Genomic DNA, 189,406 nt, shown 5'->3' on the forward strand with positions numbered 1-189,406 from the left:
ACCACGGTCGCGGTGAGCAGGACACACACCCAGAACGCGGGGTAGAGGCGGGCGATCCGCGACGCGGTGAACTGCCGCGGGGTCCGTCCCCACCCGCTCACGCCGATCACGAAGCCACTGATCAGGAAGAACACCTCGACACCGAGGAAGCCGTAGATCAGGACGTGGCTCCCGGTCGGCAGGTGGTGCTCCGGCGGGTTCAGGCCGTCCAGCCGCCACGAGGCGGAGAAGTGGTAACCGGCCACGGCGAGCGCGCAGGCCAGGCGCAGGCCGTCCAGCGCGTGCAGGCGATTCGTGGTCCTCGTCGTCATGGCGGACAGGTTCGGGGGCACCTGTGCGGAATCGATGAAGACACCGTGCTGAACTGTTCGGGGAATGACTGTTCGGGGCATCGTGACCCTTCGCCGTACCCGATGATCCGCCCCGGTAATCGCGGGGCCGCGAAGAGGCAGCGGTCGATGACAGACTGTTGATCGTGAACTCCACAGTGGCTCTGCGGCTCGACGGCCTGTCCAAGACGTTCGGCGACAAGCGCGCCGTCGACCAGGTCGACCTGGAGGTGCCGGCCGGATCGTTCTTCGGGCTGGTCGGCCCGAACGGTGCGGGCAAGACCACCTCGCTGTCGATGGCGGTCGGGCTGCTGCGGCCGGACTCCGGCAGCGCGGAGATCTTCGGCGTCGACGTCTGGTCCGACCCGGTCCGCGCCAAGGAGCTGATCGGGGTGCTGCCGGACGGCCTCGGCATGCCGGAACGGCTCACCGGCCGCGAAGTGCTCACCTATCTGGGACTACTGCGCGGCATGGAGCCGGAGGCGGTCGCCCGGCGTACGCAAGAACTTCTCGAGGTCCTTGAACTCGACCGTGCCGAGCGCACCCTGGTCCTGGAGTACTCGACCGGCATGCGTAAGAAGATCGGCCTGGCCACCGCACTGCTGCACGCACCCCGGCTGCTCGTGCTCGACGAGCCTCTGGAAGCGGTCGACCCGGTCTCGGCCGCCACCATCAAGGTGATCCTGCGGCGGTTCGTCGCCGGCGGCGGCTCGGTCGTCTTCTCCAGCCACGTCATGCCGGTCGTCGAGCAGCTCTGCGACCACGTCGCGGTCGTCGCCGCCGGCCGGGTGGTGGCGTCCGGCCCGCTCGACGAGGTCCGCGCCGGCGGCACCCTGGAGAACCGGTTCGTGGACCTGGTCGGCGGCCAGCCGGTGAGCGCGGGGGAGCTGTCGTGGTTGGCGTCCTGATCCGGATGAAGCTCGCCGTCCTGCGGCACTCGATGACCGGCCGGCGAGCCGCCGACATGATCGGCGGCGGCGTTCTCGGCCTGGCCCTGGCCGTCGGGACGATCTGGCTGGCGCTGCACGACTGGCCGGTCGCCGGGCTGCCGCTGGACCTGACCGCCGCGGCGTTCGCGCTCTGGACGGTCGGCTGGCTGTTCGGCCCGGTGCTGTTCGGCGGCGGCGACGAGACGCTGCGCCCGGAACACCTGGCACTGCTCCCGATCCGGCCACGGTCGCTCGCCACCGGTCTGCTCGCGACCGCGTTCATCGGCGTCGCTCCGGTGGTCAGCCTCGTCGCCTTCAGCGCGCTGGTGGTGGCCGCCGTGCCGGGAGGTGCGCCCGCGGTCCTCGTCGCGCTTCTCGCCGTACCCTTGCAATTGCTCTTCGTCGTGCTCGCCTCCCGGTTCGTGACCGCCGCGCTGAGCACGCTGATGCGCGCCAAGCTCGGCGCGGTCCTGACCGCGGTGATCAGCGGGAGCATCCTGGCACTGACCCACACCGGCTGGGTCCTCAAACCGACCGTCGAGCAGGCGCTGACCGGCGGTTTCCCGTCGTCGTTCGCCGACTGGACCCGGCGGCTCCCGTCCGGCTGGGGTGTCGTGGCCGCCGAGGCCGCCGCCCGCGGTGACTGGCTGCTCGCCGCCGCGCCGCTGGCCGGCCTGGCCGTCCTCAGCCTGCTCGCCATGCTCGGCTGGTCCGCCCTGCTGGTCCGCCGGATGAGCCTGCGCGCCGCCAGCGGCCACCCGGCCCGGGGCACCGCCGCCGGCACCCGGGTCCGCGCCGGTGCGGTCCGCGCGGTAGCCGGCCGTGACCTGCGCACCGCCTCACGCGACCTGATGCGCTTCCACTACCTGGTCTTCTCGCTCGTCTACGCCCTGGTGTTCTGCCTGCTCCCGCTCCTGGTCCACATCCCGATCTTCGTACCGTTCATCGGCGTCGCCTTCGGGATCTGGGCCGCCGCCGTCTCCGCCAACCTGTACGGCGAGGACGGCACGGTGATCTGGCAGACCGTCCTGACCCCGGGCGCGGCCCGCCGCGACGTCCGGGGCCGCCAACTCGCCTGGCTGCTGCTGGTCGCACCCGTCGTGATCGTGCTCAGCGTCGTACCGGCCCTGCTCAGCGACCAGACGTGGGCCTGGCCGTGGCTGGCCGCACTGGTACCGGCCCTGCTGGGCGGCGGCGCCGGCGTGATCGTGCTGATCTCGGTACTGCGCCCGGTGCCGATGACCGACCCGCACAAGCGCGGCGGCAACCTCCTGGAGAACGGCACCGACTTCACCCAGGTGCTGCTGATGCTGATTCTCGTGGCGGCGACGGCGGCCCCGGCGTACCTCACTGTCCGCTACGGACCGCCCTGGGCGGGCGCGGCGGTGGGCCTCGTCTCCGGGGTGGCGCTGGCGTGGCTGCTCGGCGACATCGCCGCCCGCCGCCTGGAACAGTCCGGCCCGGACCTGCTGGCCGGCATGCGCGCGTCGGCCTCGCGGCCGCAGCAGCAGTTCGGCGGGGACGTGGACTGGGCCGCCCTCGGCGCCGGCCTGGACCTCGGCTCCCGGCGGCGCGCCGTGGCGATCGCGTGCCTCAGCCTCTGCTGGGTGCCGCTGGTGGCGCAGGGCGTGGTGCCGGCGATCCTGCGCTACACCGACCCGGAGCGGCGGTCGTGGTTCCTCGCCCGGCACGTGCCACCGTCGTGGCACTGGCCGGTGGTGGGGGTGATGGTGCTGGCCGGCCTCGGGTTGCTGGCGGCCGGGTGGTGGCAGTGGCGGGCAGCCGCGTCCGATCGCGGCACCGTGCGGCTAGGTTGACCGTATGGAACAGGATCGGTGGGCACGATCGGACTGGTGGGGCGTGGTCCTCGACGCGCCGGATGTCGAGGTGCTGGCGCGGTTCTACTCCTCGCTGCGCGGCTGGCCGATCTGGAAGATGGAGGACGGCCAGGCGACGCTCGACTGCGGTGAGGGTGTCGCCTACCTCGCGATTCAGCACAATGCGGACTATGTGCGGCCGGAGTGGCCGTCTGTGGCCGGGCGACAGCAGATGATGCTTCACCTGGACTTCGAGGTGACGGATCTGGAGGCGGCGGTGGCGCATGCGGTGGGGCTGGGCGCGGAACTGCCGGAGCATCAGCCGCAGGAGAACGTACGGGTGCTGCTGGACCCCGCCGGCCACCCGTTCTGTCTCTACACCTAGCCATTGACTGCTGATTTCCCGGGACGACATTTCGTTTGAAGAATGCAGAAAACAGGTTTGCGTATTACGGTCCGTGACCAGGCCGAGCGCGCATCGCCCACCACGGGATGACCCGTGGAGTTCCCCCGGTCACCGTGCCATCATGTGGGCACCATACGTCCGCTACAAGATCGGTCAACCGTCGCGTGAAGGTTCTCATGAATTGCCTCCGCGTGGGTACGATGCTTTTGCCTACGTCGATGTGTAGCTACGAGGCATCCGCGTGAGCAAGATCCCGGTTCCACCGGGTCGGAAGCGGAAGTCAAGGCGGTACGTCATGTGGCCGAGCGCGGGCGAGGTGCTCTGGCTTCTGCTGAGTGAAGATCCGCATCGGGTCAAGCGAGGATTGCAGTTGATCTGCAATGCCGTGGAGGCGCATTCTTCTCGGCGTCCACGGCTCAGTCCCGCCGTCAGGCTTGCCGCCAACCGGCACAGGTCTCGTCGCGATACTTTGATCCCGGCGGGCCACCTCTCGCGCAGCAGCACATACGGCGCCTCCTGGCGTCCGGCGACACCCTGGATCTGCTCTGGCTCTGCCTGTCCTACGGCAAGAACGCGGATCTCGTGCCGAAGAAGGTGCTGACGGAGCTGAACTCCGCCGACGATCCAGCGGTCGTCGAGTATTCCCTGTGGGCCTTGCACCAGGATCGGGCCGGATCTGTTCGGGACGTTCGCTTCGCGCCCTACAGCGTCGTCACCGCTGAACCGAACGTCCGGCGATGGTATTACCGCCTGTTGACCAAGGATGCGCGCTACAGCGAAACATATGCCGACGTCGTTCAGTGGGCGATGTTCGACGATCCGGTTGGCGTGTCGCGAGAGGGCGTCGCGCTGGGGCTGGCGCACCGGTGGCCGGGCAAGCGGCTCGCGACCTTGGTCGTGCAGCGCTTCTACGAAGAGCCTGATCCCCTGGTCAGGATGGCCATGGTTCGAGGATTCGCCCGTTGGCGGGGCCGGTCGGAGCAGTACCGGCAAGCGCTGGACTGGGCGAAGAACAATGACCCGGCGAGCTGGCCGGATTCGAACGGGAAATCGGATTCCGCAACGCGACGCGGAGGGATGCTGCTCATGCCACCCAAACGCCGAAACCTCCAACACGACGCCATGGCATCGACCGCCATGACGCGGGTTGAATCGAGTGAGGACGTGCATGCCTACATTCTTGCGCTCGATGCAGTCGGCTTCAGCCTGAAGACCGATTCCGAGCAATTCACGATTTTCAACGACCTGCTGGCCCTTCTGAGCCACTCCGAAGCTCTTCGCAGGGTGCCGATCGTGGACGTTCTCTCCCTCCTCAGCGGCGACGGCCTCATCATCGTCGGCAAGGGCGCGGACAATCGGCATCTGCCGCTCCAGCTGGCGCTCGAAATTCTCGACACATTCCATCAGTTGCGGTCATATCAGCTGAGGATCGGGATCAACAGCGGCCCGGTGCGGTGGATCCATCTGGAGGACGGCAGCCGGCAGGTGATCGGGCACAGTATCAACTGGGCGGTGCGGGTCATGGGGATCGCTCAGCCCAATGAGGTTGTCGTCAGTGACAACTATTACGTGGAGAACGTCAGAAGCCAGCTGGATCGCCTCCGAGGTATTGCGTTCTCCGAACGCGACGGCGAGACCAAGCACGGCGAAACCGTCAAGGGCTATTTTGCCGCGGCCACCCGCTGAAGAAAGGAAGCAGCTGCCATGACAGTACCGAAGGATGAGGGCTCGTTCGTCGTGGAGACGTCCGGTCAAATCGCAAGCCAACGAGACGACCATTTCTGTCTGTATCTCTCAGGCAGTGTAAGAAAGGGGGACAACGACAGCAGACCCGCAATTGAATTCTGGTCGCAGGCCGACGAGGACAAGCTGACGAACGGAATCAATGCGCGGGCGGTGCGTACCCTCAATCCGTCGAAGTCCAAGATTCGGCGATCCGACTACTACGCGAATTTCGGATGTGATCTTCATCTGGTCAGCATCAGCAACGTCGTGCTCGTCGACGTCCGCGCCAAACGCGGGATCGGGATCGGGGCGGAGATGATGTTCGCCCAGATGTCCGGTATTCCAGTGGTGTCGATCTGCCCGAGAAATTCCGCTTACCGCCAGGATCTCGTACCCAACGTTTTCGGCGAGGACCTGAAAGACTGGATCCATCCATTTGTATTCGGGTTGTCCGACTACATCGTCGAGGACATCGACGATGCCGTCCAGCTGATCAACAACCTCATCGAGGAGGGACGTCTGAACCGGCGCCCGGCGGAGGCGTCCCGGGTCCCGGAGTCTCTCGAGTACTACTCCCGGGTGCGAGAATTCTTCGAGCGCGACTGACAATGCGGTGCTGGAGCATCATGGATCCGGTGTCTATCTGTGGCGCGCTGATTCGTTCCCGCCATCTGCCCTGGAGCACGATGGTGTGGTGCTCGAGCGCTTCATGGACAGGATCTTCGTGCCGATACCGTTCGACGAACTGACGCCCGTGCAGATAAGCACGATCAACACGATACGCGAGCGGGTTCTTGGTTCGGTGCCGAATCGGACGGTCAATGAACAGGTGAAGCGGGCAGTGGCCGGCTTTCTTGCGCGTACATCCGCGAAATCAGCCCTGGAATGGGGCTGCGGCTATGCGCCGATCGGACAGTACCTGCCGGAGGTCGCAGTCGACTATCTGGACATAGATCCAGCCGTGGTGAGCTTCCACCGGGCGGCGCGCCGGCGCTGCTATTTCGCCGACAACGACAATTCAAGGATCCCCGCGAGTCGCTATGACGCGATCATAAGCGTGTTCGTGTGGCATTTCCACGTGTCCTTCGGGCAGATGCGGTCGATGCTGAGGGGTGCTGCGGCCGAGTGGATTCGTGATAGCCAACGTCTATCGGCGTAGCAGTCGCTCCAAGGCGGGACTGGAGGCGCGAGCCCGGTCCGCGGGTATGGTCGTCAGCCGCTACTCGGATCGCCAACGCCTCTGCCGTAACCAGGAGTATTGGCTGCTGTCCAGGAGTGAGAACGAGCCGAGGCTGCATGCCCTGGCCCGCGAGTTTCTGGGCGACGCGCTACCGCGCCCCGGATGGCCGTCGTGATGTCGAGCCGGCAGCGAAGTGTGGGTGTCGTCGGACGGATTGACGACAGGAAGGATGCCCGGACGACCTCTGTTCGGCAGGGTTAACGACCATGGCTACCGTCGCCGCGTCACGACTTGTCTCCACCGTTCTCGATCCGCAGCAGATCCAGGGCAACATCCTGCGGCCCTTCCGCGGCGGCCATCAGGCCTTCCTGTTCCTGTCCTTCCGCAACGACCGGCCCGGTGCCCGTGCCTGGCTCAGGCAGGCGGCGGACCGGGTTGCCGTGACCGGCGATGTCGCCCGGACCAAGGCCGAGCACCGCGACGGATCGGGCCGGGCGCTGCTCAACGTCGGAATCACCGCCACCGGCCTGGTGCTGCTGCACCCCGAAGTGTCCGGTCACCTGGCCGGGCACACCGCGTTCTGGCACGGCCCGCTGGGCAACCGGCTCGACGACGCCGGCCACCTGACCACGGCGCCGGCCCTCCTCGGCGACGTCGGCGCAGGCGACCCCGAACACTGGGTGGTCGGCGGGCTCGGCGTGCCGGTCGACGCGCTGCTGACCCTGGCCGCCGGCGGCCAGGACGCGCTTCGCGCGGCAGTGGACCGGGAGAAGCGGGCGGCCGAGCAGTCCGGTCTCGCGGTGACGTCGGTTCAGTGGGGCGAGGCGCTGTACGAGGGCAAGCAGCGGATCGAACACTTCGGCTTCGCCGACGGGATCTCGCAGCCGGGCATCCGCGGGTTCGAGGATCAGCCGCGCCCGGGCGCCCCGGTGATCGCGGCCGGCGAATTCGTGCTGGGCCTCGCGGGGGAGCGGCGCCCGCCGACCTGGCAGCCGCGGCCCACCCCGGCGCCGTGGATGCGGAGCGGGTCGTTCCAGGTCTTCCGGCGGCTGCGGCAGGACGTGTCCGGCTGGTGGCGCCAGATGAACACCCTCAGCGAGGGCAGCGGCACCCCGGAGGAGGCGGCGGCCAGGGCACTCGGGCGGCACCTCGACGGCCGGCCGCTGGCCGAACTGGAGAACGAGGACGAGCTCAACGCGTTCACCTTCCGCGACGACGACGCCGGGACGCGGACGCCGAACTTCGCCCACATCCGCAAGGTGAACCCGCGCGAGGACGGTGTCTTCCGCGACCGGAACCACAAGATGCTGCGCCGGGGCATCACGTTCGGGCCGAGGCTGGGGCGCAACGTGCCGGACGACGGGCAGGAACGCGGGATGTTCTTCAACGCGTACATGGCGAGCATCGACGACCAGTTCGAGTTCGTGCAGCGCAAGTGGGCGGGAGATCCGGGCTTCCCGGCGAGCACCCTGGCGAAGTACCGCCGCGGCGCCGAAGGCCGGATCGACGGACTCGACCCGGTGCTCGGCGCGAACGCCGAGACTGCGGGGCAGACGCTGACCCCGCAGGTGCTGCGCGGCATCCCGGCGGCGGCCTTCGGCGGTTTCGTCACGACGACCGGCTCGGTCTACGCCTTCGCACCCTCCCGACGGGCGCTCCGACAGCTGGCCGGCGACGACCTCTTGGACGGCTAGATCTTCTCGAGCAGCTCCTCGAGTCGCGGGACCTCCTCGGCGACGACCCACTCGGGCAGCTCCGGAAGGGGCGGCCCGGGTGGGAGCATCACGCCGGTAAGCCTGCGGTAGGCGCGGCGGTACTCTACGCTGGGCGCGCGCTCGTAGAGCGTGCGGTAGATCGCGGCGGCGGACGTCCGGGCGTCCTCGTCGCGCGGGTCGACCCGGCGGACGGCGTCGAGCAGCGCGGCGACCTCGTGCGGCTTGTCCCACTCGGCGGTCGCCTCGCGGAGCAGCTTGGTCGCGTTGGCCACGTCCATACGGCCGGTTGCCACGGCCAGCCGGATGGACAGCGCGTACGCGCCGACTCGCACGTCTCGCTCGTCGTGTTCCTCGGCGACCCGCAGCGCCTCGGCGTTGAGCCGCTCTGCGGTCTCCAATCGCTCCGCGGACAGGTGCAGCCGGGCCAGCCGGTGCAGCCATTTGCAGAGGAAGTAGGGCGCATTCACCCGGCGGGTCAGCGCGATCGCCCGTTCCAGCAGCCGCTCGGCGTCGCCGGGTCGGCTCTCCGCGGCGGCGATCTCACCGAGCCCGGCGACCTGGTCCGCGACACTCACCCAGTCGCGGAGCTCCACACCCACTCTCAGCGCGTTCATGGCGCAGATCCGCGCCGCCTCGAACTCACCCTGGTCGCGGTAGATCTCGCTCATGTTGCCGACGACGACTGCGGCCGCCTGGCGGGCACCGATGTCCCGCGCCACCTCCAGTGCCTGCCGGTAGGACGCGATGGCCTGCACGTGGTCGGCTTGGCGCAGCGAGGCCAGGCCCAGGTTGCCGGCCGTATTGAGCATGCGCTGCCGGTCGCCGGCGTATTCCGCGGTGGCGAGAGCCTGGCGTAGGTGGTCGAGCGCTGCCTCCAGACGCCCGGTGTTCAGGTACACCAGGCCGGTGTGCTCCAGTGCGGCACTCATCGCGGAGGAGTCCCTGGCGCTGGAGGCCATCGCAAGATGCCGGCCCGCCATCTCCAGCGCCTCGGCGTAGGCGCCCTGCCGGTAGAGCGCGAAGGTCACCCGGCCCATCGTGCGTGACTGACCGGCGGCGTCACCGAGTCGCTCGAACTCGGCTAGGGCCCGCCGGAGCCAGGTGACCGATTCCGCGTCCGAATGGGTGTACATCAGCAGGTCGCCGAACTGCCGCTGTGCGGCGGCCAGGATCTCCCGCCGTCCGTTGGCCTCGGCCAAGCGCATCGCCTGCTGGTAGTGGTCCTCAGCCTCGGCCCATTGCCCGGTGTGCTGGTGCACCGAGCCGATCTCGATATGCAGCTCGGCGCGCTCCGCCTCGGAGAGAAGCGGCAGCAGCAGCCCGTAGTAGTAGGTAGCGCCCTCGTTGGCGAACATTTCCTTGGCCCGGTCACCGGCCGCGCGGAACCAGGCACGCTGCTTGTCCACCCGGTCACTGCGCGCGTAGTGGTGGGCCAGGACGTCAACGTATTGGGAGAGCCGGTCCGGGTAAGTGTCCTCGATGAAGCGGCCTACCCGCTCGTGCAGGGCGGCCCGGGTGTCGTAGGTGATGCTCTGGTAAGCCGCTTCCTGCGTAACCGGGTGCTTGAACTCGTACTCCGGCTCGGACTCTGCGACCACTCGAGGGGTCAGGTCGAGCGTGTGGAGACGGCTCAGGTGGCCGGCCACCTGAGCCGTCGTCCCTGCCGCCGGGTAGACGGAGGTGATCCACGGCGGCTGGAAACGGCGGCCGATCACGCTGGCCACCTTGATGGTCGCCTTCTCGTCGTCGCTGAGCTGATCGATACGAGCCATGACCAGGCGCTGCAGGCTGTCCGGCACCTGGACGCCGGCCAGCGCGCGCGGATCGCCCGGGTCGACGGCCCGGCCATGGAGATAACTGACCAGTTCCTCAATGTAGAACGCGTTGCCGCCGGCCTGGTTCCAGATCTGGTCGAGCACCTCGGGCGCGACACCGTTGTCGCGGCCGTACCGTTCGCGTAGCCGGAGGGTGGCCAGTTCATCGGCATCCGACCGGTTCATCTGGGCGAGTCCCAGGCCGGCGACGTGCACCACGCCGGACAGCTTCTCCGGCATCGGCTCCCGCGATGTCGCCACCACCAGAACGGGAAGGTCGGCGATATGATGGACGAGATGTTCGAGCAGGCTCTGCGAGGCTGGGTCGATCCACTGGCAATCATCCAGGAGCAGCAGCAGTGGGCCGTCAGCGGCTCGGTCGCGCAGGCAGGCCACCAGGGTGGAGCGGAGCAGCTCTTCCCGCCCGGCGGGCTCCAGTTGGGCGGTCAGTTCGTTGTCCGGCATCGGTAAGTTGATCACGGCGGCGAGCAGCGGGGCGCGCTGTCCGGATCCGTCGTAGCGGGCGATGCGCTCGGTGAGGTCCGCACGCAACGCCGGTATCGGCCTGCTGGGGTCGAGGTCGAGCAGCTCGCGGCAGATCGATCGCCAGACCAGGTAGCTGGCGCTCGTGCCGTGCGAGCGGCATCCGCCCGCGTACTCACGGAAGCCCAGCGCGCGAGCCGTCCGGGAGACCTCCACAGCGAGCCGGGTCTTGCCGATGCCCGCCTCACCGTGCAGCCAGACCACCTGTCCGCCGCCGGAACTCGCCTGCAGGGCCAGCGCGTCGAGCAACCGGAGTTCCCGGGTGCGGCCGACGAGTGGTCCGAGTGAGGGCGCCGGGGGTGCGGCCTCCTGCGCCTCACGCACGATCCACACGGGTACGGGCTCCGCCTTTCCCTTGGCGGTCACTGCGGCCGGCCGCGCGCCCGGCACGATGTCGCGAACCCGCTCGTACGTAGCCTTGTCGATGAGGAGCTGACCCTCTGGCGCCGCCTGCATGAGCCGGGCGGCCAGGTTGACGGCGTCGCCGACGACTGCGTACTCGCGGCGGATGTCCGACCCGACTCCGCCACAGTAGACGTGTCCCGTGGTGACGCCGCCCCGGTACGGCCCGCCGGGCAGTGTCAGAAGTTCCAGGCAGCAGCGCAGGGCGCGTTCCTCGTCATCCTCGTGACTGACCGGGGTGCCGAAGACGGCGACCAGGACTGTGCCCTTGTCGTCGGCCATGAGGTGGCGCAGGTGACCGTCATACCGGTCAATCACGGCGACACCCGCGCGCAGGTAGCGCTGCAGCGCTTCGATTGTCAGCGGATCATCGATCGACAGATCCGGCAGCCGGACGAAGGCCGTGGTCACCTTGCGATGTTCGTTGACGAGATCGTGCCGGCCGGATCGCAGCCGTGCGCGGATGGCCGGGTGCAGGAACGGCGTGAGCAACTCCTCGTCGGCGATCTGCGGAGCCGGACCGGTCTCCGTCGCTGACTCCGGTACGTCGGAGCCGGCGACAGCCTGCAACTCGTCATCGACGATGATCTCATCCCGCTTGGCTCGATGCAGCGCCACGACTGCCCGATCCAAGGCTGGCCCGGCGACCAGGTGCTGGAGCCGGATCGCCGGGTCGCCGAGCACCATGACGCTCACTGGGCCGGCGGCCAGGCCGACACGGATGGCGAGGGACCGGCGTCCGACCGGTGTGCGTACCGGTTCGACCGAGGCGGTCACTTCCCGGATCAGCTCGGCACAGCGGATCGCCCGGTGCGCCACGGCAACGGCGGTGCCGGGTGTGTGGCGGAACATGCCGACAAGTGCGTCACCCGCGAAATCCACAACGCTGCCGCCGGCGCTGGTGATGGCCTCGGCGGTCACTGCGAACCAGCGATTGATCACCGAGGTCAGCCGCTCGGTGCCGAAGTTGCCCGACCCGGCCAGGCTCTCGGCCATCGCGGTGAAGCCCGCCACGTCCGCGAAGAGTACGACCGCCTCCGCCGGCTCGGTGAGCGGCAGATTGCTGACACTTTCGGTCGTCCGTAGTAGACCAATGGCATGCTCAGGCAGGTATGACCGCCAGGTCGCGGCGAGGTCGCTCGCGAACTGTCCCGGAGGGCGGATGGGGTCGCCGGTCACGCTTGGTGTGGCCGCCCTTCGAAGCTCGAAGTCCGAATCAACCATTGTTATCCATAAATGGAATAGACGGCCAGGGGGTTTGCAGAGACATGGGTGTTCCACTCAGTGACGTCGCCGTCGAACTCGTCGGCGCATGCGTCCACGCTCTGCGGTTCGCCGTCGGCACCCCCCTCGGCTATCCGTACGCCGCCGCCGGCATCGCGACGACCAATCCGCCGCCGGCGCTTTACCGGCGGGTGCAGGTCGCGTCGCCTCCCCCGGCAAGGGGCGGCGAGCCCTGGGAGACGGGCATGACCCTGGACAACAAGGAGTTCCAGCCGGACGCCTTGCCGCTCCGGCTCGCCGAGGTGAAGCTCGAAGAGGGGATCGCCTCACTCGACCTGCCGGATCCGGGAAGCATCGTACTGGACCGTTGGTTCAGCGTCCCCCGCCGTTCGGTCACGATGGAGTTCCCCGGCTCTGACCTGGGACGCTGCCTGCTCTCCGTCCACTACTGGAATCCGTCGGTGGCGGAGGGTGACGGTGTCACCCGTCAGGTCGACTACTACGGGACCTACACCATGAAGTTCGACCACCCGCTGCCCGCCGACTCCTGGATCGCCGTCAGCATCGACAACTTCTGGCCGCCGGAGCGGGACAGCGCCGACCTCCTGGTCCCCCTCACCGACTGCGAGAGCTGGTGCCCCGCCACCGCATCTTGAAGCTCGGTGGTCGCCTGAAGTTCGCCGGATGCCGGTCTCCCGCTCACCCGGGACCCGCAACATTCCCGAGTGTCCGCAACGTCCGTGCGCTGTCTCGGCCTGGCCGGCTCGCTGCTGCTGGTGACCGCCGGCTGGCTCGGCGGCGCGCTGCCCGCCGCCGACCTGGCCAGTAACCCGCTCACGATCGCGCTCGGCCCGCACGGCCCGGTCATCCTGGGTTTCTGGCTGATCGGGACGGGCCTTCAGGCGTACGCGTGGCTGTCCACGAAGGACATCAGCCGGCCGTTGTTCACCGCGCTGCTGTGGATGCTGCCGTTCCTGTTCGCGCCGCCGATGGGCAGCCGGGACTTCTACTCCTACGCGTGCCAGGGCGAGATGCTCCTGCACGGCCTCAACCCGTATCAGGCCGGTGTGGACGCGCTGCCGTGCACCTGGATCGAGACGGTGTCACCGATCTGGCGTGACACGCCCACCCCGTACGGTCCCCTCTTTCTTCTCCTCGCGGCCGCGGCCGTCGCACTCGGCGGAAGCCTCACCGGGATCCTCGTGGTGTTCCGGCTGCTCACCCTGGCCGGGATCCTGGCCGTCGCCGCCGGCCTGCCGGTGCTGGCGCGACAGTGCGGCGTCCCGCCCGGCCGGGCGATCTGGATCGGTCTCGCCGGTCCGCTGATCGGTGCCCATCTGCTCGCCGCGCCGCACAACGAGGCGGTGATGCTCGGGCTGATGGTGGGCGGCCTCGCACTGATCACCAAACGACCGCTCCTGGCCGGTGCCCTGCTCGGTCTCGCGGTAGCAGTCAAGGCCATCGCCGTCGTGACGATCCCGTTCGCGGTGCTGATCGCGTGGCGAGCCGGAAGACGGGAAACCGCCGTCTCGGCCACGGCAGCCTTCGCCGCGGTCACGGTGGTGAGCGGTCTCGGTCTCGGCTGGATCCCGGCCATGCGGGTGGGCGACTCGCTCATCCAGATCACCTCACCGCCGACCGCGATCGGCATGACCCTGACCTATCTCGGTCAGCTCATCAATCCCAGCTTCGACGCGGTCCCGGCTGTGCGCACGGTCGCGATGATCCTGCTGGCGGGCACGCTGATCCTGCTGTGGATCAGGGCGGTGCGCGGCGCCGACCCTCTGCACGGTGCCGCACTCGCGCTGGCCGCGACGGTCGCGCTCGCCCCGGTCTTCCACCCCTGGTATGCGCTCTGGCCCCTCGTCCTGCTGGCCGCGACGACGCGGAACACGCGGGCGATCATGCTGGTCACGGTCGCGGCGTCGTTCCTCACGCTGCCCGACGGCAGCGGCCTGGCCCGGTTCGTCAAGTTCCCCGGCGCCCCGATCGTCACGCTGCTGCTGATCGCGCTGCTGCGTGCCTCAGCGCCTCGGATCAACGAGTATTTTCGGGCCGTCTCCGGCGCCGGCCGGTCGGTGGCCGGCCAGCACGCCGGCCACGTCGTCCAGGCCGGCGACTGCCGCGACGAGGGGCCGTGGGTCGACAAGACCTTGAGCGTACGCGCGAACGACCGCCCCCAGCCCCCCGGAGGCACCGAGGATGCCGACCGCCGTCACGTCCTTCAGCACGACGTCGCGGGTGTCGATCGTGCTGGGCGTCCCGGACAGCCCGATGCAGACCACCCGGCGCCCCGGCTCGACCAGGCGGACGGCGAGTCCCGGCATCTCGGGCCCGTTCGTGGCGTCGATGACCGCGTCCCAGGCCAGGTCCGGTAGCGAGTCGCGGCTCCAGACCCCGGTGAAGCCGAGCTCGCGGGCGAACCCGAGGTGGTGGCCGAGCAGGTGCGTCTCGATGCCGCGTGATCGGGCGATCATCGCGCTGAGCAGCCCGATCGTGCCGGTGCCGAGGACCAGCAGCCGTTCGCCCGCGGCGAGGGCGGCAGCGGTGACGCTGCGCTCGGCGTTGCCGCCCGGCTCGACCAGCGCGCCCGCGGTGGCGTCGACGGTGTCCGGCAGCGCGTGCAGGTACGCGGCCGGGAACGCCAGCTTCTCGGCGAGCGCGCCGGGCAGCCCGTCGGCGATACCGAGCTCGCGCATCTCGGCGCAGACGTGGTGCCGCCCGCCGAGGCAGCGCCGGCAGCGCCCGCACGCGATCATCGTGTCGCCGGTGACCCGCCGCCCGCGCCAGCTCTCGTCGACTCCGGCACCGAGCGCGGTCACCACGCCGGACCACTCGTGGCCGGGCCGCAGCGGGTACGACGACCGGCCCGAGTGCAGGTAGCTCATCTCCCCGCTGAACAGCTCCACGTCGGTGCCGCACACCCCGGCCCGCTCCACCTCGACGACCACCTGCCCGGCGGCGGCCACCGGCTCGGGAACCTCCTGCACCTCGGCCTTGCCGGGCCCGGTGAACACCAGCGCGCGCATCACCCGGAAGATCCTAGGAGAACCGCGCCCCTGATCCACTGACCAGGACGGAACACTCGCCATCCGGCGGGCGAAACCCGCCAGTTGGCGGGAGCCTGGAGATCGGCTCGGGCCGAGAATCAGAAACCTCCCGGAAACAAAGGAGGCGCCACATGCAGGCTGTTCCCTTCGACCCCGAACTCGCCGCCGCCCTCGACGTGATCGGCGCGCAACTGCCGTCCGCGCTGACCGCCGACATGATCCAGCCGATGCGGGACGGCGCGTTGCTGGCCGATCTCACCGACGACGATCTGTCCCGCGAGGGTGCCTTCACCGTCGCCCGGCACACGGTTCCCGGCCCGGACGGCGACCCCGACATCGAGTTGCTGGTCCTCACCCCCGCGGACGCGAGCGGCCCGCTGCCCGGGATCTACCACACCCACGGTGGCGGCATGGTGCTCGGCAACAACCGCACCGGCGTGGACGGGCCGCAGGACTGGGCGCGGGAGGTGCCCGCCGTCATCGTCTCGGTCGAGTACCGGCTCGCTCCCGAACACCCGCACCCCGCTCCGGCCGAGGACTGCTACGCCGGGCTCGTCTGGACCGCGAAGCACGCCGCCGAGCTCGGCATCGACCCCGATCGCCTGCTCATCGCGGGCGCCAGCGCGGGCGGTGGCCTGGCCGCGGCGGTCACCCTGATGGCCCGCGACCGGGGCGGCCCGGCGCTCGCCGGCCAGATGCTGCTCTGCCCGATGATCGACGACCGCAACGACACCCCGTCGGCGGAGCAGATGGCCGGCCGCGGCGTCTGGGACCGCACCGCCAACGACACCGGCTGGACCGCGCTGCTCGGGGACGCCCGCGGCGGGCCGGACGTGTCACCGTACGCCGCACCCGCCCGCGCGACCGACCTCTCCGGCCTGCCGCCGGCGTTCATCGACGTCGGCTCGGCGGAGACGTTCCGGGACGAGGACGTCGCGTACGCCTCGCGCATCTGGCAGGCCGGCGGCCAGGCCGAACTGCACGTCTGGCCGGGCGGTTTCCACGGCTTCGACATGCTGGTGCCGCAGGCCGCCGTCTCGCAGGCGGCCCGCGCGGCGCGGATCCGCTGGCTACAGCGCCTGCTGGGCGCGTAGACAGTAGAGGTGAGAGACCTCGCCGCCCGGCTCGCGGCGCTCGACCCGGACGCCGGGGCGGCGCTGAGCGTCATCGCGTACTTCGACCGGCTCACCGAGGGCCGCGCCGGTCTGCAGGCGATCGTCCGCGGTGCGGCCGTGCTGGCCGGCTGCCCGGCCCGGCTCTCCGACGAGGGCCGCCGGATCCACCTGCGGGTTCAGCCCGACGGGACGGATGCGGCGGCCGGTGCTCCGGATCCGGCGTGGATGTCGGCGGACGCGGGCGGCGGCGCGGTGCTGCTGCTGGAGCGTGCCGGGCCGCCGGGGCCGGTCGAGGCGATGGTTCTGGAGCGTGCGGCGGGCGCGGCGCGGGCGGTGCTCGAGCGGACCCGCCGCGCGCCGCTCACCGATCCGGCGTCGATCGAGCTGGCGCTCGACGCCCAGGCGCCGCTCCCGGTCCGTCTTTCGGCGGCGGGCCGTCTGGGTTTCAAAGCCCATGATCGGGTACGCGTGATAGCACTCGTTTCCGGCGGAGCGCTCCTGGCCCTGGACGGCGACACGCCACCGCTCGCCGAGCGCGCCGGTGTCGGCCCCGCCGGCCCACCGGCCGACCTGCCCGCCTCCTGGGCCGCGGCCCGCGTCGCGCTCCGCTTCACCGCCGAGGGCACCGAACAGGACCCCGGCCGCCGCACGGTCCACGCCGACGACCTGGGCGGACTCGCCCTGCTGGCCGCGGCGGTCGGCCCCGGCACCGAACCGGTTCCCGACGTCCGCGCCCTCGACCGTGCCGCCGCGGCCGCACCCTGGGCCCTGGCCACCCTCGACGCCGTCGCCGACTCGGTCAGCCTGCGCGCCGCGGCCACCGCACTCCGGGTGCACCACTCCACCCTGCAGGACCGCTTGGCGCACGCCGTCCACGTGCTCGGCTGGGACGTCCGCGAACCACACGGCCGTCTCCGCCTCCAGCTGGCCCTCGCCCTGCGCCGCCTCCACCGCTCGTGATACGCCCTGCGGGTACGATTCGCGACGTGGAAACGCTTCTGATCCTCCTGCGCGGCATCAATGTCGGAGGTAAGAACAAGATTCCGATGGCGGAGCTGAGGACGTGGCTGGAAGGGCTCGGTTTTCTCGACGTCTCCACGTTCATCGCCAGTGGCAACGTCGTCGTGACGACGGACCGGTCGGCCGACGAGACAGCAGCTCAGATCGAAGCGGCGTTGCCCAAGGCCTTCCAGCTCGACAGTGAGATCGTCAAAGCGCTCGCCCTCACCGGTGAGGATCTCCAAGGCGTCGTGGACAACAGGCCGGCGGGCTTCGGTGACCAGCCTGACAAATACCACAGCGATGCGATTTTCCTGATCGGCGTCGACTCGGCCGAGGTGATGCCGATCTTCAATCCGCGAGAAGGCGTCGACCGGGTTTGGCCGGGTGAAGGCGTCGTCTATTCGGAGCGGCTCAGCGCTCAGCGCACCAAGAGCCGGCTGAATTCCATCATGACGTCGCCGCTCTACAAGTCGATGACCATCCGCAGCTGGAACACCACGGTCAAACTCCTGGAGATACTCAAGGCCAGAGGCGCGGACGAGCAGGCCTAGCGGCCCGGCCTGCGAACCTTCCGCAAGCCGGGCGTTCGGGGTCAGGACAGGTGGATGTAGTCGAGCTCGGCGTAACCCGTGCCGCCGGCGAAGAACGGTGAGCCCTTCGCGAGGCGGATGGTGTTCCAGCCGGCTCGGAGGGTGACCGTGGTGGTCACCGTGGAGCCGAAGACGCCCCAGCCGGCGGTCGGGGGATAGGTGACCGTCTGCCAGGCGCTGCCGTTGAAAGCCAGCCCGTGTGTGGCTGTGGCGCCGGTGCCGTTGGCGTACCCGATGTTCATCGTGTAGCTGCGGGCCGAGGGCACGTTGACCAGGAAGTCGACGAACGACTGGTTGCGGGAGTTGGCCGAACCGTCGATCTGGCCGACGTAGCCGCCGCTGGACGCCGAACCCGACGAGAACCGGTTGGCGTTGACGACGGTGGCGTTCTCCGCCTCGTACCGTTGCTGCCAGGTCGCCGCCCCGCTGGCCGGCGTGATCAGCAGTTGGTAGGCGTCCCAGGCGTGCATGTTGTTGACCGGGACGCTGATGCTGCCGCCGGACACCGTGTATGTGGCTGACGAGACCGCGATCGGCGCGCTCTGGTTGGTGGTGCGGCCGGTGGTGCCGCTGCGGGTCAGCGTGACCCGCACCGAGGAGCCGAGCGCACCGAGCCCGTTGACCCGGACCGTGTTGTTGCCGCTGTCACCGCCGAGCACGACGTTGACGAACCGGCGCGTCGGGTCGTAGGACGCGACCCCCTCCAGCCACGAGCCCGGCACGGTCTGCACGATGTTGCCGGCCATGTCGCCGTACCACCGGTACGGCCAGTACGACGAGGTCGGCGCGTTGTTGTGCAGCAGACCGTTGAGCGTGCCCGCCTCGTACCAGTAGGCGCGCTCGGCGCTGCGGATGCCGTGCCGCTCGAAGACGGCCATGTAGTGCACCGCGACGCTGGGGATGTCGACCTGCGACGGCGACGCGTACTCGTTGATCGAGATGGGCCGGGGCGAGATGCCCAGGGACCGCTCGATGGCCCGGTAGTCGTTCACGTGCGCCTGGACGTTGAGGTAGCTGTCGTTGTCCAGCTCGTGCCACACGATCACGTCCGGGAGGGTTGCGGTGTCCCGGGCGTTGGTGAGGAAGCTGACCAGCCAGTCGTGGTTGTAGATCGAGTGGCTGGGCCCGACGATCGGGGTGACCGTGTCGAGGGACCGGATCAGCCGATGGGTACGTGTCCACCCGGCGTTGAAGGTACCGGCGGCACTGGTGTTCCAGGTCCAGTCCGGCTCGTTCCACAGTTCGTACCCGTCGACGTTCGTGGTGCCGGTGGCCGCGACCCGCGCGTTCACCATGGTGCGCACCTTCGACTCCCAGTCCGCCCAGCTGACCCAGCGGTACGGGAAGTTCGGGTAGATGTCCGGCAGGCGCAGGAACTGCTGCGCGCCCGCGCTGGTGACCTTCCCGGCGACCTGCAGGCCGTCACAGCAGGGTGTGGTGGCGCCGTTGCCGAGTTGCTGCGTGCCGGGCGGCGGCTGGGTCAGGTGGTTCAGCCGCAGCGGATAGAGCTGGTCCAGGGGCGGTTTGCTGCCGGTGTCGACGGCGTACAGGCCTCCGGCGGCGACGTGGGTGACGGGGCGGACCACGGTGCCGACGTTGACGGTGAGGGTGTTGCCGGCCGCCTGTGCCGGGCTGGGGACGACCAGCCCGGCGGTGACCAGCAGGACGGTGAGCGCTGCTGCCTTTCTTCGCACGGTTCACCTCGGTGGGGGATGTGGATGGAGGACGGTGTTACGCCTCCCGTGTGCCGAGGGGTATCCAGACCCGCATCGGGCCGGGGGACCGGTTGGCCCACAGGAAGTAGGGGATGGCGGTGACGGTCGCGGGCGACCCGCTCGCCGGGGTGGTGCGCTGGAGGTCCTGGTAGAGCGGGGCGCCGCCGCCGGGCCGGGCCCGCAGCCGGACCTGGAGGGTGACCGGGGCGAGGCCACTGCTGTGGTACGCCACGAGCACCGGCGCGGCGACGTCGAGCTCCAGGTCCTCGAGGACGGCGCCCGCGGGCAGGTCGGCCTGCTCCAGGCAGTAGACGACCGGGCCGCGGACCAGGGCGGCGGTGCCACGGGTGGCGTCCACCCTCGGGTGGGCGGTGACCAGGCGGGGCGGCATCACGAGGGTGAGGCGTACCTGGTCGCCGGGGTGCCAGGTGCGGTGCAGGCGCAGGTAGCCGTCCTGCGCGCGGCCGCGAGCCGGTGCGGGTGTGCCGTTGACGGTGAGCCGGACGTCCTCGCACCAGGCGGGCACCCGCAGCGACAGCGTCCACGGCTCGGCCGGGGACTCGGTGACGGTCACCGTGACGTCCTCGTCCCACGGATACCGGGTGGTCACCTCGACGGCGCGCCCGCTGTCGGCGATGGTGCCGGCGGCGTACAGATGAAGTTGCAGGCCGTCCGGGCCGCCGGTGGCGAGGTACGCGTGCAGCGACGCCATCAGCCGGGCCAGGTTGGGCGGGCAGCAGGCGCAGGAGTACCAGGTCAGCCGCTGCGACGGGGCGTCCTCGTGCGAGCCGTCGTGCCCGGTGCGCATCTGCAGCGGGTTGGAGTAGAAGAACGCGGTGCCGTCCGCGGCGGTGCTGCCCGCGATGCCGTTGTGCAGCACCCGTTCCATCTCGTCGGCGTACCTCACGTCGCCGGTCGCGAGCAGCAGCCGCCAGGCCAGCTGGAAGTTGCCGATCGCCGCGCAGGTCTCCGCGTACGCGCGGTCCGGCGGCAACTCGTACGGGTCGCCGTACGCCTCGTCGCGGTGCCGCGACCCCTGCCCGCCGGTGAGGTAGGTGCGGCTGTCGAGGGCGGAGTCCCAGAGCCGCACCGCAGCCTCCAGCAGCTCCCGGTCGCCGGTCTCGACGGCCACGTCCACCGCGCCGGCCAGCAGATAGACCTGCCGGACGACGTGACCGGTGACCTCGGTGGTGTCCCGCAGCGGCAGGTGGTCCTGGTAGTACGCCGGCCCGAACCGGCCCTCGCCGAGCACGCCGTGTCCGCGGTTGCCGACGAACCGGCCGGCCAGGTCGAGGTACGGGCGGTGCCCGGTCACCCGGTACAGCTCGACCAGCGCGGTCTCCACCTCGGGATGGCCGTCCACTTCGGCGCTCACCGCGTACCTCTGCACCAGAAGGTCCGCGAAACGGCGCGCGACCGCAACGACCTGCTGGGCCGCGATGGTGTCCGGCGCGGAACGCGCCGCGGCGACAGCGGCCTGGATCAGATGGCCGGCGGTGTACATCTCGTGGCTGTAGTGCAGTTCGGCGAACTGCTTCGCGCGGTTCTCCGGGTCCTGGTACCACGAGTCGAGATAGCCGTCGGGGTCCTGCGCCTTCTCCAGCAGCGCGGACACCTCGTCGGCGAACGCCGGCGCCGCGCCGGACCAGAACGCCGCCTCCAGAGTCTTGTGCACGTCGGTGTCGGCGAACCACATGCCGGCGAACGCGGCGCTGGAGTCGCCGGTCAGCCTGCGCAGGTTCGTCAGGTTGCCGTGGACGCCGAGTTGCTCGACGCAGTGCGGCAGCGTGGCGCCGGCGTTGCGTGCCTGCCAGCCGCCGAGCAGGCCGTCCGGCGTCAGCCGCACCGCGCTCGCGGGCAGTGGCCGCAGCCGTCCGAGCGCGGTCGGCGTGGGCACGACGGGGCCGTGGGAGACGAAGCTCATGAAGTTCCTCAGTCCTTGACAGCGCCGGCGGTCACACCGGCGGCCACGTAACGCTGGGCCAGGATGAGCAGCAGCGTCGCGGGGATGGAGGCGACCACGGCGGTCGCCATGATCGCGTTCCACTGCTGGTTGTTGTTACCGATGTAGTGGTAGATGCCGAGCGTGATCGGCTGCATGTCGCCGCCGCCGTCGAGCGTCGTGGCGAACACGAAGTCGGACCACGCCCAGAGGAACGCGAACAGGCTCACCGTGACGATCGCGTTGCGGCTGACCGGCAGGATCACCGAGACGAACGTCCGCCACCGCGACGCACCGTCGATGAGCGCCGCGTTGATCAGCTCGTCGGGAATGCCGGACATGAACGCCGTGAAGATCAGAACGCCGAACGGGACCGCGATCGTGGAGTCGGCGAGGATCAGCCCGGGAACGGTGTTGAGGACGCCCAGCCGCAGGTAGATGGCGTAGAAGCCCATCGCCATGATGATCCCCGGGATCATCTGCGCGATCAGCAGCACGAAGCTGAGCGCGCCGCCGCCCCGGGGCCGCAGCTTGGCCAGGGCGTACCCGGCCGGCGCGGAGATGATCAACGTCAGCGCGACGGTGCCGAGCCCGAGGACCAGGCTGGTGCCGAGGTACGGCATCTGCTGGTCGAGGACGGCCCGGTAACCCTCCAGCGTCCCGTTGAACGGGAACAGGTGCGGCGGGTCGGCACGCATGTCGGTGTCCCGCGTGAACGACACGTTGATCATCCAGTAGATCGGGAACAGCATGACGGCCGTGAAGAACAGGCCGAGCGCGGTTTTCGCGTGCTGTCTCATGCGTCCTGCCTGTCTCATGCGTTCTGCCTCCTCTGGATGCGGATGTAGAGGAGGCCGAAGACCAGGGCCATCACGATGAGCAGGTTGCCGACCGCGGCGCCGGGGCCGAACTCGGGCAGCAGGTTGCCGAAGCTGAGCCGGTAGGACCAGGTGGCGAACGTCGTCGACGCGTCGGCGGGACCACCCTTGGTCATGATCCAGATGATGTCGAAGACCTTGAGCGTGTAGACGAGCCCGAGCAGCAGCGTGATGGCGGAGACCGGGCGCAGCAGGGGGAACGTCACTCGCCAGAAGCGCTGCCAACCCGTCGCGCCGTCGATGGCGGCCGCCTCGTGCACCTCGTGCGGTATCGCCTGCAGACCGCTGTACAGCACCACGAGGTTGAACGGGATGCCGATCCATATGTTCGCGATGACCACACTGACGAGCGCCCAGTCAGGTGAAGTCAACCAGTTGACCGCGTCAATGTTGATTACGGCAAGTGCAGTATTCACGATTCCGGAATCACTGTTGAGCATCCATGCGAACGTCGACGCGCTCACGATCAACGGCAGCAGCCACGGGATGAGGAACAGGGCGCGCAGTGTCGACGACAGCCGGAAGTGCTGTGTGAAGAAGACGGCCAGCGCGAGCCCGATGGCGAACTGGACGGCGATCGACACGAACGTGAAGACCAGCGTGTGCAGCAGTGCCGGCCCGAAGGTGGGGTCGGCGAAGACGGTTCGGTAGTTGTCCAGTCCGCTGAACGGCGCGTCGCCCTGCACGAAGCTGCGAACCGTATAGTGACGCAGGCTCAGGTCCAGGTTGCGATAGAGCGGGTAGGCGTAGAACGCGACCAGGTAGATCACGATCGGCGCCAGGAACGCCCAGGCCGCCCAGTTGCCGCTGCGGCTCTTTCCGAGGTTTCCCTCCGCCCGCGGCCGGGCCGGGGCGGAGGGACGCGTTGCCAGATTCGTCATGGTTACTTGGTGGCGGCGGCCGCGGTGGTCTGCGCGTCGGTCATCGCCTGCTGCGGTTCCTTCGAGCCGCTCAGCGCCGCCTGGAAGGCCGTCCACATGGGCTGCGAGATCTTCGGGTACTTCGTGCCGAGGTCGTCACTGGTCCGGCCCTTGGCCGCCTTGACCGCGGCGACCCACACTTCGAGTTCCTTGTTCTCGGCGACCTGCTTCTGCTGCACCGCCTCGGTGGCCGCGATGTAGGAGAGCGTGGTGTCCGTGGTGTACGCGTTGTCCGCGCTGGTCAGACACGAGATCAGTTTCTCGCTCGTGGCGTACCGGGCGGTCTCGGTCTGCACCGGTGCCGTGACGAACTCGCCGCCGGTGGGTGCCGGTGCGGTGCCGCCGGCCTGCGACGGGATCGGGATGATGCCGTACTCGAAACCGGTCTTCTTGGCGTTCGCCAGCTGCCAGGTGCCGTTCTCGCTGAACGCGAAGTCACCGGTGGCGAACTCCTGCCAGCTGGTGGTCTGGGTGTTGTTGAGCACCGAGTTGGGCGCGTACCCGCTCCCCAGCCAGTCGTTCCAGAGGGTCAGCGCGGCGACGCCCTGGGCCGAGTCGAGCTGGGTGAGGTTCGCCCCGGAGCCCCAGAACCAGGGGAGAAACTGGAACGAGCCCTCCTCGGTGCCGATCGCCGAGAACGTGATGCCCTTCTTGCCGGACGCCTTCACCTTCTGCAGGGCGGCGGTGAGGCCGGCCCAGTCCTTGATGGACGCCGGGTCGACACCGGCCTTGTCCAGGATCGCCTTGTTGTAGTACAAGGCGAGGGTGTTGGCACCGATCGGGATGCCGAACGTCTTGCCACCGGTCTGACCGGCGGCGAGGAGGTTCGGTGAGACGGCCGACGTGTCGACCTTGACCTCGTCGGTGGTCGTCAGCACACCGGCCTCGGCGAGCGTCGAGACGACCGGGTTGTCGACGATCAGCACGTCCGGCGAGTTGCCCTGCTGGGCGGCGAGCAGCGCCTTGTTCGTCAGGTCGGTGGTGTCGTACCCGGTCCGCTTGACGGTCACGCCGGCGTCGGTGCCGCACTTGGTCAGCAGCTTCACCCAGTCCGAGCTGTCGTCGAACTGGGGGTACGGGTCCCAGACGGTGTAGTCGCCGGTAGCGGCGCCGGAGCCGGAGTCGGAAGAGGAGTCGGAGGAGGATGAGCAGCCCGCCAGGAGGCAGGCGGAGAGGGTGATGGCCGCCGCGGCGCGCAGGCGTCGACGGGTCATATGAGGTCTCCTTGCACGGTGGATGTCATCTCAAGGAAAACGATTGCCTAGAAGCTAGGGAGACGCTTGCTCGCATGTCAAGAGCAAGTTACCGTCGCACTACGCCGGCCGTGGTCGGTTGTCAGGAAACTCAGGAGGAAACACTGAGCACTTCGGAACGCGCTGTCACCATCACTCAGGTGGCGGCGCTCGCGGGGGTCTCCACCGGGACGGCGTCCAAGGCGCTGAACGGGCGGGGGGCACTGCGACCAGAGACCCGGCAACGCGTTCAGCAGGCCGCCGAGCAGCTCGGGTTCGTCGCCAACGCGGCGGCGCGCAGCCTGCAGACCGGCCGCACGTACACGGTCGGGATGATCACGACGGACAGCATCGGCCGGTTCAGCATCCCGCTGCTCATCGGCGCCGAGGACGCGCTCGGGGCGGGACAGATGTCGGTCTTCCTCTGCGACGCCCGCGACGACCCGATCCGCGAGCAGTACTACCTGCGTACGCTGCTCAGCCGCAAGGTCGACGGGATCATAGTGACCGGCCGGCGCACCCAGGCGCGGGCGCCGATCGGGGTGGGCCTGCCGGTTCCGGTGGTGTACGCGTTCATCAGCTCGGCCGACCCGAGGGACTGCTCGGTAGTGCCCGACGAGGCCGACGGTGCCCGGCGCGCGGTGCAGCACCTGCTGGCGATCGGACGGCGGCGGATCGCCCACGTGACCGGTCCCGAGCACCACCACTCGGCGACGGTCCGGGCAACGGCGGCGGTCGACACGCTGGCCGCGGAGGGTCTGCGGCCCGCCGCGCCGATCCTCTACGGCGAGTGGAGCGAGGCGTGGGGCCGGCAGGCGGCAGGCATCCTGCTCTCCACCGGCGCGGACGTCGACGCGGTGTTCTGCGGCAGCGACCAGATCGCGCGCGGCCTCGCCGAGGGGCTGCAGAGCGCGGGACGGGAGATCCCGCGGGACGTCGCGCTGGTCGGGTTCGACAACTGGGACGTCATGGTCGACGGGTGCCGCCCCGCGCTGACCAGCGTCGACATGGACCTCGAGGGCATCGGGCGGTCGGCGGCCGAGCTGCTGCTCTCCGCCATCAACGGCGAGCCGGTGCAGGGCAAGCGGGCCCGCCCGTGCCGTCTCGTCCCCCGGGCCTCGACGGCGGTGTAGGAAGGAAATCGTTTTCCTGGTTTCCATTGACGGGCATCGCTGGGATCCGTAACGTACCCGAAACGATCCCGTTGTTAACGCTCACAGATGCCTGGGAGAGGCGTTCATGAGTCTCTGGAAACCGCTTTCCGCCACCGTGGCGGGCCTTCTGATCGCGACCGTTCCGGCAGTGCCGTCCTCCGCCGCCGACCTGCCCACCCCGGTCGTCGCCTACGAGTTCGACGACGGCGACCTGTCGAGCAGCGTCGTCACCGACACCTCCGGCAACGGCCTCGACGGCACACTCGTCAACGGGTCCACCGCGACCCTGGTCGACGGGGCGTCCGGCGGCCACGCCATCCAGCTTCCCGGCGGTGCGCCCACCTCGAACGGCGCCTACGTCACCGTCCCCCGCGCGGTCCTCGAGGGCCGTACCGACCTGACCGTCTCGGTGCGGGTCCGGTGGGACGGCACGACCGCGCCCTGGCAGTGGATCTACGCGCTGGGCAAGGACACCAGCCGGTACCTGTTCACCACGCCGTACAACGGGGACGGGCGGTTGCGTACCGCTGTCACCAAGGGCGGCGGTGGGGCGGCGGAGGCGCAGGTGACCGGGTACGCCGCACTGCCGGCGAACGCGTGGAAGACGATCACCGTGACGCTCGGCGGCGGCCGGGTCGCGACGTACCTCGACGGTGCCGTGGTCTCCTCGACGGCGACCGCACTGACCGCGGCGGACCTGCTGGACGCGGCCACCACGTCGGCCGGCTTCATCGGCCGCTCGTTCTACCAGGACCCGCTCTTCGACGGCGCGGTCGACTCGTTCCGTGTCTACGGCGCGGCCCTCACCGCCGCACAGGTGGCCGAACTCCACGGTGCGACGCCGCCGGCGGTCACCGGGCTGACGGCGAGCACCTTCGACGTGCGGACCACCATCGGGACGGCGCCGGCGCTGCCGGCGAGCGTGCGGGGGACCTTCACCGACGGGTACGACAGGGACGTCCCGCTCACCTGGGAGCCGGTCGATCCGGCACAGTACGCGCAGCGCGGCACGTTCACCGTCACCGGCACCGCCGCGGATCGCCCGGTGACCGCCACGGTGACGGTGATCCGCGAGGGCGAGCTCACGATCGACCTGGGCGAGACGACCGGCTCCTTCCACGGCGGCGCCGCCGGCACCCTCTACGGCCTGTACGGCGACGGCGTCCCCACGAACAACCTGATCGAGGGGATGAACCTGCGCACCGTTTCGACCAAGGCGCAGGACGGTCCGCAGCATCCCGGCGCGGACGCCCTCGAGGTGGTGAAGCCCCTCGCGGACAGCACCGGCGGGGACGTCTACATCTACATGACCGACATTCACCGCGGGTTCCCGTACCAGTGGCCGGGCAGCACGCCCGAGGAGAAGCTGAGCACCTACCGCGAGAAGATCGCCAAGCAGGTGGACCAGGTGCTCACGATGCCGGCCGAGTACCAGGACAACGTGGTGTTCGTGCCGTTCAACGAGCCCGAGGGCAACATGTTCGGCACCGGCGAGTGGAGCTACAACGGGGTGAGCTGGCTCAGCGACCCCGGCGACTACTTCGCGGCATGGGACGACTTCTACCGGCTGATCAAGCAGAAGATGCCGTCGGCGCGGATCGCCGGCCCCAACACGAGCATCCTGTTCGAGCAGGTCAAGGGGTTCCTGACGCACGCACGGGACGCGGGGACACTGCCTGATGTGATCACCTGGCACGAGCTGAGCCACCCGGAGGCGGTCCGCGAGAGCGTCGTGAAGTACCGGGAGTGGGAGGCCACCCTGCTGCCCGGGAGAAAACTGCCGATCAACATCAATGAGTACGCGTTCAACTACCACACCTCGGTGCCCGGCCAGATGATCCAGTGGATCTCGGCGATCGAGGAGTCCAAGGTCGACGCGGACATCGCGTACTGGAACATCGACGGGAACCTGTCGGACTCGGCTGTCCAGGCGAACCGGGGCAACGGGCAGTGGTGGCTGTTCAACGCGTACGGCGCGATGACCGGGGACACTGTTCGCGTGTCGCCGCCCTATCCGGGGCAGAACTACACGCTGCAGGGAGTGGCGAGCCTGGACCGGTCGAAGAAGCAGGCTCGGGCGATCTTCGGTGGCGCCACCGGCAAGGGGTACATCCGGTTCACGAACGTGCCGAAGTACTTCGGGAAGAGCGTGCACGCCTGGATCCGGGAGATTCCGTGGACCGGGCAGGTGGGCGATTCGGCCCAGCCGCGCCTTCTCGCGGAGAAGGACGTCAGGGTGACGTCGGGTGAGGTGGTCCTCGAGTTTCCGGAATTGCTGGAGGCTTCGGCGTACGAAATCGTCTTGAGCCCCTCCGGGGAGAGTGACCGGACCGCTGCCTCGCCCACCGACTGGCAGGGTTCCTTCGAGGCGGAGAACGCGACTTGGACGGGCGGTGGATACAGCCGGAACGGGCCGGAAGGATCGCCGGCGGACGTGTCGAAGTTCTACACCTCGGGCGGTTTCAACGTCGGCGGGCTGCGGACCGGCAGCGACGGCGTGCTCGATTTCAAGGTGAACGTGCCGCGCGACGGGGAATACGACCTGAGCGTCTTCGCCAATTCGCTGAACACCTACGACCTGGTGCGGGAACAGGGCCCGACGAATGTGTTCCTGCGCGTCGACGGTGCCGCTGAGCAGGAGGTATTCCTGCCGCTCGGGTACAAATGGGTGGTCTGGGACCACGCGGACACGACAGTTTCGCTGACGGCGGGGGAGCACACGATCTCGCTGGCCGCGCGGAGCCTCGACGGTTCCCGGGTCACCAAGGGCGACGCGATCGTCGATCGGATCACCCTCGGGCTCCCGAATCCCGCGGCGGCGACAGCGGTCTACGAGGCCGAATTGGCAAAACTGTCCCGCGCCCGCCCGGAGTACTCCGGGCGCCGGACCTCGGGATCGGGTGGGGTGGCGCTGGAAAAGGGCGGGACAGCGACGTTCTGGGTCTATTCCGCGGCCGACGCGGCGTCGATCCTGGACGTCGCGGTGACATCGGGCGAGGTGGCCGTTTCGGTGAACGGTCTCCCGGTCGGCGGGCGCAAGGCCGCGGTGTCGCTCTCCGGCGGCGTCAACAAGGTCGTGGTGACCGGTAAATCCCATCGGGCCGTGATCGACCGCCTCGACGTCCGGGCGGGCGCCCTGCCGTCGCGTTCCTACGAGGCCGAGGCGGCCGCGGTCTCCGGAAGCGCGGCGGTGGTGGCGAAGTCACTGGCCGGCGGGGGATCGGCGGTCGACGGGGTCACGGGTTCCAGCCGGCTGACCTTCACCGTTTCCGCCGACAAATCTGATATTTACGCTTTGCGGATCCGCTACTCGAACCCCGAGCAGGCGGTGGCCACCCACTACAACCCGGACCCCCTCGCGCGGCACGCGGACATCTCGGTCAACGGCGCGGCGGCCAAGCGGGTGCTCTTCCCGCACAGCTTCCACAGCAACAACTTCTGGGAACTGACCGTCCCGGTCACCCTGAAACGCGGCCAGAACACCCTCACGTTCTCGTCGGCGGAACTACCCAACTTCGACGGCGTCACCTACGCCTCCGACGACTGGCCGGACGTGCTCCTGCGCTCCGCGCTCGCCCCGCTCATCGACAGGGTGACGGTGACACCGTTCAGCGCACCCGCCCGCTGACGGAGTGAAGGGCCGGTACGCCGGCCCTTCACTCCAGGGGCCAGGCCGACATCTCGGCAGCGCCCGCACGCACCGCGTCCCAGTCGGTCGCCCTCGGCTGGGACAGGCGCCGTTGCAGCCATTGGCTGCGATCGGTGTGCTCCCTCCGCAAATGCGTCAGATCGAGATCGACGGCCGGGAGCGGGTTGCGCTCACACTCGGCGACCCGCTCCGCCATCGCTGTGATCAGGCGGCTGTCGAAGTCCTCGACGGCCGCGTAGAACTCCGCCGCAGGAACCTGGATCTCCAGCCGGGGTGGCCCGTCGAACGTGTCCCGGTCCTCCGGCGATATCTGCTGGCAGAGAGTGATCGTCTCGTTCCGCCGCCAGCACCGCAGGATCGGAGACTTGGCCAGGTAACCGAGGTACATGTTGAAGTCGCTCTGCAGATCGAGCGCCGAGTCGACCGCGTCGCTCCACTCGTCGGGAAACTCGCGGCGGGGGAACGTCCCGTCGACGAAGCCGATGAGATCGTCCGGAACCGGCTCGAGCAGCGCCCAGCTCAGCACGATCACGTCCTCCCACAGCCGCACGACCTGATAGCCGGGATACGGTCGCTCGAGATTCCAGCGGCTGACCGCCTCCTCGCGATACCGCAGGATCTCTCGGCCCCGAACACTGATCCAGTACCAGCCGTCGGTCAGCCCGAACCAATGCAGCGACGGCTTGTCACCACCCCAGCGCGCCACCTCGGCGAGTGGGCGTAACTCGAACTCGAACCGCAACACCGGATCACCTCACCATGACGGGGCGGGACATGCACCAAGGAAACCGGGGCGAACTGCTGGCTCACCTGGCTGAGGCAGTCGGGTCCGTCACAGTCGCGCACCCGACGCGGGTCGCAGTCGACGGGGCGCCGGCCGCGGGCAAGATCACACTCGCCGACGAGTTGGCCGCTGTCCTGCGCGCACGGGGACGCGACGTCATCCGCGCGACGATCGACGACTTCCTCGTCCCCCGGGCACGGCGTTATCCGCGTGGCGAGTTCTCCGCCGAGGGCTGCTACTTTGACACCCACGACTACGGCGCGCTGACCCGCGTCCTGCTGGATCCGCTCGGGCCCGGCGGCGACCGGCGCATCCAGCACGCGGTCTACGACCACGCGGCCGACACCGTCCTGTCCCCGGCGGTCACGACTGCTCCGGCCGGCGCTGTTCTGCTCTTCGACGGGGTCTTCTTGCTGCGCCCGGAACTGTTCGACCGCTGGGACCTGCGCGTCTTCGTGTCGATCGCACTGGAGAAGACCGTGGACCGCGCCGTTGTCCGGGAACGCCGCGCCGACGTCGAACGACGGTGGCGTGAGCGTTACATCCCCGCCCAGCGGCTGTATCTCGCTACCGCCCATCCCGCGGATCACGCCGACATCGTCGTGCACAACGACGACCCCCAGCAGCCGCGGTGGGAGATGCGAGGATGAGCGGGACTTTCTCGAGGAGGATCGCCGTGGTGGTCGTGCAGAACGCCGGGAAGCCCCGCGGTGCCCTCCGGCACGGGCTGGCGGTGACGATCTTCGGGTTGCTGGCCGCTTACGGCGTCGCCGGCGTGTTTGCCGGGGCATACGCGCTGGCCGTGCCCATGCTCGTTGCCGGGGTCGCGGGTTCGGCCGGTGCGATCGTCATCACCCTGTCGATCCTGCGGTGGCGCGGGCTGGGTGTGCAGCGCGCGGCTCGCCTCGGCATGGCCGTGGCCGCGCTGGTGACCGTGGCGGTCGGTGTCGCCCTCGCCCCGGCTGGTTGGGAGCGCGGTTTCGTCATCGCGGTCGACACCGGCACCGGCGTCCTGCTGGCCCTCTTCGCGGCCTTCGCCGGCGAGAGCGGCAAGGAAGCCGCGGAGAGCGGCAGATCCTGATCGCTCAGTCCTCGGCGATCGTCAGCTCGCCGATGCCCGCGGCGGCGTCGATGTCCAGGCCGGCCGCGTCGTCCAGGTCGCCGTTGCGGATCGTCTCGCCGCCGCCGGTGCCGCCGTTCTCCCGGCCGTAGACGATGATGTTCCCGGCGCCCCGCCCGACGTTGATTTTCACGGGTACGCGTTCCGCCGTCTCGATCCGCCACCTGTTGACCCCGCCGGTCATCCGGATCGGCAGCGTCTGTGACAGGCGGCCGAGCGAGACGTCGAAGCGTTCCGCCCCGCCGTCCAGGTCGAGCCGGCTCACCGAGCCGCCGTCCAGGTCGAAGGTGCCGAGGCGGACACCGGCGTTGAGTTGCACGTGCCAGACCACGTCGGCATTGAGCAGCACGTCCAGTTCCCCGGACCCGTCGCCGGACGACTCCGTCTCCACCCGCAGCACGCCGTTGCGGAACGTCGTGTCCACGTCCAGGCCGGAGTCGGCGGGCGTGGTGACCTGGAACGCCCTGTCGTCCAGGTCGGTGATGCGGACCGAGAGTTCGGTGACGCCGTCGGCCAGCTCGAAGCGGGCCCGCTCGGGCAGCGCGGGCTCGGCGGGTGCGGTGGTCGGTTTCGTCGTCGGCGGGGGTGTGGTCGTCGGGGCCGCGCTCGACGGTGCGGTCGTGGACGGTGCGACCGAGGCGGGGTCCGGCGGCGGCGCTACCGACGGCGCGGGCGGAGGCGCCTGCGGGAAGGTGGCCTGGGGTTGTTCCATGGTCCGCTGGGTCAGCAGGATCGTGCCGCCGACGATCACCAGGGCGAGCAGCCCGGTGAGCAGGACCGGGCGGCGCAGCCAGGGCCGGTCCGAAGTGGTGACGGGCCCGGCGCCGCGGGGGACGGTGCGGCGATGCGCGGACGGGGGCAGCAGCACCTGCCAGCCGGGCTCCTGCGCCGCCTTCTCCCGCTCCGCGCGGATCCGCTGCGGAGAGTCCGGCCAGTAGTCGGAGATGTTCGGCAGTTTGACGCCGGGTTCAGGCGAGGGTGCGGGCGAGGGAGAGGGGTCGTTGCCGGTGACATATCCGGCGATCCGGAGAACCGGGGGTTCGTCTCTGTCGTGGTCGCCCGAGCCCACCCGCTCCACACGCGTCTCCTTGCGGCGCATCGATGATTCCCCGTGGAAGGTCCGACTACGCACAGTACTCGGTCGGGTTGGCAATCTGTCAATAGAGAGCGAAATGGAAGTGGGTGAACGTTCACATATTAACTTAGAGTGTTTGCTTGGTGACAAAAATCAGCGCACACGGAGCCTTGGCGTGTGCGCTGATCGCCCGGGGCTGTGGGAGGGCCCGGTCCAGTCGGGTCCTCCCACAGCCGGTTCAGGTGGCGGTGCAGGACGGCGTCATGGTGCCGCCCGTGCCGGTGGCCTGGAAACCGACCTCGGTCGATCCTCCGGCCGTCAGCCGCCCGTTGTAGGAGACGTTGCTCAGCTGGACCGCCCCGGTGGTACCGGACCGGTTCACGTTCCACGAGTTGGTGATCGTCGTGCCGGCCGGAAGCGTCAGCCCGACACTCCACCCGTTGATCGCCGACGACCCCGCGGTAATCCTGATCGTCGCCACGAACCCGCCGTTCCACGAGTTCAGCGACACGGTTGCCGAACAGCCGCCGGGCGGGTTGGACGGGCCGGGTGAAGACGGGCCGGGCGAGGACGGCGACGGTGACGGCGACGACGGCGGCGGGTCCCACGGCGACGGCGAGGCGGGACTGCTGGGCGTGGTGGGAGTCAGCGTCGGTGTCTGCCAGTCCCGCCACTCGGCCAGGTTCCCGGCCGCGCGGCTGGAGATCCGGATGGTGCCGGGATCGTTGCCGGTACGCAGCAGATACTTGCGGATGTGCTGCTGGAGCGGCGTGGTCCACTCCGGGCGTACCGCGCAGTGGCTGCCGTTCTGGATGTCCGACCAGTAGGTGATGTTGGCGCCCGCGCCGAGTGCCTTGTAGACCTCGGCGCCACCCAGGGCGGCGACGCTGGCCGAGCGCGGTCCCAGGTTCGCGATGTGCGGGTTGTCCATGATGAACAGGCCGCGTGGCGCGATCATCGCGACCACCGAGTGGGTGTCGACCGGGAGCCGGGTGGGGCTGCCGGTGAACGACCCGAACGCGTCGCCGAGCCAGGGCTGCTCACCGTACGCGCTGCTCAGGCTCTGCGCGCCCTCGCCCGGAATGCCGCGATAGATGGGCACGCCGGCGCTGCCCGACTCGATCGGCATGGTCAGCGCGATCCGCTGGTCGAAGGCGCCGACCGCGAACGCGCCCTTGCCGAACCGCGAGCACCCGGACACGCCGATGTCGGCCCGCAGGATCGAGCCTCCGGACTGCTCGATGACGTCGATGATCCGGCTGACGCCCCACGACCATGCCGCGAGCAGGCCGGTCGTGCTGGTGTTGCCGTAGATGCTGTAGAACGCGCCCTGCTTGTTGTTGCGAGGCGTGCCCTCACGGCCGACCGAGTACGGGTCGTAGTTGATCACGGCCGCACCCGCGGACCGGATCGTGGAGGTGTCGGCGCCGAACCCGCCGAGGACGACGACGGCCGGGAACGGGCCGGTGCCGCTGGGCAGGCTCACCGATGCCGAGAAGCTGGACGTACGCCCCTGGTGCGACACGTTCACGGTGATCGAGCTGCTGGAGACGGTGCCGCTGACGGTCTGCGGCTTCGGCGGCTTCTCGCCGTACACGAACTTCTCGGCCAGTTTCTTGATCTCGTTGCGCCGGCAGGTCCAGTCGCCTGTAGTGGTGATCCGGGAGCCGCTCAGCCGCAGGAACGGATCGGGCAGCCGGGCGTTGGTGGGCAGGGCGCCGGCGTCGGGGAGCGCGGGCGCGGGACAGTTGGCACCTTCGTCCTCGACCGCGGCGGCTGCCGAGGCGGGGGTGGCGCTGGGGATGGCGACGGCGAACAGGCCTGCCGCGGCGAGTACCGCGGCGGCCAGTGCCGTCACCGTGGAACGGGCGGTGATCACTGGAACTCTCCTTCCGGGAGAGGCGGGGACAGCGATCGAGCAGGCCTCCAGCTTGGAGAAGCGCATCGGTACATGTCAATGATTCGCGGAAGTTTCGAATCGATGAAAGCCGAATTGGCTGGTCATCGCAGTTGGCAACTTCCGAAACTTCCGGCTGGTGAACGAAACGGCAGCATGTTGGACAATTTGTTCAGTCGATCTGGCAACATGTGCGGAGATCTGAGCAACCTGCTAGGCAAAAACCCTGCGTGTTGTGCAACACAGGGTCCCCAGCCAAAGCTGGAACCCGTCAGCCGTCCAGCTGAAGGGGGAGACCAGCACCATGTCCATCAATGACACGCTCACCGACGCCGAGCGTCTCGCCGAGCTCGACCTCGACACGCTCAAGCAGCTCGTGGGCCTCGTCGAGTACGACTCCGGCAGCGACCCGTTCCCGGTGACCGGCTGGGACGCGATCGTGTGGGCCGTCGGGAACGCCACGCAGACCGCGCACTTCTTCCAGTCGGCGTTCGGGATGGAGCTCGTCGCGTACTCGGGCCCGGAGACCGGCAACCGCGACCACATGTCGTACGTGCTGAAGAGCGGCGCCGTCCGCTTCGTGATCCAGGGCGGGGTGGATCCGGACAGCCCGCTCATCGCGCACCACACCCGGCACGGCGACGGCATCACCGACATCGCCCTGGAGGTGCCGGACGTCGACAAGTGCGTCGAGCACGCACGGGCGCAGGGCGCCACCGTCCTGGAGGAGCCGCACGACGTCTCCGACGACAACGGGACCGTGCGGGTGGCGGCGATCGCGGCGTACGGCGACACCCGGCACACGCTGGTCAACCGGGACCACTACCACGGCCCCTACCTGCCCGGGTACGTCGAGCGCACCTCCTCGTTCCGCAAGCGCGACGGCGCCCCGAAGCGGGTGTTCCAGGCCCTCGATCACATCGTCGGCAACGTCGAGCTCGGCAACATGGACGAGTGGGTCGACTTCTACAACCGGGTCATGGGCTTCACGAACATGGCCGAGTTCATCGGCGACGACATCGCCACCGACTACTCGGCGCTGATGTCGAAGGTTGTCGCCTCCGGCAACCACCGGGTCAAGTTCCCGCTCAACGAACCGGCCCTGGGCAAGAAGAAGTCGCAGATCGACGAGTACCTGGAGTTCTACCGCGGCCCGGGCGCCCAGCACCTGGCCCTCGCCACCAACGACATCCTGCGCACCGTCGACGTGCTGCGCGCCGAGGGCATCGAGTTCCTCAACACCCCGGACTCCTATTACGAGGACCCCGAGCTGCGGGCCCGCATCGGCGAGGTACGGGTGCCGATCGAGGAGCTGCAGAAGCGCGGCATCCTGGTCGACCGCGACGAGGACGGCTATCTGCTGCAGATCTTCACCAAGCCGATCGGTGACCGGCCTACGGTGTTCTTCGAGTTCATCGAACGGCACGGCTCGCTCGGCTTCGGCAAGGGCAACTTCAAGGCGCTCTTCGAGGCGATCGAGCGCGAGCAGGAGCGGCGCGGGAATTTCTGACGGAGGCTCTGATGGCGCACTACCAGCGGGCCGGTGAGATCCCGGCCAAACGGCACACCCAGCACCGTGACGCGGCCGGATCCCTCTACTACGAGGAGCTGATGGGCGAGGAGGGCTTCTCGTCCGACTCGTCGCTGCTCTATCACCGGCACGTCCCGTCGGCCGTGGTCGACGCCCGCATCTGGCAGCTGCCCGATCAGTCGACCGCCGCCAACCATCCGCTGCTGCCCCGGCACCTGAAGCTGCACGACCTGTTCGAGGGCCAGGAGTGGAAGTCCGCCGACGCGGTACGCGACCGCCGTCTCGTGCTCGGCAACGCCGACGTCCGGATCAACTACGTGGTCGCCGGAACCTCGTCCCCGCTGTACCGCAACGCCACCGGCGACGAGTGCGCGTACATCGAGGCGGGTTCCGGCACCGTGGAGACGGTCTTCGGCGACCTGGACGTGGCGAGCGGCGACTACGTGATCATCCCGCGCGCCACCACGCATCGCTGGGTGCCGTCCGGAGACGGGCCGCTGCGGCTCTACGTCATCGAGGCGAACAGCCACATCGCGCCGCCGAAGCGGTACCTGTCGCGGTACGGCCAGTTCCTCGAGCACGCTCCCTATTGCGAGCGCGACCTGCGTACCCCTGAAGCGCCCCGGACCGTCGACGAGCGCGACGTGGAGATCTACCTCAAGCACCGCGGAGATGGCCCGGCCGGCCTTGCCGGATCGGTGCACGTGACACCCCATCACCCGTTCGACGTGGTCGGCTGGGACGGCTGCCTTTACCCCTACGTGTTCAACATCGCCGACTTCGAGCCGATCACCGGGCGGATCCACCAGCCGCCGCCGGTGCACCAGGTGTTCGAGGGGAACAATTTCGTCATCTGCAACTTCGTGCCGCGCAAGGTCGACTACCACCCGCTCGCCGTGCCGGTGCCCTACTACCACTCGAACGTCGACAGCGACGAGGTGATGTTCTACGTCGGCGGCGACTACGAGGCCCGCAAGGGCTCCGGCATCAACGTCGGCTCGGTCTCGCTGCACCCCGGCGGCTATCCGCACGGCCCGCAACCGGCCGCGATCGAGGCCAGCCTGGGCGCCGAGCGCTTCGAGGAACTGGCCGTCATGGTCGACACGTTCCGGCCGCTGGGACTCGGCGAGGCGGGGCAGGTGTGCGACGACGGCGTCTACGCCTGGACCTGGGCCGGCCGGGGACCACGATCGTGAACGCGCTGTTCCGCGGCCTCTTCGACGACGCGGCGATCTTCCCGCCCGGCGACCTGCCGATGATCGGGGCGGTCGCGGCGCACCGCAAGCGGCAGTCGTCGCCGATCGCGCCGTTGCTCGGCCCGTTCGTGTGCTCGCTGGCGCGCTGGGACGAGCTGGCCGAGGCGGCGGCCGGTGGTCCGGCGCTCGCCGTGTCGCTCACCCTTCCGGGTCCGGATTCGATCGTTCCGTCGGCGCCCGGCGTCGACGTGGTCGCGATCGAGGTGCCGGGGCACGCTGAGCGGGGCGCCGCCATCACCTACGTGGAGCTGCCCTGCGCGGAGATCACCGTGCCCCGGGCGGCGGCCTTGGCGGCCCAAGACCTTCGTTTGAAGATCAGGACCGGAGGGGTACGGGCGGAAGCGTTCCCGTCCGAGCCGGAGCTCGCGGGTGCCCTGTGGTCGGCGGTGCGCGGCGGTCTCGCGTTCAAGCTGACCGCCGGCCTGCACGACCCGGTCCGGCACCGCGACCCGGTGACCGGTTTCGAACATCACGGGTTCCTCAACGTGCTGCTGGCTACCGCCCGCGCCCTGCAGGGTTACGACATCGAGAGGACCCTCGCGGACCAGGACACCGAACGGGTCGTCCGGGCGGTCGCGGCGCTCGACGAGCCGTTCGCCGGCCTGATCCGCCGCCATTTCGTCAGTTTCGGAACGTGCAGCATCACCGAACCGGTCGACGGCCTGCTGAGCCACGGACTACTACCGGAGGAAATGCGTTGACCACGGGTCATGCGTACGGCGTTTTCAGCACTCCCGCCGATCCGCGCAAACGGGTGGGCGTGTCCGCCGGCGAGAACATTATCGACCTGGCTTCCGCCGTACGAAATCTCGCTCCGGAATTGACCCCGCACGTGGCCGGGCCGTCGCTCGATGCCCTGCTCGCCGCCGGGCCGCAGGCCTGGGCGGAGGTGTACGCGACCGTGACGTCCTGGCTCACGTCCTCCCGCGACCGGATCGAACCGTATCTGGTGCCCAGCGCTTCGCTGCACCTGCCGTTCTCGGTCGCGGACTACGTGGACTTCTACGCCTCCGAGCAGCACGCGACGAACCTGGGCCGGATGTTCCGGCCGGGACAGGACCCGCTCACACCGAACTGGAAGCATCTGCCGATCGGCTACCACGGCCGGGCCGGCACGGTGATCGCCTCCGGCACCGGCGTGGTGCGGCCGAGCGGCCAGCGGCGCAGCCCCTCCGGTGAGATCACTTTCGGACCGTCGCAGCGCCTGGACATCGAGGCCGAGCTGGGTTTCGTGGTCGGTATGCCGTCGGCGCTCGGCCAGCCGGTCGGCCTGGAGGAATTCGAGCAGCACGTTTTCGGGGTGTGCCTGGTCAACGACTGGTCGGCCCGCGACATTCAAGCCTGGGAATACGTTCCGCTCGGCCCGTTCCTCGGCAAATCGTTCGCCACGTCGATCTCGCCGTGGGTGGTTCCGCTCGCGGCCCTTTCGGCGGCCCGCGTCTCCCCGCCGCCGCGCACCGAGCCGTTGCTGCCCTATCTCGACGACGAGAAAACGGCGCCGTGGGGACTCGACGTGCGATTCGAGGTGCGGCTCAACGGTCATGTGGTGTCGCGGCCGCCGTTCGCCTCCATGTACTGGACCGGCGCCCAGATGCTCGCGCATCTCACCGCGAACGGCGCTTCGCTGCGAACGGGCGACCTCTACGCCTCCGGCACGGTCAGCGGGGAGGGCGCGGACCAGCGTGGCTCGCTGATCGAGTTGTCGTGGGGCGGGCAGGAGCCGCTGTCACTGCCCGACGGCTCCACCCGAACCTTCCTGTCCGACGGCGACGAGGTCGTCATCTCGGCGACCGCTCCCGCCCCCGACGGCACGTTGCTCACCCTGGGCGAGGTCCGCGGCCACATCCTCCCCGCCAGCCCCTGACCGCCCCACCCCGCCCTGGCCGCTCCACCCCGCCCTGCCCTGCCCGCTTCCGCCCCGCCCTGGCCGCTCCACCCCGCCCTGACCGCTCCGCGCCCGCCGTCCCGCGATGATCCGCGCGCGCCCCGCGGACTCCCCCGATCTTGGGCGGCACGGCCGGCTATGGACGGTTCGCGGGGGCAAGGTCTGGGAGGTGCGGGTCTGGAAGGTGCGGGGACAGGTGGGGGAGGCGGCGCTCGCCGAGGGCGAGGGTCAGGGCGACGAGGCTGAGCACGGCGCCGGCCAGCACCGTGATGTGGACGCCGAGGCTCGGCAGCAGGAGGCCGCCGGCGAAGGCGCCCGCCGTGATGCCGACGTTGACCGCGGCGGAGAGGGCGGCCGCGGCGAGGTCGGAGCGCCCCGGTGCCACCCTGAGGACGAGGCCGCCGAGCCCGGCGGTGAACGCGGCGAAGGCCAGGCCGGCCACCGCGATCAGGGTGACCGCCGCCGCGGGGTGATGACCGAAAAAGTACAGCCCAAGCAGCGCCACTGACTGCAGCGCCACGGTGGCGATCAAAACCAGCCACGGGTTGCGGTCCACCAGGGGGCCGGCGGCCAGCACGCCGAGCACGCTCGCGATGCCCCGGGCGAGGAGGACGGCGCCGACCGACGCGGCGGGCAGACCGCTGATCTCGGTGATGAAAAGAGCCACAAAGGTGTACGCGACGATCGCGCCGGCCGTCGTCAGCACCGCCACTGCGACCAGCAGCCGGAAGCGGCGGGAGTCGGGCGCCGTGCCCCGGGCCGCGTGGCCCTGCTCTGGCCGTGCCGAGGGCAGCAGCGCGGCCACCACGGCGAGCACGACCACGCCGAGTCCGGAGACGGCCAGGAACGACGCCCGCCAGCCGGCCTGTGAGCCGAGCCAGGTGCCCGCGGGCACGCCCAGGACCAGTGCGATGTTGCCACCGGCGAACACGACGGCGACCACCCGCCCGCGCAGCTCGGGCCGGAACAACTCGGCCGCGGCCGGCACCACGACCGCCCAGAACAGGGCATGGGTGGCGGCCGTCGCGACCCGCGCCGCGAGGAGCAGCGCGAGCGTGCCCGTCAGCACGGTGACCGCGTTGCTGACCACGAAACCGGCCAGGAGCAGCGAGAGCAGCCGCCGCCGGGGAACACCACGGACCGCGGCCGTCAGCGGCACCGACGCGATCATCACCACCGCCCCGTACACCGTGACGAGCATGCCCACCTGCGACGGCGACACGTCCAGGTCCGCGGCCATCGGCAGCAGCAGCCCGACCGGCAGCGCCTCGGCCGTCGTGTAGAGGAACGTTCCGCCGGCCAGTCCGATCAGGGCACCCACCGCGCGCATGGTGTTACCTCCTAAACGTCTTATGGTAGAAACGCTAGGCGGGGCTCCCGGCCGAGTCAACTGGTAAAGTGCGTTTTGATGGAAACAGCAGATGTCACGCGGATGCGCCTGGTCGGCGGCAACCCCGCCCTGGACTTCCTCAACACCCGCACCGGCCCGGACGACGACGTACTCCTGGGCTATCCCGAGCTGGTCGCGTGGGCCGTGTACGCCGGAGTCCTGACCGAGACACTCGAGCACGACGACCCGGACGGCGCCCAAGCCGTCTTCACGCGGGCGCTGGCCACTCGCGACTACCTGGACGAGATCTTCCGCCCCCTCGCCGCCGGCGCCGACCCGAGCCCGGCCGCCCTGACCCGCCTCCGCGACGACGAGGCGGACGCGCTCGCCCACGCGAGCCTGGAGCGGGGGAGCGCTTTCGTCTGGTCGTGGCGGGAGGACCGGTCGCTCGCGCGGCCGCTGCGGCCCGTGATCCACGCGGCGGTCGGGCTGCTCACCGCGGGCGCGCTGGAGCGCATCAAGGGTTGTGGCGGCTGCGGCTTCCTCTTCCACGACGAGAGCAAGAACCGCAGCCGCCGCTGGTGCAGCATGGAGGACTGCGGAACGGACGCGAAGATGCGGCGTTACGTCGTGGCCCGCCGCGCGCGCTCGGCCTAGACCTGGATCAGTCGCTCATAGGTGTTGCCCTCCGGGGTGAAGATCAGGTCGAACTCCCTGCCGGCCCCGGTGGCGACCGCATGCAGCCGCGCGAGGACGTCGGCCTCGGACGGCAGATCCAGGCCCAGCACGGCCGCCGCACGGTCGCGCTGGGCGAACAGGTCGGGGATGTCCTGCTGATAGTCGGCCGCCAGCTCGCGGCTCTCCTCCGCGGTGAACGCCTGACAGTCCCGCCACCACGGCGCGACCAGCAGCAGCTGCAGCAGCTCCGGCAGCCCGATCGCCACGAGAGCCGCCCCGCCCTCGGAGTCCGCATAGAGGACCGGGCGCTCCTCGCCGCCGTCGCCGCAGAAGAAGAACGTCCCACCGGCACCATCACCCGCGAACCCCTCGAGCGCCGCACCCGACGCGAGATGCACCGGCTCCACGTGGTCGCTGCGTTCCAACTCGAAGTCACCCGGCCAGCAGAGATAGCCGGCAACGTCGTCGTGCTCGGCAATAACGGTGATCAGCGATCGCATGCGCCGCACAGTAGACCCCGGGTCCGACAACTCGCGCCACCGATCGGCCACCGGCCGGCGGCGAGTGTCGGTACATCATGGACGATCGTCGCCGCTCGCCGACCGGGGCTCCTCTCCACATGAGACATACGTGTGCGGGCGGCACCACGAATGATGATTGTCGAATAACGCGCCGTTTCTAAGCTGTTCGCATGTCCGACATGGTGCGCGGGTTCATGAATGCATTTCGAGATGGAATAAGACAGGACTCCTCCATCGACGCCGAAAGCAGAGAACAGGTCATACGCGAAGTCGACCGGGCCTACGAACACGAACCGCCGCCCACTCTCGCCTTCATCGGCGAGGCCGGCGTCGGAAAGTCGACAACGGTGAACTCGCTATTCAACGCGGGTCAGGAGGTCGGCCATTTCCGGCCGACCACGCTGGCGGTGGAAGGGTTCGAGGTCTACGCCACGGTGGACCACATCCGCGGCAGCCGTGGTGACCTGCGGGTGATCGACATGCCCGGCGTCGGGGACGACGTCGCCAACTACGAGTCCTATCTGCGGCTCTACCTGGAGACCCTGCCGCGTGCGGACGCGATCCTCTGGGTGCATCCCGCCCCGGACCGGATGGTCGCGTTCATGCAGCAGGTGTTGCACGACCTGGTGCGGCACGCGCCGGACCTGCGGGAGCGCATCGTCTTCGGCCTGAACAAGGCGGACGAGATGGGCCCGGGCAACTGGAACCCGCACAGCAACACCCCGTCCAGCGACCAGGTGCGGAACCTCGAGGAACGCGTCAAGGAGTTCACCAGGAGCATCAAACCGCACGTCAACACCAGGAAGCCGGCCGTGGTGGCCTACTCGGCGCTGCGCCGGTACAACCTCGCGACGCTGTTCCGCACGGTGATGGAGGCGGTGCCGAAGCCCCGCCGGTGGGTCCTGGAGAGCCGGATGGACCTCGCCAACTTCATCGACCTGGTCGACCGCGGGCTGCTTCACGCGGCGGCGTCGATGCGCGGCCCGGCACCCACGGCGCCGGGCGCGGCCCCGGTGGCGGCACAACCCACTCGGGTCACCTTCGACGAGTACCTCGACAGCCTCGGCGAGGCCGAGTACCGGGCTCTGGTGGCGGACCGGGCGCGGTTCAAGGCCGTTCGCGACGATTGGGGGAAGCATGCCTGACGTGAATCCGGGGGACCCGACCTACGACGAGACGATCCGCAAGATCGCACAACTGATCCAGGCCGACGAGCGCGAGCGCGGCAAAATTCAGGAACTCTCCACGGAATCGTTCCGGGAATGGTTGAGCGACTTCGTCAATCAGGTGTCCCGTCAACTGGGCATCGGCGTCGCCAATCTGCAGTCGCTCATCGAGGACGTCTTCACCATCGGTCTGAACGCGGCCACCTCGTTCGTCCGGGGATACCAGGAGGCGTACGAAAAGGGCCGCCGCATCCAGAGGCTGCAATAACCGTGGCCTGGGTGCAGTTCCCGTTCCCGGAATGCCCGGCCTGCTCGACCTCGTGGGCGGTGAGCCGTCACCGCGGCTGCCGCCACCGGGGCTCGATGGAGGTCGAGCCCGACGCGCGCAGGGTCCGCTGCGACGGATGTTCCGAACAGTGGGCAGTCGGCGACACGAACTTCTACTGTTCGTGCGGCCGGCGCTTCAGCACCTCGGACGTCGACCACGCCATCGAGCAGATCCTCTTCTCGGCGCGGCTGCTCGCCGCGCTCATCGAGCGGCACAACGACGAACTGGCGCGGATCCGCCGTCAGGGACGTGAGTCGTTCCGGTCGTGGCTCAACTCCCTCGCCGAGAGGCTCGGCGGCAAGGCCGGCGCCGTGATGGGCCACGTCGTCGGCGCCGTGGTCCGCCTGCTCTTCTGATCTGCTGTCGCCACGGCATTCTCGCGTTCCCTCTAGGATCCAGCCATGCTCTTCGATCAAGCGCTCGACCGTGCTTTCGAACGGCACGGCGAGTCGCCGGAATATGAGCGGCTCGAACGGCTGGCCGCCTGGGCGGAGGGCCTGATCGTCCTGCTGGTCGCGCTCGTGGCGATCGGCGCCGGGCGGCTCGTCCGGGATCCGCTGATCGGCGCGGCTCGGGCACTCAGCGGCGGCACCTCGGCCGGCATGGCGGCCGCCGGGTGGCTGGTGGCGGTGGCGCCGTTCGCGGCGCTCGGGCTCGTTCTGCAGCGGACGCGGGGCATGGAGCGGCGGTACCGCGCGGCCTTCGGGATCGTGCCGGCGCTGCTGGCCGGAGTCCTGATCTGGTTCGCCCCGTTCAGCGGCCGCTACCTCGCCGGCGTGGTCAGCGGTCCGGGCGGCTCGGGCTTCGTCACCGGCCTGTACTGGGGGCTCGGCGTCGTGGCGCTGGCACTGCTGGCGACCCCGTTCGTGATCGCCATCGCGCGGTCGGCGGACCGGGCACAGACGATCACCGCCCTGTCGGCGGCGGTCGCCCTCATCTCCCTTGCGATCGCCGTGCTTCGAGCCTGGTAGCCGGCGCCCGGCCGGTCCCGGGCTGCCGCACGCCCGACGCCCGGTCTCGGGCTGCCGCACGCGCGACGGCCGGTCCGGGGCGCCGCACGCCTGGCCGGTCCCGGGCTGCCGCACGCCCGGCGGCCGGTCCGGGGCGCCGCATGCGCGACGCCCCGGACGGTCTCAGCACCAGGTGAGCGTCGAATTCGTCCGCGTCACGTTGCTGATCGTGTTGTTGCTGCCGGTGCACGGGCTCCACGTGATGTTCGTGTTGCTCACCGCCAGGTTCTGGAACCTGATGCCCGACGACGGCGCGAACTCGGTCCGCGACGAGATCCGCACCTCGCCACCGCCGCTGATCGTCCCCGACACCCCGGCGATCACGCCGTTGTAGCAGTTCTCCACCAGCACCGAGTTGTTCCCGGTGTTCGCGATGTCGACCCGGTCGATCGTGAACCCGCCGCTCTCCGACACGCAGAACACACCACGGCCACCACCGCGCGCCTTCACCGTGCCCACCTTGATGTTGTTCGGGTACGCGTCACCGACCCGCCCGTTCCGGTTGGCCATCCGGAACGCCGCGTAACCCGTGCCCGCACCCGCGTTGTCCGCGTCCACCGTGCCCACGGTCGCGTTGATCGTCTGGTTGAGCAGCAGACCCGACTCGCCGACACTGCGGGCCGTCACCGTCCCGATCGTGATGCCGTCGACTCCGTACGTCTCCACTGCATGCGACCCCGCGCCCTGCACGTACACGTTGTCAATGCGTACGTTGCGCGTCCACTCAGCAGTGTTGCCGCGATTGTCGATGCGTACACCCAGTCCACCTGTCAACCGCATGTCAACCTGTCCGAGATAGACGTTGCTGACGTTGCGCATGAAGATGCCGTAGATCGGCGCGCCGGTGACGTTGAGATAGGGCACCTCGATGTTGCTGACCCCGCGCGCGTAGATCGGCGCGTAGTCACCACTCCCCGAGCCGGTCACGTTGATCGTGCCGCAGACCGACAGCGACGTGTAGCTCGCCAGCGAGATCCGGCTGCCCGCGGTCATCGAGCCGTTGCCGCGGACCACCACACGCTGGATCGACGTGCGCCCGGCGGTCAGGCTGCCGATGCCCGCCTGCACCGCGGCGCGGAAGTCCGTGCCGCTGTAGACACTGCCCCCGGACGCGTTGCGAGCCGTCCAGGTGCTGCCGCTGACCGTCACCTCGGACTGGAACGTGCCCGTACCGCAGCCGCTCGTGCCACCACCGGTCGCCACCTGGACCATCTGCCAGCGCTGGTTGGCGCCGTCCAGGTCCTGGTACTGCGAGATGATCCCGCCGTCGGCCGTGGACCACTCCCACAGGTCGAGTGCCTTGCCGGTGTGCCGGTTGACGAACCGCACGTCACCGCCGGCCGAGTCCTTCAGCGTGAACTGCTGCCGCGTCGTACCGTTGTCGCTGTTCTGAATCAACTGGGTGCCGTCGGTGGCGTTCGGCATCTCCAGGAAGAGCCCGCTGTGCCGGCTCTTGATCTTGTACCATCCGCTGCCGGCGTCGACGAACTGCCACTGCTGCCAGTTGCCGTCGTTACGGGTGAACTGCGCGATGCCGGCACCGGCGTTGGTCGCGAGGTTGTAGACGTCCATCGCCTTGCCGCTGTGCCGGTTCACGAAGACGTACCAGGCCGCGGTGTTCACGGTCGCCGCGCTGGCCTGCTGCAGCCCGGCGACCGCACCGGCGCCGGCGAGCACGGCGACAACCAGTCCGGTGAGCACGCCGCGCCATCGGCGGCGCTTCTGAGGCGGGTTCATGTGGGGATCCTCCGCTTGGGGTGAGCGTTAACATTCGCGGCTGCCCTGGGGGTGGGCACACAGCCGCCACGTCAATATAGACGCTCATAGATGGATTGTGCGCGGTCACCCCATCAGTGGTCCCGCGAGCGCGAAAGGTTGCGCTCCGCTTCGGGAGAAAGACCAGACTCGGGTACGCGACGCGCGCGCCGAGGCGGCCCGCGAGCACCTGACCCTGCTTGCTCGCGAGCCGCCCCGCTCAGCCCGTCACCCGAAGGTCACGTCGGCACACCAGTAATAGACCTGGTCGGCGTGCCCGGCCTCCCACACCGTGTACACGACATGCCGCCCGGTCATGCCCGGCGCGCTCACCGGAATCTTCACCGACACACCGCCGAGCACCGGGTCGTTGGTGGTCTCCCCGACGCCCGGCCCGATCGGGCCGGTGTCCTTGAGCAGGACCAGATCGCTCCAGGACAGCCGCTGGGTCAGCGGGTTGAAGCCCTGCCTGCTCACGTAGACACGGAAGTACTTCGCGCCGTGCCGCGCCTGGTCGTGTGCCACCACGGTGAACGCCGACGCGTTCGGGATGCGGGTGGCGACCCAGTTGCCCGGCGTGTCGAGTGCCGAGTAACGGGTGCCGCCGGTGTTACCGGCGCTGCACAGGGTCCCGTTCGGAACGGCAGCCTGATGGTTGCCCCGCACGTTCTCCCGGTACAGGCTGTTCCAGTTCCACATGGCGGTGGTGTCGGCCTGCCACGCCTGCCAGCACATCGGGTCGACGGTCCGCATGGTCGGGTTCTGGAAGTCACTGCCCCAGCGTTTCCAGCAGCCGTAGTTGCGGGACGCCGGGTCGATCGTCGAGCCGTGTGCGAACGCCGCGCCGGCCGGTGAGCCCAGCAGGAGCAGCACCGCGGCCAGGGCGACGGTGAGGATGCGAAGTGGGGTGCGCATGGTGCCTCCAACACTCGGTGAAGGTCGTCGTCAATGACGCGGCTCCAGCGTCTGCCCCACCGGAAGACTCCCAAAGGCATCCAAGTCTGTCAATGTCCGGATCAGGTGTCGGCATAGTTGCGCAGCATCGCGAGGACCTCCGCACCGTGCGGCCCGGTGGTCTTCAGCCCCGACTCCGCGGGTGTCAGCCGCTGCGCACCCACCCGGCAGAACGCACCGCCCGGCCCGGCGATCACCGACTCGGCCCCCGGGTCCCCGAACTGCCAGGCCGAGCCGTCCGGGCCGTACAGGTCGCAGAACACCGGCGGAACCGCGCGGCCCGTCAGCCCGTACGCATAACGCAGCGTGCTGAAACCGAGCCAGGCGACGTGCCGCAGCCGGTCGGTGTCCGGCCACTCGATGCCGAACGGGATCGTGACGTCCAGCCCGTGCGCCCAGTGCTCGGCGAGCCGGGTCGTCGCCAGCGTCCGCGGCTTGACCGCCGACGCCACCCATCCGATCGGCTCCTGCGGGTCGGCGGCGCGCAACGCCCGCAGCGCCTCCCGGCGGCCGTCCCGCCACCGCTGGTAGATCTGATCAGGATCGGCCTGCTGCGCCCGGACCATGGCGTTCATCGCGTCGTCCACGTTGTCGCCGAACCGCCGCCAGTCGATCCAGGACGGGTCGCCGTGCACCGCCGCCGCGACCGCCTCCTCGGTCTGCGCCAGGTGCAGCACCACGTCCGCCACCGTCCATCCGGCGGCCGCCGAGTCGGTGAGCCACTGTTGCGGGGTGAGACCTCCCAGGACGGCGTCCAGCCGGTCCTGCTCGGCTTCCAGGTCGTCGATGACGTCGCTCATGGCAGCACACCTTCCGGTCCGTCGTCCCCACCCTAGTGCGGGAACGCATACGTGCTCCCATGGCAGGATGATCACTCCGACGGGGGAGGAAGTATGCGTTTATTGTTGGCTGCCGGGATGCTGGCGCTGATGGTGACACCGATGGCAGTCGCACCGGCGAACGCCGCGGCGGTGACCAAATCCGAGGTCGCCGGCCTGTCGCCGACCGTGCCCGCGCTGGTGCTCGGCGCGCCCGGCACGGCCTACGACCCGGCCGGGGACCCGCCCGCCTGGTACGCGATGGCCGACGCCTACGACTCGGGCACGGCGCAGAGCCCCACTCGCCCGGTCCGGGCCGGGTATTACACCCACTACGACGCGGACGGTCACGCCGAGAGCCGGCTCACGTCGGTCAACGGCGGGACGACGTTCACCGCGTCCACCGGTGATGCCCACGAGGCGGCGACCCGGCTCGACGACGGCCGGGTGCTGAGTGTCGGCTTCGCCGGGCAGGAAACCCCTGTGGGTTCCCCCGCGCGTCCTCAGCTGCGCGACATCAAGATCTTTTACTCGTCCGACGACGGCGCCACGTACGGCGCGGCCGTCCCCGCACAGATCAACATCGCTCCGCAGGCGTTCAACAACGCCACCGCGAACTTCTACCCCAACTCCCTGGTTCAGGTACCGGGAGGACCGGTGCTGATGGCCGGTTACGCGGTGACCGGCAGCATCTTCACCTCCTCGATGCTGCTCTCCAGCTTCGACCAGGGCCGCACCTGGGCTCTGCGCGCCACCCTCGGGCAGGGCAGCACCGCCCGTGGGTTCACCGAGACCGGCCTCGTCCTCGCCTCCAACGGCGACCTGGTCGCGGTGATGCGCACGTCCACCTACGACAACCTCTGGGTACGCCGGTCCACCACGGCCGGCACCACGTGGACCGGCTCGGCGGCGCCGATCGCCGAGTTCGCCGCCGACGCGAGCGGCAACCGTCCCTTCGGGCGGATCAACCCCCGGCTGTCCCTGCTGCCCAACGGGATCCTCGCGCTGGTGGCGGGCCGCCCGGACAACTTCGTGGCGCTGTCGTACGACGGCACCGGCCGCACCTGGGACGTGAAGCGCTCGTTCTACGACAACCACTCGGTGGCCGCACCCCAGAACCTGAACGAGGGCACCAGCGGCAACGCCGACCTCGCGTGGACCGAGGCGAACCGGGCCGTGCTGATGGCCGACTCGTGCCACGCCATTACCTACGAGGGCGCGCACTACAACAAGTGCACCTGGCACGGCGCGACCATGTCCGACGGCACCACCACGTACCAGGTCAAGCGGGTGCTCGCCGACATCCTGACCGCCGGCAGCGGCAAGATCGACCTGCGCGGCAAGGTGGCCGCCGGGACGGTGCAGCTCGGCGGGGACTACGGCACCGCGATCGCGGGCCACCCGCGTACCGGCAACCAGGGCGCTGTCGACGGCAGCAACGAGATGTGGTCGAGCGCGATCCGCTCCGGTGGCGCGGGCGTCTTCGACATCTCCCTCGACCGCGCCTACACCCTCTCCAAGGCGGGGCTCAGCCTCGCCATCGGCGGCATCGCGAACGCCACCGTGCAGACCCGGCTCACCACCGACGACGCGTGGTCCGACTGGTACAGCGTCACGAACCAGAGCGGGTACGCGCTGAAGTACACCACCCCGGCCACCTCCCGGACGGCGCGTTACGTGCGGGTGCTGGTCGGCGAGTCCTCGATCTGCCCGCCCGGCGTCACGGCGCCGTGCAGCCAGCTGAACGAGATCGAGCTGTACGCCGACGACGTGAACTCCTTCGAGAACGACCCGGTCAACGGCATCCCCCGCGGCTACTCGATCGACCGTACCGTTGACGACGCCGGCGTCGGTCACCTCGGCGTGTGGGTGAGCCAGACGACCTCGGGCAGCGGGAGCAGCCGGGTTCTGCGGATCGTCGACAGCAGCACCGTGCACCTGCCGGCGGCCCGCCGTATCGACTCCACCGCCACCACCAAGACGGTCGGCTTCCGCTTCCACCCCGATCAGTGGCGCACGACCGGCGCGGCCGGCTCCTCGGCACTGCTGTTCGACATCCTCACCAGCGCCGGCCAGGCGGCGTTCCACTTCGCGCTCACCCGCGAGGGAAACGTGCGATACCACGACGGAACCGCCTGGCGAGCCCTCGGCACGGGCCAGTCGTTCGACCCGTCGGCATCGTGCACGGGCGGCTGCGTCTGGACGGGCGTCGAGGTGCGGGCGACGACGACCACGGCCACGATCACCGTGAACGGCCAGACGATCGGCACGGCGACCCGCTTCGACGGCGGGACCACCGCGCTGACCGGCCATCAGTTCGCGGCGAGCAGTACCCCCGAGGCCGGCGAGAACTTCCTCGTCGACGACGTGTCCACCCGCAACGGCTGACCGCCGGTCGCGAGTCTCGTACCGAAGAAAGAGCCTGCCGGGTGGCAGCAAGATCTCCCACCACCCGGCAGGTGAAAAAGGGGGTCAGGACGCGAACGCTCTGACCTCGAGGAGGCCGACCGAGCTGGTGCCGTTCGACTGCATCAGCACCCGCAAGCGGCTCGTGCTGACCGGGGTGAAAGAAACCGAATTGTAGGCATTCGCGTTCACCGAATAGCCGCTCGACGCGGCGACGTCCGCATATGCGGAGCCGGTCCAGTACTGGAGCTTCCACGATGATGGCAATCGGACGCCGCCGTTGTCGTCGAAGATGTAGACCTGGGCCCGGCCGAGGGTGACGTTGCTCGGCCAGGTGAGTTCGGCCCACTGCTGGCCGCTGTTGGGCCAGGTGCCCCAGCGCGGATTGACGGTGTCGTTCGACGAGGACGGTTCGAGTCCGTCGTTGATCGCGGCGATCGACTCCCACGAGGACGTGTAGGAGGCGCTCGCCGTCGCGGTGCCGGCCACATTGGTGCTGGTCGACGGCGGAGGCGTCGTGGTGCCGCCGCCGATGGCCAGGTCGGAGCTCGGGAACGCGCTGAACGACGGGTTGATGTCGGACTCGCCGCCGGCGCCGTCGCAGCGGCGGTCCGGGTTGAACAGCAGGTAGGTTCCGGAACCGCAGGCGAACGCGATCTCCGCGTCGCCGCCGACTACGATGTTGCCGGAGAGGTTGGCGCCGCTCTGGATGAGGGCGTTGTCCTTGACGACCGCGTTGCCGCCGACGGTGCCGCCGTTGACCCAGCCGAGGCCCTCGATGCGGGCGTTTCCGGTCACCGTGCCGCCCATGACCGCGGCCTTCGGGCCGACGTAGGCGGTCGCCGCCACGCTCGCGTTGCCGGCGACCCAGCCGCCGCCGTTGGTGTGCCAGCGGCCGCCGTTGGTCGCGGCCGGCTTGACGTACCCGGGCTCGAATCCGGACGGGGTCGCGCCGGAGACCCGGAATTCGTACGGGAACCGCCGCGCCTTCGTGTACCCGTCGAGGAACCCGTAGTGCGGCACCGCGCTCGGCGTGCCGGTGACGACCAGCCAGACCTCGGTCTCACCGGACTGCAGCTGGAAGTCGACCTGCCCGTCGGTGCCGACCTGCAGCGCGGAGTAGCGGGGTGTGCTGCCGTTGCGTACCGCGACCAGCCCGAACGTCCAGCCGGTCGCGCCGGTCTCGGCGTGTCCCTTGAGCCGCACCTTGACCAGCGCGCCGTCGCTCGACGGCACCAGCTTGATCTTGTTGAAGCCGTAGTCGGAGGGCGCCACCCGGGCGTTGATCCGGTAGTGGCTCTGGCTCTGGTCGACGGCTTCCACGTTTCCGCCGTTGTAGGCCTTCAAGAATCCCGCGCCGTACACGTTGTTGATGAACGGCATCAGCGTCGACCGGTTGCCGAAGTCGTACGTGACAGTCCTGGTGGCGTACTCGCCGATCCGCCGGTTCAGCTCGGCCTGGGTGATGCCTGTGATCCGCCGGTACACCTCGAGCGGGTGCTCGTTGTTGCGCGCTTCGTTCCAGATCCGGTTGAACATCGCCAGGCCGTCACGGTCCTTGATGTACTGCGCGAGCATCCAGTTGCCGTAGTGGTGCCGGCTGGAGCTGTAGTAGAGGTTCTCCGAGCGCAGCCACCGGGTCAGGTCACCGGCCGCGGTGGTGGGCAGCGCCTGCATGGCCATGAACTCGGCGCTGGTCTCCCAGAAGGTGCCGGCCGAGGCGTCGGTGAAGCCGTACCCGGAGCGCCCCAGGAACGTGTAGTTCTGGAAGACGTGCCCGAGCTCGTGCGCCAGCCCCCACGAACCCGGCAGCGCCGCACCGGGCGCCACGTTGATCACGCCGACCCGGCCGTCGACCGAGCCGCCGGTCGCCCAGGCGTTGAGCTCGGTGCGGTTCCAGGTGTTCGTGATGATGACAATGATCTTGTGCTGGGCCAGGAGGCCGGTCTCCGGCGTGAACTGCATCGTGTTCACGTAGAAGCTGTAGAGGTTCTCCAGCTGCGTGATGATGTTCGCCGGGTCGAAGTTGTAGGGCGACGGTGCGCCGGCCGGATTCGTCCCCGACTTCTCACCCCACAGAAGGATGAAGTTGGTCGATTCACGCGACCGGTCGGCGGCCCACGGGACCTCGCCGGTCTGCGTCCAGCGCGCCGGGATGTAGACGGTCTTGGCGGCGGCGTCGGCGCGCGTCATGACCTGTGGGACCAGGGAGACGCCGGTCAGGACCAACAGCGCGGCGGCGAGAATCAGCCACATGCGACGTTTTTTGTGCATGGCAGAGCGTCCGATCGTGAGGCGGGATCGGAGATCCCGGGGGATTGCGAGCTTTCGGCGACCGCTGTGCGGGGATGGTCGACGCATAGCCCGGCCTCTGTTTCCGGGTCACTCTCGCTTACGAAAACGTTTTCGGCAAGTAAGCCGGGCCTTATCGCCGCCGATGCACGCCCCGCCGCCGCCTCCCGCTCGCCGCGAGAATCACGACGAAACCGACGAGGGCGGCGGGCACGGCAAGCAGGGCGATCGGCGGCAGGCCGTCCCACGGCGCGGTTTCCGGCGGTTTGGCTGCGGCTGGGCTTTCTGCCGCGGGCTTTTTCGAGGGTACGGCGGAAGCACGGCTCTTCGAGGGCGCGGCCGAAGCGCGCAGATCCTTCCCGATGACCGACAGGATCCACGGCGCGATCGCGTCCACCCTGGTCGCGATGTCCGACCCGGTGTGCGGGCAGTCCGGCCCCCGGCTGACCACGCCGACCACCACCGCCCGCCCCGTCGACTCGGTGAAGTACGGCCCGCCCGAGTCCCGTTCGCACGGGCTGGTGTTCTGGCTCGGCGCGACCCCCGACAGCCCCATCTCGGACTTGCTCACCGAGGTGACCTCGAACCTCCCGGTCCGCAGCCGATTCGGCGTCCGCTCCGCGCCGGGGCTGGTGAACCCGTACCCGACCAGCCGCGCGGCCTGCCCCTTCGACGGCTTGTCCCGGTTCAGCGCCAGCGGGGTGATCGCGGTGATCGCCCGGTCGAGCCGGGCCAGGGAGACGTCGGCCTTCCCGTGCTGGCGAACCTCGACCACGTTCGCCGTGAACCCCGCCCTACCGGTCAGGTCAGCCCGCCCGATCGTGGCGACGGACTTCTCGGCCACGGTGCGGGACACCCGGTTGCCGTCCAGGTCCCGGAAACAGTGCCCGGCCGTGAGCACCCAGCGCGGCGAGACGAGCCCGCCCGAACAGGAACTGTCCCGGGTGCCGCCGTCAGCGGTGGGAATCCCGTACTCGGTGAGCTTGACCGCGAACGGGTAACGCCCGTCCGGAACGCGGTCACCGTTGGCGATGGCGTTCGCGGGCGCACTCAGCAGGACCGCCCCCAACGGCAGGGCGGCAAACGCCGAGACGATCTTCCCCGTGATGCTCACCGGTCGTGCAGCGTAGGAGACGGTCGCAAACCAGCAGTCCTCCTCTTTCCTCTCCCTGCCTGACGTTTCCGGAGCCTCCGAGGTTGCATCCGCGCCCTATCCTGCTGATGTCTGATCGTTCACGTCAGCGCCGCGGTGGTTGGTGGGTGCGCTGACGAGTTCGCCGTGCGGCGGACTCGTCCAACCACCGGGAGTGCGCATGACCAAATCTGTTGATGTCGTTGTCGTCGGGGCCGGGCTGGCCGGCCTGTCCTGCGCCCATGTGCTGTCGCGTCGCGCCGTCGACGTGCTCGTCTGCGAGGCCCGCGACCGGGTCGGCGGGCGCACCGACAGCGCCGTGGTCGACGGTGAGACCGTCGACCTCGGTGGCCAGTTTCTCGGACCCGGCCAGGACCGCGCCTACGCGCTCGCCGCGGACCTCGGGATTCCGGTCTTCCCCACCCACACCGACGGGTTCCATCTGGCGGAGGACGCCGCGGGCCGCATCAGACGGTTCCGGGGCCTGGTGCCCAGACTCGGGGCGCTGTCGCTGCTGGACTTCGCCCAGGCCGAGGCCCGCTTCGAGCGCCTGGCCCGGACGGTCGACGTCGAGGCACCGTGGCGAAGCCCCCGAGCGGACCTGCTGGACAGCCAGACCCTGGCGGTCTGGATCCGGCGTACCCTGCGCACCGCCGGCGGACGGCAGTTGTTCACCACGGCGACGCGGTTGCTGTGGGCCTGCGAACCGAGTGAGCTTTCGCTGCTGCACGCGCTGTTCTACGCCCGAGCGGCCGGCAGCCTGCGAACAGTGATGGCGACCGAGAACGGGGCACAGCAGGACCTGCTCGACGGCGGCGCCCACGCGCTGGCGGTAGGCCTGGCCGACCGCCTGGGCGACCGGATCCGCCTGCGAGCACCCGTCTCCCGCATCGCACACGGCGGCGACGGAGCAACGGTCACCGTCGAGTCCGGCGACACCATCCGTGCGAGACGAGTCGTCGTGGCCCTCCCGCCGGCCCTCGCCGGCCGCATCACCTACGACCCACCGCTTCCGGCCGCGCGCGACAGCCTGACCCAGCGCTTGGCCATGGGCGCCACGATCAAATGCATGATCGTGTACGCGGAGCCGTTCTGGCGCTCGGCCGGCCTCAGCGGACACGCGCTCAGCCTGCCCGGCCCCGTCGCCGCCCTTGCCGACAGCAGCTCACCGTCCAGCCCCCACGGAATCCTGACCGGCGTCCTGGAGGGCGCCACCGCACGCCACCTCGGCACCCGTCCCGCCGCCGAGCGAAAATCCCTCGTACTGGCCGAACTGACCCGCCTGTTCGGCCCGCAAGCCGCACACCCGGCCGCCTACATCGAGCGCGACTGGACCGCCGAGCCGTACACCAGAGGCGCCTACGCCGCCCTCTTCCCACCCGGCACCTGGACCCAGCACGGCCCGGCACTACGCACCCCGATCGGCCCCATCCACTGGGCTGGCACCGAAACCGCCACCCACTGGTACGGCTACATGGACGGCGCAATCCGCTCCGGCGAATCAGCCGCCGCAGCCATCAACCCTTAACCATCACGCCCGTCCCCTCGCCCTCAGCCGTCACCGCCGCACCACCCATCGAGATCTTGGAGAGTTGCGCCCATATTCGAACCCGAACTCTCCATGATCTGAGCCGGGCCGCGCCGGTCCGGGCCGGGCACGGAGCTCGACGCTCAGGATTTGCCGCGGTTGTTCGCTCGCGCGATGACGACGACGCCGGCGGTCACACCCAGGCCCGTACCCAGCGCGGCACCGAGACCGATGTTGTTGAGCAGGATCCCGGCGACGACGCCGAAGGCAGCGCCAAAGGCGACCCAGACCCCGATATTTGACCAGATCCCGAGCCTTGCGGAGCCCTGAGGCTTGTCGTTGCTCGTCATCGGATCTCTCCCAGGACGTCGAGCGGAAAGGCGGACGATCCGGCGGCCCACCGTGGCGAATGCGCCACCGTCACCCTCCACAAATTATCACCAGGCATCAATCGGCAAATCCTCGTCGAGGCGCCGGCCTGATACCTCAGATCAGCGCATCGAGGGTCTGCCCGCTGAAATCTCATAGCCGGGTACGTCGAGCCGATGAGGGGTTCTGTGCCTCCGACTCGCAAGGCCGTCGCGCGCTGGGCCGCTGGCGGTGCTGTATCACTTGCTGTCGTCACTGCGGTTGTACTGGCCGCTCGCCGCAAGCGGGTAGAGGTGGCGCTGGTCGGTTCACCGGAGGTGGTCCCTGAACCTGCGGAAGAACTCGTACCCGCCAGATCCCGCTTTCACCTGTCGCGGCGATGGGTGGCGGCGTCCGTCGTGGTGGTCCTGGTCACCGTGTTCGGTGCTACCACATTCCTGCTGACCAGGCCCGATGGCTCCGCCTGTATGTCGAGCCCAACGGTGTATCCAGACTCCGCGAACGTCTACGTGGACGGGATGCCGCGCCAGATCCTGGTCGAGGATCTACCCGTTCCCGGAAGATTGATGAAGTTGGGGGATCTGCTGGAACTGGGGCACACCGCTGAGAGCCGGCACGACGTCTCGGTGCTGGGCGTGGACGACCTCGAGCCGTCGGCCAACCTGCGACCGGTGGAGGGCAGGCGGCTCGTCTCGGTGTCGTTGCAGGAACGCAATATGGGGCAGATGACCATCATTGCGCAGGTGGGGAACTACACCTGGCTCTGCGATGCGGAGGGCACCTGGTATCAGCACGATCTCGCGATGACGCGAATGCTCGCGGGCGACGATCGCCTCGAGCATCGGGAGAAAGTAATTCGAAAGGTGGTGTTTCAGATCCGCTCCGACGCCCGACCGGCTCGAGTCCGCACCCCCGCGACAGGTGAGCAGTCGGCCACGATCGCCGATTGGGAGCTTGATTGAGCGCATATCCAAGGCGGCACGAGACCCCAACCGCGGGCGTCGGCGGCTGGTAGCCGCCCTCCGCGCCGGCGAAGCCGGCATGTTCGCCGGCGAACATCGAGGTGGGGTCTGACCCGCCGTGGGCAGGGCTTTCGGGAGGCAGCAGGCCGCAGTGGTCAGGCCACACCTCCGATAATTGTCTGCCCCTCGTTGGCCGCGGCGTGATAGAAGCCGGCGATGGCGTGTGGCACGAGTGTTACTTCCTGGCCGGGGCTCCACCAGCCCTCATCGGCCAGGCCATTCGCTATCTCCGCTGCCTCCTGCGCCGTCACCACGAATCCATTGCCGTAACCGAAATCGAAGTCGATGTCGGTCCCGGTGCCTTGTAGCGCCCTGCGCATCCACGGGTACGTTCCAGGCTCGTCGCCGATCTCTCGGCTTAGACCGAGGTAGTCCTCGAAGAGCGTGTCGCGGTCGCGATCGAGAGCAGCCAGTTCCGGGTCCGGATCAGCCGCGGGTTCATCCTCTTCGTCAGCGAACCACAACTGCTCCAGGAGATCCGGTGTCGTCTCGATGCGGTGGGCGATCGCCGGAGAGAGTTTCACCAGGCAGAGACTCATGCTCACCCGAATAACATAGATGAAACCGAACCGGCGGGGACCTGGATCGTGGATCGGCGTTTCCCGGCCGCTGCTCGCGGCCGGTTACCGGGTCATCGTGCCGGACCAGCGCGGTTGCACCCCGCAGGCACGGCCCGGTCGCGCCGGGCATACCGGCTCAACGAGCTCGTGGCCGACGTCGTGGCTATGTCTGGAGCGCCGGCGACATCGCCATTCGGTCGCCGTGCCGCGGAGCTGACCAGCCGGTGGGTGACGGGCCCGTTCGGCTTCAAGGTTCTCGAAGGCGTCTCGCACTGGATCCCCGAACAGGCGCCGGATGAACTGGCCCGGTACATCCTGGAGCGGACCAGAAGCATCTCGCCGATGACCTGAAAACGCGTCACCGAGGGCCGGCTCAGCGGTTGCGTGCGGTCGTCACCCGGTTCCGGCCCGGTGACGAGGTGTATGGCGACAACCTCATGCTCAAGGGCGGCTTCGCCGAGTACGCGTGACCGGCGTCGACAACGCCGGCAAACTCGACTTCATGCGATCGGTGCCGCGGCCGGCCGGCTCACCCGCCGCCGCCTGGGCGTGCTCGCCGTCAAGGAGGGGCCGGCCCATTTCGAACCGGTGGCCGGCCTCTGCGTCACCGGCGACCTCGCCATCCACGTCGACCGGTCATTCACCCTCGATGAAGTGCCCGAGGCGTTGGCTCACGTCGGAGAGGGGCGCGCCCTCGGAAAAGTCGTCGTGACCGTCAACTGAGCACTGGCATCCGCTCAAGTGCCGCGATCCCCGGCAGTGAGAAAAGTTTCGCGATCATTGCGAAACTGTCGTGGGAGCGGAAGCATGGGATCCTTGCTCCTTCCGCGCAGATAGGCTGATGCCCATGTCCAGCGACCCCTCCGCCGAGGTTCGTTCCCGCGCCACGCTGTCCGAGGTCGCGCTGCTGGCGGACGTCTCCGTCTCGACGGTCTCCAAGGTGCTCAACGGGCGGACCGGGGTGTCGAGCGAGACCCGGGCCCGGATCGAGGCCCTGCTGCAGGACCAGCGGTACCACCAGCGGCCCTCGAAGAGGCAGACCGCGCCCCTGCTCGACGTGCTCTGTTACGAGATCGGCAGCCCGTTCGCGGGGGAGGTGCTGGCCGGTATCGAGCAGGCCGCCCGGCGCCGCCGGGTGGGGATGGTGCTCGCCGGCACCACCGTGGAGCAGGTGCCGCACCCGGACTGGGTCGAGGACGTGCTCCGCCGGCAGCCCGTCGGAGTCGTGCTGGTGGCCTGCGTGATGCCACCGGACGAGAAGCAGAAGCTGCTCGCCCGGGGCGTTCCGATGGTGGCCATCGACCCGGCCGGCACGCCCGACCCGGACGTGCCGTCGGTCGGCTCGGCCGACTGGAGCGGCGGCTACCACGCCACCCGGCACCTGCTCGACCTGGGCCACCGCCGCATCGGCATCATCACCGGCCCGCACGACATGCTCGCCTCGACGGCCCGGCTGTCCGGCTATCGCGCCGCGCTGGAGTCGGCCGGGCTGCCGGTCGATCCCGATCTGATCCGTCCCGGCGAGTTCCACCACGCCGACGGCGTCGGCCAGGGCCGGGCACTGCTCACCCTGCCCGAGCGGCCGACGGCGATCTTCGCCTCCTCCGATCTGTACGCACTGGGCGTCTACGAGGCGGCGCGTTCGCTGGACCTCGCCGTTCCGCGTGACCTCTCCGTGGTCGGCTACGACGACCTGCCCATCGCCGAGTGGGCCGGGCCGCCGCTGACCACCGTCCACGTGCCGCTGGCGGCGATGGCCGAGCAGGCCGTTCAGATCGCGATCCGCCTCAGTGACGAGCCGGAGCTGGCGTTCAGCCGGATCGACCTCGACACGACGCTGGTGGTGCGGGCCAGCACGGCACCGCCCGCCTGACGCTCCGACTCTCTGACGGCCGGTCCCGGTGGGACTCGGCCATGTCGGCATGCCCACTGTCGCGCGCCGCGCCGAGCGTACGAAAGTTTCTTGATGATTTGGAAAGGTTGACGCGCAAGTTTCGTCGTGCAAGCCTGACTCCACCCCCGCTGAGGAGCGAAAAGTTTCCTCTGCTTCCTGGAGAGTGGAGAGGGTTCATGCACCTCTTGCCGACGAAAGCTCGTCTCCGATCGCTGTCCGTCCTGGCCGCCGCGATGCTGGCCGCCTCGGGACTGACGGCCTGCGGTGGCGGATCCGACGAAGCCGCACAGAGCTCGACCGCGACCTCCGGCACCATCAACTGGTGGGGCTGGACGCCGGCCGACACGGCGACCGCCGACAGCTACATCAGCGCGTTCAACAAGCAGTACCCGGACATCAAGGTCAACTTCAAGCTGGTCAACATCGCGGACTGGGTGGCGGCGCTGCGCCCGGCGCTCGCCTCGGGCAAGGGCCCGGACGTGTTCGACATGCAGCCCGGCGCCTACGTCACGCAGTTCAAGTCGTTCGCGATCGACCAGACGAAACTGGCGGAGGACGCGCTCGGCGCCGACTGGCAGTCGAAGATCGCGCCGATCGGGGTCAGCGGCCTGACCGCGGACGGCAAGCTGACCGCCATGCCGGTGGGCTCGGTCTACGCCGGCATGCTCTGGATCAACGGCGACATCTTCAAGAAGTACGGCCTGCAGCCGCCCAAGACGCTCGCCGAGTGGAAGAACGTCTGCTCGGTGCTCAAGCAGAACAGAGTCGGCTGCTTCGTGCAGGGCGCCGCGCAGGAGGGCTTCGACCAGGACACCCTCCAGTCGATCGCGAACTCGGTGCAGCCCGGCCTGTGGACCAGGGTCTCCAAGGGCGAGGCCAGGTGGAACGACCCCGGCATGGTCAAGACCCTCGCGATCTGGAAGGACCTGTTCGACAGCGGGATCATGCAGGAGGGCGCCATCGGGTACCAGCAGTACCCGGACGCCAACAACGACTTCCTGACCGGCAAGTACGGCATGGTCATGATGGGTACCTGGTACACCCAGTACGCCACGACCAAGGCCATGACCGCCGCGCTGTCCGCCGCGGGTGTCGCCGACGCCAAGCCGTTCCCGATCCTGCCGGTCGCGTTCCCGGACGTCGCCGGCGCCGGCAACGTCTCCGGCATGTACGGCGACGCCGACTACGGCCTGGCCATCTCCACCAAGTCCACCCAGCGCGCCGCCGCCGAGACCTTCGTCAAGTGGCTGACCAGCGCCAAGGAGGGCCAGCAGGTCATCGCCGACCAGCTCAACGACATCCCGTCGCTGAAGGGTGTCGCGCCGGACTTCGGCACCATCGAACTGGTCGACCCGGCCAGCCAGAGCGCCCCGGTGAAGGACCTGGTCACCAGGGCGGCCGAGGTGACCGAGCCGCGCATGTCGCTGCTCAACGCCGACGTGCAGAACGCCATCCTGGCCGCGGCCACCTCGACCGCGACCGGCTCGGCCACGCCGCAGCAGGCGGCGGACACCCTGCAGAAGGCCGCTGAAGCCGCGGGAGTGACCTTCCAGTGACCGGCCCCCGCCGACCGGCAGGCCTGCCCTGGATCCTCCCGGCGATGGTGCTCAGTGTGGGACTGATCTACTACGCGATCGGTTACACCGGCTGGATCTCGACGCTCGACTGGGACGGGATCAGTCCCGGTCCCGAGCCGGTCGGCGCCCGGAACTACACCCGGATCCTCCAGGACCCGGTCTTCTGGGCCGCGGTACGCCACACGGTTGTCTTCTTCGTGGTCACCTTCGTGATCCAGACGGTGCTCGGGCTGGTGTTCGCAGTCCTGATGCACACCAGGATCCGGCTGGCCACGGTCTACAAGGTGATCGTGTTCGTGCCGGTGGTGCTCGCGCCGTCGATCATGGCGCCGGTCTTCCGGCACCTGTTCGCCCCGGACGGCGAGCTCAACTCGGTCCTGAGCGCGATCGGGCTGGACTCGCTGACCCAGCCGTGGATCGGGCAGACCAGCACCGCCCTCCCGGTGATCATGTTCATCACGATCTGGCAGTGGACCGGGGTCACGTTCGTCCTCTACTACGCGGCGATGACCCAGATCGACCCGTCGGTGCTGGAGGCGGCCCGGATCGACGGCGCCGGCAACCTCCGCACCCTGGTCAGCATCATCTGGCCGGAGATGCGCGGCACGACCGTGGCGCTGGCGATGCTCGGCGCGATCGGGGCGCTCAAGACGTTCGACGTGCCGTACCTGGTCACCGTCGCCGGGCCGAACAACGCCACCGAGTTCCTCGGCACCTACATCTACCGGCAGACGATTCCGCTCAGCCACGTCGGGTACGGCGCGGCGCTCTCCGTCATCCTGCTGGGCATCGCTCTGATCATGGCACTTCTTCTTCAGTACGCCGGACGCGAGCGGGAGGCGAGAGGCTGATGTTCGAGGTCCGCACCGGGTTCGGCCGGCTGCTGCTGCAACTGGCCGCGACGATCCTCGTCCTCCCGTACCTCTTCCCCTTGATCGTCATGGTGAGGGGTGCCTTCGCAGGCGACGGTGCCGGCAACTTCCGCGCGGTGCTCGGTGTGCCGGGATTCGCCCGGTTCTTCGTCAACAGCATCGTCATCTCGGCGGTCGTGATCGCCCTGGTCTACGCGGTGACGATGATGGCCGCGTTCGGCTTCGCGAAGCTGCACATCCGGTTCCGCGAGGTCTACTTCTGGCTGCTGCTGGCCTGCCTGACGCTGCCCGAGGTGGTGCTGCTCGCGCCGCTGTTCGTCACCGACATGAGGCTCGGCCTCTACGACACCTACTGGGCGGTGATCCTGCCGCTCGCCGCGCTGCAGGTGCCGTTCGCTGTGCTGCTCACCCGCAACTTCATCAACAGCCTGCCGGACGAGCTGTTCGAGGCGGCCCGGGTGGACGGCGCGAACTCGTTCCGCGGGTTCGTGCACCTGGTCGTGCCGCTGACCCGGCCGATCGCCGCCGCGGTGGTCATCTTCACCCTGGTGGCGGCGTGGAACAACTACCTCATGCCGCTGGTCTTCCTGCAGTCGCCGGAGTTGCAGACCGTCACGCTCGTCCCGCAGTACTTCGTGGGGCAGTTCAGCAACGACCAGACCAAGATCCTCGCGTCCGCGGTGATCATCGCGATTCCCGAGATCATCGCGTACCTCAGTCTTCAGCGCCTGTTCGAACGCGGCCTGTCCGCCGGCGCCATCAAGTAACTCGGAAGGAACCACCGTGCCCCTCATCCAGGTCCACCTCGACCGCGCGCTGCACGACAGGTCGCACGCCGAGATCGGTGACGCGATCCACGACGCGCAGATCGAGGCGCTGGGCATCCCCGCCGACGACCGTTTCCAGATCTTCTCGCCGCACGACTCCGGCGAGCTCAAGTTCGACCCCGGCTACAACGGCGTGGACCGGCGCGACCTGCTGGTGATCCGGGTGATCGCGGTGCACATGTACCCGGTCGCCGTGAAACAGGCCTTCTTCCGCGCGGTCGTGGACCGCCTCGAACCACTGGGTATCCGCCGTGAGGACGTTCTCATCAGCCTGACCGAGAACGGCTTCGAGGACTGGTACGCCGGAAAGAACTGAAGGAGCACCGATGCTGCAGCAAGACGCCGCGAACCTGAGCGTGCTCTACCTCGGGGGAACCGGAACCATCAGCGCCTCGTGCGTCCGGCTCTCGGTCGAGGCCGGAATGCGGGTCACCGTGGTCAACCGGGGCCGCAACGCCCAGGAGCGCGGCCTGCCCGACGAGGTCGAGACGCTGGTCGCCGACATCGGCGACGACGCCGCCCTGACCGCCGCGCTGGACGGCCGCACCTTCGACGCCGTGGTCAACTTCCTCTCCTACGACGCCGTCGACGCCCGCCGGATGGTGGCCCTGTTCGGCTCCCGCACCCGGCAGTACATCCACATCAGCTCCGGCTCGATCTATGCCAAGCCGGTGCTGCAGGTGCCGATCACCGAGTCGACGCCGACCGCGCCGAACCCGCACCTGGACTACGCCACCGCGAAGTGGCGCGCCGAGCGGGCGCTGCTCGACGCCCACATCGACGAGGGTTTCCCGGTCACAGTGGTGCGGCCGTCGCACACCTACGACGACGCGAACCCGCCGCTGCCCGGCGGCTGGGCCGCGGTGGACCGGATCGCCCGCGGTGAACAGATCGCGGTGCACGGCGACGGCACCTCGCTGTGGACGCTCACCCACGCCGAGGACTTCGCCCAGGGCCTGGTCGGCCTGCTCGGCAACCCTAGGGCCATCGGCGAGACCTTCAACATCACCGGCTCGGACGTCTACACCTGGGACCAGATCTACACGATCGTCGCGGAGGCGCTGGGCGTGACACCCCGGCTCGTGCACGTGGCCTCCGAGATGTATCCGGTGGTCGCCCCCGAATGGTTCTGGTCCGGCGAGATGGTCGGCGACATCGGGCACAGCGCGGTCTTCGACACCACCAAGATCCGTACGTTCGTGCCGGGGTTCGCACCGCGGCTGACCTTCCACCGGGCCGCCGCCCGCATGGTCGCCTGGCGCCGCGACCACCCGGAGAGCACCCGCGGCGATCAGGCCACCGAGGAGGTCCTGGCCCGTTTCGTCAGCGCCTATCACGCGGCCCGCGAGGCGTTCGCCGCCCATAGGGTGACGTCATGACCATTCGCCCGCTCGGCGGCACCGGCCTGAGCGTCACCCCGCTCTGCGTCGGCACCAGCCCGCTTGCCAGCATGCCGGACCTTTATGGGTACGCGGTGGACGAGCACCGCGCGACGGTCACCGTCGACGCCGTTCTGGACAGCGGCGGCGCCATCAATTTCATCGACACTTCCAATGGGTACGGTGACGACGGCTCAGCTGAACGGCGGATCGGAGCGGCGTTGCGCCGCCGTGGTGGCCTGCCCTCCGGCATCGTCCTGGCCACCAAGGTCGACCCGGACCCGCGTACCGGTGACTTCTCCGGCGCGCGAGTGCGGCGCTCGTTCGAGGAGAGCCTCGGCCGTCTCGGCGTGGACCGCGTCCAGCTGCTGCACCTGCACGACCCGGAGCGGATCACGTTCGCCGAGGCCACCGCACCCGGCGGGCCGGTCGAGGCGCTGGCCGACCTGAAACGCGAGGGACTCGTCGGCCACCTCGGCGTTGCGGGCGGCCCAGTTGCCCTGATGCGACAGTTCCTCGACACCGGCGTGTTCGAGGTCGTGCTCAGCCACAACCGTCACACGCTGCTCGACCGGTCCGCACTCGACCTGTTCCGCACCGCCCACGAGCGGGGGATCGGTGTGCTCAACGCGGCACCGTACGGCGGGGGAATGCTGGCCAAGGGACCGGAGAAGCAGACAAAGTACGCGTACGGCGAGCGCGACGACACGATCGCCACCGCCGCACTCGCCATGCGCGCCGCCGCCGCGCGGGCCGGCGTCCCGCTGGCCGCAGCCGCCCTCCAGTTCTCCCTGCGGTCACCGTTCATCGACTCGACAGTGGTCGGGGTGTCCTCGCCGGAACGGGTGGCTCAGACCCTGGAACTGGCCGCCACCGAGATACCCGAGGCGCTGTGGGAGGAGCTGGAGTCTCTGGTCCCGCCCGCGGAGCTGTGGCTCGACCCACCCGCCTGAAGCCATGCCCCTTTTCATGAGCCGGCGGCGGGGTGCGGCCTGGTGCCGCACCTTCGCCGCCCGCTCGTCATGGCGAGGGAAATGCCATTACGCGTACGAAATAATGGTTATTTCTCGGCCGGGAGGCTGTCCATGAAAGAGCTCACCGAGAAGACCGCGTTGCCGGGGCCCGCCGGGCCGTAACCGGGTGGGCTGGAAAGGCCGTACTCGTCCATTGTCGCGCGGTAGGTCTGCAGCAGGCGGATGTGGTATTCCAGGGGGGCGCCGTCCGGGTTGGTGCGGCCCAGTGGGGTGGTGGGTTCCGGGCACCAGGTGGTGAAGCGCGGGGTGATGCCGCGGGACATGAAGTAGTGCAGGCCCTCGGCGGTGGAGTCGATGGCCTCGTCGACGGTTCGGAAGCCGAAGGGCTCGGCCATTTCGATGCCGGCGACGAAATTGGGGATGACGTTGCGCGCGCCGAAGATCTCGGCGGAGTCGAGGATGCGGCGGTGCCATTCCTCGCGGCCGACGTAACGCTCCTTGCCGGGGCAGTGGAGTTCGAAGAGGCGCTTGTCCCAGACCTCGTAATTGGGGTGGTAGATCTGGATGCCGTAGTCCTTGAAGCGCTGCACGTCGGCGCGGGGCAGCGCCTGGGCGACCACTTTGCCGATCCAGCGGCCGGGGAAGGCCTCCTCGATGGCCTGGGCGTATTGTCCGTAGAAGTCCGCCTCGGCCTTGCCGCCGACGTGGGAGGTGACGCTGCCGCCGGTGAGCGTGTACGCCGTGGAGGTGCGAGCGGTGTCGTGCTTGTCGATGATCGCGAGGGCCTCGAGGACCTCGTCGACCGGCTTGACCCCGGTGTACGGGCGCCCGGCTGCCTTGTGCTGGCGCCAGTTGTGGTTGATGTCGCAGTACTGGCACTCCTCCTTGGCGCCGAAGTACTGACAGACGCGGAAGACGGTCAGGTAGACGAGGTAGCCCCACTGGATCGTGGGCGCGACCTCCATGACCTGCTTGCCGTTGGCGAGCGTGTGCCGGTAGTAGTCCGGCATGGGCGGCAGGCCGACCTCGGCGATCGGGCGGTCGTCCAGGAACAGCATGAGGCGGCCGTCGGCGTCCGGTTTCACCCGGTACGGCGAGTCGGGATTCGTGCGCACGGAGACGACCGTGCGGCGCAGCTCGTAGGGGCCGCCGGTCAGGACGATCTCCTCCGGCGGGCGGCGCAGCGCCGCCTCACCCAGCTCCGGCAGCGTGCGGTGGTCGAAGGAGAAGATGAAGTACGACTTCGGCTTCACCGACCCGTTCTCGTTGTCGGTCAGCGCCGACTCGTCGAAGGCCAGCCCGCCGCGCAGCAGGTCCTCCTTGATCACCGCCTCGCGCGGGACATGGGGGAACCGGGCCATCAGGTCCTCGACGACGTCGGTGCGCGACTGCATGCGTCCTCCTAGCTGCTCCTTCGCCCATCCCATGCCATCACAATTGCTCGGCGCACCGGGGGTATCCAAATGGAGATGTTGGCGACAGCCCGGCCGCCGCGGGTGGGCGGCGGCCGGGCCCGGGCCGGTCAGCCCAGGGCGTTCAGGAACGGCTCGTGGCTGTTCTTGAACTCCCAGCTGTAGAACCTGTCCCAGTTGATGGACCAGGTCATCAGACCGCGGAAGTTCGGGTTGGTGCCGCTGCGCGGGGCGTACGAACCGCAGTTGCTGCCCTTGACCAGGCAGTTCACCGCCTGCTGGACGCCCGCCGGCGCCACGTAGCCGTTGCCGGCGCTGACCGAGCTGGGCGCGCCGAAGGCGATCTGGTCCTCCCGCAGCGCGGGGAACACGTTGGCGGTGTTACCGGCCACCGGGAAGCCGGCCAGCAGCATGTCGGTCATCGCGATGTGGAAGTCCGCGCCGCCCATCGAGTGGTACTGGTTGTCCAGGCCCATGATCGAGCCGGAGTTGTAGTCCTGGACGTGCAGCACGGTGATGTCGTTGCGCAGCGCATGGATGACCGGCAGGTAGGAACCGGCCCGCGGGTCCTGGCCGCCCCACGGCCCGGAGCCGTAGTACTGGTAGCCGAGTTGGACGAAGAACGTCTCGGGCGCCATGGTCAGCACGAAGCCGGCGCCGTACCGGGCCTTCAGCGACCTGATCGCGCTGATCAGGTTGACGATGACCGGCGTGGTCGGGTTCTTGAAGTCGGTGTCGCCGGTGTTCAGCGACAGCGAGTGGCCCTCGAAGTCGATGTCGACGCCGTCCAGGCCGTACCTGTCGATGATCGCGCTGACCGAGCTGACGAAGCGATCGCGGGCCGCTGTGGTGGTGAGCTGCACCTGGCCGTTGGCGCCGCCGATGGAGAGCAGCACCTTCTTGCCGGCGGTGCGCTTGGCCTTGATGGCGGCGATGAACTGGGCCTCGGTCTCGACGCCGGGACACTCGGTGGCCGGGCAGAGGGAGAACCGGATGTCGCCGGAGGTGGCGGAGGTGGGCTCGCCGAAGGCCAGGTTGATGATGTCCCATTCGGCGGGGACGTCGGCCATCTTCAGGTAGCCGGACCCGTTGGCGAAGCTGGAGTGCAGGTAGCCGATGAGGGCGTGCTTGGGGAGCCCGCCGACGGGGATCGGGGTGGTCGGGGACGTAGTGGGGCTGGGGCTCGCCGTCGGGCTGGTGGTGGGCGACGCCGTCGGGGATGATGTCGGATTTGTCGGGTTTGTGGTGCCGCCACACGCCCCGTTGTTGATCCAGACGTCCCACTGACCACTCTTCAGCAGCGGGTCCTCACCCTGGGTCCACCACTTGGCGGTGAAGTTCTTGCCGTCCCGGGAGGCGACGTTGTCCTTGACGTAGACGGAGGAGGCGCTCCACGCGGGCGCGCAGGCCGCGGCCGCGCTAGCGGTGGCCGCCACATAAACGGTTGAGCCGGCGGAGGCCAGGACGGCCACCGTAGCCAGAATCACGGATCGACGCATGGCTAATTATTAGGACTGTTAACTGAATAAGTAAAGCCTGTCTGTTACGCGGCATGCGACCTCTCGTAACAGAGACTCTGTTCACTCTTGCGAAACAGAGTTTCTTGTGAAGAATCATCAAGGGGAGGTCACGTGTCATCGGCATCGGAACTCGCTCGGCTCGCGGAGGCGGCCGACGTCCGTTTCATCCTCGCGCTCTTCGTCGACCTGCGCGGCAAGCCCTGCGCCAAGCTGGTCCCGGTCGAGGCCGTGGAGACGCTGGCCACCGAGGGCGTCGGCTTCGCCGGGTACGCCGTCGGCGCGATGGGCCAGCAGCCCCGGGACCCGGACCTGATGGCGATACCCGACCCGGAGTCGTTCACCCCGGTGCCGTTCCTCAAGCCGGGCCTGGCCATCGTGCACTGCGACCCGCACGTGGGCGGCGAGCCGTGGAAGTACGCACCGCGCGTCATCCTCAAGGCGATGCTGGCCCGCGCAGCCGAGGCCGGATACCGGCCGTGGGTCGGTGCCGAGGTGGAGTACTTCCTGGTCGAACGCGACGGCGCCGGCGGACTGCGGCCGGCCGACGCGCTCGACACCGCCGCGCAGCCCTGCTACGACGCGCGCGGCGTCACCCGCATGTATGAGCACCTGACCGCCGTCTCGACCGCGATGAACGACCTCGGCTGGGGCAACTACGCCAACGACCACGAGGACGGCAACGGCCAGTTCGAACAGAATTTCGCGTACGCGTACGCGCTCACCACCGCCGACCGCGTCATCACCCTGCGCTACCTGCTCACCATGCTCGCCGAGCAGCGCGGCATGACCGCCACCTTCATGCCCAAACCGTTCGCCGACCGGACCGGCAACGGCCTGCACCTGCACATGTCGCTGACCGCCGGCGACCAGCGGGTCTTCCCCGACAGCGGCGACGACCGGGGGCTGGGCCTGTCGTCCACCGCGTACGCCTTCGTCGCCGGCGTCCTCGAACACGCGAGTGCCCTGCAGGCGCTGCTCGCGCCGACGGTCAACTCGTACAAGCGCACCGGCGCGGTCTCCACGGCCTCCGGCGCCTGCTGGTCACCCCGCTACGCCACGTACGGCGGGAACGACCGTACCCACTACATCCGGGTCCCCGACGACCAGCGTGTCGAACTGCGCGGCGGTGACGGGTCGGCGAACCCGTACCTGGCCATCGCGGGCGCTCTCGGCGCCGGCCTCGACGGCATCGCCCGCTCGCTCGACCCCGGCTCGCCCGGCTCCGGCGAGACCAAGGGCGACCCGCTGCCGCTCACCCTGCTGGACGCGGTGCAGGCCTTCGAGGCCGACGACCTGCTCACCGGGGTGCTCGACGCGGCGGGCGGCGGCGTCGCCTCCTACTTCGCCGAACTCAAACGGGCCGAGTTCTTCGCCTGGCACAGCGCCGTGTCGCCCTGGGAGATCGACCAGTACCTGCAGGCGTTCTGAGAGAGAGGAGCCTTCCACTGTGTGCGGAATCGTCGGCCTTCATCTGAGGGACCCCGATCTGTATCCGAGGCTCGGCACGTTGCTGACCGGGATGCTCGGCGAGATGTCCGAGCGTGGCGCCGACTCGGCCGGCGTGGCCGTCTACGGCGATCCGGTGTGGTCACCGCCCGGCCACGCGACCGTCACCGTGCTGGCCGACTCGATGCCGCCGGTGCCCGGCGCCACCGTGATCGACCTGGGCGCCACCCAGGTGGTGCACGCGCCGCTGCCGGTCGGTGACCTGCTCGCCGCTGTCCGGGCCGTGGTTCCGGGCGCGCTGATCGGCGGGTTCGGCCAGGACCTGACCGTGCTCAAGGGCGTCGGGCACCCCCGGGACCTGGCGGCGGCGTTCGGCCTGGAACGGGCGCAGGGGTGGCAGGGCGTGGGACACACCCGGATGGCCACGGAGTCGGCGGTGACGCCGTCGGGGGCGCATCCGTACGCGGTCGGGCCCGATCAGTGCCTCGTCCACAACGGCTCGTTCAGCAACCACGCGACGATCCGCCGCCACCTGGCGGCCCGCGGTGTCGAGTTCGACAGCCAGAACGACACCGAGGTGGGTGCCCGCTATGTCGCGCGGGCCCTCGCCGACGGCCGGGACGTCGAGAGCGCGCTGAAGAGCCTCTGCGCCGAGTTCGACGGGTTCTACACGCTGCTGGTGTCGAACCGGGACTCGTTTGCCGTGGTCCGCGACGCGATCGCGTGCAAGCCCGCGGTGATCGCCGAGACGCCGGCGTGGGTGGCGATGGCCTCGGAGTACCGGGCCCTGGTCGGGCTGCCCGGGATCGAGCAGGCCCGCATCTTCGAACCCGAGCCGGAACGGATCTACGCATGGACACGCTGAATTTCGATCTTGGGGCTTTGACGCTGCGCGAGGTGAACCGAAAGCTCCATAACCTTAAATCGGGATTTGTCAGAATTAAGGAGCCAGCCGGCAAGCACAGCGTCGCGGCCGGCCTGCGTAGCACGCTTCACGTGACGATCGAGGGCCACTGCGGGTACTACGCCGCGGGCATGAACCAGGACGCGGACGTGGTGATCGACGGGAACGCCGGCGTCGGCGTCGCCGAGAACATGATGAGCGGCTCGGTGCGCGTCAACGGCAACGCCTCCCAGTCCGCGGGTGCCACCGCTCACGGCGGCCTCCTCGTGATCACCGGCGACGCCGCGGCGCGCTGCGGCATCTCCATGAAGGGCGTGGACATCGTGGTCGGCGGCGACATCGGCCACATGAGCGCGTTCATGGCGCAGGCCGGCCGCCTGGTTGTACGCGGCGACGCCGGTGAGGCTCTCGGCGACTCCATCTACGAGGCCCGGCTCTACGTCCGGGGCAAGGTCGCCTCGCTCGGCGCCGACTGCATCGCCAAGGACATGGGCCCGGAGCACCACGCCGAGCTGCGCGAGCTCCTCGACCGCGCGGGCTGGCCGGACGACGACACCACGGCGTACACCCGCTACGGCTCCGCCCGGCGGCTCTACCACTTCCACGCGGGGAACGAGTACTGATGAGTCATCTGCGCGAATCGGCGACCTTCGACCGTGCGGCCATCCACGCCATCCAGCGCGCGGCGGCCACCGGCGTCTACGACATCCGCGGCTGGGGGGCCAAACGCCCGCTGCCGCACTTCGACGACCTGCTGTTCCTCGGCGCGAGCATGTCCCGCTACCCGCTGGAGGGATACCGGGAGTCGTGCGGCACCGACGTCGTGCTCGGCGGGCGCAACGCGATGTTCCCGCTGCACCTGGACATCCCGGTCACCATCGCGGGGATGAGCTTCGGTGCGCTCTCGGCGCAGGCCAAGGAAGCTCTCGGGCGCGGTGCCTCGGAGGTGGGCACGTCGACCACGACCGGCGACGGCGGCATGACGCCGGAGGAGCGCGGCCAGTCGAAACACCTCGTCTACCAGTACCTGCCGTCCCGATACGGGATGAACCCGGACGACCTGCGGCGGGCCGACGCCATCGAGATCGTCCTCGGGCAGGGTGCCAAGCCGGGCGGCGGTGGCATGCTGCTCGGTCAGAAGATCAACGAGCGGGTGGCCGCCATGCGGACGCTGCCACGGGGCATCGACCAGCGCAGCGCCTGCCGGCATCCGGACTGGACCGGCCCGGACGACCTGACCATCAAGATCCAGGAGCTGCGGGAGATCACCGACTGGGAGAAGCCGATCTATGTGAAGGTCGGCGCGTCCCGGACGTACTACGACGTCAAGCTGGCCGTGCACGCCGGCGCCGACGTGGTGGTCGTCGACGGTATGCAGGGCGGCACCGCGGCCACCCAGGAGGTCTTCATCGAGCACGTCGGCATCCCGACGCTGGCCGCGCTGCCGCAGGCGGTTCAGGCGCTGCAGGAACTCGGCGTGCACCGGCAGGGACCGCGGGGCGTCCAGCTGATCGTCTCGGGCGGTGTGCGTACCGGCGCCGACGTGGCGAAGGCGCTGGCCCTGGGCGCGGACGCGGTGGCGATCGGCACCGCGGCGCTCATCGCGCTCGGCGACAACGACCCGCGCTGGGCCGCCGAGTACGAGGCGATCGGGTCGGCCGCCGGTTTCTACGACGACTTCCAGGACGGCCGCGACCCGGCCGGCATCACGACGCAGGACCCGGAGCTGGCGGCCCGGCTGGATCCGGTCGAGGCCGGTCGCCGCCTCGCCAACTACCTGCGGGTTCTCACCATGGAGGCGCAGACGATCGCGCGCGCCTGCGGCAAGGCGCACGTCACCCACCTGGAGCCGGAGGATCTGGTCGCGGTCACGGTCGAGGCCGCTGCCATGGCCCGCGTGCCGCTGGCCGGGACGTCCTGGATTCCCGGGGCTGGGCTGTGAGCGGGTCGGTCGCCGTCGTCGGCGCCGGGCTCACCGGCGCCGCGACGGCCTGGCGATTGGCTGAGCGAGGCGTCCCGGTCACGCTTCTGGAGCGGGCCACACCCGCCAATCCACGGGGCAGCTCGCACGGTTCCGCGCGGATTTTCCGGTACGCGTACCCGAACCCGTTCTACGCGCACCTCGCCGTCACCGCCCGCCGCCACTGGGACGAGCTGCGGGACGCGTCCGGCCAGGACCTCCTGCGGCAGACCGGAGCGCTCGACTTCGGCGCCGTACGCGACCCCGCCCACCTGGCCGGCGTGCTTACCTCCGCCGGCGTCGAGCACGAGCTGCTGTCCGGTGCGGCGGCCGCCGAGCGCTGGCCGGGCATCCGCGCGGGTGACGGCCCGGTCCTGTGGCACCCCGGCGCCGGCGTGCTCGACGCCGAGGGCGCGGTCCTCGCCATGACCGCCCTGGCGCGCAAGGCCGGAGCGACCGTCCACGAGAACTGGCCCGTCACGGCGCTCGTCCCGGCCGGCGACCGGATCTCGCTGCGGTCGGCGCACGGCGACGAGCTGACCGCCGGCCACGTCGTGCTCGCCGCCGGTGGCTGGCTGCCGGAGCTCGCCGCCGATCTGCCGTTCGCGCTGCCGCCGCTGCGGATCCGCCAGGAGCAGGTCTACCACTTCCCGTTCCGCGACCCGGCCGGCGACTGGCCCACCCTCGTGCACAAGGAGGACTGGATCTCCACGTACGCCCTGCCCGGCGGCCGCGACGCCGGTCACCGCGGGCAGAAGGTCGCCGAGTACCTCGGCGGCCGCGACATCGCCTCGGCCGCGGAGAACGACGGCGTCGTCGACCCGCGCAACCGGCAACGGGTGATCGATTACGTCGAGCGCCACCTGCCCGGCCTGGTCCCCGAGCCGTACGCCGAGACGACCTGCGTCTTCACCGTCACCGCGTCCGAGGATTTCGTCATCGACACGCGCGGCCCGTTCACCGTGGCCTCGCCCTGCTCCGGGCACGGCGCGAAGTTCGCCCCGCTGACCGGCGCGATCGTCGCCGACGCCGCCACCGGGCGCGCCCGGCCCGACGCCCGGTTCCGATTAGGGTGACCGGGTGACCGACAGTCCTCTTCTGCGCAACGACGCCGGCACCGCACGCGAACGGGCGGCCGGCGAGCCGCTCGGCGGTCTCGACCTGGAGGAGGCGATCGGCCGCAACGTCCGCGAGCTGCGCACCCAGTACGCGCTGACGGTCGCCGAGCTGGCCACCCGCGTCGGCATCTCCAAGGCGATGCTCTCGAAGATCGAGAACGCGCAGACCTCCTGCAGCCTGGGCACTCTCGCCGCGCTGGCCCAGGGTCTCGACGTGCCGGTGACCAGCCTGTTCCGCGGAGCCGAGAAGGAACGGCCGTCCTCGTTCGTGCCGGCCGGCGGCGGCACCGCGATCGTCCGGGACGGCTCGCAGGCCGGCCACGAGTACCACCTGCTCGGCTCGCTGCGCGGTGAGCACCGGCGCCTGGAGTGCCTGCACGTCACGCTGACCGTGAAGTCCAGCACCTATCCGCTGTTCCAGCACCCGGGCACGGAGTTCATCTACATGCTCGAGGGCGTCATGGACTACGCGCACGGGCGCTCGGTGCACCGGCTCACGCCCGGTGACTCGCTGCAGATGGACGGCGAGGGCGCACACGGCCCCGCCGAGCTGATCGAACTGCCGATCCGCTTCCTGTCGGTGATCGCCTTCCCGGACGCGGTGGCGCCGCACCGCTGACTTCATGCCGGCGTCATAGGAGCGCAACAGTCCTTACGTCTACTGACAGTGTCCAGCGTTTTATCTCAGTAGACTTAGGGAATCGCCCGTGGACGTCGGTAGCACCGCATTCATCCTCGCGGCCAGCATGGCCGTCGCGCTCATGATCCCCGGCCTGGCGCTCTTCTACGGCGGCATGGTCGGCGTCCGGTCCACCCTCAACATGATCATGATGGTGTTCGGGGCCGTCGCCGTCGTCGGCGTGCTCTGGACCCTCTTCGGGTTCTCCGCCGTCTTCGGCGACTCGTACGGCGGGCTCGGCCTGCTCGGCAACCTCACCGAACACGCCGGTCTCGGCGACATGGTCGTCGGCGACGAGGCGGCCACCCTGCCGCCCGCCCTGGTCGCGATCTTCCAGGCGCTCTTCGCCGTCATCACCACGGCCCTGATCGCCGGCGCCCTCGCCGACCGCGTGCGGTTCGGCCCGTGGCTGCTCTTCTCCGGCCTGTGGGCCACCCTCGTCTACTTCCCGGTCGCGCACTGGGTGTTCGCGTTCGACTCCGCGGACGGCGCCGTCACCGGTGGCTGGATCGCCAACAAGCTCGCCGCCGTCGACTTCGCGGGCGGCACGGCCGTACACATCAACGCCGGTGTCGCCGCCCTCGCCGCCGTCCTGGTGATCGGCAAGCGCACCGGCTGGCCGCGCCAGGCCCGCCCCAGCAGCCTGCCGCTCGTCGCCCTCGGCGCGGGCGTGCTCTGGTTCGGCTGGTTCGGCTTCAACGGCGGTTCGGCGCTCGCCGCCGGCAACAGCGCCTCGGTCGTCATGCTCACCACGTTCAACGCCACCTGCGCCGCGATCCTGGCCTGGCTTTTCGTGGAGCGCCTGCGCGACGGCCACGCCACGACGCTCGGCGGCATGTCCGGCGCGATCGCCGGCCTGGTCGCCATCACCCCCGCCTGCGGCGCGGTCAGCCCCCTCGGTGCCCTGGCCATCGGCGCGATCGCCGGCGCGCTCTGCCCCCTCGCGGTGGGCCTGAAGTACCGGCTCGGCTACGACGACAGCCTCGACGTGGTTGGCGTGCACCTGGTCGGCGGCCTGGCCGGAACGCTGCTGATCGGCCTGTTCGGCATCGCTGACGCGCCGAGCGGCCAGGCGGGCCTGTTCTACGGCGGCGGCTTCACCCTGCTCGGCAAGCAGGCGGTGGCGGCGTTCGCGGTGCTCGGCTATTCGTTCGTGGTCACGCTCGGCATCACGTACCTGCTGAGCAAGACGATCGGGATGCGCCTGTCCGAGGAGAAGGAGACCACCGGCGCGGACATCGTCGAGCACGCCGAGCTGGCGTACGACATGGAGGGCAAGCCGCACACCCCGGGCACCGGCCCGACGCCGGAGGCGGTCATCGCCTCGGCCGAGCGCCTGACCGCCTCCGCTGCTCCGAAGTAGACGCCGACGGCCGGTCCCGGAAGTCCCGGGACCGGCCGTTTGCCTGCCGTGCTCAGCGGCTTTGCTCAGCGGCTTTGCTCAGCTGTTTTGCTCAGCGGCTTTGCTCAGCCGCCGCAGCGGCCGTCGAAGACGTCGGCTTTGTTGTCGCCGTTGAAGTCGTCGACGTACAGGCCGGCGAGCGGGCAACCCGACGTGGTCAGGTTGATCCAGCTGCCGGCGCCGCCCGAGCTGTACTTCCACTGGCTGTTGCTGCTGGTGAAGACGTCCGTCCGGCCGTCGCCGTTGAAGTCGGCGAAGCGCAGGTTGCCGATCGCCTCGCCGGAGAGTGCCAGGCTCTGCCAGCTGGCCGCACCACCCGAGCTGTAGCGCCACTGGCTGCCGGTGGTGCTGAAGACGTCGGTCCGCCCGTCACCGTTGAAGTCGCCGAAGCGCAGCGCGGTGATCGCCTCGCCGGCGGTCGCCAGGTTGGTCCAGCTCGACGCGCCGCCGGAGGCGTAGCGCCACTGGCCGGCCGCCGTCATGAAGACGTCCGTCCTGCCGTCGCCGTTGAAGTCCCCGAACCGCAGATTGGCGATCGGCTCCCCGGACAGGGCGAGGGGCGTCCACGCCGACGTGCCGGCCGACGAGTAGTACCAGCGTGTGCCGTCGGTCTTGAAGACGTCGGTCTTCCCGTCGCCGTCGAAGTCGCCGAACCGCAGGTCGGTCCGCTCGTCCGCCGACACCGCGAGGGGCTGGAACGGGCCGGTGCCGCCGGGGGAGTAGTACCACCGGTACCCGGTGGCCCGGAACACGTCGGTACGGCCGTCGCCGTCGAAGTCGCCGAAGCCGACCTCGGAGACGTCGAACGTGTACGGCGCGATCGGTGCCCATGAGCTGGTCCCGCCCGAGGACAGCTGCCACGCCACGCGGCGGCCGCTCTGGTGACAGGTCCCGGACCCGGCGCTGTAGCTGTTCGAGCCGATCGTCAGGTTGCCGGTGTAGGCCTGCTGCTCGATCGCCGCGGTCTGGTTCGCGTGCGCGAAGCAGTTCCCGGAGATCGTCGCTCCGCCACGCGGGCGGCCACGAATGATCACGGCCTTCTGCTTGGACGTCTGGAACGTGTTGTTCTTGATGTGCAGGACGTCCCCGGCGTACGGAGAGTCGTTGTTCTCCTCCTCGTCCTCCCCGTGCATGTCGAACTGGTGCCCGGTCGGGTTGTTCGTCACCACGTTGAAGCGGGCCTCGTACCGCTCGGTGTGGAACCCGGTGCCGGCGATGGCGTGCCGGTTGTCGTTGAACCGGTTGTCCTCGATCACCGCGCTGGAGTGGTCGTGCACCATGACGCCGTAGCCCAGGCCGGTCCGCTGGTTGTGGTGGATGTGGTTGCCCCGCACCCGGCCCTCGATCGACTGCAGGAACGTCACGGCCGCGTGCGACCAGCCGGACAGCTCGTTGTTGTCGATGAGCGTGTCGGACGCCCTGGTCGCCACGATGCCGTCGGCGTTCCACCAGACGTACGGATCCGTCCGGGTGCCCGGCTCCGGCCCCTCGAGGCGCAGCCCGGTGACGCGGGTGCCGGCGCCGGTGATCGTGAACTGTGCCCAGGTGTGTTTGCCGAGCGCCTGCGTGGTGTTGAACAGCCGGGCACCCAGTGAGCCGTTCTGCCCGCGGTCGCCGGCCAGCGTGACACCGGCCGGGATCGCGATTGCCTCGGTGCCGGTCAGGTCGATCTCGGCGGCGCCGTCGACGAAGACGGTGTCACCGGCGACCGCGGAGGCCAGGGCCGCCAGCAGCTCGGCCTTGGTGTCGACGACGGTGGTCGCGGCCCGCGCGGGTGCCGGCCCGCTGAGCACCAGGGTGACCGCCGCGGTGGCGGCGAGCACCCATCGGGATCGTGCTCCCATGTTTCTCCCCGTGTGGAAGGTGATCATCGATCGCCGAACATAACATCGACTCGCGTCAGTTCGTGAAGAGGACATCGTCCACCAGGTACTTGTCGTCGACGGTCGGGGTGCCGTTGCTGGCGAACCGGTAACCGTGCAGGGTGGCGGTCCTGTTCGTGTACGGCAGATTCGTCGCCACCGTCTCGCCGTTGATCTGCACCGACGCCGTCGAGGTGCCGGCCGTGACGACGATCGAGTTCCAGGTGTTCTGCTTGACCGCGCCGACTCCGGTCAGCGCGATCCACTTGCTGCCGTCCCACCGGTTCAGCGAGCCGTTCTGCGCCACCGCCAGGTGATACGCCTCCACCGTGTTGCCGCTCGCGTCCTTGCCGAACACGTCGATCAGGAAGCCGAGCAGGTTCAGCGGCTTGAGCCGGAACTCCAGGCGCTTGCTCGTGGACGCCGTGTCGTTCCAGGTGACCTGCGACATGGCGTTCGGGTTCGTGTCGACGATGACCAGGGCCGACGCGCTGTCGTTGTCGTCGAGTTCCCAGGTGCGCTGGGTCTGCCAGCTCTGCACGATGTTGCTGAACCCGCGCGGCCGGTTGTTGACCGGGTCGTTCTCGAACGAGTTGATCGACGAGTAGAGCTCGATCTCGTTGAGGAACGAGCTGCCGTCCGCCCCGGCGTCAGCCTCGACCTTGACGTAGCGGGCGTTGACCGGCGCGGCAAGAGTGACATACTCCATGGCCAGATGCGTCCGGTTCGTCAAGTTGGCGAGCGGACTGCCCCAGTTCACACCGTCGGTGGAGGCGTACACCCGACCGCTGGCCTGACGGCCGTTGCGCAAGGCAACACCAATCTTGGTGAGCGGATATTGACGGTCGAGGTTGATGACATATGTACCGGCGCCGTTCGTGTTGACTGCACTTGACCAGTGTTCAGTACTGCCGTCAAACGCACCGTCAACACGTGCGCGTACATGTCCAGCCACACTGGACGTCATGTCGCTGTCGATCGTGATGACGCCCTTGCGGTACTTCGTGGCGAGATCGATGCGGCCGACATTAGGCGTGAGCACGTCGATCCAGCGCCGCCACACTCGTGTCTGCTTGTCCACCGTGAACTGATCCTCGGCAGCCTCGTCACAGGCCCATGTGATCTCACAGTTGTCGCCGACGACCACAGCGCGGTTGGCGGACAGATAGTCGATGCCGCCGTATCCGGTCGAGCCGTGGAAACGGGCGCCGTCACTGGGGCAGTTGCGATAGACGAGCTGCCCGACCCACCCGGTGCCCTGTCCATTGGTGGAGATCGCGACCCAGTTGTCCGGGCGGCCGCTGCGCAACACGAGCACACCGTTCGGCATCAGCTTGAGATCGGGCGCCACCGCCGTGAGCTGCTTGGTGGTGTCGTCGTACGGGTCGTAGCCGTACGGAAAAGAGATCTGCAGGTTCTGCAGCGCCGTCCAGGTGACGCCGTTGTCGGCCGAGGTCGTCCAGACCGGCACGCTCAGCTGGTCCAGCTTGCCGTTGACGGCGTTCGGCACCTGATGGCGCGCAACGGCGATCAGCTTGCCGCTCGGCAGCTGAGCGATGCCGGTCTCGTTGTAGGCATTCGTCGCGTTGTCCCGGAACGGGACCGCACGCCGGGTGAACGTGCGCCCGCCATCGGTGCTCGCCTGCAGGTCGACCCGGGTGTTGGTGCTGTCGGTGTACGTGCCGTAGATGGCGATCAGGATCGTGCCGTCCGGCAACTCCAGGGGCGGGCTGGCGATCCGGCCGCCGCGCAGGTTCGACGTCAGGTTGAAGGTCGAGTCCTCGGACGCCCAGGTCTGCCCGTCGTCGGTGGAGCGGAACGCGACGTGGCGGATCTGCGTACCCGTGTTGAAGCCCGCCTTCGCCTTGAACTCGTAGCCGAGCAGCGTGCCGTCGCGCAGCCGGGTCACGCCCGCGAGCGCCGGTGTCCGCACCGGGTCCTCGGTGTACGTGCCGGCCGGGAACGTCTGGCCGCCGTCCACCGACTCGACCTGGCCGTTGAGGGGTGTCGCGTTCGGGTCGTCGAGGGTCAGGCCGAACCTGCTGTAGAGCCGCCGGACCGGGGTGCCGTCCTCGGTGACCGAGTCCGCCGCGATCACCGACGGGAACGAGGCCTGCTGTGCGTCGCCGGCCGGGTCGTGGACGGTGCCGAACTCGCTGGCGCCGCCCACGTTGAGCGCGTAGCCGGTGGCCGACTGCCCGGTGGGCCCGGCCGGAGTGCCGTTGACGGCACTGGCGCAGGTGGGATCGTTGCCGGGCGCCGCCTGGGCCGGGCCGGCGCCGAAACCGGCCACCAGGGTGGCCGCGGCGACGGCGGCGACCGCCCGGCGTGTGCGTTGGTGCATGTATTCCTCCCCGTGGATGTCTCCTAAGTGGAGGAGGCTAGCCGCTGATCATGGCCGGACGGTGAATGATCAACGACGGCGGGCCGGCGGCGCAGCACGGCGAGTACCAGGACGCCGGCGAGCAGGGCCACGGCCGCGGCCACGGTCATCATGACGTTGAGCGCGTCGGTGAACGGGCGGCCGTCGCTCACCCGGTCCGCGAAGATCGTGCCGAACACCGCGACGCCGAGCGCGAACCCCAGCTGCCGGAACGTGTTGAGCGCGCCGCCGGCCATCCCGCTGCGCTCGCGTGGCACCTGGCCGAGCACCGCCGACGACAGCGACGGCAGCACCGAGCCCACCCCGACGCCGACCAGGATCAGGCCGGGGATCAGCGCCGCGCCGGTGCTGTCCGTGCCGAGGCGCGCCTGCAGCAGGTCGCCGGCCCCGATCAGCAGCAGGCCGATGCCGACCGTCCAGCGCGGCGCCACCCGCTGCAGGAACCGCCCGGCGGCGGCGCCGACGACGAGGGAGGCGGCGGCCATCGGCAGCGCGCCGGCCAGGCCGGCGTCGACCGGGCCGTTGCCGAGCACCTGCTGCAGCCAGACGGTGGTGAAGGGCAGGTAGCCGAACGCGGCGGCCTGGGTGAGGAAGGCGGCCGTGATCAGCACGGCGAACGGGGCCCGGCGGAACAGCGACAGGTCGAGCATCGGGTGATCGGTCCGGGACTCGATGACCAGGAACGCGATCAGGGCGGCCACACCGGCGGCGAACGCGGCGAGGGTCCCCGGGTCGGTCCAGCCGGCGTCGCCGGCGCGGATCAGGCCGTACGTCACCGCGCTCGCCGTCACCGTGAAGGCCACCGTGCCGGGAACGTCGAAACGGCCGGACGGCGCCTTCGACTCGGTCACGCCGCGCACCGTGAACCAGACCGCCGCCAGGCAGACCGGCAGGTTGACCAGGAAGATCCAGCGCCATCCGAAGTGCTCGGTGAGCAGGCCGCCGGCGAGTGGGCCGGCCGCCGCGGCGGCGCCGTTGACCGCGCCCCAGATCCCGAACGCGACGCCCCGGTCCCGGCCCTGGTAGGTGACGTTGAGCAGGGCCGCCGTGGTCGCGAACATGGCCGCGCCGCCGGCTCCCTGCAGGATCCGGGCGGCGATCAGCGCCTGCTCGTTCGGTGCGACCGCACAGAGCAGCGAGGAGACCGCGAAGACGCCGATGCCGGCGAGGTAGGTGCGGCGGCGCCCGTAGCGGTCGGCGAGCGACCCGGCGCCGAGCAGCAGCGCGGCCAGGGCGAGGGCGTATCCGTCGAGCACCCACTGCAGGTCGGTGTAGCCCGCGCCGAACTTCTCGCCGATCGCGGGCAGCGCGACGACGACGATCGTGACGTCGACGAGCAGGAGGAAGGTGCCGAGGCAGACGGCGACCAGTGGTGACCATTTGTGCATGGGCCGACGATGCGGCCTGACCCTGAAAAGAGACGCATCAGAACGGCGAAAACGGCGGATCTCGACACCGGATACTCTGGCGAGATGGAAATCGACGACCTCGACAGGCAGGTGACACACGCGCTCCGGATCAACGGACGGGCCGGTTTCCGGGAGATCGGTGCGGTCCTCGGCGTCTCCGATCAGACGGTCGCCCGGCGTTATCGCCGGTTGCGCGAGGCGGCGGGCCTGCGGGTGGTCGGTCTTCCCAACCCCATAGAGCTCGGGTACGAGTCCTGGATGCTCCGCCTCCGCGCGGCACCTGACGCGGCGGCGTCGATCGCGGCCGCTCTGGCGCGCCGGCCGGACACCGGATGGGTGTCGATCACCTCCGGCGGAACCGAGATCGCGTGTGGCGTACGCATTCCGGCAACTGCTGACCGTGAGGCGCTCCTGCTGCAGAAACTCCCGCGCACGCCGCGCCTCGTCGCGGTGAGCGCGCACTGTGTGATCCATCAATATGTCGGCGGCGCGGTCGGACCGGACCGCCGCGACGACGCCCTGACCGACGCCCAGAAACAGGCCCTCACCCCGCAGTGGCCGGCCGGGCCGGGCGCCGCGCACCTCACCGAGGCCGACGCGCCGCTCATCGAGGCGCTCTCCTGGGACGGCCGGCGCACCTTCACCGACCTTGCCGCCGCCACGGGCTGGCCCGAGTCCACCGCCCGCCGCCGCGTGCAGGAGCTGTTCGGCTCCGGCTCGCTCTACACCGACGTCGAGATAACGCCGGAGGTGTACGGCTTCCGCGCCGCCGTGCTGCTCTGGCTCTCCGTCGCGCCGTCCCGGGTCGCCGCGGTCGGTGAGCTGCTGCGCGGGCACGACGAGGTGGTCTTCGCGGCGGCGACCACCGGCCCGACCAACGTGCAGGTGACCGCGGTCTGCCCGGACATGCCGGCGTTCTACCGCTACCTGACCGAGCGGATCGGCACGCTGGAGGGCGTCGAGCGCATCGAGTCAGCGCCGGTCCTCAAGCACGTCAAGCAATTGGGAGCCGTGCGCTGACCGCCACGAGGTGCCCGACGACGCGGCTCGTCTTGCTCTCGCCGCCGGGATCGGCCGGGAACCCGTGCGCGGCGACGAACCGGTGCAGGGCGGTCTGGCGGGCGGGGGCGTCCTCCGGGTCGGCGACGGCGGACAGCTCCAAAAAGTCGAGGTCGTCGACGGTCCATCGCTCGGCGCGCAGGCTCAGCTTGGGTTCGGCCTCGAACTCCGGCCAGCGTACGGCGGCGACCGGCGGCAGCAGCGTCAGCATGTCCAGATTTATCCGGACAGGGGAGTTGCTGTCCAGGAAGCGCCGCTGATCGTCGTGGAACAGCCGGGACAGCGATGCCTGGCCGGCACGGACCTCGTCGAGCCGGGTGGCGGTCCGGTCCGCCGTGATCGAGGCGGCGAGCACCCGGCGGTCACCGGCCCAGTCGGCCTCCACCTTGAACTCCCAGTCGTCGCCCTCCCGCATCTGCAGCCACTCCGGCGACAGCTGGGACCGGCGGGCCGGCCGCAGCTTCACCGTGGCATCCGCCTTGTCGCCACCCCGGTGACGGGCGCGCAGCACCACCCCGGCGTCCAGCAGCGGCGTGGCCGGCGAGTTGCCCCGCACCACGTCCTCACAGAAGTAGATCTGCCACCGGCGGCCGTCCGGGCCCAGCCCGAACTCCGCGACGGCGGCCTCCACGTGCTCCGACGACAACGTCACCTTGATCTCAACCGAGTCGAGCCGCATGGGTTCAGGCGTATGCCCTCGCCGCGCCGCGGTCAACGTACCTGTCCAAGAACCATCTCGATCTGATCGGCCTCGGGCATGCCCAGGTCGGTGTAGAGCGTCAGGGCACGCCGGAAGTGCCGGCGCGCGTCGGCGGGGCGGGCGAGAGCACGATGCGCGTGACCGAGGCCGGCGTGGGCGTGCGCGAGCCGGAAACGGTTGCCGATCCGCGCGGCGGCCCGCAGCGCCTCGTCGAAACGCACGACGGCCCGGCCGGACTGCCCGACGGCGTTGGCGATGTCGCCGAGCCCGGTGAGTGCGCACGCCGTACCCTCGGGATCGTCGATCTCCCGAAAGATCGCCAAAGCTCGCAGGTAGTGCGGGGCGGCCCGTGCGGTGTCGCCCTTGCGCAGGTAGAGCTTGCCGAGACTGTCCAGCACGTTGGCCTCGTCGAGACGCCGCCCGGTGCCGCGGAAGTAACGCAGCGCCCGGCGCAGGCGGACCGCGGCCGTGGCGAAGCGGTCCATCCGGACCTCGGCCTCGGCGAGCGCGTTGAGCGCCACCGCCTCACCCGTCCGATCGCCGCACCGCCGGTACAGCTCGATCGCCCGCCCGATGTGCTCGGCGGCCTCACCGAGCCGGCCCTGCCGCATGGCGCTGACACCCAGGCACTCGAGAGCGCGTGCCTCCCCGGCCGGGTCACCGGCGCGGCGGGCGGCGCGGACGGCGTTGCCGTGTATCGCCAGCGAATCGGTCAGGTGCCCGCCGGAGAGGTGCCGGAACATGATCCTGGACAGGTTCACCGTGTGCGCCGGTAGCCCGTTGCCGGCGGTGTACCCGGAGACGCCGAGCAGCGTGGAGTGCTCCAGATCAAGCCACGCGCGGGCGGCTTCCGGCGTGGCGGTGTCCGGCAGCGGGGTACCGGGGGAGGGCAGCCGGGGCAGCCGGTCGGACTCCGCGGGATACAGCAGGTTCACCGCTGCGGCGGCCGTCGCGAGATAGAAGTCGAAGAGGCGCCCCAGCGCGGCGCGCCGCCCGGCCGGCGGCTCCTCGTCGGCGGCACGCAGCCCGGCGTGCGCGCGGACCAGGTCGTGCAGCGTCCAGCGGTCCGGGCCCACCTGCTGGACCAGGTGATCGCGCGTCAGGTCACGCAGCGTGTCCCGGGCGCGTGCCACTCCGGCACCGGTCAGCGCGGCGGCGGCGTGAGCGTCGAAGTCCTGCCCGGGATGCAGCCCCACCAGCCGCAGCAGGCGCCGCGACCCGTCCGCCAGCCGCTGGTAGGACAGATCCAGCGCGAGATGCACGCCCGGATCCAGATGCCGGTCGCGGTGCCGTTCGTCGAGCCGGTCGGCGTGGTCGGTCAGCGTCCATCCCGGACGGTCGCGGAGGTGCGCCGCGACCAGCCCGAGCGCCAGCGGCAGGCGGCCACACCGGGCCGCTATCCGGCCGAGGGCATCAGGATCACCACCCATGGGTACGCCGGGCGCGGCGCGGGCGAGCAGCTCCGCCGCCTCGTCCGGGCCGAAGACGCCGACGGTGAGATGCCGCGCGCCGTGGAGTCCGCGCAGGTCACGCCGGCTGGTCACGAGGACCGGGCACCCGGCCGTGCCGGGCAGCAGCGGCCGGACCTGGTCGGCGTCCGCCGCGTTGTCCAGCACGATGAGCGTACGGGTGCCCGCGAGGTGCTCGCGGAAGGCGGCGGCGCGGGCCCGCAGGCCGTGCGGTATCCGCTGGCCGGGCACGCCGAGCAGGCGCAGGAAGCCGTCGAGCACGGCGGCGGGCTGCGCCGGCGGCTGTGCCGGGTCCGGGTGGAAGCCGCGCAGGTTCACGAACAGGATCCGGTCGAACGACTGCTCCCGGTCGAGCAGGTGGGCGGCGCGTACCGCGAGCCGTGTCTTGCCCACACCGGCCATCCCGGCGATCGCGGAGATCACCACCGGGGCACCGTCGGCGGCACCGCGTCGCAGATCCGCGCGCAGCCGGCCCAACTCGGCGGCGCGGCCGGTGAACCCGGGCAGGTCCTGCGGCAAGCCGTCCTGGACGCGTACCTGCGTGGCCGCGTCGGCCTGCCCTGCGATCACCCGGAGCGTCTGGCGCCACTGCGCGGCGTACCCGACGTCCGCGTGCAGCGCCCGCACGATCGCCACGACCAGCTCCGGATTGAGCCGCCGCCGCCCGGGCCGGAAACAGTCCGCCACGGTGTTCTTGCCGACCAGCTCGGGCCGCGGCAGGGCCGCGTTGACCCGCTCCTTGATCGCTTCGTACGACGGGTCACCCGCCCAGATCTTCAACCGCCGCAACCCGTCGACCACATCGTCGACGCTTCCCGCCGCACCGATGTCGGGCGGCGCCTCGAGAGACATGCGCCCGAGGGTACGGAGTTCCGACCTCGGCGAATGTCCGCATCAGGACACCTGTCGCCGCATCCGGATTCGTCCGGGATGCTGTCCCGCCGCGCCGCCGCCGGTGGAGGGTGCTTGAACCTACAACGAAAGCGGGGAACGAGATGAGATTCCGCAGAATGGCAGCCGTGCTCGCGAGCATGGTCATGGCCGTCGGCGGCGCGGTGGCCGTGGCCGGCCCGGCACAGGCCGACACCGTCCTGCGAGTCGAGATCGTCAACGACGGCACCAACCGGTGCATGGTCTCGACCGGCATAGCCAACTACATCCGCCAGGGCTCGTGCGGCACCACGGCCGCCCGCTGGAACATGACAGTGCGCGACGACGGCTCCATCATCTTCAGCAAACAGAGCGAAGGACTGTGCGTGCACGCGGTCTGGGGCTCGCTGGACGTCCTCCTACTGGCCTGCAACGCGACGGACGGGCGCCAGGTGTGGACCTGGGAGGGCGGGGCGCCGGGCTCCCAGGTGCTGGCCAACGAGACACCGTGGGGCCCGTCCTGCCTGCGGCTGAGCCCGTATTCGGTGGGCGACGTCCGCATCCGCCTGGCGGACTGCGCCAACTCCCTTTCTGAGTACTTCCACGCCCGCCCCGTCTGACGAGTGAACCTGCCGGGCGTGGCCTCCCGCAGGCCGCGCCCGGCAGCGTGTTCACGGCAGCGATACGCCGGTCTCCTCGGCCAGGGTTCGCAGCAAACGCTCCTGGAACTCCTCGTCGTTGACCGCCTCGTGGGGTGCCCGCATCTGCTGGTGGTACCAGTACGCGCCGCTGACCAGCGCCCGCGGCTCCTCACTCGTCACCAGCCACTCCTGTGTCCGGTGGCCGAGTTCGAGATCGTCCGGTGCGCCCGGCCCGCCCATCTTCGTCGGCACCCAGCCCGGGTCCACGGCGTTGCTCAGCACGTCGGGGTAGAGCCGGGCCACCGCCGCCGCGAGCGTGGTCACGAAGAGCTTGCTGTCGGCATAGGAGCCCACGACGCCGGACGGTTTCGGCCGGCCGCTGTAGTGCGAGCCGCTGCTCAGATAGACCAGTCGCTGGGGGAGCGGCATCAGGGCGGTGAGCAGGTACGGGGCGATCACGTTCACCGGCATGATGTCCGGGCCGGTGTAGACGCCGGCGTTGTGGATGACGGCGTCGAACGGTTCGGGAAGTTCCGCGGCGAGGTGCTCGACCTCGTCGCGCCGGGCGAAGTCGGCCACCACGACGCGGGCGCCGCGGTCGGCGAGCGGGTCGAGCGCCGTCGCGCGCGAAGGGTTGCGGGCGTGCACCACCACGTCGTGGCCGAGGGTGAGCAGCGAGTCCGCCGCCGCCCGGCCGAGGCCGTCCGTGGACCCGGTCACCAGAATTCTGCTCATGGTTTCCAGCCTAGGAGGGCTTGACCTTGCCCCAGGGGCAGGGTTTGACGATCGACGGCATGAACGACATCGCTCAGCGAGTTGCCGCCTTCTGTGAGACGACCGGGGTTCCCGGGTTCGTCGCCGGTCTCCACCGCGCCGGGGAACAGTCCGTCGTCGCGCACGGCCTGGCCAACATCACCACCGGTGCGCCGATGCGCCCCGACACCGGTTTCCTCTTCGGGTCCATCACCAAGATCATGACGACCACGTTGGTGCTGCGGCACGGCATCGACCTGAACGCGCGGGTCGTGGACCTGCTGCCCGAGTTCCGGCTCTCCGGTGAGATCCGGGTGGAGCACCTGCTCACGCACACCAGTGGGATCGACGCCGACCTGTTCTTCCCGGACGCCTGCGGACCCGGGGCCCTCGCGACCTACGTCGATCGTCTGGGCCGCGAGTGCGGCATGCTCTTCGAGCCCGGGGAGTACGTCAGTTACTCCAACGGCGGCATGATCGTCGCCGGTCGCCTTCTCGAGGTCGTGACCGGTCTTCCGTACGCTGATCTGCTCGTGAATCTCTTCACCGGTGCCGGCATGACCAATTCGTGCACCTCGGCCGCGGAGGCCCTTCTGCGACCCACGGCGATCGGTCACTTTCCCGATCCCGCGACCGGCGAGGTGCGGCCGACCAGCATGTTCATGCTGCCGGAGACGTGGGGGCCGGCGGGCGCGACACCGATCGGCACGGTCACCGATCTGCTGGCTTTCGGCCGCCTGCATCTCGATCCCTCTGCGCCGGTCGCGCTCATGCGCTCCGTCAAATACGACTTGGGTACGCCGAACGCGTCACCCGTCGGCCTGGGCTGGCTGGTCCGGACCCTCAACGGGCGGACCGTCCTGACCATGTCCGGAGCGTCACCGGGCGGCGTCGCCGTCCTGGCGGTGATGCCCGACGACGACCTGGTGCTCGCCGCCTACGGCAACGATCCCCGTGCCCTGGAGCTGCACGACGAGCTGCTCCACGAACTCGCCGGTGGGGTCGCCACGCCGTCCTACGAGCGCACGCCCGCCGACCTCCGGCCGTACGCGGGCACCTACCGCTCCAACCAGCTCCGCGTCGAGGTCCGGGTCGATGGCGACGCCCTGGAGGAGCGGGTGTTCTACGAGCCGGCGGACGCCTCCCAGGAGCGGATCTTCACCGGTTTCGTGGGTGGCTCGTTCTCCTCGCCGCCGACCCGGTACGTGCCGGTCGGCAAGGACCTGTTCGCCCCGGAGGCGCTGCCGCTCGACGCCGTTCCGTCGCACTATCTGGTGTCGTACCACGGAGGTGCCGCGTACCGCTGCGCCGGTGGCCGCATGACCCGCCGCGTCTGACACCATGCGAACCATGACCGAGTCGACGGCCGGGGGTCGGCACCTGCTGACCATCGGCCAGCTCGCCTCGTACGCGGGGGTGACCGTCAAGGCCGTCCGCGTCTACCACGATCGTGGCCTGCTGCCCGAGCCGCCGCGGGACGCCTCGGGCTATCGCCGCTACAACGCCGCGCACGCCACCCGGCTCGTGAAGATCCGTACCCTGGTCCAGGCGGGTGTTCCCCTGGCCCGCGTCAGGTCCCTGCTCGCGGCGGGCCCGGAGCAGTTCGCCACCGCGATCGACGAGATCGACAGCGCGCTGCGGGCCCGCCTGGCGGAGATCGAACAGACCCGCGAGCGGATAGCCGCGCTGCGGGGCGGCGACCGCCTGTTCGTCTCCGCCGAGGTGGCCGGCTACCTGGACCAGCTCCGCGACCTGGGCATCAGCGAGCGCACCGTCGGAATGGAACGTGAGCTCTGGATCCTGCTCCAGGCCGTGGCACCCGCCCAGGCGGCCGCCTGGATCACCGACAAGCTCGCCGCGATCGCCGACCCCGCGTTCCGCGTCCTCTACGCCGACTACGACGCGGCCTTCGACTGGTCACCCGACGACCCGCGGCTGCCCGGCCTGGCCGCCCGGACCCGCGACTGGTACGCCGCCCGAGGCTCGGATGTGGAGTCCGGCCCGCTGCCGGACCCCGCCATCACGCGCCTGGCCGCCGCGACCGCCGCCGTCTCGTCCCCGGCCTGGACCCGGATCGCGGAGCTGGCCGCCGCCGAAGGGTGAGGAATCAGCGGTGCACGAGGTGCAGTTCCTCCGGCTCCGGCGGCAGGTCGCCGACGCCCGCCTCGACCGCCTGCTCGTGACGGCGGTGTGCCGACGGCAGCGCCAGTGACGCGACCACGGCCAGGACCGCCACCCCGGCGCAGACCCAGAAGCCGTCGTTGAAGGCGGCGTCGGTGGGCAGGCCCTGCGGGGTGGAGTTGGACGTGATCACGGCCGCGACGACCGCCGTGCCGATGCTGCTGCCGATGGTCCGGGCGATGGCGTTGACGCTGGTGGCCTCGCCGGTCTGCTTCGCCGGGACGCTCTCGATGATGGCGTTGGACATCGCCGCGAAGGCGAAGCCGATGCCGGCGCCGGTGAGGATGCCGGAGGCGAGCACCTGCCAGATCTGGCCGTGCGCGACGGCGGGCAGCGCGAACGCGGCGATGACCAGCACGGATCCGAGGAACAGCGGGACCTTCGGGCCGTACCGGCGGTTGAGGATGCCGGCGAGCGGTCCGCAGACCACCATCATCGCGACGGTGGGCAGCAGGAACAGGCCCGCCTGCGACACCGACTTGCCGAAGCCGTACCCGGTGGCGGCCGGGAGCTGGAGCAGCGTCGGCACCAGCAGGAACGTGCCGAACATCGCGAAGCCCAGCATCAGGGCGACCAGGTCGGTGGCCCACACGCCGCGGATCCGCATCAGCTTCATGTCGATCAGCGGCTCCTTGACCCGCAGCTCGACCAGGACGAACGCGACGGCTCCGGCCACACCGGCGGCGAGCAGGCCGAGCGTCTTCGGCTCGGACCAGCCCCACGCCTGGCCCTTGCTGATCGCCAGCAGCAGTGCCACCAGCGACACCGAAAGGATGGTGGCCCCGAGGACGTCGAGCTTGCCCGGCGTACGAATGGGTGATTCTTTCATCCCGAAAATCGCGCCGGCGAGAGCGATGAGAACCAGCGCGAGCGGCAACCAGAACAGCCAGTGCCAGGAGAGGTGTTCGACGATCGGGCCGGCCGCGACGATGCCGATACCGGCGCCGACACCGAAGATGGCCGAGATCAGGCCGACCGTGGTGGCGACACGCTCGCGGGGCAGCTCGTCGCGGATGATGCCGATCGACAGCGGCATGATCGCGCCCGCGGCGCCCTGCAGCACCCGGCCGGCGATCAGCACGGTCAGGTTCGTCGCCAGGGCGGAGACGACCGTTCCGGCCGCGAGGACGGCGAGCACACCGATCAGTACGCGCCGTTTGCCGGCCATGTCGCCGAGCCGCCCGAGGATGGGCGTCAGGACCGAGGCGGACAACAGGTACGCGGTGACGATCCAGCTGACGTCGGCGGTCGACACGTTCAGGTCGTGGCCGATGGTGGACAGAGCGGGTGACACCAGCGACTGGAGCACCGCGAAGGCCAGGCCGCCGAGTGCCAGGTAGAGCACCACCGAGGTGCCACCGGCCGGCTTGTGCTGAGTTGACACAGAGATCCCCGAGGCTCGAAGTAAACGATTGCTGACTTAGTATCGGCCAGGATCGGCCCAAGTAAACGGTTGCTTACATCACAGCTAGAATCGGAGCGTGACCGACCAGCCCCGCCGGCGTAACGCCGCGCAGACCCGCCAGGCCCTGCTCGACGTGGCCCGCGCCCGGTTCGCGCGACACGGCTATGCCGCCACAACGGTGCGGGACATCGCCGACGAGGCCGGCGTCAACGTCGCGCTGATCAACCGCTACTTCACCTCGAAAGAGGGCCTGTTCGAGGCCTGCCTGGGCATGGCCGTCACCGACGTCGACCGCGCCACCGAGCAGGTCGAGCACCGCGACATCGCCGAGGTGATGGCCCGCCGCCTCGCCGGGGCCTCCGGTGACGGCCGGACACACGACGCACTCCTCCTACTCGTCCGTTCGTCGGGAGACGCGCGGATCGACGAACTGCGCCGGTCGGTGCTGCGGGCGATAAGCAGGAAGCTGGCGGGCGCTGCCGAGCCGGACGAGGCCGCGCTGCTGCGCGGGCAGGTGGTGCTCGCCACGGCGCTGGGCATCGTGCTGTTGCGCAACACGATCGGTGTCGAGCCCCTGGCCTCGGCCGGCGAGCAGGAGCTGCGGGAGGTGTTCACCGACCTGATCAGGGCGATGGTCGCCTGAATCGACCGGGAGAGATATCTTCCCGGGATATGAGCATGCTGAGCCGGCGTGACTTCCTGCGCGCGGTCGGCGTCACCGGTGGCGCCGGGACGATGTTCGCCACCATGGGCGCGCTGGGACTGGCGCCCGCCGCCGTGGCCGCACCGGACTTCGAGCCGCCGAAGGCCTCGGACTACCACCTCAAGGGCCGCACCGCCGGTTCGGTCGTCGTGCTCGGCGCCGGTGTCGCGGGCCTGGTGAGCGCGTACGAGCTGGGCAAGGCCGGGTACCGCGTCACCGTCCTGGAACCGCGCGACCGCCCCGGTGGGCGCAACCTGACGATCCGCGGCGGCGACCAGCTCACCGAGCTGAACGGCTTCCACCAGCGGGCCCGGTTCAGCAGGGGCCAGTACATGAACGCCGGAGCGGCCCGGATCGCCCAGTGGATGGTGACCCTCGACTACTGCCGCGAGTTGGGCGTACCCATCGAGGTCTTCACGAACAGCAACGCGGACGCCTACATCCACCACAGCTCGATGCCGCCCGGGAAGCCGGTGCGGTTCCGCACCGCCAAGGCCGACACGTACGGCTACGTGAGCGAGCTGCTGGCCAAGGCCACCAACCAGGGCGCCCTCGACGCCGAACTCACCGCCGAGGACCGTGAGCGGCTGACGGAGTTCCTCACCGACTTCGGCGCGCTCGGCGACAATCTGAAGTACACGGGGTCGAGCCGCCGCGGCTTCACGACCTGGCCCGGCGAGGCAGGCGTCCCCGGTGAGGTGCTGGGCGGCGTGCCGACGGTGTCCGAGGTGTTCGCCTCCGGCGTCGGGCGGCACTTCTCCTTCGAGTTCGAGTTCGACCAGGCGATGCTGATGTTCCAGCCGGTCGGTGGCATGGACATGCTGCCGCGGGCGCTGACCCGCGCGATCGGCCCGCAGAAGATCAAGCTGGGCTGCCGGGTCACCTCGCTCACCCAAACCTCGACCGGCGTCACCGTCGTCTACACCGACGCGGCCGGCCGCAGCCGCAGCCTGACCACCGACTACGCGATCGCCGCGATGCCACCACACCTGCTCACCGGCCTCACCCACAACCTGGGCGCCGACGTGACCGCCGCACTGTCGGCCATCCAGCCGTTCTCCGCCGGGAAGATCGGACTGGAGTACCGGTCCCGCTGGTGGGAGACCGACCACCGCGTCTACGGCGGCATCACCACGACCGACTCCGAGCTGTTCACCGTCTGGCACCCGTCGTACGGCTACCACGGCACCCGAGGCGTCCTGATCGGCTACTACCACTTCGCCGACGTCGCCGAGCGCTACGCGGCGATGCCCCCGGCCGAACGCGAGTCCACGGCCGTGGCCCTGGGCGAGCGCATCTACGGCGCGAAGTACCGCACCGAGCTCGACTCCTCGTTCTCGGTCGCCTGGAGCAGGGTCCCGCACCTGGAATCCGCCTGGCACGTCCGCACCGACTCACCCCAGTCGCCGATCTTCAAGCCGCTGGTCGACCCGGCGGGCCGCGTCCTGTTCGCCGGAGATTGGCTGAGCAACATGGACGCCTGGCAACACGGAGCGATCGAGGCCGCCCGCCGAGCGGTCACGAAACTGCACGCGAGGGCGCTGTACTGACCTCCGCTGCGAAGCCCGGCGGATGATCAGCTCGGCGATCGCGACGTTGATCAGCCACGCCGCGATCATCGTGGCGGCCCGGCCCGAAGCGGTGCCCGAGCTGAAGACCGCCGTGAACGCCTGCGTCCCCGCACCCATCCCGATCGCATAACCCCGGATCATCCATGCCCGGTGCCCCTTGAAGTCTCGCCGCAGCACTCTAACGAAGCCGAGGACCAGCGCGACCGTCATCCAGCCAGCCACCAGGAAGCGGGCGGTGAGAAGAACGTCGCTGTCCAGCGAAGTGCGCGGCAGGAACACCGTGAGCCACAGCCCGCTCCACGCCGCGAGCAACCCGCACGGCACCAGAACCCGCCCGGTGTACCGATGACAGCGATGCCGCCCCCCGAACTGGAACGCACCCAGCACCCCGAAGACCGTCACCGTGACGATGTGCGTCACCAGCGCGATCGGTGACGACATGACCCGGTCGCCGTCCGGCAGGACCGCCGCGCCGCCGGACATCTCCGAGAGGCGCAGGCTGCCGGCCACCACCGGGACGGCGGCCAGTCCCAGGAGCCCGGCCCGGATCAGGAAAATCTTCATGCCTCGATGGTCCCGATGAAAAAGGCCGGGCTCATCGGAGCGGAGTAGGAGATCCGGGCCGTACTAAAGTCCGGTGTACGCCGAGGCCTGCAGCGCGAACAGCGTCGCGTACACCTGGCCCTTCTGGACCAAAGTCTCGTGCGTGCCCTGCTCGGTCAGCTTGCCCCCGTCCAGGACGAAGATCTTGTCGAGGTCGCGAAGCGAACCGAGATGGTGCGAGATCAGGATCATCGTCTTGTTCGCGCCGACCGAGTGGATCGTCTCCCGCAGGCGATGCTGGGCGATCGCGTCCAGCCCCGAGTTGGGCTCGTCCAGGATGGCCACCGCGGCGTCCTCGCGCAGCAGGGCGCGGGCGATCGCCAGCCGCTGCCACTGCCCGCCGGAGAGCAGGCTGACCGCTGACCCCTCGTCCTCGGGCATGAACGTCTTGCTGAGCAGGGTGTCGTAACCGCCGGGCAGCGCCTCGATCTCGGGGCCGAGCCCGGCCATCTCGGCGGCCCGGCGCAGCGCGTCCCGGTCGTCGCGCCGCGAGATGTCGCCGATCGCGATGTTCTCGGCGACGGTCAGGTCGTAGCTCATGAAGTCCTGGAAGACGGCGGTGATCCGGCGGCGGATCTCGGCCGGGGGGAGTTCGCGCGCGTCCACGCCGTCGAACAGGATCGTGCCGCGGGTCGGCTCGTAGAGGCGGCAGAGCAGCTTGACCAGGGTGCTCTTGCCGGCGCCGTTGCGGCCGGCCAGCCCGGCCTTCGTGCCGGGCGGGATGACCAGGCTGACGCCGGAGAGCACCCACGGTCCGTCGTCGGCGTAACGGAACCAGACGTCACGCAACTCGATGCCGCCGCTGATCATGATATTTCGGCTCAAATCGAACGAGGCTGGAAGGGGATCCGGACCGAGGAAGGCGAAGTAATGCCGCATCAGCAGGACCGCCGACGCCACCTCCGTGTAGTGCGCGGCCGCCGCCGTGATCGCGATCTGCGTGCCGGCCGCCGCAGCCAGGAACAGCGAGAAGTCGCCGACCGACAGGCCGCGTGACATCGCGGTGTTGACGAAGGCGAGCGTCGCCAGCGCGGCACACCCGGCGCTGACCGCGGCGAGCACCACGTCAGCCCGGGCCACGATCCGGGCGACCGAGATCTCGGCGTGGCCCTCGGCGCGCAGGATCTCGCGTACCCGTTGGCGCAGGAAACCACCGAGCTGGAACAGCCTGGTCTCCTTGGCCGCGCGCGGGTCGATCAGCAGGCTGCGGAAGAAGTGCCGCCGCCGCCCGGTCGGCACGAGTTCCTCGTCGAGCGCCGCCTGCCGTTTGGCCTGCCGGTGGCCGACCCACACGAACGGGATCGTGACCAGGGCCAGGAGCAGGACCATCGGGGGCCAGAGAAGGTACGCGCTGAACAGCCAGCCCGCGCCCTGCAGGGTGCTGCGGACCAGCGTGATGCCGCCGGTGAGAAGCTGTCGCGACGCGCGGTCGGCGGCCTGTTCGGCGAGCTTCAGGCCGTCCTGGAAGCCGGGACGTTCCAGCTGGTCGAGCCAGGGCACCGCGTCGACCGCGGCGAACAGCTGGTCCTGGGTGTACTCGCGGACCCGCCGCACGATCTGCAGCGAACAGAGCTGCTGGACCGCGCCGAGGCCCGCGTCGCTCAGCGCGCAGACCGCCACCCCGGCGATCGGGAGCAGGAAGTCGGCGAGCGGCCGCGGGCCGGGTTCGGCGAGCAGGTCGAACAGCACCCGCATGCACCACGCGGCGGCCACCGGCACCAGGGCCGACCCGATCGCGATGACGGCGACCAGCGTGCTCGGCCAGGGCGCGGCGCGCCAGACCAGGCGGAAGCCGCGGGCGGCGTCACCCAGCCGCATGCGAGCCTCGCGGCAGCCGGCAGAGCATGGTGCCCACCACGTCGTCGAGCGTCAGCGTGCCGAAGTCGCGGGAGTCGAAGCTCTGCTCGGGGTTGTCGCCGACCACGAAGATCTCGCGCGGGCCGAGCAGCAGCATCTGGTCGAAGAAGACCGGCCGGTCGCCGTGCGCGCCGCCGATCCGCTTCACCATGAGCCGGCGGGCCATGCCGGCGCGGGTCGGCACGGCCATCCGGACCACCACGACGTCGTCGCGGCGCGGGCGGCGGGCCAGCCAGCGGCGCAGCACCAGGATGCGGTCGCCGGGCGCGAGCGTCGGCTGCATGCTCTGCCCGCTCACGGTGGCGGCCAGCAGGGTGGTGCGGAGTCCCACCAGCACGAGGGCGGCGCCGATCGACGCCGCCCACAGTGCCGTCGTCACGCGGCGATGCCCTTGATCCGGACGGCGGACATGCCGACCCGGCCGTGCTCGGCGAGCAGATAGGTCGGGAACGCCTTGACCCCGACGGCGGCGGAGAGCGTGCCGGCCGCCTCCGAGTCGGGCTCGATGACCACGGCGAACGCGTCCGGGAAGGCCTTGGCGTACTCGCGGGCCTCGTCCGGCTCACCGTTGATCACGGCGATCGGCTTGGGCAGGTCGCCGACGACCTTGTCCTCGAGGGCCAGGAAGTTGGGCAGGTCCTCGCTGCAGGGCGCGCACCCGACCGAGAAGAAGCCGATCAGCTGCTGGTCGACGTGGAGGTCGCGCTGCGAGATCGTGCGGCCGTCGAGCGTCTCGATCTCGAAGTCACCGATCACCGAGTCGGCCGTGGGAAGTTGCGGCTGCGGCGCTTTCATGCCCGCCAGTCCGCCACTCTCGATCGCGGTGCGCAGCCGGGCCGCGGTGGCGAACGCGACCGCGAGGCCGACGAGGGCGACGGCCAGTGCCGCCAGGGAAAGCACGATGGCGATGCTCATGAATCACTGCCCTTGGGTACGGGTCTTTGCGGGACCTTCGAGGGACCGAACAGGAAGATCAGATCGTCGAGGTGGACGACAGCGAGCGTCGCCACCGACGCGGCAGCGAACGCCAGCGCCCACTGCGGAAACGCGAGGTGGGGCGGGCCTTGCGCGAGCCGCAGCGCGAGCACGGCCGTTGCGGCAAGGGCAAGAGCCAGATTGCGTACGACGTGACGCGCACGCAATTCCGTCGCGCTGCCGCCGAAGCACCGGCAGGTCGCGCCGGTACCCGCCGTACGAATGCGCTGGATCCCCCACGCCATGCCGGCGAGCAGCACCACGGCAAGGGCCGCGCCCAACGGTGAGAACGGCGGAACGACAATAAGAACAGCGGCACAGAACTCGCCCGCCAGAAGCAATTTTCCGGCGTGCCGAGAAATGGTGTCCGGGAGATTCAACTGTCTCGCCACGTCCGCGACGTCGCCCAGCGCGGACCGGTGCCGGGCCTTGCCGGCGACCGCGGCGAGAAACACTCCCGCAACTATGAAAGCCAGAGTGACCTGCAGCATTACACGGCTCCTCCAGCGCTGCGGTCCCGATTCCGGCAGGACCGCAGCGCCCCCGCTTCAGAGCCGGATATCAGCAGGTAGCGAGGTTGATGCAGCCCGTGTAGTCCTCCCACGGGTTGCAGTACGACCCGTCCTGGCTGGTGCAGCAGAGCTGCCGCTCCCAGCGCGCCCCGGTGTAGAGGGCACACCGCTTGCAGCGGCGCTTCCAGGTACAGGTGTCATCCGCGCGGACCTCGCTCTGCGGAATGACGAGCGACAGAATACGGTCCCCGAATGAGGCGATGGCATTCACCATAACCACTCCTTTCGTCGAGACCCGACGCTAAGTTGACCGCTTACTCGCCCGCCACCCCGTTACCTGATCGTGATAAACACTGAGCGTAATTCCAAATAGCGTTTCCCCTGGAATATCCCCCAAAGTCAGTAGGGATTAGGGTGCATCCGGCCGACGCCGCCCATGATCGCTCAGACCGAGGTGGAGGCGGTTGCGGTTCTGTCGCAGTGATGCGTGTCCGCCCGTTTTGAGCAATGCTCAACCTCACCCAAAGTAGTTGCACGTTGCGCACCGTTCCCCGCGATCGGTCAGACTGACGCCCATGCAGTCATCGATCCGGAGCGCCGCCGATCTCACCGCGGCGCGGGCGCGGGCGCGGGGAGAGCGTGCCAAGTTCCTCTTCTTCTGGGGCCACCAGCCGGAACGCGACGGCAGCGTCGGCGCCGGCTGCCTGAGCCAGTGGTGGCCGGCCCCGTTCGCGGCCGACGGGCGGGAGTTCGCCACCGCTGAGCACTACATGATGTGGCGCAAGGCGCGGCTGTTCGGCGACGACGCGATCGCCGAGCGCATCCTCGCGGCGCCGCACCCGCATGCGGCCAAGGCTCTCGGCGGCAAGGTCGCGGGGTTCGACCAGCGGGTGTGGGACGAACACCGATTCGCAATCGTGGTGGCAGGCAACCTGGCCAAGTTCGGCCAGGACGACGCCTGCGCGCCTACCTGCTCGGCACCGGGCAGCGCGTCCTCGTCGAGGCCAGCCCCCTGGACCGCGTCTGGGGCATCGGCCTGACCCGCGACGACCCGGCAGCCGCCGACCCGGAGCGCTGGCAGGGCCTCAACCTGCTCGGGTTCGCCCTCATGGAGGCCCGCGACACCCTGACACCCTGATCCGGGTGGCGTGGGTTACGCAGAATGCCGGGCTATGACGATCGTCCTGCAGGTGCCGGGTGCGGGGTCCGTGTCCGCCTTGCTGATGCGGCCGTGGCGGTCCGACGACCTGCCGGCCCTGGTCGCGGCGCACCGGGATCCGGAGCTGCGCCGCTGGCTGAACACCTCACTGACCGACGAGGCCCAGGCCCGTCATTGGCTCGACCGGCAGGCCACCGGCTGGGCCACCGCGACACGGTTCAGTTTCGCGGTGGTCGCCGACACCGACGACCGTTCGCCGCGCGGGCTCGTGGCGGTGACGGTCGGAACCGCGGGCTCGGCGGAGGTTGGCTACTGGACGGCGGGTCATGCCCGGGGACAGGGCGTCGCCGCTCGCGCGCTGGAGACCGTGTCGCAATGGGCTCTGGGGGCGCAGGACATAGTCCCGCTCACCCATCTGGACCTGTGCCACGCGGTCGCCAATCAGGCGTCCTGCCGGGTGGCGGTCAGGTGCGGCTATGCGTTGCGTGACCTGCTGCCGGCCGCACCACCCGCCTACCCGGACATCGGGCACCGGCACGTGCGTACAACGTAGGTCAGGGGCAGGGGGCGTCCTCGCAGACGTCGATGACCTTGCCGGTGAGTAGGAAGGTGGCCTTCTGTTGCTGGGCGCCCGGCTGGGCGCGGGGGAACTCGTGGGAGTCCGGGCCGTACTCCGGGCCCGCCGGGGCCAGGTTGGTGGGTGGTGGGGAGAAGGTCTGGCCGCTGTTCCACATCACGAAGGCGGAGCCCCGGTGCGGGTAGTGGCGGATGGGCTTGATGCCCCAGAACGGGACCACCTCGTCGGACCAGCCGGGGGCCAGGGCGGGCTGGTGGATGCGGGCGCCGATGGTGCGGGCCTGTACCTGGGCGGCGGCGGGGGAGACCTGGTGGTCGCCGAAGGCCACGTGCATCAGGACCTGGTGTGCGGGGGTGTGCGGCAGCGGGTGGGAGGTGAGGTGCTGGGCGTACCCGTTGGCCTCGCCGCGGTCCCACAGCATCTGGATCAGGGCCAGGATCAGCTGCTGGTCGGTCTTGTCGGGGTAGGACTGGTTCATGAGCTGCTGGAACGGGGCGAAGTCGACGCTGCGCTGCAGCAGGGTGCTGTAGTTCATCGCGGGTACGCCGAGGACCGAGCGGGTCCAGTCCTGCGCGATGGCGGTGAGGGCGCCGCCGTTGATGCCGCCCTGGCTGTTGCCGTCGTAGTGCAGGCCGCCGGCGCGGTCGAGCAGGCTGCGGCCGGCCGCGTCCTGGAAGGCGGGGTGGGACGCGAAGCCGCCGCGCGCGATCATGGCCCGGCCGAGGAACAGGAAGTTCAGGAAGCTCTGCTGCAGCCGGTCCGGTACGGCCGGGAACGTGCTCAGGTCGCTCCAGGTCTGCACGACGAACGGGATGTCGCCGTTGGACAGCCCGATCCAGCTGGTGGCGCAGAACATGAACGTGTGGTCCTGCGACATCTGCTTCACGTTGCCGGCGTTGACCTCGGTGGGCGAGCCGAGCAGGCCGTGACCGTACAGCGAGAGGTGTGCCGGGGTGGCGGCGCTCGCGCTGCGCGGGATGTTGCAGACGAACTCGGCGTTCAGCGCGGTGCCGGAGCCGGCCGGCAGCGAGTTCGCGGTGACCGGCTGCGCGTAGTTCAGGCGGGAGCCGGGGCCGCCGGTGCCGGTCAGGTAGCTCGGCACCGTGACCGTGCCGCGGACCTGCCGGGCGATGCGCGGATCCTGCGCGGGGGTGTAGTCGGTGACCTGGCTGACCGTGAAGCCCGGCGCGGACCGGCCGAGCGCGGCGAACGCGTCGTCGCGCATCCGCAGGACCCGGCCGGTGAGACTCTTCGCGCTCGCGACGGTGAACTCCCAGGTCCGGAACAGGTACGGCCGGATCAGCGCGCCGCCGCTGTCGCGCATCCCGCGCAGCACGACGCGGTAGCGGGTGGCCTCGCGCAGCGCCACCGCCGGCCGGATGATGAGCAGCCGGTTCTCGGTGGCGTGCGCGTCGAGCTCCGCCCAGTACGGCGTGCGCTCGCCGGTGCGCGTGTTGATCAGCAGGATCGGTGAGCCGGGTGCCAGGGACCGGCCGATGTCGGTGACCGGCGGGATGCCGGTGGCCACCGGGTCGAGGCCGGGCACGTGGGCCAGGATCGGGGTGCCGGGGCTGAAGCCGTCCTGCCGGTTCCACTCGGCGGGGTCGATGTGCTTGCCGGCCACGTTCGCCGGCAGCGCGCCCGCCTCGAAACGCACACGCAGCCCGGTGGGGCTGGTGCGGTCCCGGACCGTGAACCGGTCGCTCGGGAACGGCAACAGGCCCGCGGCGCCGGCCGGCGCGGATCCGGCGGCCACGGCGACGCCGGACGGCGCCACCGCGACCATGATCAGGGTCAGGAGCAGAAGTCTGCGCACCACCAGCTGAGTATCACCCCTGGCGAACCGCCTGAGCCTCGCCGTTACGGTCCAATGTGGTGGCCGGACGGAGCGCGCGCCGCACCGGCTCCCATCGGCTGCCCAGACCGGCCAGACCGCCCGGCAGGAAGTAGACGGCCAGGATGAACAGCGTGCCGAGCAGGAACAGCGGCTCGCCGAGCGGGCCGGGCAGCGACCCGCCGAGGCGGGCCAGGCGCTGGTCCAGGTAGGCGTAGAGGACACCGCCGAGCAGCGCGCCCCACCGGGTGCCTGCGCCGCCGAGCACCGCCATGACGATCAGCGAGAGGGTGAGCTCCGAGGACGCCACGTGCGGTGAGACGCCGCCGGCGACCAGGGCGTACGTGACACCGCCGAGCGCGGCCAGAGCACCGGCCACGACGAACGCCACGAGCTTCAACCGGAAGGTCGACAGCCCGAGTACGGCCACGCGCCGCTCGTCGTCGCGCAGGCCCGACAGCGTACGGCCGAGCGGCGCCCGGTCGATCGAGTGCACCACGATGACCACGACGGTCAGGAACGCGAGCGCCAGCCAGTAGAGGTTCACCGTGTTCATCACCCCGACCAGGCCGCTGGGCAGCCCGGCAGTGAGCATCGGCAGGCCCTCCTCGCCGCCGGTCAGGCCGCCCGGGTCGCGGCTCACCGCGATGTGGCCGACCTGCGCGAACGCGAGCGTGACCATGGAGAACGCGATGCCCGAGGTCTGCAGCGCCACCGCGCCGAGCAGCGCGGCCAGCATCGCAGCGGCCAGCACGGTGACCAGCGCGGCGCTCCACAGCGCCCAGCCGTAGTGGCTGACCAGGATGCTGACGCCGTACGCACCGGCCGCGATGTAGAGCGCGTGGCCGAACGAGAGCAGCCCGGCGCGCCCGAACAGCAGGTCGTACCCGAGCGCGAGCCCGCCGAAGACCAGGCAGACGGCGAGCAGTTGCAGGGTGCCGGGTGAGTTCAGCGGCCCTTCGAACAGGCCGGGCACGGACAGCGCGGAGAACGGCAGCAGCGCCGCCACGACCAGGGCCAGGACCGGCAGGACCGGCCGCACCGACGCCCTCATGCGGTTGCCACCTTCCCGGCGATGCCGGACGGGCGCAGCAGCAGGACGACGGCCAGCAGGGCCACCACGCTGATGTCGCCGGCGCCGGGCGCGCCGTAGTAGTTCACGAACTGCTGGAGCAGGCCGACCGCGACGGCGGCGACCGCCGAGCCGGTGACCGAGCCGAGGCCGCCGATGACCACGACGATGAACGCGAAGATCAGCAGCGAGGCGCCCTGGCCGGGTGAGATCGCGCTGAAGTACATGCCGCCGAGGATCCCGGCGAGCCCGGCGAGGGCCCCGCCGATCGCGAAGACCAGCGTGAACGCGTTGCGCACGTCGATGCCGAGCGCCTTGACCATGGCCCGGTTCTCGACGCCGGCCCGGATCACCAGGCCGTACCGGGTGAAGCGCAGGAAGGCGAGCAGCGCGACGAGCACCAGCACGGCCGCGCCGATCAGCAGGAACCGGTCGTCGGGCACCTGCGCGCCGAGCACGCCGGTCACCTCGGAGGCCCAGTCCGGCCGGGGGAACACCCGCGCGTCGGCGCCGAACATCGACTGGAGCAGCGCGACACCGGCCAGCGACAGGCCGACGGTGACCAGCACCTGCTCGGTGTGCCGGGTGTAGAGCGGCCGGATCATCACGAGTTCGACCAGTGCGCCGGTGGCGGCGGCCGCGGCGACGCCGGCGACCACGGCCAGGGGCAGGCCCCAGTGCGGCGCGGCCCACCACGTCACGTACGCGCCGACGGACAGGAACAGGCCGTGCGCGAAGTTCAGCACGCCGGCCAGTCCGAACACGAGCGACAGCCCGGAGGCGATGAGGAAGTACAGGGCCGCGAGGCCGAGCCCGGTGAGGGTCAGCAGGACCACGGTGGACATGTCAGTGCCTCCCGACGCCGAGCAGTGACTTGGTGGCCTCGGCGTCGCCGAGCAGGCCGGTCGCGCGCCCCTGCCACCCGACGCGCCCGGATTCGATCACGACAGCGTCGGTGGCGAGCTTGCGGACCACCGCCAGGTTCTGCTCCACGAGAAGCACGGGTACGCGCTCCGCGATCCGCCCGAGCACCGATGCCACAGCGGTCACCACCGCCGGTGCGAGGCCCTTGGTGGGTTCGTCGACCAGCAGCAGCCGGTTCGGGTTGAGCAGCACGCGCGCGATGGCGACCATCTGCTGCTGCCCGCCGGAGAGGGTTCCCGCACGCTGGGCGGCCCGGGTCTTCAGCTCCGGGAACAGTTCGTGGACCAGCGCGTAGTCGGGGTTCTTGACCCGTTCGGCCAGTCGCAGGTTCTCCGCGACGGTCAGCCCGGCGAACACGCATCGGTCCTCGGGCACGTAGGCGAGCCCGTCACGGATCAGCCGGTGGGTGGGACGGCCCAGCACCGGCCTGCCGTCGTACTCGACCGCGCCCTCGGCCGGCACCTCGCCCAGGATCGCCCGCAGCGTGGTGGTCTTGCCGGCGCCGTTGCGCCCGAGCAGCGCGGTGACGCCGGTGGCGGCCACGCCGAACGTGACGTCCTGCAGCACGTGCGAGCCGCCGAGCCGCACCGACAGGCCGCTGACCCGCAGGATCTCGCTCACAGGTCCTCCCCGAGGTAGGCCTCCTGGACGAACGGGTCGGCCATCACGGCCGCCGGTGTGTCGCAGGCGAGCAGGGCTCCGTGGTGCAGTACGGCCACCCGGTCGGCGAGGTCGAGCACCACCTCCATGTGGTGCTCGACCATGAGCACGCTGCGCCCGGTGCCGGCGGTCAGCCCGCGGATCACCTCGACCAGCGCGGGTACGTCCTCGAGGCTGACGCCGGCCATCGGCTCGTCCAGCAGCAGGACCCGCGGTTCACCGGCGAGCAGCAGGGCGATCTCCAGCTTGCGTTTCTCGCCGTGTGCCAGGCTGCCCGCGAGGCTCGCCGCGCGCTGCGTCAGGCGTACGTCATGAAGGATCTTGTCCGCACGGGCAGCGATGTCGCGGTCCGCCCGCTTGCGCCACGCCCGCATCGCGCCGCCCTGCCGTGCCTGCACCGCCAGGGCGACGTTCTCGGCGACCGTGAGCGAGCCGAAGACGGCGGATGTCTGGAAGGTGCGGCCCAGGCCGAGACGGGCCCGGCGGTACGGAGCGAGCGTGGTCACGTCGCCGCCGCCCAGCAGGATCCGCCCGGAGCTGGGCCGGCGCAGGCCGCTGATCAGGTTGAACAGGGACGTCTTGCCGGCGCCGTTGGGACCGATCAGGGCGACGAACTCGTCCGGTGCGAGCTCGAGGGACACGTCGTCGACGATCGGCACGGTGCCGATGCGCCAGGTGGCGCTCTCGACGGCGAGGGCGACCGGCATCTGTTCAGCCCTTCATCGCGGCCGCCGGTGGCGCGGCGTCCTCGGGGGTCAGCGTGCCGGACGGGGTGGCGGTCAGCGCGTCGCCGCTGCCGGACAGCTTGGCCTGGAACATCGGCTGGAGAAGGGCGTGGTCCTCGGCCCGGATCGTGAGTTTGCCCTTGACCGAGTCGAAGCTGTAGCCCTCCAGCGAGCCGACCATCTTGTCCACGTCGTCCGGGCTGCCCTGCAGCGCGTGCACGATCATCTGAGCCGCGGCGAACCCGTCGGGGTGGAACAGGTCGGTCTTGCCGCCCGGGACCGCGGCCTTCAGCGCCTGGTAGGCGGCGTTGTCGGCGGCGCCGTCGAAGTAGTGCGCGAGCAGGTTGAGCTTCGTGCCGCCGGCGCCGAACCCGGCCCAGGAGGCGCGGATGTCCAGGCCGGTGACCACCTTGGTGGAGGCGAGCACGCCCTGCTGGTCGAGGGCCTGCCACATGGCGCCGGCGGTGGTGCCGGCCCAGGCGACGAAGACGAGGTCGGGTGCGGCGGCCTTGACCTGGTTGGCGAACGGGGTGAAGTCGGTCGCGGTGGCCGGTACGGCGATGTCGGTGACGGTCGCGCCGGCGCCGCCGAGGACGTTCTGCACGGCCGCGACGTTGGACTTGCCGAACGCCGAGTCGGGCGCGAAGACCAGGACCTTCTTGCCGTCGCCCAGGTACGCCTTGGCGGTCAGCACGTCCTGGTACGACTGCCGTCCCGACCGGAACGTGTACTTGTTCGCGCCGGTCACCGCGTCGCTGGCGGCCGGGCCGGACACGAAGAGCACCTTGTTCTCGGCGGCCAGCGGCGCCACCTGCAGCGCGACACCGGAGCTGGTGGAACCGGCGAGCACCTTGACGCCCTTGCCGATCAGGTCCTTGGCGGCGGAGACGGCCTTGACCGGGTCGCCGGCGTCGTCGATCCAGGTGACCTCCACCTGCCGCTCGCCGATCTTGCCGGTGCCGCCGGTCGCGTACGCGAGACCCGCCTTGAACCCCTCGGCGTACTGCGCGCCGTAGCTGGCGAGCGGGCCGGACTGCGAATAGACCACACCGACGGTGAGGCCACCACTGGCGGCCTCCTGCGGGCTCCCGCAGGCGCTCGCGGTCACGGCGACGGCTGCCAGCACCGCCCCGAGCACTGCGCGACGGGATGTCGTCGAACCACTCATCGGACGCCTTCCGTTAAGAACTGTTTCGGTGTGGCCACACGCTAGGAGCGCGGGTGTGACCGGGACCACCCGCAGAGATCACATGGGTTGGCGGTCCAATGTGTGGACGGCGCACATATTCGCCGCCGTCGACGGCCCGTACGGTCACCGCCATGACGACGGCACGAGTGGTCGACCTCGACCTGACGGGACGCACGGCGCTGGTGACCGGCGCCGGCAGCGGCATCGGGCGCGCCTGCGCCGAGCGACTGGCCGCGGCGGGCGCCGAAGTAGTGGTGGTGGACGTCGACGAGCAGTCGGCGAAGGAGGTGGCCGCGGCGACCGGCGGGCGGGCGATCGTCGCCGACCTGTTCGACCTCGCCGCCGTCGACGCGCTCCCGCCGGATGTCGACGTGCTGATCAACAACGCCGGCCTGCAGGTGGTCGCGCCGCTGCCGGAGTTCCCGCCGGACAAGTTCACGCTGATCCAGCGGGTCATGGTGGAGGCGCCGTTCCGGCTGATCCGCCTGGTGCTGCCGCACATGTACGAGCGCGGCTGGGGCCGGATCGTCAACATCTCCTCGGTGCACGGGCTGATCGCGTCGCCGTACAAGGCCGCGTACGTGACCGCCAAGCACGGCCTCGAGGGCCTGTCCAAGGTGACCGCTCTGGAGGGCGCGCCGCACGGGGTGACGTCTAACTGCGTCAACCCGGCGTTTGTGCGTACCCCGCTGGTCGACCGGCAGATCGCCGACCAGGCCGAGGTCAACGGCATCGACGAGGCCGAGGTGATCGACAAGATCATGCTGAAGCGCGCGGCGATCAAGCACCTGATCGAGCCCGAGGAGGTGGCCGAGGCGGTCGCCTACCTGTGCGCGCCACCCGCCTCGGTGATCACCGGATCCTCGATCGTCATCGACGGCGGCTGGACGGCAAACTGATCTTCATGAGAGAGCCCGATGAGATCGACGTCCCGGTCGCCGGGGGCGCGCTGCGCGTGCTGAGCTGGCCCGCCGACGGACCCGTGGTGATCGCCGCGCACGGCATCACCGCCAACGCCCTGTCCTGGGCCGCGGTCGCGCGGGCTCTCGGCGGCGACGTCCACCTGGTCGCGCCGGACCTGCGCGGCCGGGCCGGCAGCGCGGACCTGCCCGGCCCGTACGGGATGGCCGCGCACGCCGACGACCTGATCGCCGTGGCGGACCGGTTCGGTGTGGCGCGCGTGCCGCTGGCCGGGCACTCGATGGGCGGGTTCGTGGTGGCGGCCACCGCGGCGCGGCACCCGGACCGGGCCGGGCCGGTGCTGATGATCGACGGTGGGGTGTCACTGGGAGTGCCGGCCGGCGTCGACGTGGACGTCGCCCTGGAAGCGGTGATCGGCCCGGCGATGCGGCGGCTGTCCATGACGTTCCCGTCCGAACAGGCCTACCTCGACTACTTCCGGCAGAACCCGGCACTCGGAAGGTACTGGGGGCCGGAGCTGGAAGCGTACATCCTGCGCGATTTCACCGGGTCCGGCTCGACCTGCCGGATCGACGCGGTCCGCGGTGACGCCGCGGACATGCTGCGCAACCCGCCGCCCGCCGGCTTCCCGCTGCTCTGGGCGCCTCGCGGGCTGATGGACGAGGAGGGCGGGCTGTACCGCGCGGAGCAGCTCACCGGGGTGGACGCCGAGCTGGTGCCGGACGTCAACCACTACACGATCCTGACCGCCGGCGCCGAACGGGTCGCGGAGCGGATCAGGTTAATGGGCAAGCTTGCGGAAGAGGTGGGGCGCGACCAGTAGGCCGGCCCACAGGACCACGGTGGTGACGCCCAGGACCAGGCTCAGGCCGCTGGCCACGATGCCGATCGACGGCGCGGCGATGAACATCGGCAACATCCGGACCGAGATCGCGCTGCCCATGGCGCGGACCGAGGCAGCGTACGCGAGATCGCGCGTGACCGACTCGGCGTCCGACTCGGCGGCGACGCGCGCGTCCATGTCGCCCTCGAACGCGGTCTGCGCCAGCCCCGCGCCGAACTGGGCGAGCAGCACGAGTGGCGCGGCGAGCGGCGCCAGTGTCCAGCCGGCGAGCATGCCCAGGCCCCACAGCGACCAGCGCAGCAGGGCGGGCAGCTTGAGCCTGGCGATCGCGGTGACCGCGGTGGTGGCGAACAGGGTGCCGAGGCAGAAGGCCACCGCCGAGCCGGCCACCCAGGCGCCGCCGTACAGCTCCTCGACGACCGGCACGGCGAGCAGCGTCGGCCCGGCGGCGATCAGCATGACCGCGCCGCCGCCGGCCAGCAGGCGCGGCGACGGCAGCCGCATTCCCGGCGCGGGCGTCGCCGCGGCGTGGCGGCCCCGCCCGGCCGGCCGGGCGGCGGGCGTGAACGCGTGCGGGTTGCTGCCGAAGTGCCCGACCGGCGCGGTCGCGGCGGCCGGGGTCGGCGCGATCCGGGCCCGGCGGGCGGACAGCACGGTCGGCAGCAGCGAGCCCAGGTAGACCACGAAGATCGCGCCGAGCAGCCACCCGGTCGGGTAGCCGCCGTCACCGAGCGGCAGCAGCGCCGCGAGTGCGGTGCCGGCCGCCTCCACGCCCATGATGCACATGACGTAGCGGGTCATCGACTGCGGCGAGGCGTTCACGACGCTGACCTCGGCGCGCATCCCCGCGAAGCCGGCCCACGCGGCCGTGTGCATCAGCAGGATCGCGGCGGCGATCGACCACGAGGGCGCCCCGGCGACCAGGCCGCCGAGGACGGCCAGGCGCAGAACCACCTCGACGGCGGCCGAGCCGCGCAGCAGCGTACGGCCGTCGAAGCGCCGGGCCAGCCAGCCGGTGACCGGCGCGGACAGCACGGCGCCGGCGAGCATGGCGGCGTTGTAGAGGGCGGCCTCGGCCAGCCCGCCGCGGGCCGTCGCGATCAGGACGACGACGGTCCAGCCCAGGGCCATGCCGAACGAGTCGACGACGCCCGCGACCAGGAGCTCACGCAGACGCCCGGCCCGGCGCATGCCGCCGGGCCGGGCGCGGCGGCGGCCCCGGGCGGGTCGCGCGTCAGCGGCCGGCACGCGGCGGTCCGCCCGTGCCGACGAAGATCGGCGTGGGCGGCTGGAAACCGTTGAAGGCGGAGGCGTACGCGAGGGTGTAGGCGCCGGCGCTGCCCAGGTAGACGACGTCGCCGACGGCGAGGGTGGACGGCAGCGCGATGTCGCGGCCGATGGTGTCGGAGCTGTCGCAGCTGGGGCCGGTGACCGTGAACGGCACGTGCGGCACCTCGGCGTGGTCGCGCAGCGACGTCCACAGCGGGAAGTCCCAGCCGCCCGGCGTCTGCAGCGCCTCCATCAGGCCGTGATAGCCGCCGACCTCGAGGAACAGCCAGTTCTCGTCGCCGCGGCGCTCGCGCCCGATGACCGTCGCGGCGATCACGCCGGACTCGGCGACCAGGTGGCGGCCCGGCTCGGCGGCGACCAGCTCCGGCCGGTAGGGCAGGGCGGTCAGCGCCTCGGCGACGATCCCGCCGATCTCCTCGATCGTGGGCACGCCGCTCGCATACCGGGCGGGAAAACCGCCGCCCATGTCGAGCATCTCCAGCTCGATGCCGTCGCGGAGCAGCCGGGTCATCAGCGTGCCGGCGGCGGCGATCGCGTTGCGGTACGCGCCCGCGTTCCCACACTGCGACCCGACGTGGAAGGTCACGCCATACGGCCGCAGCCCGAGCCGCCGGGCGAGCAGCATCAGCGCGTGAGCGTCGTCGACGTCCGTGCCGAACTTGCGCGACAGCGGGAACACGCTGGTGCTGTCGTCGACGCGCAGCCGGACGTAGACGGCGGCACCCGGCGCCTGCTCGGCGATCTTGGCGAGCTCGTTCGGCGCGTCGAAGCTGAACCGCCACAGCCCGGCCCGGTACGCCTCGGCGATGTGCGCCGGCGGCTTGACCGGATTGCTGTACAGCACCTCCGACGGGTCGGCACCGAGCGCCCGCAGCATCCGCAGCTCACCGATCGAGGCGATCTCGAAGCTGGACCCGCACGCGGCGAGCGTGCGCAGGATCTCCGGCGCCGGGTTGCACTTCATCGCGTAGAACGTCCGCACGCCGGGCATCGCAGCGGTGAAGGCGGCGTGCCGGTCGGCGACCACGTCGAGGTCGGTGACGAGGTAGGGCGTCGGCACGTCGATCACCTCGAGCATCTCGGGCGCGAGGCTGGCCGGCCACTGGTCCGGGAGTGCGGACGTGACGGTGCCGAGGGACATGCGACTCTCCAGGGGGGTTTCGTTGACGTGCGTCAGCGGGCGGGGGCGGTTGCGGTGGCGGTGAGCAGCAGGCCGGCCTGGTCGGCCGAGACCGGGCGGGAGAAGTAGTAGCCCTGGGCGAAGTGGCAGCCCATCTCGCGCAGCGCCTCCAGCTGCACGAACTCCTCGATGCCCTCGGCGACGGTGGCCATGCCCAGGCTCTTGCCGAGCTGGACGATGGTGTCGGCGAGCGCGGTGTCGTCGGTCAGGGTGCCGAGCCGCTCCACGAACGAGCGGTCGATCTTGAGCGTGTCGACCGGGAAGCGGCGCAGGTAGGCGAGGGACGAGTACCCGGTGCCGAAGTCGTCGATCGCCAGCGTCACGCCGAGCGCCTTGAGCCGCAGCAGCTGCTCCAGGTTGTCGTCGGTGTCGGTCATCAGCACGCTCTCGGTCATCTCCAGGCAGAGCTGGTTCGCGGGCATGCCGGTCTCGGCGAGGATGCCGGCGACCACCTCGACGAGGTCGGTGCGGTCGAACTGGCGTACCGAGACGTTGACCGCCATCTTGATCGGGCGGCCCTCGCCGGCGGCGCTCCACTCGACGGCCTGGCGGCACGCCTCGCGCAGCACCCAGCGGCCGAGCGGGACGATCAGCCCGGTGGCCTCGGCGATCGGGATGAACTCGGCGGGCGGGATCAGCCCGCGCTCCGGGTGCTGCCAGCGGGCCAGCGCCTCGAAGCCGATCACCTCGTTGGTCGCCACGTCGATGGTGGGCTGGTAGTGCAGGCGCAGCTGCCCGCGTTCGAGTGCCACCCGCAGGTCGGCCTCCAGCTCCAGGCGTGCGACCAGCTCGGAGAGCATCTCCGGGTCGTAGCTGGCGTAGCAGCTGCCGCCCGCCGACTTCGCCTTGTACATGGCCAGGTCGGCGTTGCGCATGAGCTGCTCGGCGATGTCCGCCTCGGCGTCGCCGAGCAGACCGGCCTCGGCCAGCAGCCCGGCGGCGGCCAGGCCGATGCTGGCCTGTACGTGGATGCTGCGGGCCTCGATGGCGAACGGCTCCTCGAGCACGTCGATGATCCGCTGGGCGACCCGGCCGGCCTCGTCGTCGTCGGTGCCCGGCGCCGACTGGATCAGCACCGCGAACTCGTCGCCGCCGAACCGGGCCACCAGGTCGCCGTCGCGCACCGAGGCGCGCAGGCGGTCGGCGACCTGCACCAGCAACTGGTCGCCGGTCAGGTGGCCGAGGCTGTCGTTGACCTCCTTGAACCCGTCCAGGTCCAGGAAGAGCACGGTGACGTCGCCGCCGTCCTCGCGCCTGCGGATCGCGCCGGTGAGCCGTTCCCGGAACAGGGCGCGGTTGGCGAGCTGGGTGAGCGCGTCGTGGTACGCCTCGTGCACCAGCTGGTCCTGCAGCTCCTTGCGCTCGCTGATGTCGCGCGTGTTCAGCACCAGCCCGGCCACGTTCGGGTCGGAGAGCAGGTTGGTGATGGTCATCTCGGCCTGCCGGACGCGTCCGTCGCGGTGCCGCACGGTCAGTTCGAGGACCGTGGTCGCGTACGGGCGGCTGGCGACCTGGCGCAGGGCCTGTGCCAGGCGCAGTCCGGACTCCGGATCGATCAGCTTGGTCAGCCGGCGGCCGGTCAGCACGCGGGCGGGGTAGCCGAAGACCCGATGGGCCGACTCGCTCTGGTAGAGCACGTCCGCGTCCGGGCTGACCACGGTGACCACGTCGGAGCTGTGCTGGACGAGGGCGCGGAAACGCTGCTCGCTGGCGAACAGCTCGGTGGTGCGAGCGGCGACGCGGGCCTCCAGGGTGCGGGTCAGCCCGCGGTTCTCCCGGAGGGTGAGGAGCTGGCGTACGACGATCAGCAGGATCAGGATCGAGCGGATGTAGGTGACGAAGACGTTGTTGTCGCCGGTGCGGGCGTACCAGACCACGGAGGTCAGCAGCGCGGCGAGCACGGCTACGTACGGCAGCATGATGCCGACGGGCTGGGCGTTGTCGCCGTCCCGCTCCTCGTCGTCCTCGTCCGGGGGCGGGACGGGCTTGAACGCGGCGAGCAGGATCATGGAGAAGCCGGCGAACCACCCGATGTCGGTGACGCCACCGGAGTTGTACTCGCCGATCAGGCTGAGGTACGCGTACCCGATGTCGGAGACCGCGAAAGCGGTGATGCCGACGCCGACGAGGGCGAGCTGGTCGAACGTGCGGCCGTGCCGGCGCTGCTGGGCCAGCATGTACAGGACCACGGTCACGATCACCACGTCGCCCAGCGGGTAGGCGAGGCTGACCGTGAGGGCGAGCGTGCTGTCCTGACCGGCTTCGATCAGCGGGGTGATCACGAAGATCCAGGCGATCAGTACGAGCGAGGCGGCGACCATCAGGCCGTCCAGGACGATCCGGGCGCGGTTGGCGAGGCTCTGGGCGCGGCTCGGCATCACGAGCAGGCCGACCGGGGTGAGCAGGACCATCCCGACGTAACCGAGGTCGGCGATCGACGGGAACGGGGCCTGATCACCCTGGAACGACTCCAGGTAGACCCAGGCGCCCTGCCCGAGACCCCAGCTGAGCACGCCGAGTCCGACCAGTCCCCAGCCCCAGCGCAGGCGGCCGGTGAACGAGCGCGCCCGGATGAGGCAGGACACCGCCGCGGCGATCGCGCCGAGGCACAGGCCGAAGTTGGAGAGGGTCTGCGAGAACTCGGGCCCGGCCACGCCTGTGCCCAGGACCAGGCCGAAGGCGGCCACGACGGCGCCGACGAGCAGGCACAGTCGCGCCCAGCCGGTGTGCTCGGTTCTGTCTGCCTTCAAGGGGGTCGCTCCGGGGTCGGAGGGCGGGCTCGTACCGCCAGCAATCGGAGCCGGCCGGGCAACCTTGAGGAGATCTCCGCGACGAGTTCGTATCACCCCTGGCGGAGGGTGTCCGGGCGGCCTCTCCGGGCCAGAGTGGTCGGCATGGACGAGACCTACGCGTACCCTCCGGCCGGGATCGCCGCCCGCGACCGGGGCCACACCCTGTTCGCGCAGACTATGGGCTTCGTCGCGGCGACCACCGCGCTGTTCGCCCTCGGCGCGTACCTGGGCCGCAACCTGCCCGGTTTCGCTGCCTTCGTCGCCTACCTCGCCTCGTTCGCCGCGCTGATCGCCATGCAGTTCACGGTCAAGCGGTCGAGGCAGACGACGGTCGCGCTGCTCGGCGGGTTCGGCCTGCTGATGGGCGTGGCGGTGGCGCCGACACTGGTCTATTACGCGGCGACCGACCCACAGGCGCTCTGGCAGGCGGGTGCGGCGACGGCGCTGTTCGTGGCGGCCTTCGGAGCAGCGGGGTACGCGACGCGCCGCGACCTGACAGCACTGGCGCGCATCTGCTTCTGGGCCCTGGTCGCGCTGCTCGTCTTCGGGATCGTGCTGATCTTCGTGAACATCCCGTACGGCTCGCTGATCTACTCCGTGCTGGGCCTGGTCATCTTCGCCGGCTTCATCATGTTCGACTTCCAGCGGTTGCGCCGCTCGTCGGACGTGGACTCGGCGCCGCTGCTGGCCGCCTCGATCTTCCTGGACATCCTGAACGTTTTCCTCTTCTTCCTCCGCATCTTCCGCGGCGGGAACCGGTAGCGCCTAGGGTGGCCGGCCCTCTCTCCACCGCTCTGGACTCCCGCGGGCGTGCTGAGCTGGGTTTGTGGCTGGGCTCCGTGTTGCGGAACATCGCTGCGGTCCTGACCGCCGTGAGTTACCGCGCTCACGTGGATGGCCGGGCGGCGGCGCCTCAGGCGATGGCGCGTACCCCGATGCCGACTCCCACGAGAACGATCAGTGCCGCGGTGGCGGTGGGGGTGCCGGCTGCGACGCGCCTGCCGAGGTGGGAGAGCCGGGCGCCGGCGCGACCGGCCCAGCCACCGGCGGCGATCAGGCCGGCGAGGCGGTTCTGGGCTACGACCAGGAGCAGGCCGACGGCGGTGAGTGTCGCGGCCATGCCGACGCCGTAGGCCAGGACCAGCGCCACGCCGAGTCCCGCGCGCCCGAGCCCGATCGCGCCGAGCAGGACGACGAGCGCGGACGGACTGGGGACCAGCCCTCCGGCAAGCCCGATCCCGGCCAGATCAAATCCACGGCGAGGGGCGTGCGAGTGGCCATGCCCGTGCCGGTGCGCCCGCTCCTGGGAGTGCGGCTCCGGGGAGTGGGCGTGGCCGTGGGAGTGGTGGTCATGGGAGTGCGGCTCCTGGGAGCCGGCGTGGCCGTGGTCATGGGGGTGGTGGTCATGGGAGTGCGACTCATGGGAATGGCCGTGTGAGTGGCCGTGGTCGTGGGAGTGGCCGTCATGGGAGTGGCCGTCATGCGAGTGGTGTTCATGGGAGTGGTGCTCATGGGAGTGCCCCTCCAAGCCCCGCCCCCGCCGAGTCCTGACCAGCATCCGCGCGCCGACCACAACCACGATCACCCCGCTGACCACACCGAGCACACTGAGCACCTGCTCACCCGCCAGCGCAGTCGAGGTGCTGAGGACGACCCCCAACACCAGCACCCCACCGGTGTGGGCCAGCGTGACAGTCCCACCCACCGCCAGCGCGTCCCGAATCCGGCCCCGTCGCCCGGCGAAGTAGGCGGCCATCACCGTCTTGCCGTGTCCGGGCAGTGCGGCGTGCCCCGCCCCCAGCAGCAGCGCCAGCAGAAACGCCAGCCCCACCACCACCGGCGTCAGCCGGCCCCCGAGCAGCGACTCCACCCGGCTCTGCGCCGAGGCAAGCCACGAAGGCCCACCCTGCGCCCGAATCCCAGCCGCCTCAGCACCCGAGCCCGCGGCGGCGGCCGCGCCGGTCTCCCCGAGGCCGCCCACCTCAATCGTCGCCGACCGCACATCCGGCGCCGACGAGAGCACATCAGCCGGATAGGTCTTGAGCTGCCCTGACACGCTCTCGGCCGGCACCGACGACGAAGCCAGCCGCACCCCCGCCCCGACCGCCGTGATCTCCCGCCAGCCCACTCGGTCCACTCGGTAGCTGTTGTCCACCCGTACCGTTGCCGGCGACCGCAGAGAAACGGGCGCGCTCAGCCGGCAGCCGAGCCGGCTCGTGGCCAGGCCGCCGGTGCCCGGCAGCACGTCGTAAACCTGCCCGGACACCGTCCACGGAAGCCGCCCGCCCGCCGATACGGCGAAGCCGTCGGCAAGCCGGGCGCACTCCGCCCGCGCATAGATAGAACGTTCGTTCTCCCGAAGGGTCCCGTCCCCGTCGAGGTCGGCGCGGGGCCGGTCCTGCAGCGTGGGGATCTCGGCCGCGTCCACGACGGCGTCCACCTCGACACGGTCCGGGGTGAGGGTGAGCCCCGCGTACTGGTTGACCGAGAAGTTGCCGCGCGGGTGCGCCGACGCCGGGGACGCCGGCCAGACGATGACACCCACGACCGCCGCGGCGACGACCCAGGCTAGCGAGCGCTTGCTCATCACGAGCTCCTTCAGGGACGCAGGCCGGCGAGAGCACGGCGAGCGGTGGATGCGTCGAGCGGGGAGAAGTACGGGTTGGTGCGCAGCGCGCGGTCGATCTCGGTACGCGCCTCTGCCTGCCGCCCGAGGCTGAGCTGGATCATCCCGAGGTGATAGGTGTGAACGGCCGTGTGCCCGCCCCCGGCAACCGCCCGCTCCGCATAGGGGAGCGCCTCGGCGTCCCGCCCGGTAGCGTGCAGCGCCCACGCGAGCGTGTCCGCCACATCCGGGTGCCGGCGCTTCTTCCACTCCGCACTGGCGGCTGCGACCGCGTCCGCCGGCCGGTTCCGCGCGAGCGCGAGCGCCGCCGCGGTCAGCCCGTCCGCGCCGCCGTTCGCCGTGAACAGCCCCTCCGCGGCCTCGGCCAGTTCGAGTTGCTGAGAAGCTTCGGCCTCGCGCCCCGCGAGGCGCAGCAGCTCCGCATACTCCAGGAGCGCCGACGTCGAGGGCAGGCTGGCGGTGAGACCGGCGTACCCGGTCAGCGCGCCCCGCAGGTCGCCGCGGGCGGCCATGACGCGAAGCGTGCCGTGCCGGGCGGCGATCGAGGACGGGTCGGCGGACAGAGCCGCCGCGTATTCGGCGGAGGCGGTGTCCAGGTCGCCCCGCCCGAAGGCCAGGTCACCCAGCTGGACGCGGCAGAACGCCACATCGTGCGGGTCGACCGCGCCGTCCAGGCCGCGCCGCATCAGGTCGTTCGCCTCGGCGAGGCGGCCGCGCAGTTCGAGGTCGTAGGAGGCGCGGGTGTACGCGGCCAGCCCCGGCCGCAGGTCGAGCATCCGCTGCGCGGCGGACGTCGCGCCGGCCGCGTCGCCGAGCTGGGTGAGAGCGTCGGTGAGGACGCCGTACGCGTCAGCGTCGAAAGAATCGATCGTGAGCGCTGCCCGGGCGTGGTCGCGGGCCGCCGGGAAGTCGTGCCGCGCGTTGGCGAGCGCACCGAGCACCACCAGCGCGTCTCCGTTGCCGTCGCGCCGCAGGGCGAGGGACCGCTTGGCGGCCTGCTCAGCCTTGGGATAGAGCCCCGGATCCGCGGTGATCCGCGCCTGCTCCAGGTATGCCCCGCCGAGTGCCGCCCAGCCGGGCCAGTCACCGGGCACGTCGCGGAGGCGCTGCTGTGCGCGGGCGATCCGGTCGCCGAGCAGGTCGGCGGGCGGCCGGACGGCGCTCTGCGCGGCCGGCACGGTGGTGGGGTCCTCCGGGGCCGGCCGGGTCACCACGGCCGCGGCACCGAGCAGGGCGGCGGCGATCGCGGTGGCCAGTCCGAGACGGATCAGGGTGCGTCGCATCGAGGTCTCCGAAGTGGAACGGGCGGGCGCGCTCGACGGCGCGCCCGCCCTGGCGGTCACAGCGGGATGGTCCGGTCGTCCTCGGGGAACGCCCGCGTCGGTGCCGCGGGCAGCGTCCGGCGGCGGCGCCGCAGGAAGAGCACCAGCCCGGCCGCGACGATGAGCACACCGAGGCCGGAGGCACCGGTCGCCGCGTACGCAACCGGCACGGTGGCGGCGCGGGATGAGGATGCCGCGGCGGGGGAAGCAGCGACACCGGCGGGGGAGGCGGAGGTGGACGCGGAGGCCGAGGGTGCGGAGCCACCCGGCTGGCCGACCGTGTTCACGCCGACCCCGTTGGGCAGGGCCACGTACGGGAACGCGTCCCCGAAGTCCTGATCGTTGGCGTCGACCTTGTCGCCGGCCGCCAGCGCGTCCACCAGCTTGCCGGTCTGTGCCGCACCGACGAGGGCCTGCAGTTCGATGTCCAGCACGTCGTCGGCGAGCCGGCGACCGTTCGGGAAGCCCTGCAGGTCACCGCCGAGCACGCCCAGCCGGTTCGGCTGGCCCGCGACCGGCACCGACAGGTTCAGCCGCAGTTCTTCGGCGGGCTGGAACTGTGAGGCCTTCACGTCCTTGTTGTTGAGCTGCGAGTTCAGGTCCGCCTTGATCGGACCGCCGGCCTTGGTGGTGATGCCGGTCAGGAAGATCTCGGAGAGGTCGTTGCGGGGTGTCGGTGGCGCCGGGATCCCGTAGATCGCCTCGATCAGCTTCGGCACCTCGGGTTCGAGGACCCGCTTGACCAGGGCCGGGGTCTGCGCGTCGCGTCGCGGCGGGCTGGCGTTGAAGGCGTCCTTCAGGCCGGCCGGCACGACCACCTCGTTGACGAGCGGGTTGCCGAGGCGCGACACCTGGACCTTGCCGCCGGAGCCGGAGTCGGATCCGGTGATGCGGACCCGGTCGCGCTCGGTGGTGGTCCACACGCCGATCACCGGGTTGCGCCCGGCGTCGCCCTTGAGTGCCACGTCCTTGAACGGCACCTGGATGGCGATGGTGTTGACGTTGTAGCCGGAGACGGTGTCCTGGCCGGTCTCCGAGAGGTCGCCGCCGTACAGGAAGTCGAAGACGCGCAGGTCCAGGAAGAACGGGTCGTCGGCCTGGCCGGCGAAGATGTTCCAGCCGCCCGGCAGGGTCTGGGTGGCCTGGTCGCGCAGCGTCTGGTAGTCCGGCATGGACGCCGGGCCGACCCGGGACGGCGCCACCGGGGCGTTGCGTACGCGGGTCTTGAACGGCTCGCCGTTGAACGACGACTCCAGGGAGTAGGTCTGCTTGAACAGCAGGTTCTCGTCGTCGAGCGAGGTGACCGGCCCGTTGTTGTACAGGAACGTGTCGTTGCCGCGCTTGTCGATGTTCCGGAACTTCCACCGGAACTCGGCGTCGGGCCTCGCGTCGCCGTCGTTGTCGACCTTGATGTGGTACGTCGCGTCGGTGGCGAACGGGTAGAAGTTCGGGCCGCCGTTGGGCTCGGAGAACGGCTGCCAGTTCGCGACGAACGTGACGTACCCGGGCCGGTCCGGGCTGACGAAGGCGTACAGGTCGGTGTTGTCGACCGCCGGGTCGGCGGCGATCAGGGGCGCCTCGCGGTGACTGGAGGCGGTCGCGGTGGCGGGGCCGAGGCTGTAGACCGAGCCGGTGAGCAGGGCACCGGCGCCGAGCAGAGCCAGGGCGCGCCGCCGGCGGCCGGATGGGCGCTTGAACCTCATGGCGGTTCCTTCCGTGCCGTGGATGAGGGTTCTCGGCGCGGGATTCGGCAGGGATCAGGCGCTCGGATGGGCCGCTGTGAGATTCCCGATCGCGAGCAATCCGGCAGGCGTGCGGCACCGAATCCTCAGACGGCCTTCCGCGAACGCGAAAGATATTCTTAAATGTGCCTATGGCCGTACGCCTCATGGTGTTGTTGCTCGCAACGGCGCTCCTGCCTGGCGCAGCACCGGAAGAAGACACCTGGACCGGGCCGCTCTCCACCCGGGGGCGGTACATCGTCGACGCGGACGGCGTGCGCTTCAAGCTGCGCTCGGCGAACTGGCACGGCGCGAGCGGCACCTGGAACGGGTCCGGTGACACGGCCGACAACGCCAACCACCACGCGGGGGAGAACTCCGGGCGGGTCCCGCTCGGCCTCGACCGCGCGCCGATCGCCTCGATCATCACGGGTTTCCAGGACCTGGGTATCAACAGCGTGCGCCTGCCGTTCTCCAACGAGATGGTGCGCGACACGCAGCCGGTCGCCGACGCCGCGGTGCGGGCCAACCCGCAGCTGCGCGGGCTCACCCCGCTGCAGGTGTACGACCAGGTCGTCGCCGCCGTGACCGGCGCCGGACTCGCGGTGATCCTCAACAACCACACGAACACGACCCGCTGGTGCTGCGCGGTCGACGGCAACGAGCGGTGGAACACCTCGCAGACCGTCCAGCGGTGGGAGGACGACTGGCTGTTCATGGCCCGCCGCTACCGCGACAACCCGCGGGTGGCCGGTGCCGACCTCTACAACGAGGTACGCCGGACGGTCATGGACGACCCGAACTGGGGCTGGGGCAACGCGCACGACTGGTTCGCCGCCTCGCAGCGCACCGGCGACCGGATCCTCGCCGAGGCCAACCCGAACCTGCTGATCATCGTCGAGGGCATCAACTGGACGGGCATCCCGGTGGACGGCTTCGCGCACGAGCGGCCGACGCTGCGACCGGCCCGGACGCTGTCGCACACGCTGGTGCGCTCCGGGAAGCTGGTGTACTCGGCGCACTTCTACGACTACACCGGCCCGAACCACAGCGGCGCGACCGGCGTGGGGGAGACCAGCGATCCGCGCTACCGCGACCTGAGCGCCGCCGACCTGGCCGCCGTCGTCAACCGGGACGCCCTGTTCGTCGCAGGTGAACCCGGCAACCACTTCACCGCGCCGGTGTGGATCAGCGAGTTCGGCGTGGACGCGAACGCCGCGCCGGGCAGCAGCCAGCGGGCGTGGTTCGAGAACTTCGTGAACGTGCTGGCCGCCGCGGACGCGGACTTCGCCTACTGGCCGGCGATCGGCTGGGCGGAGAGCGGCAACGAGTGGGGCCTGCTCTTCTTCGACGCTTCCGGGCGGCGGTCGGGCCTGCTCGACGACGCCGACTGGCGGTCCGCCGCCTGGCAGCGGCTGGTCACGGCGACGGCAAAGCAGGGGTACGTGACGCCGGTGCCGTCCCGCTCGATGCTCAGCCCCGACCACGGTGACTTCGTCGCCTCGCTGCGGATGCGCGCGCAGCCCGACTGGGACAGCGGTGCCCGCAAGGCCGCCTGCCCGGACGGTCAGCGGCTGATCGGCCTGAGCCATACCGGCAACCGGGGTCTGTGTGCGGACTTCACGGCGTGGGGCAGCTATCAGGTGGTCCGCGACGAGCGGTACGTCAGCCGCGACTGGGCGTCCGGCTGGACGAAACTGCAGTGCCCGGCCGGTTCGATGCTGATCGGGTACGCGGTGCGCGGCGCCGCGGTGTCGAGCGTCCTCTGCGGAACCGCGTCCGGTCTCGCCACGGACACCGGCCGGACCGTCTGGTTCGACCGTGGCGACAACCGTCCCGCCGGCAACCCCGGTGGCGACTTCGCCTCCGGCCACTACAAGGGCCAGTGCGCCGACGGTGAGTACGCGGCCGGTGTCGCGTACACCGGCCGCCTGTTCTCGTCACGAACTCCCGACGCGCTGTTCTGCCGCAGCCTCGCCTAGCACTGCCCGTCGGCGAGGACGTAGTGGTTGGGACCGGTCTGCCGCAGCGTGTGCACGGTGAACGTGTTCCACAGGCCCATCGCCTGGTTCGACCCGTTGGCGTACACGTTTCCGCCGGACTGGTAGGCCCGGCCCGCGGTGGTGTGCGCGTAATTGCTGGCCGTGAAACAAGGCTGGGTGGCCGGAGGGGGCGACGAGGGCGGCGGCGTGCCGTTCCCGGTCAGGCCCCACGACTGCGCGATGTAGTACGACGAGCAGATCGAGTCGAGGTAATAGGTGCCCGCTGTTCCGCACTGCTCCGCGGTGTTGACCGGTGTGCCGTGCCCGATGCCCTGCACCCGGTACAGCGAGACGGCGTTCTGGTAATGCTCGACGGTCGTCGATCCGGGCAGGGACGCGGTGGCGGACGGTGTCCGCGAGACGCCCCAGACGTTCGTCCACTGGTCGCGCAGTTCGGTGGCGTTCGCGGGGACGACGGTGGTGTCCGAGGTGCCGTACCAGATCGAGGCCCTCGGCCACGGCCCGCCGTAACCGGGATAGGCGGCGCGGACCAGGTCACCCCACTGCTGCGGCGTCTTGGACTGCGCCTGGTACTGGCAGATCGTGCCGCAGTCGTAGGGCAGCCCGGCGATCACCGCACCGGCCGCGAACACATCCGGATAGGCCGCCATCATGACCGCCGTCATCGCGCCGCCCGCCGACAGCCCGGTCACATAGACCCGGGCGGGGTCCGAGCCGTACGCCCGGATCGCGTGATCGACCATCTGCTTGATCGAGAGGGCCTCGCCCTGGCCGCGCCGGATGTCCCCGGCCGTGAACCAGTTGAAGCAGGCGAGTGCGTTGTTGGCGGACGTCTGTTCGGGGTAGACGACCGCGGCACGGTAGAGATCGGCGTACCTGGGCCAGCCGGAGTGGCTGTGGTAGTCGGCGGCGCTCTGGGTGCAGCCGTGCAGCGCGACGATCAGGGGGCGGCCGGTGGGCAGGCCGGCGGGGACGTAGGAGTACATGCGCAGAGCGCCGGGATTGCTGCCGAACGAGCCGACCTGCGTGAGTGCGGCGGGTGCGGCGGAGAAGCCGGCGACGGCCAGCGCCGCGGCCAGGAGTACCGGCCAGTACCGACGGGGATTCATGTCGGGGACGTTACAAACGTGTCATCGATGATCCCATGTGCCGCCGCACCACATCGACCTAGATCAACGTGTGGATTCTCGGCCGGTCACGACCGTAACGTGATGTGATGGACACTCGGCCTACGCAGCCTCCGCCCCCGCCTCCTCCGCCACCTGAACCGCCGCCACCTCCCGGTCCGCACTGAGCGGCACCGCCGCGAGGCGGGCGTCAGCCGGACGCGGCACCCACCAGTCTCTGCAGGTCGCCCGAGAGCGACGTGAGGTGGGACGCCGTCTGCCGGGTCTGCATGGCGCTCGCCTCGGTCTCCCGGGTGACCCGAGCGGTGTCCGAGGCGGCGACGTTGACCTGTTCGACGGCGGTGCTCTGCTGCTTGGTGGTCAGTTCGATCTCCCGGCTGGCGTCGGTGGCCGTCGACACCAGGTCGGCGATCCGGCGGAACGACGTGGTGGCGTGATCGACCTGCAGGACCCCGTTGTCGACCGCGCGGGCGCCGAACTCGGTGGCCTTGACCGTCGTCTGCACCGCCTCGCGGATGTCGTCGATCAGCGACCGGATCTCCTTGGCGGAGACCGCCGTACGGTCCGCCAGCTTGCGGATCTCCTCGGCCACGACGGCGAATCGCCGGCCCCACTCGCCGGCGCCGCTGGCCTCGATGGTCGCGTTGATCGCCAGGATGTTCGTCTGCTCGGCGAGCTCGCTCACCAGCTCGACGACCCCGCCGATCTGCTGGGACTTCTCGCCGAGGGCCAGCATGTGCCGGACGATCTCGTCCATCTGGCTGCGGATCTCCGCGATCGACTGCCGGGTCTGGTCGATCGTGGCGTCGCCGCTGCGTGCCGCCTGCGTGGTGTCCTCGGCGATCTTGGAGACGCGCTGGGCGTTGTCCGCGATCAGCCGGGACGTGATCATCAGTTCGTTGATCGTGGCGGTGATCTCGTTCATCGCGCTGGACTGGTCCTGCCCGCCGACGGCCTGCGTCGCGGCGGCCGCCTCGAGCTGCGCCGACGAGCTCTGGATGTGACTGACGGCCGAGCCGACCTCGCGGCGCAGCCCCCGCGACAGCCGGTAGGCGATCAGCGTTGCGGAGACGACGCTCAGCCCGACCAGCACGCCGATCAGGATGATCGACCGGGTCGCGGTCCGGGAGGACGCCCGGCGCGCCTGGTCGAGATCGGTCTGCACACCGGCGCTGAGCTCGGCGATGGCCTGCTTCAGTGCGCGGCGTGCCGGTGGGACCTGACTCGCGTTGAGCTGCGTGATGTCGGCGAGGCTGGTGAGCGACCTGCGGCGTTCCACGACCGGTTCGAGCGCCGCGGTGTAGACGCCCTCGGCCTGCGCCACCGCGTCGAGCAGCCTGCGTGTGACCGGATCCGTGATCCTCGCCCGCAGCTCCTTGATCTTGTCGAGGAACGCGGTGCGGTCCGCGGTGAAGTTCTTCAGGTTGTCGGCCGACGGGTTCAGCAGGTAGGCGCGGTAGTCGGCGATCCGCTGCTCGGCGACCGTGCCGAGCACCAGGCTCTCGGACAGCTGCTCGGAGGACGCCCGGATGACGTCGTCCTTGCTGCTCGTGACGGTGGTCAGCGCCGTGACGGAGGCGGCACCCATCAACAGTGCCAGTCCGACGGTCAGCGCGAACCCGCCGACGAGCCTGCTGCTGAAAGTGCTGGTGGACGCCATTGCCTGATGCTCCCAGCGGCGAGCGGGCGGGGTGCCCGAATGCCGGATGTCGGCCCGGTCCTACGCCGCGGCCAGGCTCAGGACACCGATCTGCTTGCGCCTCTTGGCCTGATACATCGCCATGTCGGCGCGGGTGACGACGTCGTCGGTGGTGTCGCCCGGCCGGGCGTGCGCGACGCCCACGCTGCAGCCGATGCGCACCTGCTCGTCGCCGGCGGGCATGGCCCGGGCGACCAGCGCCCGCATCCGGTCCACCATCGCCTCGGCCGCGCCGGGACCGCGGCAGACGATGACGAACTCGTCGCCGCCGAAGCGGCTCACCAGGTCGTCGGCGCGCAGGCCGCTGCTCAGGTGGTCGGCGACGCCGACGAGCAGCGCGTCGCCGGCCGCGTGGCCGAGACGGTCGTTGACCGGTTTGAATCCGTCCAGGTCGCAGAAGAGCACCGCCAGGTCGTCCGGCCCGGCGGCCAGTTCGGCGGAGATCCGCTCCACACAGGCGGCCCGGTTGGGCAGTCCGGTCAGCGGGTCGGAGGTGGCCAGCCGGTGCAGGGCGTGCTCGGCGTCGCGCCGGGCGCTGGACAGCCGGGCGATCCGTACCATGACCAGCGGGATCATCCCGGCCGAGGAGACCGCGAGCAGCACGCCGTCGATCGGCAGGCCCAGCAGTGCGCGGCCGCCCCCGAGCAGGGGGCCGATCGCCAGCATGACGCCGAGGAAGACCAGGCGAGGTGTGTTCAGGTCGTCGACCGGCGCCCGGCCCGGCATGGTCATCTCGGTGATCGACGGGTGCAGCGCGGCGCACCCGACAGCCACGAAGGCCGCCATGTACGGGACGTTCACCCAGTCCGAGCCCAGCGCGAAGGACACGTTCTCCACCAGCGCGAGCGCGATCGCCGCGCCGAGCAGGGACACCGATGTCACCCGGCGGCCGGCGGCGAGCGAGACACGTAGCAGCGCACCCAGCGTGCCGGCCAGCAGGAAGACGTTCACGAACCGGCTGAGCTGCTCGCCGGTGGACATGCCGTGGTGGGTCATCGCAGGCAGCAGCACGGTGTCCCAGAGCACGCCGCCCAGGCCGACGGCGACGATGACCGAGTCGATGATGCCGCCGATGTCCGCGCGTCCCCGCCGCAGCACCACCACCAGCGACGCCGCCAGAACCAGCGCGCCGCCCCCGGTCATGGTCACGTTCACGATCGCGTCGGCGTCGGCGTCGGCACGCCCGGAGTGCGCGACGAGCCACACCCAGACGGCGTTGCCGGCGTCGTAGACGACCGTGGCGGCCAGCAGCAGCCACCACGCGGCCCGGGTACCCGCCGGGGCGCGGCGCACACCGACCAGCAGGGCGGGCAGGGGACTGAGGGTGACCAGCAGGAGCGGCCAGCCCCGCAGCTCGGCCGGCCACGCTGGGTACGTCACCACCAGCAGGCCGGTCAGAGCGGCATAGACACGCAGCAGTGACACGCCGGGGCCATCGGCCGGGTTCCACCGGGTCTGAGGACTCCGCCGGCCCGACCGGAGTGATCTCGATTTCAGCGGTTGCCCCCCGGCTCCACGAGCCGGGGGGCGCCGATCAGATCAGCTGCCGCTGATGACGAACTGGGAGCCCGGCTGGGTGACGATGTTGCCGTCGGCCGAGTTGGTGATGGTGACGTTCGACAGCGTCGCGTTGCCGCGGGCCCCGCTCATCGCGAGGATGCCGGCGCCGTTGTTCGACTTGTCGATCTTCACGTTGGTGATGGCGACGTTCGGCATGTTGCCGCCGCCGGTCTTGAACTGGATGCCGTCGTAGGTGGAGTCGACGATGTCGGTGTCGCGGATCGTGACGCCGACGATGTCGCGGCCGGACGGGAACAGCGTGATCGCCCCGAACTCCTGGTCCTCGTTCCAGAACGCCCCGCCGGTGCGGTAGAGACCGTTGTTGGCCAGCAGCGTCGTCCCGGAGAACGGCAGTGGGCTGTGGTCGGTCGCCAGCATGATGCCGGGGTAGTTCGCGGTGTCGTACACGAGGTTGTTCTGGGCGGAGTTGCCGTACCCGCCGTAGATGGCGATGCCGTTGGCCCGCCACGGCAGCTGGACGGTGTTGTTGAGGAAGTGGTCGTTGTGGTTGATGTCCACCGACTGGTCCTTGACGTACGGGTTGGCCCAGATCGCCAGCGCGTCGTCACCGTTGGTGCGGAACGAGGAGTTGAAGACCCGCGAGTTGCGGGTGCCGTTGGAGAAGTTGATGCCGTCGGCGTACGTGTTGCGGATCCGCATCCCGGTGAACTCGAGACCGTCACCCGGGTTCCAGTACGCCGGGGTGTCCGAGTAGTCGCGGCCGACCCAGGCGCCGACGTTGACGTGCTCGATCCACACGTTGCTGATCTTCGTGTTCTTGCCGAACCGGCCGTTGAGGCCGTGGCCGCGGTTGGCCCGGTTCTGCGTGTTGCCGAAGATCGCCAGGTCGGAGATCTGGGTGTTGTCGTCGATGTCGAAGCCGACGTTGCCCTCGTGCGGGTGGTTGATGTTGCCGGTGACCTGGTGCGGCTGGGTGTCGCTGTAGAGCTGGGTGTGCCACATGCCGGCGCCGCGGATCACGGCGTTGCGGATGCCCTTCTGGTTCCACTGCCCGCGCGTGGGGTCCGGCGAGAGGATCTTCTGCTCCTGCCGCCACTTGCCGGCCGGGATCCAGACGCAGCTGATCACGCCGTTCTCGTCGTCGGTCACGGCGCGCTGGATGGCGGCCGTGTCGTCGATCCCGTCGTTCGGCACCGCGCCGTACTGGGTGATCGAGGTGCACCCGGCAGGCTGGGACGCGGCCGGGGCGACCTGCTCCAGGTCGATCAGGTCGATGATGTAGAACGACGCGTTGTCACCCGAGTCGCGCTGCAGCTTGAACCGGGTGCCCGGCGGGTAGGACGTGCCCAGCAGCGCGTTCGACTCGTCGAAGAGCCGCCGTGCGTCCGGGCCGGGGGTGTTGGACAGCGACTCGGTGTCGTCGGTCGTGCCGTACACCCAGCTGTTGCGCGAAGACAGGGTGAGCTTGCGGTTGAAGACGTCGTTGACGTACAGGCTGATGGTGTGGTCCTGGCCGCCGCCGGAGGCGGAGTCCGGAACCGAGTTGCGGACGACGATCGAGTTCGCCTGGTTCGTGGAGGTGAACTCGACGAACTGGCCGGTGCTGTTGAGGCGCACCGACTGACGGCCGGAGGACTCGGTGCCGAAGTTGGTGTGCCCGAACGTGCGCAGCTGGTCGGTCTGCACCAGGGTGCCCTGGTAACGGGCCGCCTCGGCCTCGTACTCGGTGTACGGCACCGCCGCGCCGCGCCCGACCACGATCGGCAGAGCCAGACTGTTGTTGGACTCGTTGGTCTCGGCGACCGCACCGGCGGAGTCGGCCGTCGCGGTGGCGGTGGCGCCGCCGCTGGTGGCCGTCCAGGTGCCGCCGATGCTCACGGTCGCGGTCGCGCCGGCCGCGATCGACGGGGCCGATCCGGTCAGCGTGGTGCTGCCGACGGCGAGGCGGGTGGTGCTGGCACCGGCCGCGCTGGTGCCGCGGTTGGTGACCGCAACGGTGAAGCTGACGGCCGCGCCGGCCGCCGGGTTTGCCGGGTTGGTGCTGATCGCGGTGACCGTCAGGTCCGGTCCGGGCGCCTGGGCGACGACCAGCGGCGAGGACGCCGTGAAGGTGTTGTTGTCGTTGTTCTGTTCGGCGACGGTGTTGGCCGGGTCCACCACGGTCGAGACCGTGTAGCTGCCCTGCGCCTTGGCGCCGATGTTGGCGGAGACGGTCGCTGAGGCGCCCGCGGCCAGCGCCGGGACGTCGGCGCTGCCGGCGACCGTGCCGCCCAGGCGGAAGTCGGCCTTGGTCGCGGCCGCGGCGGCGTTGCCCGCGTTGCGGACGGTCGCGGTCAGGGTGATCGCGGCGTTCTCCGCGGGGCTTGCGGGGGTCCAGGTCGTGGACGTCACGACCAGGTCCGGATTGGGCGCCCAGGCGCCGAGCACCTGCAACTCGGCCACCTGCCCACCCGGCGCTCCGTTGTTGGCATAGAACTGCAGGCGTACGTCCGACGCGCGGCCGCTGACCGGGATCGTGACCGTGTTCTGGTTGCCCGACGGGCTGAAGCTGTAGTCCGCACGCGCCTTGAGCTCGGTGAAGCCGGTGGCCGTTCCGACGCGCCCGAGCACCTGGACGTTCTGGACGCGCGGTCCCCAGGCCGCGTCCGGGTTGAGCTTCACGACGACCCCGGTGACGTCGGCGTCGGAGCCGAGCTTCACGGTGAGCGTCGACGGGAAGCCGTTCGACTCCCAGTAACTGGTGACGTTGCCGTCGTTGGCGTTCGTGGCCACGAAGTTGAACATCGTCGAGGACGCCTCGATCGGCTTGCCGCCGGCCAGGTTGCTGCCGGTGGGCGGATCGGGGTCGGGGTCGGGATCCGGGTCGGTGCCGGCCACGCCGTACACCTCCAGCTCGGAGAGCTGACCGGCCGGCCAGCCGGTGTTGGCGGTGATGTGCACCCGCACGTAACGGACGCTCGCCGCGGTGAAGTCGACGGTCACGGTGTTGCCGGTGGCGGGGTTGAAGACGCGCCCGGCGGAGGCGGACAGCGTGCTGAAGCTCGAACCGGTGGTGCTGCCCTGCACGCTCAGCGTCTGCGTGCGGGTGGCCCACGCGGTCGCCGGCGGCAGCTTGAGCTTCACCTGGTCGATCGCGACGGTGGCGCCGAGATCGACCTGGATCCACTGCGGGAAGACGTTGTTGGGGCTCTCCCAGTAGGACGCCTGGTCGCCGTCGGTGACGGCGGAGGCGGGCTGGGCGCCGAGAGAGCCGCTGGCGGAGGCCGGTTTCCCGGCGGCGGGGTTGGGACCGCCGGCGGCGTGCGCGGCGGGCGGGGAGATGCCGAGGACGATCAGCCCGGCCGCGAGGGCCGCGCCGAACAGGCGGGAGCGTTTCATGGGGGATCCGTCCTGTGACGAGTTTGCTTCCGTCCGCCGCGAATTTTCGTTGTTCTGCTTACTTATTTCAGCAGCGGGCATTCAATGTTGCAGATGCGTCACTGGTTCGTCAACGTTGTGACACCGAAACACGTCAGCCCCCACCAGGAGTCCCTGGTGGGGGCTGAGAGCCGGTGCTTTTAGTGAGCCCAGCCGATCTGCGGAGAGGGGTAGAAGCCGACACCCCGGTTGGTCCAGCGCGGGCCGTAGGCGCCGAGGCGGGACCGGAAGGACTCCCAGTCGCGTGCCGGGGACCAGCCGAGCTCGGCGATAGCGGCCAGCCTCGGGAACGCCATGAACTCGATGTCGTCGAGCTTGCGCAGGGTCTCCGACCACAGCGGGGCCTCCACACCGAGCACGGCGCTCTCCGGCACACCGCTGACGTGGGTGCCGGGGTCCCAGCCGTACGCGTCGGCCACCTCGATGTAGGCCGCCCAGCTCAGCCCGAGCGGGGTCGACGGGTCGTACTTCATGTCGAGGTAGGCGCGGTTGGCCGGCGACATGATCACCTTGGTGCCCCGTGCCACGGCCGCGGCGAGGGTGGCGTTCTCGGTGGAGAGCCCCCAGTACTGCGCGACGGCGGTCCGGGCGGCGGGTGCCTTGGCGATCTCGTTCCAGCCGTACGCGGTCTTGCCGTACTTGGCGACCAGCGGCAGGACCCGCTCCTGGAACGTCACGTAGTCGGCGTCGCTGGTGGCGTGCGCCTCGTCGCCGCCGATGTGCAGGTACGGCCCGGGCGTCAGCGCCGCCAGCTCCCGGATCACGTCCTCGACGAAGCGGTAGGTGACCTCCTTGCCGATGCAGAGCGAGCTGTAGCCGACCGCGGTGTCGGTGCGCGGCGGCGGCGCGACCCCGTCACAGGTCAGCTCCGGGTACGCCACCTGCGCGGCGTTGACGTGTCCGGGCAGGTCGATCTCCGGCACGATCGTCACGTACCGGGCGGCGGCGTAGCGGACCAGGTCCCGGTAGCCGGCCTTGGTGAGGAAGCCGCCGCCGGTGCCGTCGACGCCGGTGCCGGGCGCGCCGCCGACCGTGGTCAGCCGCGGCCACGAGTCGATCTGGATGCGCCAGCCCTGGTCGTCGGAGAGGTGCAGGTGCAGGTGGTTGACCTTGAAGCGGCTGATCTCGTCCACGTACCTCTTGATCTCGTCCGGGGTGTGGAAGTGCCGGGCCAGATCGAGCATCGCGCCGCGGTAGGCGAACCGCGGATAGTCGGTGATGTCCCCGCCGGGCACGATCCAGGGGCCGCGCTGCGGAGCGGCCGCGTCGATCGCCGGCGGCAGTAGTTGCAGCAGGGTCTGCACGCCGGCGAAGAGCCCGGCGTTCCCCCTGGCCCGCAGCGTGACCCGCGTGCCGGTCACCCGTAGCCGGTAGCCCTCGGTGCCGAGCCGCGCCTCGGCGTGCCCGGGTTCCAGGGAGATCGCGGGGGTGCCGGCCGGGGCGCGGCCGACGACCGGCAGCCGGTATCCGGTGGCCGGCCGGAGTGCTGCCGCGAGGTGCTCGGCGACGGCCCGTGCCGCCGGTGGCGCCTCGACGACGGTGCGCCTGGTCAGCTGGAAGGTGCCGCCGGCCGGGCGCACCTCGGCCGGTGCGGGCAGGACGCTGCCCAGGGCTACGGACGGGCGCGCCGCCTCGGCCGGGGCCGAGGCGGCGGTCAGTGACAGCGCGCATGCGAGGAGTGCGGCTAGGCGAATACGCATGCCATTCAAGCTATTCGATTTGTTAACTTTATTTCAAGTGGCGGCGGTCCTCGATCATGTCGTCCAGCGGCAGGTCCGAGACGGACAGGGTGCTGAGCGCCGCCGGCACACCGGCCCAGCGGCGCAGCGTGGCGGTGGCCTCGGCGGCGTCCTCCGGGTTCAGCCGGGCGATGTTCGCACCGTGGTTGGCGCCCGGCGCGACGTAGAGCACCGAGTCCCGGCGGCTCGGTGTGAACCGCTCACCGCCCCACGGGTCGTTCTCGCCGTAGATGAACATCATCCGCTCCGACGCGGTCCGCACCCACAGGTCGACGTCGATCATCGGCAGCGGGTTGTGCCAGGTCCGCAACTCCGGCGGCAGCGACGAGTTCGCGGTGTACAGCTTCGGGTGGTTGCGCAGCCCGCGCAGGTGCTCGAACCGCAGCTCCGGCCAGCCCAGCTGCGCCGCGGCCTGACGGTAGTACGGGAAGTAGTACTCCAGGCCCTGGTCGGTGTAGAAGCTCCACCCGGCCACCCCGTCGATCCACTCCCACAGCTCGTCGTCGGTCGCCGTGGCCGCCGGCACGCTCGCGCAGTCGGACTCCAGGCTGTACTGCCAGAACGCCCAGACCGAGTCCAGGACGGTCATCTCGAACGAGCGGTCCGCGGTGCCGATGCTGCCGCTGAACGTCCAGCCCTGCGCGGCCGCCTCCGCCTCCAGGCGCGGCACCAGCCGGTCCCGGCGCAGCAGCGCCTGACGCTGCACCTCGTCGAGGGTCTTCCGGCACTCCGGCGTGCCGACGGTGTCGAAGAACCGGTCGTACGCGCTGTCGGCCGGGTTGATCACGTCGTCCGGCGCCACGTAGGCGACCACGCCGTCCACGTCACGCGGGTAGAAGCGGCGGTGGTAGACGGACGCCATGCCGCCCTTGCTGCCGCCGGTGCGGATCCAGTTGCCCGAGTAGACGCTCTTGAGCGCGGTGACGATCCGGTGCTCGTCGGTCGCCTCCTGCCAGATGTTCAGGTCCGACCAGTCGGCCGGCGCGGGCCGCGACGTCCGGAAGAAGCGGTGCTCGACCGAAACCTGGTTGCCGTTGAGCAGCAAGGTCGGCTCGGTCTGCGACGGGCGGGGTGCGACGGCCAGGCCGTACCCGCTGGTGGCCAGCACCACCGGAGCGTCGCTGGAGCGGTGCAGCAGCGTGAGGCGCTGCTCGAAGGAGCCCTTCGACGGGTGCCGGTGGTCGGCCGGCTGGCGGTAGCTCAGCAGGAAGAACCGGTATCCGGTGGCCGGGGTCTCCGAGACGACGGTGAGACCGGGAATGGACCGCAGCTGATCGAGCAGCGGATCGTCCGACACCGCGGCGTTCGCCACGGCGGCGGGGGAGAGGAGAACGAACAGGGACGCGAGGGCAGCGACGAAGCGTAATCTCACGGGCGCCACCCTATCGACGAACAGCTATCCGAGGCGCCCCCGGTTCCGAACCACCCCCGACGTCGGAGATGGGGGACCGCAAATGCTGGATGTGCAGATTCTCGGCCGGACCCGGGTTTGGCGCGACGGCACGGAGGCCGACCTCGGCCCGCCCGGGCAGCGTGCGCTGTTCGGCCTGCTGATCCTCGCCGGTGGTCAGCCGCTGACCAGGCAGGCGATGGTCGAGGCACTGTGGCCGGTCGAGGCACCGCGTGCCGCGGCCAACATCCTTCAGACGTACGCCAAACGCCTGCGCCGATGCCTGGAGCCCGGCCGGTTGCCGCGGGCCAGGAGCGCCGCGCTGCCGGCCGTCGCCGACGGGTACGCGTTCGCCGCCGAGGACGCCACCGTGGACGTGCTCCGGTTCCGGCAGTCGGTGCGCGCCGCCCGCCGGGCCGAGCGGATCGACGACACCACCGGTGCTCTCGCCGCGTACGGTCTGGCGCTCGCCCTCTGGCACGGCCCGCCGCTGGCCGACGTCCCGCTGCTCGCCGCGCATCCCGGTGTCACCGCGCTGGTCGTGGAGCACCGGCAGGTGGTGGCGCGGTACGGCGAGCTGATGACCGCCGCCGGACGGTCCACCGAGGTGCTCGCGATGCTCGCCGAGGACGCGATGCGGCATCCGCTCGACGAGGCCGCGCAGGCACGGCTCGTGCGGGCCTGCCACGCCGCGGGGCAGCGCGCCCGGGCGTTCGAGGTCTACCGGGCCACCCGTCTGCGGCTCGCCGAGGAGCTGGGTGTCGACCCCGCGCCGGACCTCGTCTCGGCGTACCGGGAACTGCTGTCCGGTCATCGTCCAGTGCCTGTCCAACGCTCGCCGGAAGGCTGAGGACGTCCACAAAGGTGAGTCCCACGGAGGTGGAGATGACACGCACGTTCCGCTCGGCGCTGCTGGCACTGCTCGTGACCGCGGTCTCGCTCGTGGGAGCGGCCGCTCTGGCCGCTCCGGCGCAGGCCGCGACCGGCAACGGGGACCGGGTCGCCACCGGGGCGGCGCTGCCCCGCCAGGCGATCGACCGCGCGAAGATCAGCAAGGCGGTGAAGCTGCCGGCCGCCGCCAAGCGGGTCGGCGCCGTGACCACCGGTGCCGCCGCCCGCGCGCCGCTGCCCGGGTTCTGCACGTTCGACAGGTACGACGGTGTGACGTCGTACCTCGGCTGCTCGGTGGTGATCCCGGCGACGGTCTACGTCCTGTGCAGCAACGGCAACATCTTCTACGGGTATCTGCCCTATCCGGGCATCTACTCGCTGACCGCCACTCCCTGCTACGCGACCGGGTACGCCCTGGTCTGATCAACCTTTGCCGGGCCGGGCCTTGCCCGGCCCGGCTTCCTTCGCCTTCGGTGGTTTCGGTGCCTTGACGGGGTGGGCCGGCTCCGCGAGCTTCACCGGTTTCGCGGCCCGCTCAGTTCTCCTCGTCTCGGTGGTGATGCGCACCGGCGTGGTCGTGGTCGTGGCCCGGCTTGTCGGTGCGGAGGCGACACCGGCCCGGATGACCGGCGCCGGGGGATCGGACGGCAGCGTCGCGGCGGCCACACCGGCGGACGTCAGCAGCACCGCTGCGGCGATGACGGCGATCTGCTTCGAGTGGCGGCCTCCGCCGGCCGCGGTCCCGGTGATGGCGCGGGTCGGCACGAAGGCAGCGGCCCTGACACGGCCCGGCTCGGGCGTGCCGGTGACGCCGGCGGGCAGGTCCAGGACTGTCGTGTCGAGTTCGGCGGCGGCGGCCAGGACCGTGGCCACCGCCGCGGCGCTCGGGCGGCGGGCGGGATCCTTCGACAGGCACTGCCGGCACAGGGCGGCCACCTCGGCGGGCAGACCGGCGATGCGGGGGAGGGCGGACGGCTCCTGGTAGCGGTGCGCCCGCAGCATCTCGGTGGCGGTCGAGGCCGCCCACGGCAGGCGGCCGGTCAGCGACTGGTATAGGAGCAGGCCGGTCGCGTACACGTCGGTCGCCGGGCGGACCACGCCGTGCTCCAGGCGTTCCGGTGCCAGGTAGGCCGGTGTGCCCAGCAGCTCGCCCGCCGCCCGGTCGTCGGCGCCGGACACCGCCGAGATGCCGAAGTCGACCAGCTTCACCCGGGCGCCGGAGACCACGACGTTGGCGGGCTTGACGTCCCGGTGCACGACGCCGCGCTCGTGCGCCGCGGCCAGCGCCGCCGCCACCTGCGCGCCGATCAGGACGGCCAGGCGCCACGGGAGCGGGCCGCCGCTCAGCAGCTGTGACAGCGAGCGGCCCGCCACGACCTCCATCACCACATAGGGCAGGCGGCTGGGCTCCTCGCCGTAGTCGTACACGTCAACGATGTTCGGATGCCGCAGCCGGGCGACGGCCCGCGCCTCGTCCCGGATGCGCACCAGCAGCGCCGGGTTCCGGGCCAGGCCGGCCGAGAGCACCTTGATCGCCACGTCCCGGCCCAGCACCTCGTCGTGCGCACGCCACACCACCGACATGCCGCCGGCACCGAGCCGGTCCCGCAGCCGGAACCGGCCGCCCATCAGGTCTCCGGTTTTCATCACACCCGTCCGTGCCCGGCGATCCGCGCCGGGAAACCCTGACAGGTTCCACAAGTTTCGCCGCCATGATCGCCCGATGCTCTACGAATCGTCACCGCCGCGGAGCCGCCGGCGGCTGATCGTGCCGGTGGTGCTGGCCGCGGCGATCGCGGCCACGGCCGGCGTCCTGGTCGCGAAGCGCGGAACCTCCGCGCCCAGCGTCGAGACGCCGGTCGCGGTCCGGACCGCGGAGGTCGTCAGAACCGACCTCTCCGCCACCCGCTCGCTGACCGGCACGCTCGGCTTCGGCGCCGCGGAACCGCTGAAGGGCACCCGGGCGGGGATGGTCACCTGGCTGCCCCGCCCGGGAGCCGCGATCAGCCGGGGCGGCCAGGTCTTCCGGGTCGACGACCAGCCGGTGCAGTTGTTCTACGGGCAGGTGCCGCTCTATCGCGATCTGGAGCGGACCGGGACGGTGGGGCGCGACGTGCGGGTGGTGGCTACCAACCTGAAGAAACTCGGGTACGCCATCGGCACACAGCCGAGCCCCGGCACGACGGTCACCCAGGCGCCGCCGTCCCCGGCTCCGGCTCCCGGAACGTCCGCACCGGCGGCGACGCGCGTCGCCGTACGCAAGGGTGAAGGTGTTTTGACCCTGGCCCTGCTCGCCGCGATCAAGCGATGGCAGCGTGACGCCCACCTGCCGGAGACCGGGCGTATCAGCGTGGGCGACGTCGTGGTGCTGCCCGGACCGGTCCGCGTCGAATCGATCACCGCTCAGCGTGGGGACGACGCCGCCGCACCGCTGATGACGGTCACGCCGACCGCGAAGGTGATCACCGTGTCCGCCGAGCCGTCCGAGACCGGCGCGATCCGGCGCGGCGACCCGGTCACCGTGGTGCTGCCCGGCGACAAATCCGTTCCGGGCAGCGTCGCGGCCATCGGGACGGCGTTGCGCACCGACGAGGAGCCCGGCGTTCCGAAGCGCGTCATCACGGTCACTGTGGACGAGGAGAAGAGCCTGAGCGGCATCGACGCGGCCGACGTGCGGGTCGACCTCCCCGGCGAGACCCACCGGGACGTGCTCGCCGTGCCGGTCGGCGCGCTGGTGGCGCTCAGCGAGGGCGGCTACGCGGTGCAGGCGCCCGGAGGCGGGCTGATCGCCGTGACGATCGGGATGTTCGACAAGGGGCTCGTCGAGGTCAGCGGCGACGGCCTCACCGAGGGCACCGTGGTGGTGACCACGTCATGACCGTTTTGTCGTTGAACAGTATTTCCATGACGTACCCCGGCGGGGTCCGCGCCCTCACCGACGTCTCCCTGGACATCACAGAGGGCGAGATGCTGGCCATCGTCGGCCCGTCCGGTTCCGGCAAATCGACCCTTCTGCACATCATGGGTACGCTCGACCGCCCCACATCAGGCACCGTGTCGATCGGCGGCCAGGACGTCGCCGGCCTCCCCGACCGGCGGCTCTCCGCACTGCGCGGCCGGCGGCTCGGCTTCGTGTTCCAGCAGTTCCACCTCTCCGCCGGCCTGACCGCCGCCGAGAACGTGGCCACGGGCCTGCTCTACGCCGGAGTCCCGCGCGCCCGCCGTCGCCCGCTGGCCCTGGAGGCACTCGACCGCGTGGGCCTGTCACACCGCGTCCGCCACCTGCCGCACCAGCTCTCCGGCGGCGAACGCCAGCGGGTGGCGATTGCCCGCGCGGTCGTCCACCGCCCCGCCCTGCTCCTCGCCGACGAACCCACCGGCGCCCTGGACACCCGCAACGGCCAGGCGGTACTCGAACTGCTGCACCGCCTCCACGGCGAGGGCAGCACCATCGCGGTGATCACCCACGACCGCGACATCGCCGCCGGCCTTCCCCGCCGCCTCGAGATGCTCGACGGCCGCCTGGTCGCCGACTCCGAGTCATGATTGATGTGTTGTGGCTCGGGCTGCTCGGTATTCGCACCCGGGCGAGCCGGGCGGTGCTCTCGGCGCTGGGCATCGCGATCGGGATCGCCACCATGACGGTGGTGACCGGCATCCCGGCGTCCAGCGAGGCCCACCTGATGCGGGAGCTCTCCGCGCTGGGCACGAACATGCTGAAGGTCAGCGCCACCCCCGACCGGGAGCCACCGGCGCGCCTGCCCGAGGAGTCGGTGGGCATGGTGGCACGGATCGGGCCGGTGAGCCTGGTCAGCGCGGTGGCCGACACACACTCGGTGGTGCGCCGTTCGGACCGGATCGAGCCGCGGGACGGCTCCGGGCTGACCGTGCTGGCCGGGCGGCTCGACCTGCTGCCGGCCATCAACGCCCGGATCCGGCACGGGAGCTGGCTCACCGCGGCCACCAGCGAGTTCCCGGCCGTGGTCCTGGGCTCGGTGGCGGCCGCGCGACTCGGCATCCCCGGCCTCTACCCCGGCGGCCCGGGACCACAGGTGATGATCCGCGACAGGTGGTTCACGGTCGTCGGCATCCTCGCCGCCGTGCCGCTGCTTCCCGAGATCGATCGTTCGGTGCTGGTCGGCTGGCCCGCCGCCCGCGCTGAGCTGGGCTTCGACGGCCGTCCCACGACGCTCTACGTCCAGAGCGCCGAACCGTCCATCGAGGCGGTGCGCTCCGTCCTGCCCGAGACGGTGAACCCCGAGACCCCCGCCGACGTGCTGGTCAGCCGCCCCTCCGACGCCCTCGCGGCGAAACGGGCCACCGAGAGCACGTTCTCGTCGCTCTTCCTCGCCCTCGCCGCGGTCGCCCTGGTGGTGGGCGGCATCGGCGTAGCCAACACCATGGTCATCTCCGTCCTGGAACGCCGCTCCGAGATCGGCCTGCGCCGCGCCCTGGGTGCCAGCCGGGGCCAGATCCGCGGCCAGTTCCTCACCGAGTCGATCATGCTGTCGGCACTCGGCGGGGTGTTGGGGACGCTCCTGGGACTGGCTGCCACGGTTGCCTACGTGACGTACCACGGCTGGCCCCTGGTCCTCCCGGCGGCAGCGATCCTCGCCGGCCTCGGCGGCGCGGTGGCGATCGGCGTGGTCGCCGGTGTGTACCCCTCGATGCGCGCGGCCCGCCTCTCCCCGACCGAGGCCCTCGCCGGGCCGGCGTAACCGTTTACGCCGGCCCGGCGGGGCCGCGCGGTCAGCGTTGGACGGTGACCGTGGTCGTGGCGGTGACCGGCTTGGTGGTTCCCTGGACCTTGGCGGTGCTCACCAGCTTGCCGGCGCCGCGGGTCAGGCCCTTGAGCGTGACCGTGTAGGAGACCGTGCCGCCGGGTTGCGGGCCGGCACTGAGCACCCGCAGGTCGGTGGTGGGCAGGGTACCGGCGGGCAGCCGGGCTCCCACGATGCCGCCGGCGTTCTCGGCGCCGACGGTGAGGGGTTTGCCCGGGTCGCTGATGGTGTCCCAGTTGTAGCCGAACGTGATGTCCTGCACGCCGTTGACCCCGATCCACACCTGGAAGACCCGTGGCGACGTCGTGCCCTTCACGTTGCCCTGCCACTCGACGACGAGCCAGTCGGAGACGCCGTCGGTGAGGACCTCGGCGAGGACGCCGGCGGTGCCGGTGCCGTCCAGGTCCGTCCAGAAGGGGGCGATCACGTTGTTGGGCCGCGCCGGGTCAGGCAGGTTGCCGGTCGGGGCGACGTCGGCTGCCGTGCCGCCGCCGGCCACCAGATAGCCGTTCGACGAGATGCCGATCTTCGAGTACGTCGTTCCGTTGAACAGGAACGCCGGAACATCGAGCTCGATGATCTCCTCGTCACCGATCGCGCGGGCCGGAGCCCCGAAAGCCGCCAGCGGGATGTAGCCGAAGAGGGCGCCCTCGTCGGCCGTGACCGCGCTGGGCCCGGCCGGCTTCGCGGCGGCGAGGGTGACGCGTGGTGCCTTGACCGAGAGTGGCGTGGTGACCTTGGCGCCTGTGGCGCCGGTGAACATCAGCGGCGGCAGGGTGGCCGACGTCAGGTCGGTGACCGCCGGGGTGAAGCCGGTGTTCTCGGCGGTGACGGTGCAGGTGGTGGTCCCCTTCACCGGAATCGCCGGCGGCGCGCAGGTCTGCGTCAGCTTCACCGTGGCCGGCGTCGTGGCTGGACTGCCGGCCGGCTGGCGGATCCCGCGGACCGGCGTCTTGGCGACGAGCTTGTATCCCGCGACCTTGAGTTTGTCCGGGTCCGGGTCCGGGTCCGGCTCAGCGCGCGCCGGCCCCGGGTCCGGCTCGGCGAGCGCCGGGGCCGGCGCCGGGACGACGACGGCGAACAGCGGCACGGCCACCGCGACAGCAGCGGTCCGCATCCACCTGGTTGAGGACATGTTCGTCCCTTCGTGACGGGAGATTGTCACGTAGAGAATGCGGACCGCCTGTCCAATTTGTCACTATTGTTCAAACGGTGCCACCCTAAGGGGTAGCGGTGAACAGCACGTCGTCGACCAGGTAGTTGTCGCCCGTCGTCGCGGTGCCGTTGCTGGCGAGCCGGTAGCCGTGCAGGGTGGCGGGCTTCGCCGTGTACGGCACCCCGGTAGCGATGACCGTCCCGTTGAGTGACACCGCCGCCGTCGACGTGTTCACCGTGACCGTCAGCGTCGACCAGGTGTTCTCCGGCACCGCGCCGGCTCCGGTCAGCTGAACCCAGGCACTTCCGTTGTAGCGGGAGACCTCACCGTTGGCCCCGACGGCGAAGTGGAACGGCGTGATCGTGTTCCCCGCCGCGTCCTTGCCGAGCAGGTCGAACAGGAAGCCGACGAGACTGACCGGCTTGAGACGGAACTCGAACGTCTTGGCGGTCCCGGAAGTGCTGTTCCAGGTCACCTGAGAGATGGCGTTCGGGTTGGTGTCGATGATCCGCAACGCCGAGGCGCTGTCGTTGTCGTCGAGTTCGGGCGTACGCGTGGTCTGCCACGACGTCACGATGTTGCTGAAGCCGCGCGGCCTGTTGTTGACCGGGTCGTTCTCGAACGAGTTGATCGACGAGTAGAGCTCGAGTTCGTTGATGAACGAGGTGCCGTCAGTTCCGGCGTCGGCCTCGACCTTGACGAAGCGAGCGTTGGCCGGTGCGGAGAGCGTGAAGTACTCCATTGCCAGGTGCGTGCGATTAGTGGCGTTCACGACCGGTGAGCCCCAGTTGACGCCGTCCGACGACAGGTACACACGGCCGGTGGCTTGACGGCCGTTGCGCAAGGCAAGACCAATCTTGGTGAGCGGATATGTACGGTCAAGGTTGATTACGTATGTACCGTTGCCGTTCGTGTTGACTGCACTTGACCAGTGTTCAGTACTGCCGTCGAAAGTACCGTCAACACGAGCGCGTACATGTCCCGGCACAGTGGACGTCATGTTGCCGCTGACCGTGATGACGCCCTTGCGGTACTTGGTGGCGAGGTCGATGCGGCCCACATCAGGTGTGAGTACATCGATCCAGCGCTTCCAGATCTCCGTCTCTTTCTTGACCGTGAAGCCGCTGTCCCCGTTCGGGCAGGACCATGTTGTCTCACACGTGTCACCGATCACGATCGCCCGGTTGGCGGACAGGTAGTCGATCGCGCCATACCCGGTCGAGCCGTGGAAACGAGCTCCGGTCGTCGGGCAGTTGCGGTAGGTCAACTGCCCGACCCACCCGGTGCCCTGTCCATTGGTGGAGATCGCGACCCAGTTGTCCGGGCGGCCGCTGCGCAACACGAGCACACCGTTCGGCATCAGCTTCAGGTCGGGGGCGACCGCCTCGAGCGCACCCGTCGAGTCGTTGACCGGGTCGTAGCCGTACGGAAAAGAGACCTGAAGGTTCTGCAGCGCCGTCCAGGTGAACCCGTTGTCGGTCGACGAGCTCCAGACCGGGGTTCCGAGTGCCGACACCCCGCCGTTGCCGTCAGCCACCTGGTGACGCATCACGGTGATCAGCTTGCCGCCGGGTAGCTGGGCGATGGCGGTCTCGTTGTAGCCGTTGCTCGCGTTGCCGTTGGCGATGACAGCACGGCGGCTGAACGTCTGCCCGCCGTCGGTGCTGGCCTGCAGCTGGACCCGGTGGTTGGGGCCGTCGGTGAACGTGCCGTACATGGTGACCAGGATGGTTCCGTCGGGCAGTTCGAGCGGCACCCCGGCAACCCGCGCCCCGATCGTGCTCGACACCAGGTCGAACGTCGTGGGCGACGCCGTCCAGGTGGCACCGTCGTCCGCCGACCGGTACGCCATGTGCGTGGTCCGGGTCCCGCCGCCGAGACCGTCGACCGGTTTGAAGGCGAAGCTGAGCAGGTCGCCGCCGCGCAGCCGGATCGCGCCCTGAGCGGGCGGCGGGTCCTGGATGTAGGTCGACGTGGGCCAGGTGACGCCGCCGTCGAGCGAGTACACCTGCCCGTTCTTGACCGGAGCGGTGACCGAGTCGGCACCCTCGGAGAAGCGCGCGTAGTGCTTGCGAACCGGCGTGCCGTCGGCGGCTACCGAGTCTGCGCTGATCAGGTTCGGGAAGGCCGCCTGCTTGAGCGCGCCGGCCGTGTCGCCGGGCGGGTTCCAGACCGGCCCCGTCTCGCTCCAGCCGCCGACGTTGAGGGCGTACCCGGTAGCCGACTGTCCTTCCGCGTACGCCGGCGTGCCGTTGATCGCGGTGGCGCAGGTCGGGTCGTTCGACGGCGCCGCGACGGCGGGAGCCGAGCCGAACGTGGCCACCAGCAGAGTGGCCGCGGCGCCCGTCAGGAGAGCACGGCGAAGTGGTCCTGTCATGAAGTTCCCCCGTTTCGATGACAAAGATCAATGGGGAACCCTAGGCAGAGCGCATGGCCGGCAGGTGAAGGTCGCGAGACATGTAGACGGCACCCTTGCCGTATCCAGGCACGTCGATCTCGGGGTGCGCGCGGAAGCCGCATGCCGCCCAGAAGCCCTCCGACCCATCGACCGAGACGAGAGAAACGTGGGCAAATTCCCGCGCAGAATCGACAAGGCGTCTGCCCCAACCGAGGCCGCGGAACTCCGGGGCGATCACGAGGTCATGCAGGTGCAGATCGGGCCCGCTGCCGAAGGCGGACGGAACCAACAGGTCGGGGACCTGCCACCGCGGATAGGGCAGGGCAAGCAGATATCCGCCGACCCGCCCGTCCACGTCGAGCACGAACGACGTGGACGGATGTGCCCGCGAGCGCAGCACGGTGAGGTCTTCGGACAGGCCCTTGCCGGCGTAGGTGGATTTCTCGAGGGAGCTGATCGCGGGCCAGTCGCGCTCCTCGAGGGAGCGGAGGCGCTCAGGCATGCGTACGGGCGGCCGCCATCAGGCCTGCCCACGCGTCGATCAGATCCGCGTAGTCCTCGATGTCGCGGCGGGCCTCCAGCAGCAGCGTCTCGCGCCGGTCGCGCACCTGGTCGGCCACGGCGGTGAAGCGCCCGCCGAGCCGCCGGTACGCCTTCTCCAGGAGCCGGGCCTGTTCCGCGTTCGGCTCGCGCGGCTGCCAGGTGCTCTCGCGGGCCAGCGCCGCGATGCTGACCGGGTCGTCGCTGGTCATCCGCTGGTAGACGTAGTGGAAGTAGTACATCGACAGGACGAACTTGGCGTACCGCATCTGGTAGGCCAGGAAGCCGGAGTCGCTCTTGCGCTCGGCGGTGTGGAAGTTGACGATGTGCCGGTTGTGCAGCAGGCCCGGCAGCCCGGCCTTGTCGGCGACGTGGATGAGGAAGTAGTCGCTGCCGATCGTGTCAGTGGCCGGCGGCAGCGGCACCCGCTCGTGCAGCCCGTGGAAGCTGATGTTGTGCATGTCGACGCGCATCGGGTCGACGACCGCGAGGACCGTGTGGTCGCCGTCGAAGGGCGCGCTGCCGGTGAACGACTCCTCGACCAGCTCGCGTTTCTCCGCCTCGGTGCTGCCCGGCGCGGCCCAGAGGCTCACCAGGTCGTAGTAGCCCTCGTGGTCGCGGATGTCCTCGATGTCGACCGACATCTCACCGACGAACGAGCCGCCGGCCATCGCGACGATGTCGTCGCCGCGGCGGGGGTCGAGGCGGTTCTCGGTGGCCACGACGTCACGGGCGCGGCGGCCCAGTGCGGACAGTTCGGCGTGGATCGGGAAGACCTTCTGGCCCGCGTACGTCTGGAAGTAGAGATCGGAGTCCCGGCGGTGCACCGAGTCGCAGCCCAGCGCGGCGGCGATCAGGAAGGCCCGGTTCGTGCAGGCGCCGTAGGACAGCCGGGACGGCAGCAGCAGGTCGAGCAGGCGCCCGGGTTCGGGCGGGGCGGCCTCGCGGACGATCCGGGTGAGGAACTCCCGCTGGGCGGTCTCACCGAGATGTACGGCGTTCGCGCACTCGGCGAGGACCTTTGCGTGTGACTCGAAGTCCTCCGAGGAGTCCAGGACCAGCAGACGGACATCCGCTCCGAGGTGCTGTTCGGCGTACTCGGCCTCGGTGACCACCTCGGCCAGGGTGGCGGTGCACTCGCGGTTGGTCGGCACTACCAGACAGATCCGGCTATTTTCGCTCATCGACGGCGAAAACTAATCAATCATCAATGTCCTCACAACCCCCGAATGTGGACAGAGGCGGAACCGTGACTTTGCATTCCCGGAGACTATGGTTAGCCTGCCCTAACTAGCTGCCGCGTGAAATGGACAGTCCACATATGCGTACCTGGCGTTCGATCCTGGCCGTCGCCACCGTCGGGGCTCTGCTCGCCGGATGCGGCAACTCCTCCGAGGACGACAACACCGCCGCTGCCGCCGGGCCCTGGTCGTTCACCAGCGGCAACGGTGAGACCGTCACCGCGGAGAAGGTGCCCACGCGGATCATCGCGCACGCCGGTGAGGCGGCCGCGCTGATGTCGTTCGGCATCAAGCCGGTCGGCATCTACGCCGACGAGCCGGTCAAGACCGACCTCAACCTCAAGGACCTCGACCTCACCGGGATCACGATCCTGGGGGAGGAGTGGGGCAAGATCGACGTCGAGAAGGCGGCCTCGCTCGCGCCGGACCTGATCGTCGGCGACTGGTGGCCGGCCGAGAAGGCGTACAGCGGCCTGGAGGAGGGCGTCGACGAGAAGAGCAAGAAGCTCGCCGAGCTCGCCCCGATCGCCGGCGTCTCGCAGGGCGAGTCCATCGTCGACCTCGCCGAGGGGTACGAGAAGCTCGCCCAGAGCCTCGGCGCCAAGGTGGACGACCCGCAGATCGCCGCGAACAAGCAGCGTTTCGAGGCCGCCGTCACCGCGTTCAAGGCGGCCACCGCGGCCAAGCCGAACCTGACCGCCGCCGGGATGTCGCCGACCGACGAGAAGGTCTACGTCGCCAACCCGAAGTACGCCCCCGAGCTGCTCGACTTCCAGCGCTGGGGCCTCAAGGTGCTCAACCCGGCCGCGCCGGACGCCGACTTCCCGTACTGGGAGACGCTGAGCTGGGAGAACGCCGACAAGTACCAGCCCGACCTGATCCTGTGGGACGGCCGCGCGTACAAGGACACCCTCAACGCCGAGTTCGGCAAGAAGCAGCCGACCTGGTTCGAGGTCAAGGCGGCAAAGGCCGGTGCCGTCGTGGCGTGGCCGGCGTACTGGCTGCACACCTACGGTGACTTCGCCGTCGAGCTGGAGAAGCTGACCACGGCGATCAACGCCGCCGATGAGAACATCGGTAATTGACCACACGGCACGGCGGGCCTCCGGGCTCGTCGTGCTGTGCGCGGTGCTCGCCGCCGTCGCGTTCCTCAGCGTCACCCAGGGGTCCCGGTCGATCGACCTGCCGGACGTGCTGGGTGCGCTGGGCAACCTCGGCGAACCGACGATCAACAGCACCGTGACTCTCGAACTGCGCGTTCCGCGTACGCTATTGGGGATCTTGGCCGGCGCGGCGCTCGGCGTAGCCGGCGCCGTCCTGCAGGGAGTGACCCGCAACCCGCTCGCCGACGCCGGGATCATGGGGATCAACTCGGGGGCGGCCGCGTTCGTGGTCTTCGCCGTCACCGTGCTCGGCGTCCGCGGCGCCGGTGTCTACGTCTGGTTCGCGTTCGCCGGTGCGATCGGCGCGATCTTCCTGGTCTACACGATCGCGTCGATGGGCCGCGAGGGCGCCACCCCGGTCAAGCTGGCACTGTCCGGCGCCGCCGTCACCGCCGGGCTCAGCTCGCTGACCTCGGGGATCGTGATGACCAACCTCGACGCCCTCAACGAGCTGCGGTTCTGGCAGGTCGGCTCGCTCGCCGGGCGGTACGCACCGGTCCTCACCGGCGTCGCGCCGTTCCTGCTGGCCGGCCTGGTGCTGTCGCTGGGCTGCGGCCGCGCGCTCAACGGGCTCGCCCTGGGCGAGGACATGGCCCGCGGCCTGGGCCAGCGGGTCCGGCTGACCCGTGCCGCCGCGTTCGGTGTGGTGGCGCTGCTGGCCGGCGCCGCCACCGCCGCCTGCGGCCCGATCGTCTTCATCGGCCTGGTCGTGCCGCACCTGGCCCGCTTCATCTGCGGGCCGGACTACCGGTGGATCCTGCCGTACTCGATGCTGCTCGCCCCGATCGTGCTGCTGCTCGCCGACGTGCTCGGCCGGGTCGCGGGCGCGCCCGGCGAGCTGCAGGTCGGCGTGGTGCTCGCGGTGCTGTGCGCGCCGGTGTTCGTGGGCATCGTCCGCTATGCCCGGCTCACGGAGGCCTGACCCATGACGACCGCCACGCTGACCGCGCTGCGGGTGACCCGCCGCCACCGGGCCGTCCGCGCCGCCGGGGTGACGACCGCGCTGGCCGGCCTCGTCGCCGCGCTGTTCGTGCTGACCATGATGGTCGGCAGCTACCGGCTCTCGGCCGGTCAGGTGATCATTTCGGTGCTGCACCTGGAGGAGAACCCGGGCGTCGACTTCGTGGTGCGCGGCCTGCGGCTGCCGACGGCCCTGACCGGCCTCGCGGTCGGCCTCGCCCTCGGCGCCTCCGGCACGATCTTCCAGCAGCTGCTGCGCAACCCGCTCGCCTCACCCGACTTCGTCGGCGTCACCTCGGGTGCCAGCCTCGCCGCCGTCGGTGGCATCGTGTTCCTGCAGGCCGCGGGCCTGGTCGTCTGCGCCTTCGCCCTCGGCGGCGCGCTGTTCGCGGCACTGGCGATGTATTTACTGGCCTGGCGCGACGGGGTCAGCGGTTACCGTTTCATCCTGATCGGCATCGGTGTCGCCGCGTTCTTCGACGGGCTCATCGGCTACGTCCTCAGCCGCGCGAAGCTCACCGAGGCCCGGCAGGCGATGCACTGGTACACCGGCTCGGTGGGTCAGGCCAGCGAGAGCGAACTGCGAATTCTTCTGTACGCGCTGCCGGCGCTGCTGGCCCTGGCGGTACTGCTGCAACGGCACCTGCGGGCGCTCGAGCTCGGCGACGACACTGCGAGAGCTCTCGGGACACGGACCGAACTCAGCCGCGCCGCCCTGCTGGCCACCGCCGTCCTGCTCGTGGCCCTGGCCGTCTCCGCCGCCGGGCCGATCATCTTCGTCGCGCTGATCGCCGGCCCGGTCGCCAACCGGCTGCTCGGCCCGGCCACCGGAGGCATCGCCGCGGCCGCCCTCACCGGCGCCGCCCTGTTGCTGACCGCCGACCTCGTCGCCGTGCACCTGCTACCGGCGGCCCTGCCCACCGGCGTGGTCACCGGCGCGGTCGGCGCACCGTACCTGCTGTGGCTGCTGGCCACCACGAACCGACAGGGAGTAGGCGGATGAGCCGGCTGAACGCGCAGGGCCTGTCCCTCGGCTACGACGACCGTACGGTCGTCACCGACCTGTCCGCCGACATCCTCGACGGGAAGGTGACCGCCATCGTCGGCGCCAACGCCTGCGGCAAGTCCACGCTGCTGCGCGGGCTGGCGCGGCTGCTCAAACCCCGTACCGGCGCGGTCTTCCTGGACGGCAGGGCGATCAGCGAGATGAGCACTGTCGACGTCGCCAAGGTGCTCGGGCTGCTGCCGCAGTCCCCGGTCGCCCCCGACGGCGTCACCGTCGCCGACCTGGTGGCCCGCGGGCGGTACCCGCATCAGGGCTGGTTCCGCCGCTGGACCGACGCCGACCACGAGGCGGTGGCCCGCGCATTGGAGGCGACCGGCACGGCTGACCTGGCGGACCGCCCGCTGCAGCAGCTCTCCGGCGGCCAGCGCCAGCGTGTCTGGGTGGCGATGGCCCTGGCGCAGGACACCGATCTGCTGCTGCTCGACGAGCCGACCACGTTCCTGGACATCAACCACCAGGTCGAGCTGCTGCGGCTGCTGCGCCGGCTGAACCAGGAGTCCGGCAAGACGATCGTGGCGGTGCTGCACGACCTCAACCTGGCCAGCCGGTTCTGCGACCACATCATCGCGATGGCCGACGGCAGCATCGCCGCCGAAGGCCCGCCCGCCGAGGTGATCACCGCCGAGCTGGTGGCCAAGGTGTTCGGCCTGGCCTGCGTGATCGTCCCCGACCCGGTGACGGGCACCCCGATCGTCGTGCCCGCCTAGAGCCTGGTCACCGGGCCTTTCGCCGCGTAGACCACCAGGCCGCCGACCGCCAGGAGGGCCGCGGTGAGGCCTGCGGCGGTGCTGTCCGGTGCCTGGGCCTGCCACGTCAGGATCCGCCCGAGCAGCGGTTCCGGCTGGGGGAACAGCGCCGCCGCGAGCGTCCAGCCGAGCGGGAGGAACCAGGCCCGCGCGGTGCCGACGGTCGCGGCGCCCAGCGCGGTCAGCCCGAGCAGCCCGGCCGCGTCGCGGATCACCAGGCCCACCGGCTCGAATCGGGCACCGGTCGCCAGCGTGGCCAGCAGCGGCACCACCACGAGGAGGAACGCGATCACCAGATGCGCGATCCGGCGGGGCGGCCAGGGCAACGAGGCGGTCGCCTCCAGAGCGTCGTCCGGGCCGCCGAGAGTCACGGTCAGTGCGGCCACGAGCAGAAGAACAGTCAAAATCACCATTTGTACGCCGACCGCGCGGCTGTTCGAGGCCAATGACCACAATGTCCACATCAGTGCCGCTCCGCCGATCGACACGACCAGTGCCGCCGGGGCCCGCCGGGAGCGCAGGTAGAGCGCGATCCAGGTCACGGCTTGCTCAGCCCGCCGTCGACCGTGCACGCGAGCGCGTCCTTGCGCAGCCGCTCGACCCGGGCCTGCGCCTCCGCGTCCGGCATCGTCTGCAGGCCGCGCCAGATCTCCACGGCCTCGGCGACGTACGGCACCTCGGCCATCTCGGCCGGGGACGTCTCGGGTGCGACCGGTTCGCTGCCGATCAGCCAGTGGGCGGCGGCATACCGGTCCGCCATGCGTGCGGAGCGATCCTCGCAGTCCGGCGGGCTGGCGAACGCACCGGCCACCACCTCCGGCAGGACACTGTCCGGGTCCACGAGATGACCGTCCTTGCCGACCTCGACGCGGAACATCGTCACGTCGGTGCGCCACGGCGGATAGACGTCCGGGATATAGGTGGTGGTGTCCTCGTGCACCGTGGCCGGCGCGCCGGGCAGCTGGGCCAGCGCCGTCAGCGCGTCCCGGGCCGGTCCGACGATCTCGGGCAGCAACCCCGTGTGGACGCGGCTGACGCACACCCGCGGGTCGTCCTCGTCGCACACCAGGTCGCGTGCCACCGGGTCGACGGCGCCGGTGACGTACCGGTCCTGGTGGGGCATCACCGTGATCGCCAGGGCGGCCCCCAGCACCACCGGCAGCACCGCGGCGACGCGCAGGCGCCTGCTGTCGGCGACGAACAGCAGCACGGCGGTGACGGCCAGGGCGGCCAGCCAGACGGCCTGCGAGACGCTGGCCCGGAAGGGCACGGTGGCGTAGTCGTCCGGCATGTTCATCTCGTAGATCGGCGAGAACACCAGCGCCAGCCAGCCACGCGGCCTGGTCGCGCCGGGGATGAGCAGCAGCAGCCCCAGCCCCGCGACGGCCAGCGCCGGCGCGGTGACCAGCCACGGCAGCGCGCGGCCCGCGGCCATGCCGAGCCACACCGCCGCGATCAGCGCGAGCAGGCCGACGGCCGTGACGGTGACGAACTGCACCGGCAGATACTCGGCGGTGCCGATGATCCGCAGACTCCCCGCGATACCCATCGCCAGGTAGCCGGCGAACACCGCGATGGCCATCGTGACGAGCGTCGGCGCCACCCGGCTCGCCCTCGGCCGGGGAGTGCTGGCGAACAGCTCGGTCACACCGGACCGGCGGTCGCGGGTGGCCTGCCAGGCGCCGGCGGCGAGCGCGAGCGGCCACAGCACGGCCAGGAAGAGCCGCTGGGTCATGGCCAGTTGCATCCATCCGGCCGAGAACATCGCCTCGGCCGTGAAGTACAGCAGCAGCGCACCGGCCGCCGCGAGGAGCAGGGCGGTTCCGGCCGCGGCGGACCGGCGCAGTTCGATGCCGAGGACGCGGCTCATCGGCCCGCCTCACGGTGGCGGCGCAGCAGTGCGGAGTAGCCGCGCTCGGCCGGGCTGTCGCCCGGGTACTGCTCGCCGCCCTGTGCGGCCAGATCGTCCGGGGTGCCCTGGTAGACGAGGCGGCCCCGGTCCATCAGCACGACGTCGGTGCAGGCGGCGGCGACGTCCTCGACCAGGTGGGTGGAGACCAGCACGCAGGTGTCGGTGCCGATGTCGCGCAGCAGCTCGCGGAAGTCGAGGCGCTGCTCCGGGTCGAGGCCGACGGTGGGCTCGTCGAGCAGCAGCACGGCCGGGTCGTTGACGATCGCCTGGGCGATACCGGCCCGGCGCAGCATGCCACCGGAGAGCGTCTTCATGCGGGCGTTCGCCCTGTCGGCGAGGCCGACGCGCTCGATCGCGCGCTGCGCCGCTCCCGGGACGGCCGTCTTCGGCATCTCCTTGAGCCACGCCATGTACTCGACGAACTCCCGCACGGTGAAGCGGGGATAGAACCCGAACTGCTGCGGCAGGTAGCCCAGTCCGCGGCGCACCCGCCGCAGGTCGGCGCGGCCGTCGACCCGCTCGCCGAGCAGCGTCAGCCTGCCGCCGGCCGGCTTCAGCACGGTGGCCAGGGCGCGCATCAGGGTGGTCTTGCCGGCGCCGTTCGGGCCGAGCAGTCCGTGGACGCCGGTGCCGAGTGCCAGGTCCAGACCGTCGACGGCCAGGTGGCGGCCGGCGCGGACCCGCAGCTCCTCCGCGTGGACCGTCCAGGGATGGGTGGTGGGGGCCGTCTCGGCCTCGCTCACCGTACGCATGTGTTTCCTCTCGGTTTGAGGTTTGTCAGTTGTGGCTGGAGAGGCGGCGGAAGTCGGCGGCCCGGAGTGCGGCGACGGCGGCCAGGGCGAGAGCCAGCAGTGCCCAGAACGGTGAGGCGCCGGGCCGCAGCACCGGAGGAAGTTCGGCGTTGACCACGGCCGGGACCAGGACGGCGGCCGTCCAGGCGGTGCCGAGCCCGATCGCGGCGAGGCGGACACCGGTGACGGCGCCCAGCGCGAGGGTCGCGGCGGTGAACGCCAGGCAGGGCAGCAGCGTCAGGGCCAGCGACGTCCCGGTGCGCTCACTCGCCAGGGCGAGCGCCGGAACCACCACCGCGAGCACCCCGGCGGTGCGCCGCAGCAGCATCCCGAGGCCGGCCGCCGGAGTTCCGGCGATCAGCTCCCAGGCCGGGTCGGCGCGCCTGCTCCAGGCGATCGCCACGCCGGGCAGCGGCGCGACCGGTGCCAGCAGCGCCACCAGCGACGGCAGGCTCGGCCGCGCCGCCTGCAGCCCCACCGCGCAGGCCAGGACCGTCACGGTCATGGTCAGCCACGGCACCAGATGCCAGACCAGCCACCGGTGGTACATCGCCGCCCAGCGCCGCCGGGGCGCCGGAGCGGGACCGGCACCGATCCCGGCGTCCAGCCCGGCGGCCACCCGGGCGAGCAGGTCCCGGCTGCCGTCCGTGGTACTACCGGCCAGCACGGCGCGGCAGTGCGCGCACTCCTCCAGGTGCACCTCGACCGACCACATCGCGACCTCGTCGAGGTCGGCTGCCGGGTCGGCGTAGCGGGCGATCACCGCGGGGCTCGGATGCGGGCTCATGACAGCGCCTCCCGAAGAGCGATCCGGGCACGGCGGGCCCGGGTTTTCACCGTGTTCTCCGGTACGCCCAGAAGCAGGGACGTCTCCCGGACCGAGAAACCGTCGAGGACCATGGCCCGCAGCACCTGCCGCGCCTCCGGCGGCAGTTCGAGCAGCGCCTGCTCCAGCTCCTGCCCGACCCGCGCGGCCATCACCTCGTCCTCGGCGGCGGGGGAGACCGTCTCGGTGACCGGCGCCACGGGCACCTGGCTGAGCCGCGCCCGCCGCCGGAACGCGTCAACCAGCCGATGCGCCGCGATCGTCCAGAGCCATCCGACCGCACTACCGCCCACGTTCGCCCCGGCGAAGCTCCCCGCCGCCCGCCAGACGGCCAGGTAGGTCTCCTGCATCACATCCGCGACGACATCCTCGTCCGCACACCGCCGCCGCAACCGTGCGAGCAACCAGGGCGCCGTCCGCCGATACAACTCATCGAACGCACGCCGCTCCCCAGCAGCGGTGCGGCGCACGAGCTCACCCTCGTCAGCCGCCTCAAGACTTCGCTTCACAACCAGCAAGACGAAACGTCGCCCACCCCGGGTTCGCCACCCACCGTGACGTGGATCACACCCTGTTATTCGTCGACGAGGTCGGCGCGGACGCCGAGCAGGCGTACCGGTCGTCTCAGCTCGATCTTCTCCAGTACCGACAGGGCCGCGCGGGAGATCACCTCGAGGTCGGTGCTCGGGCCGCCGCGGAGTTTCGCCTGGCGTGTCTGGGTGTAGAAGCTCGAGGAGCGCACCGTCACTGCCACCACGGCCACCTGCCGCCCGGCTTCGACCACCTCCGTGCCGAGCCGGCGGGCCAGGGCGGTCAGCTGCTGTTCGATGTCCGCGCGTTCGGTCAGGTCGTGGGCGAACGTGACCTCCTTGCTGCGCGATTTGGCCACCCGCGGCTCGGTCACCACCTCGGTGTCGCCGCCGCCGCGGGCGATCACGGACAGCCACTCGGCCGCCCGCCGAGGGAAACGCTGCAGCAGCGTCTCGAGGTCCGCCGCTGCCAGGTCGGCGATCGTCGGCAGGCTCAGTTCGCCGAGTTTCTGGACTGTTTTCGGCCCGACGCCCCACAGATCGCCGACCGGCCGGGCACCCATGACCGGCATCCAGGTCTCGTCGGTCAGGGTGGCGATGCCGGCCGGGTCCCGTTTGGCGAACCGGGCGGCGATCTTCGCCTGGTTCTTGTTGCGGCCGATCCCGACCGCGCAGGTCAGCCCGGCCTGATCGAGGATCGCCACCTTGACGTCGGCGGCGAGCCGCTGGGGGTCGTCGATGTCACCGCCGAGGAAGGCCTCGTCCAGTCCATAGACCTCAAGCCGCACGGGAAATCCCCGCAACGTGGCCATGACCTGGTCCGAAGCCTGCTGGTAGGCCGGCATGTCGGTGGGCAGAAACACCGCGTCGGGGCATTTCCGGGCGGCCATCCGCATCGGCATCCCGGAACGCACACCGAACTCGCGGGCCTCCCGGGACGCGGTGGCCACCACCGTACGCGCTCTGCCGGGATCGCCGGATCCACCCACCACCACCGGCCGGCCGCGCAGCTCGGGGCGGCGCAACACCTCGACCGACGCGAAGAACTGGTCGAGATCGACATGCAGCACCCAGCCGTCAGCCACCCGCCCAGTATCACCCGCCGACAGCCTCACCCAGGAGGCCCGCGCTGTACGCCACGGCGAAGCTGACGACCACCGCGACGGTGCCGGCGAGCAGCACCCAGAGCCCGCAGCCCAGGCTGAACCGCCCGTCGCCGACCAGCTCCGCCTCGGTCTCGGCCGGCTCCCGGCTCACGATCAGGTAGCGCCCGGTGCGGGGCATCGTCAGCCCCGGCACCCCGCCGTCCAGCATGGCCGGCTTCCCGATCACGTGCAGCGGCTGACCGGCCGCGATGTACTCCTCGAGAACGCCCACCTCGTCGACTCGGCGGCGCGCGCCCGGCCCGACCAGGCCGCGTTCGATCGCCGCCCGCAGGTACGGCCCCGGCTCGTCCCGCTTCGCGGTCAGCTCGTCGACGGCGCGGTGGATCAGTTGCTCGCCCGCCCGGCCCTCCGGGATACGCGTACGCCGCCAGAGCGGTGGACGCCCGTTGAAGAGGAACGCCTCGAGAAAGTTGCCGGAGACCGCGGCCGTGCCGGTGGAGTCCGATACGCCGAACGGCTCCCCGAACGTCTGCTCGAACAGCACGCGCAACTCGCCCCGGTCCTCACCGAGGCTGCGCCGCGTGTAGACCACGGTGCGGCACCACACCGCGGGTGTCCCGGCGAGCAGCGTGCGAACCATCCCGGCCGGCCCCGGCGCCGTCAGCCCGAAAACCGCGTACCGCTGCGGAAGCGCGACGCCCAGCCGCACCGCCGCGGCGGGCGAGACGGGATGCCGCCGAACCCACCGAGCGTCGCGCCGGCTCTTCACGGCCAGCCAGACGAGAACGGGGGCCAGCATCACCAGCCCCACCCCGAAGCACGCCGTGACCGCAACGACGAACGTCACTGCGCCAGCTTAGGCTGGTATGCGGTTCTCGCGGCGGATGACCAGGCGCAGGCCCGACCAGATCTCGTCGATGGCGCACACCTTGTTGTCGACCAGGCCGGTCGGCAGCGCGACCTCGCGGACGACGTCCTCGGTGACGTCCGTGGGCACCTTCGACGCCCGCTTCGGCCAGGCGACCCAGAAGCCGCCGTCCTGGGCCATGCCGCGCCTGACCTCGTCGAGGCGGGTCTGCAACTCGCGGCGTTCGGTCACGAACAGCACGATCACGTCGGTCGGCGCGTCGCCGGCAAGACCGGGCCGGATGACGACCCCGTCGGGCAGGCCATCGAGAGCGATGCCGGCCGGCGCGTCGAGCAGTGCGACTCGGTGACCGGGCTTGATGCCGAGCTTGCGGTGCAGCGGCGTGCCCGAGTAACCAGCCATGTCAGCCCCGCTGCCTCCGCAATTGTCAGTCACCCATGGAGATAGTGCCCTCGACCGCCGTATGAGGCAATCATTTCCGGCGAGGTGCCCGGCAGCGTGCTATCGCCGGAATCGGCCGGTGTGTGCTGATCGGAGGCCAGGTGGTCCTGAAGTTCGGCGTGGCGGAACTGGTAGATGGGGCCGACGACGCGGAGCAGGCCGAGGCGGTGTGCATCGTCCAGGAAGGACATCAGTTGCCGGGGAAGTTCGCCGGCCAGGGCGAGCCGGGTGGTGGTGACGAGGTAGGCCATCCAGGCGTGATGGCGGCCTGCGACGAGCCCGGCCGCGGGTCCGATGGTGACCGCGTAGGTCAGCCCGACCGCGCCGCCGAACGCGGCGGTTTCTGCGAGCCCGGCGGCGAATCCGCCGGCAAGACCACCACACAGCCCGCTGGTGACGCCGATTGCCGCGGTGCGGAGGAGGTTGAGGGCCCGGTCGGCGCGCCAAGCGGCGGTTGGCGTGTCAGCCTGCCCGTCCCGGGTCGGGGATTCGGCCCACGCGGTGAGTGTGGACGAGAACAGGTAGGCGAAACCGACCGCGAGCCCCGTGACGGTTCCGGCTGCCAGGCCGTAGCCGCGCCCGGCGTCGAGGCTGACCACGATCCCCATCGCAATGCCGGTGGCGACTCCGATTGCCATCCCGCGGAGCATCGTGCCGGACGTGAGTGAGGGTGGACGCCGGTTCCGGCGAAGATCGGCGAAGCCCGGCAGTTGCTTCGACCAGAACCGTGCGCTGACTGCGACGACAAGACCGGCGACAAGTCCGAATGCCAGCCCGTAGCCGAGCCCGTGCGTGAGACCTTCAGCGACTCCGCTCGCGATTCCCGTCGTGACCGTCGCCGTTGTGGTGACCGCGAGCGTGATCCCGATGGCGATGACGAGTCTGGTGGTGAGGTTGAGGGCGTGTGTGGTGCGGGCGAGGTGCCACCAGGCGAGGTCTCGTGTGCGTGGGGTGCCGTCGGTGTTGTGGGGGTGGGTCAGGAGCCGGGCGAGGTAACCGAGTCTGCGCCGCATCTGGGTGGGGTCGTGGCGGCGGCGGGGCCGGAACGGCTCAGCCGGGTTGGCGCTGGGCGGCCGGGCGTCGATCAGGGCGGGGATCAGCCGGTCGAACAGGTGGGTGCGCAGCGTGGAGGCGGTAGGGAAGCGGCGCGGATCGAGCAGGTCTGCCGGGTCGGCGGCCGGGGCGAGGTAGACGGTGCGTAACAGCCACAACCCGAGCGGGGTGGACGTGACCTCGGCCAGCACGGCGGCCGGACCACCCGGCGTGGCGGTGCTGAGGCTGGTGAGGACGCGTTCCCACACCCGTCCGGGCCGGGCGGGCAGGCATCGGCGGAGGTAGTCGGCGCTGGTCGCCAGGTCCACCGGGTCGGGTTCGATGACCATGGCCGAGGTGAGCACGTCCCCGGCTGTGTCGACGGCGTGCCGGTAGTCGGCGGTGCGGCTGGTCACCACGAGCTGATCGGTGTCGCTCAGGGAACGATTGATGGCGATGACGACCGCTGCCCGGGAGCCGAGCGGCAGTTCGTCGAGCCCGTCCAGGATCGGCAGGATCAGTCCGCGTGACGCGAGAAGGGCGGGTACGTCGACGCCGAGGCCGGTGGCGCGCAGGGCCGGGTAGTCCTGCGCCAGCCGCGACGCCAGCCAGTCCTGCAGGCGGGGGAACAGCGTGGTGTCCCATCCGGCCACCGACAACAGGACCGGTATCGGCTCCGCGTCGTGGTCCTGCCGCGTGGCCACCAGTTCCCGAAGTAGTTGGACGGCCAGGGTGGTCTTGCCGCTGCCCGGCCCGCCCAGGATCACCAGCCGGCGGCGGCGCATCGCGCGGAACTCGCCGGCCAGGGCGGTGACGTCGGCGCTGGACGCGGTCAGCGGCCCGGTCCTGGCGAGGTTCACCGGATGATCGACCAGCCGGGCGTCGTCAGCCGAGTGCCACCGCACCGGGATCGGATCGGGGTCGTCCAGCGATCTCATCGTCGCCTCGGCGCGCCATTGCACCTCGATCAGCCCGGCCAGCACGTCCATGGCTGTCGCGAGCGTATCCGCGGTCACCGGCACCGGCTCCGCGGCCCGGCGCCATGGCAGCAGGGGAGCCGCCAAGGCGGAGACGGCCAGGACCACCGACACGAGCTGAGCCACGTCGGCCGAGGTTTGCAAACCACCCGCACCCAGAAGGGCGGCGCCGACCACCGCGAGGCAACCGGCCAACCCCAGCAGACCCGCCCAGGCCATCACCCCACGACGCCGGGTCATGCCGTTCGCCCGGACGATCGCCTTCCGCGCCTGAGGGAGACGGCGGTACACCTCACTCTGACAAGGTTGTGCACTCGGGTCATCCTGACTGCCGCACCCGGCCGATTCGTCCGTCGTTCGCCGCGGCCGCTGCGTTCACGGGCCTTCCAGTTCCGCGTGTGGATTTTCGCCTCCATACAAACCCGAAATCCGCACGCGGGAAGCGCACGCGGCAGAGCCCATCACGACAGGTCGGCGCGCCGCAACGCGAGTAACCCGAAAGGCTGTACCGGTCACGTATGAGAGTTCTGACGCCGTTCAGGTCGTCGGCGAGATGCTTCTGATCCGCTCCAGGATGTACCGGGCCAGTTCGTCCGGCGCCTGTTCGGGGATCCAGTGCGAGACGCCGTCAAGCACCTTGAAGTCGAACGGGCCGGTCACCCACCGGCTGGTCAACTCCGCTGCACGGCGGCCGATGGCGATGTCGTCGGTGCTCCAGACATAGGTCGTCGGGACGGTGACCGCGCCGGTCCTGAGCCCGGCGGAGATGTCGAGCGGCATGGCGCGGTACCAGCGCAACGCGCAGGCCAGGCCGTCGGGGTCGTCGATGAGCCGGTCGGCGTACGCCCTCGCCAGGTCAGCACTGAGACCGGATCGCTCGAGCTGTGCCACCGCGAGCCGGCCACCCCGCGACCGGATGGCGGCCTCGGGAAGCCACGGCACCTGGAAGAACCCGACGTGCCACGCCTGCCAGGCCTGCCGGCTGGTCAGCACGGCCTTCACCACCGCACGGGGGTGCGGTGCGGAGACGGCGGTGAGGGTGTGCAGCCGATCCGGTCTCGTGGCGGCGAGCATCCACGCGACCCCGCCGCCCCAGTCGTGGCCTACCAGGTGAACCCGATCGGCCCCGGCGGCATCGACGAGGGCCACGACGTCAGCCACGAGCTCGCTGAGCCGGTAAGCGCGCCGGGACCGAGGCCGTGCCTGCGGGGTGTAGCCGCGCTGGTCCGGCGCGATGACCCGGTAACCGGCCGCGAGCAGCGGCCGGGAAACGCCGATCCACGATTGCGCACTCTGCGGGAACCCGTGCAGGAGCACGACCGTCTCCGCGCCCACCGGCCCCTCGTCCGACACGCCGAACCGCATGCCGTTGCGGGAGAACGTCTCCACAACATGGACGCTACCGCAGCTCTTTCCACATCCTGACACGCTGCGTCCGTGATCGAATCCGGCGTGTAGCGTGCATCGACATGAGTCGATTCGCGTCGCGTGTGTCCGCGGTCCTGGCAGCGCTGGTGGCCGGACTGGTGACGATCATGCTCACCTCGGGATCCGCGCAGGCCGCGACCGCCGTGTTCCTGAAGGAGAACGCCTGGCCCACGGGCTATGTGGGCAGAATGACGGTGACCAACGACGGCGCGGACCACATGGCGGCCTGGCGGGTGGAGTTCGACCTGCCGGACGGCACCACGCTCGACTACAGCTGGAACGCCGTGGTGAGCCGGACCGGTGCGCACTACGTCATCACCGGCGCCTCGTGGAACGCGAGTCTCGACCCGGGCGCGTCGACGTCCTTCGGCTGGATCGCCTCCGGCTCCGGCGCGCCGCAGTCGTGCCTGCTCAACGGCAGGTCGTGTGCCGGCGATCCGGCCGCCCTCGACGCCCGGCCGCCCAGCACGCCGGCCAACTTCCGCGGTGACACGCAGGGCAACACCTTCACCCTGCGCTGGGACGCGTCGACCGACGACACCGGGGTCGTCGGATACGAGATCTACACCGGCACCAGCTCGGGCCCGATCGCTACGGTGACGACCACCAGCCACAGCATGCCGATCCCACCGCCGATGGTGATGACCTTCGGAGTACGAGCGGTCGACGCTGCCGGCAACCGTTCCCCGTTCGCGACCCTGGGCCTGGGCACCTCACCGGACGTCACCCCGCCCGGCCCGGCGACGAACCTCAGACTCGGCAGCCCGAGCGGCGGCTACTTCACCGCCCGGTGGGACGCGCCCCAGGACGACCAGTTCGTTGCCGGCTACGAGGTCGCGCTGGACGGTGCGGTCGTCAGCCGGGTCGGCGGCACCACGGCATCGGTGCGGCTCGGCTTCGGGACACACTTCGTCAGCGTTCGCGCCTTCGACGGCGCCGGCAACCTCTCTACCCCGGCGCAGGTCATGATCTCGATCGACCCGGGTCCCAGCGCCTCGGCCACCTCGAAAGCCCCGCCCACATCGAGATCCTGAAGTACGGACGAGCGATCCGGGTTGCCGGATGGTGCTAACCAGGTCGGTATGGGAATGAGTCCCGAAGCGCGGCAGCGACTGGACGAGGGTTTCCGGCGCCGGATGGCAGAGCAACAAGCGCGACACGCCGCCGACTGGCAGCGCGCCGCCCATCTCGGTCAGGCGCTCGAGTTGGGCGAACCGCTTGGCATCTATCACACCGAGATGACCCCACCGCTGGGCGTACGCCGCGTGCTGCGCCTGCTCGTTCCCGCCGCGATTTTCCTCGTCGTGATGGTCCTGCTGATCGGGTGGGCCCCGGACGCGGCGCTGCCCCTTCTGCTCGTCACCCCGTTCGTGGCCGGCGGCTACTGCGTGGTCTTCGTCGTGCTCTCCCGCCGGGCCCGCTTCACCCGATGGCTGTACGGATACCCGGGCGGCCTGGCCGAGGCCGACCCGGACGGCCACCCGCGTGTGGTGCGCTCGGGCGAGGTCACCGACGTGCTCGACGAGTGGAGCTCGTCCGGCTCGGAGTCCCAGTCGTCGTGGAACTACGAGGGTTTCCGCCTCACCACCGCCGACGGCCGCGCCGTGTCGATCACTGCGAGGTACCGCAACGCGCTCGACCCGTACGGCCCCGCCGGTGCCCTGATCGCCGCGCTCGTGCCGGCCGGGGCCGGCACGGCCGTTCCCCGTCTCCCCTCGATCGCCGACCTGATCACCGACTGGGCCGTGACCCCGCTCGTGGCACGGCTGGCTGAGGCGGTCCGGGACGGCGCGACAGTCGTACGCGGCGACTTCCGGCTGGCCCCCGAGGGAATCGCGGGCCCCAAGGACACCACGATCACGCCGTGGGCCGCGATCGAGCGGATCGAACTGCGGCCCGGCCACGTGAAGGTACGCCTGATCGGCGGCAAGACCCGCAGGTACGACAACTACCGTGACGGCTCCGGATACGCGGTGCTCTGCCGCGTGTTGGCCGCGCTCGATGTGAACGCCTCCTTCGAGGCGCGCGGCTGACGGTTCTAATCCTGGCTTCAGGTTGATCGGGAAGGATGAGCGGCAAAGCATCGACTGCAAGGGGGGCGGGCCGCCGTGCGGATCCTGATCGCGGATGACGACGCGGCCATCCGTGAGTCGCTGGAGCGGGTGCTTCAGGTCGAGGGTTACGACACCAGCACCGTCGCCAACGGTCTCGCCGTGCTCGACGGGGTCGGTGGAGCGGGCGGTGACACGCTGGATCTGCTGATCCTCGACGTGATGATGCCCCGCCTCGGCGGATTGGAGACCTGCCGGCGGCTGCGGGCCGCGGGCCGGGATCTGCCGGTGCTCATGCTGACCGCCCGTGACCAGGTCTCCGACCGGGTCACCGGGCTGGACGCTGGCGCCGACGACTACCTGCCCAAGCCGTTCGCCACCGAGGAGTTGCTGGCCCGGGTGCGGGCCCTGCTGCGCCGGCGCACACCGCCCGACGAGGAGTCGCAGATCCTGTCGTTCGCCGGCGTCCGGCTCGATCCCGACAGGTTCGAGGCGTGGCGCGGCGAGCGGCCGCTGCGCTTGACCCGGACCGAGTTCTCCCTCCTGGAGGTCCTCGTGCGCAACGCGACCCGGGTCCTGACCCGCGACGCGCTGTTCGAGGCGATCTGGGGCTTCGACATGAGCACCACGGCCAACAACCTCCAGGTGTACGTGAGCTACCTGCGCCGCAAGATGGAGGCCGAGGGTGAGCCGCGATTGATCTACACGCTGCGCGGCCTGGGATACACGCTGCGGGAGACTCCTCCGTGAGCAGGCTGACCCGATGGTGGCGCCGGCGGTCCCTGCGGACCAGGATGACGGTGATCGCGGCGACGGCCATCGCGGTCAGCGTGTTCGTGGCCTTCCAGGTGGCCAGTGAGCTGATGGACCGGGAGCTGCGGGACACCGCCGAGAATGAGCTGCGCGCCGACTCCCGTGTCCTGGCGGCGACCGCGGAGCAGGCCGGTCTGGCGCGGGTTCAGCTGCCGGCGTATCCCGGAGCCGGTCGACTGGTGCGGCTCATCCTGCCCGACGGCTCGACCCGGACGCCCGCCGGTCAACCCGCGCTGCCCCCGGTCAGCGTGCCCGCCGGGCGCGTGGCGCGGGGCGCGTCAGCCGACCTGATGGAGTCAGGGGACAGCGACGACGACGGCTACCACGTCTACACGCTGCGCGCGGGCGACGGCGCGGTCCAGGTTGCCCGCGTCGCCGACGACAGCCCGATCAACCAGTTCGGGTTCGGCATGCTGCTGATCGGGCTGCTCTGTGTGGCCGGCGGCGCCCTTGTCGGGCGGACCGTGGCGCGGACCGGGCTGGCGCCGATCGACCGGCTGACCGCCGCAGCGGTACGTGTCGCGCACACCCGGGATCTCGACGCCGGCATCCCGGACGAGGGCGGTGGCGAGATCCGGCGGCTGATCAAGGCGATCAACGACATGCTCGCCGCGCTCCGGGACTCCCGGCGGGCCCAGCGGCTGCTCGCCGAGGACGCCGCCCACGAACTCAAGACCCCGCTCACCAGCCTGCGCCTCAACATCGAGCTGCTGGTCCGGCTCGACCGGCGCGGCACCCTCGACACCGCCCTCTCGGCGGAGAGCCGGGCCCGCCTGTTCCAGGATCTCGGCGCCCAGGTGGCCGAGTTGAGCAACCTTGCCGCCGAGCTGACCGACCTGGCACGCGGTGACGTCAGCGACGAGAGCACCGAGCCGATCGACCTCGCCGACGTGGTGGTGGCCGCCGCGGCCCAGGCGCGTTCCCGCATGCCCGACCTCGAGGTCGAGCTCGACGTGACCTCCGTGTGGGTGAGCGGGCGTTCCGCTGCGCTCCAGCGGGCGGTGCTCAACCTCATCGACAACGCCGGCAAGTGGTCCCCCGCGGATCAGCCGGTCCAGGTCCGGCTCCGTGCCGAGGGTGCGTCGGCGGTGATCGAGGTCGACGACGCCGGGCCGGGGATCAGCACAGTGGACGTACCGCGGGTGTTCGACCGGTTCTACCGTGCCGACAGCGCCCGGGGGTTGCCGGGTTCCGGTCTGGGGCTGTCGATCGTGCAGCGGGTCGTCGACGCCCACGGCGGCCGGGCCACCGTCGCCCGCTCGGCACGCGGTGGCGCGCTGCTCCGGGTCGACCTTCCGGCCGCGGCGCGCTGACCCGGTCCCCGCGGTGCGGCGCGGGACGGGCGGTGCGGCGCGGGACAGAAAGACCCGGGACGGGCGGTGCGGCGCGGGACAGAAAGACCCGGGACGGGCTGGATGCCCGTCCCGGCACACTCACCGCTGCAGCGTGAGCTCCTCCTCGTCGGCGAGCGTGTGCCGACCGATCGGCGGCCCTGCCGCTGGACGGGACAGCCGGCTCGGCCACCAGATCCGCCGGCCGATCAGGAGGGTGAGGGCGGGCACCAGGACCGACCGCACCAGCAGGGCGTCGAGCAGCACGCCGAAGGCGACCAGGAACCCGACCTCGACCAGCATCACCAGCGGAAGTGTGGTGAGGACCGCGAACGTGGCCGCCAGGACCAGGCCTGCCGAGGTGATGACGCCACCGGTGGCCGACAGGGCCGTCAGCATGCCCTCTCGGGTGCCGAGACGGACGGTCTCCTCCCGGGCCCGGCTGGCCAGGAAGATGTTGTAGTCGACGCCGAGCGCCACCAGGAACAGGAATGCCAGCAGCGGCACCGAGTAGTCGACACCCTTGAACCCGAGGATCGTCTCGAAGACGAACACGCTGCCGCCGAAGGCCGCCGCGAACGAGACGATCACGGTGGCCATCAGGACCAGCGGGGCAACGATCGCGCGCAGCAGCAGCCCGAGGACGATCAGGACGACGGCGAGCACCAGCGGGATCACCAGCTTCTCGTCGCGGCTGGTGGTGACCTCGGTGTCGAGGTTCTCCGCACTCGGCCCGCCGACGATCGCCTCCGCCCCGTTCACCGCGTGCACGGCGGTGCGCACCCGCTTGATCGTGTCGTACTCAGCGGCGGTGTCCGGCGCGTCGGCCGGGAACACGGAGATGTCGGCCCAGCCTCCGACGGTCTGGCCCGGGACGGCCTCCGCCACGCCGGGAGTGCGCTTGACGATGTCGGCCACCCGCTCCTGGTACGCCGGCCGCGTATAGATCGTCATCGGCTGGCCGCCGAGCTCCGGGAAGTGCCGGCGGAGAACGGTGAAGCCGGTGACCGACTCCGGCGCGGACAGGAACTGGTCCTGCTCCCGCAGGGCGCCGGTGTTGCCCGTCAGACCGATGGCGAGCACGCCGAGGACTCCGAGCGAGCCGAGCGTGGCCACCCAGCGCCGGCGGCTGATGGCGGTGCCGAGCCGTCCCCACAGCCCCGGCCTGTCCTGCACGGCCGTGCTGAACCGCGGGATGGCCGGCCAGAAGATTCGCCTGCCGAGCACCACGAGCACCGTCGGGAACAGCGTCAGCATGGCCGCCAGCGCGCACAGGATGCCGGCGGCGCCGATCGGGCCCAGCCCGCTGGTGCTGTTCAGGTCCGCGACGAGCAGGCAGAGCAGGCCGGCGACCACGGTGGCCGCGGACGCGACGATGGCCGGCGCCGCGCCGCGTAGCGCGTGGACCATCGCGACCCGGACGTTCTCGTGGTGGTGCAGCGACTCCCGATATCGAGCGATGAGCAACAGCGCGTAGTCCGTGCCGACGCCGAACACCAGGATCGTCAGCAGCGCCGAGTTCTGGTCGTTGACCACGATGCCGAAGCCCTTGACGAGCAGGTAGACGGTCGCCATGGCGGTCAGCGCGGCCGCGCCCACGACCATCAGCGGGACGAACCACAGCACCGGGCTGCGGTAGGTGAGGATGAGCAGGACCGTGACGACGACGACCGTGGTGAGGAAGACCTGCAGGTCGATGCCGTCGAAGACGGCGTCCATGTCGCCGTCGATCGCGGCCGGGCCGGTCACCTCGAGTTCCAGGCCGGCGGGGCGGTCCTTCGCGGCGTCACGCAACGGGCCGACGACGGCCTCCGGCGCGCCGTAGGCCGTGCTCACGTCGAGGGTGAACATCATCGCCTTGCCGTCGGTGGAGAGCCTCGTCGAGGCGCCCTCGTCGGCCGCGGCCTTCGGCGGGTACCGCTTGGCGAGGGTGTCGTAGTGGCGCTCGACCGTCGCGCGGTCGGCGCCGGTCAGGCCGCCGGCGCGGTGGTACACGAAGACGAACGTGTTGTCCTCGCCGCCGGGGAGACTGTCCTCCAGCACCGCCACCCTGGTCGACTCGGCGCCGGCCGGCAGGGTGTCCACGGCCTTGTCGGTGGTGACCGAACTCAACTTTCCGCTCAACGGCACCATGACCGCCGCCAGCACCAGCCACAGGCCGATCACCAGCCATGGCACCCACCGGCCTGCCAACCGACCGGCTGGCGCTGCGTTGACTGACATCAAAAGCCTCCTACATACGCGTTGCATCGCTTGTCCGAGGCCGAATTCGTACCGAGCGAATCTGAGACGACCGTTAATTTCCGGGAGTGGTACCGCGGTACCACCTCCCTCCCGACGATCACGACCGCGGTACGACGAAACAGGACGGAATCCGTCCTAGCGTCCGGGCCATGAGGAAATCTGAGAGGTTCGCGGCGGGCGCCGTGACGCTGGTGACAGCATTCGCCGCTGTCGCCGCTTGCGGATCGGACGCCGACAAGAGTGCGGCGCCCCCGGCTGCCGGCCGGCACAGCATGCACGCGGGCGCGTCATCGGCTCCACCACAGCCGCTGCGCGCCGGCGAGCGGTTCCTGGACCTGAAGACGGCCGAGGCGTACACGCCCGTGCCGCTGGAGGGCGGCGGCACGGACGAGTACCGGTGCCAGATGATCGACCCGGCGCTGAGCAGGGCGGCGTTCCTGACCGGAACCCAGTTCACACCGGAGAACATCGCCATCGCGCACCACGCCATCGTTTACGCGGTGCCGCCGCGCGGGGCCGCAGCGGTGCGTGAGCAGGACGAAAAGACCCCTGGCATCGGCTGGCAGTGCTTCGGCGGGACCGGAGTGAAGGGCGCCGAGGTCGAAGAGGGGGAGGCGGCGTGGGTGGACACCTGGGCGCCGGGCGCCACGGAGACGCTGCTCGACCAGGACGCCGGCTTCAAGCTGGAGCCGGGCGGCCTGCTCGTCCTGCAGATCCACTACAACCTGCTCGCGACCGGCGGCAAAGCGGCCGGGTCGGACCGCTCGGCGGTGCGGCTGCGGCTGACGGACGGCACGCCCCGAACCCGGGAACTCGAGACGTGGTCGCTCGACGCGCCGACCGACCTGCCCTGCGCCGCCGGCGAGTCGGGTCCGCTCTGTGACCGGGCGGCCTCGATCGCGGACGTGACGAAGCGGTTCGGAGCGGATGTCGGCGATTCGGCGGACCGTCAGGTGGAGGAATGCAACCCGGGCGGCGTGCCGAAGCCCGGTGACACCCAGACCTGCGACCAGGAGGTGGAGGCGCCGATGACGCTGTACGCCGGTTTCGGCCACATGCACATGCTCGGGCGGGCCATCAAGGTCGAACTCAACCCGGGTACGCCGAACGCCAAGGTCGTGCTCGACGTGCCGCAGTTCGACTTCGACAACCAGCGGCTGATGACGTTGCCGTCGCCGGTGGACATCGGTCCGGGGGACACGCTGCGGGTCACGTGCACGCACGACGCGGGGCTGCGCAAACAGGTTCCGCAGCTGAAGAAGCTGCCACCCCGCTACGTGGTGTGGGGCGACGGCACCAGCGACGAGATGTGCATCGGCATCATGACGGTCTCTGAACGGGCCGGGTGAGTCTCAGGTTGTAGGCGAGGATGACCGCCTGGATCCGGTCCCGTGCTCCGATCTTGGCGAGGACCCGCCCGACGTGGGTCTTCACCGTCGACTCCGACAGCGTGAACCGCTGCGCGATCTCGCCGTTGGTGAGGCCCTGGCCGATGGCGACGAGAACCTCGCGCTCGCGGTCGGTCAGGAAGCTCAGCCGGGGATCCTTCCGTACGGGTTCGCAGAGGTCGTCGTCGAGCCGGTCGGCGAGCGCGTCGAGCAGCCGGCGAGTCAGCGCCGGCGCGATCACCGCGTCCCCGGCGGCGACGGCCCGGATGCCGGCGAGCAGCTCCTCCGGGCCGATGTCCTTGAGCAGGAAACCGCTCGCCCCGGCCCGCAGCGCGGCGAACGCGTACCGCTCCCCGTCGAACGTGGTCAGCACCAGGATCCGCGAACGCCCACCGGCCGCGACGGCGCGCCGGGTCGCCTCGATCCCGTCGACTCCCGGCAAACGGATGTCCATCAGCACCACGTCGGGACGCAGCTCGGTGATCCGCCGAACGGCCTCGGCGCCGTTGCCGGCCTCGCCGACGATCTCGGTGTCGGGGGTGCTCTCCAGCAGCATGCGGAACCCGAGGCGCTGCAGCGGCTGGGCGTCCACCACGAGCACAGAAATCACGAATGGCCGCCCTTCAGGGTCGAGACCGGCGATGCCCAGTTCATACCGGGCGAACCTGAAACGACCGTTAGAAGCACGCGGTCACACCGGCGACAGCACCGCCGTCTCGTGACTGTCCAGCCAGGCGGCGAAGACGTCCGGCGGCAGTGGCTTCGCGATGAGATAGCCCTGGATCGCGTGGCAGTCACGATCGCGCAGGTGGTCGAGTTCGGCCTGTTCCTCCACACCCTCGGCCACCACGGTCAGGTCCAGGGCGCTCGCCAGCTGCAGCGCCGCATCCGTGACCGCCCGCCGATTACGGTCGGTCACGATGTGGCGGATGAAGCTTTTGTCGATCTTCACCTCGTGGATGGGCAGGTGGGCGAGGCGGCCCAGTGACGAGTGACCCGTACCGAAGTCGTCGATCGACAGCTTGACGCCCAGCGAGTGGAGGGCGTCGAGGCTGCGCCGGGCGTTGGCCGGATCCGCCATGATGCCGTTCTCGGTGATCTCGAGGGTGAGGGCGTGCGCGGGCATCCCGTGCCGGTGCAGCGCCTCCCGCACCTGGGCGGTCAGACCGGGGTCGGCCAGCATGTCGGGTGACAGGTTGACCGCGACGGAGAGTTCGCGGCCGGACGCCCGCCAGGACGCGCAGGCGGCCAGCGCGGTGTCCAGGACCTGGGCGGTCAGCGGGCGGATCAGGCCGCAGCGTTCGGCGAGCGGGATGAACTCGTCGGGCGGTACCGGCCGGCCGTCGTGCTGCCAGCGGGTGAGAGCCTCGGCGCCCAGGACCCGGCCGGTGCGCGGGTCGACCTTGGGCTGGTAGACGACGGTGAGCGCGCCGGTCTCGACGGCGGTGCGCAGCCCGGTCATGAGAGTCAGGCGGCGGGCCGTGTCACGGTCGTCGTCGGGGACGTAGGTGCGCACGCCGCAGCGCTGCTCCTTCGCCGCGTGCATGGCCAGGTCGGCGCGTCGCAGCAGGCGGTTGGCGTCCAGGCCGTGGTCCGGCGCGAGGCTCACGCCGATGCTGACCTGGGCGGAGAGGTCCAGGTCACCGACGGGGACGGGCATTTCTACGGTACGGCGTACGTCCTCGGCCACCGCCACGACATCCGCGTCCCGGACGATCAGCGCGAACTCGTCGGCACCCAGGCGCGACACGGTGCCGTACCGGCCGAACCGCTCCCGCAGCCGCGCGCCGATCCGCCGCAGCAGGTCGTCGCCGATGTCGTGGCCGAGCGCGTCGTTGACGTCCTTGAAGCGGTCGAGGTCGAGCAGCAGGACACCGACCACGCCACCGCTGTCGGTGGCGTGCTGCAGGTCGGCCAGGAAGTGGTCGCGGTTGGGCAGGTCGGTCAGCGGGTCGTGCGACGCGGTGTGCTGCAGGCGCTGGAGCAGGCGCACCTCGGAGAGCGCGACACCGGCGTGCGAGGACATGGCCTGCAGCAGGTCCAGATGTTCACCACTGAAAGCCGAGATATCAGACATGCAGCCGTCGGCGATCAGCACGCCGGTGGCGCTTCCGAGCCGGACCGGAACCGCGATCGAGGCCGGCAGCAGCACCGGCGTACCGGAGCGGGCCGGCAGCCACCAGTGTTCCCCCGCGGCGAGCGGCCCGGCCTCGAAGGAGTCGCGGCCGTGCAGGCGCAGGCAGAGCGGCGGGCCGTCGTCGCTCGCGGGCACGACGAGCGTGGCCTCTTCGGCGCGGATCAGGTCGCGGACCTGGCTGAGCACCGTCCGGGTCACCTCGTCGGCGTCGGTCAGCCCGTCCAGCGACCGGTTGAACCGGTAGAGGTCGTCGACCTGCTGGTGTGTACGGGTCTGCTGGGCGTAGCGGTGAAAGGCCCGGTGCACCGCGTACGCGAGCACGACCAGCAGCAGCGCGGTGTACCAGTGCTCGCGCACCAGCAGGGCGGTGACCAGCGCCAGCGTCGTGGTGACCGCGACCATCGGCAGCTGGAACAGCTCCCTGACGTCCGCGGTGAGCAGCCGGCGCCACTCCTGGGAGTCGTCGTGCAGCGCGATGACCGCGGTGACCAGCACGATCGATACGAGGTCGGACGCGAACGTGGCGGCGTACGCGGCCAGCCAGCCGAGCGGCCCGTACGGCTCGGCGTCCTGGATGATCAGGTGGAAGACCACGCCGGCGACGGTGGCCTGGGTCAGGTGCAGCGCGGTGTTGAAGGCGAGCTTGGTGCCGCGCTGCCGGCGGAAGATGATCAGTCCGGCGAGGGCGCCCACGAGGCTGACCGGCACCAGCAGACCCGGGTGGATCATGAGTAGGGCCAGGACGAGGGGTATCTCGCTGAGGCTGAGCGTGTGGGCGCCACGGCGGACCGGGAAGGTGACGGTGAACCGCTCGGCCAGCGCGTAGAGCACCGCCAGCGTGACGAGCAGCCGCGGGTCGGCGCCGTGCAGCGGCGGGCCGTGGACCAGCCACGCCGTCTGCACGAGGACCGCGGTCAGCGCCAGCACCGCCGAGAGGGCGAGGACTCGCGCGGTGGGCGTACGCTGCCCCTCGCTTGTCATGGCCTCTCCTCCCAGCGGTCGTCCTTATCTGTCGGCGCGTTCCGGTCGGGGTTGAGTTCTCAGGCCCAGGTGCGGCCCGTCCAGGTCCGGCCGGCCCACGTTCCGGACGTCCACGTGCGCCCGGTCCAGCCGCTGGTGGTCCACGTCCGCCCGGCCCAGGTGGAGCCGGCCCACGTCCGCCCGGCCCAGGTCCGCCCGGTCCACGGCACCACGGGCCACGACGTTCCGACGAAGGCCTGCCCGCTCCACACGGTGCCGTTCCACGTCCCGCCGGTCCACGCCTTGCCGTTGCGAGCGGCAAGCGTCCAGGTCAGCGGCGTCCACGGCGTACCGAAAATGTCCCTTTCCCCGGCCAGAACCGTCCCGGTGACGCTGTCCACGACGTGGTTCGTGCCCCGCGAGAGCTCCAGGGAGCCGAGCCCGGTGGACGCCGCCCAGGTCTGCGTGGCGTTCATCGGCGCGATCAGGGTCGCCGCCTCGGCGATGTCGAGCTGCCCGGCACCGGCCGCGACCGGGTCCGCACCGGCCAGCGGATCCGCGGTACGCGTCAGCAGCTGCTTGACCTGGTCCGGGGTGAGCCCGGGGCGCTGCTGGAGCAGCAGTGCCACCGATCCGGAGACCACCGCGGCCGCCTGCGAGGTGCCGCTGCCCCGGAAGAGCCTGTCACCGACTCGCGCGGAGGGGTACTGCGTGTCGATGTACGAGCCCGGCACCCGCAGCGACACCAGAGAGCGCCCGGCGGCGAGCAGGTCCGCGTGCCGGGTCAGGTTGCCCCGGTTGCTGAACGTGGCGACCGTGTCGTCGGCGCGGCCGTCGGTGCCGTTCGGGTCGGCCGCACCGACCGCGAGCACGTACGGGTTCGCCGCCGGCATGGTCACCCGGGGCGCGGTGGCACCGTCGTTGCCGACGCTCGACACCACCACGATGCCCTTCTTCCAGGCGGCCTCCACCGCGTACGAAAGCGGGTCCACCAGCGCGGGCTGCACCGAGTCGGTACCGAACGACAGGTTGAGCACCCGGATGTTGAGCCCCGGGTCGTTGCGGTGCGCGACCACCCAGTCGATCGCCGCGATCACCTGCGTCACGTCCACGGCACCGTCGGCGGCGGCCGTCTTGAGGCTGATCAGGTGCGCTCCCGGCGCGACACCCTCGAAGCCGCCGGCCGGGTCCGACCCGGCGATGATGCCCGCCATGTGGGTGCCGTGGCCGTACGTGTCGAGGTGCTCCAGCCCGGGTGTCTGCGACTCGAACGACAGGTCCGGCCCGTTGATCACCTTGCCCGGCTGGTTCAGGCCGGCCACCGGCGCGACGCCGGAGTCGATCAGAGCGACACCGATCCCCGCGCCGGTCAGCGACGCGGTGTCGACCACGCCGTTCTTGACCTTGCCACCGGCGGCCTTCTTGACGGCCTGCACGGCGGTGTCGGCGCCGCCGTCGTCGATCCAGGCCCGGCCGGCGAGCTCCACCCCGGCCGCGGACGCGGGACCGGCCGGAGCGGCGGCGAGCGCGCCCACCGCGAGCAACACGGCCGCGGTACCGGGGATCCACCTCATGAACGCCTCCCTCTCAGCATGACGGCCGGGGGCATCGGCAGCGGATCCCGAACCTGAGGAATCCGACCTAACTTAAATCCCCTAACTTTCTTCCCGCGCTCCGTTGACCGGGCGAAAGAGGCGGGCCTACCGTTGCATCGGCCCGGGTCGATATGAAGCAGGGGGACCTCATATGAGGCGTCGCATCATCTTCCTTCTGGCGGCCGTGCTCGGCGCGTTCGTCCTCACCGCACCAGCCACGGCAGCACCCGGAGCCTCCGGCTTCGTGGTCCGCGACGGCCACCGGCTCAAGCTGAACGGGAAGACGTTCCGCTTCGGCGGGACCAACAACTACTACCTGTTCTACAAGAGCCGGGCGATGGTCGACGACGTGTTCGCCGACGCGCGCGACGCGGACTTCACCGTGATGCGCACCTGGGCGTTCGGCCTGATCGGCAACGCCGACGGCACCAACTCGGTGGCCCCGGCACCCGACGGCGTCTACTTCCAGTACTGGGACGGCGAGAAGCCGGCGTTCAACGACGGCCCGAACGGCCTGGAGCGGCTCGACTACGTGATCGACGCGGCCCGGCGCCACGGCGTCAAGCTGGTGCTCCCGCTGACCAACAACTGGTCGGACTTCGGCGGCATCGATCAATACGTACGCTGGCGCGGCGCCTCGTACCACGACGACTTCTACACCGACCCGATCATCAGGGGGTGGTACCGCGACTACATCGAGCACGTCCTCAACCGCGTCAACACGATCACCGGCGTGAAATACAAGGACGACCCCACGATCATGACGTGGGAACTCGGGAACGAACCTCGGTGCAAGGGCTCGGGTGTCTACCCCCAGAGTTCCGCGTGCACCACGGAGACGCTCACCGCGTGGGCCGACGAGATGACGCGGTACATCAAGTCGGTCGACTCCAGGCACCTGGTCAGCGTCGGCGACGAGGGCTTCTTCTGCGACGGCCCGGACGCACCGGACTGGATCGACAACTGCGGTGAGGGCGTGGACAGCATCGCCCTCGCCAAGCTGCCGGCCGTCGACGTCATGTCGTACCACCTGTACCCGGACGGCTGGGGCAACCGCACCCCGGAGTGGGGCTCGCAGTACATCGCCCGGCACAACAGGGCGGCCAAGGAGCTCGGCAAGGCCGTGATGCTGGGCGAGTTCGGGTGGAAGAACAAGAACACCCGCAACCCGGTGTACCAGCAGTGGCTCAACGACTTCACCGCCACCGGCGGCAACGGGTTCCTGTACTGGATCCTGTCCGGCTCGCAGGACGACGGCACGCTGTACCCGGACTACGACGGCTTCACCGTCTACTGCCCCAGCCCGGTGTGCACGACGATCACCAACGCCACTCACGAGATCGAGTCCGGGCAGCGCTCGACGCCGCCGGTCGCCGACCACGACACCGCGGTGACCGAGTTCGACACCCCGGTCACGCTGCGGCCGACGGCGAACGACATCGCGTACCGCAGCAGGATCCAGCCGGCGACCCTTGACCTCGACCCGGTGGCACCGGGACGGCAGCGGACGCTGACGGTTCCCGGCGGCACGTTCACCGCGACGGCCGCCGGCGACCTCACCCTCGCGCCGGACGCCGGCTTCGCCGGCCGGGCGGCCGCCTCCTACACGGTCCGCGACCAGGCCGGCCGGCTGTCCAACGTGGCGACCGTGACGGTCACGGTGAAGCCGGACCCGGCCGGGGTCGCGGTGCTCGCCTCGTTCGAGACCGGCACCGAGGGCTGGGCGTCCGCGTCCTGGCAGGCCAACGGCGGCACGGTGGAGCAGACCACCGAGTTCGCCACCGCGGGCACGCACGGCCTGCGCGTCAACGCGGCCGACGGCGGCTGGTTCGGCGTCACCTTCGCCGAGCCGATCGACCTGTCGGCCCGGACCGCGCTCAAGTACGACCTGCGTACCGGCCCCACGGCCGGAACCAACGCGGCGATCGCGGTGCAGACCGGCGCCGGGCTCGCCTGGTGCCAGTCGAACTTCACCTGGATCAACCAGGACTCGACCACCACGGCGACCATCGACCTGCTCTCCGCGATGTCCTGCGACAGCACCGCGCTGGCCGACGTGCGCATCCTCTGGATCTACATCAACCCCGGCACCGTCGACATCGACAACGTCCGCGTCGAGTGACTCCGCCGCGGGTGGCCGGCGACACCGGCCACCCGCGGCCCGCGCCCGACTGGACACGGGCGGGTTGTCACCGGTTGACTAGGATCAGAGGGCCCTGGGAGAGGACTCGTGATGCTGCAGAGATTCATGCTGGCCGCATCGGCCGCCGCCCTGACCGCTGCCGCCGTCCTGACCGCCGCCGGCCCACCCGCTCTCCCCGCCGCGGAGGACCTGGGCAACGTGGTCGTCGTGGTGGAGAGCGGAACCCCGGCGGCGAGCATCCCCCTGCCGGACCGCGACTGCCCGGACCGCTCCGCCGACAGCTGACCTATCGCGACGGGTCGATCATGGTCATGCCCGCCACCGTCGCCTGATCGAAAGCGGGCAGCAGCTCCGCCGCCTCCTCGAGTCCCACGGTGCGCTCGATCAGGCGGTCCGGGCGCAGCGAGCCGTCCTCGATCAGCGCCATCATCGCCGGGTAGTCCGCCGCCGCCATCCCGTGGCTGCCCAGCACGTCGAGCTCCCAGCCGATGACCCGCGCCATCGGCACCCGCGGGTGCCCGCCGACCGGCGGCAGCAGCCCCACCTGAACGTGCCGGCCACGCCGCCGCAGACTGAGAATCGCGTCGGCGCAGGTCTGCTCACTGCCGACCGCGTCGACGGCGACATGGCCGCCCCCGCCGGTCAGATCCGCAACCGCGCCCGGGACGTCGGAACCCGCGCGCAGGCAGTGCTCCGCACCGAGGTCCGCCGCCACGGCCAGGGCCGAAGGATTGCGGTCCACCGCGATCACCCGCCCGCCGAGCGCCTTGGCGATCATCACCGCGCTGAGCCCGACCCCACCGGCGCCGATCACGGTCACCCATTCCCCCGGTACGAGCCGGGCCCGCCCGGCCAGAGCCCGATAGGCGGTGGCGAACCGGCAGCCCAGACCGGCCGCGGCCGGGTAGCCGACCTGTGCGGGCAGAGCGATCAGGTTGGTGTCGGCGGCGTGCAGGGCGACGTACTCCGCGAACGAGCCCCAATGCGTGAAACCCGGCTGCTGCTGCGAAGGGCAGACCTGGGCCTGGCCGGTCCGGCACCACTCGCACCGCCCGCACCCGCAGACGAACGGCACCGTCACCCGGTCACCGGTACGCCACCGGCCGACCCCCTCGCCCACTTCGGCGATCTCACCGGCGAGCTCGTGGCCGGGCACGTGCGGGAACGCCACGTCGTCGTCGTGGCCGGCCCAGGCGTGCCAGTCGCTGCGGCACATCCCGGTCGCCATCACCCGGACCACCACGCCACCGGGCGGAGCCGTCGGCGGAGCCACCTCCGCCACTCGGGGCCGGGCCCGGGCCACGTCGAGAATCAGCGCACGCACGGTTGCATCCTGTCAGAAGGCCAGGTCACGGCAGAGCGCGGTGGCCCGGTGCACGATCGCGCCGCCCTCCCGGCGGCTGGACACCAGCCCGGCCGCGCGCAGCGCCGACAGGTGCTCCGAGGACGACGACACGCTGATGCCGATCTGCCGGGCGATGGACGACGTGGTGTGCCGGCCCGGCCGGGTGGTGTGGACCAGCACGGCCGTCCGGGTCCGGCCGAACAGCGCCACGAGCGGGTCCGCCGGCGCCCGGTCCAGGACCATGTCCGGCTCGATGGGATAGACCACCAGCGCCGGCCGCTCCGGCAGGACCAGCACGCGGGGGCGCGGTCCCGCGAACGTCGACGGCACCAGGATCAGCCCGTGCCCGCCGAGCCGGATCTCGCCCTCCTGCCACGTGTCGACCTCCAGGGCCGGGGCGCGCCACCGGATCGCCCGGTGCAGCCTCGCCAGGAGGCCGTCGGCGCCGGACAGCGCGTACCGGCTCGCGGCCTCGCTGACCACCTGACGGTGTGCGCGGTTCAGCACCGGCCAGTCCGGCGCCAGGACCTGGTCGAAATACGCGCGCATGGCACCGACCAGGGTGTCCAGCACCTCCGGGTCGGCGTCGGCGAACCGGCGGCGGGCGGCGCTGACCGGCACCCGGGCGTACGCGGCGCTGACCTGGGCCCGGACCTGCCGCACCGGGGTGGATCGGATCGCGGCGAGGCCGTCGTCGAGGGAGGTCAGGCCGTCCAGGGGCGTCATGAAGTCCGGCACGAAACCCTGGACCGGCAGAAGGTGGTGCAGCGGCCGCAGCGCGGGCAGCGACGTGGTGACCCGGCGGCTCAGCGCCGGGAAGGACGCGGCCACCGCCGGCTGCCGCAGGGCCTGGCCGGCCAGGAGCACGGTGCCGGCCGGATGCAGCCGGTCCGCGAACGTGATCCGCGTCAGGTCCGCGGGCGTCAGCCAGAGGCGCAACATGGAACCAGCCTGCCAGCCTTTCGGCGACGACCGAAACCGTTGACCGGGCGAGAGCGCGTGCCCGAGCCTCTCGACGTGGTTGCCGGTGGAAACGGGGGCGCGCGGTGCGGCGTACGATAATGATCTTGGGCTTGATCTTCAGCTTTTTGCTCGCCGCATGCGGAAGCGAGCAGGCGCCGGAGGAACGGCAACAGCCCACGGCGGGCGACCACCGCCTCACCATCGAGGCCGGCGGCAAGCAACGCGCCTTTCTGGTGCACGCCCCGCCCGGATTCACCGCGGACAAACCCGTTCCGCTCGTCATCGCACTGCATTTCTTCCCGGGCGACGGCGAACGCCTGCGCACGATGATCGGGATGGACGCGAAGGCCGACGAACACCATTTCCTGGTCGCCTATCCGGACGGCCTCGCCGGCGGTTTCAACGCGCTGATCTGCTGCGGCGCCGAGGACGACGTCGGCTTCCTGAAGGCGCTGACCGACAAGATGATCGCCGACTGGGGCGTGGACGCGAACCGGGTCTATGCCACCGGTATCTCCAACGGCGCCGACATGAGTTTCCGCCTGGCCGTCGAGGCAACCGGAGTTTTCGCCGCCGTCGCACCGATCAGCGGCGGCTTCGGCGGCCCGAATGCGGAAGCCGCCGACTACAAACCCGCCAAACCGGTTTCGGTGCTCACCGTCATCGGCACCCTGGACAAGTACTACGACGTTTTCGAAGCGGGCCTGACCAAATGGCGCGAGCGACTGAAATGCCAGCCGGCCAGGGAGAGCGGCGACGCCAAGGTGAAGCGGTCCAGCGCGCGGTGCGCGGACGGTTCGGACCTCGAGATCTATGTGGTCACCGACATGGGCCACTCCTGGCCGGGCGCCAGAACCGGCGAAATGGCCCTCGTCGACGCTCCGATCGTCGCCACGGACCTGATCTGGGACTTCTTCGCCGCCCACCCACGCGTCAACTGACGAAATTCAAGAGCAGAAGACCCATATGCCCGCCCGGGTGCATGGTCGCCCTGGGGCCCTCCCGGGGAGAACGGCCTGCGTGCATGGTCACCGTCGACCCCGCCCGTCAGTTCGCCCCGATCACCAGCCCGTCTCTCTCGTCGTCCCACGCCAGGGCACTGATGCGCCACCCAGCATCCACCCGGACGAACTGCAGCGTCTTCATCCCCCGCCCACTGAAGGCAACCCCGCGCCGCACTCCCGCTTTGGCATAGCTGCAGAAGTGCTGCGCGACGTCCCCGAAAACATCGGTGCGCCCCGCCAGCTCCCACTCCCGAAATTCGGTCAGGACACCACTGGAAAGCAATTCCGCCCGAGGCCCGATGAAGTCATCCACCCCATGAACGGCAGGCACACCCCCACAGGTCCGAACAATCACCGCCTCCGGCAGAAAGGCCTCCCTGAGCCCATCGAGCCGCTCCTGACAACCCGCCCCCGAGGCGAACGCCGCAAAGAACGTCCGCACAATGCCCTCGATCGCCACACGGTCATCATCAGCCGCCCCACTCATCCCTCACCACCCATCACGGCGCCACGGTAACGCGCCCGCCGCCGACTCCGAGTCGAGCGCCGACGAAAAGTCAACACGCAGCCCGCCGGGTCATCTGCGCGTTTACCGTGAGTTTGTGCAGGTCCAAGCGCCGCGATGGGCGGGGGCAGTGGCGACGGCACTCCTCGCAGCCGTTGCCTCCTCATGCGGCGTCGTCCACGTGACGCAACCTTCTTGGGATCCTGCGGTGCCCTCCGCGACCGAAGCTCCCTGCGACCCCGAGAAGATCCGGTTGGCTCATTCCCGCGTGGACGAGACGCCGATGTGGGTCACCGTTGCCCGCAGAGTTGTCATCGCTCACGGGCGCACGGAGAGCGAAGCAGTGCCATGGAATCAACCGATAATGCCAGAAGTCAGATGGCTCGGCGAGCAGAAGGCCAGCGACGCAGACATAATAAAAAAGATTCCCGATGCCACGGCGAAAAGTATTTCGATGGAGAGCAGTCCCGGTCTTGACCGCGTGATCGCCTTCATGTCCGAACAGCCGCTGACAAACGGTGAACATGTGGGCTTCGTCGCGGTCAAGAGGGCAATCGTGAGCTTCGTGATGAATTGCGCGGAAGAATTTGAATTCGAGGGCCTGGACCCAGCCTTCGTCTCCTGGGCCGACGCCGAGATCGGCACGGTCGACTGCAGCCGCGAGCCTGACCCCGACGATCCAGTGGCGAGTGGATACGTGAAGGACGCGTTCTGCTGATGCGGTTCCGGCCGTCTTGCGGCGGCGACCTACCCACTTCTCTCCCGTCCTCCGGGCGAATTAGTCCGCGCATTCGTGGCAGGTCGGCGCCGGCCGATTCCATATCGCATCCGAACCGCCGCATGGGTGCGCGTGAGCGGTTCGCGACAGACGTCACGGTCCGCCGCAGGGTCTCGTGTCGCCGCCGAGCCGGGCCGGACTCCGGCAACGGTGTCAACGGCCCGGCGCCGACAAGGCGGTAGCGGCTTCCAGAAGGTCCACCCGCATCGAACGGCTGTGGTCGCTCGGCCTGCTTCGCTGCCGCACCTCCGTCGTCGAACGCGGACCGGCACCGGGACGTCTGACGACCGCCGCCTTCCACCTGGCGCGACGGCTCGGCTTGGCGCGACGGCTCGGCCTGGCGCGATGGCTCGGCCTGGCCTGACGCCTCGGCCTGGCGCGACGGCTCGGCCTGGCGTGTGGGCTCGGCCCGGGCGAAGGCCTGGAACAGGTCTTTTGCCCGGTGGGCAGGCTCGCCGTGTGTGGCTGCTCCGGCCCTGCGTGTGCCGGCGGCCGGTCGTCTGCTTGCCGGAGTCACGTCACGCCCGGTTGCGACATCACGGCGCTGCGCGGCGGGCGGGCGCCGCGCACAGGTCGCCCCCTCGGGCCAGATCAGCGGCGGGAGAGGCTCGGCGACATCGTGCAGGCCCGCCTCAGCGCACGCGCGGGAACAACCCCGCAACTGGCACAACTTCCGCGCATGACGCCGAACAAGTCCCCACCTCCGGCGGCGCGCATGGTCACGACTGAATTCCGCTTTCCCCGGTGAATGGTTCCGCGCTCTGGTGCGGTCACGCATAGCAGCCGTCGCCGTCCGGCTGAATAATTGAAGCTGCTGGTACCGCATGAATCAATTCTCCGCGCCCGCGAAGCGCCCGCTAAGAAAGAATCATGCCAACCTCAAGAAATCATCGTGAGCTCGCTGAGACAAACTATTTAACCGGATGCTCCATCCGCAGGCTCGGCGTGTTTGGCAATCGGTACTGTGGCACCCCGCTGACGCCGTCGTCGTGGCCGCCACCAGCCGGCGGCGGCCAACGGGCGTGGTCGGCGCGCGGACAGTCTGCTCGGCGCTCGCCGGGACGGCCGCGAGCCCGTCGCTGACCTGCGGGGTCGGGTCAGAAGCCCGGGAAGACCGCGCGCAGCTCGTCGAGCGTGATGTTGCCGGTCACCTCGATGTCGGCGGCGGTGTGTTCCGGGGTGAGACGGCCGTAGAGCAGCCGGAGCGCTGCCTCCAGCGAACCGGTGAACGTCGCGGTCGCGGGCAGGGCCTCGGCCGTCAGGCGGACCGAGTCGTCGATGACGATCCGGTACGGCGTACCGGAGATCTCGACGACCGCCGGCTCCCCGGCCTCCTTCGGCTTGCCGATGAAGCCGAGCAGGAACCCGAGGCCGCCGGTGAGATGCTCGGCGAGCACCTCGGCCGAGCCGCTCGCGACGGTTGCCGCCGGGTCGAGGCCGGCGCGGACGTCCCAGGTGTGCTGGGCGACCTCGCTGAGCCGCAGCGCCGCGAACGACGCGAACGAGACCGGCTCGGGCAGGAACGTCCGGACCCGGAGGTCGTCGTGGCGATCCTCCGGCACGGACTCGAGGGCCGCGACGAGCGCCTCGTTCGACGCGACCGAACCGGTGGCCTGGTCCTGCGGGCTCGCGGCGTTCCAGCGGTCCCACACGCTCTGGTTGAAATCCGGGCCGGGCGCCTCGGCTTCCCCGACCGCGGCCCGGAAGCCGGCAAGCGTGATCTCGGCGCCGCTGCCCAGGTGCGAGAGAACGTCGGCGATCGTCCAGGCCGAGGCGCCGGACGGGCCGGTCAGCTGGTCGGCCGACAGCGTGGGAACGAGAGTCGCGAGGTTGTCGTGCTCGCTGCGCAGGGCCGCGATGGAGCGGCCGGCAAGGGTACTCATGGCCAGAGCCTATCGATCTGAGCGGCTACAGCATCTCGATGCGGCCGCTTGCCAGCCGGTAGATCCCGCCGACGACGTCGATCCGGTGTGCGGTGAGCGACTCTCTCAGGTATTCGGCTCGCCGTAGCGTGGCCACCGTCCGGCGGACGTGGCTGCGGGTGGCCTGATCGAGGCTGTCGTCGGGCGAGCCGATGGTCGGCATCGCGGGAGTGATCTGGTCGATCAGGAACTGGCGGGCGCCGGCGGCCCGGCGCCCGGTGCGGTTCGCCTCGTACGCCGCCGCCACCGCCCGGCAGTCCTCGTGGCCGAGCACGACCACCAGCGACACCCGCAGTTCGATCACCGCGAACTCGACCGAGCCCGTCACGGCGCGGTCCAGCACGTGACCCGCGGAACGGGCGACACAGATCGCGCCGGCGGTCTGGCCGAACACCGCTTCCACCGGAACCCGGGCATCGATGCAGCCGATGATGACCGCGTAGGGCTGCCCGTCGCTGGAATGCGAGCTGCCCAGGGCGAATCGGGCGTTGCCCTCGCGCAGTCGGGTCAGCGCCTCGACCGGGCCTGGCCGGCCGACGTGGTTCGGCGTCCGTTGTGACGGGATCGGCGCGGCTGTCGCATCGGTGAACAATCGTCCCGGGTCCACAGGACGAGGATGACACAGCACGTTCAACGATCGGTCGCTTCACAGTCCTGGTAGGCGATGTGCTTCGTGAGCCTGACAGTCCCGGCGTGAGCGGGCACGGCCACCACATGGAACGGATGGGTGACCATCCGCATCACCGCGCAGTTGTGGCCTGGCCGGATCTCCCACGCCTGGACCGTCATCTCGTCGCCGAAAACCACGATCGCACCGATCAGGACGAGATATCCGGTGCTCGGGCGCGTCCCGAGCCCGACGACAACGCACATCTCGGTCTGCCAGTCCACTGCCGCCGGTGCCGGCGTCCCGGACGACGGTCCCGCCCAATGCCGGGCCCACTCGTCCGCATCGCGGACGACGTGCAGGCCCTCCGAAGGCTGCAGGGTGTGGCGCAGGCGGTCGAAGACCGTACGGAACGGAAGCAGAACCCTGGCAGCCGGCTCGACCATCCGGTCAATGTACGGCGGCAGCCTCAGGGCCGCCAGGCAGCCACGACGTCGTCCGGGCCCCAGACGATGTCGACGGCGCCGGCGGCAATGTCGGTGCCGGACCTGCTGACCGCCATCAGCCCGGTCCGGCCGCTCTCGAACCCGGGCACCTGTTGTGCGCCCTCCTGGAGCCGCCGCAGGTCGTGGGCGTCGAACGGCTTCCCCAGCCATTTCAACGAGCCGCAGAAGTGGATCTGTGAGGCCACCGGGCCGCGGTCGGCACCTACCAGGTCGATCTCGGGGTCGAACCGGCGGTTCCACCAGCCGCCGACGACCTGGGTGCCCGGCCAGGGCAGGGATCCGGTGATGGCGGCCTGCTCCAGCGAGTCGCGGATCAGCGGCTCCACGGCTCGGCCGCGCCAGCTGGTCCAGCGGTTCAGGTACAGGGTGTATCCGGCTTCGGGACGGCCGCGACGGGCGAGATTGTGTACCTCGCGGAAAGCGGCGAGGTAGAGGCGGAGGTTGGTGTCGGCGACCCGGTACAACGTGGGTTTGCCGCTGAGGACCGACAACGGCTGGTCGGCGGCGAGAATCTGTTTCTCGTCGGTGAGTTGCCGTAGCAGCGGAGAGAGGGTGCCGGAGGGGACCGACTCGCCGCGGCTGCCGGCAGTGCCGGCGACGGTGGTGAACGCTCGGACGTCTCCGCCGACCGCCTCGAGGACGCGCCGGGCCACGTCAGGATTGGGAAACGCCGATGCCAGGGACTGCTCAGGCACGGTGAACAACGGCGAGGCAGCGTCGGCGCACTCGTCGCGGATGTGGTCGTCGGCGGGCTTGCCACCCGGCCAGCGGAGCAGGACGCCGGGCAGGCCGCCGGTGATCAGGTGCGCGTCGATGGCGTCCGAGCCGGTCAGGCCTGTCGCCGTGGCCGTCTCGTCGAGGTTGAGCGGGCCCAGCACGAGGTTGTCGGCACGGCCGTAGAAGGGCCGGTCGTAGGCGGTCAGACGCTGCATCATGTGCAGGTCGCTGCCGAGCAGCAGGAGCAGCACCGGCCGCCGCGAGAGCAGCCGGTCCCAGACGACCTGCAAGTGGCCGTCGAACGTCTCGTCCTGTTCGGTCAGCCATGGGAGCTCGTCGAGCACGACGATGCACGGACGGTCCGGCAGCGAACCGGCAAGGATACGCAGCATGTCGCCCCAGCCGCCGGGCGGCGGAGTGACCGGCAGCAGCGAGTGATCGTTCGGCAGGGCGGATTCGGCGAGGGCGCTGAGGAACTGGGTCGCCGACTCGGTGACGGAAGCCCCCTTGACCGCGGTGAAGTAGAGGTAGGGCAGCCCTGAGCGGTCGCAGAGCTCTTGGACGAGCCGGGATTTGCCGACCTGGCGGCGGCCGCGGACAGCGACGGCGAGCCCGGTTCCCTGCCGGGTGATGTGATCGATGCGCCGCGTCAGGAGGGACAGCTCGGTGCGCCTGCCGACAAACATCGGCCCTCCCTTGAGGTAGCTGCCGTCTACGTAGATTCAATCTACATAAACGCGGTCGGTCCGCCACCCGCCGGCCAGGCGGCGGTAATAGGCACTGCGAGCCATCAACTCCTCATGCCCCCCGACCGCCACCACCATCCCGCCCTCCAGCACCACGACCTGGTCCGCCGCCCGCACCGTCGAGAACCGGTGTGCTGCCACCAGCACCGCGCAGTCCGAAGCCACCTGCTCGATCGCGCTGCCCAGTGCCGCCTCGTTCACCGGGTCCAGGTGGGCGGTCGGCTCGTCCATCAGCAGCAGCGCGGGACGGTTCAGCAGAGCCCGCGCCACCGCGATCCGCTGCCGCTGCCCGCCGGACAGCCGTGCCCCGCGTTCCCCGAGCGGGCTGTCCAGACCCTCCGGCAGGTCCGAGACCAGTTCCGTCAGGTTGGCCAGAGCGATCACCCGGGCGACGTCGTCCTCCGAGGCGCCCGGCGCCGCGTACATCAGATTTTCCCGAAGGGTGCCGTGGAAGACCGGCGAATGCTGTTCGACGAGGCCGATCAGCGACCGGCACGCGGACCGGGGCATCGTTCGCACGTCCGCGCCGCGCAGCAGGATCTCGCCGCGGTCCGGGTCGTAGAAGCGTTCGGCCAGTGCGAAGATCGTGGACTTGCCCGCGCCCGAGCCGCCGACCAGCGCGATGTGGCCGCGCTCGGGCACCCGGAACGAGACTCCCCGCAGCACCGGCAGGCCGGGGTCGTACCCGAACCAGACGTCCCGGAACTCCAGCATCGGCGCCGGTCCGGGACGCCGTGCCGCGACCGCCGGTGCGAGTTCGTCGGTCTCGACCGGCAGGGCCAGCACCTCGTCGATGCGACACAGGGCTCCTCTGCTCTCCTGCAGCGCGCTCAGCGCCTGGAAGACCGAGCTGATCGGCACCGCGAGGTACGTGATGTAGAGGAGGAACGCGACCAGGTCGGCCAGCGAGCTCTCGCCGGTGCTGACCCGTACGCCACCGACCAGCAGCACCACGAGGAAGGAGCCGTCCACCGCCAGATGGCTGGCCGGGCCCACGGCGGCGTTGAGACGTGCCGTACGCAAGCCCTGCTCGCAGGCCACCCGGGCCTGGTTCCCGATCCGCTCGGTCTCCCGCCGCTCGGCGCCGCTGGCTCGCACCGTGCGCAGCGCGGACAGCGCCCGGTCCAGGTCGCCGGCCATCTCGCCGGTGGCCCGCTGGCTGCCGAGTGCCGCCTGCCCCATGCCCCGCATGACCGGTACGAGCGTGCACAGGCCGACCGCGACGAGCACCGCCACCACCAGGAACAGGACCGGGTCGAGCCAGATCAGCACCGCGACGGCCCCGCCGAGCCCGATGACTCCGGTGACCGCGTCGGCGCATCCGTCGGCGACGACCCGGCGCAGGGCGAAGCTGTCGGTGCCGGCCCGGGAGATGAGGTCGCCGACCCGGTACCGGTCGTGGCACGGCATCGCGAGCCGCAGCAGGTGGGAGACGAGGTCGAGGCGGATGCCGAGGACGATGTACTCGCCGGCGCGCGCCAGCAGGTATCCGGCCGCGGCCTGGACGAGCGCCTGTGCGGTGAAGAGTGCCACCAGCACCGTCACGAGTGCGGTGAGCGGGTGCCCGCTGCCGGTGGCCTCGATGATGTCCCGGACGAGCAGCGGCTGGGCGAGACCCAGCGCGGAGCCGGCCAGGGTCAGCGTGACAGCCACCGCGATGCGCCCGCGATGACCCTTGGTCAGGCGGAGGAGGCCCATCAAACGGTGAAGAGCCGGGCCAGGTATCCCTCCGGCATGGGCTCGTCGACCAGCAGCCCGTCGGCCTCCACCCAGCTGTGCGCGCCGAACGGGGGCGCGACGCGTACCCCGACGCACCAGGTCGGCCAGGTCCCGGCCAGCCGGCACAGCAGGACGGTGGCCAGGGCGCGGGGCAGGCAGCCGCGCGGGCCCAGGCAGCGCAGGCTGACCGCGATCACGAGATCCCGGGCGGCCTTGGCCTCCGCGTAACCCGCGGGCCGGGCGCCGCGGCGAAGGACCGCCAGCACGGTACGCAACCGCCGCGGCGGCAGCACAGCCAGCGCGCGGGCGGCCAGGACGGCGAGGCGGGCCACGAACCGCCGCCCGATCGTCCCCGGCGGCACAGGCCGGGTGAGCGCGGCCGGAGTGCTCATGAGCGGATCACCAGGCCGGCCTCGGTGAGCGCGCCCACCAGCGAGTCGACGTCCTGCAGCGCGGTACCGGGCTCCACGTCGTACTGCGAGAGGAGCGCGTCCGCCGCCTGCCGCCGGTCACCGCCACCGGCGAGGACCTGCATGATCAGGGCAGCGCTGGGGTTGAGTTGCCAATAGCGCCCGTCCCGCCCGTCCAGCAGGACGGTGCCGTACTCGGTGTCGGCCGTGGTCAGGTCAGGGTGTAGCCGAAGCGACATCGTCGCGGTTCCTTTCCGGCACCGTGCGGGTGCCCTGGCCGCGCAGCCAAACCTCGCAGCCGATGGTCGAGTACAGGACGGCGTGGCGCAGTCGCGGGTCGTCCGGCCGCCCGGTCAGCGCGATCAGGTGGTCGCGGTCGACCAGGCCCATGTCCGCGAGCCGCGACTGCTCCCACAGGGCGATCAGGTCGGCCCGGTTCTCCCGCAGGCCCCGCGCCGCGTCGAGGGCGGCCTGCGCCTTGCTGGTACGCGCCAGGCAGTCGTCCGGCACGATCCCGCGCATCGCCTCGACGAGCAGCGGTTTGTACCGCCACGGCGTCACCCGCTCCTGCGGGCGGACCGCGAGGCACGCGCTGATCACCCGGTCGTCGAAGAACGGCGAGGCCATCGGCAGCCCGGCCCGCGCGCTCATCTGCTCCCACTGCCGCAGGATCCGGGTGGTGTTCTGGATCTGTTCGAGGTCGGCGTGCATGCCGCGGTCGTCGCTCAGCGGCTCCGCCGACTCGGCCGCGCCGCGCAGCACGTCCGCAACCAGTTCCGCCGCCTGCTCGGTGACCCACGGGAACAGGCGCGGCGGCGAGTTCCAGCCGAGCGTGCCCACAACGGGCGACGGCAGGGGATGCCGCAGCGTGCCGGCGGTCCCGGCGAGCCAGCGTCGGTACGGGCGGCCGTCGGCGAGCGCGCCCAGCATCGGCCGCAGCGGCCAGTCGAACAGCGCCCGGAAGCCGCGCAACTGCCGGATCGCGGTCACCGGTGCGCGGCGGAGCAGCCGGTGGTAGTAGGCCTCCGAGCACCAGGTGACGTGGTCGCCGCCGATGCCGGTCAGGTGCAGGCGGCTGCCGGCGGCGGTCAGGCGGGGCAGATGGCTCAGCACCCGAGCCCGGTCCATCATCCCGATCGTGGGCTCGTCCAGCGGGTCGTCGATGTCGAGCAGCCCGTCGTAGACCAGCGGCGAGTCCTCCGCCCGCCACACGAGGTGCTCGGCGTTCAGCCGGGACGCCGCGCGCCGCGCCCACATCAGGTCGTCGTCGGCCGGGTCCAGTCCCGGCCAGGTGCTCGCGAGCAGGCTGCTGTTGCCGGTGTTCGCCAGGAAGCAGAGCGACGTCGAGTCCAGTCCGCCGGACAGGTCACAGCTGATGGTTCCGCCGGGCGCGGTCCGTGCGCTCACCGCGGCGGCGAGGGCTTCGCGCACGAGGGGAGCGCCGTCGGCAAGCGACCGGTCCGGTTCCGGCGGCGCCCACCATCGCCTGGTCGCGACACCTCGGCCATCGCGGTGCACCAGCAGGTGAGAACCCGCGGGCACGGTGCGCACACCATGCCAGAGCGGCGTGTCCGGCAGGGGATGCGGCAAGGGCCACAGCAAGCGTACGGCGACCTGACGCGCGTCCAGGGGCGCGCCGAGCAGTGCTGCCAGCACGTCGGCCCGGTCTGCCGCCACCGCGACGCCATGGGTTACGGCGTGGTGGACGAGCCGAAGCCCGGAGGCGCTGCCCTGCACACGCGTGCGGCCGTCCGCGCTGGCGATCAGGTGGAAGCTGCCGCTCAGCGACGCCGCGAAGTCGTCGAGCCCGGTGACGTCCGCCATCCGGCCGGCGCGGCGGGCCAGTTCCGTCTCGGTAACCGGGCACGTGCCGATCACCGCGATCCGGGCGGTGCCCGCGTGCGCCACGGTGATCTGCCCCTCGGGCCAGCGGCCGACGAGCCACGGGCGCCCGGAGGCGTACCGGAGGATCCGGGTGTGTGGTGTGTTCAGGCGCCGGGCCACGGCGAGGCCCTCGTCATGGTCGGGGAGGACCACGAAGTAGGACTCGCCGTGTCCCAGCATGCCGGTTGCGTCAGACATGGAACGGAGCAACGAGGCGGGGTTCTCAGTTCTTGCTGAAGATCAGCCGGTCGTTGCCGGAGCGGCCCAGCAGCCCGGTCTCGGTCCGGAAATCACCCAGTACCGTCGCCTTGGGAGCCTCGTACTGACGCTTGACGGTGGTCTTCCTCATGGGTTGTCCCCTTTCTCGTGACGAAACGGCCCTCCATCTAGCCGCTTTGTGCACATTAGGGACGTTTTGCGCACTTCTTCGGGATACACGCCGGGCCGCTCCCCTGATCGGGGGTCTACCGGGCCGCCGGGTATCCGGGGATCTGGCGGCGCTGCGTCGCGCTCGCCGCCCAGTGCGTCAGGTCGAGAAGTCCCGCGAGCACGACCCAGAACCACTCCCAGCCGGTCAGGCCGATGCCGGGCGTGTACAGGACCACGTAGATCAGGGTGGCGAACGGCATGAAGACGATGCCGATCAGCGGCCAGATCCAGGTGTCGAAGGCGGCGTTGACCAGCGCCGGCCGGGCGACCCAGATGATGAACAGGCCGAGCCGGGGGAAGAGTCCCGCGAACAGTGCGAAGAGGCAGCCCATGGCCCCTGATCGTGGTGGCCGGGACGGTGACCGTCCTCATCCCGGCCGGATGACGCGCGGGGAGACGCCGAACGGCGGCTCGACTGGAACAGTCGAGCCGCCGTGGCGGAAAGCGTGGGTCAGAGCGGGCGGATGTTCTCCGCCTGCGGGCCCTTCTGGCCCTGGGTGACGTCGAACTCCACCCGCTGGTTCTCCTCGAGGCTGCGGTAACCACTCGTCGCGATCGCCGAGTAGTGGGCGAAGACGTCGGCGCCGCCGTCGTCCTGGCTGATGAAACCGAAGCCCTTGTCGCCGTTGAACCATTTAACGGTGCCGGTGGCCATTGTCTGCTCCTTCGCGAGCTGTTTTGAGAACGCCGCCGCGTTGATCACCCGCGCCGAACCGACACGAAAAACGAAAAGCGCCCGCGTAGGTTCGAATGAACCGGCAGGCGCTGAAAACGTCTACGGAAATCAAAACTGCAACGGTCTCACCGTAGCACAGAACATTTTTCGATCCCGGTGTTCCGGAAAATTCACCCCGCGGGGCCACCGTCGCGCTCCCGTGCGGCGTCTCAGGTCGGTGGCGGCGGCGTCGATGGTAGGGCGTGCCTGATACGCCCGGCCGCTCGCCGCTGCTCGCCGACCGGGCCTTCTTGGCCGTGACGGCTCTGACGGTCCTGGACGTCGCCGCGTTCCTGCTCCAGGAGCGGATCGGCCGGCTCTGGCCCGCGCCGGTGAACTGGCTGCTGATGATCGCGGTCATCGTGCCCACCCTGGTGCTGTGCCGGCGGGTGCGCACCGACCCGGCGTCCGCGCCCGTCGTACGCCGCTACTGGCGCCGGGTCCAGGCCGGCATCTCGCTGTTCGTCGGCGTCGCGGCGCTGCGGATCCTCTTCGAGTCCGGCGCGGGCGGCTGGCTGCTCCCGGCCTCCGTGGTCCTGCACCTCGTCGGTGGCCTCGTACTCACCTGGCCGCTGGTCGGCCTGCCGCTCAGCGCCCGGGGCCGCGCCCGCCGGCTCGGTGTCTGGCTGGACCTGGGCACCCTGTCGTCCGCGGCCGGCCTGCTGATCTGGCACTTCGCCGCGTCCGCCCAGTTCGCCGACGGCCGGGTCACCCCGGAGCGGGTGCTCTCCGCGGCCGTGATCATGGGCGCCGGCCTCAACGGCGTCTACCTGGCCGCTCGCGTGGTGCTCGCCGGGGTCGACTCGTTCGCCCGGCGCGGCCTGTACTGGATCGGCGCGTCGGCGCTGATCGGCGGGCTCGGCTCGGCGATCAGCTTCCTGGACCCGCGGCAGCCGGACGGCAACCCGCTGCTGGTGGTGCTGCCGCTGGCCGCGTACGCGGCGGCGGTCGGCGCCCGGATGCAGGTGGTGGACACCGCCGCCGGTGCCCGCCCGCGGCGTGCGGCACGGGGTTACAGCCTGATGCCGTACGTGGCGATCGCCGCTGTCGACGGCATGGTCGTCTATCACAACGTCCGGGGCACCGGCGACGGTCTGCTGATCGACGGTGTGGCGGTCACGCTGACCGCCCTCGTGGTGATCCGCCAGCTGACCGCGTTCCGGCAGAACGACGCCCTGCGGGGCCGGCTCAGCTACGAGGCCAGCCACGACATGCTCACCGGCCTGGCCAACCGGGCGCACTTCGGACGGCGCGTCGAGGCCGCGGTCAACGGCGCCGACCCGGACCAGCCGGTCAGCATCGTGCTGGTCGACCTGGACGACTTCAAGATTGTCAACGACCGGCTCGGGCACGCCACCGGCGACGCGCTGCTGGTGCACGTGGCCGAGCGGATCCGGGCCGGCGTACGGAGCACCGACACGGTGGCCCGGCTGGGCGGCGACGAGTTCGCCATCCTCTTCGAGGGCTCCACCGCCCCGGACGTCGACCAGGTGCTGACCCGGATCGCTGCCGCGCTGCTCGAGCCGGCCGTGATCGACGGTGAGCCGATGACCGTGCGGGCGAGCTTCGGTGTGGTCGACGGCCGCGGCGGCGACGACGCCGGTGAGCTGCTCCGCCAGGCGGACATCGCGATGTACGAGGCGAAGGAGCGCGGCGAGGGCGGCTACGAGCGGTACCGGCCGGGCATGGAGGCCCGCGGCGCCGAACGCAGCCGGCGGGCCGCCGCGCTGCACACCGCGATCCTCTCCGACCAGCTGGTGACGTTCTTCCAGCCGGTGGTGACGCTCCCGGACGGGCGGATCAAGGGCGCCGAGGCGCTGGTCCGCTGGCAGCACCCGGACGACGGCCTGCTCGGCCCCGGCGACTTCATCGACACCGCCGAGCAGACCGGCCTGATCGTGCCGCTCGGCACCTGGGTGCTGCGCGCCGCGACCCGCGAGGCGGCGACCTGGCCGGGCGAGCTGACCGTGTCGGTGAACGTGTCCGCGCGGCAGTTGCGCGAGACCGGCTTCCCGGCCGTGGTGGCGGCGGCGCTGCGCGACAGCGGGCTACCGCCGCACCGGCTGACCGTGGAGATCACCGAGTCGGTCGCGGTCGGCGGCGGTGCCACCAACGACAATCTGCAGGGGTTGCGGGACCTGGGCGTACGCCTGTCCCTGGACGACTTCGGCACCGGCGCGTCGACGCTCACCCTGCTCGCCACGTGCCCGGTGCACCAGATCAAGCTGGACCGCTCGTTCGCGCCCGGCGGCGGCTCGGACGCGATCGCCGACGCGGTGGCCCAGATGGCGCGGGCGTTCGGCCTGGAGGCGGTCGCCGAGGGTGTGGAGACCACCGAGCAGGCGGCCCGCCTGGCCCAGCTGGGTTACGAGCACGCCCAGGGCTTCCACTTCGCCCGCCCGATGAGCGCCGCCGACCTGCGCGGCCGGCTGGCCGAGGCCACCACCACGACGTGAACCCCCGCGGCCGTTACGGCTTGCGGCCCACCCCGCAGTAGACGACCAGGGACTCCGGGGTGGTGCCGGGCTCGGGCCGCCACAGCGGCGTGGAGACGACGCCCGGCTCGACGACCTCCAGGCCGTCGAAGAAGCCGCGCATCTGCTCAGGTGTACGCAGGTGATAGTCGGCGCCGCCGCTGCGCGCCGTCCGCACCGCCTCGGCGGTCTCGGCCGTGATGACGCTGTCGTTGACGACGAGGTAGCTGCCGGAGGGCACCGCGTCCACGAAGTGCCGCACGATCTCCGCCGGGCCGGGCTGATCGTCATCGGCCACATTGCCCAGGATGCCGAGCATCATGACGGCGATCGGCCGGGTGAAGTCGAGCGTCTTGGCCGCGGCCTGCAGGATCTTGGCAGGATCGTGGACGTCCGCGTCCACGTAGTCGGTGGCGCCGTGGGTGCTGCTCTGCAGCAGCGCGCGGGCGTGCACCAGGACCAGCGGGTCGTTGTCCACGTAGACGATCTTGGACGCGGGCGCGACGCTCTGGGCCACCTCGTGGGTGTTGTCGGCCGACGGCAGGCCGGTGCCCAGGTCCAGGAACTGGCGGATGCCCGCCTCACCGGCGAGGAACCGCACCACCCGGCCGAGGAACGCCCGGGACGCGACGGCCACGTTGACGACGTCGGGATAGACCTGCTTGACCTGGTCACCGACCGCCCGGTCGGCGGCGAAGTTGTCCTTGCCGCCCAGCCAGTAGTTCCAGATCCGGGCACTGTGCGGGACGTCGGCCCGCAGGTCTGCCGCCGAGAGCCCGTCGGTCATCGTCGTCCCCGCCTTCCGTGGCGCCATAACGGAAGCGGTCAGCATAGTTGTCGCCCGCATGTTCCCGCTGACCGAATAAAGCGACATCTATCAATGTGAGTTCCTCTCTTGTTTCATGGGCGTTACTGCTCAGTAACAGCCGAGGATTGATGGGAGTCACGTCATGGCTTCGCTCGTACCTCTGAAACGCCTTTCCGCTGCCGCCCTCGGCGGCCTGCTCGCTCTCGGCGCCGCCACCGTCCCGGCGTCCGCCGCCCCCGCCGCGTCGGCCCTGCGCCAGGTGATGTTCGTCGGCAACAACTGGGACGGCACCGTCGACGTCATCGAACCCAGCGGCGCCTACCAGCGCGTCGGCCGCCTCTCCGTGGTCCCCGACCGGGCGCTGCGGCTCACCGAGATCTACCTCAACCCGATCAAGCTCGCCTTCTACCTCGGCATCCAGCAGGGGCCGGGGGAGGGGCACGACCAGCTCGTCGACGACATGTACACCACGCCCGCCGGCGACGCGCTGGTCGTCTCCCGGCCCAGCTTCGCCGACGTCGTCTCGATCGACCTCGCCACCGGCGCGCTGCGCTGGCGGTTCGCGGTCAGCGGGTTCCGCTCCGACCACATGGCGGTCGCCCCGGACGGGCGCACGGTCGCGGTCTCCGCCTCCACCGGCAACACCGTGCACGTCCTCGACATCGTCACCGGCCGTCAGGTCGGCTCGTTCGCCACCGGCGACAAGCCGCACGAGAACATCTACGCCGGCGGCGGCCGGTACCTCTGGAACATGTCGATCGGCGAGGTCAACACCGACCTCGACGACCCCTGGCTGGACTTCACCAAGGGCGACCGGAAGATCACCATCGCCGACACCAGCACGTTCCGGGTGGTCAAGACCATCGACATGCGGCCCCGGCTGGACGCCTTCGGCCGGCGGGACCTGTCCGACGCGATCCGGCCCGCCGTCCTGACACCGGACGAGTCGAAGCTCTACTTCCAGCTCTCGTTCTTCGCCGGGCTCGTCGAGTACGACGTGGCCACCGACCGGGTCACCCGGGTCCGGGAGCTGCCGCTGAACCCGGCCACCGACCCCGACCGCACCACCTGGGTGAACGACTCCCGCCACCACGGCCTGTCGATCAGCCGCGACGGCGCGAAACTCTGCGTCGCCGGGACCATGGACGACTACGCGACCGTGGTCGACCGGGCCACGCTCACCCCGGGGCCGCTGGTCACCGCGATCAAGCCGTACTGGGCGACGGTCAGCGCGGACGGGCGTGACTGCGTCATCTCCGAGGCGGGTGCGGACCGGGTCACCGCGATCAGCTTCGCCACCGGGCAGGCGGTCGCCTCGGTCGGCGTCGGGGATCACCCGCAACGCGTACGCATCGGCCAGATCCCCGCCGGCTGGACCGCGCCCTAGCGAATTCCCAGCTTGTGGGCGGTTTTTCCGGCCGTTTGTGATCAGTCTTACCAAAGCGGCCCGAGCGGAAGAACCCGGTCGTGGAACGGCTTGTCGACGAGTGTGGCTGACACTCGCACCCTGACCGCGCCCATCGACCTCTCACCCGGAGAGTCGCTTCCGCTCGGGCGCCGCTTCCGCATCGTGCTCGTGCTCGGCTTCCTCACCGCGCTCGGGCCGCTGACCATCGACATGTACCTTCCGGCACTGCCGACGATCACCGCCGACCTGGGCGTCACCGCGGCGGCCGTGCAGCTGACGCTGACCGGAACACTGGTCGGCCTCGGGCTCGGGCAGGTGCTGGTCGGCCCGGTGTCCGACGCGATCGGCCGGCGGCTGCCACTGCTCGCCGGCGTCGCGGTGCACGTGCTGGCGTCGATCCTGTGCCTGTTCGCCCCCGACCTGGCCACGCTCGGCACGCTGCGGGTCCTGCAGGGGCTCGGCGCCGCCGCCGCGTCGGTGGTCGCGATGGCGATGGTGCGTGACCTGTTCGACGGGCTCGCCGCCGCCCGGCTCTTCTCCCGCCTGATGCTGGTCGTCGGGGTGGCACCGATCCTCGCGCCCACGATCGGCGGCCTGGTGCTGGGCTGGACCTCCTGGCGCGGCGTGTTCGTGGTGCTGGCCGCCGCCGGCGCCGCCATCATGCTCGCGGCCGGCGTCGTGCTGCCGGAGACGCTCGCCGTCGCCAAGCGGCGCCGCGGGGGAGTGCTGGGCACGGTCCGCGACTACGGCCGCCTGCTCACCGACCGGGTCTACCTGGGCCTGGTGCTGGTGGCCGGGCTGGCGATGGCGGCGCTCTTCGCGTACGTAAGTGGCTCTTCCTACGTCTTCCAAGATCAGTACGGGATGAGCGAGCAGCAGTTCGCCCTGATCTTCGCCGCCGGCGCCGTCGGCCTGATCGGCGCCACCCAGCTCAACGTCCGGCTGCTGCACCGCTGGACCCCGCAGCAGATCCTGGGCGGCTCACTGCTGGCCGGTCTCGCATCCGGCCTGGTGCTGCTGATCCTGGCCGCCACCGAGACCGGCGGCCTGGCCGGCATCCTGATCCCGCTCTGGCTCGTGCTCACCACGGTCGGCCTGGCCATGCCGAACGCCCCCGCGCTCGCCCTGGCCCGCCACGGCGAGGCGGCCGGAACCGCGGCCGCCCTGCTCGGCGCGGTCCAGTTCGGCGTCGGCGCGATCGCCGCACCCCTGGTCGGCATGCTCGGCGTCGGCGCGGTCGCCATGGCCGTCGTCGTCTTCGGCGGCATGCTGGCCGCCACACTCGTCTGCTTCCTGGTCGTCCGCCCCCACCACCTCCCGTCCACCCGCCCCGAACCGGTGCTGGCCGTGGCCCGTGCGTGAGCTCAACGCCGACATCCGCGCCTGGATCAACACCTGGACCAAGACCGCCGACCAGATACTCGACTCCATAGCCAACGACTCAGGACACTGGTCTAGATGTACTGACCACGGAGGTTGTTGACGTTCGGCGTGGTGCCTTGATCAGAGAGGAGACCTCCGGAAGGAGTGGCGGTGCTTGACGTCGCCGTTCTA

160 protein-coding genes and 4 pseudogenes (1 of these 164 cut by a window edge) are annotated in these 189,406 nt (G+C 70.4%); 77 read left to right on the forward strand and 87 right to left on the reverse strand.

The annotated features are described in order from the left end of the window. Positions 1-392 (reverse strand): annotated as a pseudogene (locus tag AB0M02_RS24135) (acyltransferase); its annotated part reaches 616 nt to the left of the window's first position; the annotation flags it as partial. A gap of 83 nt (positions 393-475) precedes the next feature. On the opposite strand from AB0M02_RS24135, the gene AB0M02_RS24140 reads away from it, so the two are divergent. The 7 genes from AB0M02_RS24140 to AB0M02_RS24170 all read left to right on the forward strand — a co-directional run bounded on the left by AB0M02_RS24140 (position 476) and on the right by AB0M02_RS24170 (position 8,080). Continuing rightward, positions 476-1,237: an ABC transporter ATP-binding protein gene (locus AB0M02_RS24140; RefSeq protein WP_364230201.1), complete on the forward strand. Its 762-nt coding sequence runs from the start codon at positions 476-478 to the stop codon at positions 1,235-1,237. Then, positions 1,222-3,075, forward strand: coding sequence for a hypothetical protein (locus tag AB0M02_RS24145; protein WP_364230204.1), 1,854 nt, complete (start codon positions 1,222-1,224; stop codon positions 3,073-3,075). Before AB0M02_RS24140 ends, AB0M02_RS24145 begins: the two co-directional genes overlap by 16 nt. Before the next feature lie 4 nt (positions 3,076-3,079). After that, positions 3,080-3,460 (forward strand): VOC family protein, encoded by a 381-nt coding sequence (locus tag AB0M02_RS24150; protein ID WP_364230206.1) that lies wholly within the window; start codon positions 3,080-3,082, stop codon positions 3,458-3,460. A gap of 603 nt (positions 3,461-4,063) precedes the next feature. After that, the gene (locus AB0M02_RS24155; RefSeq protein ID WP_364230209.1) at positions 4,064-5,167 is read left to right on the forward strand and encodes a hypothetical protein; all 1,104 of its coding nucleotides are present in this window, start codon (positions 4,064-4,066) and stop codon (positions 5,165-5,167) included. Between the two features lie 18 nt (positions 5,168-5,185). Next, positions 5,186-5,812 (forward strand): hypothetical protein, encoded by a 627-nt coding sequence (locus AB0M02_RS24160; RefSeq protein WP_364230211.1) that lies wholly within the window; start codon positions 5,186-5,188, stop codon positions 5,810-5,812. A 7-nt stretch (positions 5,813-5,819) separates the two neighbouring features. Next, positions 5,820-6,365 (forward strand): class I SAM-dependent methyltransferase, encoded by a 546-nt coding sequence (locus AB0M02_RS24165; protein WP_364230214.1) that lies wholly within the window; start codon positions 5,820-5,822, stop codon positions 6,363-6,365. A 287-nt stretch (positions 6,366-6,652) separates the two neighbouring features. Continuing rightward, positions 6,653-8,080 carry a hypothetical protein gene (locus tag AB0M02_RS24170; RefSeq protein WP_364230215.1) on the forward strand — a complete coding sequence of 476 codons (1,428 nt, stop codon included), beginning with the start codon at positions 6,653-6,655 and terminating at the stop codon, positions 8,078-8,080. Here AB0M02_RS24170 and AB0M02_RS24175 read toward each other — a convergent pair. Then, entirely contained in the window at positions 8,077-12,039 is a 3,963-nt protein-coding gene (locus AB0M02_RS24175) for a tetratricopeptide repeat protein (protein ID WP_364230217.1), read from the reverse strand. The two genes, AB0M02_RS24170 and AB0M02_RS24175, sit on opposite strands and share 4 nt — an antisense overlap. An 89-nt stretch (positions 12,040-12,128) precedes the next feature. Between AB0M02_RS24175 and AB0M02_RS24180 the strand changes: the two genes are divergently transcribed. Both AB0M02_RS24180 and mptB read left to right on the forward strand, forming a co-directional pair. Further along, positions 12,129-12,740: a hypothetical protein gene (locus tag AB0M02_RS24180; RefSeq protein ID WP_364230219.1), complete on the forward strand. Its 612-nt coding sequence runs from the start codon at positions 12,129-12,131 to the stop codon at positions 12,738-12,740. Positions 12,741-12,860: 120 nt separating this feature from the next. Beyond that, positions 12,861-13,472, forward strand: a pseudogene (mptB, locus tag AB0M02_RS24185) (polyprenol phosphomannose-dependent alpha 1,6 mannosyltransferase MptB); the annotation flags it as partial. Between the two features lie 636 nt (positions 13,473-14,108). On the opposite strand, the gene AB0M02_RS24190 reads toward mptB, so the two are convergent. Continuing rightward, the gene (locus tag AB0M02_RS24190) at positions 14,109-15,113 is read right to left on the reverse strand and encodes an alcohol dehydrogenase catalytic domain-containing protein (RefSeq protein ID WP_364230221.1); all 1,005 of its coding nucleotides are present in this window, start codon (positions 15,111-15,113) and stop codon (positions 14,109-14,111) included. 152 nt (positions 15,114-15,265) lie between these two features. On the opposite strand from AB0M02_RS24190, the gene AB0M02_RS24195 reads away from it, so the two are divergent. From AB0M02_RS24195 to AB0M02_RS24205, 3 genes are read left to right on the forward strand one after another with little or no spacing between them, the layout of a single operon-like run. Next, positions 15,266-16,228, forward strand: a complete 963-nt coding sequence (locus AB0M02_RS24195; RefSeq protein WP_364230223.1) for an alpha/beta hydrolase — start codon at positions 15,266-15,268, stop codon at positions 16,226-16,228. Between the two features lie 9 nt (positions 16,229-16,237). Continuing rightward, entirely contained in the window at positions 16,238-17,209 is a 972-nt protein-coding gene (locus tag AB0M02_RS24200; RefSeq protein WP_364230225.1) for a helix-turn-helix domain-containing protein, read from the forward strand. A 26-nt stretch (positions 17,210-17,235) separates the two neighbouring features. Next, on the forward strand, positions 17,236-17,802 hold the full coding sequence (locus tag AB0M02_RS24205) for a DUF1697 domain-containing protein (protein WP_364230228.1): 567 nt from the start codon (positions 17,236-17,238) through the stop codon (positions 17,800-17,802). A 41-nt stretch (positions 17,803-17,843) separates the two neighbouring features. On the opposite strand, the gene AB0M02_RS24210 is transcribed toward AB0M02_RS24205, so the two are convergent. The 5 genes from AB0M02_RS24210 to AB0M02_RS24230 are packed head-to-tail and all read right to left on the reverse strand — an operon-like array spanning position 17,844 to position 24,510. Next, positions 17,844-19,535: a CBM35 domain-containing protein gene (locus AB0M02_RS24210; RefSeq protein WP_364230231.1), complete on the reverse strand. Its 1,692-nt coding sequence runs from the start codon at positions 19,533-19,535 to the stop codon at positions 17,844-17,846. Between the two features lie 37 nt (positions 19,536-19,572). After that, a complete protein-coding gene (locus AB0M02_RS24215) occupies positions 19,573-21,480 on the reverse strand; it encodes a beta-L-arabinofuranosidase domain-containing protein (protein ID WP_364230234.1) in 1,908 nt (635 codons plus the stop codon). Positions 21,481-21,488: 8 nt separating this feature from the next. Next, on the reverse strand, positions 21,489-22,298 hold the full coding sequence (locus AB0M02_RS24220; RefSeq protein WP_364230236.1) for a carbohydrate ABC transporter permease: 810 nt from the start codon (positions 22,296-22,298) through the stop codon (positions 21,489-21,491). A 14-nt stretch (positions 22,299-22,312) separates the two neighbouring features. Next, positions 22,313-23,257 (reverse strand): sugar ABC transporter permease, encoded by a 945-nt coding sequence (locus tag AB0M02_RS24225; RefSeq protein WP_364230238.1) that lies wholly within the window; start codon positions 23,255-23,257, stop codon positions 22,313-22,315. 2 nt (positions 23,258-23,259) lie between these two features. Beyond that, the gene (locus AB0M02_RS24230) at positions 23,260-24,510 is read right to left on the reverse strand and encodes an extracellular solute-binding protein (RefSeq protein WP_364230241.1); all 1,251 of its coding nucleotides are present in this window, start codon (positions 24,508-24,510) and stop codon (positions 23,260-23,262) included. 179 nt (positions 24,511-24,689) lie between these two features. Here AB0M02_RS24230 and AB0M02_RS24235 point away from each other — a divergent pair, with 179 nt between their 5' ends. Continuing rightward, a complete protein-coding gene (locus AB0M02_RS24235; RefSeq protein WP_364230243.1) occupies positions 24,690-25,661 on the forward strand; it encodes a LacI family DNA-binding transcriptional regulator in 972 nt (323 codons plus the stop codon). 106 nt (positions 25,662-25,767) lie between these two features. Further along, entirely contained in the window at positions 25,768-29,310 is a 3,543-nt protein-coding gene (locus tag AB0M02_RS24240) for a LamG-like jellyroll fold domain-containing protein (RefSeq protein WP_364230245.1), read from the forward strand. A 28-nt stretch (positions 29,311-29,338) separates the two neighbouring features. Here AB0M02_RS24240 and AB0M02_RS24245 read toward each other — a convergent pair whose 3' ends face one another. Beyond that, the gene (locus AB0M02_RS24245; protein ID WP_364230247.1) at positions 29,339-30,076 is read right to left on the reverse strand and encodes a DUF5984 family protein; all 738 of its coding nucleotides are present in this window, start codon (positions 30,074-30,076) and stop codon (positions 29,339-29,341) included. A 29-nt stretch (positions 30,077-30,105) separates the two neighbouring features. On the opposite strand from AB0M02_RS24245, the gene AB0M02_RS24250 reads away from it, so the two are divergent. Both AB0M02_RS24250 and AB0M02_RS24255 read left to right on the forward strand, forming a co-directional pair. After that, positions 30,106-30,765 carry a uridylate kinase gene (locus AB0M02_RS24250; protein WP_364230249.1) on the forward strand — a complete coding sequence of 220 codons (660 nt, stop codon included), beginning with the start codon at positions 30,106-30,108 and terminating at the stop codon, positions 30,763-30,765. Further along, complete coding sequence (locus AB0M02_RS24255) at positions 30,762-31,196, forward strand: hypothetical protein (protein WP_364230251.1); 435 nt, start codon at positions 30,762-30,764, stop codon at positions 31,194-31,196. The genes AB0M02_RS24250 and AB0M02_RS24255 overlap by 4 nt, the downstream gene beginning before the upstream one ends. 4 nt (positions 31,197-31,200) lie before the next feature. On the opposite strand, the gene AB0M02_RS24260 is transcribed toward AB0M02_RS24255, so the two are convergent. Both AB0M02_RS24260 and AB0M02_RS24265 read right to left on the reverse strand, forming a co-directional pair. Then, on the reverse strand, positions 31,201-32,334 hold the full coding sequence (locus AB0M02_RS24260; RefSeq protein ID WP_364230253.1) for a hypothetical protein: 1,134 nt from the start codon (positions 32,332-32,334) through the stop codon (positions 31,201-31,203). Between the two features lie 214 nt (positions 32,335-32,548). Then, positions 32,549-34,189 carry a cellulose binding domain-containing protein gene (locus tag AB0M02_RS24265; protein WP_364230256.1) on the reverse strand — a complete coding sequence of 547 codons (1,641 nt, stop codon included), beginning with the start codon at positions 34,187-34,189 and terminating at the stop codon, positions 32,549-32,551. A 322-nt stretch (positions 34,190-34,511) separates the two neighbouring features. On the opposite strand from AB0M02_RS24265, the gene hppD reads away from it, so the two are divergent. The 4 genes from hppD to fahA are packed head-to-tail and all read left to right on the forward strand — an operon-like array spanning position 34,512 to position 38,858. Then, positions 34,512-35,717, forward strand: a complete 1,206-nt coding sequence (gene hppD / locus AB0M02_RS24270; protein WP_364230258.1) for a 4-hydroxyphenylpyruvate dioxygenase — start codon at positions 34,512-34,514, stop codon at positions 35,715-35,717. A gap of 11 nt (positions 35,718-35,728) precedes the next feature. Next, positions 35,729-36,934 (forward strand): cupin domain-containing protein, encoded by a 1,206-nt coding sequence (locus AB0M02_RS24275; protein ID WP_364230260.1) that lies wholly within the window; start codon positions 35,729-35,731, stop codon positions 36,932-36,934. Next, positions 36,931-37,695, forward strand: a complete 765-nt coding sequence (locus tag AB0M02_RS24280) for a hypothetical protein (RefSeq protein ID WP_364230263.1) — start codon at positions 36,931-36,933, stop codon at positions 37,693-37,695. Before AB0M02_RS24275 ends, AB0M02_RS24280 begins: the two co-directional genes overlap by 4 nt. Beyond that, complete coding sequence (gene fahA / locus AB0M02_RS24285) at positions 37,692-38,858, forward strand: fumarylacetoacetase (protein ID WP_364230265.1); 1,167 nt, start codon at positions 37,692-37,694, stop codon at positions 38,856-38,858. Before AB0M02_RS24280 ends, fahA begins: the two co-directional genes overlap by 4 nt. Before the next feature lie 157 nt (positions 38,859-39,015). On the opposite strand, the gene AB0M02_RS24290 is transcribed toward fahA, so the two are convergent. Next, positions 39,016-40,209 (reverse strand): MFS transporter, encoded by a 1,194-nt coding sequence (locus tag AB0M02_RS24290; protein WP_364230266.1) that lies wholly within the window; start codon positions 40,207-40,209, stop codon positions 39,016-39,018. Between the two features lie 78 nt (positions 40,210-40,287). On the opposite strand from AB0M02_RS24290, the gene AB0M02_RS24295 reads away from it, so the two are divergent. Then, the gene (locus tag AB0M02_RS24295) at positions 40,288-40,866 is read left to right on the forward strand and encodes an ABATE domain-containing protein (protein WP_364230268.1); all 579 of its coding nucleotides are present in this window, start codon (positions 40,288-40,290) and stop codon (positions 40,864-40,866) included. Here AB0M02_RS24295 and AB0M02_RS24300 read toward each other — a convergent pair. Beyond that, a complete protein-coding gene (locus AB0M02_RS24300) occupies positions 40,863-41,387 on the reverse strand; it encodes a hypothetical protein (protein WP_364230271.1) in 525 nt (174 codons plus the stop codon). The two genes, AB0M02_RS24295 and AB0M02_RS24300, sit on opposite strands and share 4 nt — an antisense overlap. Before the next feature lie 215 nt (positions 41,388-41,602). On the opposite strand from AB0M02_RS24300, the gene AB0M02_RS24305 reads away from it, so the two are divergent. The 4 genes from AB0M02_RS24305 to AB0M02_RS24320 are packed head-to-tail and all read left to right on the forward strand — an operon-like array spanning position 41,603 to position 43,873. Next, positions 41,603-42,553: a GTPase gene (locus AB0M02_RS24305; protein ID WP_364230566.1), complete on the forward strand. Its 951-nt coding sequence runs from the start codon at positions 41,603-41,605 to the stop codon at positions 42,551-42,553. 1 nt (position 42,554) lies between these two features. Then, positions 42,555-42,842, forward strand: coding sequence for a hypothetical protein (locus AB0M02_RS24310; protein ID WP_364230273.1), 288 nt, complete (start codon positions 42,555-42,557; stop codon positions 42,840-42,842). Positions 42,843-42,853: 11 nt separating this feature from the next. Continuing rightward, positions 42,854-43,258, forward strand: a complete 405-nt coding sequence (locus tag AB0M02_RS24315) for a hypothetical protein (protein ID WP_364230275.1) — start codon at positions 42,854-42,856, stop codon at positions 43,256-43,258. Between the two features lie 45 nt (positions 43,259-43,303). Then, on the forward strand, positions 43,304-43,873 hold the full coding sequence (locus AB0M02_RS24320) for a hypothetical protein (protein WP_364230277.1): 570 nt from the start codon (positions 43,304-43,306) through the stop codon (positions 43,871-43,873). Positions 43,874-44,035: 162 nt separating this feature from the next. Here AB0M02_RS24320 and AB0M02_RS24325 read toward each other — a convergent pair whose 3' ends face one another. The 3 genes from AB0M02_RS24325 to AB0M02_RS24335 all read right to left on the reverse strand — a co-directional run bounded on the left by AB0M02_RS24325 (position 44,036) and on the right by AB0M02_RS24335 (position 47,421). After that, positions 44,036-45,649 (reverse strand): RICIN domain-containing protein, encoded by a 1,614-nt coding sequence (locus tag AB0M02_RS24325; protein ID WP_364230280.1) that lies wholly within the window; start codon positions 45,647-45,649, stop codon positions 44,036-44,038. A 246-nt stretch (positions 45,650-45,895) separates the two neighbouring features. After that, positions 45,896-46,582: a lytic polysaccharide monooxygenase gene (locus tag AB0M02_RS24330; protein ID WP_364230281.1), complete on the reverse strand. Its 687-nt coding sequence runs from the start codon at positions 46,580-46,582 to the stop codon at positions 45,896-45,898. Between the two features lie 101 nt (positions 46,583-46,683). Next, entirely contained in the window at positions 46,684-47,421 is a 738-nt protein-coding gene (locus AB0M02_RS24335; protein ID WP_364230283.1) for a maleylpyruvate isomerase family mycothiol-dependent enzyme, read from the reverse strand. 93 nt (positions 47,422-47,514) lie between these two features. Here AB0M02_RS24335 and AB0M02_RS24340 point away from each other — a divergent pair, with 93 nt between their 5' ends. Beyond that, complete coding sequence (locus AB0M02_RS24340; protein WP_364230285.1) at positions 47,515-49,827, forward strand: sialidase family protein; 2,313 nt, start codon at positions 47,515-47,517, stop codon at positions 49,825-49,827. 84 nt (positions 49,828-49,911) lie between these two features. Here the strand turns inward: AB0M02_RS24340 and AB0M02_RS24345 are convergent, their stop codons facing one another. Both AB0M02_RS24345 and AB0M02_RS24350 read right to left on the reverse strand, forming a co-directional pair. Continuing rightward, complete coding sequence (locus tag AB0M02_RS24345) at positions 49,912-52,101, reverse strand: DUF6055 domain-containing protein (RefSeq protein ID WP_364230287.1); 2,190 nt, start codon at positions 52,099-52,101, stop codon at positions 49,912-49,914. A 169-nt stretch (positions 52,102-52,270) separates the two neighbouring features. Next, on the reverse strand, positions 52,271-53,251 hold the full coding sequence (locus AB0M02_RS24350; RefSeq protein WP_364230289.1) for a trypsin-like serine protease: 981 nt from the start codon (positions 53,249-53,251) through the stop codon (positions 52,271-52,273). Positions 53,252-53,450: 199 nt separating this feature from the next. Between AB0M02_RS24350 and AB0M02_RS24355 the strand changes: the two genes are divergently transcribed. Further along, positions 53,451-54,797, forward strand: a complete 1,347-nt coding sequence (locus AB0M02_RS24355) for a flavin monoamine oxidase family protein (RefSeq protein ID WP_364230291.1) — start codon at positions 53,451-53,453, stop codon at positions 54,795-54,797. A 143-nt stretch (positions 54,798-54,940) separates the two neighbouring features. Here AB0M02_RS24355 and AB0M02_RS24360 read toward each other — a convergent pair whose 3' ends face one another. Further along, complete coding sequence (locus AB0M02_RS24360) at positions 54,941-55,147, reverse strand: hypothetical protein (protein ID WP_364230293.1); 207 nt, start codon at positions 55,145-55,147, stop codon at positions 54,941-54,943. Between the two features lie 312 nt (positions 55,148-55,459). Between AB0M02_RS24360 and AB0M02_RS24365 the strand changes: the two genes are divergently transcribed. Continuing rightward, a complete protein-coding gene (locus tag AB0M02_RS24365) occupies positions 55,460-56,128 on the forward strand; it encodes a hypothetical protein (RefSeq protein WP_364230296.1) in 669 nt (222 codons plus the stop codon). Positions 56,129-56,283: 155 nt separating this feature from the next. Here AB0M02_RS24365 and AB0M02_RS24370 read toward each other — a convergent pair whose 3' ends face one another. Further along, positions 56,284-56,733 (reverse strand): hypothetical protein, encoded by a 450-nt coding sequence (locus AB0M02_RS24370; RefSeq protein WP_364230298.1) that lies wholly within the window; start codon positions 56,731-56,733, stop codon positions 56,284-56,286. 243 nt (positions 56,734-56,976) lie between these two features. Here AB0M02_RS24370 and AB0M02_RS24375 point away from each other — a divergent pair, with 243 nt between their 5' ends. From AB0M02_RS24375 to AB0M02_RS24415, 9 genes are all read left to right on the forward strand, one after another. After that, on the forward strand, positions 56,977-57,099 hold the full coding sequence (locus AB0M02_RS24375; protein ID WP_364230301.1) for a hypothetical protein: 123 nt from the start codon (positions 56,977-56,979) through the stop codon (positions 57,097-57,099). Positions 57,100-57,297: 198 nt separating this feature from the next. Further along, positions 57,298-57,471 carry a zinc-binding dehydrogenase gene (locus AB0M02_RS24380; RefSeq protein WP_364230303.1) on the forward strand — a complete coding sequence of 58 codons (174 nt, stop codon included), beginning with the start codon at positions 57,298-57,300 and terminating at the stop codon, positions 57,469-57,471. 124 nt (positions 57,472-57,595) lie between these two features. Beyond that, positions 57,596-58,621, forward strand: coding sequence for a substrate-binding domain-containing protein (locus AB0M02_RS24385; protein ID WP_364230305.1), 1,026 nt, complete (start codon positions 57,596-57,598; stop codon positions 58,619-58,621). Positions 58,622-58,818: 197 nt separating this feature from the next. Next, the gene (locus AB0M02_RS24390; protein ID WP_364230307.1) at positions 58,819-60,198 is read left to right on the forward strand and encodes an ABC transporter substrate-binding protein; all 1,380 of its coding nucleotides are present in this window, start codon (positions 58,819-58,821) and stop codon (positions 60,196-60,198) included. A 44-nt stretch (positions 60,199-60,242) separates the two neighbouring features. Continuing rightward, on the forward strand, positions 60,243-61,070 hold the full coding sequence (locus AB0M02_RS24395; RefSeq protein WP_364230310.1) for a sugar ABC transporter permease: 828 nt from the start codon (positions 60,243-60,245) through the stop codon (positions 61,068-61,070). Continuing rightward, positions 61,070-61,858: a carbohydrate ABC transporter permease gene (locus AB0M02_RS24400; RefSeq protein ID WP_364230313.1), complete on the forward strand. Its 789-nt coding sequence runs from the start codon at positions 61,070-61,072 to the stop codon at positions 61,856-61,858. The genes AB0M02_RS24395 and AB0M02_RS24400 overlap by 1 nt, the downstream gene beginning before the upstream one ends. Positions 61,859-61,874: 16 nt before the next feature. Next, positions 61,875-62,234 (forward strand): tautomerase family protein, encoded by a 360-nt coding sequence (locus AB0M02_RS24405; RefSeq protein ID WP_364230314.1) that lies wholly within the window; start codon positions 61,875-61,877, stop codon positions 62,232-62,234. A gap of 10 nt (positions 62,235-62,244) precedes the next feature. Next, positions 62,245-63,297: an NAD-dependent epimerase/dehydratase family protein gene (locus AB0M02_RS24410; protein WP_364230317.1), complete on the forward strand. Its 1,053-nt coding sequence runs from the start codon at positions 62,245-62,247 to the stop codon at positions 63,295-63,297. Continuing rightward, entirely contained in the window at positions 63,294-64,250 is a 957-nt protein-coding gene (locus AB0M02_RS24415) for an aldo/keto reductase (RefSeq protein WP_364230318.1), read from the forward strand. Before AB0M02_RS24410 ends, AB0M02_RS24415 begins: the two co-directional genes overlap by 4 nt. A gap of 107 nt (positions 64,251-64,357) precedes the next feature. Here AB0M02_RS24415 and AB0M02_RS24420 read toward each other — a convergent pair whose 3' ends face one another. After that, positions 64,358-65,665, reverse strand: a complete 1,308-nt coding sequence (locus AB0M02_RS24420) for a radical SAM protein (RefSeq protein WP_364230320.1) — start codon at positions 65,663-65,665, stop codon at positions 64,358-64,360. Between the two features lie 128 nt (positions 65,666-65,793). Further along, on the reverse strand, positions 65,794-67,182 hold the full coding sequence (locus tag AB0M02_RS24425; protein ID WP_364230322.1) for a glycosyl hydrolase family 18 protein: 1,389 nt from the start codon (positions 67,180-67,182) through the stop codon (positions 65,794-65,796). 132 nt (positions 67,183-67,314) lie between these two features. Here AB0M02_RS24425 and glnT point away from each other — a divergent pair, with 132 nt between their 5' ends. From glnT to AB0M02_RS24460, 7 genes are all read left to right on the forward strand, one after another. Further along, complete coding sequence (gene glnT, locus AB0M02_RS24430) at positions 67,315-68,631, forward strand: type III glutamate--ammonia ligase (RefSeq protein WP_364230325.1); 1,317 nt, start codon at positions 67,315-67,317, stop codon at positions 68,629-68,631. 19 nt (positions 68,632-68,650) lie between these two features. Continuing rightward, on the forward strand, positions 68,651-69,514 hold the full coding sequence (locus AB0M02_RS24435) for a hypothetical protein (RefSeq protein WP_364230326.1): 864 nt from the start codon (positions 68,651-68,653) through the stop codon (positions 69,512-69,514). Continuing rightward, complete coding sequence (locus AB0M02_RS24440; protein WP_364230328.1) at positions 69,502-70,176, forward strand: hypothetical protein; 675 nt, start codon at positions 69,502-69,504, stop codon at positions 70,174-70,176. The genes AB0M02_RS24435 and AB0M02_RS24440 overlap by 13 nt, the downstream gene beginning before the upstream one ends. Beyond that, positions 70,176-71,495 carry an FMN-binding glutamate synthase family protein gene (locus tag AB0M02_RS24445; protein ID WP_364230331.1) on the forward strand — a complete coding sequence of 440 codons (1,320 nt, stop codon included), beginning with the start codon at positions 70,176-70,178 and terminating at the stop codon, positions 71,493-71,495. Before AB0M02_RS24440 ends, AB0M02_RS24445 begins: the two co-directional genes overlap by 1 nt. Beyond that, positions 71,492-72,589: an FAD-dependent oxidoreductase gene (locus tag AB0M02_RS24450; protein ID WP_364230333.1), complete on the forward strand. Its 1,098-nt coding sequence runs from the start codon at positions 71,492-71,494 to the stop codon at positions 72,587-72,589. Before AB0M02_RS24445 ends, AB0M02_RS24450 begins: the two co-directional genes overlap by 4 nt. Before the next feature lie 4 nt (positions 72,590-72,593). Then, the gene (locus tag AB0M02_RS24455) at positions 72,594-73,250 is read left to right on the forward strand and encodes an XRE family transcriptional regulator (RefSeq protein ID WP_364230336.1); all 657 of its coding nucleotides are present in this window, start codon (positions 72,594-72,596) and stop codon (positions 73,248-73,250) included. Positions 73,251-73,338: 88 nt separating this feature from the next. Beyond that, positions 73,339-74,673, forward strand: a complete 1,335-nt coding sequence (locus AB0M02_RS24460) for an ammonium transporter (RefSeq protein ID WP_364230338.1) — start codon at positions 73,339-73,341, stop codon at positions 74,671-74,673. A gap of 104 nt (positions 74,674-74,777) precedes the next feature. Here the strand turns inward: AB0M02_RS24460 and AB0M02_RS24465 are convergent, their stop codons facing one another. From AB0M02_RS24465 to AB0M02_RS24475, 3 genes are read right to left on the reverse strand one after another with little or no spacing between them, the layout of a single operon-like run. Continuing rightward, positions 74,778-76,556 (reverse strand): FG-GAP-like repeat-containing protein, encoded by a 1,779-nt coding sequence (locus AB0M02_RS24465; RefSeq protein ID WP_364230341.1) that lies wholly within the window; start codon positions 76,554-76,556, stop codon positions 74,778-74,780. A 55-nt stretch (positions 76,557-76,611) separates the two neighbouring features. Continuing rightward, positions 76,612-78,918: a discoidin domain-containing protein gene (locus tag AB0M02_RS24470; RefSeq protein ID WP_364230344.1), complete on the reverse strand. Its 2,307-nt coding sequence runs from the start codon at positions 78,916-78,918 to the stop codon at positions 76,612-76,614. 23 nt (positions 78,919-78,941) lie between these two features. Continuing rightward, on the reverse strand, positions 78,942-80,345 hold the full coding sequence (locus tag AB0M02_RS24475) for an MFS transporter (protein ID WP_364230346.1): 1,404 nt from the start codon (positions 80,343-80,345) through the stop codon (positions 78,942-78,944). 84 nt (positions 80,346-80,429) lie between these two features. On the opposite strand from AB0M02_RS24475, the gene AB0M02_RS24480 reads away from it, so the two are divergent. After that, positions 80,430-81,386, forward strand: coding sequence for an AsnC family transcriptional regulator (locus tag AB0M02_RS24480; protein ID WP_364230349.1), 957 nt, complete (start codon positions 80,430-80,432; stop codon positions 81,384-81,386). Here the strand turns inward: AB0M02_RS24480 and AB0M02_RS24485 are convergent. Next, positions 81,361-82,104: a hypothetical protein gene (locus tag AB0M02_RS24485; RefSeq protein ID WP_364230352.1), complete on the reverse strand. Its 744-nt coding sequence runs from the start codon at positions 82,102-82,104 to the stop codon at positions 81,361-81,363. The two genes, AB0M02_RS24480 and AB0M02_RS24485, sit on opposite strands and share 26 nt — an antisense overlap. 32 nt (positions 82,105-82,136) lie before the next feature. After that, on the reverse strand, positions 82,137-84,446 hold the full coding sequence (locus AB0M02_RS24490) for a tetratricopeptide repeat protein (protein ID WP_364230355.1): 2,310 nt from the start codon (positions 84,444-84,446) through the stop codon (positions 82,137-82,139). 158 nt (positions 84,447-84,604) lie between these two features. On the opposite strand from AB0M02_RS24490, the gene AB0M02_RS24495 reads away from it, so the two are divergent. Beyond that, positions 84,605-85,084: a hypothetical protein gene (locus AB0M02_RS24495; RefSeq protein ID WP_364230357.1), complete on the forward strand. Its 480-nt coding sequence runs from the start codon at positions 84,605-84,607 to the stop codon at positions 85,082-85,084. Between the two features lie 51 nt (positions 85,085-85,135). On the opposite strand, the gene AB0M02_RS24500 is transcribed toward AB0M02_RS24495, so the two are convergent. After that, positions 85,136-85,840 carry an SDR family NAD(P)-dependent oxidoreductase gene (locus AB0M02_RS24500; RefSeq protein WP_364230359.1) on the reverse strand — a complete coding sequence of 235 codons (705 nt, stop codon included), beginning with the start codon at positions 85,838-85,840 and terminating at the stop codon, positions 85,136-85,138. A gap of 59 nt (positions 85,841-85,899) precedes the next feature. Between AB0M02_RS24500 and AB0M02_RS24505 the strand changes: the two genes are divergently transcribed. Then, entirely contained in the window at positions 85,900-87,195 is a 1,296-nt protein-coding gene (locus AB0M02_RS24505) for a serine hydrolase domain-containing protein (protein WP_364230361.1), read from the forward strand. 13 nt (positions 87,196-87,208) lie between these two features. Beyond that, the gene (locus AB0M02_RS24510) at positions 87,209-87,961 is read left to right on the forward strand and encodes a MerR family transcriptional regulator (protein WP_364230364.1); all 753 of its coding nucleotides are present in this window, start codon (positions 87,209-87,211) and stop codon (positions 87,959-87,961) included. A gap of 4 nt (positions 87,962-87,965) precedes the next feature. Here the strand turns inward: AB0M02_RS24510 and AB0M02_RS24515 are convergent, their stop codons facing one another. Further along, on the reverse strand, positions 87,966-89,423 hold the full coding sequence (locus tag AB0M02_RS24515) for an MFS transporter (protein ID WP_364230366.1): 1,458 nt from the start codon (positions 89,421-89,423) through the stop codon (positions 87,966-87,968). Between the two features lie 97 nt (positions 89,424-89,520). Here AB0M02_RS24515 and AB0M02_RS24520 point away from each other — a divergent pair, with 97 nt between their 5' ends. Both AB0M02_RS24520 and AB0M02_RS24525 read left to right on the forward strand, forming a co-directional pair. Beyond that, complete coding sequence (locus AB0M02_RS24520) at positions 89,521-90,087, forward strand: TetR family transcriptional regulator (protein WP_364230369.1); 567 nt, start codon at positions 89,521-89,523, stop codon at positions 90,085-90,087. Between the two features lie 29 nt (positions 90,088-90,116). Then, positions 90,117-91,697 carry a flavin monoamine oxidase family protein gene (locus AB0M02_RS24525; protein WP_364230372.1) on the forward strand — a complete coding sequence of 527 codons (1,581 nt, stop codon included), beginning with the start codon at positions 90,117-90,119 and terminating at the stop codon, positions 91,695-91,697. A 33-nt stretch (positions 91,698-91,730) separates the two neighbouring features. Here the strand turns inward: AB0M02_RS24525 and AB0M02_RS24530 are convergent. From AB0M02_RS24530 to AB0M02_RS24555, 6 genes and pseudogenes are all read right to left on the reverse strand, one after another. Continuing rightward, a pseudogene (locus tag AB0M02_RS24530) lies at positions 91,731-92,282 on the reverse strand (DUF2306 domain-containing protein); the annotation flags it as partial. Positions 92,283-92,345: 63 nt separating this feature from the next. Beyond that, positions 92,346-94,139, reverse strand: a complete 1,794-nt coding sequence (locus tag AB0M02_RS24535) for an ABC transporter ATP-binding protein (RefSeq protein WP_364230374.1) — start codon at positions 94,137-94,139, stop codon at positions 92,346-92,348. Further along, entirely contained in the window at positions 94,126-94,557 is a 432-nt protein-coding gene (locus AB0M02_RS24540; RefSeq protein WP_364230376.1) for a S26 family signal peptidase, read from the reverse strand. Before AB0M02_RS24540 ends, AB0M02_RS24535 begins: the two co-directional genes overlap by 14 nt. Beyond that, positions 94,554-95,093 (reverse strand): TlpA disulfide reductase family protein, encoded by a 540-nt coding sequence (locus tag AB0M02_RS24545; protein WP_364230378.1) that lies wholly within the window; start codon positions 95,091-95,093, stop codon positions 94,554-94,556. Before AB0M02_RS24545 ends, AB0M02_RS24540 begins: the two co-directional genes overlap by 4 nt. Then, positions 95,090-95,644 (reverse strand): MauE/DoxX family redox-associated membrane protein, encoded by a 555-nt coding sequence (locus AB0M02_RS24550; RefSeq protein WP_364230381.1) that lies wholly within the window; start codon positions 95,642-95,644, stop codon positions 95,090-95,092. Before AB0M02_RS24550 ends, AB0M02_RS24545 begins: the two co-directional genes overlap by 4 nt. Before the next feature lie 70 nt (positions 95,645-95,714). Further along, complete coding sequence (locus tag AB0M02_RS24555; protein WP_364230382.1) at positions 95,715-95,939, reverse strand: hypothetical protein; 225 nt, start codon at positions 95,937-95,939, stop codon at positions 95,715-95,717. Between the two features lie 301 nt (positions 95,940-96,240). Between AB0M02_RS24555 and AB0M02_RS24560 the strand changes: the two are divergent. Continuing rightward, positions 96,241-96,803: pseudogene (locus AB0M02_RS24560) on the forward strand (NADAR family protein). Between the two features lie 34 nt (positions 96,804-96,837). Next, a complete protein-coding gene (locus AB0M02_RS24565) occupies positions 96,838-97,377 on the forward strand; it encodes a GNAT family N-acetyltransferase (protein ID WP_364230383.1) in 540 nt (179 codons plus the stop codon). A gap of 1 nt (position 97,378) precedes the next feature. Here AB0M02_RS24565 and AB0M02_RS24570 read toward each other — a convergent pair whose 3' ends face one another. Genes AB0M02_RS24570 through AB0M02_RS24595 form a run of 6 tightly spaced genes read right to left on the reverse strand, consistent with a single transcriptional unit; the run spans position 97,379 to position 103,784 of the window. Further along, positions 97,379-99,220 (reverse strand): hypothetical protein, encoded by a 1,842-nt coding sequence (locus AB0M02_RS24570; protein WP_364230385.1) that lies wholly within the window; start codon positions 99,218-99,220, stop codon positions 97,379-97,381. A 10-nt stretch (positions 99,221-99,230) separates the two neighbouring features. Continuing rightward, complete coding sequence (locus tag AB0M02_RS24575; protein WP_364230387.1) at positions 99,231-100,289, reverse strand: branched-chain amino acid ABC transporter permease; 1,059 nt, start codon at positions 100,287-100,289, stop codon at positions 99,231-99,233. Beyond that, complete coding sequence (locus AB0M02_RS24580; protein WP_364230388.1) at positions 100,286-101,152, reverse strand: branched-chain amino acid ABC transporter permease; 867 nt, start codon at positions 101,150-101,152, stop codon at positions 100,286-100,288. The genes AB0M02_RS24575 and AB0M02_RS24580 overlap by 4 nt, the downstream gene beginning before the upstream one ends. Before the next feature lies 1 nt (position 101,153). Continuing rightward, positions 101,154-101,852: an ABC transporter ATP-binding protein gene (locus AB0M02_RS24585; protein ID WP_364230390.1), complete on the reverse strand. Its 699-nt coding sequence runs from the start codon at positions 101,850-101,852 to the stop codon at positions 101,154-101,156. Beyond that, positions 101,849-102,598 carry an ABC transporter ATP-binding protein gene (locus AB0M02_RS24590; protein ID WP_364230392.1) on the reverse strand — a complete coding sequence of 250 codons (750 nt, stop codon included), beginning with the start codon at positions 102,596-102,598 and terminating at the stop codon, positions 101,849-101,851. The genes AB0M02_RS24585 and AB0M02_RS24590 overlap by 4 nt, the downstream gene beginning before the upstream one ends. Positions 102,599-102,602: 4 nt before the next feature. After that, positions 102,603-103,784, reverse strand: coding sequence for a substrate-binding domain-containing protein (locus tag AB0M02_RS24595; RefSeq protein WP_364230393.1), 1,182 nt, complete (start codon positions 103,782-103,784; stop codon positions 102,603-102,605). Positions 103,785-103,936: 152 nt separating this feature from the next. On the opposite strand from AB0M02_RS24595, the gene AB0M02_RS24600 reads away from it, so the two are divergent. After that, complete coding sequence (locus AB0M02_RS24600) at positions 103,937-104,704, forward strand: 3-hydroxybutyrate dehydrogenase (protein ID WP_364230396.1); 768 nt, start codon at positions 103,937-103,939, stop codon at positions 104,702-104,704. A gap of 5 nt (positions 104,705-104,709) precedes the next feature. Further along, positions 104,710-105,549, forward strand: coding sequence for an alpha/beta hydrolase (locus tag AB0M02_RS24605; protein WP_364230398.1), 840 nt, complete (start codon positions 104,710-104,712; stop codon positions 105,547-105,549). On the opposite strand, the gene AB0M02_RS24610 is transcribed toward AB0M02_RS24605, so the two are convergent. Genes AB0M02_RS24610 through AB0M02_RS24620 form a run of 3 tightly spaced genes read right to left on the reverse strand, consistent with a single transcriptional unit; the run spans position 105,508 to position 110,790 of the window. Next, positions 105,508-106,818 carry a hypothetical protein gene (locus AB0M02_RS24610; RefSeq protein WP_364230400.1) on the reverse strand — a complete coding sequence of 437 codons (1,311 nt, stop codon included), beginning with the start codon at positions 106,816-106,818 and terminating at the stop codon, positions 105,508-105,510. The genes AB0M02_RS24605 and AB0M02_RS24610 overlap by 42 nt on opposite strands. After that, on the reverse strand, positions 106,805-108,001 hold the full coding sequence (locus AB0M02_RS24615) for a type III PLP-dependent enzyme (protein WP_364230403.1): 1,197 nt from the start codon (positions 107,999-108,001) through the stop codon (positions 106,805-106,807). Before AB0M02_RS24615 ends, AB0M02_RS24610 begins: the two co-directional genes overlap by 14 nt. Positions 108,002-108,033: 32 nt before the next feature. Further along, positions 108,034-110,790, reverse strand: coding sequence for a bifunctional diguanylate cyclase/phosphodiesterase (locus AB0M02_RS24620; RefSeq protein WP_364230406.1), 2,757 nt, complete (start codon positions 110,788-110,790; stop codon positions 108,034-108,036). A 144-nt stretch (positions 110,791-110,934) separates the two neighbouring features. Between AB0M02_RS24620 and AB0M02_RS24625 the strand changes: the two genes are divergently transcribed. Further along, positions 110,935-111,594 carry a Bax inhibitor-1 family protein gene (locus AB0M02_RS24625; RefSeq protein WP_364230409.1) on the forward strand — a complete coding sequence of 220 codons (660 nt, stop codon included), beginning with the start codon at positions 110,935-110,937 and terminating at the stop codon, positions 111,592-111,594. 151 nt (positions 111,595-111,745) lie between these two features. On the opposite strand, the gene AB0M02_RS24630 is transcribed toward AB0M02_RS24625, so the two are convergent. Genes AB0M02_RS24630 through AB0M02_RS24640 form a run of 3 tightly spaced genes read right to left on the reverse strand, consistent with a single transcriptional unit; the run spans position 111,746 to position 116,483 of the window. Continuing rightward, on the reverse strand, positions 111,746-113,419 hold the full coding sequence (locus AB0M02_RS24630; protein WP_364230411.1) for a hypothetical protein: 1,674 nt from the start codon (positions 113,417-113,419) through the stop codon (positions 111,746-111,748). 11 nt (positions 113,420-113,430) lie between these two features. Next, positions 113,431-114,741 carry a hypothetical protein gene (locus tag AB0M02_RS24635; protein ID WP_364230413.1) on the reverse strand — a complete coding sequence of 437 codons (1,311 nt, stop codon included), beginning with the start codon at positions 114,739-114,741 and terminating at the stop codon, positions 113,431-113,433. A gap of 56 nt (positions 114,742-114,797) precedes the next feature. Next, positions 114,798-116,483: a DUF4331 domain-containing protein gene (locus tag AB0M02_RS24640; protein WP_364230415.1), complete on the reverse strand. Its 1,686-nt coding sequence runs from the start codon at positions 116,481-116,483 to the stop codon at positions 114,798-114,800. 170 nt (positions 116,484-116,653) lie between these two features. On the opposite strand from AB0M02_RS24640, the gene AB0M02_RS24645 reads away from it, so the two are divergent. Then, on the forward strand, positions 116,654-118,483 hold the full coding sequence (locus AB0M02_RS24645) for a cellulase family glycosylhydrolase (RefSeq protein WP_364230418.1): 1,830 nt from the start codon (positions 116,654-116,656) through the stop codon (positions 118,481-118,483). On the opposite strand, the gene AB0M02_RS24650 is transcribed toward AB0M02_RS24645, so the two are convergent. The 6 genes from AB0M02_RS24650 to AB0M02_RS24675 form a co-directional block, all read right to left on the reverse strand. After that, complete coding sequence (locus AB0M02_RS24650) at positions 118,480-119,613, reverse strand: PHB depolymerase family esterase (RefSeq protein ID WP_364230420.1); 1,134 nt, start codon at positions 119,611-119,613, stop codon at positions 118,480-118,482. The two genes, AB0M02_RS24645 and AB0M02_RS24650, sit on opposite strands and share 4 nt — an antisense overlap. A gap of 208 nt (positions 119,614-119,821) precedes the next feature. Further along, positions 119,822-121,291: a methyl-accepting chemotaxis protein gene (locus AB0M02_RS24655; protein ID WP_364230423.1), complete on the reverse strand. Its 1,470-nt coding sequence runs from the start codon at positions 121,289-121,291 to the stop codon at positions 119,822-119,824. Between the two features lie 60 nt (positions 121,292-121,351). Next, complete coding sequence (locus tag AB0M02_RS24660) at positions 121,352-122,755, reverse strand: GGDEF domain-containing protein (RefSeq protein WP_364230425.1); 1,404 nt, start codon at positions 122,753-122,755, stop codon at positions 121,352-121,354. A 114-nt stretch (positions 122,756-122,869) separates the two neighbouring features. Beyond that, on the reverse strand, positions 122,870-126,229 hold the full coding sequence (locus AB0M02_RS24665; protein ID WP_364230426.1) for a CARDB domain-containing protein: 3,360 nt from the start codon (positions 126,227-126,229) through the stop codon (positions 122,870-122,872). Positions 126,230-126,408: 179 nt separating this feature from the next. Next, complete coding sequence (locus tag AB0M02_RS24670) at positions 126,409-127,968, reverse strand: beta-N-acetylhexosaminidase (RefSeq protein WP_364230429.1); 1,560 nt, start codon at positions 127,966-127,968, stop codon at positions 126,409-126,411. Positions 127,969-127,996: 28 nt separating this feature from the next. Beyond that, positions 127,997-129,379 (reverse strand): S28 family serine protease, encoded by a 1,383-nt coding sequence (locus tag AB0M02_RS24675; protein WP_364230431.1) that lies wholly within the window; start codon positions 129,377-129,379, stop codon positions 127,997-127,999. Between the two features lie 82 nt (positions 129,380-129,461). On the opposite strand from AB0M02_RS24675, the gene AB0M02_RS24680 reads away from it, so the two are divergent. Both AB0M02_RS24680 and AB0M02_RS24685 read left to right on the forward strand, forming a co-directional pair. Further along, positions 129,462-130,247 carry a BTAD domain-containing putative transcriptional regulator gene (locus AB0M02_RS24680; RefSeq protein ID WP_364230434.1) on the forward strand — a complete coding sequence of 262 codons (786 nt, stop codon included), beginning with the start codon at positions 129,462-129,464 and terminating at the stop codon, positions 130,245-130,247. Between the two features lie 35 nt (positions 130,248-130,282). Next, on the forward strand, positions 130,283-130,711 hold the full coding sequence (locus AB0M02_RS24685) for a hypothetical protein (protein WP_364230436.1): 429 nt from the start codon (positions 130,283-130,285) through the stop codon (positions 130,709-130,711). On the opposite strand, the gene AB0M02_RS24690 is transcribed toward AB0M02_RS24685, so the two are convergent. Further along, a complete protein-coding gene (locus AB0M02_RS24690; protein WP_364230438.1) occupies positions 130,712-131,935 on the reverse strand; it encodes a serine/threonine-protein kinase in 1,224 nt (407 codons plus the stop codon). It lies immediately after the preceding gene. A 76-nt stretch (positions 131,936-132,011) separates the two neighbouring features. On the opposite strand from AB0M02_RS24690, the gene AB0M02_RS24695 reads away from it, so the two are divergent. Genes AB0M02_RS24695 through AB0M02_RS24705 form a run of 3 tightly spaced genes read left to right on the forward strand, consistent with a single transcriptional unit; the run spans position 132,012 to position 135,006 of the window. Further along, positions 132,012-133,166: an efflux RND transporter periplasmic adaptor subunit gene (locus AB0M02_RS24695; protein ID WP_364230439.1), complete on the forward strand. Its 1,155-nt coding sequence runs from the start codon at positions 132,012-132,014 to the stop codon at positions 133,164-133,166. After that, positions 133,163-133,834, forward strand: coding sequence for an ABC transporter ATP-binding protein (locus AB0M02_RS24700; RefSeq protein WP_364230440.1), 672 nt, complete (start codon positions 133,163-133,165; stop codon positions 133,832-133,834). Before AB0M02_RS24695 ends, AB0M02_RS24700 begins: the two co-directional genes overlap by 4 nt. After that, positions 133,831-135,006 (forward strand): ABC transporter permease, encoded by a 1,176-nt coding sequence (locus tag AB0M02_RS24705; protein ID WP_364230441.1) that lies wholly within the window; start codon positions 133,831-133,833, stop codon positions 135,004-135,006. Before AB0M02_RS24700 ends, AB0M02_RS24705 begins: the two co-directional genes overlap by 4 nt. Before the next feature lie 31 nt (positions 135,007-135,037). Here the strand turns inward: AB0M02_RS24705 and AB0M02_RS24710 are convergent, their stop codons facing one another. The 4 genes from AB0M02_RS24710 to AB0M02_RS24725 all read right to left on the reverse strand — a co-directional run bounded on the left by AB0M02_RS24710 (position 135,038) and on the right by AB0M02_RS24725 (position 140,347). Further along, positions 135,038-136,204 carry a hypothetical protein gene (locus tag AB0M02_RS24710; RefSeq protein ID WP_364230443.1) on the reverse strand — a complete coding sequence of 389 codons (1,167 nt, stop codon included), beginning with the start codon at positions 136,202-136,204 and terminating at the stop codon, positions 135,038-135,040. A gap of 85 nt (positions 136,205-136,289) precedes the next feature. Beyond that, positions 136,290-138,602, reverse strand: coding sequence for an exo-alpha-sialidase (locus AB0M02_RS24715; protein WP_364230445.1), 2,313 nt, complete (start codon positions 138,600-138,602; stop codon positions 136,290-136,292). Positions 138,603-138,642: 40 nt separating this feature from the next. Continuing rightward, entirely contained in the window at positions 138,643-139,125 is a 483-nt protein-coding gene (locus AB0M02_RS24720) for a GNAT family N-acetyltransferase (RefSeq protein ID WP_364230446.1), read from the reverse strand. After that, entirely contained in the window at positions 139,118-140,347 is a 1,230-nt protein-coding gene (locus tag AB0M02_RS24725) for a DUF6271 family protein (RefSeq protein ID WP_364230448.1), read from the reverse strand. The genes AB0M02_RS24720 and AB0M02_RS24725 overlap by 8 nt, the downstream gene beginning before the upstream one ends. 137 nt (positions 140,348-140,484) lie before the next feature. Here AB0M02_RS24725 and AB0M02_RS24730 point away from each other — a divergent pair, with 137 nt between their 5' ends. The 4 genes from AB0M02_RS24730 to AB0M02_RS24745 are packed head-to-tail and all read left to right on the forward strand — an operon-like array spanning position 140,485 to position 144,300. After that, positions 140,485-141,489 (forward strand): ABC transporter substrate-binding protein, encoded by a 1,005-nt coding sequence (locus tag AB0M02_RS24730; protein ID WP_364230451.1) that lies wholly within the window; start codon positions 140,485-140,487, stop codon positions 141,487-141,489. After that, a complete protein-coding gene (locus tag AB0M02_RS24735) occupies positions 141,470-142,489 on the forward strand; it encodes an iron chelate uptake ABC transporter family permease subunit (protein ID WP_364230453.1) in 1,020 nt (339 codons plus the stop codon). The genes AB0M02_RS24730 and AB0M02_RS24735 overlap by 20 nt, the downstream gene beginning before the upstream one ends. A gap of 3 nt (positions 142,490-142,492) precedes the next feature. Next, on the forward strand, positions 142,493-143,530 hold the full coding sequence (locus AB0M02_RS24740) for an iron chelate uptake ABC transporter family permease subunit (RefSeq protein WP_364230455.1): 1,038 nt from the start codon (positions 142,493-142,495) through the stop codon (positions 143,528-143,530). Next, positions 143,527-144,300: an ABC transporter ATP-binding protein gene (locus tag AB0M02_RS24745; protein ID WP_364230456.1), complete on the forward strand. Its 774-nt coding sequence runs from the start codon at positions 143,527-143,529 to the stop codon at positions 144,298-144,300. Before AB0M02_RS24740 ends, AB0M02_RS24745 begins: the two co-directional genes overlap by 4 nt. On the opposite strand, the gene AB0M02_RS24750 is transcribed toward AB0M02_RS24745, so the two are convergent. The 10 genes from AB0M02_RS24750 to AB0M02_RS24795 all read right to left on the reverse strand — a co-directional run bounded on the left by AB0M02_RS24750 (position 144,297) and on the right by AB0M02_RS24795 (position 154,211). Then, complete coding sequence (locus AB0M02_RS24750; RefSeq protein WP_364230458.1) at positions 144,297-144,881, reverse strand: hypothetical protein; 585 nt, start codon at positions 144,879-144,881, stop codon at positions 144,297-144,299. The genes AB0M02_RS24745 and AB0M02_RS24750 overlap by 4 nt on opposite strands. Then, positions 144,878-146,209 carry a hypothetical protein gene (locus tag AB0M02_RS24755; protein ID WP_364230461.1) on the reverse strand — a complete coding sequence of 444 codons (1,332 nt, stop codon included), beginning with the start codon at positions 146,207-146,209 and terminating at the stop codon, positions 144,878-144,880. Before AB0M02_RS24755 ends, AB0M02_RS24750 begins: the two co-directional genes overlap by 4 nt. Further along, positions 146,206-147,003 (reverse strand): ABC transporter ATP-binding protein, encoded by a 798-nt coding sequence (locus tag AB0M02_RS24760; protein ID WP_364230463.1) that lies wholly within the window; start codon positions 147,001-147,003, stop codon positions 146,206-146,208. Before AB0M02_RS24760 ends, AB0M02_RS24755 begins: the two co-directional genes overlap by 4 nt. 25 nt (positions 147,004-147,028) lie before the next feature. Further along, positions 147,029-147,829 carry a hypothetical protein gene (locus AB0M02_RS24765; RefSeq protein ID WP_364230464.1) on the reverse strand — a complete coding sequence of 267 codons (801 nt, stop codon included), beginning with the start codon at positions 147,827-147,829 and terminating at the stop codon, positions 147,029-147,031. After that, positions 147,826-148,377 carry an RNA polymerase sigma factor gene (locus tag AB0M02_RS24770; RefSeq protein ID WP_364230467.1) on the reverse strand — a complete coding sequence of 184 codons (552 nt, stop codon included), beginning with the start codon at positions 148,375-148,377 and terminating at the stop codon, positions 147,826-147,828. The genes AB0M02_RS24765 and AB0M02_RS24770 overlap by 4 nt, the downstream gene beginning before the upstream one ends. Before the next feature lie 65 nt (positions 148,378-148,442). Further along, entirely contained in the window at positions 148,443-149,483 is a 1,041-nt protein-coding gene (locus AB0M02_RS24775; protein WP_364230468.1) for a DNA polymerase IV, read from the reverse strand. Between the two features lie 10 nt (positions 149,484-149,493). Further along, a complete protein-coding gene (locus AB0M02_RS24780) occupies positions 149,494-150,351 on the reverse strand; it encodes a hypothetical protein (RefSeq protein ID WP_364230469.1) in 858 nt (285 codons plus the stop codon). Between the two features lie 9 nt (positions 150,352-150,360). Next, complete coding sequence (locus AB0M02_RS24785) at positions 150,361-150,774, reverse strand: DUF3052 domain-containing protein (protein ID WP_364230471.1); 414 nt, start codon at positions 150,772-150,774, stop codon at positions 150,361-150,363. Positions 150,775-150,803: 29 nt separating this feature from the next. Further along, on the reverse strand, positions 150,804-153,062 hold the full coding sequence (locus AB0M02_RS24790) for an NACHT domain-containing protein (protein ID WP_364230473.1): 2,259 nt from the start codon (positions 153,060-153,062) through the stop codon (positions 150,804-150,806). Positions 153,063-153,359: 297 nt separating this feature from the next. Next, positions 153,360-154,211 (reverse strand): alpha/beta fold hydrolase, encoded by an 852-nt coding sequence (locus AB0M02_RS24795; RefSeq protein ID WP_364230475.1) that lies wholly within the window; start codon positions 154,209-154,211, stop codon positions 153,360-153,362. Positions 154,212-154,291: 80 nt separating this feature from the next. On the opposite strand from AB0M02_RS24795, the gene AB0M02_RS24800 reads away from it, so the two are divergent. From AB0M02_RS24800 to AB0M02_RS24815, 4 genes are all read left to right on the forward strand, one after another. Further along, entirely contained in the window at positions 154,292-155,284 is a 993-nt protein-coding gene (locus tag AB0M02_RS24800) for a cellulose binding domain-containing protein (protein WP_364230477.1), read from the forward strand. 102 nt (positions 155,285-155,386) lie between these two features. Continuing rightward, the gene (locus AB0M02_RS24805; RefSeq protein WP_364230479.1) at positions 155,387-156,283 is read left to right on the forward strand and encodes a hypothetical protein; all 897 of its coding nucleotides are present in this window, start codon (positions 155,387-155,389) and stop codon (positions 156,281-156,283) included. Between the two features lie 75 nt (positions 156,284-156,358). Then, on the forward strand, positions 156,359-157,051 hold the full coding sequence (locus AB0M02_RS24810; RefSeq protein WP_364230482.1) for a response regulator transcription factor: 693 nt from the start codon (positions 156,359-156,361) through the stop codon (positions 157,049-157,051). Further along, entirely contained in the window at positions 157,048-158,427 is a 1,380-nt protein-coding gene (locus AB0M02_RS24815) for a HAMP domain-containing sensor histidine kinase (RefSeq protein WP_364230484.1), read from the forward strand. Before AB0M02_RS24810 ends, AB0M02_RS24815 begins: the two co-directional genes overlap by 4 nt. Before the next feature lie 120 nt (positions 158,428-158,547). On the opposite strand, the gene AB0M02_RS24820 is transcribed toward AB0M02_RS24815, so the two are convergent. Continuing rightward, positions 158,548-160,623, reverse strand: coding sequence for an MMPL family transporter (locus AB0M02_RS24820; RefSeq protein ID WP_364230486.1), 2,076 nt, complete (start codon positions 160,621-160,623; stop codon positions 158,548-158,550). Positions 160,624-160,838: 215 nt separating this feature from the next. Between AB0M02_RS24820 and AB0M02_RS24825 the strand changes: the two genes are divergently transcribed. Beyond that, positions 160,839-162,038, forward strand: coding sequence for a monooxygenase (locus tag AB0M02_RS24825; protein ID WP_364230489.1), 1,200 nt, complete (start codon positions 160,839-160,841; stop codon positions 162,036-162,038). Here AB0M02_RS24825 and AB0M02_RS24830 read toward each other — a convergent pair. The 3 genes from AB0M02_RS24830 to AB0M02_RS24840 form a co-directional block, all read right to left on the reverse strand. After that, positions 162,010-162,687, reverse strand: a complete 678-nt coding sequence (locus tag AB0M02_RS24830) for a response regulator transcription factor (protein ID WP_364230491.1) — start codon at positions 162,685-162,687, stop codon at positions 162,010-162,012. The genes AB0M02_RS24825 and AB0M02_RS24830 overlap by 29 nt on opposite strands. An 81-nt stretch (positions 162,688-162,768) precedes the next feature. Further along, a complete protein-coding gene (locus AB0M02_RS24835) occupies positions 162,769-165,195 on the reverse strand; it encodes an EAL domain-containing protein (RefSeq protein ID WP_364230493.1) in 2,427 nt (808 codons plus the stop codon). Positions 165,196-165,254: 59 nt separating this feature from the next. Beyond that, positions 165,255-166,748, reverse strand: coding sequence for a S8 family serine peptidase (locus tag AB0M02_RS24840; RefSeq protein WP_364230495.1), 1,494 nt, complete (start codon positions 166,746-166,748; stop codon positions 165,255-165,257). Between the two features lie 172 nt (positions 166,749-166,920). Here AB0M02_RS24840 and AB0M02_RS24845 point away from each other — a divergent pair, with 172 nt between their 5' ends. After that, positions 166,921-168,891 carry a cellulase family glycosylhydrolase gene (locus AB0M02_RS24845; RefSeq protein WP_364230497.1) on the forward strand — a complete coding sequence of 657 codons (1,971 nt, stop codon included), beginning with the start codon at positions 166,921-166,923 and terminating at the stop codon, positions 168,889-168,891. Between the two features lie 111 nt (positions 168,892-169,002). Next, positions 169,003-169,197, forward strand: coding sequence for a hypothetical protein (locus AB0M02_RS24850; RefSeq protein WP_364230499.1), 195 nt, complete (start codon positions 169,003-169,005; stop codon positions 169,195-169,197). A 1-nt stretch (position 169,198) separates the two neighbouring features. On the opposite strand, the gene AB0M02_RS24855 is transcribed toward AB0M02_RS24850, so the two are convergent. Next, the gene (locus tag AB0M02_RS24855; protein WP_364230501.1) at positions 169,199-170,236 is read right to left on the reverse strand and encodes a zinc-dependent alcohol dehydrogenase family protein; all 1,038 of its coding nucleotides are present in this window, start codon (positions 170,234-170,236) and stop codon (positions 169,199-169,201) included. Positions 170,237-170,248: 12 nt separating this feature from the next. Beyond that, complete coding sequence (locus AB0M02_RS24860) at positions 170,249-171,199, reverse strand: helix-turn-helix transcriptional regulator (protein ID WP_364230503.1); 951 nt, start codon at positions 171,197-171,199, stop codon at positions 170,249-170,251. 125 nt (positions 171,200-171,324) lie between these two features. Between AB0M02_RS24860 and AB0M02_RS24865 the strand changes: the two genes are divergently transcribed. After that, the gene (locus tag AB0M02_RS24865) at positions 171,325-172,161 is read left to right on the forward strand and encodes a PHB depolymerase family esterase (RefSeq protein ID WP_364230506.1); all 837 of its coding nucleotides are present in this window, start codon (positions 171,325-171,327) and stop codon (positions 172,159-172,161) included. 106 nt (positions 172,162-172,267) lie between these two features. Here AB0M02_RS24865 and AB0M02_RS24870 read toward each other — a convergent pair whose 3' ends face one another. Then, positions 172,268-172,684 (reverse strand): DUF4440 domain-containing protein, encoded by a 417-nt coding sequence (locus AB0M02_RS24870; protein ID WP_364230509.1) that lies wholly within the window; start codon positions 172,682-172,684, stop codon positions 172,268-172,270. Positions 172,685-172,997: 313 nt separating this feature from the next. Between AB0M02_RS24870 and AB0M02_RS24875 the strand changes: the two genes are divergently transcribed. Beyond that, positions 172,998-173,447, forward strand: a complete 450-nt coding sequence (locus tag AB0M02_RS24875) for a hypothetical protein (protein WP_364230511.1) — start codon at positions 172,998-173,000, stop codon at positions 173,445-173,447. A 1,157-nt stretch (positions 173,448-174,604) separates the two neighbouring features. Here the strand turns inward: AB0M02_RS24875 and AB0M02_RS24880 are convergent. The 11 genes from AB0M02_RS24880 to AB0M02_RS24930 form a co-directional block, all read right to left on the reverse strand. Then, the gene (locus tag AB0M02_RS24880; RefSeq protein WP_364230513.1) at positions 174,605-175,390 is read right to left on the reverse strand and encodes a maleylpyruvate isomerase family mycothiol-dependent enzyme; all 786 of its coding nucleotides are present in this window, start codon (positions 175,388-175,390) and stop codon (positions 174,605-174,607) included. A gap of 25 nt (positions 175,391-175,415) precedes the next feature. Next, the gene (locus AB0M02_RS24885) at positions 175,416-176,036 is read right to left on the reverse strand and encodes a carbonic anhydrase (protein ID WP_364230515.1); all 621 of its coding nucleotides are present in this window, start codon (positions 176,034-176,036) and stop codon (positions 175,416-175,418) included. A gap of 23 nt (positions 176,037-176,059) precedes the next feature. Beyond that, a complete protein-coding gene (locus tag AB0M02_RS24890; RefSeq protein WP_364230517.1) occupies positions 176,060-176,482 on the reverse strand; it encodes a protease complex subunit PrcB family protein in 423 nt (140 codons plus the stop codon). A gap of 23 nt (positions 176,483-176,505) precedes the next feature. Further along, positions 176,506-177,945, reverse strand: a complete 1,440-nt coding sequence (locus AB0M02_RS24895; RefSeq protein ID WP_364230520.1) for an ATP-binding protein — start codon at positions 177,943-177,945, stop codon at positions 176,506-176,508. A gap of 36 nt (positions 177,946-177,981) precedes the next feature. Then, positions 177,982-179,703, reverse strand: coding sequence for an ABC transporter ATP-binding protein (locus AB0M02_RS24900; RefSeq protein ID WP_364230523.1), 1,722 nt, complete (start codon positions 179,701-179,703; stop codon positions 177,982-177,984). Continuing rightward, positions 179,703-180,116 carry a lasso peptide biosynthesis B2 protein gene (locus tag AB0M02_RS24905; protein ID WP_364230525.1) on the reverse strand — a complete coding sequence of 138 codons (414 nt, stop codon included), beginning with the start codon at positions 180,114-180,116 and terminating at the stop codon, positions 179,703-179,705. Before AB0M02_RS24905 ends, AB0M02_RS24900 begins: the two co-directional genes overlap by 1 nt. After that, positions 180,113-180,373: a lasso peptide biosynthesis PqqD family chaperone gene (locus AB0M02_RS24910; protein ID WP_364230528.1), complete on the reverse strand. Its 261-nt coding sequence runs from the start codon at positions 180,371-180,373 to the stop codon at positions 180,113-180,115. Before AB0M02_RS24910 ends, AB0M02_RS24905 begins: the two co-directional genes overlap by 4 nt. Continuing rightward, positions 180,351-182,216: a lasso peptide isopeptide bond-forming cyclase gene (locus tag AB0M02_RS24915; RefSeq protein ID WP_364230531.1), complete on the reverse strand. Its 1,866-nt coding sequence runs from the start codon at positions 182,214-182,216 to the stop codon at positions 180,351-180,353. The genes AB0M02_RS24910 and AB0M02_RS24915 overlap by 23 nt, the downstream gene beginning before the upstream one ends. Before the next feature lie 25 nt (positions 182,217-182,241). After that, the gene (locus AB0M02_RS24920; protein ID WP_364230534.1) at positions 182,242-182,367 is read right to left on the reverse strand and encodes a keywimysin-related RiPP; all 126 of its coding nucleotides are present in this window, start codon (positions 182,365-182,367) and stop codon (positions 182,242-182,244) included. 115 nt (positions 182,368-182,482) lie between these two features. Beyond that, complete coding sequence (locus AB0M02_RS24925; protein ID WP_364230537.1) at positions 182,483-182,779, reverse strand: hypothetical protein; 297 nt, start codon at positions 182,777-182,779, stop codon at positions 182,483-182,485. Between the two features lie 119 nt (positions 182,780-182,898). Then, the gene (locus AB0M02_RS24930) at positions 182,899-183,102 is read right to left on the reverse strand and encodes a cold-shock protein (protein WP_364230540.1); all 204 of its coding nucleotides are present in this window, start codon (positions 183,100-183,102) and stop codon (positions 182,899-182,901) included. Positions 183,103-183,365: 263 nt separating this feature from the next. On the opposite strand from AB0M02_RS24930, the gene AB0M02_RS24935 reads away from it, so the two are divergent. Beyond that, positions 183,366-185,618 carry an EAL domain-containing protein gene (locus AB0M02_RS24935; RefSeq protein WP_364230543.1) on the forward strand — a complete coding sequence of 751 codons (2,253 nt, stop codon included), beginning with the start codon at positions 183,366-183,368 and terminating at the stop codon, positions 185,616-185,618. Between the two features lie 13 nt (positions 185,619-185,631). Here AB0M02_RS24935 and AB0M02_RS24940 read toward each other — a convergent pair whose 3' ends face one another. Further along, positions 185,632-186,450 (reverse strand): SAM-dependent methyltransferase, encoded by an 819-nt coding sequence (locus tag AB0M02_RS24940; RefSeq protein ID WP_364230546.1) that lies wholly within the window; start codon positions 186,448-186,450, stop codon positions 185,632-185,634. Between the two features lie 136 nt (positions 186,451-186,586). Here AB0M02_RS24940 and AB0M02_RS24945 point away from each other — a divergent pair, with 136 nt between their 5' ends. Both AB0M02_RS24945 and AB0M02_RS24950 read left to right on the forward strand, forming a co-directional pair. Continuing rightward, entirely contained in the window at positions 186,587-187,831 is a 1,245-nt protein-coding gene (locus AB0M02_RS24945; protein WP_364230548.1) for a YncE family protein, read from the forward strand. 102 nt (positions 187,832-187,933) lie between these two features. Continuing rightward, the gene (locus tag AB0M02_RS24950) at positions 187,934-189,214 is read left to right on the forward strand and encodes a multidrug effflux MFS transporter (RefSeq protein ID WP_364230550.1); all 1,281 of its coding nucleotides are present in this window, start codon (positions 187,934-187,936) and stop codon (positions 189,212-189,214) included. Positions 189,215-189,406: the final 192 nt, after the last annotated feature.

The organism is Actinoplanes sp. NPDC051861 (genome assembly GCF_040681145.1).
In the GTDB taxonomy this organism is placed as follows: Bacteria; Actinomycetota; Actinomycetes; order Mycobacteriales; family Micromonosporaceae; genus Actinoplanes.

Bases quoted from the DNA above. Each gene is read 5' to 3' on its own strand.
- AB0M02_RS24710 (WP_364230443.1), bottom strand. From the start codon at position 136,204: ATGTCCTCAACCAGGTGGATGCGGACCGCTGCTGTCGCGGTGGCCGTG.
- AB0M02_RS24640 (WP_364230415.1), bottom strand. From the start codon at position 116,483: ATGAGGTTCAAGCGCCCATCCGGCCGCCGGCGGCGCGCCCTGGCTCTG.
- AB0M02_RS24325 (WP_364230280.1), bottom strand. From the start codon at position 45,649: ATGAACCCGCCTCAGAAGCGCCGCCGATGGCGCGGCGTGCTCACCGGA.
- AB0M02_RS24250 (WP_364230249.1), top strand. From the start codon at position 30,106: ATGCACCAAGGAAACCGGGGCGAACTGCTGGCTCACCTGGCTGAGGCA.
- AB0M02_RS24360 (WP_364230293.1), bottom strand. From the start codon at position 55,147: ATGACGAGCAACGACAAGCCTCAGGGCTCCGCAAGGCTCGGGATCTGG.
- AB0M02_RS24295 (WP_364230268.1), top strand. From the start codon at position 40,288: ATGGAAACAGCAGATGTCACGCGGATGCGCCTGGTCGGCGGCAACCCC.
- AB0M02_RS24645 (WP_364230418.1), top strand. From the start codon at position 116,654: ATGGCCGTACGCCTCATGGTGTTGTTGCTCGCAACGGCGCTCCTGCCT.
- AB0M02_RS24340 (WP_364230285.1), top strand. From the start codon at position 47,515: ATGCGTTTATTGTTGGCTGCCGGGATGCTGGCGCTGATGGTGACACCG.
- AB0M02_RS24535 (WP_364230374.1), bottom strand. From the start codon at position 94,139: ATGCGGCTGGGTGACGCCGCCCGCGGCTTCCGCCTGGTCTGGCGCGCC.
- AB0M02_RS24755 (WP_364230461.1), bottom strand. From the start codon at position 146,209: ATGAGCCGCGTCCTCGGCATCGAACTGCGCCGGTCCGCCGCGGCCGGA.
- AB0M02_RS24925 (WP_364230537.1), bottom strand. From the start codon at position 182,779: ATGGGCTGCCTCTTCGCACTGTTCGCGGGACTCTTCCCCCGGCTCGGC.
- AB0M02_RS24700 (WP_364230440.1), top strand. From the start codon at position 133,163: ATGACCGTTTTGTCGTTGAACAGTATTTCCATGACGTACCCCGGCGGG.
- AB0M02_RS24705 (WP_364230441.1), top strand. From the start codon at position 133,831: ATGATTGATGTGTTGTGGCTCGGGCTGCTCGGTATTCGCACCCGGGCG.
- AB0M02_RS24940 (WP_364230546.1), bottom strand. From the start codon at position 186,450: ATGGCGCCACGGAAGGCGGGGACGACGATGACCGACGGGCTCTCGGCG.
- AB0M02_RS24410 (WP_364230317.1), top strand. From the start codon at position 62,245: ATGCTGCAGCAAGACGCCGCGAACCTGAGCGTGCTCTACCTCGGGGGA.
- AB0M02_RS24720 (WP_364230446.1), bottom strand. From the start codon at position 139,125: ATGCCTGAGCGCCTCCGCTCCCTCGAGGAGCGCGACTGGCCCGCGATC.
- AB0M02_RS24225 (WP_364230238.1), bottom strand. From the start codon at position 23,257: ATGACGAATCTGGCAACGCGTCCCTCCGCCCCGGCCCGGCCGCGGGCG.
- AB0M02_RS24840 (WP_364230495.1), bottom strand. From the start codon at position 166,748: ATGAGGTGGATCCCCGGTACCGCGGCCGTGTTGCTCGCGGTGGGCGCG.
- AB0M02_RS24900 (WP_364230523.1), bottom strand. From the start codon at position 179,703: ATGGGCCTCCTCCGCCTGACCAAGGGTCATCGCGGGCGCATCGCGGTG.
- AB0M02_RS24180 (WP_364230219.1), top strand. From the start codon at position 12,129: ATGGGTGTTCCACTCAGTGACGTCGCCGTCGAACTCGTCGGCGCATGC.
- AB0M02_RS24565 (WP_364230383.1), top strand. From the start codon at position 96,838: ATGACGATCGTCCTGCAGGTGCCGGGTGCGGGGTCCGTGTCCGCCTTG.
- AB0M02_RS24510 (WP_364230364.1), top strand. From the start codon at position 87,209: ATGACCGAGTCGACGGCCGGGGGTCGGCACCTGCTGACCATCGGCCAG.
- AB0M02_RS24345 (WP_364230287.1), bottom strand. From the start codon at position 52,101: ATGTGGCTGATTCTCGCCGCCGCGCTGTTGGTCCTGACCGGCGTCTCC.
- AB0M02_RS24630 (WP_364230411.1), bottom strand. From the start codon at position 113,419: ATGAGCAAGCGCTCGCTAGCCTGGGTCGTCGCCGCGGCGGTCGTGGGT.
- AB0M02_RS24390 (WP_364230307.1), top strand. From the start codon at position 58,819: ATGCACCTCTTGCCGACGAAAGCTCGTCTCCGATCGCTGTCCGTCCTG.
- AB0M02_RS24740 (WP_364230455.1), top strand. From the start codon at position 142,493: ATGACGACCGCCACGCTGACCGCGCTGCGGGTGACCCGCCGCCACCGG.
- AB0M02_RS24725 (WP_364230448.1), bottom strand. From the start codon at position 140,347: ATGAGCGAAAATAGCCGGATCTGTCTGGTAGTGCCGACCAACCGCGAG.
- AB0M02_RS24335 (WP_364230283.1), bottom strand. From the start codon at position 47,421: ATGAGCGACGTCATCGACGACCTGGAAGCCGAGCAGGACCGGCTGGAC.
- AB0M02_RS24920 (WP_364230534.1), bottom strand. From the start codon at position 182,367: ATGAGGAAGACCACCGTCAAGCGTCAGTACGAGGCTCCCAAGGCGACG.
- AB0M02_RS24545 (WP_364230378.1), bottom strand. From the start codon at position 95,093: ATGAGCATCGCCATCGTGCTTTCCCTGGCGGCACTGGCCGTCGCCCTC.
- AB0M02_RS24470 (WP_364230344.1), bottom strand. From the start codon at position 78,918: ATGCACCAACGCACACGCCGGGCGGTCGCCGCCGTCGCCGCGGCCACC.
- AB0M02_RS24195 (WP_364230223.1), top strand. From the start codon at position 15,266: ATGCAGGCTGTTCCCTTCGACCCCGAACTCGCCGCCGCCCTCGACGTG.
- AB0M02_RS24650 (WP_364230420.1), bottom strand. From the start codon at position 119,613: ATGAATCCCCGTCGGTACTGGCCGGTACTCCTGGCCGCGGCGCTGGCC.
- AB0M02_RS24890 (WP_364230517.1), bottom strand. From the start codon at position 176,482: ATGGTCGAGCCGGCTGCCAGGGTTCTGCTTCCGTTCCGTACGGTCTTC.
- AB0M02_RS24910 (WP_364230528.1), bottom strand. From the start codon at position 180,373: ATGTCGCTTCGGCTACACCCTGACCTGACCACGGCCGACACCGAGTAC.
- AB0M02_RS24290 (WP_364230266.1), bottom strand. From the start codon at position 40,209: ATGCGCGCGGTGGGTGCCCTGATCGGACTGGCCGGCGGAACGTTCCTC.
- AB0M02_RS24555 (WP_364230382.1), bottom strand. From the start codon at position 95,939: ATGGTGAATGCCATCGCCTCATTCGGGGACCGTATTCTGTCGCTCGTC.
- AB0M02_RS24595 (WP_364230393.1), bottom strand. From the start codon at position 103,784: ATGAGTGGTTCGACGACATCCCGTCGCGCAGTGCTCGGGGCGGTGCTG.
- AB0M02_RS24905 (WP_364230525.1), bottom strand. From the start codon at position 180,116: ATGAGCACTCCGGCCGCGCTCACCCGGCCTGTGCCGCCGGGGACGATC.
- AB0M02_RS24575 (WP_364230387.1), bottom strand. From the start codon at position 100,289: ATGAGGGCGTCGGTGCGGCCGGTCCTGCCGGTCCTGGCCCTGGTCGTG.
- AB0M02_RS24635 (WP_364230413.1), bottom strand. From the start codon at position 114,741: ATGCGACGCACCCTGATCCGTCTCGGACTGGCCACCGCGATCGCCGCC.
- AB0M02_RS24550 (WP_364230381.1), bottom strand. From the start codon at position 95,644: ATGCTGCAGGTCACTCTGGCTTTCATAGTTGCGGGAGTGTTTCTCGCC.
- AB0M02_RS24160 (WP_364230211.1), top strand. From the start codon at position 5,186: ATGACAGTACCGAAGGATGAGGGCTCGTTCGTCGTGGAGACGTCCGGT.
- AB0M02_RS24715 (WP_364230445.1), bottom strand. From the start codon at position 138,602: ATGACAGGACCACTTCGCCGTGCTCTCCTGACGGGCGCCGCGGCCACT.
- AB0M02_RS24260 (WP_364230253.1), bottom strand. From the start codon at position 32,334: ATGCGCCGCAAGGAGACGCGTGTGGAGCGGGTGGGCTCGGGCGACCAC.
- AB0M02_RS24605 (WP_364230398.1), top strand. From the start codon at position 104,710: ATGAGAGAGCCCGATGAGATCGACGTCCCGGTCGCCGGGGGCGCGCTG.
- hppD (WP_364230258.1), top strand. From the start codon at position 34,512: ATGTCCATCAATGACACGCTCACCGACGCCGAGCGTCTCGCCGAGCTC.
- AB0M02_RS24765 (WP_364230464.1), bottom strand. From the start codon at position 147,829: ATGAGCCCGCATCCGAGCCCCGCGGTGATCGCCCGCTACGCCGACCCG.
- AB0M02_RS24320 (WP_364230277.1), top strand. From the start codon at position 43,304: ATGCTCTTCGATCAAGCGCTCGACCGTGCTTTCGAACGGCACGGCGAG.
- AB0M02_RS24480 (WP_364230349.1), top strand. From the start codon at position 80,430: ATGGAAATCGACGACCTCGACAGGCAGGTGACACACGCGCTCCGGATC.
- AB0M02_RS24330 (WP_364230281.1), bottom strand. From the start codon at position 46,582: ATGCGCACCCCACTTCGCATCCTCACCGTCGCCCTGGCCGCGGTGCTG.
- AB0M02_RS24445 (WP_364230331.1), top strand. From the start codon at position 70,176: ATGAGTCATCTGCGCGAATCGGCGACCTTCGACCGTGCGGCCATCCAC.
- AB0M02_RS24655 (WP_364230423.1), bottom strand. From the start codon at position 121,291: ATGGCGTCCACCAGCACTTTCAGCAGCAGGCTCGTCGGCGGGTTCGCG.
- AB0M02_RS24945 (WP_364230548.1), top strand. From the start codon at position 186,587: ATGGCTTCGCTCGTACCTCTGAAACGCCTTTCCGCTGCCGCCCTCGGC.
- AB0M02_RS24255 (WP_364230251.1), top strand. From the start codon at position 30,762: ATGAGCGGGACTTTCTCGAGGAGGATCGCCGTGGTGGTCGTGCAGAAC.
- AB0M02_RS24825 (WP_364230489.1), top strand. From the start codon at position 160,839: ATGAGGAAATCTGAGAGGTTCGCGGCGGGCGCCGTGACGCTGGTGACA.
- AB0M02_RS24215 (WP_364230234.1), bottom strand. From the start codon at position 21,480: ATGAGCTTCGTCTCCCACGGCCCCGTCGTGCCCACGCCGACCGCGCTC.
- AB0M02_RS24790 (WP_364230473.1), bottom strand. From the start codon at position 153,062: ATGACCCGGCGTCGTGGGGTGATGGCCTGGGCGGGTCTGCTGGGGTTG.
- AB0M02_RS24745 (WP_364230456.1), top strand. From the start codon at position 143,527: ATGAGCCGGCTGAACGCGCAGGGCCTGTCCCTCGGCTACGACGACCGT.
- AB0M02_RS24275 (WP_364230260.1), top strand. From the start codon at position 35,729: ATGGCGCACTACCAGCGGGCCGGTGAGATCCCGGCCAAACGGCACACC.
- AB0M02_RS24220 (WP_364230236.1), bottom strand. From the start codon at position 22,298: ATGAGACAGCACGCGAAAACCGCGCTCGGCCTGTTCTTCACGGCCGTC.
- AB0M02_RS24880 (WP_364230513.1), bottom strand. From the start codon at position 175,390: ATGAGTACCCTTGCCGGCCGCTCCATCGCGGCCCTGCGCAGCGAGCAC.
- AB0M02_RS24415 (WP_364230318.1), top strand. From the start codon at position 63,294: ATGACCATTCGCCCGCTCGGCGGCACCGGCCTGAGCGTCACCCCGCTC.
- AB0M02_RS24895 (WP_364230520.1), bottom strand. From the start codon at position 177,945: ATGTTTGTCGGCAGGCGCACCGAGCTGTCCCTCCTGACGCGGCGCATC.
- AB0M02_RS24385 (WP_364230305.1), top strand. From the start codon at position 57,596: ATGTCCAGCGACCCCTCCGCCGAGGTTCGTTCCCGCGCCACGCTGTCC.
- AB0M02_RS24400 (WP_364230313.1), top strand. From the start codon at position 61,070: ATGTTCGAGGTCCGCACCGGGTTCGGCCGGCTGCTGCTGCAACTGGCC.
- AB0M02_RS24915 (WP_364230531.1), bottom strand. From the start codon at position 182,216: ATGTCTGACGCAACCGGCATGCTGGGACACGGCGAGTCCTACTTCGTG.
- AB0M02_RS24495 (WP_364230357.1), top strand. From the start codon at position 84,605: ATGGCAGCCGTGCTCGCGAGCATGGTCATGGCCGTCGGCGGCGCGGTG.
- AB0M02_RS24580 (WP_364230388.1), bottom strand. From the start codon at position 101,152: ATGTCCACCGTGGTCCTGCTGACCCTCACCGGGCTCGGCCTCGCGGCC.
- AB0M02_RS24485 (WP_364230352.1), bottom strand. From the start codon at position 82,104: ATGCGGCTCGACTCGGTTGAGATCAAGGTGACGTTGTCGTCGGAGCAC.
- AB0M02_RS24395 (WP_364230310.1), top strand. From the start codon at position 60,243: ATGGTGCTCAGTGTGGGACTGATCTACTACGCGATCGGTTACACCGGC.
- AB0M02_RS24600 (WP_364230396.1), top strand. From the start codon at position 103,937: ATGACGACGGCACGAGTGGTCGACCTCGACCTGACGGGACGCACGGCG.
- AB0M02_RS24785 (WP_364230471.1), bottom strand. From the start codon at position 150,774: ATGGCTGGTTACTCGGGCACGCCGCTGCACCGCAAGCTCGGCATCAAG.
- AB0M02_RS24475 (WP_364230346.1), bottom strand. From the start codon at position 80,345: ATGCACAAATGGTCACCACTGGTCGCCGTCTGCCTCGGCACCTTCCTC.
- AB0M02_RS24505 (WP_364230361.1), top strand. From the start codon at position 85,900: ATGAACGACATCGCTCAGCGAGTTGCCGCCTTCTGTGAGACGACCGGG.
- AB0M02_RS24665 (WP_364230426.1), bottom strand. From the start codon at position 126,229: ATGAAACGCTCCCGCCTGTTCGGCGCGGCCCTCGCGGCCGGGCTGATC.
- AB0M02_RS24800 (WP_364230477.1), top strand. From the start codon at position 154,292: ATGAGTCGATTCGCGTCGCGTGTGTCCGCGGTCCTGGCAGCGCTGGTG.
- AB0M02_RS24930 (WP_364230540.1), bottom strand. From the start codon at position 183,102: ATGGCCACCGGCACCGTTAAATGGTTCAACGGCGACAAGGGCTTCGGT.
- AB0M02_RS24845 (WP_364230497.1), top strand. From the start codon at position 166,921: ATGAGGCGTCGCATCATCTTCCTTCTGGCGGCCGTGCTCGGCGCGTTC.
- AB0M02_RS24730 (WP_364230451.1), top strand. From the start codon at position 140,485: ATGCGTACCTGGCGTTCGATCCTGGCCGTCGCCACCGTCGGGGCTCTG.
- AB0M02_RS24300 (WP_364230271.1), bottom strand. From the start codon at position 41,387: ATGCGATCGCTGATCACCGTTATTGCCGAGCACGACGACGTTGCCGGC.
- AB0M02_RS24500 (WP_364230359.1), bottom strand. From the start codon at position 85,840: ATGAGCAGAATTCTGGTGACCGGGTCCACGGACGGCCTCGGCCGGGCG.
- AB0M02_RS24615 (WP_364230403.1), bottom strand. From the start codon at position 108,001: ATGTCCCTCGGCACCGTCACGTCCGCACTCCCGGACCAGTGGCCGGCC.
- AB0M02_RS24670 (WP_364230429.1), bottom strand. From the start codon at position 127,968: ATGCGTATTCGCCTAGCCGCACTCCTCGCATGCGCGCTGTCACTGACC.
- AB0M02_RS24150 (WP_364230206.1), top strand. From the start codon at position 3,080: ATGGAACAGGATCGGTGGGCACGATCGGACTGGTGGGGCGTGGTCCTC.
- AB0M02_RS24690 (WP_364230438.1), bottom strand. From the start codon at position 131,935: ATGAAAACCGGAGACCTGATGGGCGGCCGGTTCCGGCTGCGGGACCGG.
- AB0M02_RS24590 (WP_364230392.1), bottom strand. From the start codon at position 102,598: ATGCCGGTCGCCCTCGCCGTCGAGAGCGCCACCTGGCGCATCGGCACC.
- AB0M02_RS24170 (WP_364230215.1), top strand. From the start codon at position 6,653: ATGGCTACCGTCGCCGCGTCACGACTTGTCTCCACCGTTCTCGATCCG.
- AB0M02_RS24440 (WP_364230328.1), top strand. From the start codon at position 69,502: ATGGACACGCTGAATTTCGATCTTGGGGCTTTGACGCTGCGCGAGGTG.
- AB0M02_RS24425 (WP_364230322.1), bottom strand. From the start codon at position 67,182: ATGCGTCGATCCGTGATTCTGGCTACGGTGGCCGTCCTGGCCTCCGCC.
- AB0M02_RS24860 (WP_364230503.1), bottom strand. From the start codon at position 171,199: ATGTTGCGCCTCTGGCTGACGCCCGCGGACCTGACGCGGATCACGTTC.
- AB0M02_RS24420 (WP_364230320.1), bottom strand. From the start codon at position 65,665: ATGCAGTCGCGCACCGACGTCGTCGAGGACCTGATGGCCCGGTTCCCC.
- AB0M02_RS24230 (WP_364230241.1), bottom strand. From the start codon at position 24,510: ATGACCCGTCGACGCCTGCGCGCCGCGGCGGCCATCACCCTCTCCGCC.
- AB0M02_RS24625 (WP_364230409.1), top strand. From the start codon at position 110,935: ATGGACGAGACCTACGCGTACCCTCCGGCCGGGATCGCCGCCCGCGAC.
- AB0M02_RS24240 (WP_364230245.1), top strand. From the start codon at position 25,768: ATGAGTCTCTGGAAACCGCTTTCCGCCACCGTGGCGGGCCTTCTGATC.
- AB0M02_RS24805 (WP_364230479.1), top strand. From the start codon at position 155,387: ATGGCAGAGCAACAAGCGCGACACGCCGCCGACTGGCAGCGCGCCGCC.
- AB0M02_RS24490 (WP_364230355.1), bottom strand. From the start codon at position 84,446: ATGTCTCTCGAGGCGCCGCCCGACATCGGTGCGGCGGGAAGCGTCGAC.
- AB0M02_RS24695 (WP_364230439.1), top strand. From the start codon at position 132,012: ATGCTCTACGAATCGTCACCGCCGCGGAGCCGCCGGCGGCTGATCGTG.
- AB0M02_RS24835 (WP_364230493.1), bottom strand. From the start codon at position 165,195: ATGACAAGCGAGGGGCAGCGTACGCCCACCGCGCGAGTCCTCGCCCTC.
- AB0M02_RS24465 (WP_364230341.1), bottom strand. From the start codon at position 76,556: ATGGGAGCACGATCCCGATGGGTGCTCGCCGCCACCGCGGCGGTCACC.
- AB0M02_RS24525 (WP_364230372.1), top strand. From the start codon at position 90,117: ATGAGCATGCTGAGCCGGCGTGACTTCCTGCGCGCGGTCGGCGTCACC.
- AB0M02_RS24760 (WP_364230463.1), bottom strand. From the start codon at position 147,003: ATGCGTACGGTGAGCGAGGCCGAGACGGCCCCCACCACCCATCCCTGG.
- AB0M02_RS24850 (WP_364230499.1), top strand. From the start codon at position 169,003: ATGCTGCAGAGATTCATGCTGGCCGCATCGGCCGCCGCCCTGACCGCT.
- AB0M02_RS24190 (WP_364230221.1), bottom strand. From the start codon at position 15,113: ATGCGCGCGCTGGTGTTCACCGGGCCCGGCAAGGCCGAGGTGCAGGAG.
- AB0M02_RS24735 (WP_364230453.1), top strand. From the start codon at position 141,470: ATGAGAACATCGGTAATTGACCACACGGCACGGCGGGCCTCCGGGCTC.
- AB0M02_RS24305 (WP_364230566.1), top strand. From the start codon at position 41,603: ATGAATGCATTTCGAGATGGAATAAGACAGGACTCCTCCATCGACGCC.
- AB0M02_RS24685 (WP_364230436.1), top strand. From the start codon at position 130,283: ATGACACGCACGTTCCGCTCGGCGCTGCTGGCACTGCTCGTGACCGCG.
- AB0M02_RS24355 (WP_364230291.1), top strand. From the start codon at position 53,451: ATGACCAAATCTGTTGATGTCGTTGTCGTCGGGGCCGGGCTGGCCGGC.
- AB0M02_RS24680 (WP_364230434.1), top strand. From the start codon at position 129,462: ATGCTGGATGTGCAGATTCTCGGCCGGACCCGGGTTTGGCGCGACGGC.